Annotated in this window: 212 protein-coding genes, 3 pseudogenes and 2 riboswitches (2 of these 217 running past the window's edge); of the genes and pseudogenes, 88 read left to right on the top strand and 127 right to left on the bottom strand. The window is 69.3% G+C overall.

Translation table 11 applies throughout. The features are described from left to right. A protein-coding gene (locus BDD16_RS19775; RefSeq protein WP_179635522.1) for a GNAT family N-acetyltransferase crosses the window boundary here: on the top strand, positions 1-816 show its 3' portion. Its footprint begins 342 nt before the window's first position; 816 of the gene's 1,158 nt are visible here — the last part of the coding sequence; the start codon falls outside the window, past its left edge; it ends in the stop codon at positions 814-816. Here BDD16_RS19775 and BDD16_RS19770 read toward each other — a convergent pair whose 3' ends face one another. The 5 genes from BDD16_RS19770 to BDD16_RS19750 form a co-directional block, all read right to left on the bottom strand. Further along, positions 817-1,035 (bottom strand): hypothetical protein, encoded by a 219-nt coding sequence (locus BDD16_RS19770; RefSeq protein WP_179635521.1) that lies wholly within the window; start codon positions 1,033-1,035, stop codon positions 817-819. 131 nt (positions 1,036-1,166) lie between these two features. Continuing rightward, positions 1,167-2,144 (bottom strand): DMT family transporter, encoded by a 978-nt coding sequence (locus BDD16_RS19765; protein WP_179635520.1) that lies wholly within the window; start codon positions 2,142-2,144, stop codon positions 1,167-1,169. Positions 2,145-2,161: 17 nt separating this feature from the next. Beyond that, entirely contained in the window at positions 2,162-4,420 is a 2,259-nt protein-coding gene (locus BDD16_RS19760; RefSeq protein ID WP_179635519.1) for an arginine/lysine/ornithine decarboxylase, read from the bottom strand. A 95-nt stretch (positions 4,421-4,515) separates the two neighbouring features. After that, entirely contained in the window at positions 4,516-5,154 is a 639-nt protein-coding gene (locus BDD16_RS19755) for a 3-oxoacid CoA-transferase subunit B (RefSeq protein WP_179635518.1), read from the bottom strand. Positions 5,155-5,166: 12 nt separating this feature from the next. Further along, positions 5,167-5,868: a CoA transferase subunit A gene (locus tag BDD16_RS19750; RefSeq protein ID WP_179635517.1), complete on the bottom strand. Its 702-nt coding sequence runs from the start codon at positions 5,866-5,868 to the stop codon at positions 5,167-5,169. A 77-nt stretch (positions 5,869-5,945) separates the two neighbouring features. On the opposite strand from BDD16_RS19750, the gene BDD16_RS19745 reads away from it, so the two are divergent. Further along, entirely contained in the window at positions 5,946-6,512 is a 567-nt protein-coding gene (locus tag BDD16_RS19745; protein WP_179635516.1) for a LuxR C-terminal-related transcriptional regulator, read from the top strand. 7 nt (positions 6,513-6,519) lie between these two features. Here the strand turns inward: BDD16_RS19745 and BDD16_RS19740 are convergent, their stop codons facing one another. Then, positions 6,520-7,203 (bottom strand): glycoside hydrolase family 19 protein, encoded by a 684-nt coding sequence (locus BDD16_RS19740; protein ID WP_179635515.1) that lies wholly within the window; start codon positions 7,201-7,203, stop codon positions 6,520-6,522. A gap of 131 nt (positions 7,204-7,334) precedes the next feature. Here BDD16_RS19740 and BDD16_RS19735 point away from each other — a divergent pair, with 131 nt between their 5' ends. Further along, the gene (locus BDD16_RS19735; RefSeq protein WP_179635514.1) at positions 7,335-8,366 is read left to right on the top strand and encodes a zinc-binding dehydrogenase; all 1,032 of its coding nucleotides are present in this window, start codon (positions 7,335-7,337) and stop codon (positions 8,364-8,366) included. Positions 8,367-8,393: 27 nt separating this feature from the next. On the opposite strand, the gene msrA is transcribed toward BDD16_RS19735, so the two are convergent. The 5 genes from msrA to BDD16_RS19710 form a co-directional block, all read right to left on the bottom strand. Continuing rightward, positions 8,394-8,891 (bottom strand): peptide-methionine (S)-S-oxide reductase MsrA, encoded by a 498-nt coding sequence (msrA, locus tag BDD16_RS19730; protein ID WP_179635513.1) that lies wholly within the window; start codon positions 8,889-8,891, stop codon positions 8,394-8,396. Between the two features lies 1 nt (position 8,892). Next, complete coding sequence (locus BDD16_RS19725) at positions 8,893-9,876, bottom strand: 2-hydroxyacid dehydrogenase (RefSeq protein ID WP_179635512.1); 984 nt, start codon at positions 9,874-9,876, stop codon at positions 8,893-8,895. An 11-nt stretch (positions 9,877-9,887) separates the two neighbouring features. Then, entirely contained in the window at positions 9,888-11,303 is a 1,416-nt protein-coding gene (locus tag BDD16_RS19720) for a sodium:proton antiporter (protein WP_179635511.1), read from the bottom strand. 140 nt (positions 11,304-11,443) lie between these two features. After that, positions 11,444-12,142, bottom strand: coding sequence for a nitroreductase (locus BDD16_RS19715; protein WP_179635510.1), 699 nt, complete (start codon positions 12,140-12,142; stop codon positions 11,444-11,446). A gap of 10 nt (positions 12,143-12,152) precedes the next feature. Further along, entirely contained in the window at positions 12,153-13,151 is a 999-nt protein-coding gene (locus BDD16_RS19710; RefSeq protein ID WP_179635509.1) for a histone deacetylase family protein, read from the bottom strand. Between the two features lie 126 nt (positions 13,152-13,277). Between BDD16_RS19710 and BDD16_RS19705 the strand changes: the two genes are divergently transcribed. Beyond that, positions 13,278-13,808: a phasin family protein gene (locus BDD16_RS19705; protein WP_179635508.1), complete on the top strand. Its 531-nt coding sequence runs from the start codon at positions 13,278-13,280 to the stop codon at positions 13,806-13,808. Between the two features lie 309 nt (positions 13,809-14,117). Next, complete coding sequence (locus BDD16_RS19700; protein ID WP_179636258.1) at positions 14,118-14,639, top strand: phasin family protein; 522 nt, start codon at positions 14,118-14,120, stop codon at positions 14,637-14,639. A gap of 104 nt (positions 14,640-14,743) precedes the next feature. Here BDD16_RS19700 and BDD16_RS19695 read toward each other — a convergent pair whose 3' ends face one another. Next, the gene (locus BDD16_RS19695; RefSeq protein WP_179635507.1) at positions 14,744-16,009 is read right to left on the bottom strand and encodes an MFS transporter; all 1,266 of its coding nucleotides are present in this window, start codon (positions 16,007-16,009) and stop codon (positions 14,744-14,746) included. Positions 16,010-16,084: 75 nt separating this feature from the next. Here BDD16_RS19695 and BDD16_RS19690 point away from each other — a divergent pair, with 75 nt between their 5' ends. Next, positions 16,085-16,951: an AraC family transcriptional regulator gene (locus tag BDD16_RS19690; protein WP_179635506.1), complete on the top strand. Its 867-nt coding sequence runs from the start codon at positions 16,085-16,087 to the stop codon at positions 16,949-16,951. Here the strand turns inward: BDD16_RS19690 and BDD16_RS19685 are convergent. The 3 genes from BDD16_RS19685 to BDD16_RS19675 are packed head-to-tail and all read right to left on the bottom strand — an operon-like array spanning position 16,934 to position 19,384. After that, positions 16,934-18,337: a sensor histidine kinase gene (locus BDD16_RS19685; RefSeq protein ID WP_179635505.1), complete on the bottom strand. Its 1,404-nt coding sequence runs from the start codon at positions 18,335-18,337 to the stop codon at positions 16,934-16,936. The two genes, BDD16_RS19690 and BDD16_RS19685, sit on opposite strands and share 18 nt — an antisense overlap. 15 nt (positions 18,338-18,352) lie before the next feature. Then, positions 18,353-19,009, bottom strand: a complete 657-nt coding sequence (locus BDD16_RS19680; protein ID WP_179635504.1) for a response regulator transcription factor — start codon at positions 19,007-19,009, stop codon at positions 18,353-18,355. A gap of 3 nt (positions 19,010-19,012) precedes the next feature. Beyond that, positions 19,013-19,384, bottom strand: coding sequence for a PepSY domain-containing protein (locus tag BDD16_RS19675; RefSeq protein WP_179635503.1), 372 nt, complete (start codon positions 19,382-19,384; stop codon positions 19,013-19,015). Positions 19,385-19,507: 123 nt separating this feature from the next. Here BDD16_RS19675 and BDD16_RS19670 point away from each other — a divergent pair, with 123 nt between their 5' ends. Genes BDD16_RS19670 through BDD16_RS19660 form a run of 3 tightly spaced genes read left to right on the top strand, consistent with a single transcriptional unit; the run spans position 19,508 to position 21,136 of the window. Further along, on the top strand, positions 19,508-19,951 hold the full coding sequence (locus BDD16_RS19670) for a DUF1924 domain-containing protein (RefSeq protein WP_375139084.1): 444 nt from the start codon (positions 19,508-19,510) through the stop codon (positions 19,949-19,951). Positions 19,952-20,000: 49 nt separating this feature from the next. After that, on the top strand, positions 20,001-20,471 hold the full coding sequence (locus tag BDD16_RS19665; protein WP_179635502.1) for a diheme cytochrome c: 471 nt from the start codon (positions 20,001-20,003) through the stop codon (positions 20,469-20,471). Next, a complete protein-coding gene (locus BDD16_RS19660; protein ID WP_179635501.1) occupies positions 20,468-21,136 on the top strand; it encodes a cytochrome b/b6 domain-containing protein in 669 nt (222 codons plus the stop codon). The genes BDD16_RS19665 and BDD16_RS19660 overlap by 4 nt, the downstream gene beginning before the upstream one ends. Here the strand turns inward: BDD16_RS19660 and BDD16_RS19655 are convergent. After that, a complete protein-coding gene (locus BDD16_RS19655; protein ID WP_179635500.1) occupies positions 21,121-21,645 on the bottom strand; it encodes a DUF1993 domain-containing protein in 525 nt (174 codons plus the stop codon). The genes BDD16_RS19660 and BDD16_RS19655 overlap by 16 nt on opposite strands. 104 nt (positions 21,646-21,749) lie before the next feature. Here BDD16_RS19655 and BDD16_RS19650 point away from each other — a divergent pair, with 104 nt between their 5' ends. After that, a complete protein-coding gene (locus BDD16_RS19650) occupies positions 21,750-22,331 on the top strand; it encodes a DUF924 family protein (protein ID WP_179635499.1) in 582 nt (193 codons plus the stop codon). A gap of 52 nt (positions 22,332-22,383) precedes the next feature. Here the strand turns inward: BDD16_RS19650 and BDD16_RS19645 are convergent, their stop codons facing one another. The 3 genes from BDD16_RS19645 to BDD16_RS19635 form a co-directional block, all read right to left on the bottom strand. Beyond that, positions 22,384-23,640 (bottom strand): D-amino acid dehydrogenase, encoded by a 1,257-nt coding sequence (locus BDD16_RS19645; RefSeq protein ID WP_179635498.1) that lies wholly within the window; start codon positions 23,638-23,640, stop codon positions 22,384-22,386. Between the two features lie 36 nt (positions 23,641-23,676). Next, positions 23,677-23,774: riboswitch (glycine riboswitch) on the bottom strand. A gap of 6 nt (positions 23,775-23,780) precedes the next feature. After that, a riboswitch (glycine riboswitch) is annotated at positions 23,781-23,870 on the bottom strand. A 96-nt stretch (positions 23,871-23,966) separates the two neighbouring features. Next, positions 23,967-25,169, bottom strand: a complete 1,203-nt coding sequence (locus BDD16_RS19640; protein WP_179635497.1) for a M20 aminoacylase family protein — start codon at positions 25,167-25,169, stop codon at positions 23,967-23,969. Positions 25,170-25,194: 25 nt separating this feature from the next. Next, the gene (locus BDD16_RS19635; protein WP_179635496.1) at positions 25,195-26,199 is read right to left on the bottom strand and encodes a Bug family tripartite tricarboxylate transporter substrate binding protein; all 1,005 of its coding nucleotides are present in this window, start codon (positions 26,197-26,199) and stop codon (positions 25,195-25,197) included. 129 nt (positions 26,200-26,328) lie between these two features. Between BDD16_RS19635 and BDD16_RS19630 the strand changes: the two genes are divergently transcribed. Then, on the top strand, positions 26,329-27,240 hold the full coding sequence (locus BDD16_RS19630; RefSeq protein WP_179635495.1) for a LysR family transcriptional regulator: 912 nt from the start codon (positions 26,329-26,331) through the stop codon (positions 27,238-27,240). Here BDD16_RS19630 and BDD16_RS19625 read toward each other — a convergent pair whose 3' ends face one another. From BDD16_RS19625 to BDD16_RS19610, 4 genes are all read right to left on the bottom strand, one after another. After that, entirely contained in the window at positions 27,241-28,224 is a 984-nt protein-coding gene (locus BDD16_RS19625; protein ID WP_179635494.1) for a Bug family tripartite tricarboxylate transporter substrate binding protein, read from the bottom strand. Between the two features lie 51 nt (positions 28,225-28,275). Further along, complete coding sequence (locus BDD16_RS19620) at positions 28,276-28,980, bottom strand: fumarylacetoacetate hydrolase family protein (RefSeq protein WP_179635493.1); 705 nt, start codon at positions 28,978-28,980, stop codon at positions 28,276-28,278. A gap of 61 nt (positions 28,981-29,041) precedes the next feature. Continuing rightward, positions 29,042-30,097, bottom strand: a complete 1,056-nt coding sequence (locus BDD16_RS19615; RefSeq protein WP_179635492.1) for a cupin domain-containing protein — start codon at positions 30,095-30,097, stop codon at positions 29,042-29,044. Positions 30,098-30,130: 33 nt separating this feature from the next. Further along, complete coding sequence (locus BDD16_RS19610) at positions 30,131-31,342, bottom strand: 3-hydroxybenzoate 6-monooxygenase (protein WP_179635491.1); 1,212 nt, start codon at positions 31,340-31,342, stop codon at positions 30,131-30,133. A 106-nt stretch (positions 31,343-31,448) separates the two neighbouring features. Between BDD16_RS19610 and BDD16_RS19605 the strand changes: the two genes are divergently transcribed. Beyond that, positions 31,449-31,907 (top strand): MarR family winged helix-turn-helix transcriptional regulator, encoded by a 459-nt coding sequence (locus tag BDD16_RS19605; protein ID WP_179635490.1) that lies wholly within the window; start codon positions 31,449-31,451, stop codon positions 31,905-31,907. Positions 31,908-31,925: 18 nt separating this feature from the next. On the opposite strand, the gene BDD16_RS23360 is transcribed toward BDD16_RS19605, so the two are convergent. Further along, on the bottom strand, positions 31,926-33,656 hold the full coding sequence (locus tag BDD16_RS23360; RefSeq protein WP_179635489.1) for a methyl-accepting chemotaxis protein: 1,731 nt from the start codon (positions 33,654-33,656) through the stop codon (positions 31,926-31,928). A 129-nt stretch (positions 33,657-33,785) separates the two neighbouring features. Here BDD16_RS23360 and BDD16_RS19595 point away from each other — a divergent pair, with 129 nt between their 5' ends. From BDD16_RS19595 to BDD16_RS19575, 5 genes are all read left to right on the top strand, one after another. Beyond that, positions 33,786-35,381 (top strand): 3,4-dehydroadipyl-CoA semialdehyde dehydrogenase, encoded by a 1,596-nt coding sequence (locus tag BDD16_RS19595; protein WP_179635488.1) that lies wholly within the window; start codon positions 33,786-33,788, stop codon positions 35,379-35,381. Between the two features lie 39 nt (positions 35,382-35,420). Further along, positions 35,421-35,888: a hypothetical protein gene (locus BDD16_RS19590; RefSeq protein ID WP_179635487.1), complete on the top strand. Its 468-nt coding sequence runs from the start codon at positions 35,421-35,423 to the stop codon at positions 35,886-35,888. A 4-nt stretch (positions 35,889-35,892) separates the two neighbouring features. Next, the gene (locus tag BDD16_RS19585) at positions 35,893-36,786 is read left to right on the top strand and encodes a DUF2145 domain-containing protein (protein WP_179635486.1); all 894 of its coding nucleotides are present in this window, start codon (positions 35,893-35,895) and stop codon (positions 36,784-36,786) included. Between the two features lie 97 nt (positions 36,787-36,883). Next, entirely contained in the window at positions 36,884-39,175 is a 2,292-nt protein-coding gene (locus tag BDD16_RS19580) for a molybdopterin-dependent oxidoreductase (protein ID WP_179635485.1), read from the top strand. A 118-nt stretch (positions 39,176-39,293) separates the two neighbouring features. Next, positions 39,294-39,992 (top strand): PRC-barrel domain-containing protein, encoded by a 699-nt coding sequence (locus BDD16_RS19575; RefSeq protein ID WP_246332618.1) that lies wholly within the window; start codon positions 39,294-39,296, stop codon positions 39,990-39,992. Positions 39,993-40,126: 134 nt separating this feature from the next. Here BDD16_RS19575 and kynA read toward each other — a convergent pair whose 3' ends face one another. Genes kynA through BDD16_RS19525 form a run of 10 tightly spaced genes read right to left on the bottom strand, consistent with a single transcriptional unit; the run spans position 40,127 to position 50,992 of the window. Continuing rightward, the gene (kynA, locus tag BDD16_RS19570; RefSeq protein WP_179635484.1) at positions 40,127-40,975 is read right to left on the bottom strand and encodes a tryptophan 2,3-dioxygenase; all 849 of its coding nucleotides are present in this window, start codon (positions 40,973-40,975) and stop codon (positions 40,127-40,129) included. 10 nt (positions 40,976-40,985) lie between these two features. Next, complete coding sequence (gene kynU, locus BDD16_RS19565) at positions 40,986-42,293, bottom strand: kynureninase (protein WP_179635483.1); 1,308 nt, start codon at positions 42,291-42,293, stop codon at positions 40,986-40,988. Between the two features lie 21 nt (positions 42,294-42,314). Then, a complete protein-coding gene (locus BDD16_RS19560; protein ID WP_179635482.1) occupies positions 42,315-43,187 on the bottom strand; it encodes an alpha/beta hydrolase in 873 nt (290 codons plus the stop codon). A 26-nt stretch (positions 43,188-43,213) separates the two neighbouring features. After that, entirely contained in the window at positions 43,214-43,606 is a 393-nt protein-coding gene (locus BDD16_RS19555; RefSeq protein ID WP_179635481.1) for a RidA family protein, read from the bottom strand. Beyond that, on the bottom strand, positions 43,603-45,240 hold the full coding sequence (locus BDD16_RS19550) for an AMP-binding protein (RefSeq protein ID WP_179635480.1): 1,638 nt from the start codon (positions 45,238-45,240) through the stop codon (positions 43,603-43,605). The genes BDD16_RS19555 and BDD16_RS19550 overlap by 4 nt, the downstream gene beginning before the upstream one ends. A gap of 45 nt (positions 45,241-45,285) precedes the next feature. Further along, a complete protein-coding gene (locus tag BDD16_RS19545; RefSeq protein WP_179635479.1) occupies positions 45,286-46,467 on the bottom strand; it encodes an acyl-CoA dehydrogenase family protein in 1,182 nt (393 codons plus the stop codon). A 1-nt stretch (position 46,468) separates the two neighbouring features. Continuing rightward, entirely contained in the window at positions 46,469-47,329 is an 861-nt protein-coding gene (locus BDD16_RS19540; RefSeq protein ID WP_179636255.1) for an enoyl-CoA hydratase family protein, read from the bottom strand. Positions 47,330-47,331: 2 nt separating this feature from the next. Then, positions 47,332-47,841: a MarR family winged helix-turn-helix transcriptional regulator gene (locus BDD16_RS19535; RefSeq protein ID WP_179635478.1), complete on the bottom strand. Its 510-nt coding sequence runs from the start codon at positions 47,839-47,841 to the stop codon at positions 47,332-47,334. Continuing rightward, the gene (locus BDD16_RS19530; RefSeq protein WP_179635477.1) at positions 47,841-48,629 is read right to left on the bottom strand and encodes an SDR family NAD(P)-dependent oxidoreductase; all 789 of its coding nucleotides are present in this window, start codon (positions 48,627-48,629) and stop codon (positions 47,841-47,843) included. Before BDD16_RS19530 ends, BDD16_RS19535 begins: the two co-directional genes overlap by 1 nt. Further along, positions 48,629-50,992, bottom strand: a complete 2,364-nt coding sequence (locus BDD16_RS19525) for a bifunctional salicylyl-CoA 5-hydroxylase/oxidoreductase (RefSeq protein WP_179635476.1) — start codon at positions 50,990-50,992, stop codon at positions 48,629-48,631. Before BDD16_RS19525 ends, BDD16_RS19530 begins: the two co-directional genes overlap by 1 nt. 168 nt (positions 50,993-51,160) lie before the next feature. Between BDD16_RS19525 and BDD16_RS19520 the strand changes: the two genes are divergently transcribed. Continuing rightward, positions 51,161-53,212 carry a peptidase U32 family protein gene (locus tag BDD16_RS19520; protein ID WP_246332617.1) on the top strand — a complete coding sequence of 684 codons (2,052 nt, stop codon included), beginning with the start codon at positions 51,161-51,163 and terminating at the stop codon, positions 53,210-53,212. Here BDD16_RS19520 and BDD16_RS19515 read toward each other — a convergent pair. The 3 genes from BDD16_RS19515 to BDD16_RS19505 are packed head-to-tail and all read right to left on the bottom strand — an operon-like array spanning position 53,161 to position 55,363. After that, positions 53,161-53,991, bottom strand: a complete 831-nt coding sequence (locus BDD16_RS19515; RefSeq protein ID WP_179635475.1) for a 4'-phosphopantetheinyl transferase superfamily protein — start codon at positions 53,989-53,991, stop codon at positions 53,161-53,163. The genes BDD16_RS19520 and BDD16_RS19515 overlap by 52 nt on opposite strands. 13 nt (positions 53,992-54,004) lie before the next feature. Further along, on the bottom strand, positions 54,005-54,514 hold the full coding sequence (gene rnhA, locus BDD16_RS19510) for a ribonuclease HI (protein ID WP_179635474.1): 510 nt from the start codon (positions 54,512-54,514) through the stop codon (positions 54,005-54,007). A gap of 18 nt (positions 54,515-54,532) precedes the next feature. Beyond that, complete coding sequence (locus tag BDD16_RS19505) at positions 54,533-55,363, bottom strand: class I SAM-dependent methyltransferase (protein ID WP_246332616.1); 831 nt, start codon at positions 55,361-55,363, stop codon at positions 54,533-54,535. A 25-nt stretch (positions 55,364-55,388) separates the two neighbouring features. Here BDD16_RS19505 and gloB point away from each other — a divergent pair, with 25 nt between their 5' ends. Together gloB and BDD16_RS19495 are read left to right on the top strand one after the other, a co-directional pair. Further along, positions 55,389-56,159 carry a hydroxyacylglutathione hydrolase gene (gloB, locus tag BDD16_RS19500; protein ID WP_179635472.1) on the top strand — a complete coding sequence of 257 codons (771 nt, stop codon included), beginning with the start codon at positions 55,389-55,391 and terminating at the stop codon, positions 56,157-56,159. Continuing rightward, positions 56,156-57,877, top strand: coding sequence for a transglycosylase SLT domain-containing protein (locus BDD16_RS19495; protein ID WP_246332615.1), 1,722 nt, complete (start codon positions 56,156-56,158; stop codon positions 57,875-57,877). The genes gloB and BDD16_RS19495 overlap by 4 nt, the downstream gene beginning before the upstream one ends. Positions 57,878-57,910: 33 nt before the next feature. Here the strand turns inward: BDD16_RS19495 and recR are convergent, their stop codons facing one another. The 3 genes from recR to dnaX are packed head-to-tail and all read right to left on the bottom strand — an operon-like array spanning position 57,911 to position 60,832. Next, on the bottom strand, positions 57,911-58,501 hold the full coding sequence (gene recR / locus BDD16_RS19490) for a recombination mediator RecR (RefSeq protein WP_179635471.1): 591 nt from the start codon (positions 58,499-58,501) through the stop codon (positions 57,911-57,913). Positions 58,502-58,538: 37 nt separating this feature from the next. Beyond that, positions 58,539-58,865, bottom strand: a complete 327-nt coding sequence (locus BDD16_RS19485; protein ID WP_179635470.1) for a YbaB/EbfC family nucleoid-associated protein — start codon at positions 58,863-58,865, stop codon at positions 58,539-58,541. A 53-nt stretch (positions 58,866-58,918) separates the two neighbouring features. Continuing rightward, entirely contained in the window at positions 58,919-60,832 is a 1,914-nt protein-coding gene (gene dnaX, locus BDD16_RS19480; protein ID WP_179635469.1) for a DNA polymerase III subunit gamma/tau, read from the bottom strand. A gap of 45 nt (positions 60,833-60,877) precedes the next feature. On the opposite strand from dnaX, the gene BDD16_RS19475 reads away from it, so the two are divergent. From BDD16_RS19475 to BDD16_RS19455, 5 genes are read left to right on the top strand one after another with little or no spacing between them, the layout of a single operon-like run. After that, positions 60,878-62,020 (top strand): AIR synthase-related protein, encoded by a 1,143-nt coding sequence (locus BDD16_RS19475; protein ID WP_179635468.1) that lies wholly within the window; start codon positions 60,878-60,880, stop codon positions 62,018-62,020. Between the two features lie 21 nt (positions 62,021-62,041). Next, entirely contained in the window at positions 62,042-62,815 is a 774-nt protein-coding gene (gene aat / locus BDD16_RS19470; protein WP_179635467.1) for a leucyl/phenylalanyl-tRNA--protein transferase, read from the top strand. Next, on the top strand, positions 62,812-63,552 hold the full coding sequence (locus tag BDD16_RS19465; RefSeq protein ID WP_179635466.1) for an arginyltransferase: 741 nt from the start codon (positions 62,812-62,814) through the stop codon (positions 63,550-63,552). Before aat ends, BDD16_RS19465 begins: the two co-directional genes overlap by 4 nt. A 36-nt stretch (positions 63,553-63,588) precedes the next feature. Continuing rightward, positions 63,589-64,026, top strand: coding sequence for an NfeD family protein (locus BDD16_RS19460; protein ID WP_179635465.1), 438 nt, complete (start codon positions 63,589-63,591; stop codon positions 64,024-64,026). A gap of 28 nt (positions 64,027-64,054) precedes the next feature. Then, positions 64,055-64,996: an SPFH domain-containing protein gene (locus BDD16_RS19455; RefSeq protein WP_179635464.1), complete on the top strand. Its 942-nt coding sequence runs from the start codon at positions 64,055-64,057 to the stop codon at positions 64,994-64,996. On the opposite strand, the gene def is transcribed toward BDD16_RS19455, so the two are convergent. Next, the gene (gene def, locus BDD16_RS19450; RefSeq protein ID WP_179635463.1) at positions 64,981-65,517 is read right to left on the bottom strand and encodes a peptide deformylase; all 537 of its coding nucleotides are present in this window, start codon (positions 65,515-65,517) and stop codon (positions 64,981-64,983) included. The genes BDD16_RS19455 and def overlap by 16 nt on opposite strands. Positions 65,518-65,659: 142 nt before the next feature. Between def and BDD16_RS19445 the strand changes: the two genes are divergently transcribed. Beyond that, entirely contained in the window at positions 65,660-66,226 is a 567-nt protein-coding gene (locus tag BDD16_RS19445) for a hypothetical protein (protein ID WP_179635462.1), read from the top strand. Next, positions 66,192-67,709, top strand: coding sequence for a hypothetical protein (locus BDD16_RS19440; RefSeq protein ID WP_179635461.1), 1,518 nt, complete (start codon positions 66,192-66,194; stop codon positions 67,707-67,709). Before BDD16_RS19445 ends, BDD16_RS19440 begins: the two co-directional genes overlap by 35 nt. 32 nt (positions 67,710-67,741) lie before the next feature. Here the strand turns inward: BDD16_RS19440 and BDD16_RS19435 are convergent, their stop codons facing one another. The 5 genes from BDD16_RS19435 to BDD16_RS19415 form a co-directional block, all read right to left on the bottom strand. After that, the gene (locus BDD16_RS19435; protein ID WP_179635460.1) at positions 67,742-68,827 is read right to left on the bottom strand and encodes a tyrosine-type recombinase/integrase; all 1,086 of its coding nucleotides are present in this window, start codon (positions 68,825-68,827) and stop codon (positions 67,742-67,744) included. 108 nt (positions 68,828-68,935) lie between these two features. Then, on the bottom strand, positions 68,936-69,628 hold the full coding sequence (locus tag BDD16_RS19430; protein ID WP_179635459.1) for a Crp/Fnr family transcriptional regulator: 693 nt from the start codon (positions 69,626-69,628) through the stop codon (positions 68,936-68,938). Between the two features lie 25 nt (positions 69,629-69,653). After that, positions 69,654-70,796, bottom strand: a complete 1,143-nt coding sequence (locus BDD16_RS19425; RefSeq protein ID WP_179635458.1) for an NAD(P)/FAD-dependent oxidoreductase — start codon at positions 70,794-70,796, stop codon at positions 69,654-69,656. Further along, entirely contained in the window at positions 70,796-70,981 is a 186-nt protein-coding gene (locus BDD16_RS19420; RefSeq protein ID WP_179635457.1) for a rubredoxin, read from the bottom strand. The genes BDD16_RS19425 and BDD16_RS19420 overlap by 1 nt, the downstream gene beginning before the upstream one ends. A 58-nt stretch (positions 70,982-71,039) precedes the next feature. Further along, positions 71,040-71,537 carry a rubrerythrin family protein gene (locus BDD16_RS19415; RefSeq protein ID WP_179635456.1) on the bottom strand — a complete coding sequence of 166 codons (498 nt, stop codon included), beginning with the start codon at positions 71,535-71,537 and terminating at the stop codon, positions 71,040-71,042. 161 nt (positions 71,538-71,698) lie between these two features. On the opposite strand from BDD16_RS19415, the gene nadC (BDD16_RS19410) reads away from it, so the two are divergent. After that, a complete protein-coding gene (gene nadC, locus BDD16_RS19410) occupies positions 71,699-72,556 on the top strand; it encodes a carboxylating nicotinate-nucleotide diphosphorylase (RefSeq protein WP_179635455.1) in 858 nt (285 codons plus the stop codon). Positions 72,557-72,573: 17 nt separating this feature from the next. Here nadC (BDD16_RS19410) and BDD16_RS19405 read toward each other — a convergent pair whose 3' ends face one another. Beyond that, complete coding sequence (locus BDD16_RS19405; protein ID WP_179635454.1) at positions 72,574-72,933, bottom strand: DUF779 domain-containing protein; 360 nt, start codon at positions 72,931-72,933, stop codon at positions 72,574-72,576. Continuing rightward, positions 72,933-74,453: an acetaldehyde dehydrogenase ExaC gene (exaC, locus tag BDD16_RS19400; protein WP_179635453.1), complete on the bottom strand. Its 1,521-nt coding sequence runs from the start codon at positions 74,451-74,453 to the stop codon at positions 72,933-72,935. The genes BDD16_RS19405 and exaC overlap by 1 nt, the downstream gene beginning before the upstream one ends. A gap of 334 nt (positions 74,454-74,787) precedes the next feature. Here exaC and BDD16_RS19395 point away from each other — a divergent pair, with 334 nt between their 5' ends. Next, positions 74,788-75,864, top strand: a complete 1,077-nt coding sequence (locus tag BDD16_RS19395) for a sigma-54-dependent Fis family transcriptional regulator (RefSeq protein ID WP_179635452.1) — start codon at positions 74,788-74,790, stop codon at positions 75,862-75,864. Between the two features lie 23 nt (positions 75,865-75,887). On the opposite strand, the gene ribA is transcribed toward BDD16_RS19395, so the two are convergent. The 4 genes from ribA to BDD16_RS19375 all read right to left on the bottom strand — a co-directional run bounded on the left by ribA (position 75,888) and on the right by BDD16_RS19375 (position 79,910). Next, entirely contained in the window at positions 75,888-76,481 is a 594-nt protein-coding gene (gene ribA / locus BDD16_RS19390) for a GTP cyclohydrolase II (protein WP_179635451.1), read from the bottom strand. Positions 76,482-76,542: 61 nt separating this feature from the next. Further along, positions 76,543-77,649 carry a 4-hydroxyphenylpyruvate dioxygenase gene (gene hppD, locus BDD16_RS19385; RefSeq protein ID WP_179635450.1) on the bottom strand — a complete coding sequence of 369 codons (1,107 nt, stop codon included), beginning with the start codon at positions 77,647-77,649 and terminating at the stop codon, positions 76,543-76,545. Between the two features lie 214 nt (positions 77,650-77,863). Continuing rightward, a complete protein-coding gene (locus tag BDD16_RS19380) occupies positions 77,864-79,105 on the bottom strand; it encodes an acyl-CoA dehydrogenase family protein (protein WP_179635449.1) in 1,242 nt (413 codons plus the stop codon). 70 nt (positions 79,106-79,175) lie between these two features. Continuing rightward, on the bottom strand, positions 79,176-79,910 hold the full coding sequence (locus tag BDD16_RS19375; RefSeq protein ID WP_179635448.1) for a glutathione S-transferase: 735 nt from the start codon (positions 79,908-79,910) through the stop codon (positions 79,176-79,178). A gap of 167 nt (positions 79,911-80,077) precedes the next feature. Here BDD16_RS19375 and BDD16_RS19370 point away from each other — a divergent pair, with 167 nt between their 5' ends. Continuing rightward, entirely contained in the window at positions 80,078-80,587 is a 510-nt protein-coding gene (locus BDD16_RS19370) for a tellurite resistance TerB family protein (RefSeq protein WP_179635447.1), read from the top strand. Positions 80,588-80,627: 40 nt separating this feature from the next. Here the strand turns inward: BDD16_RS19370 and BDD16_RS19365 are convergent, their stop codons facing one another. Continuing rightward, positions 80,628-80,957: a hypothetical protein gene (locus BDD16_RS19365; protein WP_179635446.1), complete on the bottom strand. Its 330-nt coding sequence runs from the start codon at positions 80,955-80,957 to the stop codon at positions 80,628-80,630. Positions 80,958-81,079: 122 nt separating this feature from the next. Between BDD16_RS19365 and BDD16_RS19360 the strand changes: the two genes are divergently transcribed. Beyond that, entirely contained in the window at positions 81,080-82,378 is a 1,299-nt protein-coding gene (locus BDD16_RS19360) for a glycoside hydrolase family 125 protein (RefSeq protein ID WP_179636252.1), read from the top strand. Positions 82,379-82,410: 32 nt separating this feature from the next. Here the strand turns inward: BDD16_RS19360 and BDD16_RS19355 are convergent, their stop codons facing one another. Together BDD16_RS19355 and BDD16_RS19350 are read right to left on the bottom strand one after the other, a co-directional pair. Then, positions 82,411-83,208: a hypothetical protein gene (locus BDD16_RS19355; RefSeq protein WP_179635445.1), complete on the bottom strand. Its 798-nt coding sequence runs from the start codon at positions 83,206-83,208 to the stop codon at positions 82,411-82,413. A 110-nt stretch (positions 83,209-83,318) separates the two neighbouring features. Further along, a complete protein-coding gene (locus BDD16_RS19350; protein WP_179635444.1) occupies positions 83,319-84,083 on the bottom strand; it encodes an IclR family transcriptional regulator in 765 nt (254 codons plus the stop codon). Between the two features lie 116 nt (positions 84,084-84,199). On the opposite strand from BDD16_RS19350, the gene BDD16_RS19345 reads away from it, so the two are divergent. Genes BDD16_RS19345 through fahA form a run of 5 tightly spaced genes read left to right on the top strand, consistent with a single transcriptional unit; the run spans position 84,200 to position 88,917 of the window. After that, positions 84,200-85,159, top strand: coding sequence for an MBL fold metallo-hydrolase (locus tag BDD16_RS19345; RefSeq protein WP_179635443.1), 960 nt, complete (start codon positions 84,200-84,202; stop codon positions 85,157-85,159). Between the two features lie 35 nt (positions 85,160-85,194). Then, the gene (locus BDD16_RS19340; protein ID WP_179635442.1) at positions 85,195-85,722 is read left to right on the top strand and encodes a VOC family protein; all 528 of its coding nucleotides are present in this window, start codon (positions 85,195-85,197) and stop codon (positions 85,720-85,722) included. A gap of 6 nt (positions 85,723-85,728) precedes the next feature. After that, a complete protein-coding gene (locus BDD16_RS19335; protein ID WP_179635441.1) occupies positions 85,729-87,342 on the top strand; it encodes an FAD-dependent oxidoreductase in 1,614 nt (537 codons plus the stop codon). Positions 87,343-87,352: 10 nt separating this feature from the next. Further along, entirely contained in the window at positions 87,353-87,601 is a 249-nt protein-coding gene (locus BDD16_RS19330; RefSeq protein WP_179635440.1) for a DUF2783 domain-containing protein, read from the top strand. Further along, positions 87,598-88,917 carry a fumarylacetoacetase gene (gene fahA, locus BDD16_RS19325; protein WP_179635439.1) on the top strand — a complete coding sequence of 440 codons (1,320 nt, stop codon included), beginning with the start codon at positions 87,598-87,600 and terminating at the stop codon, positions 88,915-88,917. Before BDD16_RS19330 ends, fahA begins: the two co-directional genes overlap by 4 nt. Here fahA and BDD16_RS19320 read toward each other — a convergent pair whose 3' ends face one another. The 10 genes from BDD16_RS19320 to BDD16_RS19275 form a co-directional block, all read right to left on the bottom strand. After that, complete coding sequence (locus BDD16_RS19320; RefSeq protein WP_375139083.1) at positions 88,918-89,262, bottom strand: hypothetical protein; 345 nt, start codon at positions 89,260-89,262, stop codon at positions 88,918-88,920. Positions 89,263-89,363: 101 nt separating this feature from the next. Further along, positions 89,364-90,263: a sugar phosphate isomerase/epimerase family protein gene (locus BDD16_RS19315; protein WP_179635438.1), complete on the bottom strand. Its 900-nt coding sequence runs from the start codon at positions 90,261-90,263 to the stop codon at positions 89,364-89,366. 7 nt (positions 90,264-90,270) lie between these two features. Further along, entirely contained in the window at positions 90,271-91,161 is an 891-nt protein-coding gene (locus tag BDD16_RS19310; RefSeq protein ID WP_179635437.1) for a VOC family protein, read from the bottom strand. A gap of 34 nt (positions 91,162-91,195) precedes the next feature. Further along, positions 91,196-92,029, bottom strand: coding sequence for a shikimate dehydrogenase family protein (locus BDD16_RS19305; RefSeq protein ID WP_179635436.1), 834 nt, complete (start codon positions 92,027-92,029; stop codon positions 91,196-91,198). A 13-nt stretch (positions 92,030-92,042) separates the two neighbouring features. Beyond that, positions 92,043-93,038 (bottom strand): TRAP transporter substrate-binding protein, encoded by a 996-nt coding sequence (locus tag BDD16_RS19300; protein WP_179635435.1) that lies wholly within the window; start codon positions 93,036-93,038, stop codon positions 92,043-92,045. A gap of 46 nt (positions 93,039-93,084) precedes the next feature. Next, complete coding sequence (locus BDD16_RS19295; RefSeq protein ID WP_179635434.1) at positions 93,085-94,365, bottom strand: TRAP transporter large permease subunit; 1,281 nt, start codon at positions 94,363-94,365, stop codon at positions 93,085-93,087. Positions 94,366-94,411: 46 nt separating this feature from the next. Further along, the gene (locus tag BDD16_RS19290) at positions 94,412-94,996 is read right to left on the bottom strand and encodes a TRAP transporter small permease (protein ID WP_179635433.1); all 585 of its coding nucleotides are present in this window, start codon (positions 94,994-94,996) and stop codon (positions 94,412-94,414) included. Between the two features lie 97 nt (positions 94,997-95,093). Then, the gene (locus BDD16_RS19285) at positions 95,094-95,822 is read right to left on the bottom strand and encodes a TetR/AcrR family transcriptional regulator (protein ID WP_246332614.1); all 729 of its coding nucleotides are present in this window, start codon (positions 95,820-95,822) and stop codon (positions 95,094-95,096) included. A gap of 17 nt (positions 95,823-95,839) precedes the next feature. Continuing rightward, positions 95,840-96,679, bottom strand: a complete 840-nt coding sequence (locus BDD16_RS19280; RefSeq protein WP_179635432.1) for a class III extradiol dioxygenase family protein — start codon at positions 96,677-96,679, stop codon at positions 95,840-95,842. 28 nt (positions 96,680-96,707) lie between these two features. Continuing rightward, complete coding sequence (locus tag BDD16_RS19275; RefSeq protein ID WP_179635431.1) at positions 96,708-97,058, bottom strand: protocatechuate 4,5-dioxygenase subunit alpha; 351 nt, start codon at positions 97,056-97,058, stop codon at positions 96,708-96,710. 117 nt (positions 97,059-97,175) lie between these two features. Here BDD16_RS19275 and BDD16_RS19270 point away from each other — a divergent pair, with 117 nt between their 5' ends. Continuing rightward, a complete protein-coding gene (locus tag BDD16_RS19270; RefSeq protein ID WP_179635430.1) occupies positions 97,176-98,099 on the top strand; it encodes a LysR family transcriptional regulator in 924 nt (307 codons plus the stop codon). 22 nt (positions 98,100-98,121) lie between these two features. On the opposite strand, the gene BDD16_RS19265 is transcribed toward BDD16_RS19270, so the two are convergent. Genes BDD16_RS19265 through ligK form a run of 10 tightly spaced genes read right to left on the bottom strand, consistent with a single transcriptional unit; the run spans position 98,122 to position 106,909 of the window. Then, a complete protein-coding gene (locus BDD16_RS19265) occupies positions 98,122-98,292 on the bottom strand; it encodes an HAD family hydrolase (protein WP_179635429.1) in 171 nt (56 codons plus the stop codon). A 54-nt stretch (positions 98,293-98,346) separates the two neighbouring features. Beyond that, complete coding sequence (locus BDD16_RS19260) at positions 98,347-99,231, bottom strand: DMT family transporter (protein WP_246332613.1); 885 nt, start codon at positions 99,229-99,231, stop codon at positions 98,347-98,349. 1 nt (position 99,232) lies between these two features. Continuing rightward, entirely contained in the window at positions 99,233-100,222 is a 990-nt protein-coding gene (locus BDD16_RS19255; protein WP_179635428.1) for an aldo/keto reductase, read from the bottom strand. Between the two features lie 30 nt (positions 100,223-100,252). Continuing rightward, positions 100,253-101,224, bottom strand: a complete 972-nt coding sequence (locus tag BDD16_RS19250) for a Gfo/Idh/MocA family oxidoreductase (protein WP_179635427.1) — start codon at positions 101,222-101,224, stop codon at positions 100,253-100,255. Between the two features lies 1 nt (position 101,225). Then, entirely contained in the window at positions 101,226-102,080 is an 855-nt protein-coding gene (locus BDD16_RS19245; RefSeq protein WP_179635426.1) for a class III extradiol dioxygenase subunit beta, read from the bottom strand. A 1-nt stretch (position 102,081) separates the two neighbouring features. Continuing rightward, positions 102,082-102,507 carry a protocatechuate 4,5-dioxygenase subunit alpha gene (gene ligA, locus BDD16_RS19240; protein WP_179635425.1) on the bottom strand — a complete coding sequence of 142 codons (426 nt, stop codon included), beginning with the start codon at positions 102,505-102,507 and terminating at the stop codon, positions 102,082-102,084. A 13-nt stretch (positions 102,508-102,520) separates the two neighbouring features. Then, positions 102,521-104,221 carry a tannase/feruloyl esterase family alpha/beta hydrolase gene (locus BDD16_RS19235; RefSeq protein WP_179635424.1) on the bottom strand — a complete coding sequence of 567 codons (1,701 nt, stop codon included), beginning with the start codon at positions 104,219-104,221 and terminating at the stop codon, positions 102,521-102,523. A 34-nt stretch (positions 104,222-104,255) separates the two neighbouring features. Continuing rightward, positions 104,256-105,197, bottom strand: a complete 942-nt coding sequence (locus BDD16_RS19230; RefSeq protein ID WP_179635423.1) for an amidohydrolase family protein — start codon at positions 105,195-105,197, stop codon at positions 104,256-104,258. A 22-nt stretch (positions 105,198-105,219) separates the two neighbouring features. Continuing rightward, positions 105,220-106,197, bottom strand: coding sequence for a Bug family tripartite tricarboxylate transporter substrate binding protein (locus tag BDD16_RS19225; protein ID WP_179635422.1), 978 nt, complete (start codon positions 106,195-106,197; stop codon positions 105,220-105,222). A 28-nt stretch (positions 106,198-106,225) separates the two neighbouring features. Continuing rightward, positions 106,226-106,909, bottom strand: coding sequence for a 4-carboxy-4-hydroxy-2-oxoadipate aldolase/oxaloacetate decarboxylase (gene ligK / locus BDD16_RS19220; protein WP_179636249.1), 684 nt, complete (start codon positions 106,907-106,909; stop codon positions 106,226-106,228). Between the two features lie 358 nt (positions 106,910-107,267). Between ligK and BDD16_RS19215 the strand changes: the two genes are divergently transcribed. Next, positions 107,268-109,700, top strand: a complete 2,433-nt coding sequence (locus BDD16_RS19215; RefSeq protein WP_179635421.1) for an EAL domain-containing protein — start codon at positions 107,268-107,270, stop codon at positions 109,698-109,700. A 3-nt stretch (positions 109,701-109,703) separates the two neighbouring features. On the opposite strand, the gene BDD16_RS19210 is transcribed toward BDD16_RS19215, so the two are convergent. From BDD16_RS19210 to BDD16_RS19195, 4 genes are all read right to left on the bottom strand, one after another. Next, positions 109,704-112,043, bottom strand: a complete 2,340-nt coding sequence (locus BDD16_RS19210; protein ID WP_179635420.1) for a CHASE2 domain-containing protein — start codon at positions 112,041-112,043, stop codon at positions 109,704-109,706. Next, positions 112,040-113,743, bottom strand: coding sequence for a FecR domain-containing protein (locus BDD16_RS19205; RefSeq protein ID WP_179635419.1), 1,704 nt, complete (start codon positions 113,741-113,743; stop codon positions 112,040-112,042). Before BDD16_RS19205 ends, BDD16_RS19210 begins: the two co-directional genes overlap by 4 nt. An 88-nt stretch (positions 113,744-113,831) precedes the next feature. After that, the gene (locus tag BDD16_RS19200; RefSeq protein WP_179635418.1) at positions 113,832-114,860 is read right to left on the bottom strand and encodes an amidohydrolase family protein; all 1,029 of its coding nucleotides are present in this window, start codon (positions 114,858-114,860) and stop codon (positions 113,832-113,834) included. A gap of 30 nt (positions 114,861-114,890) precedes the next feature. Beyond that, on the bottom strand, positions 114,891-115,601 hold the full coding sequence (locus BDD16_RS19195) for a substrate-binding domain-containing protein (protein ID WP_246332612.1): 711 nt from the start codon (positions 115,599-115,601) through the stop codon (positions 114,891-114,893). A gap of 207 nt (positions 115,602-115,808) precedes the next feature. Between BDD16_RS19195 and BDD16_RS19190 the strand changes: the two genes are divergently transcribed. Continuing rightward, positions 115,809-116,717, top strand: a complete 909-nt coding sequence (locus tag BDD16_RS19190; RefSeq protein ID WP_179635417.1) for a DUF2157 domain-containing protein — start codon at positions 115,809-115,811, stop codon at positions 116,715-116,717. Continuing rightward, positions 116,714-118,300: a GDYXXLXY domain-containing protein gene (locus tag BDD16_RS19185; protein ID WP_179635416.1), complete on the top strand. Its 1,587-nt coding sequence runs from the start codon at positions 116,714-116,716 to the stop codon at positions 118,298-118,300. Before BDD16_RS19190 ends, BDD16_RS19185 begins: the two co-directional genes overlap by 4 nt. Here BDD16_RS19185 and BDD16_RS19180 read toward each other — a convergent pair. Continuing rightward, positions 118,227-119,153 carry a LysR family transcriptional regulator gene (locus BDD16_RS19180; protein ID WP_179635415.1) on the bottom strand — a complete coding sequence of 309 codons (927 nt, stop codon included), beginning with the start codon at positions 119,151-119,153 and terminating at the stop codon, positions 118,227-118,229. The genes BDD16_RS19185 and BDD16_RS19180 overlap by 74 nt on opposite strands. A gap of 300 nt (positions 119,154-119,453) precedes the next feature. Here BDD16_RS19180 and BDD16_RS19175 point away from each other — a divergent pair, with 300 nt between their 5' ends. From BDD16_RS19175 to BDD16_RS19145, 7 genes are all read left to right on the top strand, one after another. After that, positions 119,454-120,950 carry a SulP family inorganic anion transporter gene (locus BDD16_RS19175; RefSeq protein ID WP_179635414.1) on the top strand — a complete coding sequence of 499 codons (1,497 nt, stop codon included), beginning with the start codon at positions 119,454-119,456 and terminating at the stop codon, positions 120,948-120,950. Continuing rightward, positions 120,947-121,798, top strand: a complete 852-nt coding sequence (locus BDD16_RS23355) for a universal stress protein (protein WP_179635413.1) — start codon at positions 120,947-120,949, stop codon at positions 121,796-121,798. The genes BDD16_RS19175 and BDD16_RS23355 overlap by 4 nt, the downstream gene beginning before the upstream one ends. A 52-nt stretch (positions 121,799-121,850) precedes the next feature. Next, complete coding sequence (locus BDD16_RS19165; RefSeq protein WP_179635412.1) at positions 121,851-123,110, top strand: putative Na+/H+ antiporter; 1,260 nt, start codon at positions 121,851-121,853, stop codon at positions 123,108-123,110. Positions 123,111-123,231: 121 nt separating this feature from the next. Next, positions 123,232-124,104, top strand: coding sequence for a carboxylating nicotinate-nucleotide diphosphorylase (gene nadC, locus BDD16_RS19160; protein ID WP_179635411.1), 873 nt, complete (start codon positions 123,232-123,234; stop codon positions 124,102-124,104). A 164-nt stretch (positions 124,105-124,268) separates the two neighbouring features. Further along, complete coding sequence (locus tag BDD16_RS19155) at positions 124,269-124,961, top strand: DUF2589 domain-containing protein (protein ID WP_218897873.1); 693 nt, start codon at positions 124,269-124,271, stop codon at positions 124,959-124,961. 37 nt (positions 124,962-124,998) lie between these two features. After that, complete coding sequence (locus BDD16_RS19150) at positions 124,999-125,787, top strand: hypothetical protein (RefSeq protein ID WP_179635410.1); 789 nt, start codon at positions 124,999-125,001, stop codon at positions 125,785-125,787. 20 nt (positions 125,788-125,807) lie between these two features. Beyond that, positions 125,808-126,398 carry a hypothetical protein gene (locus BDD16_RS19145; protein ID WP_179635409.1) on the top strand — a complete coding sequence of 197 codons (591 nt, stop codon included), beginning with the start codon at positions 125,808-125,810 and terminating at the stop codon, positions 126,396-126,398. A 6-nt stretch (positions 126,399-126,404) separates the two neighbouring features. On the opposite strand, the gene glpK is transcribed toward BDD16_RS19145, so the two are convergent. Next, on the bottom strand, positions 126,405-127,898 hold the full coding sequence (glpK, locus tag BDD16_RS19140) for a glycerol kinase GlpK (protein WP_179635408.1): 1,494 nt from the start codon (positions 127,896-127,898) through the stop codon (positions 126,405-126,407). 13 nt (positions 127,899-127,911) lie between these two features. Further along, positions 127,912-128,673 carry a DeoR/GlpR family DNA-binding transcription regulator gene (locus BDD16_RS19135; protein WP_179635407.1) on the bottom strand — a complete coding sequence of 254 codons (762 nt, stop codon included), beginning with the start codon at positions 128,671-128,673 and terminating at the stop codon, positions 127,912-127,914. A gap of 144 nt (positions 128,674-128,817) precedes the next feature. Between BDD16_RS19135 and glpD the strand changes: the two genes are divergently transcribed. The 8 genes and pseudogenes from glpD to BDD16_RS19095 all read left to right on the top strand — a co-directional run bounded on the left by glpD (position 128,818) and on the right by BDD16_RS19095 (position 137,489). Beyond that, a complete protein-coding gene (gene glpD, locus BDD16_RS19130; RefSeq protein WP_179635406.1) occupies positions 128,818-130,404 on the top strand; it encodes a glycerol-3-phosphate dehydrogenase in 1,587 nt (528 codons plus the stop codon). After that, positions 130,395-131,478, top strand: a pseudogene (locus tag BDD16_RS19125) (ABC transporter ATP-binding protein). Before glpD ends, BDD16_RS19125 begins: the two are co-directional and overlap by 10 nt. Next, positions 131,478-132,512: an ABC transporter ATP-binding protein gene (locus BDD16_RS19120; protein ID WP_179635405.1), complete on the top strand. Its 1,035-nt coding sequence runs from the start codon at positions 131,478-131,480 to the stop codon at positions 132,510-132,512. The pseudogene BDD16_RS19125 and the gene BDD16_RS19120 overlap by 1 nt, the downstream one beginning before the upstream one ends. Further along, positions 132,509-133,405, top strand: coding sequence for a carbohydrate ABC transporter permease (locus BDD16_RS19115; protein WP_179635404.1), 897 nt, complete (start codon positions 132,509-132,511; stop codon positions 133,403-133,405). Before BDD16_RS19120 ends, BDD16_RS19115 begins: the two co-directional genes overlap by 4 nt. Further along, positions 133,398-134,210, top strand: coding sequence for a carbohydrate ABC transporter permease (locus BDD16_RS19110; RefSeq protein ID WP_179635403.1), 813 nt, complete (start codon positions 133,398-133,400; stop codon positions 134,208-134,210). The genes BDD16_RS19115 and BDD16_RS19110 overlap by 8 nt, the downstream gene beginning before the upstream one ends. A gap of 28 nt (positions 134,211-134,238) precedes the next feature. Further along, complete coding sequence (locus tag BDD16_RS19105; protein WP_179635402.1) at positions 134,239-134,547, top strand: DUF2160 domain-containing protein; 309 nt, start codon at positions 134,239-134,241, stop codon at positions 134,545-134,547. Between the two features lie 81 nt (positions 134,548-134,628). Continuing rightward, a complete protein-coding gene (locus BDD16_RS19100; RefSeq protein WP_179635401.1) occupies positions 134,629-136,383 on the top strand; it encodes an ABC transporter substrate-binding protein in 1,755 nt (584 codons plus the stop codon). Between the two features lie 110 nt (positions 136,384-136,493). Next, entirely contained in the window at positions 136,494-137,489 is a 996-nt protein-coding gene (locus BDD16_RS19095; protein WP_179635400.1) for a galactose-1-epimerase, read from the top strand. Between the two features lie 113 nt (positions 137,490-137,602). Here BDD16_RS19095 and BDD16_RS19090 read toward each other — a convergent pair whose 3' ends face one another. Continuing rightward, on the bottom strand, positions 137,603-138,943 hold the full coding sequence (locus BDD16_RS19090) for a type II toxin-antitoxin system HipA family toxin (protein ID WP_179635399.1): 1,341 nt from the start codon (positions 138,941-138,943) through the stop codon (positions 137,603-137,605). After that, a complete protein-coding gene (locus BDD16_RS19085; RefSeq protein ID WP_179635398.1) occupies positions 138,940-139,194 on the bottom strand; it encodes a helix-turn-helix domain-containing protein in 255 nt (84 codons plus the stop codon). Before BDD16_RS19085 ends, BDD16_RS19090 begins: the two co-directional genes overlap by 4 nt. 80 nt (positions 139,195-139,274) lie before the next feature. On the opposite strand from BDD16_RS19085, the gene BDD16_RS19080 reads away from it, so the two are divergent. Both BDD16_RS19080 and BDD16_RS19075 read left to right on the top strand, forming a co-directional pair. Beyond that, the gene (locus BDD16_RS19080) at positions 139,275-140,231 is read left to right on the top strand and encodes a 5'-nucleotidase (RefSeq protein WP_179635397.1); all 957 of its coding nucleotides are present in this window, start codon (positions 139,275-139,277) and stop codon (positions 140,229-140,231) included. After that, a complete protein-coding gene (locus BDD16_RS19075) occupies positions 140,198-141,448 on the top strand; it encodes an exonuclease/endonuclease/phosphatase family protein (protein ID WP_179635396.1) in 1,251 nt (416 codons plus the stop codon). The genes BDD16_RS19080 and BDD16_RS19075 overlap by 34 nt, the downstream gene beginning before the upstream one ends. Here the strand turns inward: BDD16_RS19075 and BDD16_RS19070 are convergent. The 5 genes from BDD16_RS19070 to BDD16_RS19050 form a co-directional block, all read right to left on the bottom strand. Next, positions 141,426-141,656: a CsbD family protein gene (locus BDD16_RS19070; protein WP_179635395.1), complete on the bottom strand. Its 231-nt coding sequence runs from the start codon at positions 141,654-141,656 to the stop codon at positions 141,426-141,428. The genes BDD16_RS19075 and BDD16_RS19070 overlap by 23 nt on opposite strands. A 60-nt stretch (positions 141,657-141,716) precedes the next feature. Next, positions 141,717-142,049 (bottom strand): BON domain-containing protein, encoded by a 333-nt coding sequence (locus BDD16_RS19065; protein WP_179635394.1) that lies wholly within the window; start codon positions 142,047-142,049, stop codon positions 141,717-141,719. 170 nt (positions 142,050-142,219) lie between these two features. Beyond that, a complete protein-coding gene (locus BDD16_RS19060) occupies positions 142,220-150,553 on the bottom strand; it encodes a GH36-type glycosyl hydrolase domain-containing protein (protein ID WP_179635393.1) in 8,334 nt (2,777 codons plus the stop codon). Positions 150,554-150,556: 3 nt separating this feature from the next. Next, positions 150,557-150,799 (bottom strand): hypothetical protein, encoded by a 243-nt coding sequence (locus tag BDD16_RS19055; protein WP_179635392.1) that lies wholly within the window; start codon positions 150,797-150,799, stop codon positions 150,557-150,559. A gap of 85 nt (positions 150,800-150,884) precedes the next feature. Continuing rightward, on the bottom strand, positions 150,885-151,607 hold the full coding sequence (locus BDD16_RS19050) for a Crp/Fnr family transcriptional regulator (protein WP_179635391.1): 723 nt from the start codon (positions 151,605-151,607) through the stop codon (positions 150,885-150,887). Between the two features lie 240 nt (positions 151,608-151,847). Between BDD16_RS19050 and BDD16_RS19045 the strand changes: the two genes are divergently transcribed. Genes BDD16_RS19045 through BDD16_RS19030 form a run of 4 tightly spaced genes read left to right on the top strand, consistent with a single transcriptional unit; the run spans position 151,848 to position 155,993 of the window. Beyond that, positions 151,848-152,780, top strand: a complete 933-nt coding sequence (locus tag BDD16_RS19045) for an ice-binding family protein (protein ID WP_179635390.1) — start codon at positions 151,848-151,850, stop codon at positions 152,778-152,780. Between the two features lie 14 nt (positions 152,781-152,794). After that, positions 152,795-154,030: an efflux RND transporter periplasmic adaptor subunit gene (locus BDD16_RS19040; RefSeq protein WP_310733999.1), complete on the top strand. Its 1,236-nt coding sequence runs from the start codon at positions 152,795-152,797 to the stop codon at positions 154,028-154,030. Positions 154,031-154,036: 6 nt separating this feature from the next. After that, the gene (locus BDD16_RS19035; RefSeq protein ID WP_179635389.1) at positions 154,037-155,284 is read left to right on the top strand and encodes an FtsX-like permease family protein; all 1,248 of its coding nucleotides are present in this window, start codon (positions 154,037-154,039) and stop codon (positions 155,282-155,284) included. After that, entirely contained in the window at positions 155,277-155,993 is a 717-nt protein-coding gene (locus tag BDD16_RS19030; protein ID WP_310732892.1) for an ABC transporter ATP-binding protein, read from the top strand. Before BDD16_RS19035 ends, BDD16_RS19030 begins: the two co-directional genes overlap by 8 nt. Here the strand turns inward: BDD16_RS19030 and BDD16_RS19025 are convergent. Further along, on the bottom strand, positions 155,977-157,563 hold the full coding sequence (locus BDD16_RS19025) for an oleate hydratase (protein ID WP_179635388.1): 1,587 nt from the start codon (positions 157,561-157,563) through the stop codon (positions 155,977-155,979). The genes BDD16_RS19030 and BDD16_RS19025 overlap by 17 nt on opposite strands. Positions 157,564-157,751: 188 nt before the next feature. Here BDD16_RS19025 and BDD16_RS19020 point away from each other — a divergent pair, with 188 nt between their 5' ends. From BDD16_RS19020 to BDD16_RS19010, 3 genes are all read left to right on the top strand, one after another. Next, the gene (locus tag BDD16_RS19020; protein WP_179635387.1) at positions 157,752-158,267 is read left to right on the top strand and encodes an FxDxF family PEP-CTERM protein; all 516 of its coding nucleotides are present in this window, start codon (positions 157,752-157,754) and stop codon (positions 158,265-158,267) included. 114 nt (positions 158,268-158,381) lie between these two features. Beyond that, complete coding sequence (locus tag BDD16_RS19015; RefSeq protein ID WP_179635386.1) at positions 158,382-161,189, top strand: cation-translocating P-type ATPase; 2,808 nt, start codon at positions 158,382-158,384, stop codon at positions 161,187-161,189. Between the two features lie 41 nt (positions 161,190-161,230). Then, on the top strand, positions 161,231-162,019 hold the full coding sequence (locus BDD16_RS19010; protein ID WP_246332611.1) for a GGDEF domain-containing protein: 789 nt from the start codon (positions 161,231-161,233) through the stop codon (positions 162,017-162,019). Here BDD16_RS19010 and BDD16_RS19005 read toward each other — a convergent pair. From BDD16_RS19005 to BDD16_RS18990, 4 genes are all read right to left on the bottom strand, one after another. Then, positions 161,983-162,282, bottom strand: a complete 300-nt coding sequence (locus BDD16_RS19005; RefSeq protein WP_179635385.1) for a hypothetical protein — start codon at positions 162,280-162,282, stop codon at positions 161,983-161,985. The genes BDD16_RS19010 and BDD16_RS19005 overlap by 37 nt on opposite strands. A gap of 128 nt (positions 162,283-162,410) precedes the next feature. Then, on the bottom strand, positions 162,411-162,797 hold the full coding sequence (locus BDD16_RS19000) for a hypothetical protein (protein ID WP_179635384.1): 387 nt from the start codon (positions 162,795-162,797) through the stop codon (positions 162,411-162,413). A 5-nt stretch (positions 162,798-162,802) separates the two neighbouring features. Further along, on the bottom strand, positions 162,803-163,207 hold the full coding sequence (locus BDD16_RS18995) for a hypothetical protein (protein WP_179635383.1): 405 nt from the start codon (positions 163,205-163,207) through the stop codon (positions 162,803-162,805). Positions 163,208-163,299: 92 nt separating this feature from the next. Continuing rightward, positions 163,300-164,136 carry a sensor histidine kinase gene (locus BDD16_RS18990; RefSeq protein ID WP_179635382.1) on the bottom strand — a complete coding sequence of 279 codons (837 nt, stop codon included), beginning with the start codon at positions 164,134-164,136 and terminating at the stop codon, positions 163,300-163,302. A 99-nt stretch (positions 164,137-164,235) separates the two neighbouring features. Between BDD16_RS18990 and BDD16_RS18985 the strand changes: the two genes are divergently transcribed. Next, positions 164,236-164,868: a response regulator gene (locus tag BDD16_RS18985; protein WP_179635381.1), complete on the top strand. Its 633-nt coding sequence runs from the start codon at positions 164,236-164,238 to the stop codon at positions 164,866-164,868. Here the strand turns inward: BDD16_RS18985 and BDD16_RS18980 are convergent. Beyond that, positions 164,846-165,265 (bottom strand): response regulator transcription factor, encoded by a 420-nt coding sequence (locus tag BDD16_RS18980; RefSeq protein WP_179635380.1) that lies wholly within the window; start codon positions 165,263-165,265, stop codon positions 164,846-164,848. The two genes, BDD16_RS18985 and BDD16_RS18980, sit on opposite strands and share 23 nt — an antisense overlap. A gap of 110 nt (positions 165,266-165,375) precedes the next feature. After that, a complete protein-coding gene (locus BDD16_RS18975; RefSeq protein WP_179635379.1) occupies positions 165,376-166,095 on the bottom strand; it encodes a Crp/Fnr family transcriptional regulator in 720 nt (239 codons plus the stop codon). A gap of 170 nt (positions 166,096-166,265) precedes the next feature. Between BDD16_RS18975 and BDD16_RS18970 the strand changes: the two genes are divergently transcribed. Both BDD16_RS18970 and BDD16_RS18965 read left to right on the top strand, forming a co-directional pair. Further along, the gene (locus BDD16_RS18970) at positions 166,266-166,862 is read left to right on the top strand and encodes a sterol desaturase family protein (RefSeq protein ID WP_179635378.1); all 597 of its coding nucleotides are present in this window, start codon (positions 166,266-166,268) and stop codon (positions 166,860-166,862) included. 27 nt (positions 166,863-166,889) lie between these two features. Further along, positions 166,890-168,059 (top strand): OmpA family protein, encoded by a 1,170-nt coding sequence (locus BDD16_RS18965; protein WP_179635377.1) that lies wholly within the window; start codon positions 166,890-166,892, stop codon positions 168,057-168,059. Positions 168,060-168,142: 83 nt separating this feature from the next. Here BDD16_RS18965 and BDD16_RS18960 read toward each other — a convergent pair whose 3' ends face one another. Then, positions 168,143-168,796, bottom strand: coding sequence for a BON domain-containing protein (locus BDD16_RS18960; RefSeq protein ID WP_179635376.1), 654 nt, complete (start codon positions 168,794-168,796; stop codon positions 168,143-168,145). A gap of 210 nt (positions 168,797-169,006) precedes the next feature. Between BDD16_RS18960 and mgtA the strand changes: the two genes are divergently transcribed. Further along, positions 169,007-171,793: a magnesium-translocating P-type ATPase gene (mgtA, locus tag BDD16_RS18955; protein ID WP_179635375.1), complete on the top strand. Its 2,787-nt coding sequence runs from the start codon at positions 169,007-169,009 to the stop codon at positions 171,791-171,793. A gap of 3 nt (positions 171,794-171,796) precedes the next feature. On the opposite strand, the gene BDD16_RS18950 is transcribed toward mgtA, so the two are convergent. The 9 genes from BDD16_RS18950 to BDD16_RS18910 all read right to left on the bottom strand — a co-directional run bounded on the left by BDD16_RS18950 (position 171,797) and on the right by BDD16_RS18910 (position 182,206). Further along, positions 171,797-172,807, bottom strand: coding sequence for a PDR/VanB family oxidoreductase (locus tag BDD16_RS18950; RefSeq protein ID WP_179635374.1), 1,011 nt, complete (start codon positions 172,805-172,807; stop codon positions 171,797-171,799). Then, positions 172,794-173,570: a GntR family transcriptional regulator gene (locus tag BDD16_RS18945; protein WP_179635373.1), complete on the bottom strand. Its 777-nt coding sequence runs from the start codon at positions 173,568-173,570 to the stop codon at positions 172,794-172,796. Before BDD16_RS18945 ends, BDD16_RS18950 begins: the two co-directional genes overlap by 14 nt. A gap of 22 nt (positions 173,571-173,592) precedes the next feature. Further along, positions 173,593-174,681 (bottom strand): aromatic ring-hydroxylating dioxygenase subunit alpha, encoded by a 1,089-nt coding sequence (locus tag BDD16_RS18940; protein WP_179635372.1) that lies wholly within the window; start codon positions 174,679-174,681, stop codon positions 173,593-173,595. Between the two features lie 94 nt (positions 174,682-174,775). Further along, the gene (locus BDD16_RS18935; protein ID WP_179636243.1) at positions 174,776-175,501 is read right to left on the bottom strand and encodes a FadR/GntR family transcriptional regulator; all 726 of its coding nucleotides are present in this window, start codon (positions 175,499-175,501) and stop codon (positions 174,776-174,778) included. A gap of 55 nt (positions 175,502-175,556) precedes the next feature. Beyond that, positions 175,557-176,705 carry a multiple monosaccharide ABC transporter permease gene (gene mmsB, locus BDD16_RS18930; protein WP_179635371.1) on the bottom strand — a complete coding sequence of 383 codons (1,149 nt, stop codon included), beginning with the start codon at positions 176,703-176,705 and terminating at the stop codon, positions 175,557-175,559. After that, positions 176,706-178,226, bottom strand: coding sequence for a multiple monosaccharide ABC transporter ATP-binding protein (gene mmsA / locus BDD16_RS18925; protein ID WP_179636242.1), 1,521 nt, complete (start codon positions 178,224-178,226; stop codon positions 176,706-176,708). 112 nt (positions 178,227-178,338) lie between these two features. Next, a complete protein-coding gene (gene chvE, locus BDD16_RS18920; RefSeq protein ID WP_179635370.1) occupies positions 178,339-179,412 on the bottom strand; it encodes a multiple monosaccharide ABC transporter substrate-binding protein in 1,074 nt (357 codons plus the stop codon). 86 nt (positions 179,413-179,498) lie between these two features. Continuing rightward, positions 179,499-180,431 carry a dihydrodipicolinate synthase family protein gene (locus tag BDD16_RS18915; protein ID WP_179635369.1) on the bottom strand — a complete coding sequence of 311 codons (933 nt, stop codon included), beginning with the start codon at positions 180,429-180,431 and terminating at the stop codon, positions 179,499-179,501. 32 nt (positions 180,432-180,463) lie between these two features. Beyond that, complete coding sequence (locus tag BDD16_RS18910) at positions 180,464-182,206, bottom strand: IlvD/Edd family dehydratase (protein WP_179635368.1); 1,743 nt, start codon at positions 182,204-182,206, stop codon at positions 180,464-180,466. A 135-nt stretch (positions 182,207-182,341) separates the two neighbouring features. On the opposite strand from BDD16_RS18910, the gene BDD16_RS18905 reads away from it, so the two are divergent. Together BDD16_RS18905 and BDD16_RS18900 are read left to right on the top strand one after the other, a co-directional pair. Then, positions 182,342-183,109: an SDR family NAD(P)-dependent oxidoreductase gene (locus BDD16_RS18905; protein WP_179635367.1), complete on the top strand. Its 768-nt coding sequence runs from the start codon at positions 182,342-182,344 to the stop codon at positions 183,107-183,109. Further along, on the top strand, positions 183,109-184,011 hold the full coding sequence (locus tag BDD16_RS18900) for an SMP-30/gluconolactonase/LRE family protein (RefSeq protein WP_179635366.1): 903 nt from the start codon (positions 183,109-183,111) through the stop codon (positions 184,009-184,011). The genes BDD16_RS18905 and BDD16_RS18900 overlap by 1 nt, the downstream gene beginning before the upstream one ends. A gap of 7 nt (positions 184,012-184,018) precedes the next feature. On the opposite strand, the gene fghA is transcribed toward BDD16_RS18900, so the two are convergent. Both fghA and BDD16_RS18890 read right to left on the bottom strand, forming a co-directional pair. Further along, positions 184,019-184,894, bottom strand: coding sequence for an S-formylglutathione hydrolase (gene fghA, locus BDD16_RS18895; protein ID WP_246332610.1), 876 nt, complete (start codon positions 184,892-184,894; stop codon positions 184,019-184,021). 2 nt (positions 184,895-184,896) lie between these two features. After that, positions 184,897-186,015 (bottom strand): S-(hydroxymethyl)glutathione dehydrogenase/class III alcohol dehydrogenase, encoded by a 1,119-nt coding sequence (locus BDD16_RS18890; RefSeq protein WP_179635365.1) that lies wholly within the window; start codon positions 186,013-186,015, stop codon positions 184,897-184,899. A gap of 206 nt (positions 186,016-186,221) precedes the next feature. On the opposite strand from BDD16_RS18890, the gene BDD16_RS18885 reads away from it, so the two are divergent. Genes BDD16_RS18885 through BDD16_RS18865 form a run of 4 tightly spaced genes read left to right on the top strand, consistent with a single transcriptional unit; the run spans position 186,222 to position 191,384 of the window. After that, positions 186,222-188,090, top strand: a complete 1,869-nt coding sequence (locus tag BDD16_RS18885; protein WP_179635364.1) for an NAD(P)H-dependent oxidoreductase subunit E — start codon at positions 186,222-186,224, stop codon at positions 188,088-188,090. Then, on the top strand, positions 188,087-189,367 hold the full coding sequence (locus BDD16_RS23115; RefSeq protein WP_246332609.1) for an NADH-quinone oxidoreductase subunit B family protein: 1,281 nt from the start codon (positions 188,087-188,089) through the stop codon (positions 189,365-189,367). Before BDD16_RS18885 ends, BDD16_RS23115 begins: the two co-directional genes overlap by 4 nt. A 20-nt stretch (positions 189,368-189,387) precedes the next feature. Further along, the gene (locus BDD16_RS18870) at positions 189,388-190,920 is read left to right on the top strand and encodes a Ni/Fe hydrogenase subunit alpha (RefSeq protein WP_179635363.1); all 1,533 of its coding nucleotides are present in this window, start codon (positions 189,388-189,390) and stop codon (positions 190,918-190,920) included. Next, positions 190,917-191,384, top strand: coding sequence for a hydrogenase maturation protease (locus BDD16_RS18865; RefSeq protein ID WP_179635362.1), 468 nt, complete (start codon positions 190,917-190,919; stop codon positions 191,382-191,384). Before BDD16_RS18870 ends, BDD16_RS18865 begins: the two co-directional genes overlap by 4 nt. Before the next feature lie 139 nt (positions 191,385-191,523). On the opposite strand, the gene BDD16_RS18860 is transcribed toward BDD16_RS18865, so the two are convergent. Beyond that, the gene (locus BDD16_RS18860; protein ID WP_179635361.1) at positions 191,524-192,000 is read right to left on the bottom strand and encodes an RES family NAD+ phosphorylase; all 477 of its coding nucleotides are present in this window, start codon (positions 191,998-192,000) and stop codon (positions 191,524-191,526) included. Next, positions 191,997-192,509 (bottom strand): antitoxin Xre/MbcA/ParS toxin-binding domain-containing protein, encoded by a 513-nt coding sequence (locus BDD16_RS18855; protein ID WP_179635360.1) that lies wholly within the window; start codon positions 192,507-192,509, stop codon positions 191,997-191,999. The genes BDD16_RS18860 and BDD16_RS18855 overlap by 4 nt, the downstream gene beginning before the upstream one ends. Before the next feature lie 159 nt (positions 192,510-192,668). Between BDD16_RS18855 and BDD16_RS18850 the strand changes: the two genes are divergently transcribed. Next, positions 192,669-194,057 (top strand): FAD-dependent monooxygenase, encoded by a 1,389-nt coding sequence (locus BDD16_RS18850; RefSeq protein ID WP_179635359.1) that lies wholly within the window; start codon positions 192,669-192,671, stop codon positions 194,055-194,057. A 9-nt stretch (positions 194,058-194,066) separates the two neighbouring features. Here the strand turns inward: BDD16_RS18850 and BDD16_RS23110 are convergent. The 4 genes and pseudogenes from BDD16_RS23110 to BDD16_RS18835 all read right to left on the bottom strand — a co-directional run. Continuing rightward, positions 194,067-194,252 (bottom strand): annotated as a pseudogene (locus BDD16_RS23110) (SDR family oxidoreductase); the annotation flags it as partial. Positions 194,253-194,269: 17 nt separating this feature from the next. After that, on the bottom strand, positions 194,270-195,340 hold the full coding sequence (locus BDD16_RS23105; RefSeq protein ID WP_179635358.1) for a zinc-binding metallopeptidase family protein: 1,071 nt from the start codon (positions 195,338-195,340) through the stop codon (positions 194,270-194,272). 4 nt (positions 195,341-195,344) lie between these two features. Then, entirely contained in the window at positions 195,345-195,509 is a 165-nt protein-coding gene (locus BDD16_RS18840) for a DUF1328 domain-containing protein (protein ID WP_179635357.1), read from the bottom strand. Between the two features lie 169 nt (positions 195,510-195,678). After that, positions 195,679-196,983 carry a CHASE3 domain-containing protein gene (locus BDD16_RS18835; RefSeq protein WP_179635356.1) on the bottom strand — a complete coding sequence of 435 codons (1,305 nt, stop codon included), beginning with the start codon at positions 196,981-196,983 and terminating at the stop codon, positions 195,679-195,681. Between the two features lie 116 nt (positions 196,984-197,099). On the opposite strand from BDD16_RS18835, the gene BDD16_RS18830 reads away from it, so the two are divergent. Beyond that, complete coding sequence (locus BDD16_RS18830) at positions 197,100-197,732, top strand: response regulator (protein ID WP_179635355.1); 633 nt, start codon at positions 197,100-197,102, stop codon at positions 197,730-197,732. Positions 197,733-197,758: 26 nt separating this feature from the next. Here BDD16_RS18830 and BDD16_RS18825 read toward each other — a convergent pair whose 3' ends face one another. The 4 genes from BDD16_RS18825 to BDD16_RS18810 form a co-directional block, all read right to left on the bottom strand. Continuing rightward, positions 197,759-197,974 carry a CsbD family protein gene (locus BDD16_RS18825; protein WP_179635354.1) on the bottom strand — a complete coding sequence of 72 codons (216 nt, stop codon included), beginning with the start codon at positions 197,972-197,974 and terminating at the stop codon, positions 197,759-197,761. Between the two features lie 37 nt (positions 197,975-198,011). Next, positions 198,012-198,332, bottom strand: a complete 321-nt coding sequence (locus BDD16_RS18820; protein ID WP_179635353.1) for a BON domain-containing protein — start codon at positions 198,330-198,332, stop codon at positions 198,012-198,014. Between the two features lie 34 nt (positions 198,333-198,366). Then, positions 198,367-198,897, bottom strand: a complete 531-nt coding sequence (locus BDD16_RS18815) for a ferritin-like domain-containing protein (protein ID WP_179635352.1) — start codon at positions 198,895-198,897, stop codon at positions 198,367-198,369. A gap of 122 nt (positions 198,898-199,019) precedes the next feature. Continuing rightward, positions 199,020-200,930, bottom strand: coding sequence for an AI-2E family transporter (locus tag BDD16_RS18810; RefSeq protein WP_179635351.1), 1,911 nt, complete (start codon positions 200,928-200,930; stop codon positions 199,020-199,022). Positions 200,931-201,187: 257 nt separating this feature from the next. Between BDD16_RS18810 and BDD16_RS18805 the strand changes: the two genes are divergently transcribed. After that, positions 201,188-201,334 (top strand): hypothetical protein, encoded by a 147-nt coding sequence (locus tag BDD16_RS18805; RefSeq protein ID WP_179635350.1) that lies wholly within the window; start codon positions 201,188-201,190, stop codon positions 201,332-201,334. A gap of 36 nt (positions 201,335-201,370) precedes the next feature. On the opposite strand, the gene BDD16_RS18800 is transcribed toward BDD16_RS18805, so the two are convergent. Continuing rightward, positions 201,371-203,290, bottom strand: a complete 1,920-nt coding sequence (locus BDD16_RS18800; RefSeq protein ID WP_179635349.1) for a B12-binding domain-containing radical SAM protein — start codon at positions 203,288-203,290, stop codon at positions 201,371-201,373. 155 nt (positions 203,291-203,445) lie between these two features. Between BDD16_RS18800 and BDD16_RS18795 the strand changes: the two genes are divergently transcribed. From BDD16_RS18795 to BDD16_RS18775, 5 genes are all read left to right on the top strand, one after another. After that, positions 203,446-204,459 (top strand): patatin-like phospholipase family protein, encoded by a 1,014-nt coding sequence (locus tag BDD16_RS18795; protein WP_179635348.1) that lies wholly within the window; start codon positions 203,446-203,448, stop codon positions 204,457-204,459. Continuing rightward, positions 204,452-206,617 (top strand): hypothetical protein, encoded by a 2,166-nt coding sequence (locus tag BDD16_RS18790; protein ID WP_179635347.1) that lies wholly within the window; start codon positions 204,452-204,454, stop codon positions 206,615-206,617. The genes BDD16_RS18795 and BDD16_RS18790 overlap by 8 nt, the downstream gene beginning before the upstream one ends. A 29-nt stretch (positions 206,618-206,646) precedes the next feature. Beyond that, positions 206,647-207,855, top strand: coding sequence for a ComEC/Rec2 family competence protein (locus BDD16_RS18785; protein ID WP_179635346.1), 1,209 nt, complete (start codon positions 206,647-206,649; stop codon positions 207,853-207,855). 87 nt (positions 207,856-207,942) lie between these two features. Further along, on the top strand, positions 207,943-208,869 hold the full coding sequence (locus tag BDD16_RS18780) for a phosphatidate cytidylyltransferase (protein ID WP_179635345.1): 927 nt from the start codon (positions 207,943-207,945) through the stop codon (positions 208,867-208,869). Further along, complete coding sequence (locus tag BDD16_RS18775; protein WP_179635344.1) at positions 208,866-210,692, top strand: bifunctional alpha/beta hydrolase/class I SAM-dependent methyltransferase; 1,827 nt, start codon at positions 208,866-208,868, stop codon at positions 210,690-210,692. Before BDD16_RS18780 ends, BDD16_RS18775 begins: the two co-directional genes overlap by 4 nt. On the opposite strand, the gene BDD16_RS18770 is transcribed toward BDD16_RS18775, so the two are convergent. After that, the gene (locus BDD16_RS18770) at positions 210,634-211,266 is read right to left on the bottom strand and encodes a CDP-alcohol phosphatidyltransferase family protein (protein ID WP_179635343.1); all 633 of its coding nucleotides are present in this window, start codon (positions 211,264-211,266) and stop codon (positions 210,634-210,636) included. The genes BDD16_RS18775 and BDD16_RS18770 overlap by 59 nt on opposite strands. Next, complete coding sequence (locus tag BDD16_RS18765) at positions 211,263-212,480, bottom strand: phosphatase PAP2 family protein (protein WP_179635342.1); 1,218 nt, start codon at positions 212,478-212,480, stop codon at positions 211,263-211,265. The genes BDD16_RS18770 and BDD16_RS18765 overlap by 4 nt, the downstream gene beginning before the upstream one ends. Here BDD16_RS18765 and BDD16_RS18760 point away from each other — a divergent pair. Further along, positions 212,472-213,509, top strand: a complete 1,038-nt coding sequence (locus BDD16_RS18760) for a patatin-like phospholipase family protein (RefSeq protein ID WP_179635341.1) — start codon at positions 212,472-212,474, stop codon at positions 213,507-213,509. The genes BDD16_RS18765 and BDD16_RS18760 overlap by 9 nt on opposite strands. Next, positions 213,506-214,264 carry an SDR family NAD(P)-dependent oxidoreductase gene (locus tag BDD16_RS18755; RefSeq protein WP_179635340.1) on the top strand — a complete coding sequence of 253 codons (759 nt, stop codon included), beginning with the start codon at positions 213,506-213,508 and terminating at the stop codon, positions 214,262-214,264. The genes BDD16_RS18760 and BDD16_RS18755 overlap by 4 nt, the downstream gene beginning before the upstream one ends. A gap of 6 nt (positions 214,265-214,270) precedes the next feature. On the opposite strand, the gene BDD16_RS18750 is transcribed toward BDD16_RS18755, so the two are convergent. Continuing rightward, the gene (locus BDD16_RS18750; RefSeq protein ID WP_218897870.1) at positions 214,271-214,435 is read right to left on the bottom strand and encodes a hypothetical protein; all 165 of its coding nucleotides are present in this window, start codon (positions 214,433-214,435) and stop codon (positions 214,271-214,273) included. On the opposite strand from BDD16_RS18750, the pseudogene BDD16_RS23430 reads away from it, so the two are divergent. The 3 genes and pseudogenes from BDD16_RS23430 to ccoG form a co-directional block, all read left to right on the top strand. After that, positions 214,411-214,614, top strand: a pseudogene (locus BDD16_RS23430) (class I SAM-dependent methyltransferase family protein); the annotation flags it as partial. The gene BDD16_RS18750 and the pseudogene BDD16_RS23430 overlap by 25 nt on opposite strands. 126 nt (positions 214,615-214,740) lie before the next feature. Further along, entirely contained in the window at positions 214,741-215,424 is a 684-nt protein-coding gene (locus tag BDD16_RS18740) for an acyl-CoA dehydrogenase family protein (protein WP_179631894.1), read from the top strand. After that, complete coding sequence (gene ccoG / locus BDD16_RS18735; RefSeq protein WP_179635338.1) at positions 215,421-216,872, top strand: cytochrome c oxidase accessory protein CcoG; 1,452 nt, start codon at positions 215,421-215,423, stop codon at positions 216,870-216,872. Before BDD16_RS18740 ends, ccoG begins: the two co-directional genes overlap by 4 nt. On the opposite strand, the gene BDD16_RS18730 is transcribed toward ccoG, so the two are convergent. From BDD16_RS18730 to BDD16_RS18715, 4 genes are read right to left on the bottom strand one after another with little or no spacing between them, the layout of a single operon-like run. Further along, positions 216,856-218,286, bottom strand: coding sequence for an aminotransferase-like domain-containing protein (locus tag BDD16_RS18730; RefSeq protein WP_179635337.1), 1,431 nt, complete (start codon positions 218,284-218,286; stop codon positions 216,856-216,858). The genes ccoG and BDD16_RS18730 overlap by 17 nt on opposite strands. A 27-nt stretch (positions 218,287-218,313) precedes the next feature. Further along, positions 218,314-219,099: an SDR family oxidoreductase gene (locus tag BDD16_RS18725; RefSeq protein WP_179635336.1), complete on the bottom strand. Its 786-nt coding sequence runs from the start codon at positions 219,097-219,099 to the stop codon at positions 218,314-218,316. 34 nt (positions 219,100-219,133) lie between these two features. Further along, the gene (locus tag BDD16_RS18720) at positions 219,134-219,781 is read right to left on the bottom strand and encodes a nucleoside/nucleotide kinase family protein (RefSeq protein WP_179635335.1); all 648 of its coding nucleotides are present in this window, start codon (positions 219,779-219,781) and stop codon (positions 219,134-219,136) included. 30 nt (positions 219,782-219,811) lie between these two features. Beyond that, on the bottom strand, positions 219,812-220,882 hold the full coding sequence (locus BDD16_RS18715) for an RNA-guided endonuclease InsQ/TnpB family protein (RefSeq protein WP_179635334.1): 1,071 nt from the start codon (positions 220,880-220,882) through the stop codon (positions 219,812-219,814). Positions 220,883-220,907: 25 nt separating this feature from the next. Here BDD16_RS18715 and tnpA point away from each other — a divergent pair, with 25 nt between their 5' ends. After that, entirely contained in the window at positions 220,908-221,327 is a 420-nt protein-coding gene (gene tnpA / locus BDD16_RS18710) for an IS200/IS605 family transposase (RefSeq protein WP_179635333.1), read from the top strand. A 46-nt stretch (positions 221,328-221,373) separates the two neighbouring features. Here the strand turns inward: tnpA and BDD16_RS18705 are convergent, their stop codons facing one another. After that, positions 221,374-223,681, bottom strand: the 3' portion of a protein-coding gene (locus BDD16_RS18705) for an EAL domain-containing protein (protein WP_179635332.1). Its footprint extends 1,433 nt past the window's final position; only the last 2,308 of its 3,741 coding nucleotides appear in the window; its start codon lies off the right edge, out of view; the stop codon is at positions 221,374-221,376.

Raw genomic sequence — 223,681 nt, 5'->3', positions numbered from 1 at the left:
TGGCCGGCGATGCTGGACTGGCTGGTGCGGCAGCGGTCGATGCGCTGGGCGGTCCTGCGCCTGCCGGCGGTCGCTGCCAGCTCGGTGCTGGGCCAGGTCCTGCCGGCGCTCGGCACGCCCCGCTGCCTGCGCACGACCCGCACCCGATCGGCCTGGCTGGACTGCAGCCGGGACCTGGCCCATGCCACCCAGTCGGTGTCGAAGTCCTTCCACCAGAACCTGAACCGGCTCACGCGCCGCGCCCAGTCGATGGGGACGCTCGGCTATCAGACGGTCACGGCGCCGCAGGCGCTGGAGCAGGCGCTGGAGCAGTTCCTCGGGGTGGAATCGTCGGGCTGGAAGAAGGACAGCGGCACGGCCATCGCGCTGGACCCGGTGCTCGTCGCGTTCTACCGCCGGCTGGTCAACGAATTCGGGACACGCGGCGCCTGCCGCATCAACCTGCTGACGCTGGATGGCGTGACGATCGCCGCCCAGTTCGGCCTGGTCAGTGACCGCCAGCTCAATCTGCTCAAGATCGGTTACAGCCAGGAACACGCCAGCATCGCGCCGGGCAACCTGGCCATGCGCCACACCATCGAGCAGGTGTGTGCGGATCCGTCGCTTGACCGCCTGAGTTTCGTGACCCATCCACCGTGGGCCCATCTCTGGAAACCGCACCTGACCCCGGTGGACAGCGTCAGCCTGTTTCCGCCGACACCGGTGGGCCGCGTGGCACACGCCTTGTCTGGCTGGCGGCAGGAACACCGCGCGCGCCATGCCGAAGGCGCTGTGGAGACCACGGTGGGTGCACCCGGTCCGCGGGTACCAGCCTGATCAGTCCTGGTCCGGCTCCGTGCTGTCCAGTCCGGCGTCGATGCTGCGATCGTAGAGTTCCAGATCGCTGAGAGCGTGCGGGATCAGCGGCTTGTCCAGCGGGCGACAGATCCGGCGCTGCAGGTGCTGCAGTCGCTCGGAGCATTCCATGGCCGCCAGAACGTCCTGTGCGTTGATCATCAGGGCGAAGGGATGGCGGACGTGCTGTTGAGCGTTCATGGGGTTCTCCGGCGATCCGGACAGGATCGATGGAGCCACTGTAGGGACGCACCGGTTCCGTGCCCATTGGAGAACCGGCAAAACCGGTGTCGGAATCAGGATGACGCCAGCGTCGGCACGCCACCACCTGTTCAGGGGGGCGCCGGTGACACCAGGCCGGGCACGGGCACCGGCTTGATGCGCACGGCCCACAGGACGCCAGCCACCAGCAGGCCGATACCCGCAAGGGTCAGCGCATCGGGCCAGACACCGCGCAACAGCAAGGCATAGCTCAGCGCCGAGAGCGTCTCGAAGACGATGAGTTGCCCGACCAGCGCCGTGGGCAGACGCTGGCTGGCCTCGTTCCAGCAGAGCGTGCCGACCCAGGACGCCAGAAGTCCGACGGCGAGCATCAGCAGGAGGTAGCGTTGCGGGGTCGGCCCGAACGGCATCGACAGCCCGGGGTCACCGCCGAAGGCACTCCAGAGCCAGAGTGCGCCATAGCCCAGCACCGCGAGTGGCAGTGTCATCAGCCCTTGCGCCGTCGCCCAGCTGCGTGGATTGCGGTCCGCGTGCGCCCGCAGCCAGTCGGCATTGCGCATCGGATACCAGGTCCAGCACACCACCGCGCCCACCGCCAGCAACAGGCCGCTGCCATAGCGCCCGAAGTCGAAGTCGCGCTCCAGGCGCAGCTGCTGCAGCTCCACCTGGTTCACGCAGGCGATGCCGGTGGCGATCAGGGCCAGCGAGGGCAGCAGCTTCAGCCAGGGCAGCCGGCCGTCACGCTGCGCATCGCGCAGGTTGGAGCTGATCGCGATCACCACCGGCAGTGTGCCGATGACCATCGTCGGCAGCGGCCCGCCCGCGCGCTGGATGGCGGCAGCCAGACACAGGTAGTAGAGGAAATTCCCGACCGCCGAGAGCTTGAGCGCCTCCAGCCAGTCCGCGGGCGCGAACTCCCGCAGACGGGCCCGGTCGAGCCAGCCCAGCGGCAGCGCCACCAGCCCGAAAGCCAGATAGCGCCCGCAGGTCAGCAGCGCGGCCGAATACTGCGGCAGCAGCAGCGGCGCGACGAACACCAGCCCCCAGACCAGCCCTGCCAGCAGGGCGAAGGCCATCCCCAGCGCCATGTGGTGCGGTGCTCAGCTCACTGCTTCACGCAGTCGACGTAGTAGCGGTGCTGGCCGCCACCGATGTCCTCTTCGACCAGACCGTGCACGTCGGTGTGGAAGCCGGGGAAGCGGTCATTGAACTTGCGGGTGAAGCGCAGGTAGTCGCAGATCTTCTTGTTGAAGCGCTCGCCCGGGATCAGCAGCGGAATGCCCGGCGGGTACGGCGTCAGCAGCGAGGTGGTGATGCGGCCTTCGAGCTGGTCGATCTCCACGCGCTCGGTCTTGCGGTGGGCGATGTAGGCATAGGCCTCGCTCGGCTTCATCGCCGGGTGCAGGTCCGACAGGTACATCTCGGTCGTCAGGCGCGCGATGTCGCCTTCGGCGTAGGCCTCGTGGATCTGCTGGCAGAGGTCGCGCAGGCCCATGCGTTCGTACATCGGGTACTTGGCGGCGAACTCGGGCAGCACGCGCCAGATCGGCTGGTTGCGGTCGTAGTCGTCCTTGAACTGCTGCAGCGCGGTCAGCAGCGTGTTCCAGCGGCCCTTGGTGATGCCGATGGTGAACAGGATGAAGAAGCTGTAGAGGCCAGTCTTCTCCACCACCACGCCGTGTTCGGCGAGGAACTTGGTGACGATCGAGGCCGGGATGCCCGTCTTGTCGAAGGAGCCGGACATGTTCAGCCCGGGCGTGATGATGGTCGACTTGATCGGGTCGAGCATGTTGAAGCCCGGGGCCAGATCGCCGAAACCGTGCCAGGTCTCGTTGGCCTCCAGGATCCAGCCGTCCGAGTGGCCCATGCCGTCGGCGGCCAGCGCTTCCGGACCCCAGACCTTGAACCACCAGTCCAGGCCGAACTCGTCCTCGACCTTGCGCATGGCGCGGCGGAAGTCCAGCGCTTCCTTGATGCTTTCCTCGACCAGTGCCGTGCCGCCCGGGGGCTCCATCATGGCCGCAGCGACGTCGCACGAGGCGATGATCGCGTACTGCGGGCTGGTGGACGAGTGCATCAGGTAGGCCTCGTTGAAGAGGTGGCGGTCGAGCTTCTGCTCCTGCGCGTCCTGCACCAGCACCTGCGAGGCCTGGCTGATGCCGGCCAGCAGCTTGTGGGTCGACTGCGTGGCGTAGACCATCGCCTGCTTCGGGCGCGCGCGGTTCTTGCCCATCGCGTGGTACGAGCCGTAGAAGCGGTGGAACGCGGCGTGCGGCAGCCAGGCTTCGTCGAAGTGCAGCGTGTCGATCCAGCCGTCCAGCATCCCCTTGATGGTTTCGGTGTTGTAGAGCACGCCGTCGTAGGTGCTCTGCGTCAGCGTCATGATGCGCGGCTTGACCGTCTTGGCGTCGACGCCGGCCAGCAGCGGGTTGCGTGCGATCTTGGCCTGGATGGCTTCGCGGGTGAACTCGCTCTGCGGGATCGGGCCGATGATGCCGTAGTGGTTGCGCGTCGGCGTCATGAAGACGGGGATCGCGCCGGTCATGATGATCGCGTGCAGGATCGACTTGTGGCAGTTGCGGTCCACGACCACCACGTCGTCCGGGGCCACCGTGTGGTGCCACACCATCTTGTTGGACGTGGACGTGCCGTTGGTGACGAAGAAGCAGTGGTCGGCGTTGAAGATGCGCGCGGCGTTCTTCTCGCTGGCCGCGACCGGGCCGGTGTGGTCGAGCAGCTGGCCGAGTTCTTCCACCGCGTTGCACACGTCGGCGCGCAGCATGTTCTCGCCGAAGAACTGGTGGAACATCTGGCCGACCGGGCTCTTCAGGAAGGCGACGCCGCCGGAGTGCCCCGGGCAGTGCCACGAGTAGGAGCCGTCCTGGGCGTAGTCCATCAGCTCCTTGAAGAACGGCGGGGCCAGCCCGTCGAGGTAGCTCTTGGCTTCACGGATGATGTGACGCGCCACGAACTCGGGCGTGTCCTCGAACATGTGGATGAAGCCGTGCAGCTCGCGCAGGATGCTGTTCGGGATGTGCTGCGAGGTACGCGTCTCGCCGTAGATGTAGATCGGGATGTCCGTGTTGCGGAACCGGATCTCCTCGATGAACTTGCGCAGGTTCAGCACCGCCGGGTCCAGCTCGGGGCCGGGGGTGAACTCCTCGTCGTCGATCGACAGGATGAAGGCGCTGGCGCGGCTCTGCTGCTGGGCGAACTGGCTCAGGTCGCCGTAGCTGGTGGCGCCCAGGACCTGGAAACCTTCCTTCTCGATCGCCTGCGCCAGTGCGCGGATGCCCAGACCGGAGGTGTTCTCCGAACGGTAGTCCTCATCGATGATGACGATGGGAAAGTTGAAACGCTGCATGCGGGCGACTCCGAGACCTGTGAACTGAACGATGGAAAACCGCGAAGTGTAGGGCCAGCCGGAGTCGCCGCGATGACGGCGCGCACGCCGGGGCGTCAGACCAGCGGCACACCCGTCTTGGAGGCGATTTCCTCCAGCGTCACGCCGGGCGCCATCTCCACGACCTGCAGCCCTGCGGGGGTCACGTCGAACACGCCGAGGTCCGTGATGATCCGGTCGACCACGCCCACGCCGGTGAGCGGCAGGGTGCAGGCAGGCAGGATCTTCAGGTCGACCGTGCCGTCCTTCTTCTTCGCGACGTGTTCCATCAGCACGATGACGCGCTTGACGCCGGCGACCAGGTCCATCGCGCCGCCCATGCCCTTGACCATCTTGCCCGGGATCATCCAGTTGGCCAGATCGCCCTTGTCGGTCACCTGCATCGCGCCCAGGATCGACAGGTTGATCTTGCCGCCGCGGATCATCGCGAAGCTGTCGTGGCTGCCGAAGATCGACGAGCCCTTCATCGTGGTGACGGTCTGCTTGCCGGCGTTGATCAGGTCGGCGTCGACCTCGTCCTCATAGGGGAAGGGGCCGATGCCCAGCATGCCGTTCTCGCTCTGCAGCCAAACCTCGACGTGGTCGGGCACGTGGTTGGCCACCAGCGTCGGGATGCCGATGCCGAGGTTGACGTAGAAGCCGTCCTGCAGTTCTTGCGCCGCGCGGGCGGCCATCTGGTCTTGCGTCCATGCCATGGTGTGTGCTCCTTACTTGCGGTCGCGGGTGGTGCGCTTCTCGATGCGCTTCTCGGGGGTCGCGTTGACCACGATGCGGTGCACGTAGATGCCCGGCAGGTGCACGTCGTCGGGTGCGATCTCGCCGGTCGGCACGATGCGCTCGACCTCGACGATGCAGATCTTGCCGGCCATCGCGACGGCCGGGTTGAAGTTGCGCGCCGTCTTGTTGAAGCGCAGGTTGCCGGACATGTCGGCCACGTCCGCCTTGACCAGCGACACCTCGGGCATCAGCGCCCGCTCCATCACGTAGACCTCGCCGTCGAACTCGCGCAGTTCCTTGCCCTCGGCCACCAGCGTGCCGACACCGGTCTTGGTGAAGAACGCGGGGATGCCGGCACCACCGGCGCGCAGCTTCTCGGCCAGCGTGCCCTGCGGCGTGAATTCCAGCTCCAGCTCGCCCGCCAGGTACTGGCGCTCGAACTCCTTGTTCTCGCCCACGTAGCTGGAGATCATCTTCTTGATCTGGCGCGTGTTGAGCAGCTTGCCCAGGCCGAAGCCGTCGACACCGGCGTTGTTGGAGATGGCGGTCAGGTTCTGCACGCCACTGGCCGCCAGCGCATCGATCAGCGCCTCGGGAATGCCACACAGGCCGAAACCACCCACCGCGATCAGCTGACCGTCCCGGACGATGCCTTCGAGCGCGGCTGCGGCGCTCGGATAAACCTTGTTCATGTGCAGAGTCTCCGCAAATTTCCGACGCCGCACTGTAATACGTAACGCCTTACGTAGGGGGTACGTAGAATTGAGTAATGGTTGCCCTTGATCTCGATTACCGCATCGCCTTCGACCTGGCTCCGGTCGGGCTGATCCTCTCGCGCCGCCGGTTGATGGTGGACTGCAACCAGCACGTGCTGGCGATGTTCGGCGCGCAGCGGGCGCAGCTCATCGGGCAGAGCTTCGAGGTGCTCTATCCCAGCCATGCCGAGTTCGAGCGCACAGGCGCGCGCATCGCGGCCAGTCTGGACCGTGCGGGACGCTACGCCGATGACCGCGTGATGAAGCGCCTGACCGCGCCAGCCGGCCAGGAGACGCTGTTCTGGTGCCATGTCTCCGGCCGAGCGCTGGACCCTGCCGATCCGCACGCCGCGGGCATCTGGTCCTTCGACGACCTCTCCGCCAAGCGCCAGATCAAGGCCGAACTGACTCCGCGCGAGCGCGAGATCGCCGCGCTGCTGGTCGAAGGCCTGACGAGCAAGCTGATCGGGCGGCGCCTGGGCATCAGCCCGCGCACGGTCGATGTCTACCGGGCGCGGCTGATGCGCAAGTACGAAGCGGCGACCACGCCGGAGCTGGTCAACAAGCTGCTCAGCACCTGATCCGCGGTCAGGATTCCCCCGCCTCCTCCAGCCCGCGCTCCAGCGGCTTGCGAGGGATGCGGACGGGGACCGGAAACGGCGTGACTGGCGCCCGGCTGCGGGTCTTCGGCACGGGCACGTCGACCCCCTTCGAGACCGAGAATCCGGTTCCCAGCACCTTCTTGGCCAGTTCGTAGTAGCGCAGCCGCTCGTCCCAGCCGATGTAGCCGCCATTGATGCGGCGGGTGATGCCGCGGTAGTCCTGCAGTTCTGCCAGCGCGTTGAGACCGTTCGTGCGCCAGTACATGCCTGCCGCCGACAGCCCGATGGCTGGCGTGGCCGCCAGCTCCGGCTGCGCGACGAGGTTCAGGCCGAGCAGATCGCCATAGCGCTTGTAGTTGGCGCGGCCGGTGATCTGGATCGGTCCCCTGCCCTTGTAGCGCTTGCCGTCCCCTGGCTGCGTGTTGCCGAGTCGGGTGGCCAGGTCGCTCGGCGGCTCGTAGCGCTTCTGCTGGGTGGTCGGCCCCCAGAGTTCTTCCATGAACCTGAATTCGCCGGATTCGTGGGCGAGCTGGCCGAGAAAGGCCGCCGCACGCAGCCGGTTGCTGATCGTGTAGGCCTGCATCGTCTGGTTCAGTGCGGGCAGGAACAGCGCCCGCCGCGCGGCCGGCATGTTGGGCATGATCGCGGCGAGTTGGGCGTCGGTCAGCATGGCAGTCTCCAATGGGTGTGGCGCTGCACATTGCCGTGTCTGCCGGGCCGGCACAAGTTGCCCGGGTGACCCGGCTGGCGCGCATTGGTTCTATTTTGTAACTGGACAACCAAGCGACAAGGAGACCGGCCATGAAAGCCGTCTGCATCACCGGCCACGGCGGCAACGACGTGGTCACCATCGGCGAGCGTCCGATGCCCGAGCGCCGCCGCGGCGAGGTGCTGGTGCGCATGAAGGCGGCCACGCTCAACCGCGTCGACCTCTACATGCGCGACAGCGGTGCCGGCATCACGCACCAGCTGCCCCAGACGATGGGGCTGGACGGCGCCGGCATCGTCGAGGCGGTGGACGACGACGAGCCGCTGCTGAAACCCGGCCAGCCGGTCGTGCTCCACCCCGGCCTGTCCTGCGGGCGCTGCGAGTTCTGCCTGCGCGGCCAGGGCGTGCTGTGCACCTCGGTGCGCTACCTGGGCGAGCACCGCGACGGCACGCTTGCCGAGTTCGTCAGCCTGCCGGCGTCCAATGTCTTCCCCAAGCCGGCAGCGCTCGACTGGGCCGAGGCGGCGGCGCTCGGCGTCAACCACCTCACCGCCTGGCGGATGCTGTTCACCAAGGCGCAGCTCAAGCCCTGGGAGACAGTGCTGATCTTCGGTGTGGGTGGCGGCGTGTCGCTGGCCGCCCTGCAGCTGGTGAAGATGACCGGCGCCACCGCGATCGTCACCTCGCGGGACGATGACAAGCTGCAGCGCGCCCTGGCCCTGGGCGCTGACCACGCAGTCAACGGCGCCAAGGAAGACATCGCCCGCCGCGTGCTGGCGCTGACCGGCGGGCGCGGCGTGGATGTCGTGTTCGAGAACGTCGGGGCCGCGGTCTGGTCCAGCGCGATGAAATCGCTGGTGCGCGGGGGCCGCCTCGTCACCTGCGGCGCCACCACAGGGGACCAGCCGGGAGCCGACCTGCGCCGGCTGTTCATCCGCCAGTTGCAGGTCATGGGCTCGACGCTGGGCGACCTGAGCGAGTTCCGCGACCTGCTGCAGGTGTGCGAGCGGGGCCTGATCCGGCCGATCATCGACCGCCGCTACGGGCTGGACGATGCGCATGCCGCGCTGGATCGGCTGGAGTCCGGCGCGCAGTTCGGCAAGGTGGCGATCGAGATCGCCTGACGCCCTGCTCCGCTGGCCGCGCGGCGGTCAGCGCATGAAGTGGCAGGTGTAGCCGTTCGGGTAGCGCACCAGGTAGTCCTGGTGGTAGTCCTCGCCGGGCCACCAGCGGCTGAACGGCGCGATCTGCGTCACGATCGGCCGCGGCCACAGCCCGGACGCCTGCACCCGCTCCACCGCCGCCCGCGCCGCCGCCTCCTGTGCCGCGCTGGTGAAGAAGATCGCCGAGCGGTACTGCGTGCCCCGGTCGTTGCCCTGGCGGTCGGGCGTGGACGGGTCGTGCATGCGGAAGAAGTGGTGCACGAGCAGGTCCTCGAACGCCAGGATCGCCGGATCGAACACGATCTTCACCGCCTCGGCATGGCCGGATTTCGAGTCGTGCGTGTCGTCGTAGCGCGGGTTCTCCAGCCAGCCGCCGGTGTAGCCCACCTCCGTGTCGAGCACGCCCGGAATGCGGCGGAGCAGGTCTTCCATCCCCCAGAAGCAGCCGCCTGCGAGGTAGGCGGTCTCGGTCGTTTCATGCGTCATGTCAGCTCCTGTGTGAAGGCGTCGGGACTGGGGTGATGGCCGCACCGCCCTGGAGCAGCGCGATCAGGTTGTCGGCGGCCAGATCGGCCATGGCCAGGCGCGTCGGCAGGCTGGCGCTGGCGATGTGCGGGGTCAGCACGACGTTGGGTACCTCCAGCAGCGCGGGGTGGACCGACGGCTCGCCCTCGAACACATCCAGCGCGGCCGCAGCCAGCCGGTTCGACCGCAGCGCCATCGCCAGCGCGGCGTCGTCCACCACCCCACCGCGGGCGATGTTGGTCAGCGTCGCGGTCGGCTTCATCTGCGCCAGTTCCACCGCACCGATCAGGTGGTGCGACGCCGGCCCGTATGGCACCACGACGACCAGGTGATCCGCCTCGGCCAGCAGCGTCGCCTTGTCCACCCAGCGCGCGCCAATCGGTGCCTCGTCCGCCAGCGGCAGCCGCGAGCGGTTGTGGTAGATCACGTTCATGCCGAAACCGAGCGCACCGCGCCGCGCGATGGCCTGCCCGATCCGGCCCATGCCGAGGATGCCGAGCGTCGCGCCATGGATGTCCGCGCCGACGAAGAAGTCCGGCGCCCACTTGCTCCACGCGCCGCTGCGCAGGAAACGCTCGCCCTCGGTGATGCGCCGTGCCGCCGCCATCATCAGCGCGAAGCCGAAGTCGGCGGTCGTCTCGGTCAGCACGTCCGGCGCGTTGGTCACCGTGATGCCACGGGCGTGGCAGGCGGCCACGTCGATGTTGTTGTAGCCGACGGCCATCGAGCACACGGCCTGCAGGTCCGGGCAGGCGGCCACCAGCGTGGCGTCGATCGGCTCGCCGGTGGTGACGAAGACACCCTGCTTGCCCTGCAGGCGGGCGATCAGGTCGCCGCGGCTCCAGAGCGTGTCGGCGTCGTTGGTCTCGACATCGAAGTGGGCGGCCAGGCGTTCCACCACCGAGGGGAACAGGCGGCGGGCGACAAGGACAGCGGGTCGGGTCATGGACAGGTCTTTCATCGGAACCAGAGGAAGGTCATCGCCACGAACAGCGGCACGAGGATGCCGAAGCTCCACGCCATGTAGCCGAAGAAACTCGGCATCTTCACGCCCCGGTCTTCGGCGATGGCCTTGACCATCAGGTTGGGCGCGTTGCCGATGTAGCTGTTGGCGCCCATGAAGACCGAGCCGGCCGAGACGGCCGCCAGCACCGGCGCGAGCGTGGTCATCAGCACCTGCGGGTCACCGCCGGCGAGGTTGAAGAACACGAGGTAGGTCGGTGCGTTGTCCAGAAAGGACGACAGCAGGCCCGAGGCCCAGAAGTACATGGCGGGGATCGGCTGCCCGTCCGGCCCGGTCACCAGCGCGACGACGGGCGCGAAGGCGCCGTCCATGCCCGCCTTGAGCATGGCCAGCACGGGCGTGATGGTCAGGAAGATGCCGGCGAAGAGCTTGCCGACCTCCTGCATGGGCGCCCAGTTGAACTGGTTCTTCTCGCGGGCATCCGGCGGGGTGAGCTTCAGCGACAGCAGCGTGACCACCACCAGCGCCCCGTCACGCACCAGCTGCTCCAGGCCAACCGCCGTGCCGGCGATGTCGAAGGTGATCCCGGGCTTCCAGGTGCCACTCATCAGCACCAGACCGATCACCGCCAGCAGCAGCAGACCGTTCACGCCACCCTCGATGCCGAAGGTGTGGTCGTCCGGCGTCGGGTCGGCGCGGGTCACGCCTTCGCGGCGGTAGTACCAGGTGTCGATCGCAAAAAAGATCGCCAGCAACGCGCCGATCAGGCACAGCGTCTCCGGGAAGATGTGGCTCGCGGTCCAGAAGAAGTCCACGCCTTTGAGGAAGCCGAGGAACAGCGGCGGATCGCCCAGCGGCGTCAGCGAGCCGCCGGCGTTGCTGACGATGAAGATGAAGAAGACCAGCACATGCGCGGTGTGCCGGCGGTTGTCGTTGGCGCGGATCAGGGGCCGCACCATCAGCATCGAGGCGCCGGTCGTGCCCATGAAACTGGCCAGCACGGCGCCGATCAGCATCAGCAGCACGTTGAAGCCGGGGCTGCCGTGGAAGTTGCCGCGGATGTAGATGCCGCCCGCCACGGTGTAGAGCGCGGTCAGCAGCACGATGAACGGGATGTACTCCGCCGCCAGCGCATGCACGAGGCCCGCGCCGGCCATGCCCGGGCCGAACACCGCGGCGAACGGCAGCAGGAAGGCCAGTGCCCAGCCGGCGGCGATCTTGCCGTAGTGGTGGTGCCACACGCCGGGCATCAGCAAAGGGCACAGCGCGATCGACAGCAGGATGCCCGCAAACGGTACGCCCCACCACACCGACAGCGCCGCGCCGTCGAGTTCGGCCGCCTGGGACAGCATCGGTGTGGCGCTCAGCAGGGCCGCGACCAGCCAGCGTGCGGATTTGCTCAGGTTCATGGGGGACTTGTCCTCTTGTTGCCCAGGGGTCTTGACCGTCGTCAGGATCGAGCGGCGATCGTATCGGCAATCGGGGTCGGTGCCGATCCGAGCGGTCCCTTACGTGGCATTGACGAGGCGCCTGTCCGCCGGCGGCCGGACTATCCGTGGAACGTGGTGAATGCGCTCACCGGTGCACGCTCCGTGACCAGCGTGTTTTCCACGGCCTGCGGATCGGCGTGTCCGAGCGCCATGCCGCAGACGACCATCTCGTGCGCGCCCAGGCCGAGGTGCTCGGCGATCAGGCGGTGGTACTGCGTGAAGGCGGCCTGCGGGCAGGTGTCGAGACCGCGGCCGCGGGCGGCGACCATGATGTTTTCCAGGAACATGCCGTAGTCGAGCCATGAGCCCTGCTGCATCACGCGGTCGATCGTGAAGACCAGGCCGACCGGGGCGTCGAAGAAGGTGTAGTTGCGGCCGTGCTGGCGGTGCATGCCGGCCTTGTCGGTCTTCGCCAGCCCGAGCAGACCGTACAGGTCCCAGCCGACCTTGCGGCGGCGGTCGATGTAGGGCGACTGCCACTGGGTCGGGTAGTAGGCGTATTCCTCGGTGTGGGTCGCAGCGACGGCCGGGTCGTCGTGCGCGGCCAGGATGCTGGCGCCGAGGGCCTCCAGGGAGGCGCCGGTCAGCACGTGCACCTTCCATGGCTGCGTGTTGGTGCCTGACGGCGCCCGCGAGGCGACCTGCAGGATGTCCTCGATGGTCTCGCGCGGCACGGGCGTCGGCAGATAGGCGCGCATCGAACGTCGGGAAGTGATGGCGTCGTCCACGGCAGTGCGGCGCTGTTCGTCGGTGAGCATGGGGGCGCTTTCAGTTCGGGGTGTCGGTGTGGTGCGTCGCATTATTTCCGCGATGCAGCATGGCCGGCACCTCGGGTTTGCCGGGGTTGCAGCGGTGCCAGGTGGCCAGCGCTTCGCGGTAGGTCTGCAGCTGCACGGCCACCGTGTCCTCGATGACATGGCCGTAGCCGCCGCCCATCGTCAGCACGACCGGGATGCCGCGCGACCGGCAGGCGTCGAAGACACGCCGGTCCCGTTCGGCCAGGCCGGCGGCGGTGATCTTCAGGCGGCCGAGGCGGTCGCCTTCGTGCGGATCGGCCCCGGCCTGGTAGAAGACGAGCTCCGGTGGCTGGTCTGCGTGGTCCTGCCAGAGCTGCTCCAGTGCGTCGTCGAGCGCCGCCAGGTACGGCCCGTCCGTGCAGCCGTCGGGCAGATCGACATCGAGATTGCCAGCCACCTTGCGGAACGGAAAGTTCCTGGCGCCATGCATCGACAGCGTGTAGACCGTCGGGTCCTCGCGGAAGATGGCGGCGGTGCCATTGCCCTGGTGGACATCCAGATCGACCACCGCGACCCGGAGCGGTCGGCGCTGCGGGCCGCTCCACTCGGCCTGCATCAGCCGGGCGGCGACCGCCAGATCGTTGAAGACACAGTAGCCGCTGCCGGTGTCGGCGCTGGCATGGTGGGTGCCGCCGGCCAGATTCGCGGCGATGCCTTCGCGCAGCGCGTCCCTGGCCGCGCTGACCGTGGCACCGACCGAACGGCGTGCCCGCTCGGCCATGGCCGGTGACCAGGGGAAGCCGATCTCGCGCTGCTGTGCCGCGCTGAGCGTGCCTTGCAGCACCGCGTCCACGTAGCCAGGCGTGTGCACCAGTGCCAGTTCGCCTTCGGTCGCCAGCGGCGCCTGTTCGAGGCGCACGGCGGGCAGCTCCGCCACGATCGCATCGCGCAACAGGCGGTATTTCTGCATCGGAAACCGGTGCCCGGATGGCAGAGGCAGTACAAAATGGTCGGCGTAGTAGGCGCGCATCGCGACATTGTGACCAAGGCTTGATCCAGCCGCTTGGCGCCCCTATAGTCACATATTGTTGCAATGCAGCAATCGCACTGCCTGTGACTTGCACGCAGTCCCAAGTCCCGCCACTGGAGATTCACCATGCTGACCCCGGAACAATTCGCTGCCGCCAACAAGGCCAACCTGGATGCACTGGTCGAACTCGCCCGCAAGAGCTTCGAGGGCGTCGAGAAACTGGTCGAACTGAATCTGCAGGCGGTGCGCGCGGCGATGGGCGACTCGGTGGAGCAGTCCAAGGCCCTGCTGGCCGCCAAGGATCCGCAGTCCCTGGCCGCGCTGCAGGCCGATCTGGTGCAACCCGCGGCCGAGAAGGTCACCGCGTACGGCCGGCAGGTCTATGACATCGCCACCAGCACGCAGTCGGAGATGTCGAAGCTGGTCGAGTCGCAGATGGCTGTCGCACAGGAGAAGATCCTGGGGCTGGTGGATGCTGCCGTGAAGAACGCACCCGCCGGCGGCGAAGAGTCGCTGGCCATGATCAAGCAGGCCGTCGTGGCCGCCAACGGTGCGCTGGTCAATGTCCAGCAGGCCGCCAAGCAGGCGCTGAGTGTGGCCGAGGCCAACTTCGAGGCGATGAACCACCCGGATCAGAACCGGAACCAGAAGAATTGAAATTGAATTTGTTGATCTGTCGATTGAACTTTCGTCTTCCGACCTGATCTTTCCGGATGCGTGCCCTTGTCTTCAAGGGTTCGTGACTGGTTGTCTCCTCGGTACCTTGTGAAAGAACGCTTTCCGGTACCTTCCATCCCGGTGGTGATCCCACCGGGTTTTTTTTGATTAGAGCTTTCGATCTAATCCATGCTGCATCGCAGCATGACCGCTTGCAATCCCGGGCGCACCCTCTATACTGGCAACAATGCTGCAGTGCAGCAAAGCCGGGTCCACCGGCATCCTCTTTCCACAAAAGGACTGCTCACCATGATCAATGCCGACCAATTCGCCGCCGCCGCCCAATCCAATCTGGACACCGCTGTCGCTCTGGGCCAGAAGGCCTTCGGTGGCGTGGAAAAGCTGGTGGAACTGAACCTGCAGACCGCCCGTGCCGCACTGGACGAGTCCGCCGCCAACGCCAAGGCCCTGCTGTCCGTCAAGGATGCGCAAGGTCTGGCTGCCCTGCAATCCAGCGTGCTGCAACCCGCTGCTGAAAAGGCCACCGCCTACAGCCGCCAGGTCTATGAAATCGCTGCTGCCACGCAAGCCGACATCAGCAAGCTGTTCGAAGGCCAGGTCTCCGCTTCGCAGCAATCGGTGCAAGGCTTCGTCGAAGCCGCTCTGAAGAACGCTCCCGCCGGCAGCGAAAGCGCCGTCGCGTTCATGAAGCAAGCGATGACCGCCAGCTCCACCGCGATGGAATCGGCCCAGAAGGCTGCCAAGCAAGCCGTCAGCGCCGCTGAAGCCAACATCCAGTCGATGACCAAGGTTGTCTCCAAGGCCGCCTGATCCTTCAGGTTCAGGATGTGTCTTTGGTGCGGGGCCGGCAACGGCCTTTGCACCACCCGACCCGGCGCTGACCACGCCGGGTCTTTTTGTTGTCGGGCCGGTGTTCAGGCCCGCTTCAAGCCGCGCCCCACCACCGCCGCGGACAGGATGCCCAGCGTCATCGCCGCGGCCGCTCCATAGAAGATGGCCGGCGCCATGCCGCGGTCGAGCAAGGCACCGAACACCGGGGCCGCCAGTGCGAAGCCTGCGTCCAGCCCTGAATACACCGTGCCGTAGACCCGCCCGGTTGCACCCGGCGGGGCCGCGCGCTTGATCAGCATGTCGCGCGAAGGTCCGGCCAGTCCGGTGCCGATGCCTGCGAGCGCTGCCGCCGCGACCGAGGCCATGCCGGACAGCCAGCCCGTGCCCGCCAGCAGCAGCAGCACCGCCGACAAGGCCATCGCCACTGCGATCGTGCGCTCCAGCCGCGCCACCCGCGGCACCAGAAAGCCGCCGATCACCATGCCCACGGCTCCGCACAGCATGTAGCCGGTCACCACATAGGCGGTGGCCGATGTCGGCAGACCGTACATCTGGCCCAGCGCGGGACTCGCGAAACTCTGGATCGCCGACAGCGCGGCCGTCGTCCAGAAGAAGAACGAGAAGCACATCCACACCGACGGCAGCCGCAGGAAGGCCATCGGATGTTCGTCGGCCAGCGCAGGATCGCCCTTGGCCCCGGCGCCCTGGTGCGACCAGGCGCCCTGCCGGTCGTCGATGGCAGCGCGGTTCAGGAACAGCAGACCGAGCACCACCGCCGCGACCAGCGCCGACCCCAGGTAGGCCGCCCGCCAGGTGCCGAACGCCGAGGACAGGCCGATCAGGAACACCGGCGACACCGCCCAGCCCAGGTTGCCGCTGATTCCGTGGACGGAAAAGGCGTGCCCCAGCCGCTGCGGCGACACCCGCTTGTTCAGGATCGTGAAGTCCACCGGATGGAACGGTGCATTGCCCAGCCCCGCCAGCGCCGCGGCCAGCATCAGCCCGCCGTAGCCTTGCGCCATCGCGCCCGCCAGCGACGCCGCGATGAAACTGCCCATCGCCGCGTACAGCACCGGGCGCGCGCCGACCTTGTCCACCAGGAAGCCGGACAGCGCCTGACCGATGCCCGAGATCACGAAGAACACCGTCACCAGCAGCCCGAGTTCCGAATAGCTCAGCCCGAAGTCGCGGATGAACAGCGGGAACAGCGGCGGCAGCAGCAGGTGGTGGAAGTGCGAGGTGCCGTGGGCCAGCCCGATCAGGCCGATGGTGGAGACATCGCGGCGCGCCCGGGCGCGGTCGTCGTCTGCCGCGGCGGCGGCGTTCGAGGGCAAGGTGGTGGAGTGCATCCGGGCACTGTAGAGGTGCTGTCTGCGTCCGGGTTACGATAGAACGACATTCTCTGTCGCGATTCGGCCATCTCCATGCTTCCGCACCGCAGCATCGCTCCGCTCGATCCCCAGCGCTTTGCACCGACCGCCGCCCGCCCCGTGCGTGGCAAGTCGCGGCGCCTGGAGGCCGACACCCGCGTCGCGCCCCACAGCCATGCCTGGGCGCAGGTCGCGTTCTCGGCGACTGGCGTCACGCGGGTCACCGCCGACCACAGCACCTACCTCGTGCCGCCCTCGCGCGCGGTGTGGATCCCGCCGCAGGTGGTGCACACCGTGACCGTGGTGCAGGACGCCGACATGCGCACGCTCTACGTCCACCAGCCCGCCGACCGCTGTGGCCCGGACGTGCCGGCCGCGCAGGAAGACGCCTGGCGCCGCTGCCGCGTCATCGAGGTGTCGTCGCTGCTGCGCGAGCTGGTGCAGCAGCTCACCGAACTCGATCCCGACACCCTGCCGGACGCGGCCGACCAGCTGCGCGAGCGCTGCATCGGCACGCTGGTGCTGGACGAGCTGCGCCGCGCCCAGCCGCTGCCGCTGGGGGTGGCGCTGCCGCAGGACAAGCGGCTGCGGCACCTCTGCGAAGCCGTGCTGGATGCGCCGACCCGCCACGCGACGCTGGACGCCTGGGCGGCCGAATCCGGGGCCAGCGCGCGCACGGTGGCCCGGCTGTTCCGGGACGAGCTGGGCACCAGCTTCGTGCAGTGGCGCCACCAGGTACTGCTGGCCCGGGCGCTGGCGCTGGCGGCGCGTGGCAAGCCGATGAGCCACATCGCCGCCGAGCTGGGTTACGCCAGCCCGAGTGCGTTCACCGCGATGGTCACCCGCACCGTGGGCATGGCGCCGAGTCGCTTCTTCGGGGGCGAGGCGGCGGGCGCGGGTGCGTCACACCGCGGCGGGTAGCACCAGACGCGCCCGCAAGCCGCCCAGCGCCTCGGAGCGCTCCAGCCGCAGCGTGCCGCCGTGCAACTGCGCCAGATCGAGGACGATCGCCAGCCCGAGCCCCGAGCCCGGCATCTGCTCGTCGATCCGGGCGCCGCGGACCAGCACCTTCTCGCGCAGCGCCTCCGCGATGCCGGGCCCGTCGTCTTCGACCGTGATCTGCAGACAGGGCCGTGGCGCGCCCTTCTCCGCTGATGTCGCCGACACCTCCACCAGCACCGACGAGCGCGCCCACTTGCAGGCGTTGTCGAGCAGGTTGCCCAGCATCTCCTGCAGATCCTGTTCTTCACCGGCGAACCACAGCGGGACGTCGGCGGTGCGGTCGTCGAAATCCAGATGGCGCCCGGCGTGGACCCGGTCCATCACCTTCACCAGCGGCCCCGCCACCGCGGACACCAGGGTGCGCACCCCCGGCACACCGACTGCCGCCGCGGCCCGCGCCCGTGACAGGTGCCAGTTGACCTGCCGCTGCGCCTGCGCCACCTGCTCGTCGACCAGCCGCGCCAGCGCGCCCTGTGCGGTGTCCGGGCGCGCCGCCGCGTTGGACAGCACCGCCAGCGGCGTCTTGATCGCGTGGGCCAGGTTGCCGGCCTGCGTGCGGGCGCGCACGACGATCTGGGTGTTCTGGTCGAGCACGCCGTTGAAATCGTCCACCAGCGGTTGCAGCTCGGCCGGGAAATCGCCCTCCAGCCGCTGCAGCCGACCGGCCCGCAAGGCAGACACCGCTGCCTGCAGACTGCGCAGCGGCGCCAGCCCGACGACGACCTGCGCAGCAGCAGCCGCCATCAGCGCCACGGCGAGCACGCCCAGCGACAGCACCAGCATGCCCACGAAGGACGACACCGCCTCGTCCAGCTCGCGCGTGTCCTGCGCTACGCTCAGGCGCCAGGACGTGGCAGGCCGGTCGTCCGGATGCACCACGCGTTCGAGCACCCGCAGGCCCAGCCCATCCGGCCCGGTGATGTCGTGGACGTGGACCTCGCCGTCTGCCAGCACGTCCGCGGGCACTGACAAGGTCGCATCCCACAGCGACCGCGAGCGCAGCAGCGCGGGCACCGTCCGGCCACCCTGCAGTCCGTCGACCTGCCAGTAGAGGCCCGAGTACGGCTTGTTCCAGCGCGCATCCACCAGCGCGGCCGAGAGCACGGGCTGGCCATCGGGGCCGGCCTCCACGCTGGCGGTGAGCTGGTCCAGATGCACCCGCAGGCCGGCCTGGAACTGCCGCGCCACCTGCTCGCGGAACAGGTTCGACAGCACCAGTCCTGCCACCAGCAGCGCCGCACTCACGCCCAGCAGCGTGCCGATGAGCAGCCGCACCCGCAGCGAGGCGCCGAACAGCCGGTTCATGGGCGGTTCACGCCGTCATGCATTGAGGCGGTAGCCCAGGCCGCGCACGGTCTCGATCAGCTCCGCTGGCAGCTTGCGCCGCAGCCGGCCGATGAAGACCTCGATGGTGTTGGACTCGCGGTCGAAGTCCTGCGCGTAGAGGTGCTCGATCAGCTCCACGCGCGAGACGATGCGGTTCGGCCGGTGCATCAGGTAGGCGAGCACCTTGTACTCGTGGCTGGTCAGCGTCACGGCCTGTCCGTCCACCGTGACACGGCCGCTCAGCGTGTCGAGCTGCACCGCACCGCAGCACAGCTGCGCCGAGGCCTGCCCCGCCGCGCGCCGGATCAGCGCCCGCAGCCGGGCCAGCAGCTCTTCCATGTGGAAGGGCTTGGTCAGGTAGTCGTCGGCCCCGGCGTCGATGCCGGTCACCTTCTCGTGCCAGTTGTCGCGCGCGGTCAGGATCAGCACCGGCATCCGCCGACCCGCCGCGCGCCAGCGCTTCAGCACGGTCAGGCCGTCGATCTCCGGCAGGCCCAGGTCGAGCACCACCGCGTCGAAGGCATCGACCTCGCCGCGGTACCAGGCGTCACGCCCGTCGCGGCTGAGTTCGCTGGTGTAGCCGGCGTCGGCCAGCGCCTGCTGCAGCTGGGCTGCGAGCGTTGCTTCGTCTTCCACCACCAGGATGCGCATCAATCAGTCTCTTTCGCGATCGCGTTCATGGCCGCGTTCGCGGGTGCCAGCGCGCTGGGCGCGGGTCTTCAGCATGGCGCCGGTTCGGGCGTCCAGCTTGAGCTTGGTCAGCACACCGCCGGGTTGCAGCACCTTGAGTTCGTAGATCCAGACCCCGCTGTCCTGCTGCTCCAGCTCGACTTCGAGCACCTCGCCCGGCATGTCGCGTTCCACCCGCGCCAGGATCGCCTTGAGCGGCAGGATCTGGCCCGCCTCGACCGCCTGCCGGGCGCGCTCATGGTCGTCCCGCTCGCGGGCGATGGACACGGCGGGACTGCAGCAGGCCGCCATCAGCACCGCCGCCATTCCCAGCTGTTGCAGGGCCCGCTTCGACATTCCGAGATCCTTCCGCGCCAGACCGTCCGGCACTTGCACCCCGGATTGTCCACATCCGAATCTGAACCCCAGGTAAACGGTCGATTCAGACAAGGTACAGCCGCGGTTTTCCAGAATGCAGCCATGCACTCCTACCGCACCCCTTCCGCCCGTCCCCACCTGGTCCGCACCACGCTCACCGCCCTCGCGGCCGTGGCCGCTTCGCTGCTGCTGGCGATGCCGGCCGAAGCGGGTGACACGACGCCCGACGCCCAGCTCCAGCGCTGGACCGTGGCCGCTGGCGCGCCGGCCAGTGCGGAACGCGGGCGGGTGTTCTTCACCAGCAAGCACGGCGGCGAGTGGTCCTGCTCGTCCTGCCACAACGCGCCGCCGACCACCGAAGGCAAGCACGCCAGCACCAGCAAGCCCATTGCCCCGATGGCCCCCGCCTTCAACGCCAAGGCCTTCACCGACGAAGCCAAGGTGGACAAGTGGTTCCGCCGCAACTGCAAGGACGTCGTGAGCCGCGAGTGCAGCGCCGCCGAAAAGGCCGACGTCCTCGCCTACCTCATCGCCCAGAAGCGCTGAGCCCACTGTTCCCCTCACCGTCATTCCCGCGCAAGCGGGAACCCACCCCATGCGCCCACCCCTCGCCCTGCTCCTGACCACCGCGCTGCTCGCACCGTCCGCATTCGCCGACGACGACCACCACCGGGCCCTGCGCGTGCCCACCCTGCCGCAATACCAGCAGGAATGCGCGGCCTGCCACATGGCCTACCCGCCCGGGATGCTGCCGGCGGCGTCGTGGACGCGCTTGATGGGCGGTCTGGACAAGCACTACGGCACGGACGCCTCGCTCGACGCCGCGTCGGTCAAGCTCATCACCCGCTGGCTCACCGACAACGCCGGCACCGGCCGCCGCGTCAGCGCCACCCCGCCGCCCGAGGACCGCATCACCCGCTCCGCCTGGTTCATCCGGCAGCACGACGAGGTCGGCGCCAGCGTCTGGAAACGCGCCTCGATCAAGAGCGCGTCCAACTGCATGGCCTGCCACGCTGGCGCCGACAAGGGCGATTTCGACGAAGACCGCGTGAGGATTCCGAAATGACCAGTTCCACCCTGAACGCTGCCTCTGCTGGCGCGACCACGACCACCCCGACCCGCCGTGTCACCGATGCGCCGACCCGCGTCTTCCACTGGCTGTTCGCGCTGTGCTTCACCGGCGCGTACCTGACCGCCGAGTCCGAGCACTGGCGGCTGGTGCACGTCACGCTGGGCTACACGCTGGCCGGGTTGCTGGCGTTCCGCATCGTGTGGGGGCTGGTCGGGCCGCGGCAAGCGCGGCTCGGGCTGCTGCTGCGCAAGCTCTCGGGGCTGAAGCCGTGGCTGGCGAGCGCCCGCGCCGGGCAGTTCAACGGCCGGCAGGCGCAGAACCTGGGCATGGCGCTGGCCGTGCTGGCGCTGATGGTGACCGTCGTGCCACTGACGCTCAGTGGTTACGCGACCTACAACGAATGGGGTGGCGATCTGGTCGGCGAGGTGCTGGAGGAAACGCACGAACTGTTCGCCAACGGCATGCTGGCACTGGTGCTGGGGCACATCGGCCTGATCGCGCTGCTGAGCCTGCTGCGCCGGACCAATGCGGCGCGGCCGATGCTCACCGGGCGGATTCCCGGCGCCGGCCCGGATCTGGCACAGCGCAACCACGGGTTCGTGGCGGCGCTGCTGATCGCGGCGGTGGTCGGGTTCTGGCTGGTTCAGGCCGCAGCCTGAGCCCCCACCAGGTAATCCACCTTGCCCAGGTCCACGCCGTTGTGGCGCAGCAGCGCGTAGGCGGTGGTGACGTGGAAGAACACGTTCGGCAGCGCCCAGTGCTTCAGGTAGTCCTCGCCCTTCATCGTGCGGGTCGAGCCGTCGCGGCCGACGGGGAAGGTGATGTCCTTGTCCTCGGTGCCGTCGAGGGCGGTGGGCGGCACGGTGACGAGGAACGCCAGCGTCCTGGCGATGCGCTCCTGCAGTTGGGCGAAGGTGGTTTCGTCGTCGGCGAACTTGGGGGCGTCGAGGCCGCCGAGGCGCGCGGCGGCCAGCTTCGCGGCGTCGCAGGCGATGCGCACCTGCGAGGCGAACGGCAGCATGTCTGGCGCCAGGCGGGCCTGCACCAGCACGTTCACGTCGAACTTGCGGGCGGCGGCGGACGCTTCGGCCTTGTCCATGCAGTGGCTCAGGTTGCGCAGCATGGTGGTGAAGACGGGGAGGCTGGCGGAGGACATGGAGATGGTCATGCGGGGTTCCTTGGTGGTGACTCGGGACAGTCCACGACGCTAGCAGTTTTTTCTCGTGGATGCAGAGTCCTGCCATCGTGAAACCAGTCGTACCATCGATCGCCATGCAACCCAACCCAAGCGCCATCCTCGACTTCTGGTTCGGCCCCGCCACCGACCCCGCCCACATCCACTCCCGCCCCGAGTGGTTCCGCAAGGACCCCCAGCACGACGCCGAGATCGCCCGCCGCTTCGGCCCGCTGATCGACGAAGCCCTTGCCTGCGGCCTGCAGGACTGGACCGCCACCCCCACCGGCACGCTCGCGCTGATCCTCGTCCTCGACCAGTTCACCCGCAACACGGGCCGCGACACGCCGCGCGCCTTCGCGGGCGATCCGCGGGCGCTGTCATTGGCGAAATCGCTGGTCGCGTCTGGTGCGGACAGGACGCTGACCGGGGTGCAGCGCCAGTTCGTCTACCTGCCCTTCGAGCACGCAGAAGCGCTCGCCGACCAGGACGAGTCGATCCGCCTGTTCGCGCAGCTCGGCCGGGACGAACCGGCGCTGGCGGGCTTGCTGGAATGGGCCGAGCGGCACCGGGTGATCGTGGCGCGGTTCGGGCGGTTTCCGCATCGGAATGCGGCGCTTGGCCGGACGAATACCGCCGAGGAAGCCGAGTTCCTGAAGCAACCTGGCTCGGGGTTCTGAGGGGGGAGTGGCGGGTGGGTCCTCGCTTTCGCGAGGATGACGAGGGTGGGGGTCAGGGGCGCGTGAAGGCGAACTCCAGCTCCGGCGCCAGTCCGCTGACGATGCGCGCCACGCTCTTGCCCGAGCCGCAGGCGTGGGTCCAGCCGAGCGTGCCGTGGCCGGTGTTGAGGAACAGGTTCGGGACGCGGGACTGGCCGATGATCGGCACGTTGCTCGGTGTCGCGGGGCGCAGGCCGGTCCAGAACTGCGCCTGCGCCGTGTCGCCCGCGCCGGGGAAAAGCTGTTCCGTGCGCCGCACGATCGCCTCGCAGCGCACGCGGTTCAGGTCGCGGCTGTAGCCGTTCAGCTCCGCCGTGCCGGCGATGCGCAGGCGGTCGCCCAGGCGCGAGAAGACGAGCTTGTACTCGTCGTCGGTCAGCGAGACCTGGTGCGCCATCGCCGCGTCCTTCACCGGCATCGTCACCGAGTAGCCCTTGGCCGGGTAGATCGGCAGCCGGATGCCCAGCGGCTGTGCCAGCAGCGGGCTGAAGCTGCCCATGGCCAGGACAAACGCATCGGCGCGCAGCCGCTGGAACGCCCCGTCAGCATCGGTCACCTCGACATGGTCGATCCGGCCACCCACCTCGCGCAGCGCCATGACGTGGTGCCCCATCAGGAAGCGCACCCCGTCCTGCCGGCAGCGCTCGGCCAGCGCGAGCGTGAACTGGCGCGCATCGCCCGACTCGTCTTCCGAGGTGAAGGTCGCCCCGGCCAGCTGCGGCCGGATGTGGCGCAGCGCCGGCTCCAGCCGCACGGCTTCGTCCGCCGAGATCACGCGCCGGTCGCAGCCCAGATCGCGCATCTGCGCCGCGGGGGCTTCGGCGGCGTCGAACTCCTTCTGGCTGGTGTAGAAGTGCAGGATGCCCTGGGTGCGCTGGTCGTATTGCAGGCCGAGGTCGCGCCGCAGTTGCTGCAGCGTGTCGCGGCTGTAGGTGCCCAGGCGGACGATCTGCGCGATGTTGTGGCGGGTGCGGGCGGGCGTGCATTCGCGCAGGAACTGCAGGCCCCAGCGCCACTGCTGCGGATCGGCGCGCAGGCGGAACAGCAGCGGCGCGTCTTCCTTGCCCAGCCACTGCAGCACCTTGAGCGGCGCGGAGGGGTTGGCCCATGGCTCGGCGTGGCTGACGGAGATCTGGCCGCCGTTGGCGAAGCTGGTTTCGGCGGCGGGCGCGGCCTGCCGGTCGATGACGGTGACGTCGTGGCCGAGCTGGCGCAGGAAATGGGCGGACGTGGTGCCGAGCAGGCCGGCACCGAGGACGATGACTTGCATGAGAAAGACGCTTGCGCGCTGGTCATGCCGCTCCCCCTGTCCTTGGTACCTGAGAGATTCAGCGCCGGGACGGTCCCGGTGCCTTGCTCCTTCGGTGCTTCACCCCCCGTGGTGCGGGCGTGGAGTCTCTCCAGACGGCGTGTGTGCTTGCAGTGCGTGGACCTGAGCGTTCATGGGAGTTTGCGCCTTCGGTGACCGGCTCGGGGCCGGTGCTCTCCTGCTGTGAATCGATTCTATCGATCAACCGCTCCCGTCATTCCCGCGAAAGCGGGAACCCACTGGTCGGGTGGGCCCTCGCTTTCGCGAGGATGACGGGGGTGGGTGGGTCATTCTTTCACCAGGAACCGCTCGGCCAGCCGCACCCAGTAGGCGGCGCCGACCGGCAGGTTCGCGTCGTTGAAGTCGTAGCCCGGGTTGTGGACCATGCAGGCCGACGCGGCCGGGCTGTCGCCGCCGCCGCCCTGCTCCCCCAGCCCGTTGCCGATCAGCAGGTAGCTGCCTGGCACGCGCTCCAGCATGAACGCAAAATCCTCGCTGCCGGTCAGCGGCGGGCCGTTCAGCGTGACCTTGTCGGGGCCGAGCAGGTCGAGTGCTACCTCGCGGGCAAACGCGGTTTCGGCCGGCGTGTTGACCAGCACCGCGTAGCCGGGACGCCAGTCGATGCGCGCCGTGCAGCCGAAGCTCTCCGCCTGCGCCGCGACCTGCGCCCGGATGCGCCGCTCCAGCAGCGCCCGCACCTCGCGGTCCAGCGCCCGCATGCTCAGCTCCAGCCGCGCGCTGGCCGGGATCACGTTGTTCGCCTGACCGGCCTGCAGCGCGCCGACCGTCACCACCGCCGCGTGCAGCGGATCGACATTGCGCGAGACGATGGTCTGCAGCGCCATCACGAGGCTGGCCGCGGCGACGATCGGGTCGGCGGCGCGGTGGGGCATCGCGCCGTGGCCGCCGACGCCCTCGATCGTGATGGTCGCGTAGTCGGAGGACGCCATCGCGGCGCCGTCACGGAAGACAAGGTGGCCTTGCGCGATGCCGGGCATGTTGTGCATCGCGAAGACAGCGTCGCACGGGTAGCGCTCGAACAGTCCGTCCGACATCATCCGCAGGGCGCCGCCCCCGCCCTCTTCGGCGGGCTGGAAGACCAGGTGCAGCGTGCCATCGAAGCTGCCGTGTTCGGCGAGGTGGCGCGCCGCGGCCAGCAGCATCGCGGTGTGGCCGTCGTGGCCGCAGGCGTGCATCAGGCCGGGCCGGGTGCTGGCCCATGCGACGCCGGAGGTCTCGTCGATCGGCAGCGCGTCCATGTCCGCGCGCAGCCCGAGCCGCCGCGATCCCGTGCCGCGCACCAGACGACCGACCACGCCCGTGCCGCCGACACCGCGTTCGACCGTGTAACCCCAGCCTTCGAGCTTGTCGGCGACGAGTGCGGCGGTGCGGTGCTCCTCGAAGGCGAGTTCGGGGTGCTGGTGGAGGTCGCGGCGCAGGTGGACAAATTCGCCGATCCGGGTGCGCAGTGCGTCGAGCAGGTAGGTCATGGCGTGGCTCGTTCTCGGCCGCGCGTCACTGCGCTTCGAGCTTGATGGCCTTGGCGATGGCGCGGAAGCTGGTGGTCAGCGTCTCGTATTCACGCGCTGCGTCGGCCACCGACAGCGGCGTGGCGACCATCAGCCCCTGCTTTTCCAGCTCGGCCCGCACCACCGGATCGCCCAGTACCGTCGTCAGTGCCTTGTTCAGCGCCTGCACCACCGGCTCCGGCGTGTCCTTCCTGACCAGATAGCCGGTCCAGATGTTGTAGGCGAAGCCCTTGACGCTCTTGCTGTCGTTGATGCTCGGGTAGGCCTTGAGGAACGGCACTTCGACCTTGCCCGCGGGCGCCAGCGTGCCGAGGATCTTCAGCCGCCCCTGGTCGGCCAGACCGGCCGACTGCAGTCCGGTGACCAGCACGGAGATGTCCACCAGATCGCCGCCCATGTCCTGCAGCAGCGGCGCGGCCCCCTTGTACGGGACGTGCACCATCTCCGCCCCGATGGTCTGCGCGAAATGCGCGCCGAGCACGTGGTAGAACGAGCCGTAGCCGACACTGCCGTAGGTGAGTGGCTTGCCCGCTGCGGCTGATTTCCTGGCCAGTGCGACCAGCTCGTCGACGTTGTTCGCTGGCAGTCCCTTGCGGGCGTGGATCGTGATCGGAGAAACGCCGATCATCTGCACGAGGCGAAAGTCTTCCGACTTGAACTTCACCGCCGCGTTGGCCAGCGGTGCGAGGATCAGCTCGTTGGGGGAGCCCTGGAATACGAGGTGTCCGTCCGCAGGCGCTGCCAGCACCTTCTGCGCGGCCAGCGCCCCGCTGACACCGCCGAGGTTCTCGACGATGACCTGCTGGCCGAGCGCCCGGGTCAGCGGCTTCTCGACGATGCGCGCGATCACGTCCGAGAGTCCGCCCGCCGGGTACGGCACCATCAGGTTGACCTGTTTGCTCGGGAAGGTCTGCGCCACGGCGGAGGCACTGACCAGAGTCAGGCCGGCGAGCAGGACAAGGGCGCGGAGGGAAAAGCGCTTGGGGTGCATGGACTGTGCTCCGGAGGGCGGTTCGTGGGGTGATGCTTCATCGTAGAACCCGAAGAACTAGGCGTCCAATGCATTGTTTTAAGATTTATGATGCATTTGACTCATGGTTTGAACGCCGAGGCACGCAGCATGACGCTGGTTCAACTCAAGCACCTGATTGCATTGGCGGAAAGCGGCTCCTTCAGCCGCTCCGCCGAAGCGCTGTTCCTGACACAGCCAGCGCTCAGCCGCAGCATCCGGGCGCTGGAAGACGATCTGGGCCAGCCGCTGTTCGACCGCATCGGTCGGCACAGCGAGCTGACACCCTTCGGACGGGAAGTGCTGGCGCGGGCGCGCCAGGTGGTGCTGGATGCGGACGAGTTGCTCGACAGCGGCCGGCGCATCGGCGCAGGCGAAGCGGGCGTGCTGCGCATCGGCATGGGCTCGGGGCCGGGGGCGATGCTGATGACACCGCTGCTGATGGCGGTGGCCACGCAGCGGCCCGGCCTGCATCTGGAGATCTCGCGCGCGACGACGGCGCTGCTGGTGCAGGCGCTGCGCGAACGGACGCTGGATGCGCTGGTGCTGGATGTGCGCTCGCTCGTCCCGGCGCCCGACCTGTGCGTGGACACGGTCTCGGAGATGCGCGGCGCGTTTCTCTGCCGGCCGGGCCACCCGCTGGCCGCGCAGGCGGCGCGGGACGGCGCGGTGGCGTTTGCCGATGTGCAGCGCTACCCGATCGCCTCGACGCCACTGAGCGACGAGGTGGCGCGGGTGCTGATGGAGCGTTACGGGCCGGCCGCCCATCCGGCGCAGTGCGTCACGCTGCGCTGCGAGGAGATCCCGAGCCTGGTGGCGGTGGCGCTGCGCAGCGATGCGGTGCTGATCGCGATCCGCGCCGCCGGGCCGGACCTGGTCGAGCTGGCACTGGCGCCCCCGCTGCAGGCCAGCGCCCGCTTCGGTCTGGTGACGCTGTCCGCCCGCACACCGGCGCCGGGGCTGGCGCTGGTGCGCGAGTGGATGCGCCAGACCCTGCGGGACGCCGAAGCCGTTCCGGGCTGATCAGTCCAGGCTGATGTTGGCCTTCCTCACCAGCACCTCGTAGACCTTGGACTTGGCCTCGACGCCGCGGGTGATCTCCTCGGGCGTCCAGGCGATCGGCTCGAAGGCGAAGGTGTCGAAGCGGGCCTTCAGCTCCGGATCGGTGATGACCTTGGCCACGTCGGCGTTGATCTTCGCGCGCAGCGGCGCCGGCAGGCCCTTCGGCGCGACCAGCACGACGAAGGCGTTCACGTCGAAGCCCGCGGGCGCGCCGGCTTCGGTGGCGGTCGGCACATCGGGCATCTGCGGCAGGCGCTTGGTCGATGCCACTGCCAGATAGCGCAGCTTGCCGGCCCTGTAGGCGCCGGAGCTGGACGGCAGCGTGCCCAGGCTCCACGCCACGTCACCCGAGCCGACCGCGGGGAAGAGCTGGCTCACCTCGCGGTAGGGGATGTGCTGCATCCGGATGCCGGTCAGCTCTTCCAGCAATTCGCCGCCGAGGTGGCCGGGGCTGCCCACGCCCCACGAGCCGTAGGTCACCTTGCCCGGCTCGGCCTTGGCGGCGGCGATCAGGTCGCCCATGGTTTTCCACTTCGATTCGGCGCCCACCGCGACCAGGAAGGTGGTGCGGAAAATCGACGCCACCGGCTCGAAGTTCTTCACCGCGTCGGCGCCGCGCTGCTTGTAGAGGTGGGGCACGGCGGAGAGGTGGTCGCTGTCGAGCTGCAGCAGCGTGTAGCCGTCCGGCGCGGCCCGCTTGACCGCGTCCATCGCGATGAATCCGCCGCCGCCGGGACGGTTCTCGACGGCGACACGCTGGTTCCAGAGCTTGCCGAGCTTCTCGGCCAGGATGCGCAGCGTGGCGTCCGGGCCGCTGCCGGGGGCGAAGGCGGTGAACAGGGTCACTGGCTTCGTGGGGAAGTCGGCCGCCGTCTCGGCGCGGGCCGGCAGGTGGGTGAAGGCCGCAGCGCCGATCAGCGCGGCGAGGAAGGTCTGGCGGTTCATCGGCTTGTCTCCGTGGATCTTGCGATCTTGTGATTTCGTTGTGGTCGCGAATTATTCGGCAGCACCGATGTGGAGGACAACCTCGCCAACCCCCGCCACCTGCCCGCGGATCTGGTCCCCGGGCAGCACCGCGCCAACACCTTCCGGGGTGCCGGTGTAGATGAGGTCACCGGGTTCCAGGTGATAGAACTGCGACAGGTCGGCGAGGATCTCGCGGATGTTCCAGATCAGCTTGTCCACGTCCGACGACTGCTTGGTGACGCCGTTGACCTGCAGCGCGATTGCGCCCGACTCGATCACGACGCCGGGCATCGGCACGACTTCGCTGCACACCGATCCCTGCTCGATGTCCTTGCCCAGGTCCCACGGCCGGCCCTTGTCGCGCGCGACGAGCTGCAGGTCGCGGCGCGTCATGTCGAGGCCGCAGGCGTAGCCGTAGACCAGTTCATGCGCGTTTTCGGCGGCGACCCGGAAGCCCGGCTTGCCGATGACGAGCACGAGTTCCATCTCGTAGTGGTAGTTCGACGTGCCGGGCGGATACGGCACGGTCGCGCCGCTCTCGACCAGCGTCTGCGTCGACTTGGTGAAATAGAACGGCCGCTCGGCCGACTTGTCGACGGGGCGGCCCATCTCGACGGCGTGGGCGTGGTAGTTGCGGCCGACGCAGAAGATGCGGTTGATCGGCAGGCGGGCGTCCGAGCCGCGGATGGGCAGGGATGGGACGGCGGGCGGGGTCCAGAGGTAGGGGGTGGTCATGCGGGAGGTGATTTGTTGGCGTGGGTGCCCGCGTGCGCGGGCATGACGGGAGGGCGTGGGATCAGGCGCGAACTTCGTGGACGCCGAGCTTGCGGTGCAGCGGTGCTTCGTCGGCGAGGAAGACGAAGGCAGGCTGGTCGGCGGACCGGTTGCGCAGCGTCACACCGGTGTAGCCGGGCGCGCAGCAGGTGTCGGCTTCGGCGAGCGTGAAGGCGCGCGGCGTGGCGGCCTCGATGGCGATGTCGACGCTGCCTTCGATCAGGTGGAAGACACAGGCCGGCGAGCGGGCCGGGAACCGCAGCGTCTGGCCGGGGCGCAGCATCAGGGCGTAGAAGCCGAGGATGTTCTCGGCGTCCTCGCCGGTTTCGGGATTGACGTAAGTGAGCTGCACCGCGTCGAGACCAGGCTGGTCGCCGGCCAGGGCCTGCAGCGCTGCGCGGGTGTCGACCCACGGATAGCGCAGCATCGGATAACGCTTGCCACTGCGGCCGAAGACCGGCGACGGCACCAGACCGGCGCGCTGGTAGCTGCGGTCACCGCGGCCGGGCTGGACGGTCTGCCGTGCGCCGTTGAGGTGGTAGCTGGCTTCCATGTAATAGACCAGCGGCAGATCCAGCACATCCAGCCACACGACCGGCGTGTCGCCGTCGTGGCCGTGTTCGTGCCACAGGCCGGTGGGGGTGAGGATCAGGTCGCCGCGGGACATGGGGCATCGTTCGCCGTCCACCGTCGTCCAGGCGCCCTCGCCTTCGACCACCATGCGCACCGCGTTGGGCGTGTGGCGGTGCGACGGTGCCCACTCGCCCGGCATCAGCAGCTGCATCCCGAGGTAGATCGCGGCGCTGGCCTGCATCTTCTCCAGCGTGTGGCCGGGGTTGGCCAGCACCAGCACGCGGCGCTCGGCCTTCTCGATCGGCGTCAGCTCGCCGGCCTGCAGCAGCAATGGCTTGATGTCGGCATAGGCCCAGTGGATGGGCTGGGTCTGGCGCGTGGGCACCTGGGGCGGCAGCACGCCGCGTAGGCTGGGCCACAGCGGCACGAGGTTCTTGTCGCGCAAGGCCTGCACGTACTCGGCGGGCAGGTCTTCGAGGCGGCCCAGCGGGGCGTCGTCTTGCATCGGATCTCTCCTGGTGATTCGGGACACTGGCGATCAGCGCCGGGCTGCGTCGAGGCAGTTGCCGACGTTCCAGCCGTACAGCCACTCCATCGCGTCATAGAAGCGCTCGGGCGTGCGGCCGCGCCAGAGGTCGTTGCGCACCAGCCGCTCGACGCCCTTGGCGTGGTAGATGCGGCCCATCTCGCGGCTGGAGAGCACGATGCGCGCGGTGCGGGCGACGCGGGCGCGCTGGTAGAGGTCGAGCGCCTGCGTCCAGTCGTTGCCGCAGCTGCGCAGGGCTTCGCCGAGCGTCACCGCGTCTTCCATCGCCATGCAGGCGCCCTGTGCCATGTACTGCGTGGTCGGGTGGGCCGCGTCGCCGAGCAGCGTGACGCGGCCGTAGGTCCATTGCCCGATCGGCTCGCGGTCGGCGGTGGCCCAGCGTTTCCAGGACTTCGGCAGGTCGATGAGCTGGCGCGCCTTCGGGCAGATGTCCTGGAAGTAGCTCTGCACCTCTTCCTTGCTGCCCTCGCGCACGCCCCATTCCTCCTGCTCCCGGCTGTGGAAGGTGACGACCACGTTGTACTGCTCGCCGCCACGCAGGGGGTAATGGACGAGGTGGCAGTTCGGGCCGACCCAGATGCTGGCCGCGTTCCATTGCAGTTCCTGCGGGAAATCCTGCTTTTCCACGACGGCGCGGTAGACGACATGGCCGGTCACCCGTGCCGGATCGCCCACGTACTGCTGGCGCACCACCGACTTGACGCCGTCCGCTCCGATCAGCGCGACGCCGCGGAAGGTACGCCCGTCCTGCGCCGTCACGGTCACGCCGTCACCGTCCTGTTCGATGCCGACGACGCGGGTGGAGGTGTGGAAGTCCACCAGTCCGGTCTCCTGCGCGCCTTCGAGCAGCGACAGGTGGACGTCGGCCCGGTGGATCACCGCGTAGGGATTGCCGAAGCGCTGCCGGAAGGATTCGCCCGTGGGCATCTTGCCGACCTGGTAGGCGTTGATGGCGTCGTGCATGACCATGTAGTCGGTGTAGACGGCCCGACCGCGGGCCTTCTCGCCGATGCCCAGCGCATCGAAGGCGTGGAAGGCATTCGGCCCGAGCTGGATGCCGGCGCCGATCTCGCCGATCTCGGGCGACTGCTCCAGCACCGTGACGCGGAAGCCCTGCCGCACCAGCGCCAGCGCCGCCGCCAGGCCGCCGATGCCACCGCCGGCGACGAGCACGACGGGAGGGGTCGAATGTTCCGTGTTCATTGCATTGCGCTCCATCAATCAGCATAGAAATAATCAGTATGCTGATGATTAGTGTAATGCTAGCATTGATCCAGATCTATCCCCATCCATTCAGTGAAAACCCGCGATGACCTTGCCGCCGCTCGACCTCGACAGCCTGCCCGGACACGACATCCGCCGTCTGCACCAGATTGCCGTCGCGCTGTTCATGCAGGAAACGGAGTCGTTTGGCATCACGCCGGTGCAATTCGCCGCGCTGCAGGCGGTCCACAACGTCCCGGGCACCGACCAGCGCACGCTCGCCCGCACGATCGGCTTCGACACCTCGACCATCGCGGGGGTGATCGACCGGCTCGAAGCGCGCGGGCTGACGCTGCGCAGCGCCTCGGCGCAGGACCGGCGCGTGCGGCTGCTGACGCTGACCGAAGCAGGTCAGCAGCTCCTGGCGGACGTGACCCCGTCGATGCTGCGGGCGCAGGAGCGCATCCTGGCGCCGCTGCCGGAACAGGAGCGGGGGGAGTTCATGCGGATGCTGGGGATCCTGATCGCCAGCCGGAACGAGTCGGACCGGGACACGGCCACCTGAGGGTGGCGCGCGCCAGCGTCAGAACTTCGCCCAGTCGTCGCTGACCGGCTCGGCCGCGGCCGGTGTGCCCGCAGAGGTCTGGACGGCGGTGTGCGCCGGAGCGGACCTGAAGGTCGGCCGTGGTGCAGGCATGGTGGCCGCGCGGGTCTGGGGCGCGGTCTGGCGCGGTGCGGCCGGCATGGCCGAAGCACGCGTCGACGGCGTCCCTGACAGTCGGAACACCGCCACGGTCTGCACCAGCTGCATCGCCTGGTCCTTGAGCGTCTCGGCCGCGGCCGCACTCTCCTCGACCATGGCGGCGTTCTGCTGGGTGGTCTGGTCGAGCTGGCTGATGGCCTGGCCGACCTGCTGGATGCCCAGGCTCTGTTCCTGCGTCGCGGTGGTGATTTCCGTGACGATGTCGCTGACCCGCCGGATCGAGCCGACGATCTCGCCCATGGTCTTGCCGGCCTGGTCCACCAGATCGGTGCCATGTGACACCTGCTCGACGCTGCGACTGATGAGGGTCTTGATTTCCTTGGCGGCCTCGGCACTGCGCTGCGCCAGGCTGCGGACCTCGGAGGCCACCACGGCAAATCCGCGCCCCTGCTCGCCGGCACGGGCCGCTTCGACCGCCGCGTTCAGGGCCAGGATGTTGGTCTGGAACGCGATGCCGTCGATCACGCCGATGATGTCGCTGATCTTGCGCGAACTGGCGTTGATGTTCTGCATCGTGGTGACCACCTTGCCCACCACCTCGCCACCCTGCACGGCGATGGCTGACGCGCTGCGGGCCAGCTGATCGGCTTGCTGGGCGTTCTCGGTGTTGGTGCGCACGGTGGCCGCCAGCTCGTCCATGGTCGCCGCCGTTTCTTCCAGCGCACTGGCCTGTTCCTCGGTCCGCGACGACAGGTCCTGGCTGGCATTGGCGATCTGCTGGCTGGCGGTGGCCACGCTGTCGGCGTTGTCGCGCACCTTGGTGACCACGCCTTCCAGGCTGGTCTGCATCTGCTGCAAGGCCTGCAGCACCTGGCCGGATTCGTCCTGAGACTGGTGCTCGATCACGCAGGACAGGTCTCCATCGGCCACGCGGTGTGCGGCCTGCAGTGCCTGCTGCAGCGGCCCCGTGATGGAGCGCATCAGCCACAACCCCGCGGTCACGGCCATGGCCAGTCCCAGTGCGGCCGCGATGACCATGGCGTTGCGTGCCATCAGATAGGCCGACTCGCTCGCCTCGGCGGCGGATCTGGCACCGGTCTGGTTCAGCTCGACGAGCTGGTCCAGCACCTTGCTCATGGCTTCGAACGTGCGCTGCGCGTCTCCTTCGAGCAACTCCCTGGCCTGCGCCTGTTCGTTCTTGCGCGACAGCTCCACGATCTGTGCATGGAACTGCAGGTAGTGCTTCCACTGCGCATCGAAGGCGTCATGCAGCTTGTGTTCTTCCGGACTGCTGATCAGCGCGACGTAGGTCTTGTGGTGCGCCTCGAATTCCGCCTGTATCTGGGCCATGGTCTTTTCGAGGGCGGCCACTCTGGTGCTGTCGGTGTTCAGCACCTGCTGGAACTCGGCAACACGCAACTCGCCGGTGTTGGCGTTCATCTGGTTCACCGTCTCGACGCTGGGCAACCAGTTGTTCGACACCTCCGCGCTGAGCGTGCGCATGACCCCCATCTGCCATAGCGCCATGCCGACGATGGCGAGCGTGGTCAGCAACAGCAGTCCCAGCACGCCGGCTAGCCGGTGGGAGATCTTGTTGTTCAAGTGGGGCATGGCATTTCCTTGTCAGCACGGCAGTACTAGGGCACTGAGGAGGTTTCGGCGCGATTTTTGTAAACTTGAGGATGCATTTTCATGCTCTTTATTTTTCACATACTCCAATTCATGCAATATCATGCATGAATGACGATCATCACCCTCCCCCCCTCCTGCACGGAACTGCTCCTCAACCACCTTGGCGGCCGCTGGACGGCTGGCACGGGCGATGCCACGCCACTGTTCGATCCGGTCCTCGGCACCGAACTGGTCCGCGTGGACGCGACGGGTCTGGACCTGTCCGGCGGCTTCGAACACACCCGCCGCGTTGGCGGCACCGCGCTGCGGGCGTTGACGTACCGTGCCCGCGCCGGGCTGCTCGGTGCCATCGGCAAGGTGCTGCAGGCGAACCGCGATGCCTACTACGAGATCGCCACCGCCAACAGCGGCACGGTGAAAAACGACTCCGCCGTGGACATCGACGGTGCGATCTACACGCTCGGCACCTATGCCAGGCTCGGTGATGCGCTGGGTGACCGGCTCACGCTGCTCGACGGCGATGCCACGCCGCTGGCCAAGGGTGGCGCGTTCGGCAGCCAGCACGTGCAGGTGCCGGTGCAGGGGCTGGCGCTGTTCATCAACGCGTTCAATTTCCCGGCCTGGGGCCTGTGGGAAAAGGCGGCACCGGCGCTGCTGTCAGGCGTGCCGGTGGTGGTGAAGCCCGGCACGTCGACCGCATGGCTGACACAGCGCATGGTGCGCGACGTCGTCGAGGCGGGCATCCTGCCGCCGGGCGCGCTGAACATCGTCTGCGGCAGCTCGGCCGGGCTGCTGGATGCGCTGCGGCCGTTCGATGTGCTGTCGTTCACCGGTTCTGCCGACACCGCTGCGCTGCTGCGGCGCCATCCGGCGGTTGCCGAGCGTTCGGTGCGCGTGAACATCGAGGCGGACAGCGTCAACTCGGCCGTGCTGATGCCGGGCGCGGTACCGGGCAGCGCGGCGTTCGACCTGCTGGTCAAGGAAGTCGCGCGCGAGATGACGGTCAAGTCGGGCCAGAAATGCACCGCCATCCGACGGATCTTCGTCCCCGAAGCGCTCTACGACGCCGCGGCGGAAGCCATCGGCGCCCGGCTGGCGAAGACCACGGTCGGCAACCCGCGCAACGAGGCCGTGCGCATGGGCTCGCTCGTCAGCCGCGCGCAACTGCGCAGCGTGCAGGACGGCCTGGCCACGCTGCAGCAACACGCGCAGACGCTGTTCGACGGCCGCGGCGCCGCGCTGATCGATGCCGATCCGGCGATCGCTGCCTGCATCGCCCCGGTGTTGCTCGGCACACGGGACGCCGACGGGACGGACATCGTCCACACCACCGAGGTGTTCGGCCCGGTCGCCACGCTGCTGCCTTATCGCGACGCGGCCCATGCCCGGGCGCTGGTCGCGCGCGGAGAAGGCTCGCTCGTCTGCTCGCTGTATGGCGAAGACGGTGCCGATTCGGCGCATGCGCTGGCCGACACGGCGCTCGACCTGGCTGCCAGCCATGGCCGCGTCCACGTCATCACGCCGGAAGTCGCCACGCTGCAGAGCGGCCACGGCAACGTGATGCCGCAGTCGCTGCACGGCGGTCCCGGCCGCGCGGGCGGCGGGGAAGAACTCGGCGGGCTGAGGGCGTTGAATTTCTATCATCGACGTGCAGCCGTACAGGGGAGCGCGGCGGTGCTGGGCGGCGTTCAGGCGTCTGCTTGATCGACAATCGACTCCTTGCCTGAACCCGAGGAGTCCCCGATGTCCCTGCATCCCCGTCTTCTGCTGAGCGCGCTGGTCCTGTCCCTGGGCGCGGTCTGTCTGCCGGCCCATGCGTCCAGCACGGCTGCGTCGTCCGCCGTGGACAGCGCATCCAGCACCGCGAGCAGCGCGTCTGACTCCCTGGGCAAGTCCAGCACCAGCTCGTCCCCGGGCAACGATGTGGCTGACGGCGATTACCGCGTGATCGACCTGGCGGAAGCCGCTGACCGTCCGGGTGTCGTGCGCCTGACGCTGCAAGGGGTGACCGTGCCGGGCCAGCCGCAGTTCGAGCTGTTCCTGCCGAAGACCACCCTCGCCCAGGCGCAGCTCGGCAACGGCGCCCTGGTGCGCACCCGCCAGCGCACCTTCGGCATCGAGTTCGCCCGCGTCGATGCCCGCGAGCCCTTCTTCCTCGTGCTGCACGACACCTGGCACCGCGAGCTGGCCTCCCACCCTGTGACGCTCTGACGCAGTGGTCCGCCTTGTCGCCGGGGTGTGGATCGCCCTGGCCGCCGCGCCGCTGACCAGCCAGGCCGGCCTGCCGCGTTTCTGTGACCAGCCGGCCGCGCTCACGGCCGCACAACAGGCCCGCCTGCTGCGGGTCAGCGCGGTCGTGAAGGACGTGCTGGAGCGCTCTGGCCAGTCGGTGGCGCTGGTCTCGCGCACCGGGCTGGACCTCGGTCGACTCGGCCTGCGCTACTCGCACAGCGGCTTCACCTTGCGGCACAGCGCCAACGGCCCCTGGTCGGTGCGGCAGCTGTATTACGCCTGCGACGCGGGCCAGCCCAAGGTCTTCGATCAAGGGCTCTCCGGTTTCCTCTTCGGCACCGACAACCCGGACAGCGGCGCCCTGTCGCTGGTCTTCCTGCCGCCGGACGCCGCGCCGCCACTGGAACGCACCGTCCTCGACACCCGGCAGGCGCTGGCGCTGCTCGGCCCGACCTACAGCGCCAATGCCCACGCCTGGAGCCTGCGGTTCCAGAACTGCAACCAGTGGACGGTCGAGCTGCTGGCGGTGGCGCAAGGCGGGCTGGCAGAAGCCGACCGGTCGGCCGCCCAGGACTGGCTCCGGCTGCAGCGCTACACCCCCACCGTGATCGACCTCGGCTTCGCGCCGCTGCTGTGGCTGAGCACCCTCAGCCCGTGGGTCCACACCGACGACCATCCCGCGGACGACCTGCAGGCTGCCCGCTTCCAGATCAGCATGCCGGCGTCGATCGAGGCCTTCGTGCGCGACCAGGTGCCCGGCGCCACGCGGGTCGAGGTCTGCCATGCCGGGCAGCGTGTCGTCGTCCACCACGGCTGGACGCCGGTCGGCGACGGCTGCACCCCAAGCGACGGGGACACCGTCCTCGCGCTCGACTGACCCGGTACCAGGGCGATTCCGCTGACGCCTCGGTGACGCAAGTCAATCTCCGTGCCGTTCAGAATCCGCCGGATCGACCCACCGCCGGAGACGTCGCATGTCCACCCACCGCACCGCCCACCGCATCTGCCCGCTGTGCGAGGCCTGCTGCGGCCTCGTGCTCGACATCGAACGCGACACGCAAGGTGTCGAGCACATCGCCACCATCCGCGGCGACGACAGCGATCCGTTCAGCCGCGGCTACCTCTGCCCGAAGGCGGTCGCGCTGAAAGACCTGCATGACGATCCGGACCGCCTACGCCAGCCGCTGATCCGGCGCAACGGACGGCATGAACCCGCCACCTGGGACGAGGCGTTTGCCGAGATCGCGCGCGGTCTGGGCGACGTGCAGGCCCGCCACGGCCGCGGCGCGGTCGGCATCACGCTCGGCAACCCGATCGTGCACAAGCTCGGGCTGACGCTGACCGTGCCGACGCTGGTGAAATCGCTCGGCACGAAGCACGTCTATTCCGCCTCCACGCTTGACCAGATCCCGCGCCAGCTCGCTTGCGGGCTGCTGTATGGCCACTGGTTCAGCGTGCCGGTGCCTGACATCGACCGCACCGACTGGCTGCTGGTGATCGGCGCCAACCCGGTGGCGAGCAACGGCAGCATGTGGACGGTGCCGGATTTCCGCGGGCGGGCGAAGGCCTTGCGGCAGCGTGGCGGGCGGCTGGTGGTGATCGACCCGCGCCGCACGGAAACGGCCAAGGTTGCCGACGAGTACCTGCCGATCCGCCCCGGCGCGGACGTGTTCCTGCTCGCCGCGATGGTGCACACGCTGTTCGCGGAAGGGCTGGTGCGGCTTGGCGCGGCGGCGTCGGTGGTGAGCACGGAGGATGTCGAGGCCGTTCGAGCGGCGGTGGCGGCGTTCGCGCCGGACGTTGTTGCAGATCGGTGTGCGATTCCAGCTGAAACCATCCGCCGCCTCGCCCGCGAACTGGCCGCCGCGCCGCGGGCCGCTGTCTACGGCCGCATCGGCACCAACGGGCAAACCTTCGGCACGCTGTCGGCGTGGTTGATCGACGTGCTCAACGTGCTGACCGGGCGGCTGGACGCCGAGGGTGGCGTGATGTTCCCGAAGGCGGCGGCGCTGGCGGCCAACACGATGGGGCCTCCGGGGATCGGCCGCGGCGTCACCACGGGCCGCCACCACAGCCGCGTCAGCGGCGCGCCCGAAGTGATCGGGGAATGGCCGATCACCTGCCTGGCCGAGGAAATCGAGACCCCCGCCACCTCGCCCGAGCAGCCCGCCGTGAAGGCGCTGATCACGGTGGCGTCCAACCCGGTGCTGTCGGCGCCCGGCAGCCCGAGGCTCGCGGCGGCGCTGGACACGCTCGACTTCATGGTCAGCGTGGACATCTACCTGAACGAGACGACACGCCACGCCGACGTGATCCTGCCCGGCCGTTCGCCGCTGGAGGATGGGCATTTCGACGTCGCCTTCGGGCAGTTGTCGATGCGCAACCACGTGCGGTACAGCCCGCCGGTCGGGTTGGCGGACTCCGGGCAGCCGGCGGAGTGGGAGATCCTGCTGCGCCTGAGCGAGATCGCGCAGGGGCGCGGGCCGGGTGGCATGGTCGATGTGGCCGCGCTGGACGATCGGCTCGCGCGTCAGGAGGCCGAGCGGTTCGCGGGCGACCGGGCCGAACAGGCGTTTGCCGAGGCGTCGCGCTGGCGCGGGCCGGAGCGGCGGCTGGACCTGGCCTTGCGTGCCGGGCCGCACGGAGACGATTTCGGGCGCAGGCCGGGCGGCGTGCGGCTGGCGGCGCTGCTGGACGCGCCGTCCGGCATCGACCTCGGCGCATTGGCCCCGCGCTTGCCGGAAGTCTTGCGCACGCCGAGCGGCCGGGTGGACTTGGCGCCGCCGATGCTGCTCGCTGATCTGCCGCGGGCGCTGGCGGCGCTGCGCGAACCCGCGCCGCCGCTGGTGATCATCGGCCGGCGCGACGTGCGCTCGAACAACTCGTGGATGCACAACCTGCCGACGCTGGCCAAGGGGCCGTTCCGCGGCGCGATGCAGGTGCATCCGGTCGACGCGCAGCGGCTCGGCCTGGCGGAGGGCGCCTCGGCTTGTGTTCGCCGAGCAGACGACGCCGGGCACCACGATCGCCACATCACCGTGCAGGTCCACGTCGATGACAGCGTGATGCCGGGCGTTGTCTGCCTGCCCCATGGCTGGGGGCATGACCAGCCCGGCACGCGGCTGCACGTCGCCGCCGAGCGGCCGGGGGCGAACCTGAACGCGGTGCTGGACGAGCGGCTGCGGGATCCGCTGTCGGGGAATGCGGTGCTGTCGGGGGTGGCGGTCGTGGTGGAGGCGCTTTCGAGGTCTGCGGCGCACAGATGACGCGACTGGACGACCGCGGGGGCGGACTGTGCGGGTCTCGCCGCTGCGTGCGGTGCAGAACAGACAGCCTCGCTGGATGGGCCTACAAACCTCGTGACACCAACGAGGAACCCGAACCATGAAAAAGCACTTTTCCAGCCGGACCGCCCACCTGATGTTCGCCACGCTGACCGCCGTGGGCGCGCTGTGCATCACCGGATCTGCCACCGCCCAGGTCGCTGGCGGCACCACCACGGTGGACACCAGCGTCACCGAGTCGACCAAGCTGGCGATGGGCTGGAGCGTCAAGAAGACGCTGATGGGCAAGACCATCTACAACGACGCTGGCGAGAAAGTCGGCAAGGTGGAAGACCTGATCATCTCGCCGGACAAGAGCGTGTCCTACGTGATCGTCGGTGCGGGCGGCTTCATCGGCATCGGCCGCCACGACGTGGCGATCCCGGTCACGCAGATCCAGGACAAGGCGGGCAAGCTCGTGATGGCCGGCGCCACCAAGGACATGATCAAGGCCATGTCGAAGTTCACGTACACGACGGACACGAGCCGGCGCGATGCCTTCGTCACGGCCGCCGACAAGGACATCGCCAAGGGCAAGGAGGCGGTCGCCGGTCTCGAAAAGAAAGCCGGCATGGCCGCCACCGAGGCCAAGGCCAAGATCGACCTGGACCTCGCGGCGCTTCGGCTGGACGTGAAGACGGCGGAAACCAGGCTCGCCGAGATGAAGCAGGCCACCGCGGCGCGCTGGACGGAGTTCGAGGCCAGCGTCAGTGCGGCCACGGCCCGCCTGCGCAAGTCGACCGAGAAGGCCGCGGGCTGAACCCCCGCCGAAGGCGGAGTCGCTCCAGCTTCAACTTGTCGCAGGCCTGGCACTTCAAGGAGGCCTTGACCACATGAGCCTGAAATGAAGCACGCCAAGCGAAGGTGAAGACATGAACAAGGACCTGTGGCGCCTCAAAGCTCCGTGCGGATCCGCCACAGTTCCGGGAACAGCACCACGTCCAGCATCTTGCGCAGGTAGCTCACCCCGCCCGTGCCGCCCGTACCGCGCTTGAAGCCGATCACGCGCTCCACGGTCGTCACATGCCGGAAGCGCCACAGCCGGAAGGCGTCTTCCAGATCGACCAGCTTCTCGCCGAGCTGGTAGAGATCCCAGTGCTGTTTCGGGTCGCGGTAGACGACGAGCCACGCCTGATGCACCGCGTCGCTGGCTTCATAGGGCAAGGTCCAGTCGCGTTCCAGTCGATCCGCCGGCATGTCGATCCCGCTGCGCTTCATCAGCCGCAGCGCCTCGTCGTACACCGACGGCGCCCGCCACGCGGCGTCCACTTCGGCCAGCCGCGCCGGGTGGTGCGCGTGCGGCTTGAGCATCGCGGCGTTCTTGTTGCCGAGCGCGAACTCGATGCAGCGGTACTGCGCGCTCTGGAAGCCGCTGGAGTTCGACAGGTAGGGCCGGATCGCCGTGTACTCGGGCGGCGTCATCGTGGACAGCACGCTCCACGCGCCGACGAGCTGCTCCATGATCCGGCTGACGCGGCTGAGCATCTTGAACGCGCTGTGCAGGTCGTCGCCGGCCACGCTGCGGATCGCGGCGCGCAGCTCGTGCAGCATCAGCTTCATCCACAGCTCGCTGGTCTGGTGCTGGACGATGAACAGCAGCTCGTCGTGCGCGGGCGACAGCGGGTGCTGCGCGCTCAGGATCTGGTCGAGGTGCAGGTAGTCGCCGTAGCTCATGTCGCGGCTGAAATCGAGCTGGGCGCCCTCTTCCGCCACGATCTGTTCGGTGCGTTTCTGGTCGGTCATCTGCAGTTCCTCAGGTCACGGCGGCCCGTTGATGGAAACGTTCTTCCCGCCACTCGCCGGTCTGCAGCACCTGCACCAGGTGCTCCACCGCGTCCCAGACATCGGCGAAGCGCAGATACAGCGGCGTGAACCCGAAGCGCAGGATGCCCGGCGCCCGGTAGTCACCGACCACGCCGCGCGCGATCAGCGCCTGCACGATCGCGTAGGCACCCTCGTCGCGGTAGAGGCTCACCTGGCTGCCGCGCAGCGCGGGCTCGGTCGGCGTCTGCAGCGTCAGGCCGTGGCCCGCGCAGCGCTGCGCCACCAGCGCGCTGAACAGATCGGTCAGCGCGAGCGACTTGGCCCGCACCGCCGCCATGCCGCCCAGCGCCTCGGCCGCCAGCACCGTGTCCACGCCGCACTCCAGCGCCGCCAGCGCGATCGCCGACGGGGTGCCGCACAGGAAACCGGTCACGCCCGCCGCCGGCCGGTAGCCGGGCGTGAACTCGAACGGCGCTGCGTGGCCCATCCAGCCTGCGAGTGGCTGCCACAGCGCATCTTTCCCGTCGCCGCCGAGCCGGGCGAGGTGCCGCGGATGCACCCACAGGAACGCGGGCGAACCCGGGCCGCCGTTGAGGTACTTGTAGCCACAGCCGATCGCGAAGTCCGCGTCGCAGCCGTTCAAGTCCACCGGCACCGCGCCCGCCGAATGCGCCAGGTCCCACACCACCAGCGCGCCCGCGGCGTGCGCGGCGGCGGTGACGTCGGCCATCGCGTGCTGGCGGCCGGTGCGGTAGTTGACGTGGGTGAGCATCAGCACGGCGAGTGCGTCGCCCGCCGTGCCGGTCAGTTGCGCGGCGATCTCGTCGGTTTCGACCAGCCGCAGCGTGAAGCCATGCTGCCGGGCGAGGCTTTCGGCGATGTAGAGGTCGGTCGGGAAGTTGTCGCGCTCGGAGACGATGACGCGGCGGCGTCCGTCCGGATCCGACGCGCGCACGCTGGCCAGCGCCACGCTCAGCACCTTGTAGAGGTTCAGCGAGGTCGAATCCGCGGCGATCACCTCGCCGGGCTGGCCGCCGACGAGCCGGGCGATCTTGTCGCCGACGCGCTGCGGGTAGTCGATCCAGCCGGCCTTGTTCCAGCTCTGGATCAAATCCTGTCCCCACTCGCGGCGGATCACGTCCTGCACGCGGCCCGCGGTGGCGCGTGGCAGCACGCCGAGCGAGTTCCCGTCGAGGTAGATCACGCCCTCGGGCAGGTCGAACTGGTCGCGCAGCGGCGCCAGCGTGTCGGCCGCGTCCAGCGCGGCGCAGGTGTCACGGGTGATGGGAGGTGTCATGGGATCGTGGGACCGTGAGATTCAGGCAAGGGCATCGGCCAGCCAGCGGGCGAGGTGGCCGTCGGGCGTCTCGAAGCCGTGGATGGCGCTGAAATGGTTCGCACCGGGCACGGGCGCCAGCTTGGACGTGTTGCCCGCGGCCTGCCAGGCGTCGTGGAACACCTGCGACTGCCGCGCGAACTCGCTCGTCTCGGCGCCGCCCCAGGTGATGTGGATCGGCGTCGTGCAGGGCCGCACGCCAAACGCGGGCGAGTTGCGGCGAATCACGCCGTCGTCGAGCTGGATCTTCGGCTGCAGGTAGCTGTAACGCAGCGGCGCGAGGTCGTACAGCCCGCTGACCAGCACCGCCGCCTTGAACGGATCGGCCGGCAGCCCGTAGTCCTCGGCCCAGCGGGTCTGCAGCGCCATCGCCGTCAGGTGCCCGCCCGCCGAGTGACCGCCGATCGCCACGCGGGTCGGATCGCCGCCGTGTTCGTGGATGTGCTGCAGCACCCAGGCCAGCGCGGCGCGGGTCTGGCGCGTGATCTCGTCGATCGTCACCGCCGGGCACAGCGCGTAGTTGATCAGCACGGACGTGATGCCCAGCGGCTGCAGCCCGAGCGCGATGCCGGCGAACTCCTTGGACGACAGCGCCCGCCAGTAGCCGCCGTGGATGAAGACGAACACGGGCGCGTTCGGCTGTTCGGCGGGATAGATGTCGAGCGTCTCGGCCAGCGTCGGCCCGTAGCGCACGTCCGGCACATCGCGCAGCGTGGCCCGCGCCCGCTGCGCCTGGGTGACGAAGTGCTGCATCTCGGCGGCGGGATCGGCCACCGGCAGCGAGGGGTTGTACTGGGCGTCGATCTGCGCCTGGTCGGTGAATTCGCGGTAGATCGCGGGGTAGTTCGGGGTCATGGGCAGGGCTCCGGGGCAGGTTCCATTCAGTCCGGCACGACGGCCGTGACCTCGATCTCGACCTTCGCCCGGTCCTCGACCAGCGCGCTGACCTCGACCGCCGTCATCACCGCGTTGTAGCAGCCGATCAGCTCGCGGAACGCGCGGCCGATCTCGGGGTAGGCGGCCACGTATTCGGTCTTGTCGGTGACGTACCAGGTCATGCGCACGATGTGTTCGGGCTTGGCGTCACCCGCGGCGAGCACGTCCACGATGTTCTGCAGCGCCTGGCGCACCTGGCCGGCGAGGTCGTCGGTGTGGAACACGCCCTGCGCGTCCCAGCCGATCATGCCGGCGACGAAGACCATGCGGCCGCGGGCGGTGACGCCGTTGGCATAACCGCGCGGGCGCGGCCAGCCGGGGGGGAGCAGAACGTTCATGTCGGGTTCTCCTGGGAAGTTTGCAGGCTGTTCAGTCGGAAACGCTGCAGTTTGCCTGTCCCGGTGCGCGGCAGCTCGGTGACGAACTGGATGGCGCGCGGGTACTTGTACGGGGCGATGGCCTGCTTGACGAAGTCCTGCAGCGTCTTGACGAGCGCGGCGTCTGGCGAGTACCCACCGCCCGCACGCAGCACGACAAACGCCTTGACGATCTGCCCGCGCTCTGCGTCCGGCACGCCGATCACGCCGCACTCGGCCACCGCGGGATGGGCCAGCAGCGCGCCTTCCACCTCCGGCGAGGCGATGTTGTAGCCCGCCGAGATGATCATGTCGTCGGTGCGCGCCTGGTAGACGAAGTAGCCGTCGGCGTCCATCAGGTAGGCGTCGCCGGTCAGGTTCCAGCCGTTCTGCACATAGTTCGCCTGCCGCGGATCGTCGAGGTAGCGGCAGCCGGTCGGGCCTTTCACCGCGAGCCGGCCCACCGTCCCAGGCGGCACCGGCTGGCCGTTGGCATCGAGCACACAGGCTTGGTAGCCAGGAATCGCCGTGCCGGTGGCGCCGGGGCGGGCGTGGGCCTCGTCGGCGGAGATGAAGATGTGCAGCATCTCGGTCGCGCCGATGCCGTCGATCAGCTCGATGCCGGTTGCGGCGCGCCACAGCGTGCGCGTCGCCGCCGGCAGCGCTTCACCCGCCGAGACGCAGCGCCGCAAGGTCGAGGCGCGCAGCCGCGCCCCGTGGGCGGCAAGCGTGCGGTACGAGGTCGGCGCCGTGACAAGGATGGTGGCGCCGTGGTCCTCGATGCCCTGGACGAGGTGCTCGGGCGACGCGCGCTCCAGCAATGCCGTGGACGCCCCCACCGACATCGGGAACAGCAGCAGCCCGCCCAGCCCGAACGTGAACGCCAGCGGCGGGCTGCCGATGAACACGTCGTCCGGCTGCGGGCGCAGCACGTGTTTCGGCCAGCACGCACACGCCGCCATCACGTCGCGGTGGAAATGCATCGTCGCCTTGGGCACGCCGGTGGTGCCCGACGTGAACGCGAGCAGGCAGGTGTCGTCCGCGGCGGTGTCCACGTTGTCGAACTGGTCGCTGTGCCGTGCCATGGCGGCTTCGAGGCCCTGCACATCCGGGTGGTTGAAATAGCGCACCTTCTGCAGCACCGGTGCCTGGTGCTGCGCCGCCTGCACCTCGCCGGCCAGGCACAGATCGCACAGCGCGTGGCTGATCCGGGCCTTGTCGATGATCGCGGTCAGCTCCTTGGCGCGCAGCAGCGGCATGGTCGCCACCGCGATGCCGCCCGCCTTGATGACCGCGAACCAGCAGGCCGCCAGCATCGGGTTGTTCGGCGCGCTCAGCAGCACCCGGTTGCCCGGCACCAGCCCCATCTCGCACACCAGCACATTGGCGATGCGGTTGGCGCGCGCCTGCAGGTCGGCGTACGTCCAGCGCAGGCCACCCGGCGCGCTGATGCACAACCGATCGCCCTGCCCCTCGGCGACACGGCGGTCGAGCAGCTCGGTGGCGCAGTTCAGCCGCGCCGGGAACTGCAGCTCGGGCAGCTCGAACAGGAACTCCGGCTGCGCAGACGCGGGCGGCAGGTGGTCACGGGCGAAAGTGTCGAGGTGAGCGGTCATGGCGGATCCTCGTGAAGCGGCAGGTAGCGACAGGTCGCGACGGGTTCAGGTCGGCTCGCGCAGCAGTTCGCGGCCGATGATGAGCTGCTGGACTTCGGTGGCGCCTTCGTAGATGCGCAGCGCCCGGATCTCGCGGTAAAGCAGCTCCACTGGCTGCCCGCTGACAACGCCCAGCCCACCCCAGAGCTGCACCGCCGCGTCGATGACCTGCTGTGCGCCCTCGGTGGCGGCGAGCTTGGCCATCGCGGCTTCCTTGGTGACGGTGCGCCCCTGGTCGCGCAGCCACGCGGCGCGGTAGGTCAGCAGCATCGCGGCGTCCAGCGTCGTCGCCATCTGTGCGAGCTTGGCCTGCGTGAGCTGGAAATCGGCCAGCACGCCCTTGAACATCTTGCGGGTGCGGGCGCGGTACAAGCCCTCGGCCAGCGCACGTTGTCCGAAACCGAGCGCGGCGGCGGCCACCGAGGTGCGGAACACGTCGAGCGTGCGCATCGCGATCTTGAAGCCCTCGCCGGACGCGCCCAGGCGCCGATCGGCCGGGACGCGGCAGCCGCTGAAGCGCAGCCGGGCCAGCGGGTGCGGCGCGATCACGTCGATGCGCTCGGCGATCTCGAAGCCGGGCGTGTCTGCATCCACGACAAACGCGCTGATGCCCCGGGCGCCGGGCGCGTCGTCGGTGCGGGCGAAGACGACGACCTGGTGCGCGATGCCGCCGTTGGAGATCCAGGTCTTCTCGCCGTCGAGCACGTACGCGTCACCGTCCAGCCGCGCCGCGCACGCCATCGCTGCCACGTCCGACCCCGCTTCCGGCTCGGACAGCGCAAACGCCGCGATCGTCCGGCCGCTGGCGACGCCGGGCAGGAAGCGCGCGCGCTGCTCCGGTGTGCCAGCCAGGCTGATCGCGCCCGAGCCCAGCCCCTGCATCGCAAACGCGAAGTCCGCCAGCCCCGAGTGCCGCGCCAGCGTCTGGCGGATCAGGCAGATCGTGCGGGTGTCGATCACGTCGGTCGCGCCGCCGAAGTCGGTACCGGCCACGGCGTGACGCAGCCAGCCCGCCTCACCCAGCGCGGTCACCAGCGCCCGGCATTCGGCATCGACGTCATGCCCGTGCGCGCCGGCCAGGTGTTCGCGCGCCCAGGCGTCCAGTTCGGTTGCCAGCGCACGGTGGCGCGGCTCGAAAAACGGCCAGTCCAGCAGGTCGTGCGCGTCATGCGCTTTGGTGTCCGCCATCTCAGTTCCCCTCGAAACGTGGCCGCTGCTTGGCCACGAAGGCGTGGTAAGCCCGCGAGAAATCCTCGGTCAGCATGCAGATCGCCTGCGCCTGCGCCTCGGCCTCGATCGCCTGCTCGATCGTCATTGCCCACTCCTGGTGCAGCATCGTCTTGGTGATGCCGTTGGCGAAGGTCGGCCCGGCGGCGAGGTCAGCGGCGAGCGCCTGCGCGGCTTCAGCGAGTGCGTCGGGCGCCACCAGCCGGTTGAAGAATCCCCAGCGCTCGGCCTCCTCGCCGCCCATCGACCGGCCGGTGTAGAGCAGCTCGCTCGCCCGCCCCTGCCCGATGATCCGCGGCAGGATCGCGCAGGCGCCCATGTCGCAGCCCGCCAGCCCGACCCGGTTAAACAGGAACGCGGTCTTGCTGCGCGCCGTGCCGAGCCGCAGGTCGCTGGCCATCGCCACGATCGCGCCCGCCCCGGCGCAGACCCCGTCCACCGCCGCCACGATCGGCTGCGGACACGCCCGCATCGCCTTGACGAGGTCGCCGGTCATGCGCGTGAACATCAGCAACTCGGGTGCCTTCAGCGCAATCAGCGGGCCGATGATCTCGTGGACATCGCCGCCGGAGCAGAAATTCCCCCCTGCCCCCTGAACCACCACGACGGTCACGTCCTCGGCGTACTTCAGTCGTCCGAACAGGTCGCGCAACTCAGCGTAGGAGTCGAAGGTCAGCGGGTTCTTGCGCTCGGGGCGGTTGAGCGTGATGGTGCCGACGCCGGCCTGGACCTGCCAGAGGAAGTGCGTGGCGGTGTGGTCGGCCAGGCGCTGGCGGTTGCCGGCGAGCAGCGCGGGATCGATGGAAGGCACGGTCTGGTTCATGTTCATGGCGTGGGGTTCCGCAGCGTCGCGTTCAGGTGCTGGCGCAGGTGGCCGAGCTGGTGGTAGAGGGCGTCCTTGTCCGCACCCGGCAGGCCGCCGAACAGCTCGGTCAGCCACTGTTCATGCTCAGCGGCCATCCGAGCGAAGTCGGCCCGGCCCTGCGGTGTGAGCGTGACGCGGTAGGAGCGGCGGTCTTCGAGGTCGTCCAGCCGCTCGACCAGCCCGTCCTTGACCAACTGGTCGGTGAGCCCGGTCACGTTGCCGCCGGTCACCATCAGGTAGCGCGACAGCGCGTTCATGCGCAGCCCGTCCGGGTGGCGCTCCAGCTGCGCGAGGTAGTCGAAGCGCGGCAGCGTGGTGCCGAAGCGGGCACGCAGGCGCTGGCGGATGTACTGCTCGATCTCGGTGCTGCAGGCCAGCAGGCGCAGCCAGACCTTCACATCCAGATGGTCATCACCCTGCGCGCGCGCCTCGTGACCCAGGTGTTCGTCGTTCGCTCGGTCATTGCCCATCACATCACCTCCCCGCCGGACACTGAAATCGATTGCCCCGTGATCGCCCCCGCGCCGTCGCTGCAAAGCCATGCCACCGCGTCGGCGACTTCCTGTGGCTGCACGAAGCGGCGCTGCGGGCTGCCGCTGGCCAGGTCGGCTCGGGCCTGGGCCTCGGTGCGGCCGGTCTTGGCGACGATGTTGGCGACGCTGTCGCGCAGGATGTCGGTCTCGGTGAAGCCGGGGCACACGGCGTTCACGGTCACGCCTTTCGTTGCCAGCTCCAGCGCAAGCGAGCGTGTCAGGCCGATCACGCCGTGCTTGGCGGCCACGTAGGCGCTGACGTAGGGATAGCCGCGCTGCCCGGCCGTGCTGGCGATGTGGACGATGCGGCCCCGGCCGGCGGCGAGCATGTCGGGCAGCGCCGCCTGTGCGCAGAGGAAACTGCCCGTCAGGTTCACCGCCAGCATGCGCTGCCAGAGGTCGAGCGAAGTCTTGCCGAAGGGTGCGCTCTCGGCTTGGCCCGCGTTGCTGACGAGGATCGCCAGCGGGCCACGGGCGGCGCGGGCTTCGGCGAACGCGGCCTGGACCTGCGCGGGGTCGGCGACATCCGCGACGACGAAGCCATGTGCTTGGCCGGCGACTGCGGGCAATTCGTCGGCGAGTCGCTGCAGGGCGTCGCGCTGGCGGCCGAGCAGCGTGAGGGTGGCGCCCTGGGCGGCGAGCGTGCGGGCGATGGCCGCGCCGATGCCGCGGGCGGCACCGGTGATGAGCGCGTGTCGGCCCGTCAACGTCAAGGTGCTGCGCATCAGGCGTCCCCGCCCCGCGGTGCATTCAGCGCGGCGGCCTGCGCGGCGAGCTGCCGCTCCCGCTCCAGGTTGCGTTCCAGTTGCACCTTGCCCGAGGTGTATTGCCGCGGCCACGCCACGTCGAGGTAGCCGATCCGCGCCGCCTCCGTCAGCGTCCAGGCCGGGTTCGCGAGGTGCGGCCGGGCGACGGCGCACAGGTCGGCGCGGCCGGCGGCGATGATGCTGTTGACGTGGTCCGCCTCCGAGATCGCACCCACGGCGATCGTCGCGATGCCCGCTTCGTTGCGCACGCGGTCGGAGAACGGCGTCTGGAACATGCGACCGTAGACCGGCTTTTCCTGCTTGCTGACCTGACCGGACGAGCAGTCGATCATGTCCGCGCCGGCCGCCTTGAACGCGCGGGCGATCTGCACTGCGTCGTCGGGCGTGATGCCACCTTCGACCCAGTCGTGCGCCGAGATCCGCACCGACATCGGCCGATCCGCCGGCCACGCCGCCCGCACCGCGCGGAACACCTCCAGCGGGTAGCGCAGCCGGTTCTCCAGCGAGCCGCCGTAGTCGTCCTCGCGCCGGTTCGTCAGCGGCGAGATGAACGACGACAGCAGGTAACCGTGCGCGCAGTGCAGTTCCAGCCAGTCGAACCCCGCCTCCGCCGCCCACCCGGTCGAGCGCACGAAGTCGTCGCGCACCCGGTCCATGTCCTCGCGTGTCATCGCCCGCGACCAGTCGCTGACACCGTCAAGGTACTGCTGCGGCGACGCCGAGATCAGCGGCCAGCCACCATCGGCCTCGCGCACCGGCTGGTCGATGCCTTCCCACGCGACGCGGGTCGAGCCTTTCGCGCCGGCGTGGCCGATCTGCAGCGCGATCTTCGCGTCGGACCAGGTGTGGACGTGGTCGACGATGCGCTTCCAGCCGTTGCGCTGCGGCGTGTTCCACAAACCCGGGCAACCCGGTGTGATGCGCGCATCCGGCGACACGCAGGTCATCTCCGCGAACACCATCCCTGCGCCGCCCATCGCCCGCGCACCCAGGTGCATCAGGTGGTAGTCGGCCGGCAGCCCGTCCACGCAGGAATACTGCGCCATCGGCGAGACGACCACGCGGTTCTTCAGCGTCACGCTGCGCACGGTGTACGGCGTGAACATCGGTGGCGGTGCCGCCCGACCCGGCGCCACCGCCACGCCCGCCTGCTCGGCAAACCAGCGCTCGTAGCCGCCGAGCCAGCCCGCATCCCGCAGGCGCAGGTTCTCGTGGCTGATGCGCTGGCTGCGCGTGAGCATCGAGTACATGAACTGCGGCGGCGGCAACTGGTCGCAGTAGCGCTCGCCGCAGACCTCGAACCACTCCATCGCGTTCCACGCCGCGTTCTGCAGCCGCAGCACGTCGATGTGGCGCAGCGCCTGGTAACGCGCCAGCACGGCGGGGATCTGCTCAGCGGTGTCGCCGAGTTCCTTGAACTGCCGCGTCAGCTCGATCGCGTCCTCGATCGCCAGCTTGGTGCCAGAGCCGATCGCGAAGTGCGCGGTGTGGACCGCATCACCCATCAGCACGACGTGGCTGTGGCCGTTGAACAGCGACCACTGCGCGCACTTGACGCGCTGGAAGTTCAGCCACGCCGAGCCGCGCAGGTGGCGGGCGTTGGTCATCAGCGCCGCGCCCTGCAGGTTCTTCGCGAACAGCCGCTCGCAGAAGGCAATCGATTCCGCCTGGTCCGCCTTGTCCAGCCCATGCGCGAGCCAGACGTGTTCCGGGCATTCGACGATCAGCGTCGAGGTGTTGGCGTCGAACTTGTAGATGTGGGCCTGGAACCAGCCGTGTTCGGTCTTTTCGAACAGGAAGGTGAAGGCGTCGTAGAGCTTGTGCGTGCCGAGCCAGAGGTAGCGGTTGGGCCGCGTGACGATGTCGGGCTTGAAGACGGCTTCGTGGCGGGTGCGGATGCGCGAGTTGATGCCGTCGCTGGCGATGATCAGGTCGGCGTCGGGGAATTCCTCGTCGGACACCACGTCGGCCTCGAACACCAGCTGCACGCCGAGCTGCTCGCAGCGGGCCTGCAGGATGTTGAGCAGCTTCTTGCGGCCGATGCCGACGAAGCCGTGGCCGCCGGAGCGGATGACCTCGTCCTTGACATGCAGCTCGATGTCGTCCCAGTGGTTGAACGCCTGGCGCACCTCGGCGGCGGTTTCCGGATCCCACTGGGTCATGTTGTCCAGCGTCGCGTCCGAGAACACCACGCCCCAGCCGAAGGTGTCGTAAGGCCGGTTGCGCTCGACCACGGTGATGTCATGCGCGGGGTCCAGCCGCTTCATCAGCAAGGCGAAGTACAGGCCGGCGGGGCCTCCACCGATACAGACGATCTTCATGCGGCACTCCAGGCAGGACAGGCGCTTATCTTCGACGTTGATTGTTTAGGTGTCAACCATTCAGGACTCAACGATAAAGATTCCTGCCTCCAGACAAACCCGCCCCACCCGGCCAGACCGGGTCGCGCACCTAAAATCCATGGACCCGCTTGCGCTTTCCTGTCTGCCATGTCGCCTGCCATTGCCATGCCGCTCTTCCGCCCTGACTTCCGCCCTGACATCGAACTGCTCTCCCCTGCACGAGACGCCGACATCGGCATCGAGGCGATCAACCACGGGGCGGACGCGGTCTACATCGGCGGCCCGGCCTTCGGCGCGCGGGCGTCGGCGGGCAACTCGGTGGGCGACATCGAGCGGCTGGTGAAACACGCCCACCGCTTCGGCAGCCGCATCTTCGTCACCCTCAACACCATCCTGCGCGACGACGAACTGGCCCCGGCGCGCGAGATGGTCCGGCAGGTGTACGAGGCGGGGGCGGACGCGCTGATCGTGCAGGACATGGGCTTGCTGGAACTCGACCTGCCGCCGATCGACCTGCACGCCTCGACGCAGACCGACATCCGCACGCCCGAGAAGGCGCGCTTCCTGCAGGACGCCGGTTTCTCGCAGATCGTGCTGGCGCGCGAGCTGACGCTGCCGCAGATCCAGGCGGTCGCCGCGCAGGTCGACCGCGCGACGCTGGAGTTCTTCGTCCACGGCGCGCTGTGCGTCGCGTACTCCGGCCAGTGCTTCGTCAGCCACGCCCAGACCGGCCGCAGTGCCAACCGCGGGGACTGCTCGCAAGCCTGCCGCCTGCCCTACACCGTCACCGACCCACAGGGCCGCGTCATCGCCCACGAGCAGCACGTCCTCTCGATGAAGGACAACAACCAGAGCGCCAACCTCGCCGCGCTGGTGGACGCCGGCATCCGCAGCTTCAAGATCGAGGGCCGCTACAAGGACATGGGCTACGTGAAGAACATCACCGCCCATTACCGCAAGCTGCTGGACGAGCTGTTCGAGGCCCGGCCGGAACTGCACGCCTCGTCCGCCGGCCGCGCCACCTTCACCTTCACGCCCGACCCGGACCGCAACTTCAACCGCGGCAGCACCGACTACTTCGTCAACGGCCGCCAGGAGGACATCGGCGCCTTCGACACGCCCAAGCACGCTGGCCTGCCCGTCGGCTGGGTGACGAAGATCGGTGCGGACTACGTGGACATGAAGCTGTATGAGGGCGTCGATCCGCTCAACAACAACGATGCGCTGACGTTCAACACCTTGCAGAAAGATCTGGTCGGCATGCCGATCGACACGGCGCAGTTGCTCAACGAGGGCAAGCGGCTGTGGCGCGTGGTGCCCAAGGAGCCGCTGTCCACCTACCCGGGCCTGCGGCCGGATGTCGTGATCAGCCGCAACCGCGACATGGGCTGGGTGCGGCTGCTGGAGAAGAAGTCGGCCGACCGGCGCATCGGCGTGTGGCTGCGGCTGGACGACACGCCGCAGGGGCTGGCGCTGACGTTGACCGACGAGACGGGCGTCACAGCGCGCGCCGAGGTGGACCTGCCGAAGAAGGAAGCCGCACGCGATGCGGCCAAGGGCGAGGCGGCGCTGCGTGAGCACCTCGGCAAGCTGGGGGCGACGATCTTCACCGCGCACGAGACGGTGCTGGCGACACGCAAGCCGTGGTTCGTGCCGCCGGGTGTGCTGAACGCGCTGCGCCGGGAGGCGGTCGAGCAGCTCGAAGCGGCGCGGCTGGCGGCCCATGTACGCCTGCCGCGTCAGCCGGAAGTGCAGCCGCCGACGCCCTACCCCGAAGACACGCTGACCTACCTCGCCAACGTCTACAACGCCAAGGCCCGCGACTTCTACGCCCGCCACGGCGTCAAGGTGATCGGCGCCGCCTACGAGAGCCACGAGGCGCTCGGCGAGGCCAGCCTGATGATCACCAAGCACTGCGTGCGTTTCTCGATGAGCCTGTGTCCGAAGCAGGCCAAGGGCGTCACCGGGGTGCAGGGCACGGTCCGCGCCGAGCCGCTGACGATCCAGAACGGCGACGAGGTGCTGACGCTGAAGTTCGACTGCAAGCCCTGCGAGATGCACGTCGTCGGGCGGATGAAGAAGAACGTGCTGAACCAGGCGGTGCGCGAGGAGAAGGCGAGCCTGGCGGCGGGGGTGCCGATGCAGTTCTACCGCGCGCGTCCCTCGACTACGCCGCCGAGGCCATGCACGCCTCCTTGACCGACGGACAAGTCCTCGCCACAGCCGGCGAGGACTCCCTGGTGGTGGATCAGCCGCCAGGACACCGCCTCGCCCGACCGACGATCGCACGCGAGTGCCCAGCGATGCGTTTCGCCCGCCAGTCCGCTGTGCAGCCAGCCATGGCGTGACCAGTCCTGCAACGCGGCAGCGTGTCCTGCGCAAGGTCGGATCTGCCAGCCGGTGCCATCCTCGGTGCGCAGGACTTCGAGCTGGTGGGGCGCTACCTGGGTCAGTCCGATCCCCAGCGCCTTGAGCACCGCTTCCTTGAGCGTCCAGCGTGTCATCAGGAAGTGCTGCTGTGCCTGCAGATCAGGCCCGACCTGCTGCCAGCCCTGCTGTTCGAGGGGGCCGAGGACCGATGAGACCAGTTCACCGGGTTGACGCAGTGCATCGACCCGCTCGATGTCGACCCCCACCTCGCGTGCCCAGGCCACGGCCACGGCCACCTGACCAGCGCAATGCGACAGGTTGAACCGCAGGTCCTGCAGCGTCGGATGCCGTTGCGGGCACAGCGCCGGTTTGCCCCAGGGACCAGCCGCGAATTGCCACTCGGACGGCGCCACCGCAGCATGGCGACTGAGCACCCGGCGCAGCAACCCGTGCGCCTGGATGAACAGCACCCGGTCAGCCACCCGTCGGAACCGCAGCGCCCGCGCCTGTTCGTCGCTGGACAGCAGCCTCCGGTCGTCCTCGCAGTCCGTGGTGACGGGCATCAGGTGGAGGTCCAGCCGTCCCGGCTCCAGACCGAGGCCCGCCATCGGGTGCTCCACGTCAGGACTTCGTCCGGGTCGATTCCACCCCGCGGTTCGCCAGTTCATCCGCCTTCTCGTTGCCCGGATCACCCGCGTGGCCCTTGACCCAGCGCCATTCGATCTTGTGCAACTGCGACAGCGCATCCATGCGCTGCCAGAGTTCGACGTTCTTCACCGGCTGCTTGGCGGCGGTTTTCCAGCCGCGCGACTTCCAGCCGTGGATCCAGGTGGTGATGCCGTTCTTGACGTACTCGCTGTCGGTGTAGAGCACGATGTCGCAGGTGCGCTTCAGGCTGGCCAGCGCCTCGATGACGGCGGTCATCTCCATGCGGTTGTTGGTCGTGCTCGACTCGCCGCCCCAGAGTTCCTTGTGGTGGTCACCGCTCTGCAGCCAGGCACCCCAGCCGCCGATGCCCGGATTGCCCTTGCAGGCCCCATCGGTGTAGATGACCACCTTCGGTCGGGTCACGGTCAGCGCAGGCTTGGCTGCCGCGGTGGACGAGGCAGGAGAAACGGAATCTTCGGTCATGCGGTGCGGTGGTTCAGTTCAGTCGGTCGAGTTCCGGGACGGGCCGGAGGGGGCATGCGGCTGGCGCTGGGCCACAACGGCGGGGGCCGCGCTGGTGCGGCGCTTGCGCTTCCATTCCGGTCCCAGCAGGCGCATCGCACGCACCCGCTTGACGGCCACCAGCATGTAGACCGAGCCCAGCACCGGCCACCAGCGCTCACCCGCGTGGTCCCACCAGGCGCTGCGGTCCAGCCACCCCTGCGAGGCAAAGGGTGGACGATAGCACCCGAACTGTCCCGATTCGATCTCGAAGCCGAGCAGCCGCAGCCAGTCCCGCAGGCGCCGTGGACCGATGAACTCACCGGTTTCGGACATCACCGGACTGGTCATGCCGACACGGCGCCCGATGGTGTCGAGCTGGTGACAAAGCCCCCACAGACTCGTCGGATTGAATCCGACGATCACCACCCGGCCTTCCGGCATCAGCACGCGTTCGACTTCGCGCAGGGTGTGGTGGGCGTCCGCCGTCATCTCCAGCGTGTGCGGCAGCACGACCAGATCCAGGCTGTTGCTGGGAAACGGCAGTGCGTCGTAGTCGGTGAGCACGCTGACTGGCAAGGCGCCATCCCCTCCGCGCAGACCGGTATCGGCATCCTCCAGAAGGGCCGGGGTGAAGAGGAGATCGGCGTCGATCTGCCCGTCGTTGAGCATCCAGCGGTGGCTGATGCGGCTGGCGCGCAAGGCCTGCACCATCGGCCATCCGACTTGGACCGCGTGGTACCCGAAGATGTCCGCCACCACCCGGTCCAGCTGTCGCTGCTCCCAGGCCAGCAGATATCGGCCGGCCGGTGCCTTCAGCCAGGGGGCCATCTCTATAATCAGGGAATCCTGCGCCATGAATCTGCTATCTCTACCCGCCTTTGACGACAACTACATCTGGATGATCCACGACGGCCGCGAGGCGGTGGTGGTCGATCCGGGTGACGCGACGCCGGTCATTGCCGCACTGGACCGGGCCGACTTGCAGCTTGCGGGCATTCTAGTGACCCACAAGCATCCCGATCATGTTGGAGGTTTGCGGACGCTGCTGGCCCATCCGCGGGCACGGGCAGCGCAGGTCTGGGGACCCGGTAACGAGCCGATGCCGGTTGCCGTGATTCCCGTCCATGACGGCGACCGCATCGCCCTGCCCGGCCTCGGCCTGGACATCGAAGTCATGGCCGTGCCGGGGCACACGCTGGGACATCTGGCGTTTTTCACCGGATCGATCCTGTTCTGCGGCGATACGCTGTTCTCTGGCGGCTGTGGCCGCCTCTTCGAAGGCACACCAGCGCAGATGCATGCGTCACTGGCCCGTTTTGCCGCACTGCCCGCCAAGACGCAGGTCTGCTGCGCCCACGAATACACCTTGGCCAATCTGCGTTTCGCGCGCGCAGTCGAGCCGCACAGCCTCGCCCTGGCGGCGTACGAGGCCGAGTGCCAGTCCCTGCGTGACCGCGGTCTCCCCACCCTGCCCTCGACGATCGGGCAGGAACGGCAGATCAACCCCTATTTGCGTTGCGACCAGCCGGACGTGATCGCCTGTGCGGTCGCCCGAGGCGCCGAGGGCCGGGATCCGGTGTCGGTGCTCGCGACGATACGACTGTGGAAAGACCAGTTTCGATGACCCGTTATGCCCGCATCAAGGCCCTGAGCGCCCGCGCTGTCCGCCCGACCCATTTCGCCCTTTCCGCACTGATGCTGGCCCTGACCGGCTGTGCTTCGATCCCGGACAGCAGCAACGATGTCCAGCCGCCACCGATGGTCACGACCGTCGGTTCCAAGGACCAGCCGCAGGCGATCGCCCGCTCGGAAGGCCCGCTCTCCCCGGTTCCTGGCATCGAGCCGATGGTGGCGCGCTCGACGCTGCCGGCCACCGCACGGGCCATCGTCGAGGATCCGCGCGAGGCGGTCGGACCGATGGAAGACCCGCTGAGTGGTCAGACCATGGTGCTCGGCGATGCCAATGCCCGCGAGGATCTGTGGGGGCGCGTCCGGACAGGGTTTGGCATGCCGACGCTCGACAGCGATCTGGTCCGGGAGCACGAGCGCTGGTATGCCAGCCGCCCGGACTACGTCAAGCGCATGACCGAGCGTGGCTCGCGCTACCTCTTCCACGTGGTCGAGGAATTGCAGCGCCGCAAGATGCCGACCGAGCTGGCGCTGCTGCCCTTCATCGAAAGCGCCTTCAATCCGCAGGCCATGTCGTCCGCACGCGCCTCCGGCATGTGGCAGTTCATGCCGCTGACCGGCAAGGACTATGCCCTCAAGCAGAACATGTTCCGGGATGACCGGCGCGACGTGCTGGCCTCGACCCGCGCGGCACTCGACTACCTGGGTCGCCTGAACAAGATGTTCAACGGGGACTGGCAGCTCTCGCTGGCTGCCTACAACTGGGGCGAAGGCAATGTGAAGCGCGCCATCGCGCGCAATGAACGTGCGGGTCTGCCGACCGACTACGAGAGCCTGAACATGCCGGCCGAGACGCGGCATTACGTGCCCAAGTTCCAGGCGGTCAAGAACATCGTGTCAGCGCCGCAGGACTTCGGTCTGAGCCTGCCGCCGCTGGAAAACCACCCCTACTTTGTCAGCGTGCCGATCCGGCGTGACATGGACGTGGCGGTCGCTGCGCGTCTGGCCGGGCTGGGGCTGGAGGAGTTCAAGGCGCTCAACCCGCAGATGAACAAGCCGGTCATCCTCGCGGCCGGCACACCGCAGGTGCTGCTGCCCTACGACAATGCGGACGGATTCGTGCGTCGCTTGGCGGACCACCGTGGCCCGTTGGCCAGCTGGACCGCCTGGACCGCCCCGAGCACCATGCGCACCGCGGACGTCGCGCGACTGACCGGCATGGCCGAAGAGACGCTGCGCGACATCAACCGCATCCCGCCGAAGATGCTCGTCAAGGCCGGCTCCACGCTGCTTGTGCTGCGCAGCGAGCACCGTGTGCAGGACGTGCCGGAACACATTGCCGACAACGCCCACATGGCACTGGCCCCGGACGTGCCGCCGCTGCGCAAGGTGGCCATCAAGGCGCGCAAGGGCGACACCGTGCTCGCGCTGGCCAAGCGCTACCGCGTGACGGCTGCGCAGATCGCACAGTGGAACCGCATCGACGACGGTACCCGCTTCAAGAAGGCGCAATCTCTCGTGATCTGGCAACCGGTCAAGGAGGCCGGAGCTTCCCGGCGTGAAATGGCATCGGCTGGCAAGTCGAGCGGCAAATCGGGCACGAAGCTGGCGGGCAACGCCGCTCGGCGTCAGATGGCCGCCGCAGCGCCGCGCAACCGCACGGCGGCGGTCAAGGGCACCAAGATCAGCCCGACGCGCCTGGCCCGCAAGTAAGCGCCGGGCCGGTGCGACCCCGGATTGCCGTGTTCAGCGGCGGTCCGAAAAGGCGTAGGCGATGGTGCCGAGGTCGACGAATTCGAGTTCGCTGCCGATCGGCACGCCCCGCGCCAGCCGGGTGACCTTGACGCCGCGGGGCCGCAGCGCCTCGCCGATGACGTGGGCGGTGACCTCGCCCTCGGCGGTGAAGCTGGTCGCGATGATCAACTCCTGCACCACCCCGTCGCCCACCCGCTCCAGCAGTTCCGGCAGCCCGATGTCATGGGCGCCGACGCCGTCGAGCGGGCTCAGCTTGCCCATCAGCACGAAGTACAGGCCCTTGTAGCTGCCCGTGCGCTCGATCGCGGCCTGGTCGGCGGGCGTTTCCACGACACACAGCGTGTGCTCGTCGCGCATCGGGTCGAGGCAGGTGAGGCACACCGGCTGCTCGGTGAAGGTGTGGCAGCGCGCGCAGTGCCGGATGCTGTGGACCGCGTGGTCCAGCGCGTACGACAACTGCATCGCTGCATCGCGGTCGTGCTGCAGCAGGTGGTAGGCCATCCGCTGCGCCGACTTGACGCCCACGCCGGGCAGGCGGCGCAGGGCCTCGACCAGCGTGGCCAGTGCGTCCGGCGCACTCACGCGCGGCCTCGCCCTGGAACCAACGCCAGCCGCCGCATCAGAACGGGAACTTCATGCCACCCGGCAGCGGCATCCCGGCCGTCAGCTTGCCCATCTTCTCGGCGCTGAGGGCTTCGGCGCGGCGGATGCCGTCGTTGAACGCGGCGGCAACCAGGTCTTCGAGCATGTCCTTGTCGTCGGCGAGCAGGCTGGGATCGATGGTGACGCGCTTGACGTCGTGCTTGCAGGTCATCACGACCTTGACCAGACCGGCGCCGGACTGGCCTTCGACCTCGATCAGGCCGAGTTCGTCCTGGGCCTTCTTCAGGTTGTCCTGCATGGCCTGGGCCTGTTTCATCAGGCCGGCGAGCTGTCCTTTGAGCATGGGGTGTCCTTTCTGGGAGCGGTCTTGCGGAGAGAAAATTCGGAGGATGCGGTTCAGGCGACCGGGCGGATCGAGCCGTGCACGATCCGCGCGCCCTGGTAGCGCGCGAGCAGGTCGATCACCATCGGATCTTGCGTGATGGCCGCTTCGGCGTCGTTCTGGGCTTGCAGGCGGCGGGCGGCATCGCGGCGAGCGGCGCTGTCGGTCACCGCGCCGGCCACGACTTCCAGCACGACAGCATCGCCCAGCAACTCGCCCAACGCCGTCTGCAGGCGATCCCGGTGACCGGGCTGGCGCAGCGATTCGCGCTCGACGCGCAGCACGATCCGCCTGGGGGTGGCCTGCTCGTCGATGGACAGGCACTGCGCCTGCCATGCCAGCTCACGCACGAGGCCGTTCATGCCGCCGCGGCCCGCCAGTTCGGTGAACAGCGCCGACCAGCGGGTCACGAGGGGATCGTCCAGCGCGTTCAGCGCGTCCGGCTCGGTGGCGGGAGCGGCTGCAACGGGCGCCACCGCGCGTGCGGGCATCGGCGCGGGATCACCCTCCAGTGGAATCTCGTCCCAGTCGGCGGGCGGGCCTTCTTCCCAAGGCGCGACCGTGCGCGGCTTGCTGGCCTGGACGGCCGGTGCCGGCCGTTCGGGTGGCCGCACAGGTGACACCGGGCGTGCCGGAACTGGCGTCGGAGCCGCCTCCTGCAACGGCGCCACCGCCACCCGCGCGCTCGCCACGACCGGTCGCAGCAGTTCGCGGGACGACACCACCGCGGGCGCCGGTTTCGCTGCAACAGGAGCGGGCGGGGCCGACCGAGGTGCCGCCACCGATGCCACGGGAGCTGCCACCGGCGGCGCAGCGACCACCGCCGCCCCCTGCGGCCGGAAGGCCAGCAGGCGCAGCAGCACCATCATCAGCCCGCTGTATTCGTCCGGCGCCAGCGCGAGTTCGGCACGGCCGTGCAGCGCGATGCTGTACAGCACCTGCGTCTCGTCCGGCGCCAGCAGCGGCGCGAGCGCGCGCACGGCAGGCGTGTCCGGGTCGGTCGGATCGGCGGCGTCCGGCACGGCCTGCACCAGCGCCATCTGCTGCGCGAAGGTCGCCAGTTCTTCGAGCGTGCCCGCAGCGGACAGGCCCAGGCCACGCAGTTCATCGACCGTGCGCACCAGCGCCGCGCCGTCACTGGCGGCCAGCGCCTCGACGATGCGCACCACGTGGCCACGGTCCACGGCGCCCAGCATCTGCCGCACGCCCGCTTCATCCAGCGTTCCGCCCCCGAACGCGATCGCCTGATCGGCCAGCGACAGCGCGTCTCGCATCGAGCCACGGGCTGCGCGCGACAGCAGCCGCAGCGCACCGACCTCGGCCGGCACGGATTCGGCCTGCAGCACCTGCTCCAGATGCGCCTGCACCGTCTGCGGCGCCATCGGCCGCAGGTTGAACTGCAGGCAGCGGCTCAGCACGGTGACCGGCACCTTCTGCGGATCGGTCGTCGCGAGCACGAATTTCAGGTACTCGGGCGGCTCCTCCAGCGTCTTGAGCATCGCGTTGAACGCGGTCATCGTCAGCATGTGGACTTCGTCGATCATGTAGACCTTGAAGCGCCCCACCACCGGCTTGTAGACCGACTGGTCCAGCAACTGGCTGATCTCGTCCACGCCGCGGTTCGAGGCGGCGTCGAGTTCGACGTAATCGACATAGCGGCCCGCGTCGATGTCGCGGCAGGCGTTGCAGACGCCGCAGGGCTGGGCGGTGATGCCGCCGGTGCCGTCCGGGCCGACGCAGTTCAGGCTCTTGGCGAGGATGCGCGAGACGGTGGTCTTGCCGACGCCGCGGGTCCCCGTGAAGAGGTAGGCATGGTGCAGGCGCTGGCGCGTGAGCGCGTTGCTCAGGGCCTGCACGACGTGCTCCTGGCCCACCATTTCGGTGAAGCTGCGGGGCCGGTACTTGCGGGCGAGGACGATATACGACATGGGGGCGGATTGTAGGCGGGCCGGGCTGGTCGATAATCCGGCCCCATGAATCAATCTGCCCCGCCCTCCGACCACTCCACCGACCAGACCGGCACCCTCAGCTACGAGCAGGCCGGCGTCAACTACGACCTGATCGACCCGCTGAAGGTCACGGCCCAGCGCGCCGCCGCGTCCACCGCCGTCCATCTGGCGGGCCACGGCTTCACCGAAGTGGCTGCCTCGCGCGGCGAGTCGGCCTATGTGGTCGATGTCGGTCCGTTCTACCTGGCATCCATCGTCGAGTGCCTGGGCACCAAGACGCTGGTGGCCGACGAGATGGCCACCCTCACCGGCAAGAGCTACTACGACGGCATTGCCCAGGACACCATCGCCATGGCGATCAACGACCTGATCACCGTCGGCGCCACGCCGCTGGTGGTGCAGGCCTACTGGGCCGCCGGTGGCTCGGACTGGTTCGGCGACCACCAGCGCGCGCAAGCTCTGGTCGCCGGCTGGAAGCGCGCCTGCGAGGTCTGCAGCGTGGCCTGGGGTGGTGGCGAAACGCCGGCGCTGGCAGGGATCGTCGAGGAAGGCCGCATCGACCTGGCCGCGTCCTGCACCGGCCTGATCAACCCGAAGGAGCGCCTCTCGGTCGGTGACAAGCTGGGCGCGGGCGACGCGATCATCCTGCTGGCCTCCAGCGGCATCCACGCCAACGGCCTGAGCCTGGCGCGCAAGCTGGTCGAGCGCCTGCCGAACGGCTACCTGACGGAAATCTCCCCGGGCGTCACCTACGGCGAGGCGCTGCTGGCCCCGACCGTGCTGTATTCGCCGGTCACCGAGGCGCTCTGGAAAGCCGGCATCACGCCGCACTACTGCGCCAACATCACCGGCCACGGCTGGCGCAAGCTGCTGCGCCACCCGAGCGCGCTGACCTACCGCATCCACACGGTGCCGCCGGTCACGCCGGTGCTGAAGTTCATCCAGGAACAGGCGAAGCAGGACGACCGCGAGGCCTACTCGACGCTGAACATGGGCGCCGGTTTCGCGATCTTCGTCAAGGCCGAGGACGCCGAGCGCACGGTCGAGATCGCCCGCGCCCAGGGCATCGCCGCGTGGAACGCCGGCGTGGTCGAGGCCGGTCCGAAGCAGGTGCTGATCGAGCCGCTGGACATCGCGTACACCAACGACGACCTGCAACTGCGCTGACCTCACCTCCGGGCCCCGCACATGATCGACTGGCTCCCGGACAACGACGACGGACAAGCGCCGTTTCCGCCGACCAGTCGTGCGCTCGGGCCGGACACGGAGGCTCCGGGCCTGCTCTGTGCGGGTGGTCAGCTCAGCCTGCGGCGGCTGGAGCAGGCCTACCGGCGCGGCATCTTTCCGTGGTACAGCCCGGGCGAGCCGATCCTGTGGTGGAGCACGGCCCCGCGCATGGTGCTGCAGACGGCGCAGTTCAGGCTGCACCGCTCGCTGAAGAAGGTGCTGCGGCGCTTCGTGGCCACACCGGGCTGCGAGGTGCGCATCGACGGCGCCTTCGAGCGGGTCATCGGCCACTGCGCCAGCGTGGCCCGCGAAGGCCAGAACGGCACCTGGATCGTGCCCGAACTGCAGCAGGCCTACCGCCGCTGGCATGCCGCGGGCGGAGTCCATTCCTTCGAGACCTGGATCGACGGGCGCCTGGTCGGTGGCCTCTACGGCGTCTGCATCGGGCGCATGTTCTACGGCGAGTCGATGTTCGCGCTGCAGACCGATGCCTCGAAGATCGCCCTGTCCGCGCTGGTGGCCTTCTGCCGCGCCGAGGGCATCGCGTGGATCGACTGCCAGCAGCAGACCCGGCACCTGGCCTCGCTGGGGGCGGCGCCGGTCGATCGGGCGGCCTTCGAGGCCCACATTGCCCACGCGACCGCACTGCCTGCGTCGCAGCGCTGGACCTATGATGTGGCGCTGTGGCGGCAGTTGCCGCTCGACTCCGATTCACCCACCAGCGAACCCGCGTGACGCACCCCCAGGACCTCCCGCTCGTCGAGTTGCAGTTCTACGCCACGGCACCGTACGCGTGCAGCTATCTGGACGGGCGCCTGGCGAGGTCGCAGGTCGCCACCCCCTCGCACCTGATCAACGCGGATACCTATTCGGAGCTGGTCTCCGCGGGGTTCCGCCGCAGCGGGCTGTTCACCTACCGGCCGTACTGCGACGGCTGCCAGGCCTGCCAGCCACTGCGCGTGCCGGTCAACGACTTCAAACCCAATCGCAGCCAGCGCCGCGCCTGGCGTGACCACCACGGTCTGCAGGTCAGCGTGACCCGTCTGCGCTTCGTGCCGGACCACTACGGGCTGTACCTGAAGTACCAGACCGCACGCCACAGCGGCGGCGGCATGGACCAGGATTCCGTCGACCAGTACACCCAGTTCCTGCTGCAGAGCCGGGTGAACTCGCGGCTGGTGGAGTTCCGGGCGCCGGCACAGGCAGATGGCTCGCCGGGTGCGCTCAAGATGGTGTCGATCCTGGACGTGCTCAACGACGGCCTCTCGGCGGTCTACACCTTCTACGAGCCCGACGACGAGGCCAGCTACGGCACCTTCAACGTGCTGTGGCAGATCGAGCAGGCCCGCGCGCTGAACCTGCCGTTTGTCTACCTGGGCTACTGGATCGAGAACAGCCGCAAGATGGTCTACAAGGAACAGTACCGACCGAACGAGGTCCTGACCGCGGGAACGTGGCATCGCCGCGGTTGACACCGGATTGACGCGGTCGCGGCCTACACTGGGTGCATGAGCGAATCAATGCTGTGGTGGATCGCCTCGGGTTTCGTTGTCGGCGCCGAACTGCTGACCGGCACGGTCTACCTGCTGCTGCTGTCGATCGGCATGGTGGTCGCCGGCCTGAGCGCATGGATGGGCGCCCCGCTCCCCACTCAGATGCTGGTCTGTGCCGTGGTGGGCGGTGTGGCGATGGCGCTGCTGTGGTGGTGGCGACTGCGGACCTCCCGCAGTCGGCCAGCCGCCGAGTTCGATCTGGACATCGGGCACCGCGTCCATGTCGCCCGCTGGCAGCCGGATGGCCTGACCACCGTGCATTACCGCGGCGCACCGTGGCAAGCGCGCTGGACTGGCGAGGTGCCACCACCTGGCCCCGGTGAATACGCCATCGTTGCTGTCGATGGTGCCCGGCTGGTGCTGGGTCCCCTCTCCTCCACCCGAACGCCCTGAGCGCCCTCGGCGCCTTGAAAGACCCACCATGGACATGTTTGCGCTGGTCGTGCTGATCGTGGCGATCCTCTTCGTTTCCCGCTCGCTCAAGGTCGTGCCCCAGCAGCATGCCTGGGTGATCGAGCGGCTCGGCAAGTTCCACGGCACCCTGTTGCCCGGGCTGAACTTCCTGATTCCCTTCGTCGACCGCGTGGCCTACCGCCATTCGCTGAAGGAAATCCCGCTCGATGTGCCCAGCCAGGTCTGCATCACGCGGGACAACACGCAGCTCAAGGTCGACGGCATCCTCTACTTCCAGGTCACCGACCCGATGCGTGCCAGCTATGGCTCCTCCGACTACGTGAGCGCCATCACCCAGCTCTCGCAGACGACGCTGCGCTCGGTGATCGGCAAGATGGAGCTGGACCGCACCTTCGAGGAGCGCGAGATCATCAACGCGTCGGTGGTCGCCTCGCTCGACGAAGCGGCGCTGAACTGGGGCGTCAAGGTGCTGCGCTACGAGATCAAGGACCTGACGCCGCCCAGCGAGATCCTGCACGCCATGCAGCAGCAGATCACCGCCGAGCGCGAGAAGCGCGGGCTGATCGCAGCCTCCGAAGGCCGCAAGCAGGAGCAGATCAACATCGCGGTGGGCCAGCGCGAATCGTTCATTGCCCGGTCCGAAGGCGAGAAGCAGGCCGAGATCAACAAGGCCAACGGCGAAGCCGCCGCGATCACGCTGGTGGCCGACGCCACCGCGGACGCCATCCGCAAGATCGCCAGCGCCATCCAGCAGCCCGGCGGCGCGGAGGCCGTGCAACTGAAGGTCGCGGAAAAGGCGGTGGAGGCCTACGCGCAGCTCGCGCAGAAGAACAACACGATGATCGTGCCCGGCAACATGAGCGAGGTCGCCGGGCTCATCGGCACCGCGATGGCGCTGATGCGCAAGCCGCCTGCGGGCGGCAAGGACCACGATCAGTCGTCGTCCTGAGCATCCAGCCCGGGGAACAGCACCTCGGTGAAGCCGAATCGGCTGAAGTCCCGGATGCGCATCGGGTAGAGCGTGCCGATCAGGTGGTCGCACTCGTGCTGGACCACCCGCGCGTGGAATCCGGTGACCTCCCGCTCGATGCGCTCGCCGGCCGCGTCCCAGCCGGCGTAGCGGATGCGGGACCAGCGTGGCACCACGCCGCGCAGGCCCGGCACGGACAGGCAGCCCTCCCAGCCCTCTTCTTCCTCGTCGGACAGCGCCGTGACCGTCGGGTTGATCAGCACGGTGCGTGGCACCGGCGGTGCGTCCGGATAGCGCTGGTTCTGTCCGAAGCCGAAGACCACGACCGCGAGATCGATGCCGATCTGCGGCGCAGCCAGGCCGGCGCCGTTCACCGCCTGCATGGTCTCGAGGAGGTCGGCGACCAGTGCGTGCAATTCGTGGGTGTCGAATGCTTCGACCCGGCGGGCAACCCGCAGCAGGCGCAGATCTCCCATCTTCAGGATGTCTCGTACAGGCATGGTGTGTCATTGATCAGGGCAATGCGCACACGATACCGTATGGTCCCTCTTCCGCGACAAACGCCTCGGTACCGGCCTGATGTGAGAATATTGGCGTCTTGTTCGAGGTTTCGAGGCCGCGCATGGCACTGGAGTTTTTCCGTTGATCCACCGCTGGATACACCGCCGTGCCGTGCTGGCCTGGCTGCTGCTGCCCTGGCTGGCCTTGCTGCTGGCCGCGACCAGCCTGATCGTGATCGACCTGACACTGGGCGACCGTGTCCTGGCCCAGGACTGGATCCTGCGCGTTCGCAGCGAATGGCTGTGGCAGGGACTCGCTGATCTGCCGCTTCTGATGGCCGGGCTCTATGCCTGTGGCAGCATCGCCTGGGCACTGGGCATCCTGATGGGTGGCCGCTCTGCGCGGCGCGTATCGCTGGTGCTGGGTCTGCTCTGCGGTGCGGGAGGCGTGCTGCTCGGCGGGCTGGTCGGGCTGGCCTGGCACCGGCCGGCCTCGCTGGTACTGGGCGGTGTGGCGCTGGTCACTGGCGGGTTGTATGCCGCGCTCACCCACCGTCCCCGGCCACGCGTGCAGCGTCGACCGACCTGGACGCCTCCCCCGCCCGCTCCGCCACCCGCACCCGTTGCACCCGCACGACCGCCTGCCGCACGGCCTGTTCCAACCCTGATCCGCCATGAACCACCAACCACGCAGCCCGTCGAATACTGAGGTGTCCGGGCGGGGGCGTGCCAGCCGCTGCTGCGGCCTGCTGGTGGCGCTGGTCCTGACGGGCGGGCTGGATGCAGCGTCTGGTGCCACGCGGGCCTGGCTGGTGGCGGGTGAACCCGACGCGCGAATCGCGGACAGCCGCAGCACGGCGACCACTTTGTGGGTGGCCGACACACTGCGCGCCAGCGCGATCACGCAGACGTTCCTGGCCGATCCGACGCCGGACGTGCTCGAAATCCGCTCCGGGCCGAATGGAGCCGACAGTCCGACCACGCTGCAGCCCCTGGCACGGGTGTTCGGCCAGCAAGCCTTCAACGCCGTGCCGGTCTGGCGCTACCGGGTCAGCAGCACGCTGGCTGGTGCGCGGGCGGACATGCTGTCGGCGGCGCTGGACAAGGACTTTGGTGCGATGGGTCCGGCCGATCGGGGGCTGTTCTTCTATGCGGGCCCGGGGGCACCCGACACCACCGATGCCGCAGGCAACACCCTGCGCCTGTGGGACAACACGGGACTCGCCGTGCGGGAGCTGGACACCCTGGCCCGCCACGTGCCGGTGAACGCGCCGATGCGCTTTGTCCTCACCCAGTGCCATTCCAGCGGTTTCCAGCGCCTCATCCGGTCTGGCGCCCGGGACCAGCGCAGCCTGGGCCGCCACAACCGCTGTGTCTTCACCGCAGAGCCGGTCGACCGTGCCGGATCGGTGCCGCGGTGCTCGTCCGGCTCTGCGGACGCTGGCAGCGAAGGCAACAGGGATTACGCCGCCCAGTTTTTCTCGGCGCTTTCCGGTCGCACGCGGACTGGGGCGGCTCTGCCACGATCGGCCGACCTGGACGGCAACCGTGTCATCACCCTGCACGAGGCACACCTGTACGCGGTGATCGAAGGCGACGGCGCCGAACTGCCCCGCGCATCGACCGAAACCTATCTCGAACGCTGGCAGCCCGTGTGGCTGCGTTACCTGGATACCGTCAGCGAACCAGACAACGAATACGGGCAGGTCGCCAGGGTCCTGGCGGAGCGCCTGCGGCTGCCGCTGCGTGGACGTGCGCTGGTCGATGCCCTGGAAACACGCCAGAAGGACATGGCGGGGCGACTGGACCGGCTGGCAGAAGAGTCCCGGCGCGTCGGTGCCGAGACCGACCGGTTGCAGGCCACGCTGCGTCGCAGCCTGACCCAGCGCTGGCCTGCTGCGGCCCATCCGCACACGGCAGGGTATGCCCGGTTTCTTGCGAACGACGTTGCTGCTGCACAGAATTTTCTGCAGGCACAGACCACCACCTACCCTGCACTGGTGGCGAAACAGGACCGTCTCGCCCAAATAGCCCTGGAACGGCAGGCACTGGAGCGCAGCCTGACGCAGCTGGACAAGCTGATGCGGATGCGGCATCTGGCGCGGGTGCAGGCCCAGTTCGAGCAGCATGCCAGCGCACAGGCCCGGCAGGACCACGCGCGGCTGGCCAGCTGCGAACACACGCCGCTCTGAGCCATCGGCCTGGCTGGCGGCGGCAGGGTTCTTCAGACGATGCGGGCAGCTGGTGCGGCCAGCACGTGCCGGTAGCGCTTCATCGGTCCGGTGTCGGCGTACCCCATCCAGCGCGCCACCTCTTCTTCCGCATGGCCGTTCAGCAGCTGGCGCACGGCGAAGGTGTGCCGCAGCCGGAACGGCGAGCCGCCTTCGACGCCTGCTTCCTCCATCACGGCCACGGCCGCCCGGTGGCAGGCCGGATGCGACCACGCCTTGCCGGTGGTCGTGGACGGAAACACCCACGGGGACTGCTGCATGCCGCCGCCCTGCCTGGCGCGCACCTCCAGCCAGAACCGCAACTCCCGCGCCGCCCAGGGAGCGATCGGCACCTGGTGGGCCGCGGAACTGCCATCGGCGGCCACGGAGAGCCGCCAGGGCACACCGGGCTCTGCGCCTCCGTGGATGGTCACGTCGTCCAGGGTCAGCACACGCACCTGTCCGGGGGCCAGACCGGCACCAAGCATCAGTGCCACCGCGACACGGTCCCGGACGGTTTTCCACTGCGCGCCCAGTCCGTCAGTGCCCTGGGACAGCGCCGTGCAATGCGCGATCAGAGCAGCCGCCTGGACCTCGGGGAGCACGTCCGGCACCGGTGTCAGTGCGGAGGCGTTGGCGTAGCGGTATGGCGCCTCCTGCATCAGCTGCAGTGGTGCCTCGACAGGCTCCAGGCCCTGCTCGTCGCGGCCATGGTTGAGTACGCGGTCGATCAGGTGAAGCAGGCGCCAGGCGTACCGCGGTGTCAGTTCCGCGTGCACGCGCCCGGTACGGCTCTGCCTTTGCGGACGGATGGCAGCGAACGCCAGAAACCGGACGAGATCCTCGCGGGTGACCGTGTCACGCGGATCGAGGCCAACACGGCGTGTGCCCGAGTCCTGGTCGAACGGCGCGCAGTAGGCGATGAAGGCCTGCCACATGTCGGCGTAGATCTGGGCGGACTCTTCGCGCAGCGCGCCCTGCTGGCGCGGCCCGCGGGCCGGGGACGACGACAGCCAAGTATCGAACTGGAGATTCAGCGCCTCGGCCAGTGCGTCTCCATCCGAACTCGAAAACAGGGAGAGGGTCTTCTCATCGAGCATGAAAAGATACTAACGAAAATATCTGTGATTCACAATCAAAATCGAGTTGCACCATTGCTTGGCCTTGCGGGGCTCCCCTTCCTTGCAACCGCTTAGCCGTTAGTATTTTTATTTACTTGGCTCAAAGGCGTAGGCCTGCAACGCCTCTACATCCGGAATCTGCAGTCCCCTGCTGCCGAGACAGACCAGTCCCCGCTCATGCAGGCGCTGCAGCGCCTGGTTCGCCCGCTGCCGGGAAACCCCGGCCAGCAGCGCCATCTCGGCCTGCGTCAGATCCAGGCGCGGACCCGGATCGAAGGCCAGATCCGGGTTGTACAGACTGGCCAGGCAGGCCGCGACCCGGGCATCGGGTGCCAGCAAGCGGTCATTGCGCAGCATGCCGATGAACAGGCCGAGCCGGGCATTCATCAGGTGCTGCAGACAGTGGTTGAACGGCAGGCTGCCCTGCCGCAGCGCCTCGAAGGTGGCCCGGGGAAGCTCGGCGATGTGGCAGTCGCGCAAGGCGATGACGTCGTACCGGAACGGCTCGCGCCGCAGCAGGGAGCCCTCGCCGAACCAGGCCCCGCGGGAGGCCCCGGTGAGCGTGGTGATGCGGCCATCGGCGGCGGTGACCGACATCTTGGCCAGGCCGTCGATCAGGCCGAACCAGTGCGAGGCGGAATCCCCGATGCTGACGATGCCCTGCCCTGCGCTGATGCGGCGTTCGGTCGTGGCGGCCATGACCTGGGCGCGTTCGGCAGGGCTCAGGGCGCGGCCCCAGGTGGATTGGTCGATGATGGAGGACAGTTCGGACGGCAGCATCCTGCCATCCTAGGCCCCATCGGCATCAGGCCACCAGCGACGCCATCAAGGCAGCCCGCTGGCTGCGCTGCGCGGCGGCCAGGACGAACCCGCGCAAGGTGCCCTCCGCATCCCGAAACTCCCAGCGCAGCTCCCCTGCGGCCTGCCAGGCACCGACCAGCCCCAACCGCGGTGGCACCACCAGCACGGGCCACGCCGGCGTCTTGATCGCCACCGGCATCACCGGGAACACCAGCGTCGCGGGCTGTCCGGCGAGGTTCGCCGCCAGCACCTTGGCCGCCGCCATGATCGGCATCACGAAGGGCAGGATGCGCCCCCCCGGGTATTGCGCGTTGTCACCCAGCGCCCACACCCCGGGCAGCGTGGTGCCGAGTCGCTCGTCCACGACGATGCCCCGCTCGCACACCGCGCCGGCCGCCTGTGCCAGACGCACATCGGCGCGCAGACCCACCGCGCTCAGCACGAGATCGGCCTCGATCGCCTGTCCGTCCGCCAGCGTGGCCAGCAGGCTGCCGCTGTCGGTCTGATCCAGCGAGACCACCGAGGTGCCGAAGCGCCAGACAACACCCGCCTCGGCCAGCGCCGTCTGCAGGCCGGCACCCGCTTCGGGCGGCAGCAAGCTGGCCAGCGGACGCGGCGCAGGGTCCACCACGCTGACCTGGTGGCCGCCAGTCACGAGATCGTTGGCGAACTCGCAGCCGATCAGACCCGCCCCGATCACCAGCACCCGCTTGGGCGCCTCGCCCAGTGCGGCGTGGAAGCCGGCGTAGTCTTCGAGATGGTTGACGCGGTACACCCGCTGCGCCGCGTTGCCGGCCATCGGCAGGACGATGGGCTGTGCACCGTTGGCCAGCACCAGATCGCGGTAGGCCAGCGTCTGTCCATCGGACAAGGACAGGGTGTGCGCGACAGCGTCGATGCCCGTCACCGTCGTTTCAGCCAGCAGCGTGACGCCGGAGGCGGTTGCCATCTGCTCCGCAGGCGTGGTGACGATCTGCGCCGGCGTGCGGGCCAGCGCGAGCGCATTGGACAACGTCGGCTTGGCGTAGAAATGACCGGGGCTGGCGGTGACCAGCACGATCGGCACCGCCGCGTCGAGCTTGCGCAGTTCGCGGGCGACCGTCCAGCCGGCCAGCCCGGAGCCGACGATGACGACCGGCGCCGCCATCAGATCTGCACCATCTCGAAGTCGGCCTTGCCGACGCCGCAGTCCGGGCAGCACCAGTCGTCCGGCACATCGGCCCAGAGGGTGCCCGGTGCAATGCCGTCTTCGGGGCGACCGGCGGCCTCGTCATAGACAAAACCGCAGACGACGCAGACGTAGGTGGTGTGGAGGGTTGCCGTGGTAGCCATGGTGCGAGGATTCCTTTGAATGTTGCTGTGGGGTGGATTCTGGAGGGGACAGATGAACTCAGCCCAACGCGCGGACCTTGTCGAGCTGGGCCTGGTAGTGCGCGGCATGGCGCTCCTCGACCCGGGCCAGCGCGGCGAAACGCTTCTGGGCCTTGGCGAGCGTGTCCTGCAGCGCCCGCTGGAACTGCTCGGCGTGTTCGCGGCTCTCGTTGATCTGCTCGTCGATCTCGGCGACGGCAGCGGCCTGCCCTTCCGCTTCGGCGGTGGCGCGGAAGCCGGGGTACATCTCGGTGTATTCGTAGGTCTCGCCGGCGATGGCGATTTCCAGTGCGCGGGCCGGCGTCATGTCCGCCTTCGGGTAGAGCAGGTCGAGGTGGCCGAAGGCATGCATGATTTCCTGGTCGGCGGTGGCCTCGAAGGTGCGCGCGGTGTCTTCGTCCCCCATGGCGCGGGCCAGCTTGGCGAAGTAGCGGTACTTGATGTGGGCCATCGATTCGCCGGCGAACGCGGCTTCGAGGTTGGCCATGGTCTTGATCTCGGGGCGGTGGGTGGTCATGTGCGGCTCCTGGCGGGTGGTCGATGGATGAATCGTAGACCCCGCAGGTGTGACAGACCAATTGTGTTTGTCAAATCGATTGATAGGTTCTATCTTATGAGGCATGCCGACTGCGGCGAAAATCAGCCCATGCCCGTTTGTCCTTGCCGGAACCTGTCCTGATGAACACCACCCCCCCGCCCGCCGACCTGAACCTGTGCGTGGAGCAAGCCCTGTCCGAGGACATCGGCCCCGGCGACGTCACCTCCGTGCTGCTGCCGCGCGGACAGATCGTGACCGCCCGTGTGACGACCCGCGAGGCGGCGGTGCTCTGCGGTCAGCCGTGGTTCGCGGCGGCGTTCCAGATGATTGATCCAACCGTGTCGGTGACCTGGGCGGTGCCGGAAGGCAGCCGCGTGCAGCCCGATGACCTGCTGTGCACGGTGACCGGCTGCGCGCGCGCGATCTTCACCGGCGAGCGCACGGCACTGAACTTCCTGCAGACGCTCAGCGGCACGGCCACCTCGGTGCGCCGCTATGTGGACGCCGTGGCCGGCACGGGCGCGCGCATCGTCGACACCCGCCAGACCCTGCCCGGCCTGCGCAGCGCACAGAAATATGCTGTGCTGGTCGGCGGCGGGCTCAACCACCGGCTGGGGCTGTACGACGGTTTCCTGATCGAGGACGTGCACAGCGCCGCCGCAGGCGGGCTGCGCGAGGCCATCCACTACGCGCGGGCGATGGGCCTGAGCGTGCCGATCATGGCGGAGATCCGCACCCGCGAAGAGACCCGCATCGCGCTGGACGAGGACATCGACCTGCTGCTGGTGGAGAGTCTGCCGCTGGAGCTGGTGAAGACGGTGGCACGCATGGTGCACGAGCACCGCGACTGCGGCGGGCGCACGCTGGTCGAGTATTCCGGCGGTGCATCGCTGGAGAACGTGCGCTCGCTGGCGGAGACGGGGGTGGACCGCGTCGCAGTGGGCTCGGTCACCAAGCACCTGCGCGCGGTGGACATCACGATGAAGATCGTGAAGTGATGTGAAACCGTTTCAGCTCACACGACCGGACAGGTCGGCGTGAGCGTCACGAAGTACCAGCCGGTGCCGTCTTCCAGCGAATACGAGCCGAGGTTGCCGGGCCGCAGATCGATGGTCAACTCCTGCCCCAGCAGGTAGCCGCACTGGCGCGTGTCGATGTAGAACGGCACGGCGCCCACCGTCCCGACACACTGGTCGGTCACGGTGAGCGACAGGTCGCCGGGATTCAGCGCCAGCGGGTTGCTGCCGTCACAGCAGCCCCCCGACTGGTACAGCAGCATCCCGGGATGCCGCCGATGCAGCGTGGCCAGGTGGGCCAGCGCAGCATCGGTGGCCGACACGCGGGTGGACACGGCAAGCGTCGTGTCCCCGGGCATCAGAAGAAGCCCAGCGCGTTCGGCGAGTAGCTGACGAGCAGGTTCTTCGTCTGCTGGTAGTGGTCCAGCATGGCCTTGTGGGTTTCGCGGCCGATGCCGGATTCCTTGTAGCCACCGAAGGCGGCGTGGGCCGGGTAGGCGTGGTAGCAGTTGGTCCACACGCGGCCGGCCTGGATGGCGCGGCCCATGCGGTAAGCGCGGCTGCCGTCACGGCTCCACACGCCGGCACCCAGACCGTAGACCGTGTCGTTGGCGATGGCCAGGGCTTCGGCTTCGTCCTTGAAGGTGGTCACGGCCAGCACCGGGCCGAAGATCTCTTCGCGGAAGACGCGCATGTTGTTGTTGCCCTTGAACAGCGTCGGCTGGATGTAGTAGCCGCCGGCCAGGTCACCACCGAGTTCGGCGCGGTCACCACCGATCAGCACTTCGGCACCTTCGGCCTTGCCCACTTCCAGGTAGGACAGGATCTTGTCCATCTGCATGGCGGAAGCTTGCGCGCCCATCATGGTGTCGGTGTCGAGCGGGCTGCCTTGCTTGATGGCCTTGACGCGCTCCAGCACGCGGGCAATGAAGGGCTCGTAGATCGATTCCTGGATCAGCGCGCGCGACGGGCAGGTGCAGACCTCGCCCTGGTTGAACGCGAACAGCACCATGCCTTCGATCGCCTTGTCGAAGAAGGCGTCGTCGGCCGCCATGATGTCTTCGAAGAAGATGTTGGGCGACTTGCCACCCAGCTCCAGCGTGGCCGGGATCAGGTTGGTCGCAGCGGCCTGGGCGATGACACGGCCGGTCGCGGTCGAGCCGGTGAAGGCGATCTTGTTGATGCGCTTGCTGGTGGCCAGCGGCATGCCGGCTTCGCGGCCATAACCGTTGACGATGTTCAGCACGCCCGGGGGCAGCAGGTCGGCGATCAGCTCGGCCAGCACCAGGATGCTGATCGGGGTCGACTCTGCCGGCTTCAGGACCACGCAGTTGCCAGCGCCGAGGGCCGGAGCCAGCTTCCACGCGGCCATCAGGATCGGGAAGTTCCAGGGAATGATCTGGCCGACGACGCCGAGCGGCTCGTGGAAGTGGTAGGCGATCGTTTCGCCGTCGATCTCGCTCAGGGCACCTTCCTGGGCGCGCACGCAGCCAGCGAAGTAGCGGAAGTGGTCGACCGTCAGCGGGATGTCGGCGTTCAGCGTCTCGCGGATCGGCTTGCCGTTGTCGACGGTTTCCGCATAGGCCAGCAGTTCCAGATTCTGTTCAAGACGGTCGGCGATCTTCAGCAGGATGTTGGCGCGCACGCTCGGGGGCGTGGCGGCCCAGCCGGCCTTGGCGGCGTGGGCAGCGTCCAGCGCCAGCTCGACGTCAGCTTCGGTGGAGCGGGCGGCCTGGGTGTAGACCTGGCCGCTGATCGGGGTGATCACGTCGAAGTACTGGCCAGCAACCGGGGCGACCCATTCGCCGCCAATGAAGTTGTCGTAGCGGGCCTTGTACTGGACCTTGGCTTCGGGGGTGTTGGGTTGGGCATAGATCATGGGATGTCTCCTGCGGTGTGACGGAAAAGGTTGCGAACACCCCTCTCTACGCGAAGGTCGTGCCAGCCAGCACGCCCTGAACACTCCAACGCATGTTTGCCCAGGAATGGCCCGATTCCTGCATGAACCCTGTTCAACCCATCGAACAAGCTGAACAGGTGGAGCACCTGACACAGCAGCAAATCAGGGTAAGCCGCAGGCAGCTTGAATATCGTCAAGCCAGAGCCGCGAATTGGTCGAATTTGAAATGGTCCATGCAGAGACGATTGGAACCCACCGACATAAGGGTAACTACTGAATGAGCAAGCTCACCAAACCGAATGCATCCCCGCAAATGACCCCTGCCCGCCTGCGGGAAGCACGGCGCGCGATGGTCGAAGGCGAGGCGGGCAGCGTGGATCTGGCGGCCTGTGACCCCGCGCTCATCCGCTCCTGGGCGCGCAGCCAGGCCGCCGGGCTGTCCCCCGTCGGCCGGGCGTCCGGCACCCCGCATGCCTCGGCCCTGCAACTGGCCCAGGCCCGCGAACAGCAGCATGAACTGATCGCCCACGCCCGGCCGGCGATGGAATTCGTCTACGAGCAGACCCGGGACACCGACAGCATCGTGCTGCTCTCCGACGCGCAGGGCCTGCTGCTGGACACGCTCGGCGACGCCAGCTTTGCCAACCGGGCGGAGCGGGTGGCCTTGCGCGCGGGGGCCAACTGGCACGAACAGTGGCGAGGCACCAATGCGATCGGCACCGCGCTGGCCGAGCAGCGTCCGGTGGTGATCCACGGCAGCGAGCACTATCTGGAGCGCAACGGCTTCCTGACCTGTGCCGCAGCACCCATCATCGATCCGGCCGGTGTGCTGCTGGGCGCGATCGACATCTCCAGCGACCACCGCCAGTTCCACCGCCACACGCTGGGCCTCGTCCGGTCGGCAGCCCGGATGATCGAGCACCGCCTGTTCGAGACGCGCCACCGCGACAGCCTGCGCCTGCGCATCCACAAGTACCGCGAAGGCATCGCCGGACTGACCGAAGGCCTGCTGGCCCTGTCCGAAGACGGCTGGCTGATCGGGGCGAACATGGCAGGCCTGCATCTGCTCGGGCTGGCACGGCAGGACATCGCAGGGCTGTGCATCGACGCGGTGTTCGACACCTCCGTGGAGGCGCTGCACGAACGCAGCCAGGTCGGCCATGGCTGGCCGTTCGAGCTGCGCCTGCCCGATGGATCGCTCCTGTGGGTGCAGGTGGAAGCCGGCCGGGGTGGCATCGATGTCACGCCGGAGCCAGCCGCACCGGACACCGCCACCGCACTGCCCGACGAGACAGAACGTGTGGTGGCCGAGTGCAAGGGCAACCTGTCCGAAGCGGCCCGGCGCCTGGGCATCAGCCGCACGACGCTCTACCGCCGCCTGCAACGCTAGCAGGCAGCGACTGCGTGGCCTCGTCAGCCGCGCAGGAAATGCCCGAGCTTGTCGCGCTTGGTGCCGAGGTAAGCGGCGTTTTCGGGATTGGCGTCGATCTCGTGCGGCTCGCGCTGCACGATGCGGATGCCCTGCGCCTCCAGCGCCAGCACCTTCAGCGGGTTGTTGCTCATCAGGCAGACCGAGCGCACGCCCAGGTCCTGCAGGATCTGCGCAGCCGCCTCGAAGCGGCGACTGTCGGCCGGATGGCCGAGTGCCAGATTGGCCTCCACGGTGTCCATGCCCTGGTCCTGCAGGTTGTAGGCGCGCAGTTTCTGCTCGATGCCGATGCCGCGCCCCTCATGGCCGCGCATGTAGATCACCATGCCGCGTCCCAGCGCGGCGATGCGCGCCAGGGCGAGTTGCAGTTGCGGGCCGCAGTCGCAGCGCAGCGAGCCGAAGATGTCGCCGGTCAGGCACTCGGAGTGCACGCGCACCAGCACCTCCTCGCCAGCCACGTCGCCGCAGTGCAGCGCCAGGTGCTCGATGCCGGTGCTGCGGTCGAAATACGCGGTGATCGTGAACTCGCCGTGCGGCGTGGGCAGGCGCGCGCTGGTGCCCTTGTCGATGTCAGTCATCCCGACATTGTCGCCGGATGCCCCGTTCCGTGCAGTCGCGCACGCGGCCACGCCGTCCTGGTCACACCTTCAGGGCACCGCGGCGCACCTGGTCCCGCTCCAGCGACTCGAACAGCGCCTTGAAGTTGCCCTCGCCAAAGCCGTCGTCGCCGCTGCGCTGGATGAACTCGAAGAACACCGGGCCGAGCAGCGTGCGCGAGAAGATCTGCAGCAGCAGCCGCGGTCGCTCGCCCGCCGTCGATCCGTCGAGCAGGATGCCGCGGGTCTGCAACTCGGCCACCGGCTGGCCGTGGCCAGGCAGGCGCTCGCCGAGCATCTCGTAGTACACGTCGTTGGGCGCGCTCATCAGCGGCACGCCGGCCAGCGCCAGCCGGTCCACCGTGTCGATCAGGTTGTCGGTGAGCAGCGCGACGTGCTGGATGCCCTCGCCGTTGAACTGCATCAGGAATTCCTCGATCTGCCCGGCGCCGCGCGAGGACTCCTCGTTCAGCGGGATGCGGATCTTGCCGTCCGGCGCGGTCATGGCCTTGGAGGTCAGGCCGGTGTACTCGCCCTGGATGTCGAAATAGCGCAGCTCGCGGAAGTTGAACAAGCGCTCATAGAAACCGGACCAGAACGCCATGCGGCCGCGGTAGACGTTGTGCGTCAGGTGGTCGATGAGGCGCAGGCCGTGGCCGACCGGGCGGCGGTCCACGCCATCGAGAAACTCGAAATCGATGTCATAGATCGACTTGCCATCCTCGAAGCGGTCGATCAGGTAGAGCGGCGCGCCGCCAATGCCCTTGATCGCCGGCAGGCGCAGCTCCATCGGGCCGGTCGGGATCTCGATCGGCTGCGCGCCCAGTTCCAGCGCACGGGCGTAGGCCTTGTGGGAATCCTTCACCCGGAACGCCAGCCCGCAGGCGGACGGCCCGTGCTCGGCCGCGAAATACCCGGCGGCGCTGCGCGGTTCGCGGTTGACGATGAAGTTGATCTCCCCCTGGCGGTACAGCACCACGTCCTTGGAGCGGTGGCGCGCAACGAGCGAGAAACCCATCTGCTCGAACAGCGGCTCCAGGACGTTGGGGGTGGGTGACGCGAACTCGACGAACTCGAAGCCCATCAGGCCCATCGGGTTGTCGAACAGGTCGGAGGAGGCCGAAGCGGCGGAGACAGCGGAAGCGGACATGAAAACTCCTTGGCGGCTGCACACGGGCAGCCGCGCCATGAATCAAATGCGGACAAACGGTTCGGGGGAAACGCGGTCAGCACCCCACCGGCGGCGCACACGGCACCCCCCGCACACTGCGTGCGAGGTGGTCGCCGTAAACGAGCTGGAAGCCGGTGGTCATGGAGGCAAGGAGTGGGGACGAGTGGGGCGAGTCGCTGAAACTTCGCGCAGTCTATGCCGACTTGGCCGCCCGCGCGACGGTTCTTTTGGCGATCTCGATCTTGGCGATGGCGTTGCGGTGCACCTCGTCCGGCCCGTCGACCAGCCGCACGGTGCGCTGGTGGGCGTACATCTCGGCCAGCCACGTGTCCTGGCTCACCCCCGCCGCACCATAGGCCTGGATCGCCCAGTCCACCACCTTGCACGACACGTTCGGCGCGACGACCTTGATCATCGCGATCTCCTGCTTCGCCCCCTTGTTGCCGACGGTGTCCATCATGTGCGCGGCGTTCATCGTCAGCATGCGCGCCTGGTCGATCATGCAGCGCGACTCGGCGATGCGCTCGTGCCAGATCGACTGCGCCGACAGCGGCTTGCCGAAGGCGATGCGGGTGGACAGCCGGTCGACCATCAGCTCCAGCGCCCGCTCGGCCGCACCGATGGAGCGCATGCAGTGGTGGATGCGGCCCGGGCCCAGCCGACCCTGCGCGATCTCGAAGCCACGGCCCTCGCCGAGCAGGATGTTCTCGACCGGCACGCGCACGTTCTCCAGCAGCACCTCCATGTGGCCGTGCGGGGCGTCGTCGTAGCCGAACACGTTCAGCGGGCGCAGCACCGTCACGCCCGCGGTGTCACGCGGCACCAGCACCATCGACTGCTGCTCGTGGCGCGCAGCCTCGAAATCGGTCTTGCCCATCACGATGAAGATGGCGCAGTTCGGGTGACCGGCGCCCGAGGAGAACCACTTGCGGCCGTTGATGACGTACTCGTCGCCCTCGCGGCGGATCGAGCACTCGATGTTCGTCGCGTCCGACGAGGCCACCGCCGGCTCGGTCATCAGGAAGGCGGAGCGGATCTTGCCGTCCAGCAGCGGCTCCAGCCACGCCTGCTTCTGCGCAGCGGTGCCGTAGCGCTCGATGGTCTCCATGTTGCCGGTGTCCGGCGCGGAGCAGTTGAACACCTCGCCGGACCAGATCACCCGGCCCATGAGTTCGCACAGCGGCGCGTAGTCGAGGTTGGAGACGCCGCCCTCGCCCTTGTACGGGTGCGGCAGGAACAGGTTCCACAGCCCGGCCGCGCGGGCGATCGGCTTGAGTTCCTCGATCAGCGGCACGACCTGCCACGGATTCCCCGCGGCGCGCAGTGCGTGCATCTCGGCTTCGTAGCGCGCTTCGTTCGGGGTGATGTGCTGGTCGAAAAACGCCTGGACGCGGTCGACGAGGTCTTGGCTCTTGGGGGAGAGGTCCCGGTTCATGCTCTGGCTCCTGCGGGTCTGCGGTGGGATGCTGGTGATTGAAGCACCGCCACCGCGCCCCCGAGGTCGCCTAGGTGACCAGATCCAGCTCCGGATAGCAGCGGAAGAGGCCCTGCTCGTTGAACGGGATGCGCCGCGGGCTCGCGAGATACGCCGCCACGCGCGGCACCTCGGCCACGCGGTCATGCAGGTCCACGATCAGCGGCGTGCGGGCCAGCGCGCTGGCCGCTGCCTTCGGGAAGGCGTAGCGCAGCCCCTCGATCAGCTGAAACAGCGACAGGTCCGCATAGCTCATCTTGCCGCCCACCAGAAAGCGCGTGCCCGCCGGATTGCGGGCGACGATCTGCTCGAACCACTGCAGGTACTTCGGCATGCGCGTGGTGCAGAACGCCTGTGCACGGCGCAATGCCTCGGGCTTCTGGTCCTCGTAGTACAGATCGATGCCGATCGGGTGGTGGGTGTCGTGTGCCTCGTTGACCATGTCGGCGATGGTGAGCTGGATCTGCTGGGTCCAGGTGCGCGACTGCTCGCTGCGCCCGACCAGCTTCCACTCCAGCGCCACGTAGTGCAGGATCACCGCGGTCTGCCCGATCACGACCGCGCCATCCTTGAGGAACGGCGGTGCAAACGGTGGCTGGACCGCCTTGGGATCCTTCAGTTGGCGCATCAGCGCGGGCACGCCCTGCCCCGCAGCTTCGTCGCCCCGCGCGACGTCGATGTACGGCGCACCCGCCGCCTCCAGCGCCAGTCGCACAAATTCGCCGCGACCCTGAATGGTCGGCCAGTAATGAAGTTCATATGCCATGGGCGGACTGTATCGAACGAAACGGTCCGCGCCGCTCTTGCATTACGGCGGCCACGCCCCAGATTCGAAAAGTCGTCCGGCCCGATGGGAACTTCGGACCAGCATCCCGGTCAGACGGCTTCGAATTGCACCCTTTCACCTCAACCCCCTTTGAAGGAGCTTCCCGCATGGGCCTGTTCGACATGTTCAAGACCGACACCGGCGACAAGATGACGCCGCACCTGGCGTTCACCACCTCGCTGATCTACATGATGTCCGCCGACGGCGAGATGGACAGCGAAGAAGTGGGCCACCTGCTGTCCGTGCTGGGCGGCCAGGACGACGGCAAGGGCACGATCGGCGTCGGCGCACAGAACCAGGCGCTGCTGGACGCGTCGATGAAGTACCGCCGCAAGAACTCGCTGGACACCTTCCTGGCCGAAGCCGCGCCGCTGCTCACCGATGCCCAGAAGATGTGCATCATGATCAACCTGATCGATTCGTCCCTGGCCGATGGCCAGCCGGAGCGCGAAGAGCAGGAAATGTTCGCCAAGTTCCTGAAAGCCTTCGGCATCACCGAAGCGCGCTTCCAGCCCTTCTTCGAAGTGATCATGCTCAAGGCGGACCGCACGGTGTTCACCAACCAGAACCACCCGAAGAACCAGCCCGGGCATCAGGTCAAGCTCTCGCTGAACTGATCTGGATCGTTCCGGGGCGCAGACCCCGGAACGCGCGCGCTCAGCGCGTGACGGAGGTGGCCGCAGCCGTGGTCACCTCGCTGTCGCCACGAACCAGCCAGCGCACGCTGGCCGGCGGCTGCACGATGAACTGGTTCGGGTCGATCGACGACAGTTGCGTCGATTGCTGCGCGCGACGCGCCACCAGCACCGCCGGGTGTTCACCATTGCTGTGAACCACCTTCCAGCGCGGGCTGGCCGGGTGACCCAGGATGAAGGTGTTGGGATCGATGCCGCTGAACGGCGCCGCCGGCTCGGCGTGGGCGGTCAGCGCGGCGGACGAAAACACGGTCGCCAGCGCGGCGAGAATACAGAGTCGGGTCTTGCGCATGGGAATCTCTGGCCTTGCCATATACGGGATAACCCTATGCTGCAGCGCAACACAACTGTCGTCAACCCTCGCGACCTCGCGCGGCGTGTGAACACCACAGAACGGAGCCTCTCGTGACCGCCATGACCATCGAGACCGGACGCCCACTCCTGCCCCAGCGCTGCTTCACCAGCGAGGCGGTCGAAGCCACGATCGACCGCGTGCGCACCCGCATGGCCGACGCCGAGTTGGGCCAGCTTTTTGCCAACGCGCTGCCGAACACGCTCGACACGACGGTTGATTTCACGGACGGCGCGCGCCCCGACACCTTCGTCATCACCGGCGACATCCCCGCGATGTGGCTGCGCGACTCGACCGCGCAGGTGTGGCCTTACCTCGCGCTGGCACCAACCGAGCCGCGGCTGCAGCGGATGCTGGCCGGGGTCGTGAACCGGCAGGTGGACTGCGTGCTGATCGACCCGTACGCGAACGCCTTCAACAAGGGCCAGGAAGGCAGCCAGTGGGCCGACGACCGCACGGCGATGCGCCCCGAGCTGCACGAGCGCAAGTGGGAGCTGGACTCGCTGTGCAGCGTGATCCGGCTCGGCCACGGTTACTGGCAGGCGTGTGGCGACACGTCACCGTTCGACGACCACTGGGCGCGGGCGATGGCGCTGGTGCTGCAGACGATGCGCGCGCAGCAGCGCCGCGACGGCCCCGGCCCCTACCGCTTCCAGCGCCTGGCGCTCAGCCCGACGGACACGCTGCCCTTCGACGGCGAGGGCTGGCCGGCGCGGCCGAACGGGCTGATCCGCTCCGGGTTCCGGCCGTCGGACGACGCCTGCCAGTACCCCTACCTGATTCCCGCCAACTTCATGGCCGTGACCGCGCTGCGCCAGCTCGATGCGCTGGCCACGGCGCTCGGGCGGGTGGCGCTGGCCGAGTCGGCGCGGGGGTTGGCGGATGAAGTGGCGGTGGCGCTGCCGACCGAAGGGGTGCTGCCCTATGAAACCGACGGCTACGGCAATGCGCTCTACATGGACGACGCGAACGTGCCGAGCCTGCTGTCGCTGCCCTACCTGGGCTGCCTGTCCGTGGACGACCCGCGCTACCGCGCCACCCGCGCCTTCGTGCTGAGCGAGGACAACCCGTTTTTCTTCCGCGGCCGGGCGGGCTGCGGGATCGGCGGGCCGCATTGCGGGCTGGGGATGATCTGGCCGATCGCGCTGACGATGCAGGCGATGACCAGCACGGACGACGCCGAGATCCTGCGGTGCCTGGCGATGCTCAAGGCGAGCCATGCCGGGACCGGGTTCATGCACGAGTCGTTTCACCAGGACGATGTACGCAGGTTCACGCGGCCTTGGTTTGCCTGGGCGAACTCGTTGTTCGGGGAGCTGGTGCTGAGGCTGGATGCGCAGCGGTCCCATTTGTTGCGCTGAAATGCAATTGATTCGAATCGGCGACACCAGCCTCACTGGCAGATGAACACACTGATGTACCACCGGGTTGGTTGCTGCGACTCTCGCAAGGCCATCTTGAGTCCGGTCTTGCCGATTCTTTCGGCCAGCAGCTTCGCTGCCTCCGTTTCGTCCGGCACGTTGTACCGGATCTCGTTGGACGTGATGCCATAGCCAGGCTGCTGGTTGACGCTGTCCGGCAGGAACCGCAGACGCCACCGCCCCGACTCGCCTGACTGCCTGAGCGCCAGAACGCTCCTGGCGACCGGCTCGGACGTGGCCTGTCTCGCAGCGCAATAGAACACGTCGACGTCCATGCTGCCCACTGCCGTGGACCGGACAGCCAGTTCGCCCGGTACCGGGGGCACCGGCGCCTTCTGGGCAACAACCTGTGCTTCCTCCCGGAAAAACGAGGAGCTTTCAGTGGCCGCTCGCTTGACCTCCGGTGTGCTCGCACTGACCGCCAGCACGCCCAGCAGCTTGTACCGGAAGGGATCGTCCGCCAGCGACTCGATGAGCACCCGAAGCGCCTCCTCGTCCTTGGGCGTCTTGTCCTTTCTCTCGAGAATATTGCGAACTTCCTTGTAAAGGTCGAAGGACAGCTTGCGTCCGGACTCGGTTTCCTTGAGTCGGGCCTCGGTCTCCTTCAGGCGACCCTCGGCGGCCTTCAGGTCGATGTCGAGTTTCTGGGTCTGCGTCTGAAGCCGCTTGAGTTCGGCATCCAGCGGCAAGGCGATCCATGCCGCGAACACCGCGATCCCGGCCGACACGATGGTGACGACTTTCGACAGGCTGTCCAGCGTGACGGGCATGGTGCAAACCTCCGCGGCATGGGGAAATACGTCCGGTCTCGGCTGAAGTTAGCCGGTGTCACCGTGGCCGGCATCCTCAAAGTTGACGACATGGCCCGCTGGACGGGCCCTCACCCCCGCCATCCCAGGCGCCCCGACACCCCCCGCCCCCGCTCCCGCAACACCCGCACCACCTCCGCCTCCCCCCGCACCTCCAGCGTCGCACTCGGCCCGATCGCCGTCAGCGCCAGCACCATCTGCCCGAAGCCGTCGAACACCGGCGCCGCCACCGCGCTGACCCCCCGCACCGAGCCATCGACCGCGCCGCTCCAGCCCTGCGCGCGCACCCGTTCAAGCTGTGGCGCCAGATCCGCCAGCGTGCGCCCCGCCCCTTCGGCTTTCAGGATCGCCTCGACCTCCGCCGCCGGCCGATGCGCCGCGAACAGCAGCCCGGACGCCGTTCCATCGACCGACACCACCGTGCCGTGCCGCATGTTGACGTGGACCGCCTGCGGCCCTTCCTCCAGCCGCACGATGGTCGGCCCCCGGTTGCCCCACACGGCGATCGCCACCGTGTGCCCGACCTCGCGCGCCAGCGCTGGCAACTCCGCGGACGCGAGCCGCACCGGATCGACCTGCTGCAACGCGATCAGCCCCAACTGCAGCGCCAGCGGCCCCAACCCGTAGCGGCCGGTGTCCGCCTCCTGCTCGACCAGCCCGACCGCGCCGAAGCTGACGAGGTAGGGGTGCGCCTTCGCGGGCGTCATGTCGGCCTCGCGCGCGAGGTCTTTCAGCGCCAGCGGGCGGCCGGCGTGGGCGAGTGCGTGCAGCAACTGGCCGCCGACCTCGATGCTCTGGATGCCGCGCGAGCCGCGGGGCGTGGATTCTTCATTCATTGCGGGTTTCTACCAATACGAATGCATTAGACATTAACAAACGGCGTGACTAAGATCAATCCATCGTTCGGATTAGACGAACTCGTTCGACAGAAACAAACCTCGGAAGCCTCCCCATGACGCAGACCAAGACCTTCGCCTCCGCCGCCGACCTGGAAGAAAAGAAGGTCAGCTTCGACAAGCTGTCCGACCACGCCTACGCCTACACCGCCGAGGGCGACCCGAACACCGGCATCATCATCGGCGACGACGCCGTGATGGTCATCGACACGCAGGCCACGCCGGTGATGGCGCAGGACGTGATCCGCCGCATCCGCGAAGTGACGGACAAGCCGATCAAGTACGTGCTGCTGAGCCACTACCACGCGGTGCGCGTGCTGGGCGCGACGGCGTATGAGCCCGAGCAGATCATCGCCAGCCAGGACACCTACGACCTGATCGTCGAGCGCGGCGAGTTCGACAAGGCCAGCGAGATCGGCCGCTTCCCCCGGCTGTTCCAGAACGTCGAGTCGGTGCCGGCGGGCCTGACGTGGCCGACGATCACCTTCACCGGGAAGATGACGATCTGGCTGGGCTCGGTGGAAGTGCAGATCCTGCAACTGGGCCGCGGCCACACCAAGGGCGACACCGTCGCGTGGCTGCCGAAGGAAAAGATCCTGTTCTCGGGCGACCTGGTCGAGTTCGACGCGACGCCGTATGCGGGCGACGCCTATTTCCAGGACTGGCCGCAGACGCTGGACAACATCGCCGCGCTGAACCCCGAGAAGCTGGTGCCCGGCCGCGGCGCCGCGCTGCAGACGCCGGAGCAGGTGCAGGCGGGTCTGGCCGGCACGCGGGCGTTCGTGAGCGAGCTGTACGCGAGCGTGAAGGCAGGTGCCGCCGAGGGGCGCGATCTGCGCAAGGTGTACGAGGAGACCTTCGCCGCGCTGAAGCCGAAGTTCGGCCACTGGGTGATCTTCAACCACTGCATGCCCTTCGACGTGACCCGCGCCTATGACGAAGCGACCGGCCACCGCGACCCGCGCATCTGGACCGCCGAGCGCGATGTCGCCATGTGGCAAGCACTCGAAGGCTGATCGATTCGGCTGTTCCACTGCGCAGGAGTACCCCCATGAGCATCACCCACGGCGTGCACCACGTCGCCTACCGCTGCAAGGACGCCAAGCAGACCGTCGAGTGGTACCGCGACCACCTCGGCATGGACTTCGTGCTGGCCATCGCCGAAAACGAGGTGCCGTCCACCAAGGCGCCGGATCCGTACATGCACATCTTCCTCGACGCGGGCAACGGCAATGTGCTGGCCTTCTTCGAGCTGCCGAACTCGCCCGCCATGGGCCGCGACGAGAACACGCCCGGCTGGGTGCAGCACATCGCGTTCAAGGTCGCGTCGATGGACGTGCTGGAGGCGACGAAGGCCAAGCTGGTCGCGGCCGGGATCGACGTGCTCGGGCCGGTCAACCACACCATCTTCAAGTCGATCTACTTCTTCGACCCGAACGGCCACCGGCTCGAACTGGCCGCGGACATCGGCACGCCCGAGATGATGCGCAAGCTCGACGCGTGCAAGTGGGACATGCTCGAAGAGTGGTCGCAGACAAAGAAGGCGCCGCGCCACGCCGCCTGGATGCACGAAGGCTGAACCGCTGTGCTGAGCACCTACACCTATCCCCGCTACGCCTTCCGCCGTCCGGCTGCGCTGGACACGCCGGACACCGTGGCGCGTCACCCGGTGGTCGTCGTCGGCGCCGGCCCGGTCGGGCTGAGCGCGGCGATCGACCTGGCGCAGCAGGGCCTGCCGGTCGTGCTGCTCGACGATGACCACACCGTCAGCGTCGGCTCGCGCGGCCTGTGCTACGCCAAGCGCACGCTGGAGATCCTCGACCGGCTCGGCTGCGGGCAGGCCGTCGTGGACAAGGGCGTGACCTGGAACGTCGGGCGCACCTTCCACCGCGATGCCGAGGTCTTCCATTTCAACCTGCTGCCTGAGCCGAACCACCGCCGCCCCGGCATGGTCAACCTGCAGCAGTACTACCTGGAGGAATACCTCGTCCGCCGCGCGATGGCGTTGCCGAACCTCGATCTGCGCTGGCTGAGCAAGGTCGCGCGGGTGACCCCGCAGGACGACGGCGCGCTGATCGACGTGGAGACTGCCGAGGGCGCCTACCGCCTGCACGCCGACTGGCTGGTCGTCGCCGACGGCGCCCGCAGCCCGATCCGGCGCCAGCTCGGCCTCGACATCGAGGGCAAGGTCTTCCAGGACCGCTTCCTGATCGCCGACGTGGTGATGAAGGCGGACTTCCCCGCCGAGCGCTGGTTCTGGTTCGATCCGCCGTTCCACCCCAACCAGAGCGTGCTGCTGCACCGCGAGGCGGACAACGTCTGGCGCATCGACTTCCAGCTTGGCTGGGACGCCGATCCCGAACATGAGAAAAAGCCCGAGCAGGTCATCCCGCGCATCCGCGCCATGCTCGGGCCGGACCGCGAGTTCTCGCTGGAGTGGGTCAGCGTCTACACCTTCCAGTGCCGGCGCATGGCGGATTTCCGGCACGGGCGGCTGCTGTTCGTCGGCGATGCGGCGCACCAGGTCTCGCCCTTCGGCGCACGCGGCGCGAACTCGGGCATCCAGGACACGGACAACCTCGCGTGGAAGCTGAAGCTGGTGATCGACGGCCGGGCGCCCGCCGCGCTGCTGGACAGCTACAACACCGAGCGCGGCGAAGCGGCCGATGAAAACCTGCTCAACTCGACGCGCTCGACCGACTTCATGACGCCCAAGAGCCAGGCCTCGCGCGACTTCCGCGACGCGGTGCTGACGCTGGCGAACGACCATGCCTTTGCGCGCGCGCTGGTCAACTCGGGTCGGCTGTCGGTGCCGACGCACCACCGCGGCTCGCCCCTGTCGACGCCGGACGCCGAGGGCGAGGTCTTCAGCGGCCGGATGACGCCGGGAGCACCCATGGACGACGCGCCCGTGGCGGTGGACGGCCGCGACGGCTGGCTGCTGGAACACACCGGCAACGGCTTCGTGCTGCTCGTCTTCGGTGACGCCGACACCCCGGCATTCGCTTCGCTGACCGGCGATGCCATCCCGGTGCGCACGCTGCGCCTGCCCGCCGACGGTGTCGCGGCGCAGCGCTACGACGCCCAGCCCGGCACCGCCTACCTGATCCGCCCGGACCAGATCGTCGCCGCCCGCTGGCGCCAGCCCGAACCCGACGCCGTGCGCGCTGCCGTGCGGCGCGCGACCTGCAATGCCTGAGGCCTCCGCCATGCCGCACCTCCAGACCCAGCCCAACTTCGGCGCCGGCCAGCCGGCCCCGCTGCGGGCCTACACCCCCGGCGACGATTTCTACGACCTGCTGATCGACACCCACCGCGGCCTGGACGACGACACGAGCCGCCTCGTCAACGCCCGGCTGATCCTGCTGCTGGCCAACCACATCGGCGACATGGCCGTGCTGCGCGAGGCGATGGCCGCTGCGCGCCACGGCATCACCCCGGACACCACCACCCCATGAATCCGCACGCTCAACTTGACGCCACCCACGATCCGGCCCTGCGCAGCTGGGTCGCTTCCGCCAACGACGGGGCGACCGATTTCCCGATCCAGAACCTGCCCTACGCCCGCGCCCGCCGCGCCGGGACGGGCGAGCCGTGGCGGATCGTCGTCGCGATCGGCGATCAGGCGCTGGACCTCGCGGCAGCGATCCGAGCCGCCGAGCACACCGAGGCACAGGCCGCCGCGCTCGCACCGCTGGCCTGCGGAGATCTGAATGCCTTCATGGCCCGCGGGCCGGCCGACTGGCAACTGGTGCGGGCCTCGCTGTCGCGGGCGTTGGCCGCGGGCAGCCCAGCCGAGGCTGCGCTGGCGCCATGCCTGGTCGCGCAATCGGCGCTGGAGTTCTCGCTGCCCTGCAGGGTCGGCGACTACACCGACTTCTACACCAGCCTGCACCACGCCACGACCATCGGCCGCATGTTCAGGCCCGACAACCCGATGCTGCCGAACTACCGCTGGGTGCCGATCGGCTACCACGGGCGTGCATCATCGCTCGTCGTCAGTGGCCAGGACGTGCGCCGACCGACCGGCCAGACCTTGCCGCCCGGCCACGAGGTGCCGCAGTTCGGCCCGTGCAAGCGGCTGGACTACGAGCTGGAACTCGGTCTGATCGTCGGCACCGGCAATGCGCAGGGCGAGCCGGTGTCCATCGGCCAGGCGGACGCGCACCTGTTCGGCGTCGTGCTGCTCAACGACTGGTCGGCGCGCGACATCCAGGCCTGGGAATACCAGCCGCTCGGGCCATTCCTGTCGAAGAACTTCGCGTCCACCCTCTCGCCGTGGGTGGTGACGATGGCGGCGCTGGCACCGTTCCGGGCGCCGTTCACGCGGCCCGAGGGTGAGCCGCAGCCGCTGCCCTACCTCGACAGCACGGCCAACCGAGCAGCCGGCGCGATCGACATCGCGCTGCACGTGCAGCTCGAAACGGCCGCGATGGCCAGCGCGGGTGCGCCGCCGGTCACGCTCAGCAGCAGCCGCTGGCCGGATGCCGGGTACTGGACCGCCGCGCAGCTCGTCACGCACCACACGGTGGGTGGCTGCAACCTGCAGCCGGGCGATCTGCTGGGCACCGGCACGCTGTCGGGCCCGACGCCGGATCAGGCGGGATCGCTGCTGGAGCTGTCGATGGGCGGCAAGGCACCGATCACGCTGCCGAACGGCGAGCAGCGGACTTTCCTGGCCGATGGCGACCGGGTCGTGCTGCGCGGGCGCTGCTCGGCACCGGGGGCGGTCAGCCTGGGATTCGGGGAATGCAGCGGGCGGATCGTGGCGTGATCAGCGCCCGTGGCGCCAGTCACCGCCACCGTCGTTCCAGCGATCGTTCCCGCCGCGGTCCCAGCGGTCGTCGTCGCGCCAGTGGTGGCGGTGGTGGTGGTGCCGCGGCCAGGGCCGCTGCGGCTCGACGTAGATGACCCGCGGCGCCGGTTGCACATACACCGGTGCTGGCGCGTAGACGCGTTGCGGCGGCGCGGGGTAATAGACCACGGGCGGCGGCGGCAACTGGATGCCGATCGACCACTGCACGCCGCCGGCCTGCGCACCCCCGGCACACAGCGCACCCGCTGCCAGCAGCATGGGAAGCAGCACGCGGCGCGGGATGGAAGTCAAGAACGGGACCATGGGCGTTTCCTTCTGGAGAACTCGTGTGCTCCAGCAACGCGCCGGCCACCCGACCGGCGGACAGGCGGGCCCTGTCCGCCGGTCGGGTGTTCAGCTGCGCTTCAGGTACGCCGCAGCCGCATCTGGCCCGGCAGCGGCACCGAGCGGCGCAGCACCCCTTCGGCCAGCCACACCGCCGAGTCCCAGGCCCGTCCCGCCACGAACGGCAGCGGCAACTGCTGGTAGTCGTCGTTGAAGACCTCGAAGCTGTAGTCACCGCGGTAGCCCAGCGCGTCCAGCTTCAGCACCAGCGCCGTCAGCTCGGCCGAATGCACCCCTTCGCCGGGGAAGACGCGGAAATGCCGCGCCGTCTCCATGCGCTCCTGCGCGGTGCGGACCTCGTTCCACATGAAGTCGGCCAGCTGGACGAGGTAGATCTTCGCCGGGTCGATGTCGTCGAGTGCGTCCAGCGGCGTCTGCGTGGCGACGATGTGGTACGAGTCGATGCCGATGCCGAGATTCGGACAATCGGCGCGCTGCACCACGTCCCAGGACTGGTGGTATTCATTGATGTGGCGCCCCCAGGACAGGCCCTCAAAGGCCACGCGGATGCCGTAGGGAATCGCCAGCATCGCCAGCTTGCGCAGGTCGCGGGCGATGGCGTCGACGTCGCCGGTGGCGTGCTGCGAGGTGGAGGAGCAGGCCAGCAGCACCTTGGCGCCAAGCGCGTGCGCCATCAGGACCATCTGCTTGGCGATCTCGACCTTGTAGCTGTGCAGGTGGCCCGACAGCCCCTCGAAATCGCGCAGCACCTGGAAGCCGGTGACCCGCAGGCCGCTGTCGCGCACCGCCTGCACTGCGACCTCCATGCCACCCGGATGGCCGACGATGTCGCGGGCGGCCAGCATGATCTGGGTGAAGCCGGCCGCCCGCACCGCCTGGAGCTTGGCTTCGAGCGGACCGGCCAGCGTGATGGTGTCCATGCCGAAATCGGCGACGTTGCGGGCAATCTGCGGGTGCATGCCGACCTCAGCGCTTGTCACGGACCAGCTCGAACACCAGCCCGCCCAGCAGCGGCCGGGTCAGCGCGCCGCGCTCGTCGGTGCGCACGCCGTGCACCGATTCGACGAACTCCACCCCCCGCTCGCGCAGCACCGCGGCCGTGGCCAGCACATCGTCACAGCCAAAGGCGACGCGCTGCAGCAGCTCGTCGTGCTCGAAGGTGGCGGCGTCCGGATCGGGCTCGATGAGCTGCCAGTGGAACTGGCCGCACGGGCTGGCCAGGATGCGCCCGCTGGTGAGCACGCCGAAGCTCTGCTCGCGCGGCAGCTCCGCGAAGCCGAACAGCGCGCCGTAGAAGGCCGTCCAGTCGTCGGCCCGGTCCAGGCCGATGTACTGCACCACGCCGAACAGGTGCAGGCCATGCCGGGCGGGCGGGCGCTGCTCGACGCCGGGGATCGGCACGAAGTCGACGTCGTAGATCGAGAACTCGCGGTGCCGGTCCACGAAGTAGATGCGGCTGGCGCCGACGCCGTGGATGGCCGGGATGTTCAGCTCCATCACCTCGACCTGCGTCGGCACCGCCCAGGCGCCGAGTTCGAGCACGCGCCGGTAGGCCGATGCGGCATCGCGCACGCGGAAGGCCACGGCGGAGATCACCGGCGTCTCGCTCGGCGCCGCCTGCCCGCTCAGGCCGCCCTGGTGGGCGTTGACGATGATGTGCATGTCGCCCTGGCGGTAGAGCTGCACCTCGCGCGAGCGGTGGCGCGCCACGGGCACGAAGCCCAGCCGCTCCAGCACCTGCCCCAGCGCCTGCGGACGGCTGGTGGCGTATTCGATGAACTCGATGCCGAGCAATCCCAGCGGATTGGGCAGCACGCCGATGGCTTCGCGGTCGGCGACAACAGAGGCCAGGGTCATGGCAGGTCCTTGTGGTCGGAAGGTCCCGACGGTTTCAATAATGCAGCCGCGCCACCGAACGCAGCACGTCCGCGGTCGTGGTCGGCAGGCCGAAGTATTCGAGGTAGGCCGGGATCTGCTCGAACAGCATGTCCGAGCCCACCTGCACCCGGCAGCCACGCGCGGCGGCCGCGCGCAGGAAGGCCGTCATCTCGGTCTTCATCACCACCTCGCCGACGAAGGTGTCGGGCGACAGGCGCGCGATGTCGAGCGGCAGCGGATCGCCCTCGTCCATGCCCATCGGCGTGGCGTTGACGACCAGATCGTGGCCGGCCGGGTCGTTCGAGCCGGTGTACACCTCCAGCGCCGGGTAATGGGTGCGCAGCCGTGCACCGAGTGCCTCGGCGGACTCGGCGTGGCGATCGAACAGCGAGATCGCGCCGATGCCGGCCGCCGCCAGCGACGCCGCGATCGCGCAGCCCACGCCGCCGCTGCCGACCACCAGCGCACGCCGCCCCTGCAGCGCGAAGCCCTTGCGCAGCACGCCGCGCACGAAGCCTTCACCGTCGAACATGTCGCCTTCGAGGCGGCCGTCCGCGCCCAGCCGCACGGCGTTGCAGGCGCCGGCAATGCGCGCGGTGGGCGAGACGGCATCCACCAGCCCGGTGGTCGTCACCTTGTGCGGCATGGTGATCAGCGCACCACGGATGTTCGTCAGGGTGAACACCGCACGCAGGAAGCCCGGGTAATCCGCGGTCTGGCAGCCCATCGGCACCACGACGGCGTCGATGCCCGCCTGCTCGAAGTACGGGTTGTAGATCATCGGCGCCTTGAAGGCGAAGGTCGGGAAGCCGATGTGGGCGATGAGCGAGGTGGTGCCGCGGATCATGGGTCCCTCGTCCTTACTTGCGCAGCTTCGCCAGCTCGGCCTGCAGCTCGGCCACGGTGCCGGCGATGGCGGTGCCGTGCTTCTCGATCACCGGCTTCAGCTTGTCGCGCAGCCTGGCCTGCTCGGCCGGCGACAGCTCGGTCACCTGCATGCCGGCCTTCTTCAGCTCGTCCAGATCGTCGGCCGACTTGGATCGGTTCACCTGGCGCTGGTACTTGCTGGCCTCGTTGGCGGCGTCCTGCAGCGCCTTCCGGTCGGCGTCGCCCAGCGTGTCCCACACCTTCTTCGAGAAGATGAGCGACTGCGGGTTGTACTGGTGGTTGGTGACCGCCAGGTGCTTCTGCACTTCGTAGAACTTGTTGGCGAGGATCACCGACAGCGGGTTTTCCTGACCGTCGATGGCCTTCTGCTCCAGACCGGCGTAGACCTCGGGGAAGGCCATCGGGGTCGGGTTGGCGCCCAGGGCCTTGACCCAGTCGACGTTGATGGCGTTCGGGATCACGCGCAGCTTCAGCCCGGCGATGTCGTCGACGGTGTTGATCGGCTTGCGGCTGTTGGTGATGTTGCGAAAGCCCAGCTCGGTGTAGGCCAGGCCGACGATGCCCTTGTCGGCCAGCCGGGCGTGCAGCTTCTGGCCGAAAGGACCGTCGACGATGGCATCGGCTTCCCTGGCGCCGGCGAACATGAAGGGGAAGTCATAGACCTCGAAGTCCTTGATCTGGGACGCCAGGATGCCGGAGTTCAGCATCAGCACCTCGATGGTGCCGCCCTGCAGCGCCGACACATTGGCCGCGTCACCACCCAGCACGCCCCCCGCGAAGACATTGACCTTGATGCGGCCGCCCGTCTTGGCCGCGACCAGTTCGGCAAACTTCACGGCGCCCATTTCCAGCGGGTGGCCCTTGGGGTTCTGCAGACCGAACTTGAAGGTCTTTTCCTGCGCGGCAGCAACACCGGCGATGGCGAGGGCTGCAGCAGCAACCAGGGTCTTGATCATCAGACGTTTCATCGAAGTCTCCTGAAAGGTATGGAACACGGGGGGGAATCGATCGGGATCAGTTGGCCAGCCAGCGTGCCGGCCCGGTGACGATGGAGGGGAACAGCACGAGCAGGAACATCACGGCGAACTCGGCCAGCATGAACGGGATGACGCCGCGGGTGACCGCATCCATCTTCATCTTGCCCACGCCCGCCACCACGTTCAGCACCGTGCCCACCGGCGGCGTCACCAGCCCGATGGCGTTGTTCATGATGAACAGCACCCCGAAGTACACCGGGTCGATCCCCGCCGCCTTCACCACCGGCATCAGCACCGGCGTCATGATCAGGATGGTCGGCGTCATGTCCATGGCCGTGCCCACCGCCATCACCAGCAGCATGATCATCACCAGCAGCAGCGTCGGGCTGTCCATGAAGGGCTGCAGCAGGCCGATCATCTGGCTCGGGATGTCCGCCACCGTGATCAGCCACGCGCTCACCATCGCCGCGGCCACCAGGAACATGATCACCGCCGTCGTCCTGGCCGCCGCCACGAACACCTCGTAGACCTCCTTGACGCCCATCTCGCGGTAGACCACGGTCGACACGAACAGCGCGTACACCGCCGCGACCACCGCCGCCTCCGTCGGCGTGAACACGCCGAACTTCAGCCCCACCAGCACGATCACCGGCAGCACCAGCGCCCAGGTCGACTCGCGCAGCGCCTTCATCTTCTCGGCACGCGTCGCCTTGGGCGGCGGCGTCACGTTCTCCTTGCGCGCCACGTACCACCATGTGAGCGCGATCGACACGCCCATCAGCAGCCCCGGCACGATGCCCGCCAGGAACAGCTTGCCGATCGAGACGTTCGCCGCCACCCCGAAGATCACGAAGCCGATCGACGGCGGGATGATCGGCGCGATGATGCCGGCCGAGGCCAGCAGGCCGCCGGCACGCGCCTTGTCATGCCCGGCCGCCGCCATCATCGGCAGCAGCAGTGCCGCCAAGGCCGCCGTGTCCGCCACCGCCGAGCCCGACAGCGCTGCCATCAGCACCGCCGCCAGGATCGCCACGTAGCCCAGCCCGCCGCGCACATGCCCCACCAGCGTCATCGCCAGCTTGACGATGCGCCGGCTCAAGCCCCCGACGTTCATGACCTCGCCGGCCAGCATGAAGAACGGCACCGCCAGCAGCGGGAACGAGTCCGCCCCGTTGATCACGTTCTGCGCCAGGATCTGCGCATCGAACAGGTCCATGTGCCACATCAGCGCGACACCGCACACCAGCAGCGAGTACGCGATCGGGATGCCCAGGGCCATCGCGCCCAGCAGCGAGCCCAGGAAAATGAAAACGGTCATGGGGAAGACTTTCCAGAAAATGGGGAGGTCAGGCCGGGCGGCGGGCCTACTTGCGGAACGGCATCGAGTGCGGCCCCTGGCCCAGCGGCGGCGTCTGGTCCATGTGCAGCTCCTGCACCTGCGCCAGGTCTTCCGACTCCTGCACCAGCACCAGATCGTCGTCGCCGACCGCCCCGCTCAGCGTGCGCCAGAGCTGCCACACCAGGATCAGCGCCGAGCAGACCGCGAACACCAGACCCGCGCTGTAGAACCACGCCATCGACAGCGTGCTGACCGGCGCCTCCACGTCCCAGTTGATGCGCACCTGCGCCAGGCTGCCCGCGTACAGCAGGTACGTCACGTACAGCATCGCCGCCTGCGCCAGCGCCAGGCACACCCGCTTGCCTGTGCGCCCGAAGCGCGACACCAGCATGTCGGTGCCCAGGTGGCCGTTGTCCTTCAGCGCGACGATCGCACCCAGGAAGGTCATCCACACGAACAGCCAGCGCGACAGCTCCTCGCTGACCGTGATGCCCGAGTTGAAGGCATAGCGCATCACCACATTGCCGAACACCAGCACCACCATGACCGCCAGCAGCAGGGCGATCAGGGCTTCGATGGTGCGACTGAACCACTGCACGGGTCCGGACATCAGGGTCTCCTCAGGGAATGTCGTCTTGAGGATGTAATGTACGAACTGGTTAGTTTTCAAAAATACGGACTAACCCTGAGCGCGGTGCGAGACCGGTTCAGCCCGCGACGCGGACGAAGCGCACGATCATCTCGACGATGCTGTCGCGCCGCACGGCGATGCAGGCGGGGTCGTCGAAATCGTGCTTGAAGATGAGCGCGAAGGTGTGGCGGTTGGCCACGTTGAAGACCGACAGCGCCGAGATCGACATGTGCAGGTCCACCGGGTCGATGTCCGGCCGGAACACGCCCTCGGCCACTCCCCGCTCGTAGACCGAGCGCAGCCCGTCGATGGCCGGCACATTGAGCTTCTGGATCGACTCGGACCGCGCCAGGAATTCGCCGCGGTGCATGTTCTCGTTCATCACGAGGCGGATGAACTCGGGATTGGCGCGCTGGTAGTCGCAGGTGAAGGCCACCAGCTTGCGCAGCGCCGCCTCGGGGTCGAGGTCTTCGAGGTGCAGGTCGGTCTCGATGTGGCGGATGCGGCGGTAGGCCTCCTCCAGCACGGCGATGTAGAGCCCTTCCTTGCTGCCGAAGTAGTAATAGATCATCCGCTTGCTGGTGCGCGTCAGCGCGGCGATCTCGTCGATGCGGGCACCGGCCAGCCCCTTCTCGGCGAACTCGGTGGTCGCCACTTCGAGGATGTTGGCCATCGTCGCCTCCGGGTCGTTGGTGCGACCGGGTTCCAGCGCGACGGGGGTGCCGTTGGTCTTGGCCTTGCGGGGGCGGCGGGCCGGAGCCGGGGCCTTGTCAGGAGCAGCGTCGTTCATATGGGCCGCAAGCATAGCGGCCCCGCGACTGCTCAGACTGACTGCAGCACCATCAGCCCGGCGGCGGTGTTCGAGATCGGGATGTGGTAATTGCGGTGCACCTCCTCGACCCGCTCGCCCAGCGCCGCCCGCGTGGCCAGCCACATCAGCAGCTCGATGCCCTGCGTGCCGGCCTGCTCGACCAGCTGCGGGATGCTGAACTGCGTCGCCCAGTCCGGCTGGTCGCTCACCAGGCTGTCCATGAAGCGCAGATCGAAGTCCTTGTTGATGAAGCCGGCCCGTTCGCCGTCGAGCTGGTGCGACAGGCCGCCGGTGCCGAGCACCACCACGCGGGCGGCGCTGTCCCAGGCACGGATGGCGCGGCCCACCGCCTGCCCGAGCTTCCAGCAGCGCGCGGCCGTTGGCAGCGGAAACTGCACCGTGTTGATGCACACCGGCACCACCTTCACCGGCCAGGCCTGGTCCGGCCACAGCAGCGCCATCGGCAGCGTGAAGGCGTGGTCCACCAGCATCTCCTGGCAGGTGGTGATGTCGAACTCGTCGTCGATCAGGCGCTCGATGAGGTGCCAGGACAGGTCCTGCTCGCCCGTGAAGGCGGGCACCTGCGGGATGCCCCAGCCTTCGTCGGCGTTGCGGTACGCGGGCGCAGCGCCGACCGAGAACGTCGGCATCTTGTCGAGGAAGAAGTTCAGCCCGTGGTCGTTGTAGAACACGACGACCACGTCGGGCCGCGCCTGTGCCAGCCACTGGCGCACGGGCGGAAAACCAGCGAAGAACGGTTTCCAGTACGGGTCGTCCTGCAGGCCCTGGTGGATCGCGCGGCCGATGGCCGGAACATGCGACGTGAGCACGCCGCCGAGAAGTTGTGCCATGGAAGTGTCTCCTGCGGGTCCCGCAACATCAGTGGGCGTACGCGGCCAGCCTGGCCTTGAACGCGTCCTTGCTCATGCCCGTCTGCTGGGCGCCGAGGTCCTGCACGTCCAGCCCGAAGATGCCGGCGAACTTGGCCAGGTAGTAGACATTGCCGCCCGCCGCGATGAGCTGCAGCACGTTGCGGGCGCGGATGGCGGCGCGCTGTTCGTCGTCGAGGCCGAAGCGGTCGCAGTAGCCCGCCTCGTCCTGCTGGAACGCCGCGCGGTTGGCCGCGTCGTTGAACGAGTAGCACATGCGGTTGAGCGCATAACCCTTGCGGGCCAGGCGGCCATCGAACAGCGTGGTGCCGGGGATGCCGGGGATCTCGGGGGTCGTCATCGTCGGTCTCCTTGGAATGCAGTGCCTGCAGTATTCCGGGACCGGATGGATCGATAAAGCAGCGGATACTCATTGCATTCATGCGTGAAATCGATGCATCGAAGGAATGACACCCCCATGGACCACCACGATCTCGACGGCCAGTTGCTCCGCCTGCTGGTGGCCGTGCATGAAGAAGGCTCGGTCACCCGGGCCGCGGCGCGGCTCGGCGTGACGCAGTCGGCCGTGAGCCACCTGCTCGACAAGCTGCGCGCCATCGTCGGCGACCCGCTGTTCGTCAAGAGTGGCCGCGGCATCGCGCCAACCGTGCATGCCGATCTGCTGGTCGAACGGGCGCGGCGCCTGCTCGACCAGCTGCACGCCTTCCGCACCGCGGGTGCCTTCGATCCGGCACGGCTGGACACCACGCTCACCATTGCCGCGAACGACCTGCAGCGCGACGTGCTGCTGCCGCCGCTGTTGCGCCGCCTGCGGGCCGAAGCGCCGGGCCTGGCGCTGCGGGTGATTCCGTCCGGCGCGCCGCAGGCGGCCCTGCTGCGCGACGAGACCTGCGCGCTCGTGCTCACGCCGCGCCCGCCCGAGGCCACCGACATCCTGCAGCGGCGCCTGTTCGACGACCAGTACCGCGTTTTCCACGATCCCGAGTGCTGCGCGGCACCGCAGACCGAGGCCGACTACCTCGCCAGCGACCATGTCACCGTCGTGCACGACGCCCCGCGGCGCACGCTCGACGTCGACGACTGGCTGCTCGCACAGGGCCTGCGGCGGCGCGTCGTGGCCAGTGTGCCGGCGTTCGCTGGTGTGGCCGGATTCGTGCGGGGCGGCCCCTGGCTGGTGACCGCGCCCGGGCGGCTGCGCGACGGCGTGCTGCGCGGACTGGCCGATGCGCCGGTGCCGGTGTCCGCACCGCTGCCGCCGCTGGCGATGTTCATGGTCTGGCACCTGCGCCACCAGCAGGACCCGCTGCACCGCTGGCTGCGCCAGACGCTGGTCGAGGTCGCGTCGACCGTCAGTGCTCAGCCCGGCAGGCCCCAGGGCTGATCCAGCAGCTCGGACAGGTGCGTCAGCCGGTGGACCCGCCCATCGCCGCCGCCGCGTGCAGGAACAGCGCCGGATCGGGCTTGTAGCGGCCCAGCTCCACCGCGCTGAACACGCGCGACGCCGGCACGAAAGCATCCAGCCCGGTGAGCCGCAGCAGGAGTTCGATCTTCGACCGCGGCCCGTTGGAGGCCACGCAGCACGGTGCCGTCGCAATCGAACAGCACGGCGCGCAGGGGCAGGCAACTCGTCATCGGGGCGGATGCGCCATGCGCGAGGCCAGCCAGGTGCCGGCGCTGCCACACAGCCCGATCAGCGCGATGCCGGCGAAGGACGCCAGGTCCGGCACATGACCGAACACCAGCCAGCCCGAAACGACGGCGAACACGATCTGGAAATAGAGAAACGGCGTCAGCGTGGCCGCGGGTGCGCGGGCGTAGGCCATGATCAGCAGCAGGTGCCCGATCGAGCCGAACACGCACAGCAGCATCAGCAGGCCCCAGACATGCACGCCCTGGGGCACCTGCCAGGTCCAGGGCAGCAGCAGGGACGCCGTCACCACGCCCACGCAGCCGGTGTAGAACTGCGTGGTCGTCGCGTCGTCCTCCTCGGCAAGCCGGCGCGTCAGCATCTGGAACAAGGCGTTGTCCAGCACGAGCACCAGCGGCAGCACGGTTGCCCAGTGGAACAGGTCCCGCGTCGGCCGGACCACGACCAGCGCGCCCACCATGCCGCCCAGCACCAGCAGCCACTCCAGCCGCGTCACCCGCTCGCCCAGGCGCCAGACAGCCAGCAGCGTGATGCACAGCGGGGTGAGGGTCACCACGGCAGTGAATTCGGCAACCGGCAACACCTGCAGGCTGTAGAAGGCCAGGACCGTGGCCGCGATCAGCAGGAGTCCACGCAGCACCTGCAGGCCCGGTCGGCGGCTGTGGTGCAGCGTGCGGCGGCGCGCCGGTGTGGCCGTCGCGACGGTGAGCAGCACCTGGAACAGGTAGCGGAACCACACCACCATCACCACCGGCACGGCCGAGGCCAGCACCTTGGTGCTCGTGTCGAGGGCGACGAAACAGACCAGTGCCGCCAGCGTGCAGGCGATCGCGGCGGGCTTGCCGGCAGGCACCAGCGCGGTCAAGTCAGAATTCCTCGGTGTCGATTTCGGTCTGCGTCGCGGCGTTGTAGCGGGCGCCACGCACGGTGTCGTGGTGGACCAGGGTGTTCAGCCGCTGCAGTTGCGCCGGGGTCAGCGTGACCCGCGTCGCGGCCAGATTCTCTTCGAGATGCGCCACCGAGGTCGTGCCCGGAATCGGCAGGATGTGCTCGCCGCGGTGCAGCAGCCAGGCCAGCGACAGCTGCGCCAAGGTGCAGCCCGCCTCGCGGGCGACCTCGGCCACGCCGTCCAGCAGGCGCAGGTTCTCCGCATAGTTGGCCGGCGCGAAGCGCGGCATGGCGCGGCGGATGTCCTTGGCGTCAAAGGCCGAGACGTCCCGCAGCGTGCCGGGCAGGAAGCCGCGCGCGACCGGGCTGAACGCGACGAACGCCGTGCCCAGTTCCCGGCAGGTGTCGAGCACGGCGATCTCCGGGTTGCGCGTCCACAGCGAATACTCGGTCTGCAGCGCCGTGATCGGGAAGACCGCGTGCGCGCGCCGCAGCGTCGCCGCCGAGACTTCCGACAGGCCGACCGCGCGGATCTTGCCCGCTTCCACCAGCTCGCCGAGCGCACCGACCGAATCCTCGATCGGCACCGACTGGTCCCAGCGGTGCAGGTAGTACAGGTCGATCACGTCCGTGCGCAGACGCTTCAGCGCGGCCTCGCAGGTGGCCTTGAGCGTCTTCGGGCGGCCGTCGATGACCCGCTGGCCATCGACACCCGTCATGCCGCACTTGCTCGCCAGCGTGAAGCGGTGGCGGTGCGGCGCGAGGACGCGGCCGACCAGCGCCTCGTTGGCACCGAAGCCGTAGAGCGCTGCCGTGTCGAAGTGCGTCACGCCGAGTTCGAGCGCCCGCAACAGCAGACTGGCCGCGTCGTCGGGCGATGGCGGCACGCCGTAGGCGTGGCTGAGGTTCATGCAGCCCAGGCCGATCGGGCTGACCTGGAAGGGACCAAGGGAACGGGTGGGCGACATGAACGGCTCCTGGGTGCGTGAACCAGCCGATCAGCCGGCGTGGAGCTGCTGCTCCAGATCGTGCAGCACCTGGTAGCAGGCCAGCACGCCCTCCACGCTCGCGTTCGGCTGCCGCCCTTCGCGGATCGCGGCGAAGAACTCGCGGTCCTGCAGCTCGATGCCGTTCATCGACACCGCCACGTTCGACACGTCGATCTTCTCTTCCTTGCCGCTGAACAGGTCGTCGTAGCGGGCGATGTAGGTCGCGCTGTCGCCGATGTAGCGGAAGAAGGTGCCGAGCGGGCCGTTGTTGTTGAAGGACAAGCTCAGCGTGCAGATCGCGCCGTTGGCGGCCTTGAGCTGGATGCTCATGTCCATCGCGATGCCCAGCGTCGGGTGGGTCGGGCCCTGGATGGCGTTGGCCTTCACGATCGGCGAGCCGCACTGGTAGGCGAACAGGTCGACCGTGTGCGCGGCGTGGTGCCACAGCAGGTGGTCGGTCCACGAACGCGGCTGGCCGAGCGCGTTCATGTTGCTGCGGCGGAAGAAATACGTCTGCACATCCATCTGCTGGATGTTGAATTCCCCAGCGGTGATCTTGTTGTGGACGTACTGGTGGCTCGGGTTGAAGCGGCGGGTATGGCCGCACATCGCGACGAGACCCGACTCCTTCGCCACGCGAACCACTTCCTCGCCCTCGGCCAGCACGTCGCACAGCGGAATCTCCACCTGCACATGCTTGCCCGCCTGCAGGCACGACAGCGTCTGCGAGGCGTGCATCTGCGTCGGCGTGCAGAGGATGACGGCGTCCACCTCGGGCAGCGCCAGCGCGTCGGCCAGGTCGGTCGTGACATGGCCGATGCCGTACTGGGCGGCGACTTCCTTCGTCTTCTCCAGGTCACGGCTGATCAGCGAGACGACTTCGACGCCGTCGATGTTCTTGATGCCGTCGAGGTGCTTGATGCCGAAGGCGCCGGCGCCGGCCAGGGCGACCCGGATCGGGCCTTGATGGGGTTTGCTCATGTCAGGTGTTCTCCAGAATCAGATGGCCCACCGCCGTGTTCGACGCGGGCACATGGTAGAAGCGGTGCTTGACCGTCGGGGCCGCGCCGCCGTTCACGTCGTCCATCGCGCCCCGGGCGATCAGCCACATCACCAGCTCGATGCCTTCCGAACCTGCTTCGCGGACGTAGTCGATGTGCGGCGTCGCGGCGGCGGCTTCCGGGTCGGCGATCAACTTGTCCAGCCAGGCGTTGTCCCACTCGCGGTTGATCAGCCCGGCGCGCGCACCCTGCAACTGGTGACTCATGCCGCCGGTGCCCCAGATCTGCACGTTCAACGGCCGGTCATAGCTCTTCACCGCCTTGCGGATCGCCTTGCCCAGGTTGTAGCAACGCCGGCCGTTGGGCACCGGGTACTGCACCACGTTGACCGCAAACGGGATCACCGGGCACGGCCACGCTTCCGGCTGGCCGCACATCAGGCTCAGCGGCACGGTCAGGCCGTGGTCCACGTCCATCCGGTTGACGATGGTCAGGTCGAAGTCGTCCTGGATCACCGACTGCGCGATGTGCGCGGCGAGTTCCGGGTGGCCGATGACCTTGGGCACCGGGCGCGGGCCCCAGCCTTCGTCGGCCGGCGTGAACTCGGCGGCGCAGCCGATGGCGAAGGTCGGGATCATCTCCAGGCTGAAGGCGGTGGCGTGGTCGTTGTAGACCAGGAAGATGACATCGGGCTTCTGGTCCTGCATCCATTGCTTCGAGTACTCGTAGCCCTGGAACACCGGTTTCCAGTACGGCTCGCCGCTCTTGCCGAGGTCGAGCGCGGCGCCGATGGCCGGGACATGCGAGGTGTAGACGCTGGCGGTAATCCTGGCCATCTCAGGGGCTCACTTTCGGTTGGGCTTTCGGTTGGGCATCCCCGGACTCGCCGAGGTAGCGGTTGCCTTCGGCCGAGCGGCCACCGGCGAGCATCATCGCGGCGTACTGCTCCTGGGTCATGCCGGTCATGCTGGCGGCCATGTACTGGAAGCTCTTGCCGTCGGTCGCGCCGATCTTGGCGAGGAAGTAGATGTTGCCGCCCGCGGCGATGCAGCGGTTCAGGTCGCGGGTCAGCACGCCCTGCTTCTGCTCCTCCGTCATCGGCCATTCGTCGAGGTAGGCGCGCTCGTTCGCCTTGAAGCGCTCGCGGTTGGCGGCCTTCATCAGCGACATGCAGAACTGGTTGAGGTGGTAGCCCTTGCGGGACTGCTCGGCGTCGAAGATGGTCGTGCCGGGCACGTCCAGGTAAGGCTTGTCGAGTGCCATGGAGAATTTCCTTTCAGGGCGCGACACAGCGGAAGCTGGACGCCGATTCGAGGTCACCGCCCTGGTAGCGCGCCACCTGCGGCCACGCGCAGAGCGGGCGGGTGCGGGAGGCGGACCAGTTGGCGGGGACTTCCTTGTTGGCCGGGTTGAGGCTGGCGGTCAGGGCCTGCGGTGCCTGGCCCTTCTCGACCCAGTCCACCAGCGCGCCGAGCGCGTCGAACTGGTCGGTGGCCGGGCCGCCGCTGCAGTGCGCCATGCCGGGCACGCTGTACAGGCGCGAGAACGCCGCGCCATCCGCGCCAGCGTTGGTCTGCAGCTGGCCGAACCAGCGCTGCGTGTCGTTGACCGAGAACACGGCGTCGCTGTTGCCGTGGTAAACGATCAGCTTGCCGCCGCGCTGGCGGAAGGCGGAAAGCTTCGGGTCGTCCACGTCCGGCGGCGTCATGAACTGCATCGCCGATTCGGTGTGCAGGTCGTTGCGGGCAAAGATGCGCGGGGCATCGGTGTCGAAGTTGAACTTCGTCAGGAAGTTCAGCAGCGCGGCCGGCGTGCCATTGGTCATCGTCGGCGGGGTCGTGAAGACATAGGACAGCGAGCCGGCGCCCATGGTGGCGATCAGCGGCAGCTTGTCCCAGGGCGGGATCTGGCTCTCCAGCTTCCAGAAGCGCCAGTTGCCCGCGCCCATGCCGGCGTCGAAGGACCAGTCGCTGTAGAGCGCCTCGCCCTTGCTGTTGCGCGGACCGGCGAAGGCACGGTCGAGCGCGGTGACCTGCGTGGCGCTCAGGCACTGCGCAGTCTTGTCGCCGGCGCACTGCAGGTCCGCCAGCTTGAACACCGACTGGCAGCGTCCGAGGTCGTTCACCAGCCCGTCCGCGGCGCCGTCGAGCGCGTCGCACTGTTGCAGCACCTTGGCGGCGACCAGCTTCATGTCGTCCGGGCTGAAGGCCTTGCGGATGTCGGGATCGGCCGGGTGGACCATCTGCCAGCTCTGGACGTCCCAGGCGTGCTGCACGGCGGCCTTGGGCAGGTTCAGGCCCGGCGCACCAGCGAGGATGCCGTCGTAGCGGTCCGCGTAGCGCGTCGCCGCGACCAGCGCATGGCGGCCGCCGTTGGAGCAGCCGGCCATGTAGTTGCGCGCCGGCGGCTGGCCGTAGTGGCGCTGGATGAGCGACTGGGCGACCGTGAACAGGGTGTCGTTGGCGGTGTAGCCATAGTCGCGGCGCGCCTGCGGGTCGATGCCGAAGGCGTTGCCCTGCGCCAGCCCGAAGTGCTTGTTGGCAGGATCGGCTTCGGCGTGGCCCGAGTCGGAGCTGATGACCGCGAAGCCGCGCTGCAGCCCGTTGACCGCCAGCACACCCAGCGCCCCCGTGGCCGGCACCACCTTGCCGTCGTTGCCACCGTTGACCTGGTGCAGGAAGCCCTTGTTCCAGGCCTGTGGCAGCCGCATCTCGAAGGCGATGGCATAGGCGTTGCCATCCACGCCGGTGCGTTCGTGGGCGACTCCCGTGACCTGGCAGTGCGCGGGTGTGCCCTTGTCATCGGCGGCAACGTCCTTCGACGCAGTGACACGGACGTTCTTCAACGACGCCAGCGCGGCCGGCAACTCGGCACAGGCGACCGGCGTGCTGCGCATCGCCGTGGTGCCGCAGGCAGACAGCGTTGCTACCGCGATCAGCGTCAGCGTGATGCGGGCGGCAGGAATCTTTTTGTGCATGTGTTTGTCTCCTCGCAGGTTGGCGGGTCCGGATTCAGGCGTTGCCGGCTTCTTCGGGCCAGTAAAGCCGCATCGGGTTGCCCACCAGCAGTTTCTGCTGCAGCTCGGCGGTCGGTGCGATGTGCGGGATGAAATCGACCAGCAGGCCGTCGTCGGGCATGTGGTCCTTCAGGTTCGGGTGCGGCCAGTCGGTGCCCCAGAGCACGCGGTCCGGGAACTCCTCGACCACGCGGCGCGCGAACGGCACGACATCCGTGTAAGCGGCCTGCTCGCCGTTCAGCGCCTTCGGGCCCGTGACGCTCAGGCGCTCGGGGCAGCTCACCTTGCTCCAGACGTTCGGGTGCTGGCGCATGAACTCCAGGAACAGCGTGAACTCCGGTCCGTCGATCGGCTTCGACACGTCCGGGCGGCCCATGTGGTCCACGACGACCGTCGTCGGCAGCGCGGTGAAGAAGTCCCACAGTTCGGGCAGGTCCACCGCCTCGAAGTAGATGACGACGTGCCAGCCAAGCTTGGCGATGCGCCCGGCGATCTCCATCAGCTCGTCCTTGGGCGTGAAGTCCACCAGGCGCTTGACGAAGTTGAAGCGCACGCCACGCACGCCGGCCGCGTGCATCGCCTGCAACGCCTCGTCGGTGACCGAACGGCGCACCGTGGCGACGCCGCGCGCCTTGCCACCGGAGGACATGCAGGCATCGACCATGGCGCGGTTGTCGGCGCCGTGGCAGGTCGCCTGCACGACGACGTTGCGGGCGAAGCCGAGGTGGTCGCGCAGCGCGTACAGCTGCGCCTTCGAGGCATCGCAGGGCGTGTACTTGCGCTCCGGCGCGTAGGGGAACTCGGCGCCGGGGCCGAAGACATGGCAGTGCGCATCGACCGCGCCGGCCGGCAGCTGGAACGCCGGCTGGCTCGGGCCGGTGTACCAGTCCATCCAGCCTGCGGTCTTGGTGAAATCACCGGTGGTGGGTTTGCTCATGGAAAGCTCTCGGTCCTTGGGGTCAGTCCAGCGACGCCTTGGCGCGCTTGATCACGTCGGCGTACTTGGTCGACTCCGACGCGATGTAGGCGTTGAACTGGTCCCGGGTGGCCGGGAACGGCTCGTAACCGAACGCCGCGTAGCGCTCCTTCATGTCCGGCTCGGCCAGCGCGGCCTCGATGTCCTTCTGGATCTTCTCGGCCACGGCCTTCGGCAGCCCCTTGGGTGCGGCGATGGTCGTCCAGCCCGTCACCTCGTAGCCCGCCGGGCCGCCCGATTCGGCGACCGTCGGCACGTCGGGGAACGCCGCATGCCGCTTCGGCGCCGTGACGCCGATGAACTTGATCTTGCCCGAGCGCTGCATCGGCCCGGCCGAGGCGAGCGAGCCCAGCGCCCAGTGCAGCTCGCCCGTGGCGACACCCGTGTAGAGCATCGACACTTCCTTGTAGATGATGTGCTGCATCTCGGTGCCGGTCATCGACTCCAGCAGCGCCGAGCCCAGGTGCACCGGGTTGCCGACCGACCAGGAGCCATAGTTCAGCTTGCCGGGGTGGGCCTTCGCGTCGGCCAGGATGTCGCCGACCGTCTTGTGCGGGCTGTTGGCCGGGACGCCCACGAAGAAGTAGGTGCGGAACAGCGGCGTGACCGGGTCGAAGTCCTTGACCGGGTCGTAGGGCAGCTTCTTGAACAGGTGCGGGTAGGCGACGAGGTGGACGTTGTCGAGCTGGATCAGGTCGTGGCCGTCGGTGGCGCCACGCCTGAAGGCGTCGATGGCGAGGAAGCCGTTGGCGCCCGGCTTGTTCTCGACGATCACCGGCTTGCCCCACTTCTTCTGGAGCTTCTCGGCCAGCACGCGCACCACGGCCTCCGGGCCGGCGCCTGCGGGGAACGGCGTCAGGATGCGGACGGGCCTGGTCGGAAAGTCCTGGGCCTGTGCCAGCGTGGCCGTCAGGCCGCCAAAGGCCAGCACGCAGGCGGCCAGGATGCTGGAAGTGTTCATGTCTTGTCTCCGGGTGTTGTCTGTGCGGTCAGTCGATGTACTTCAGTCCCGCCTTGGCCAGCGGCTCGCGCATCTTGTACATGTCCAGCCCCAGGATGCCCGAGGCCAGCTTGTCGCGCTTCTCGCCTTCGAAACTCTCGCGCTTGGCCGCCAGATCCGCGACCTCGACCACGCGGGCAGCCGGCACGCAGCACACGCCGTCGTCGTCGGCCACGATCGCGTCCCCAGGGTGCACCAGCATGCCGGCACAGACGACGGGGATGTTCACCGAACCCAGCGTGGCCTTGATCGTGCCCTTGGAGCTGATCGCCCTGGACCACACCGGGAAGCCCATTTCCTTGAGCGTCTTGACGTCGCGCACGCCGGCGTCGATGACCAGCGCCCGCGCACCACGCGCCTGGAACGAGGTCGCCAGCAGGTCGCCGAAGTAGCCGTCGGTGCAGTCGGCCGTGACCGCCGCGATGACGATGTCGCCCGGCAGGATCTGCTCGGCGGCGACGTGCATCATCCAGTTGTCGCCGGGCTGCAGCAGCACGGTGACAGCCGTGCCCGACACCTGCGTGCCGACCTGGATCGGGCGCATGTATGGCTTGAGCAGGCCGACGCGGCCCATCGCCTCGTGGACGGTGGCCGAGCCGAGGGCGGCCAGGCGGTCGGTGGCCTCGCGGTTGGCGCGGGGGATGTTGCGGTAGACAACGCCGAGTTCGTACATGGTGGACAAGTCCCAGGATCAGCAATGCCGCAGATTCTGGACTTGGCAAACCATGCCGACTAGGCAAGAAATCGACTAGCTGCTATCTCTGATCAGCATGGCATGCCGTGATCGGAACCAGACAAACCGTGCAGTACCAACGATACGGTACGGAACCAACTCGACTTAAGAACGGGAAAATACCGGCTCGATCTCGCAACATCAGTCCCCGGCCACCCCGTACGCCCCGCCCGAAGACCTTCCGATGAATTTGATTGCACTCCGCCGATCCGACAGCAAGCCATGGGAACGGGCATGGACTTGTTGGCGCTGGGCGTGGTGCTGCCTCCTGATCGGGTTGTCGCTGCCGGCGGTCGCCGTGCCGAACACGCCCGCCGTCGAGCTGGCGGCCGAACCGGGCTCCATCGCGCTGGTGGACGCCATGCAGGTGCTCAAGCAAGCGCCGGATCACGCGTCCAGCGGCCGTGAGGCGCTGGACCAGTCCGGCTGGCTGCCTGCAACCGAGGACAACCGCAACGCCTCCTGGGTTCCCGGCACGGTGTGGCTGACCGGCGTGGTGCACAACAGCAGCGCGCAGCCGCTGACACGCTGGATCGTGGTCAAGCCCTGGCGCATCAGGGATGTGCAGCTCCAGACCTTCCAGCCGGAGAGCCTGGGCGCCCTGGACCACCAGCAGGCGGGCAGCGCCTGGCCAGTCAGCGGCGCGGCCATTCGACACGTGGAGCCGGTGTTTCCCGTGACGGTTCCACCTGGCGCCTCCGTGCGCCTGCTGGTGCGACTGCAGGACGTGACGGTGCCCACCGTGGAGATTCACGCCTGGCGTCCAGAGGCCTACACGCAGGCGCTGGTCTCGCTGCTGGTGCACGAGACCGTGACCTTCACGGTCTGTCTGATGGTGATCGGACTGCTGCTGTGGACCCGGGACCCGGCCTGCGCGTTGCTGGCCGGCTGGCTGGCAACCGCGAAAGGCTTCGAGGCCACCTTCCAGGGACAACTGCTGCCCTATTTCTGGCCTGCGATCACCGGACACCTCGTTCCCGTCTTCACGGTCTCGGGGGCAGCGTGCTACGCCCTGTTCACCCTGTCCGCCAGGGCCTTGCTGGACATTGGCCGAACCGGTCTCTGGGCCTGGCTCCTCGGGAGCCTCAACGTGCTGGCCTTGCTGGCCGCGGGTGCCACGCTCTTCTCCGAGCAGACGCTGCTCCCCCGGATGGTCGTCAGCATGCTCGGTCTGGCCATCGTCGCCGTCTTGCCCCTGGCGGCCTGGAGAACACCGCTGCCGGCCAGACCGGGCTCCCGCGCGCTGCAGATCGCCTTCTTCCTGTGCTGGTGCAGCCTGGGCCTGACGATCTGGACGGCCCGACATGGCCGACCTGTGCAATTCACGGGGCTCACCATGCTCTGCATCCTGGGCGTCTACAGCCGCATGCGCGCTGCGGCGCAAGCCAGCGAGCGCCGGACCACCGAACACCTCGCCTGGCATGACCCGCTGACCCAGTTACCCAACCGCCCGCGCGGCCATCGGCTGCTCGACGAGGCATTGCGCCAGGCCAGCGTCCGTCCGGAAGCCCTGCACGGCGGCGCAGGTGTGGGCCTGCTCTGCCTCGACCTCGACCGTTTCAAGCACGTCAACGACACCCATGGCCACGCCGTGGGAGACGCCTTGCTGCGCACCGTGGCCGAACGGCTGCAGCACTGCCTTGGCAGCGGCAACACCGCATGCCGTCTCGCCGGTGACGAATTCATGGTGGTCCTGCCCGACGTCCGCTCGCCGGAACAGGTGATTCGGCAATGCGAAACGGTCATGGCCGAGTTCCGCCGCCCGTTCGACATCGAAGGACACCAGCTCTTCATGTCGCTCTCGATCGGTGCCGCCGTCTTTCCCGACCATGCCCTGGATGCCGAAATCCTCATGCGCAACGCCGACACCGCGCTGTTCGAGTCCAAGCGTGCGGGTCCGGGCCATTTCCGCGTGTTTCATCCGGACATGAACACCCGCCTGATGGCCTATGTCAGCACCCGGAATGCGCTGCACGTCGCGCTGGAGCGCAAGGAGTTCGAGCTGCACTACCAGCCGCAGATCGGGCTGAAGGACACGGACGTGGTCGGCGTCGAGGCCTTGATCCGCTGGCGGCGCCCTGGACAGCCTCTGCACCAGCCCGGCGACTTCATCGCCGTGGCCGAAGAGAGCGGCCTGATCGTGCCGATCGGCACCTGGGTGCTGCACGAAGCCTGCCGACAGGCCGCGCACTGGCACCGGACCGGCTGGCACACGGTCAGGATGGCCGTCAACGTGTCTCCGCTGCAGTTCCAGTCCGGCAGGCTGGTGAAGGACGTGGCCGCGGCACTGGAAGACAGCGGCCTGCCACCGCACTGCCTGGAGCTGGAGCTGACCGAATCGGTGCTGATGGGCAAGGAAGATGAAGCGATCTGCACGGTCCGGGACCTCAAGAACCTGGGCATCAGCCTGTCCATCGACGACTTCGGCACCGGCTATTCCAACCTGGCCTATCTGCAGCGCTTCCGCTTTGACCGGCTCAAGATCGACCGCTCGTTCATCCTGGGTCTGGAACAGGGCACGGACGCGCCGGCGATCGTGCATGCGGTCCTGCAGATGGCACGCCACCTGAATCTGCGCACCACCGCCGAAGGCATCGAGAACGCCAGCACCGCGGCGCGGCTGACAGCCATGGGCTGTGACGAGGCACAGGGCTACCACTACGCGCGGCCATTGCCCGCACCTGCGCTGGACCGCTGGCGAGAGGCATTTCTGCAGCAGGCCACCGTCTGAGGTTCAAAGAGCCCCCCCGAGGCGCCCCAGGACCAGCGCGAACCGCCCGCCCCCCTCCTCGCTGCCCTCCAGCGCCTGCAGCCGGCCCCGGTGGCGCTCGGCCACGCGCTGCACGAACTGCAGGCCGAGGCCGACGCCACCGACATCATCGGTCGGCAGACCGTCGTCGCCATGGTTCAGGCGCTGGCGTTGTGCCGGCGACAGTCCCGGCCCCTGGTCGCACACGGTCAGGCTCAGCGTGTCCCGCCCGGCGTCGAAACGCACCAGGACCGTGACCTGCCCGCCGACCGGGCTGTGCTTGATCGCGTTGGAGACGAGATTCCCCGCCGCCCGCTGCACCAGCATCCGGTCCATGGGCCAGGGTGCCACCGAGACTGGCGGATGGACCGGGTCATGGCGCCACACCAGCGTCACATCGGCCGCCACCGCCTGGGGACGGAAATCAGCGACCACCTCGTCCAGCAGTGCCGCCACGGCCACGGACGACACCTGCAGCGGGCGCGACTCCACGTGCGCCACCCGGACGAAGTCATCGGCCAGTTGCAGCGTGCGCGCGCCCAGGCGCTGGATTTCGACCAGGAAGGCCTCCAGCGGCATCTGGACGCGTCCGCGCTGGTACTGGTCGGCCAGCAGCACGATGGTGCTGGCCGGCGAGCGCAGGTCGTGCGAGACGAAGGCCAGGGCGCGGTCGCGCCGGCGCTGCGCCTGCCGGATCGCGCTCACGTCCGAGAACGTCACCACCCAGCGCTGCTGGTCCAGCAGCAGCACCGGCGCGAAGTGCAGCAGGAAGTCCCCCAGGCGTTCGGCCCGCGCCTCCATCGCCCAGCCCACCGGTGGCGCGCTGCCGGGCTGGAAGATCGCCTCCAGGTCCACGTCCACGCCTTTGGCCGGCACGAACTCCACCAGCAGACCCGGCAGCTCCATGCCCTGCATGTCCTCGGCCTTGTCCAGCTCGAACAGCTGCGCCGCCAGCGCGTTGGCCAGCAGCACGCGGCCCCGCGGGTCGGTGACGGCCATCGCGGTGGGCATGCCGGCCAGCGCGTCCGACAGGAAACGACGTGCACTGCGCAGGGTGTCGGTGGCGGTGTACAGCGTGTCGAGCCGCAAGGCCAGCATGTCGCGCCGCCGCGCCGCGGGTCGGGCCGCGACCCCCAGGTCCAGGCCGCCTTCCGGCACCAGCCGGCCGATCTCGGCGTCCAGCGCATCCACCGCCTGCTCCAGGCGCCGCCAGCTCCACAAGGGATAGGCCAGTGCCGCGGCCAGGGCCCAGGACACCGGGCTCCACCACAGGCCGAACCCCAGGGCGACCAGGCTGGCCCCGATCACCAATGGCCACGCCCCCACCGCCAGCGCCAGCGCCCAGCGCGCCCCGAGCCGCTGGATGCCGGCCATCAGGACCAGCACCAGCAGCGCCGAGAGCCCGGCACTGGCCAGCGGCGACACGGCCCGCACCGTGTCGCCGCTGCGCAAGGTGTAGAGCGTGTGGCCCAGGACCTCGACGCCAGGCATGGCATGGCGCTGGCGATTCACCGGGGTGGCCACGGTGTCGCCCAGCCCGGTGGCGGTCATGCCCACCAGCACGTAGCGCCCCGCCAGCCGCTCCGGCGGGACGGCGCCGCGCAGCACATCGACGTAGGACACCCGGTCCAGCTGCCCCGGCGGGCCGGCATAGCGCACCAGGAAGCGGCTGCCACGGTGCCACGGCCCCGTGGCGATGTCCGTCTCGTCGTCTGACGTCACGGGCAGGTCCGGCGCAGGAGCTTCGCCGGCCGCCTGCAGCAGCGCCACCGCCATGTGGGGCACCGGCGACTGCAGCGAACCCGCCGAGAGGAAGGCATGGCGCATCACCCCGTCGGCGTCCACCGACGCCTCGGCCGTGCCCAGGCGCACCCCCGGTGGCAGGCCCGTGACCGGGGTCAGCAGCTGGGGTGGCTGCCCCGGTCCGGCGGCCACCCAGTCCACCGAGAGCACGACGGGAGCCGCCCTGGCGAGTTGCTCGGCCAGCAACACGTCCTGCGCGGGATCGGGGTCGGGCTCGCTGAAGGTCACGTCCAGGCCGATCGCCCTGGGATGGGTCTCGGCCAGCCGGGACAGCAAGGTGGCGTGCACCGCACGCGGCCAGGGCCAGCGGCCGATGGCGGCCACGCTGGCGTCGTCGATCGCGACGACCGTGATGCCCTCGGGCACGGGGCGGCGCCAGGTGGACAGGCCGATGTCGTAGACCAGCCGGTCCGCCCGCCACGTCCAGCCGCTCAGCGGCAGGACGAAGGCCAGCGCCGCCAGTACCAGGGCCACACCCGCCGTGCCCCCCAGCAGGCGCGCGCGGCCCGCCCCGGTCGTCATGGCCCGATCAGGACCGATTGACCCGCATTGCTCATGGCACAGCGACCCTGGCCGTCGCGCAGGCAGTGGGGGATGCTGAATTGCTGAGGCGCGGTGTAGGGGCCGAGGTAGCCATCCGGGTCGCGGGCCCGCAGCCGCACGAAGTAGCGGCCGGTGCCCGGCAGCGTCACTTCCAGCGCGGGCGCCTCGGTCCGGCGCGCCAGTTCCACGGTGGCGAAGGCGGCCTCGCGCGCGAACTCGACCTCGAAGGTCTGGCCGGGCAGGCCTTCCCAGCCCAGCCGGATGCCGCCGGTGCCGACGACGGGTGGCGCCAGCGGTGAAGGCAGCGCCCGCAGTTCCAGCCGCTGCGCCGCACCAAACGGGCCCTGGTCGGTGGCACTGCGCTCGCTGGCCAGGCGCCAGTGGTACACCCCCGGCGGCAGATCGGTGATCCGGAGCGCGGTCGGCACCAGGCCGCGCCGGTCGTGCAGCGGCGCGCGGAAGTCCTCGGACCGGGACAGTTGCAGGCGGTAGCTGCCGGCCTCCGGCGCGGCGGTCCAGGCGAACTCCAGCGGCGCTGCCGACAGGATGGCGCCTGGCGCGGGGTTGGTGGGCAGCGGAGGCTCGGGCCGCGCCTTCAGCGTGAAGGTGTGCCGGGCATCCAGGCCCTGCAGCCCCTGCGCATCCTCCGCGCGGACACGCAGGACATAGCGGCCGTCCGGCAGATCCGCGAACCGCAGCGCGGTGCCGGTGGTGCTGACTTCGGTGCGCACGGTCTGCAGCACGGGTTCGAAGCGGTCATCGGCCGCGATCTGCCCCAGATAGGCCACGGCGCCCGGCTGCGGCGCCAGCGGCATGCGCACCAGCACGCGGTCCTGCAGCACCGGCAAGGCCGAGAGATCCGGCGCTGCCAGCAAGCGGACCGGCGGCGGCACGTCGCCCGTGCGGTCCACCACGACGCCAAACCCGGCGTTCACCCGCTGACCCGGCTTGCCGCGCAGGCCGTCGACCGCCACCTGCCCTTCGAGCACCTCGCCGCGGGTCACCTCGGCCCGGCCGTCCACGGCCACACGGAATTCCGTGCCCCGCACCCCCAGCAGCCCCTGCGGCGTGCTGACCCGAAAGCCTGGCAGCCCGCCGTTGGTGGCCTTCTGCGCCTTCACCTCCACCTGGCCTTCCTGCACCTGCACGCCGGACAGCACCCCGCCCACGCGGGGCAGGCGCCGGGACACGTCCACCTGCACGGCGGTCGAGGGCCGCAGCCGGAGCACGGTGCCATCCACCAGCCGGATGGTGGCCTGACCGTCACCGGTGCGCAGGCGGCCGCCTTGCGGCATCGTCTGCCCTTCGGCGACCGCCCGGCCATCCGCACCGCGCACATCGCCCGACACCGCCACCACCGTGGCGGACACGGCTTCCGCGGGCATGAGCCGCAGCGGGATCCGCAGCACCGTGCCCACCGGGATGCGGCGGGGATCAGCAATCTGGTTGAACGACTGCAACTGGGGCCACTGGCGCGGATCGGCCAGCAAGCGGCGGCCCACGGCGATCAGGGTGTCGCGGCCGGTGACGGTCACGGTGTAGGGAACGCTGAGTTCCGTCGCAGGGACAGACAGGGGGACCGGTGCAGACAGCGGCGCAGCGACCACTGCGCTGGCGCTTGCCAGGAGGGCCAGGGACCGCGAGAAGACCTGCACGCAAGACCAGGAACGAGGCGGCATGGAGGCGGGTCGGTCAGGACGGCAATGAAGAAATCGGACGCCGAGTTTAGCCTTGTGCGCAGCCCTGCCTGCGCGCGGCCTGCGCTGGTCAGCGGCCCTTCGCCTTGAGTGCCGTGTCCAGGCGCGAGAAGACGCGGCGGGCATTGCCTTCGTAGATCTGGAAGCGTTCGTCGTCGGTCAGGTTGGCCGTGGCGGCGATGTAGCGTTTCGTGTCGTCGTAGTAGTGGCCGGTTTCCGGGTCGATGCCGCGCACGGCGCCGATCATCTCGGAGGCGAACAGGATGTTCTTCACCGGGATCACCTTGGTCAGCAGGTCGATGCCGGGCTGGTGGTAGACGCAGGTATCGAAGTAGATGTTGTTCAGCAGGTGCTCGCTCAGCAGCGGCTTCTTCAGCTCCTGCGCGAGGCCACGGAAGCGGCCCCAGTGGTAAGGCACCGCGCCGCCGCCGTGCGGGATCAGGAACTTCAGCGTCGGGAAGTCCTTGAACAGGTCGCTCGTCAGGCACTGCATGAAGGCCGTCGTGTCCGCGTTCAGGTAGTGCGCGCCGGTGGTGTGGAAGCAGCTGTTGCAGCTGGTCGAGACGTGGATCATCGCGGGGAGGTCGTACTCGACCATCTTCTCGTAGACCGGGTACCACGACCGGTCCGACAGCGGCGGCGAGGTCCAGTGGCCACCCGACGGGTCCGGATTCAGGTTGAGGCCGACATTGCCGAACTGCTCGACGCACTTGACCAGCTCGGGGAGGCAGGTGGCCGGGTCGACGCCGGGCGACTGCGGCAGCATCGCGGCCGGGATGAAGTGGTCCGGGAACAGCTCGGACACGCGGAAACAGAGTTCGTTGCAGATCGCCGCCCAGGTGCTCGACGTCTGGAAGTCGCCGATGTGGTGCGCCATGAAGCTGGCGCGCGGGCTGAAGATCGTCAGGTCCGAACCGCGCTGCTTCATCAGCTTGAGCTGGTTGGTCTCGATCGACTCGCGCAGCGCGTCGTCGCTGATCTTCAGGTCCGCGGGACTCGGTGCCCTGGACGGGTCTTTCAGCGCAGCGATCTGCAGATCGCGCCAGAGGCCGAGGGCGGCCGGCGCGGTGGTGTAGTGGCCGTGGACGTCGATGATCATGGGGAGTTTCCTGGTGAACGGTGGGTCGGCTCAGGCCGGATCCATGCCCTGGCGGCGCTTGGCATCGGCTGCGGCCGGCGAGGCCATGAAGGCGAGCATCTCGCGCACGGCCGCCGCCTGCCCCGGCGTGGCGGTGGCGCAGATGCCGGCGGAAAAGGTGGTGGTGATCTGGATGGCGGGCGGCAGCGGGCCGAGCACGTCGATGCCACCGAGGTTGATCAGCTCGCTGTACTGCTGGAAACCGAGTTCGACGTAGCCGCTCTCCACCAGCGAGCCGACCGGCACGCCAGGCGGCGGCGTGACCAGCTTGTCGGCGAGGGCGTCGGCGAGGCCCCAGCGCACGAACAGCTTCGCCAGTGCGACCCCGCTCGGCCCGGTCGAATAGCCGATGGTGCGGGCGGCCTGCACCGCAGCGCGCACGGCGGCTTCCGAGCCGATGTCCGGCCGCGGCGCGCCGGCACGCACGGCCACCGCCACGCCGGAGTGCACCAGATCGACCCGGCTGTCCGCCAGCACGCAGCCGGCGGCGATCAGCTGGTCGATGGCGTCGGCCGCCAGGATCACCACATCGAAGGCTTCGCCGGCCCGCACGCGTCTGGCGGCATCCACGCCACCGACCGACTCGATCGCCACCGCCGGACCGCCCTGCTGCGCGAACGCGACCACCAGATCGGCCAGCACCTGGCGCGTGGCCATCGAGGAGATGCCGCGGATCGCCGGCATCGGTGCTGTCGAGTTCATCGGGAGGGTCGAGGGGGTCACGGTGGAGGACATCGGACAGGCCGGCGCTGAAGGGGATGGGCCGGATTCTGGCGACCCTGATCCATGCCGGACAGTGGCCGCAAGCACTAGCTGCTATGTCGATCCAGCATATCGCTTCCACCCGGGCGCGGGTGCCATGGCGCAGTGCTACGCTGGACAGACCAGAACCCCCGAACAGGCCCCCGCATGCCCCAGACCCACCCCGACGCGCCGGTCGCCCTGGATGCCCCCGCGCTGCGCGGACTGGCCGCGGCATCGGCGGGACTGACCGGCTTCGGGCTGGTGCTGTGGATCGCCGCGAACTGGGACGCGCTCGGGCGCACAGGCCAGTTCACCCTGCTGCAGGCGGCGGTCCTCGGCGCCTGTGCGCTGGCCTGGCGGCTGCGGGCCGCGCGGCCAGCGGCCGGTCTGCTCGCCCTGCTGGGCATCGGCGGGCTGTTCGCGTATTTCGGGCAGACCTACCAGACGGGCGCGGACGCGTGGCAGCTGTTTGCGCTGTGGGCGGTGCTGGCGGTGCCGCTGGCGCTCGGGGTGCGCAGCGACGTGGTGTGGGCGCCCTGGGGGCTCGTCGCATTGACCGGGGTGGCGCTGTGGGTGCAGGCGCACACGGGCCACCGCTGGCGCACCGAACCGCGGGACCTGCCCGTCTACCTGACCGGCTGGACCCTGGCGGCCGGCGTGTGTGTGCTGACCAGCCCGCCCTTCCACGCCAGGCTCGGCACGGGTCCGTGGGCCTTCCGCGGCAGCGTGACGCTGACGGTGGTCATGGTCAGCGCAGCAGCGCTCTGGGGACTGTTCGACCGCACGGTCTCGCCGCATTACCTGCTGGGCCTGGGCCTGCTGGCGGGCGCGGCGGCACTGCTGTGTCAGCCCGGCCGCTTCGACGTGTTCGCGCTCAGTGCCGTGGCCCTCGGGCTGGACACGCTGCTGGTGGCCGGACTGGCGCGGCTGCTGTTCGATTGGGAACGGGGCGGTGGTGATCCGATCGGGCGCCTGCTGCTGATCGGGGTGTGCGCCGCCGGGCTGCTGGCGTACAGCGTCTCGCTCATCCTCCGGCTTGCCCGGCGTTCGGCGCCTGCAGGAGCCTCGGCATGACCACCACGACGTCGGAACGCCCCTGGCCCGTCGTCCTGCTGACCGCGCTGGGCGCCTGGCTGGCCACCATCCCGCTGGCGGGCGTCGTCGCGCTGCTGCTGGGCGACCTGCTGGTGTCGGGCATCGGGCCGTATGTCGTGGCGCCGCTGTTGCTGGTGGGTGCGGGCGTGGTGTTGCGCGCGCAGGGCGTCGGGACCTTCGTCGAACAGATGGCCGTGCCCCTGCTGCTGCTGGGCGGTGTGGCGCTGGGCTTCGGGCTGTACCGGGACCTGTCCATGCTCGGGGCCTCGCTGGTGCTGGCCGTGGTGGCGCTGGGGGCCGCGCTGATGGTCCGCGGCGCGTGGCTGCAGGCGCTGCTGGGCGCGTGTGCCGTCGGACTGCTGATGGTCGGGCTGGGCACACGCGGCACGTGGAGTCTGTGGCTGCCGACCCACGCCGCCGTGCTGCTCTGGACCTTGCTGGCGGCCGGAGGCACGCGCCAGCGCTCTGCGGACAGGCCGCTCACCCCGTCGGCCGCGACCCTCGACGCCATCGGCACCGGCTGGCTGCTGGCGACGCTCGCGGCGCTGGCCTTCAGTTCGGGGACGACCTTTCTGGTCGAGCAGTTCGCAGGGACCTCCTGGCCCGCGCGGGGGTCGGTGGCGCTGGCGGCAGCCGGCGTGGCGCTGCTCTGGCACCGCCTGCCAGCGCTTCGGCGCCCGTGGTGGATCGGCGTGATGGCCGGGGCACTGGTGCTCGCCGGTTTCATGCCGTGGCTGGGCGCGGCGTGGTGGCTGGCCGCGTGCTGCCTCAGCGCACACCAGCCCCGACGCGCAGCCGCCGCAGCGCTGGCGGCGGTGTGGATCATCGGCGCGTTCTACTACACGCTCGACTGGCCGCTGGCCACCAAGGCCGCGGTGCTCGCCGGCACTGGCACGCTGCTCGGGCTGCTGGCCTGGTGGGGCCTGCACACCCGTCGCACCGCAACGGCCGGCGTCGCAGAACCCGCCGCCGCGCCGGGGCCCGACCGGGCGCGGCGGGGCATCGCGCTGAGCGCCCTGGCCGTGCTGGCGGTCGCCAACGTCGGCATCTGGCAGAAGGAAGACCTGATCGCGCACGGCCGGACGGTCTACATCGCGCTGGCCCCGGTCGATCCGCGCTCGCTGATGCAGGGCGACTACATGGCGCTCAACTACCAGCTCGGGGACACGCTGCGCGACCAGCTCGACGACGCCGACCGCCTGACGCAACCGGTGGCCCTCGCCCGCCTCGACGCCCGTGGGGTGGCCACGCTGGAGCAGCTGGTCGACACGGCGACCGACGCGCCCCCGTCCGCGGACAGGCTGCACATCCGCCTGGCGCCCAGGAAAGGCCGCTGGGTGGTCGTGAGCGACGCCTGGTTCTTCCGCGAAGGTGAAGGCGAGCGCTGGCAGGCGGCGCGCTACGGCGAATTCCGGGTGCAGCCGGATGGGCGCGCGCTGCTGGTCGGGCTGGCGGACGCCGACCTGCAGCCGATCCGGCCCCTGCCGCTCACCCCGGCAGCGACTGCGCCGCCGCCGCCTGCGGCAAGCCCCGCGCCAGCTCTTCCAGCAAGTGGCGGGTGAGGCGGATCAGCGGCGTGCTGCGCTGGCGCGACGACGCGGCCAGACACAGCACGCTCGACAGGCTCGGCGCCGTGATCGGCCGCACCAGGAGTTCATCGGCCCGCCCTGATGCCGCGACCGCACTGGCCGTGAGCACCGCCTGCCCGTAGCGGGCACAGACGAGGTCGATGATGGACGCGACGCTGGACACCTCCCAGGCGATGTCCAGCGTCAGGCCGGCCAGCATCGCCTGCGTGTCCAGCAGGCGCCGGATGACGTGCGCCCGCTCGGGCAGCACCAGCCGCGCCGCCGCCAGCTGCGCCAGCGGCACCGGCCCGCGCGCCACCGCATCGCCCGGCTCCAGGCGCTGCACCAGACACAGCGGCTCCTCCAGCACCGGCGCGATCTCCAGCGCCGGCTGCGCCTCGGGGTTGTAGAGCAGGCCCAGATCGACCCGGCCCGAGGTGATCCACTCGGTGATGTGCGTCGACAGGCCTTCGACGATCGCCAGCCGCGCCTGCGGCATGCGGCGCTGGAAGTGGTCGATCAGCGGCATCGTGAGCTGGCGGCCGATGGTGGGCGGCAGGCCGACCGTGATGCGGCCCAGCGGCTCGTCGCGGGTCGCAGCCATCTCGTCGCGCGCCAGCTGCACCCGCTGCAGGATGCCCACGCTGTGCGCGAACAGCCGCTGTCCCGCCTCGGTCAGCACCACGCCGCGGCCGTTGCGCAGCAGCAGCGTCTCGCGCAGCTCGATCTCCAGCGCCCGCACCTGCCGGCTCAGCGCGGACTGGGCGATGTCGAGCACCAGCGCCGCCTTGCTGAAGCTGCGGTGTTCGGCGACGTGCACGAAGTAGTCGAGTTGCTTGAGGTCCATGGTGGCGCGAGTATGCCGCCCGCCCGGGAATGGGGCTGGCACCGCACCTCTACAATGGGGCATGCGTTCTTGCACCCCGACACGTCTCGCAGCCCCGGCCAGTTTCCCGGGGTGCGGGTTGCCGCGGGGCTATTTCTGCACAGTCACGCCGCCCTGATCGGCTGACTCCGGTCGCGCCCTGCCGCCGCCCTCGCCTGCCTTGTCGATTGCTGTTTCTTCGCCTCCAGCGATGCGAAGCTGCCGCCGCGTTCCCCATTCCGCACTGCGCGTGCCGCATTGCGTTTTCCATTGTCCATTCCCATGCAACGTTCCTCTTTTCGCCAGGACTGGCTAGGCCATGTCCGCGGTGACCTGCTCGCCGGCCTCGTCGTGGCCTTGGCGCTGATTCCTGAAGCCATCGCGTTTTCCATCATCGCGGGCGTGGACCCCAAGGTCGGGCTGTACGCCTCGTTCTCGATGGCCGTGGTCATCGCCATCGCGGGCGGCCGGCCGGGCATGATCTCGGCGGCCACGGGCGCGATGGCACTGGTCATGGTCACCCTTGTCAAGGAACATGGCCTGCAGTACCTGCTGGTGGCCACCTTGCTGACGGGCGTGCTGCAGATCCTCGCGGGCGTGCTGAAACTGGGCGCCCTGATGCGCTTCGTGTCGCGCTCGGTGGTCACCGGCTTCGTCAACGCGCTGGCGATCCTGATCTTCATGGCGCAGTTGCCCGAGCTGACCGACATGCCGTGGACCGTCTACGCCATGACCGCCGCCGGGCTGGCGATCATCTACGGCTTCCCGTACCTCACCAAGGCGGTGCCGTCGCCGCTGGTCACGATCGTGGTGCTCACGGCGGTGGCGATGGCGCTGGACCTGGACGTGCGCCGGGTCGGCGACATGGGCGCGCTGCCCGACAGCCTGCCGATGTTCCTGTGGCCGGAGGTGCCGCTGACGCTGGAGACGCTGCTGCTGGTGCTGCCGTTTTCGCTCACGCTGGCGGTGGTCGGACTGCTGGAGTCGATGATGACGGCGGCCATCGTCGACGACCTGACCGACACCGACAGCGACAAGAACCGCGAGTGCATGGGCCAGGGAGCGGCCAACCTCGTCACCGGGCTGATCGGCGGCATGGCGGGCTGCGCGATGATCGGCCAGTCGGTCATCAACGTGAAATCCGGCGGTCGCGGCCGGCTGTCCACCTTCGTGGCGGGCCTGTTCCTGCTGATCCTGGTCGTGTTCCTGGGGCCGTGGGTCGAGAAGATCCCGATGGCCGCGCTGGTCGCCGTGATGATCATGGTCAGCATCGGCACCTTCAGCTGGGACTCGATCCGCAAGCTGCGCGAACACCCGCCCAGCTCGTCCATCGTGATGCTGGCCACCGTGGCCGTGACGGTCTTCAGCCACGACCTGGCCAAGGGGGTGTTCGTCGGCGTGCTGCTGTCGGGCGTGTTCTTTGCGCACAAGGTGGGTCAGGTGATGCGCGTCGGCAGCCGCCTGGTCGAGAACGGCCAGGCGCGACATTACGAGGTCGTCGGGCAGGTGTTCTTCGCGTCCGCCGACCGCTTCATCGCCTCGTTCGACTTCAAGGAAGTGCTGCCGCGGGTGGTCATCGACGTGGGCCGCGGGCACTTCTGGGACATCACCGCAATCAACGCGCTGGACCGGGTGGTGATGAAGTTCCGGCGCGAGGGCACCCAGGTCGAGGTCATCGGCATGGATGACGCCAGCGCCACGCTGGTGGACCGTTTCGCGACGCACCACAAGCCCGGTGCGCTGGAGCACCTGATGCACATGGAAGGACACAAGCCGTGAACAAGGTCTACGCCTGTATCGACGGACACGCCGGCGCCGTGTCGGTGATCGACTGGTCTGCCTGGGCGTCACGGCGTCTGGACGCACCGCTGGAGCTGCTGCACGTGCTGGAGCGTGCGGTCGACAGCGCCACCGCGGACTACACCGGCGCCATCGGTCTCGGGGCGCAGGAGGCCCTGCTGCAGCGGCTCGGTGAACTCGACGCGGCGCGCGGCCAGTTGGCGCAGGAGGCCGGGCGGCAGATGCTGGCCGCTGGCCAGGCGCACGCGCTGGCGGCTGGCGTGTCGGCCTGCAGCACCCGGCTGCGGCACGGCGAGCTGGTGGACGCGGCGCTGGAGATCGAGCCGCAGGCGCGCCTGTTCGTGCTGGGCCAGCACCACCGCGACCCGCGCCCGGTGCGGCGGCACCTCGACCACCACCTGGAACGCCTGATCCGCGCCGTGCAGCGGCCGGTGCTGGTGAGCACGGGGGCCTTTGCCGTCCCCGAGCGTTTTGCCATCGCCTATGACGGCAGCGCCACCGCCCAGCGCGCGGTGGAGCGGGTGGCGCAGAGTCCGCTGCTGGCAGGGCTCCCGGCCGAGCTGGTCATGGCCGGACGCGACACGGCCGCGCACCGCGAGGCGCTGGCCACCGCCCAACAGCACCTGAAGGCCGCCGGCTTCACGGTATCCACAACGCTGCTTGACGGCGAGCCCGAGCAGCAGTTGCCCGCCCACCTGAAAGCGGTCGGCGCGTCGCTGCTGGTCATCGGCGCCTACGGCCACACACGCATCCGGGAATGGATCGTCGGCAGCACCACCACGGCGCTGCTCCGAGTGAGCGAGATCCCGGTGCTGGTGTTGCGATGACCGAGATTCACAAGCCGATAGACAATAGCCAAGAGGTGCAGACGAAGTGACCATGACGACATCCCCCATCGAACTCATCGCGGCAGCCCTCTTCGCCGTGGCGATCGTCCACACGTTCTCGACCAAGTGGTTCGAACACCTGGCCCATGCACAGCCCCGACACGCGGGCCTCTGGCACCTGCTGGGCGAAGTCGAGATCGTGTTCGGCTTCTGGGCGATGGTGCTGGTGCTGGCCCTGTTCGCGATCGACGGCAAGACCACCGCGACGGCCTACGTCGATTCGCGCAACTTCACCGAGCCGCTGTTCGTGTTCGCGATCATGGTCATCGCCGCCACGCGGCCGATCCTGCAGGCCTCGATGCTGGCGGTCCACGCCACCGCCCGCCTGCTGCCACTGCCCGGGGGCATGGGCTATTTCCTGGTGGTCATGACCGCGGTGCCGCTGCTGGGCTCGTTCATCACCGAGCCGGCGGCCATGACACTGGCGGCACTGATCCTGTCCAGCCGCTTCTTTTCGCAGCCCATCAGCGAGCGCATGAAGTACGCCACGCTCGGCGTGCTGTTCGTCAACATCTCGATCGGCGGGACGCTCACGCCGTTTGCCGCACCGCCGGTGCTGATGGTCGCGGGTACCTGGGGGTGGGACATGGCGTTCATGCTCTCGACCTTCGGCTGGAAGGCGGCCGTCGCCGTGGTGGTCAACGCGGTCGGGCTGACGCTGCTGTTCCGGCGCGAACTCGCGGCGCTGCCCCCGCCCGAGGCCGGTGGGGCCCGCCTGACGGTGCCGCTGAGCCTGGTCGTGGTCCACCTGCTGTTCCTGGTCGGCGTGGTGGTCTTCGCGCACCACCCGGCCGTGTTCATGGGGCTGTTCCTGTTTTTCCTCGGCATTTCCCATGCCTATGAACGTCACCAGGACCGGCTGATCCTGCGCGAAGGGCTGCTGGTGGCGTTTTTCCTGGCGGGGCTGGTGGTGCTGGGCGGGATGCAGCAGTGGTGGCTCAAGCCGGTGCTGCTGGGCATGAGCAGCGAAGCCGTCTTCTTCGGCGCCACCGCGCTGACCGCCTTCACCGACAACGCCGCGCTGACCTACCTGGGCTCGCTGGTGCCGGGGCTGTCCGACGAGTTCAAGGTGGCGCTGGTCGCGGGCGCGGTGACCGGGGGCGGGCTGACCGTGATCGCCAACGCGCCCAACCCGGCGGGCATGGCGATCCTGCGCAGCCATTTCGACGACGGCGCGGTCCACCCGCTCGGACTGCTGCTGGCGGCGCTGCCGGCCACGGTCGTGGCCGCTGTGGCGCTGCACTGGCTCTGACTCCAGCGGCCGCTGGTCGGTCGGTCGGGCCTGTTACGCTCGGCCGCCTGGCCTGTTCCGGGCGGACCTCGCCTGCGTCATCACTGCACTCACTGCAACCACTGCCATCACCGATACCACCATGTCCACCCTCACCTTCGACGACAACGAAACCCTCGAAGCCGCCCGCGCCCGCAACGTGCGCGACGCGCTGTACGAAGACATCGGCCGCTGCGACTGGACCGCGATGCTGGTCCCCGGCGAGCGCCAGGTGCACGCCCGCGTGATGGCCAAGGAACACGGCGTGCTCTGCGGCCGCGACTGGTTCGACGCCTGCGTGCGGGCCTGCGACCCGGCCGCGCAGATCGAGTGGTTCCTCTCGGAGGGCGACACCTTCACCGCCACCACCGAGGTCTGCCGCATCCGCAGCAACGCCCGCGCCCTCCTGAGCGCCGAGCGTTCGTCGCTGAACTTCCTGCAGATGCTCTCCGGCGTCGCCACCGTGACGCGCAGCTACGTGGACGCCATCGCCGGCCTCTCGCCCAACCCGCGCGGCTGCCTGGTGCTGGACACGCGCAAGACGCTGCCCGGTCTGCGGCAGGCGCAGAAGTACGCCGTGCGCGTCGGCGGCGGCGCCAACCAGCGGCTGGCGCTCTGGCACGGCATCCTCATCAAGGAAAACCACATCACCAGCGCCGGCAGCGTGGCCGGCGCGCTGCGGGCCGCGCAGGCGCTGCACTCCGGCGTCACGATCCAGATCGAGGTGGAAAACCTGGCCGAGCTGGAAGAGGCGCTGCAGGCCGGCGCCACCAGCGTGCTGATCGACGATTTTTCCTTCGACGACATGCGCGCCGCCGTGGCGCTGAACGCCGGGCGCGCGCTGCTGGAAGTCTCGGGCGGCGTGGACATGACCACGATCCGCGAGATCGCCGCCACCGGCGTGGACCGCATCTCCATCGGCCGGCTGACCAAGGACGTGCACGCGATCGACCTGTCGATGCGGGTCCTCGGCTGAAGCACACCACGCGATCAATCGTGATGCAGTTGGCATTTCATGGCCATCTGACCCCCGTTGATCCACAAGACTGAGGATGCCCCGAAAGCGGGGTGTTCGCAGAATCTCCTCACCGCCCCTCCGGGCGCACCGCACTCCCAACCCGGACTGCCAAGGAGATTCTCATGGCCACCAGCAAGCCCACCGTCCCCGCGACGACCACGCCCGCCGCCACCGCCGGCTCCCCTGCAGACATCGAAGCCACCGCTGCCGCGGTCGGCCACGGCCTCAGCAGGGCCGTCGCTGGTGCGCAGGGCCATCTCGCCGCACGGGCCGCGCCCAGCACCAACCTGACCAGCGAACTCAACAACATCGACTTCCGCAAGATGATCGGCGGGCCGCTGCAGGCCGCGGTCGACGCGCAGGTCGCGTCCTCGCTGGCGACGGTCAACTTCATCAACAGCGTCGGTTTCGAGACCGCCGATGACGGCAAGAAGACGCTGGTGATGGTCGATTTCAGCCACACCCGCAAGGATGTCGATGCCGAGGGCAACGAGGTCAACAAGGACATCGCCATCCGGGTGCCGCTGCTGGCGATGCTGCCCATCCCGAGCCTGCGCATCGAGCACGTGATCATCGATTTCAAGGTCAAGCTGAACTCGGTCGAGTCGTCGAAGGTGTCCGACAAGCTCGGCGTCAGCGTGTCGGCCGGTGGCGGCTTCGGGCCGGTCAACTTCAAGGTCTCGGCCTCGTATGAACGGCAGACATCGACCGGCGTCGAGGTCAAGAAGGAATACGCCCTGACGGTCAACGTCAAGGCGGTGCAGGACGAGATCCCGGCCGGCCTGGAGAAGATCCTCAACATGCTGGCCGCCTGAGCGACCGCCGCACCGCACGTCGCAACGAGGCGCCGCCATGTCCGAGATCACGCTGTCCGACTACACCGGCTACATCTTCCGCGAGCTGATCAAGGCGCGGCAGATGTCGGACGAGTACGCCCGGCAGGTCGCCCTGACCTACGCGCAGGACCCGGTGCTGCAGCACTTCACGGCACCGCGCTTCAAGATCCCGAAGATGGAGCTGACGATTCCCGTGCTGATCGCCGGGGCGCGCTACACCTCGACGCTGCGGTTCACGATGCCGGTGCGCACCTTCGTCGATTTCATCGGCGGCAAGCTCGCCAGCATCGAGTACGCCCTGCGCGCCGCCGCCAGCCGGATCCTGATCCGGCCCGACCCCGTCAGGCTGCAGTTCCTGCCGCGGGACATGGCCGCCGAGCCCGCCAGCCGCGGCGACGGACCACAGACCAGCGCCGAGGCGATCAAGCTGCTGCACGAGGCCCTGCTGACCAGCAACGACCTCGGCCACCCCGAGGGCATGGTCAGCTACGCCTGGGGCACGATCCTGCAGCTGTGGCTGAGCGAGCGCAAGCTGGTCGAGCTGTACCACAAGCACAGCCCGAACAACGAACTCTCGAAGCAGGCCTACACCGAAATCCTCGCGGGCATCAAGGGCGCGATCGTGGTCGACAAGGTGGGCATCGACAACCTGCTGGTCGACCCCGAAACCAACCTCATCAAGAACGGCAGCGACGCCACCTCGGTGTTCACGATCAAGGCCGAGATGATCGAGGAAGGCTTCTTCGTGCGCGCGGTCCGGGACGACACCACCGGCGAGGTGACCCAGGTGGTCGAGTTCGAATGACCACGCACCGGTGAAGCGCCATGCGGCCCATCCTCCACCACCAGCTGGCCCAGACCGATGCCCTGCTGGTCGATCTCGGCCGGCAGCTCGCACGCTACAACGCGGGTGACAGCGACACGGAAGCGGCGGTCTCCACCCTGCTCGCGGCAGCCGCTGCGCTGTACGAGCGCCAGGGCCGGCACGACCTGCAGGCCCGTTTCCTGGCGATGGGGGCCGAGCTGGTGACCGCGCGCCGTGGCACGGACCCGCGCACGCTGGAGCCGATGCGCCCGCGCCGCGACGGCGTGCGCCGCACGGTGTTCCGGGTGCTGACCGCGGCCGAGGCCCAGATCGGCGCGGACTACCGCCAGACCCTGTCGAAGCTGGAGTCCCTGCGCGAGCAGCTCGCCGCGCTGCTGGCCACCGGGCTGGAGCGCGGGTTGCTGCAGCCGCTGATCGGCAACGGCCCGCCCGATCAGGCCACCCTGCAGGCGATCTGGGCCGCCCTGACCCGCGACACCGGCACGGGCGGCGCCGCGCTGCGCATCAACCTGCAGTTCGCGGTCTACGACGTGCTGCTGCTGATCGATGATCTGCTGGCGCCGCTGCTGCGGCCGGCCACGCCCTCCTGACGCAGCTCAGACCGCCAGCGTCTGCCGCACGGCGCGCTCCCACTGCGCCATCAGTGCTTCCGCCCGGTCACGCGCCATCGTCGGCAGGAAGCGGCGCTCCACCCGCCACTGCGCCGACAGCTCCTCGCGGCTGCGCCAGACGCCTGTGGCCAGCCCGGCGAGGTAGGCCGCCCCCAGCGCCGTCGTCTCCGTCACCTGCGGACGCACGACCGGGATGCCGAGCAGGTCCGCCTGGAACTGCATCAGCAGGTTGTTGACGCAGGCGCCGCCGTCCACGCGCAGCTCGGTGACGGCCGCGCCGCCGTTGGCCACCGCATCGCGGCTCATCGCCTGCAGCAGCGCGGTGCTCTGGAAGGCGATGCTCTCCAGCGCGGCGCGGGCGATGTGCGCGACCGTCGTGCCGCGCGAGAGGCCGACGATGGCGCCGCGGGCGTCCGGCTGCCAGTACGGCGCGCCCAGCCCGGTGAAGGCCGGCACGAACATCACGCCGCCCGCGTCCGGCACGCTCTCGGCCAGCCCCTGCACCTCGCCGCTGCCGCGGATCGCGTTCAGCCCGTCGCGCAGCCACTGCACCACCGCGCCGCCCATGAAGACGCTGCCTTCGAGCGCGAACTCCGGCGTCGGGCCGGTCTGCGCGGCGCTGGTCGTCAGCAGGCCGTTGTGCGAGATCGGGTGCTGCGTGCCGGTGTGCATCAGCAGGAAGCAGCCGGTGCCGTAGGTGTTCTTGGCCAGCCCCGCGGTGAAACACGCCTGGCCGAACAGCGCGCTCTGCTGGTCACCCGCCATGCCGGCGACCGGGATCGGCGCGCCGAACAGGTCCGGCTCGGTCTCGCCGAAGACGTGGCTGGACGGCAGCACCTGCGGCAGCACGCTCTCCGGGATGTGCAGCAGGCCGAGCAGGTGGCGGTCCCACTGGTTGTGGCGGATGTCGAACAGCATCGTGCGGGACGCGTTGCTCACATCGGTGGCGTGCACCCGCCCGCCGGTGAGCTGCCACAGCAGCCAGGTGTCGACCGTGCCGAAGGCCAGCTCGCCCTGCGCCGCTGCCAGATGCGCGCCGGGCACGTGGTCGAGCAGCCAGCGCAGCTTGGTGCCGGAAAAGTACGGGTCGATCACCAGCCCGGTGCTGGCGCGGATCTCGTCGGCGCGGCCTTCGTCGCGCAGGCGGGTGCAGAGCGGCTCGGTGCGGCGGTCCTGCCAGACGATGGCGTTGTGCAGCGGTCGGCCGGTGCGGCGGTTCCACAGCAGCGTGGTCTCGCGCTGGTTGGTGATGCCGATGGCGGTGATGTCGCGCGCCGTCAGGCCCGCCAGCGCCAGCGCCTCGCGGGCGGTGGCGAGCTGGGAGGACCAGAGTTCGTGCGGGTCGTGCTCCACCCAGCCCGGCTGCGGAAAGATCTGGCGGAACTCGCGCTGCGCCTGCGCGACGATGCGGCCGGTCTCGTCGAAGACGATGCTGCGGGAGCTGGAGGTGCCCTGGTCGAGAGCGAGGATGTAAGGCATGGGGGGAAATCCTTCAGGCGATCTCGCACTGCACGCCGGCCTCGGCCAGCAAGGCGGGAAACGGCTCGGGCGGCGCGGCGTCGGTGTAGAGCCGGTCGAGGTCGGCGAAGCGGGCCACCTCGACCATCGCCGGGCGGTTGAACTTGACGTGGTCGGCGGCCAGCCAGACCTCGCGCGACTGGGCGATGATGGCCCGCGCCACCGTGACCTCGCGATAGTCGAAGTCGCGCAGCGTGCCGTCGGCCTCGATGCCGGAGATGCCGATCAGGCCGATGTCGACCTTGAACTGGCGGATGAAATCGACCGCCGCCTCGCCGATCACGCCCCGGTCGCGCGGGCGCACCACACCGCCGGCCACGATCACCTCGCAGTCCGGGTTGTCGCAGAGGATGGCGGCGACGTTCAGGTTGTTGGTGATGACACGCAGGCCGCGGTGCTGGAGCTGCTCGCGCGCGACCGCCTCGGTGGTCGTGCCGATGTTGAGCAGCAGCGAGCAGCCCTCCGGCACGGCGCGGGCAATGGCGCGCGCGATGCGCTGCTTGCCTTCGGCGTTGAGCGCCTCGCGCTGGCGGTGGGCGAGGTTCTCGGTGGTGGAGCCGGGCAGGCGCACGCCGCCGTGGAAGCGCGCGACCAGCCCGGCCTCGGCGAGCTGCTTCACGTCGCGGCGCACGGTCTGCAGCGTCACGCCGAAGCGCTCGGCCAGCGCTTCCACGGTGATCGCGCCGCCCACGCGAACGGCTTCGAGGAGATCGGACTGTCGGGGATTCGGCGTCATGGGAGCGCAGCCTACACACGCTCAAAACGAACACAAACCGGGTAAATACTCACACGCAGACCGGGTGTCTGCGGTTAAAACGAAAAAAGGCGATCAGAAACGAATCGCAAAAACATCCAAACGAACCACATTGCAGACCCACCCATGACGGCCAGCGACACCAGCCCCCACTGCGACGTGCTCATTGTCGGCGGCGGCATCAACGGCGCCGGCATTGCCCGCGACCTGGCCGGACGCGGCTGGCGCGTGGTGCTGGCCGAGCAGGACGACCTGGCCTCGCACACCTCGTCCTCGTCCACCAAGCTCATCCACGGCGGGCTGCGCTATCTGGAGTACCACGAGTTCTCGCTGGTGCGCAAGGCGCTGCAGGAACGCGAGGTGCTGCTGAAAAGCGCCCCGCACATCATGTGGCCGCTGCGCTTCGTGATGCCGCACGACCCGTCGATGCGCCCCGCCTGGCTGATCCGGCTCGGGCTGTTCCTCTACGACCACCTGGCGCGGCGCGAGGTGCTGCCCGGCTCGCGTGGCGTCGATCTGCGCACGCACCCGACTGGCGCACCGCTGAAGGCGGGCTACACCCGCGGCTTCGTCTACTCGGACGGCTGGGTGGACGATGCGCGGCTGGTGGTGCTGAACGCGCTCGACGCGCAAACCCAGGGCGCGCGCATCCTGACCCGCACCCGCTGCACCGCCGCCGTGCGCAGTGCCGAGGGCTGGCACGCGACGCTGCAAGGCAGCGATGGCCGCGTGCACACCGTGCGGGCCAGGGCCCTGGTCAACGCGGCCGGGCCGTGGGCGGAATCCTTCCTGCGCCAGCAGGCCCAGTCCGCCCGCGGCGAGGCGCTGGCCACCCGCAGCCTGCGTCTGGTCAAGGGCAGCCACATCGTCGTGCCGCGCTGCTTCGAGCACGACCACGCCTACATCTTCCAGAACCCCGACAAGCGCATCATCTTCGCCATCCCCTACGAGGGCGAGTTCACGCTGATCGGCACCACCGACCAGGAACTGCACGGCGACCCGCGCGGCGCCCGCATCGACGCCGACGAGATCGCCTACCTCTGCGAGCAGGCCAGCCGCTACTTCACCCGCCCGGTCACGCCGGCCGACGTGGTCTGGAGCTACTCGGGCGTGCGGCCCCTGCTGGACGATGCCTCGGGCGACCCGTCCGCCGTGACACGCGACTACCTGCTGGAGTCGAACACCGACGCCGCGCCGCTGCTGAGCGTGTGGGGCGGCAAGATCACCACCTTCCGCAAGCTGGCCGAGGACGCCGCCACCGAAGTCGGGCGGATGCTGGGCGACACCCGCCAGCCCTGGACCGAAGGCCGCACGCTGCCCGGCGGCGATTTCAGCGACTGGATCGGCCCGGCGCGGCGCCCGGACACCGATTTCGAGCGCCTGGTCCTGCAGGTGCAGCAGCGCCACCCGTGGCTGCCGGCGCCGCTGGCCCGGCGGCTGGCACGCGCCTACGGCAGCCGGATCGCCGAGTTGCTGCACGGCGTCCGGGACCTCGCCGGTCTCGGTGCCGAGATCGCCCCGGGGCTGCACGAGGCCGAACTGCATTACCTGCAGGCCACCGAATGGGCCACCTGCGCCGATGACGTGCTCTGGCGGCGCAGCAAGCTCGGGCTGCACTACACCCCCGCCCAGCGCCAGCAAGTCCACGACTGGATGGCCGCCACCCTCCCCACGACGGATCCCACCACGATGAAGGCCTCCCCATGCAATTGACGCTCGACCGCATCAGCAAGCGTGTCGGCGCCGAGACCTGGCTGCACGACATGACGATCGCGCCGCAGCCCGGCGCCGTCACCGTGCTGCTGGGCGCCACCCAGGCCGGCAAGACCAGCCTGATGCGCACCATGGCCGGTCTCGACGTGCCCACCACCGGCCGGGTGCTGGTCGACGGCCGCGACGTCACCGGCACACCCGTGCGTGAACGCAACGTGGCGATGGTCTACCAGCAGTTCATCAACTACCCGTCGATGACGGTGTTCGACAACATCGCCTCGCCGCTGCGGCTGCGCGGCGACCGCGGCGACGCGCTGCAGCGCCGGGTGCGCGAGATCGCCGCGCGGCTGCACATCAACGTCTTCCTCGACCGCCTGCCCGCCGCACTCTCCGGCGGACAGCAGCAGCGCGTGGCCCTGGCGCGCGCGCTGGGCCAAGGACGCCCCGCTGATGCTGCTGGACGAACCCCTGGTGAACCTGGACTACAAGCTGCGCGAGGAACTGCGCGAGGAGCTGACGCAGCTGTTCGCGGCCGGCCAGTCGACCGTCATCTATGCCACGACCGAACCGGGCGAGGCGCTGCTGCTGGGTGGCTACACCGCCGTGCTGGATGCGGGCGAGCTGCTGCAGTACGGCCCGACCGCCGAGGTGTTCCACCGCCCGAAGTCGATCCGGGTCGCCCGCGCCTTCAGCGATCCGCCGATGAACCTGCTGGCGGCACGGGCTGTTCCTGGCGGCGCGCAGTTGCAGGGCGGCCCGGTGCTGCCGATGGTGCTGCCGGCTGCCGCGGGTGCGGCGCTGACGCTGGGCATCCGCGCCGGCGCCCTGCGCGTGGAAGCGCGCGCCGGCGACATCGCCCTGCCCGGCACGGTCGAGCTGGCCGAGATCTCCGGCTCGGACACCTTCGTCCACGTCCACACCCTCGTCGGCGAGCTGGTCGTGCAGCTCACCGGTGTCCACGATCTGGCGATCGGCACCGCGGTGACGCTGCAGGTGAGCCCGGCGCAGGTGTACGCCTTTGATGCGGACGGCGCGCTGCTGCACGCCCCGCATCGCCTGGGAGGAGCCCGCTGATGGCCCGCATCGAACTCGATCTCGCGCACTCGTACAAGCCGGCCCCGAAGGAGGACGACGACTACGCCCTGCTGCCGCTGAAGATGACGTTCAACGATGGCGGCGCCTACGCGCTGCTCGGCCCCTCGGGCTGCGGCAAGACGACGATGCTCAACATCATGTCGGGCCTGCTCGTGCCCTCGCACGGCACGGTGCGCTTCGACGGCGAGGACCGCACCCGCGCCACGCCCCAGCAGCGCAACATCGCGCAGGTGTTCCAGTTCCCGGTCATCTACGACACGATGACCGTGGCCGAGAACCTCGCCTTCCCGCTGAAGAACCGCAAGGTCCCCGCGGACCAGATCCGCCAGCGCGTCGGCCAGATCGCCGAGATGCTGGAGATGAGCCACCAGCTCGACCAGCGCGCCGCCGGCCTGTCGGCGGACCAGAAGCAGAAGATCTCGCTCGGCCGCGGACTGGTGCGGCCGGACGTGGCGGCGGTGCTGTTCGACGAGCCGCTGACCGTGATCGACCCGCACCTGAAATGGCAGCTGCGCCGCAAGCTCAAGCAGATCCACCGCGAGCTGAAGCTGACGCTGATCTACGTGACGCACGACCAGGTCGAAGCGCTGACCTTCGCCGAACAGGTGGTCGTGATGACCCGCGGCCGGGTGGTGCAGCTCGGCTCGCCGGAAGCCCTGTTCGAGCGGCCGGCGCACCGCTTCGTCGGCCACTTCATCGGCTCGCCGGGCATGAACTTCCTGCCGGACGGCGAGCGCACGCTGGGCATCCGGCCCGAGTACGTGACGCTGCACCCGCCCGGCACCCCCGGCACGCTGGCCGCCACGGTGCGCCGGGTGCAGGACATCGGCACCTACACGGTCGTGACCTGCGACAGCGTGGACACGGGTGCGGCCCCGGGCGCCGGCGTGCAGAGCGTGAAGGTGCGTCTGCCGGGTGAAGCGGTGGTCCCGGCGGTCGGCGAGGCGGTCGGTCTGCAGGTGCGCAACGCGCACACCTGTTTCTATGGTCCCAACGAGGAGCTGGTGGCATGAGCGCCCCGATCAAGCCCGTCAACCAGAAGGCCTGGTTCCTGATCCTGCCGATGCTGGTCTGCGTCATGTTCTCGGCCATCCTGCCGCTGATGACGGTGGTGAACTACTCGGTGCAGGACATCATCAGCCCCGAGCGGCGCGTGTTCGTCGGCACCGAGTGGTTCGCCGCCGTGATGCGCGACGAGGACCTGCACGCCGCACTGTGGAACCAGCTCCAGTTCTCCTTCGCCGTGCTGCTGGTGGAGCTGCCGCTGGGCATCGCGCTGGCCCTGTCGATGCCGGCGGACGGCTGGAAGGCCTCGGCCACGCTGGTGATCGTGGCGCTGTCGCTGCTGATCCCCTGGAACGTGGTCGGCACGATCTGGCAGATCTTCGGCCGCGCCGACATCGGCCTGATGGGAGCGGCGCTGCAGGGGCTGGGCATCGAGTACAGCTACACCGGCAACGCCACCCACGCCTGGCTCACCGTGCTGCTGATGGACGTGTGGCACTGGACGCCGCTGGTGGCGCTGCTGGCCTATGCCGGCCTGCGCTCGATCCCCGACGCCTACTACCAGGCCGCCCGCATCGACGGTGCCAGCAAGCTCGCGGTGTTCCGCTACATCCAGCTGCCCAAGATGCGCGGGGTGCTGATGATCGCCGTGCTGCTGCGCTTCATGGACAGCTTCATGATCTACACCGAGCCCTTCGTGCTCACCGGCGGCGGCCCCGGCAATGCCACCACCTTCCTCAGCCAGTACCTGACGCAGAAGGCGGTCGGCCAGTTCGACCTCGGCCCGGCGGCGGCGTTCTCGCTGATCTATTTCCTCATCATCCTGCTGTTCTGCTTCGTGCTCTACAACTGGATGCAACGCCTCGGCCAGGCCGAGAAGGAAGGAGCCGGTCATGCATGAGCACCGTTTCCACAAGCGCTCGCTGTTCCTCGTGGCCTACATGGTCTTCGCGCTGCTGCCCATCTACTGGATGGTCAACATGAGCTTCAAGACCAACGAGGAGATCGTCTCCAGCTTCAGCCTGCTGCCGCAGCACTTCACGTGGGCCAACTACCGGCTGATCTTCACCGACCCCTCCTGGTACTCGGGCTACCTCAACAGCCTGCTCTACGTCGGCATCAACTCGGTGATCTCGATCGCGGTGGCCCTGCCCGCGGCCTATGCCTTCAGCCGCTATTCATTCCTCGGCGACAAGCATGTGTTCTTCTGGCTGCTGACGAACCGGATGACGCCGCCGGCGGTGTTCCTGCTGCCCTTCTTCCAGCTCTACAGCACGGTCGGGCTGATGGACACGCACATCGCCGTGGCGCTGGCGCACCTGCTGTTCAACGTGCCGCTGGCGGTGTGGATCCTGGAGGGTTTCATGTCGGGCATTCCGCGCGAGATCGACGAGACCGCCTACATCGACGGCTACAGCTTCCCGCGCTTCTTCCTGACGATCTTCCTGCCGCTGATCAAGGCGGGGGTGGGCGTGGCGGCGTTCTTCTGCTTCATGTTCAGCTGGGTCGAGCTGCTGCTGGCGCGCACGCTGACCAGCGTCAACGCCAAGCCGATCGTGGCGACGATGACGCGCACCGTCAGCGCCAGCGGCATGGACTGGGCGACGCTGGCCGCTGCGGGCGTGCTCACCATCGTGCCGGGCGCGATCGTGATCTGGTTCGTGCGCCACTACATCGCCAAGGGTTTCGCGATGGGCCGGGTCTGAGGCCGCGGATTCAAGGAAAGACACCACCATGTTCGACTGGATGTTCTGGACCACCCCGGTGGCCGTGTTCTTCACCTGCATCGTGTGCATGCTCGTCGGCATGACGGTGTGGGAACTCCGCTCGCCCACCACGCTGCGCAAGGGCTTCCTGCCCATCGCGACGACACGCGGCGACCGGCTCTTCATCGGCCTGCTCGCCGCCGCCTACATCAACCTGGTGTTCATCGGGCTGGCGGGCAAGTTCGCCGAATGGTTCTCGCTGAGCGAGGAGCCGAGCATCTGGATCAGCTTCGTGCTGTCGATGGCGGCGCTCGCGCTGCTGATGCGCAAGGGATGAGTTTCCGGGTCTGCGGCCGGCGCCGTCCCGGGGCCGCAGACACGTTCAGCCAGTCCGGGCAGCACCCTTGAGGAGACACGCATGAAGACGAAGAAGACATCGATGCAGACGCTGTGCCACACCGCCGTGGCGCTGGCTGCGCTGGTCGCGATCGGCCAGCCCGCCCGTGCCGACGAGGCCGCCGCGAAGAAGTGGATCGACAGCGAGTTCCAGCCCTCCACGCTGAGCAAGGACCAGCAGGCCGCCGAGATGAAGTGGTTCATCAACGCCGCGGCCAAGCTCAAGGCCAAGGGCGTCAAGGAGATCTCGGTCGTCTCCGAGACGATCACCACCCACGAATACGAGTCCAAGACGCTGGCCAAGGCCTTCAGCGAGATCACCGGCATCACCGTCAAGCACGACCTGATCCAGGAAGGCGACGTGGTCGAGAAGCTGCAGACCTCGATGCAATCGGGCAAGTCGATCTACGACGGCTGGATCAGCGATTCCGACCTGATCGGTACCCACTACCGCTACGGCAAGATCATGAACCTGACCGACTACATGGCCGGCAAGGGCAAGGAGTGGACCAATCCGGGTCTGGACCTGAAGGACTTCATCGGCACCAGCTTCACCACCGGTCCTGATAAGAAGCTCTACCAGCTGCCCGACCAGCAGTTCGCCAACCTGTACTGGTTCCGCGCCGACCTGTTCGCCCGCAAGGACCTGAAGGACAAGTTCAAGGCCAAGTACGGCTACGAGCTGGGCGTGCCGCTCAACTGGAGCGCCTACGAGGACATCGCCGAGTTCTTCACCAACGATGTGAAGAACATCGATGGCAAGCCCATCTACGGCCACATGGACTACGGCAAGAAGGATCCGTCGCTGGGCTGGCGCTTCACCGACGCGTGGCTGTCGATGGCCGGCACGGCCGACATCGGCATCCCGAACGGTCGGCCGGTCGATGAATGGGGCATCCGCGCCTCGGCCGACGGCTGCACGCCGCTGGGCGCCTCGGTCGAGCGTGGGGGTGCCACCAACTCGCCAGCCGCCGTGTATGCGCTCACCAAGTACGTCGACTGGATGAAGAAGTACTCGCCCAAGGAAGCCATCGGCATGACCTTCGGCGAAGCCGGCCCGGTGCCGGCACAGGGCCAGATCGCGCAGCAGATCTTCTGGTACACGGCCTTCACCGCCGACATGACCAAGCCGGGGCTGCCGGTGGTCAACGCCGACGGCACGCCGAAGTGGCGCATGGCCCCTGGCCCGAACGGCCCGTACTGGAAGCAAGGGATGCAGAACGGCTACCAGGACGTCGGCTCCTGGACCTTCTTCGACGGCCATGACGCCGACAAGACGGCCGCCGCCTGGCTCTACGCCCAGTTCGTCACCGCCAAGACCACCTCGCTGAAGAAGACCATCGTCGGTCTGACCCCCATCCGCGAGTCCGACATCCAGAGCAAGGCCATGACCGACATGGCGCCCAAGCTGGGTGGTCTGGTCGAGTTCTACCGCAGCCCGGCCCGCGTGGCCTGGACGCCGACGGGCACCAACGTCCCCGACTACCCGAAGCTGGCGCAGCTCTGGTGGAAGAACGTTGCCCAGGCCGTGACGGGCGAGAAGACCCCGCAGGGCGCGATGGACAACCTGGCCAAGGAAATGGACGACGTGATGGCCCGGCTGGAGCGCGCCGGCATGGCCAAGTGCGCCCCCAAGCTGAACAAGAAGGAAGACGCGAAGAAGTGGCTGTCCGACAAGTCGGCGCCGTGGGCCAAGCTCGCCAACGAGAAGCCCAAGGGCGAAACCATCGACTACGACAAGCTGCTGGGCGCCTGGAAGGAAGGCCGCGTGCGATGACACCTGAACCGACCAGCCTCTGCGGCTGATGCAGCACGCAGGCGATGCCGACTGTCTCCCGGCGTCGCCTGCCCCTTGTTCGGGCTTCAGGGCCTCTATAGTGAGACGCCATGACACCTACACCGCCCCCCGCCTTCGACTCCCCCCGGTTCATCCGACTCGCCCGCCCCGGCGGCCTCGAAGTTACCTTCATGGACTGGGGCGCGACCTGGCTGTCGTGCCGCGTGCCGGTGCCCGGCGAAGCGCCGCGCGAGGTGCTGATCGGCCACCCGGCGCCCGAGGACCACGGCAGCCGTGGCGGCTACCTCGGCGCCACCGTCGGACGCTACGCCAACCGCATCGCCAACGCGCAATTGCAGCGCGACGGCGCCACCCACACGCTCGCGCCGCACCCGGCCGGCTCACGGCACCAGCTCCACGGCGGCCCGGACGGCTTCAGCCACCGCCGCTGGCAGGTCACGCAGCAGAGCGACACCGCGGTCACCTTCTCGCTCGACAGCCCGGCCGGCGACCAGGGCTTCCCCGGCGCGCTGCACCTGGACGTCACCTACACGCTGACCGACGCGATGGCGATGTCCATGGAGATCCGCGCCACGGTGGACGCGCCCTGCCCGGTCGCCCCGACGCAGCACGCCTACTTCAACCTCGACGCGCAGCCCGGCAGCGTGCTCGGCCACACGCTGCAGCTCGCCGCGGGGCAGTACCTGCCGGTCGATGCGGAGCTGCTGCCTGTCGACGGGCCGCATACGGTGGCAGGGACGGCATTCGATTTCCGGGCGGGGCGCGCGATCGGAAGTGACTACGACCACGGCTGGCTGCTTGATGCGGGGGCACCTGTCGCCGCGGTGCTGACCTCTGCGGATGGCAAGCTGTCCATGACGTTGATCACCTCGATGCCGGCGCTGCAGGTCTACACCGGCGGGCACCTGGGCGGCGAGCCGGGGCGGGACGGTCAGCCGAAGGTGCGCAATGCCGGTGTGGCGATGGAGCCGGGGTGGTTGGCGGACAGTCCGAATCACGCGGAGTGGGAGCAACGATCCTGCTGGCTGGAGGCAGGCGAAACCGTGCGCGAGCAGATGGGCTGGCGATGGACGACTCTTCTTTGAAGGCACGACACTTCAGCGACGTGATCGCCCGGACACGGTTCGCCTGCGCCGCAGAACTCGAGCCCACGCTGACCCATGACGCGGCGACCGACCACCAGGCTCATGGTCTTGATTCAGTGCTTGCCCAGCAGGGGAGATCGGCCAATCTTGTTTATTTCCATCTTTTGCTTGGCTGGCGGCGAAAAGCCTTCGAACGCATGGCCTGAGCGCCAATCGCCCACGGCATAGATGCGTTTGTCGCGCAAGCCCTGCACACCCTCTGCCCAGGCCATCAGCATGCGCTTGCCCACATCGGTGAAACTGCCGTGCAGCACCATGGCTTCGCGAACCTGAGCGCCCACATCAGCCACCGCATCACTGATCGCCTCAACGATCTGCGCCTGCTCCTTGGGCTGCAGTCCAAAGTTGGCCGCAATGAACTTCTGCAGATTCTTGCCTGGTGTCCAGGTCTTCTTGCCCATGAACTCGATGCCAGGCGGGTTGTGCTGAAAGCCTGCGTACACGCTGGTGGTCAGCATGTCGTAGGTCGGAGAGAGGTGCACGTCAGCCCGGCTGGTGTAAAGCAGCGCCAGATTCTTGGCGTGGCAATCGGCGTTGCGCAGGGCATAGGTCAGCAGCAAGGTGGTGGCCAGTTGCCTGAAGGTCTCAAGCCTGCGCTCGGCAGGCACGTGGTCGCGCACGGCCTTGGCAATGCGCTCCCAGGTGGTGTCGTACTTGGCGGCAGGCCTCAGACCCAGCAGTGAACAGAAGTCTTCCATGCCCCAGTGCGGCTGGCCGTGCGCGTCCACATCGAAACGGTGCACCACCAGTGCCTGGCCATCGTCTGACACTGCCGTCTTGGCAGTGGACAGGACCCTCGACGCCACCTGCATGCAGAGGTGCTCGTTCAGCGCCACAAAGGGCAGCTGTTTGCTGGAGCCCTTGATGATGTGCCGCCGCGTGATCAGGCTGGCTTTCTTGTGTGCCGCCAATGGCGAATCTGATTGCTGCGCCTCTTCGGCCTCATCCAGGAACTTGGGCACCACCCCAGACACGCCGCTGGTGGCGTGCAGGCGAACCAGTTCGGCAAAGGCCTCTTCCGAGTTGTCGCCCTTCAGCAGCGCCGCCACCTCGAAAGGCTGGGCAGACTGGGTCAGCTCGGCACCTGTGGCGGCCACCTGGATGCGGCCTACCATGTTGCGGCCGATGACCGACAGCAAGGCAATCGGGCTTGCGCCGATGTGCGGCCCGAACTGCTCTTGCAGCACCTGCAGCAGGTAGCCCTCGGGCAGGTTCATTTGCAGGACCGGCGGCAATTGGTCATCCCACACGTAGGACTCGGTTCGCACCGGCATCGTGAGGGAGACGAAGTTGTCCGGTGCCGTGTTGGCGTGGTAGCTCAGGACACTCTTGAAATCGCCCGAGTGCTCCAGCACGGCCACATCGCGGCCCATGACGTAGACAGAGAGCTTCATGCCTGGTTGCGCTCGCGTCGCAGTTCGTCCAGCGTGCCCGCCTGGCCCGTGGGGATGATGTCGAGCTCCATGCCCAGCACGGCCAGCACGGCCAGCAGCTTGCGGGCGCCGAACTCGGCACCGCGCCCCCGCTCGAAGCGGGACAGGGATTCGGGGGTGAGGCCAGCCTGTTCGGCCACCACCTGCTGACGCAGGTTCAGCGCCTTGCGTCGCTCGGCCACGGCTGCACCGAGTTCTTGGAGGGTTTGCATTTGATGTTTATATCAAGAATATGCATTTCATTCTAGAAAATTGACGTATAAATCAATTTATTGCGCTACTCAGTCCACCCATGCCCTACTCCCTCACCGACAAGCTCGTCATCGGCATCAGCTCCCGCGCCCTGTTCGACCTGGAGCACGAGAACCGGCTCTATGACGAGCAGGGCGTGGCCGCCTTCTGCAGCTACCAGCGCGCCCACGAGAACGAGCCGCTGCGCCCCGGCACCGCCTTCCCGCTGGTGCAGGCGCTGCTCGGGCTGAACCCGCTGCTGCCGGAGCGGCGCATCGAGGTGGTGGTCGTCTCGCGCAATTCGCCGGACACGGGCCTGCGCGCCTTCAACGCGATCGAGGCGCACGGGCTGGACATCACGCGCGCGGCGTTCACGGGTGGGGCGCGCTCGCTGGTGGAGTACCTGAAGGCCTTCGAGGTGGACCTGTTCCTGTCGCGCAACCGCGGCGATGTGCAGGAGGCGATCGACCACGGCGTGGCGGCGGCCATGCTCTACGACCCGCCGGCCGCGTTCCGGGCGCCCGAGGGCCAGATCCGCATCGCCTTCGATGGCGACGCGGTGCTGTTCTCGCCCGAGTCGGAGCACATCTACAAGACGCAGGGCCTGGAAGCCTTCGCCGCGCACGAGCAGGCCAACCGCCGCCGCGCGATGGCGGAGGGGCCGTTCGCCAAGCTGCTGCTGCGGCTGTCGGCGCTGCAGCAGGAGTTCCGCAGCCGCGGCGCGCCCTGCCCGGTGCGCATCGCCATCGTCACCGCGCGCAGCAGCCCGGCGCACGCCCGCGTCATCCACACGCTGCGCGACTGGCAGGTCGATGTGAACGAGGCCTTCTTCATGGGCGGGGCGTCGAAGGACCAGGTGCTGGCCGCGTTCGGGGCGCAGATGTTCTTCGATGACCAGGACGCGCACGTGCAGCCGGCGTCGGTGCGGGTACCGTCGGGGATCGTGCCCTATGCAGGCGGTGTGCTGGCGGCAGAATCGCGGCCATGCAACGACAACACCTCCACTCCCTCGCCCTGAGCCTGACCCTGGGGCTGGCAGCCGGCGCCGCCTCGGCCGCCGACGTCACCGTCGCCACCTGGAACCTCGGCTGGCACCTGGACGCCCCGCTCGCCACGCGCTGGATCGCCGCTTGCGGCCAGAAGTTCTCGAAATCCGCCGACGGCCTCTGGCGCCCGGACGCCGCAGGCCCGAAGACCGGCTGGCAGCTGCGCTGGGGCCGGGACGCGAAGATCGAGTGGGACATCGGCCAGCTGCCGCCCTGCGACGTCTGGCAGAGCCGCTTCAAGCCGGTGCCGGTGACCGAGGCCGCGCTGGCCAAGCGCCGCCAGCAGATCGCCGAGGTGCTGGCCACCAAGGTCAACGCCGACGTCATCGCCTTCCAGGAGGTCAGCAGCGTGCAGGCGGTGCGCGAGGTGTTGCCCGACGGCGGGCGCGACTACGAGGTCTGCGGGTTCACGTCGCACAAGGTGCAGCGGCTGGCCTTCGCGTGGAAGCGCAAGGTGGCGAGCGCCGTGGGGAGCTGCGAGGTCTACGCGCCGCTCGCGCTGCCGGACCGGCCGGTCAAGGAGCAGCCGCGGCCGGGGCTGTCAGTGACGCTGCGCATCGGCGGCCACGTGACGCGCTTCATGACCGTCCATCTGAAATCGTCCTGCGTCTCGCCGCTGGAAGGCGGTGGTGGCACCCGGGGCCAGCTCGCCAGCGACGACAAGGCGTGCAGCGTGCTGCAGGCGCAGCTCCAGCCGCTGGAAACCTGGCTGCAGGAGCGCAGCCAGGGCGTGGACGCGGTGGTGATGCTCGGCGACTTCAACCGCAACATCGCCCACGAGGCCAGCCTGCCGGCGAACACGCCCGTGCGCAGCCAGGGCCGGTCGACGAACCTGTGGCGCGAAGTGAACGACGGGGTGCCAGCCGCCTCGCTGCTCACGGCGCTGGACACGGCCTGCCCGCTCGATGCCACGTCCGCCGCCCTGTGCAAGGACGCCAAGTCCCGCGTGCTCGACAAGCCGGAGATGGCGCAACTCACCGACGCGAAGGCGCTGGGCTGCCGCAACCCGATCGGGCTGGACCACATCGCGGTGCGGCTGCCAGCGGGTGCGGCGGCCGGTGCCGTGCCGGTGGCCGAGAAGGTGGCGCTGGGCTTCCTGGGCCGCACGCTGGAGGCCAGCGACAAGCGGCCGGAGCCGCTGCTGGCCGTGTCGGACCACTGTCCGCTCAGGGCGCGTCTTTCGCTTTGAACCAGGCCTCGTCCGCGGTGTGCTGCCAGGCGTCCATCTGCTTGACGGCCTCTTCGCGGGCGATGCCGTAGCGCTCCTGGATCTTGCCGGCGAGCTGCTCGCGGTGGCCGGCCACGACGTCGAGGTCGTCGTCGGTCAGCTTGCCCCATTGGGTCTTGGCCTTGCCGGCGACTTGCTTCCAGTTGCCTTGAATGCGGTCCCAGTTCATGTGAACTCCTTCAGTGGTTGAGGGTGATGCGTTTCGGGGGTTGGATCGTGGCCGTGGGGATCACGGACGCACGGTGATTTCGTTCTTGACCGACTTCACGCCGCCGACCTTCATCGCCAGCGACTCGGCCATCGCGCGTTCGGTCGAGTTCTTGGCGAAGCCGGACAGCATCACGGTGCCGTTGAGCGTCTCGACGCTGATGCTGCTGGCATCGACTTCGCGGTTGTCGACGTAGCGGGCCTTGACGGCGGTGGTGATCGCCGTGTCGTCCACGTAGGCGCCGACACTTTCCTGGCCGCGCGTGACGGCACAGCCGGAGGCGAGTACCAGCGTCAGGGCCGCCACGGTGGCCGTGAGGGAGAGGGTGAAGCGGCGAGCAAGGGGACGGGTCATGGCAGTTCTCCTGTGGGGGTATTCGAATCGTCTGGGTCGGTGTGTCTGCACACCGGACGGACAACTGCACTGTAGAAACCCCGGCCACCGCGGGCCATCGGCGGCGGACGCCTGCGGGTGTAGGACAGCACCGCCCTCGGCTGACGGACACGCCCACCCGCACCGCGCGCTCACGGCCCGTCAGCCAGCAGCGGCACGACGCAGCGGCTGTCCGCGGCCAGTCCCGCCCAGAGCAGCCGCTCACCCGGACGCAGCAGGCGCTCGCCGGGCGCCAGGGCCACCTGCGCCGCCGTGGAGCGCACCAGCGTGAAGCGCAGGACCCTGCCCTCGCGGCGCAGGGTCAGCCCGGCCTGCGGCCAGTGCGTGGGCAGGCAGGGCGTGAAGCACAACCCCTGCGCGTCGAGCTGCAGCCCGAACATCGACTCGATCGCCGCCCGGTGCAGCCACGCCGCCGCCCCCGTGTACCAGCTCCAGCCGCCGCGCCCCACGTACGGCGGCTGGCTGTAGACATCGCCCGCCATCGCATAGGGCTCGATGCCATAGACGGCACCGCGGGTCGGGTGCGCGGCCCGGTGCGCCGGGCTGAGGTAGGTGAAGTAGCGGTAGACGGTGTCGCCCGCGCTGGCCACGCCCCGCGTCAGCTGGTGCGGGTGTTCGGCCTGCGCCTCGGCCATCAGCGCCCAGACGCCGGCGTGCGAATACTGCCCGCCGTTCTCGCGCACCCCGGGCGGGTAGGCCTGGATGTAGCCGGCACTCGGCTCGGCCTCGGCCAGCGGCGGGTCGAGCAGGCGGATCAGCCCGGCGTCGTGGTCGACGAGGTGGGTTTCCACCGCGGCCAGCGCCAGGTGCTGCCAGGTGGGCGGCGCCACCTTCGACAGCACCGCCCAGGCCTGCGCGATCAGGTCGATCTTCGCCTCGGGATTGGCCTGGGCGCCGAGCGCCGTGCCGTCGTCGAAGAAGGCGCGCTTGAACCACTGGCCGTCCCAGGCCGGACCGAGCAGCGCCAGCGTCCAGCCCTGGGCTGCGTGTTCCCAGCGCTGGGCGCGTTCCTCGTCGCCGCGGGCGCGGGCCAGTGGCGCGAAGTCCGCCACCAGCTTGCACAGGAACCAGCCCAGCCAGACCGACTCGCCGCGGCCTTCGATGCCGACGCGGTTCATGCCGTCGTTCCAGTCGCCGCTGCCCATCAGCGGCAGGCCGTGCACGCCGACGCGCAGGCTGTGGTCGATGCTGCGGGCGGCGTGCTCGTAGACCGACGCGGTCTCGTCGCTGGTGGTGGGGGTGTAGTACGCATCCTCGGCGCCTTCGGGGATCGCGGTCCCTTCCAGGAAGGCCACCGGCTGGTCGAGCAAGGCGGTGTCGCCCGTGGCCCGCAGGTAGTGTGCGCAGGCGTGCGGCAGCCACAGCAGGTCGTCGGAGAAATGCGTGCGCACGCCGGCCCCCTGCGGCGCGTGCCACCAGTGCTGCACATCGCCCTCGGCGAACTGCCGCGAGGCGCACAGCACGATCTGGTCGCGCAGCATCTGCGGCGCGGCCCAGGCCAGCGCCATCGCGTCCTGCAACTGGTCGCGAAAGCCCGTGGCACCGCCGGCCTGGTAGAAGCCGGCCTTGGCCCACAGGCGGCACGACACGGTCTGGTAGAGCAGCCAGCGGTTCACCATGGCGTCGAACAGGGGATCGGGCGTCTGCACGGTGGTGGTGCCGAGCAGCGTGTCCCAGCGCTTGCGCACCTCGTCCACGCGCTGCGCCGCCGACCGGCCCGCCGCGACGGTGGCGATGCGGCGGGCGGCCGCAGGGCTTTCCGCGTAGCCGAGCAGGAAGACCCGTTCGCCCTGCTCCCCGCCGGCCAGCGTGAGCCGGCTCGACAGGGCGGCACACGGATCGAAACCGATGCCCTGCTGCCGACCGAAGTGGTCCGGCAGCACAGGGCGGCCGCGCGCGTCGAAGCACTCGCGCCGGTCGCAGGTCCAGTCTTCGCCCTCGCCGTCCGTGTCCGGGCCGGCCAGCGCCAGGAAGGCGGTGCCGTCGCCGAAGCCGCCGGCGCGTTCGCGCTGCGTGGCCAGCAGCGCGGTGAGCCGCTGGGCGGGCAGGCGCTGGCGGACCTGCGCGGTGTGGACGGTGCTGCGGTCGGAGCGGTTCGCGCCCATCATCCATTCCGCCAGACCGATGACGCGCAGGTGCAGCGTGCGCGCACCGTGGTTGACCAGGTGCAACCGGACCTGCTTGACCGCGGTGACAGCATCGACACACCAGGCCGCGGTCACCGCCAGCTCGCCACGCCGGTGGCGGATGACGCTCAGGCCCTGGCCGTGCGCGATCCGGTAGTCGCCGCCCGCCTCGCCGCCATCCTCGGCCGACCGCCCCCAGGCCGAAGGCGCGACGCTCCAGACCTGCAGCGTGCGGAGGTCCTGCAGCAGGAACCATTCGGACGGCGGGTCGGCCACCGGGTCGTTCGACCAGGCGGTGAGCTGGTTCATGCGGCTGTTCACCGCCCAGGTGTAGCCGCCGCCCGCCTCGGACAGCTGCGCGCCGAAGCCGGGGTTGGACAGCACGTTCAGCCACGGCCGCACCGGCCGCCGTCCGGCGCCGACGGGGAAGCGGAAGTCCCCCGATGCCGCGTCGAAGGCGCCCACCGGGGTCGCCACGTGCGCGGGCACCGCGCTGGTCGCGAGCACGGCGGTCGAGACCTCCTGCCGGGCGGCGAGCGCCTGTTCGTGCCACGCGCTCCAGGCCTGGACGTGGTGCAGCAGAGGCCGGCCGTCGCCGTGGAAGCGCACCCGCGCCAGCGTCTTCAGCGTGGACAACTCGTCCGGGCTCAGCTCCTCCGCGCTCAGCACATGCAGCGTCGTGGCGGGCGCACCGGCCACACGGCGCTCGGCGGCGCTGTCGGCGGTGTGGCGGTCGCGCAGCACGTGGATCTCGCGCTGCACCGGCATCAGGTAGGACGCCGGCTCCGCATTGACCACCACCAGGTCGCAGGCCACCTCGCCCCAGGACCACAGCCGCAGCGCCTGCGCCAGCGAGCGCACCAGCCCCAGGTCCTGCACGGTGGCGATCTGGACCAGCACCAGCGGCCGCTCGCCCGACAGCCCGAAGCGCCAGAGCAGGCGCCGGTCGCAGACACCAAGGTCTTCCAGCGCGACGGTCCGCGTCGGCGGCCGGGTCACGCTGAACAGCAGCGCCGTGGACAGCAGCTGCACCGCGGCGAAGTGTTCCGGGCTGATGCGCAGCGCCCGCAGCCGGATGCCGGTCAGCGTGGCCGACATCAGCGAGGCGCGCTTGACGTGGCTGGGCTGGCGGTACTTGTCGATCACGGCGTGCAGCGTGCCGCCGTTGTCGGAAGCAGCGGTGGCAAAGGTCAGCTGCGACACCGAATGGGGTGCCAGCCGCAGCCGCACCGCCATCGCGCAGACGGGGTCCAGCCCGGTGTCCAGCCGCACACGCTCGTCACCCGTGCCGACCGGCGCGGCATCGAACTCCGCCAGCGGATCGCCCACCGCCCGGTTGCGGCCCAGCCAGCGCTGGCGGTCGGTCTGCAGGCGCACCTCGGTGGTCTGCGGATCGGTGTCGGCCAGGAAATGCGCCACCTGCAGGCCATGTTCGGTCGGCAGCCGCGGCTGGCGGGCGAAAACCAGCGCCTGTTGCGACGCCTGCCATTCGGCGCGCACGAACAGATTGGTGAAGGCGGGATGCGCCTCGTCGGCGCGGGCATCCGACAGGGTGATGTCGAAGGCCGAGAGCAGCTCGACCTCGATCGTGCGGTCGCTCAGGTTGTGCAGCGCGACCTGGCGGAACTCGATGTCGTCCTCCGGGCTGACCCAGACCGTGATGTGCGCCTGCAGCTCGGTCCAGCGCGCGTCCAGGCAGACCCGGTCGGCGTGGAAGATGCTGTGGTAGTGGGCGGCGGGGTCGGGGGCGGGGTGCTGGGTGAGCGACACCGGCGTCGGCTGGCGGTCCCAGCGCAGGTAGAAGAAACTGCCGTGGGCGTCGCGCAGCGCGTCGTCGCGCCAGCGGGTGATGCCTGTCGCGCCCCAGCGGCTCCAGCCGGCGCCGTTGGCGCGCAGCGAGACGTTGTAGCGGCCGTTCGAGAGCACATGGGTCGGCTCGACCGCGGCCACGCCCGGCACCACCTCGCGCAGCAGGCCCGGCGCGCGGCGCTGCAGCGCCTGCAGCGGCGGCCCGGCGGGCAGCGTCACCAGCACGGGCACCTCGCGCGGCGCCCGTTCGTGCAGCAGCGAATCGACCGCCTCGATGTGCGCATTCGCCATGCCCCAGCGCTGCGCCACGCCACCCAGCAGCACATTGGCCAGCGCGACGATGGTCATGCCCTGGTGGTGGGCCATGAAGGTGCTGACCGGCGTGAAGGTCGCGCCGTCCCCTTGCCGGGAGGGCGAAAAATCGAGGGCTTCCAGGAAGCCGTACGGTCCCCGGGCCCCCAGCTTCTCCAGCGCCGTGAAGTTCGCCGCCGCCCGCTGCGGGGCGATCAGCGCGGCCAGTGCCGTCGCGTAGGGGGCGATCACCAGCTCGCCTGGCGGCGTGCGGCGCAGGGCCAGCCGAGGCACGCCCTGCGGCGCGTACTGGTAGGCCAGCGTGTGGTCACGCCCGGCGTAGGCCGACTCCGAAATGCCCCAGGGCACGCCCTGCCCGGCCGCGAAGGCGATCTGCTCGCGCAAGGCGGCGTGGCAGGCCTCGCGCAGCACGCTGCCGTGCGGCTCGTCCAGCACGAGGCTGGGCATCAGGTACTCGAACATCGAGCCGGACCACGAGCGCAGCCCCGCGTGGTCGCCCACCGCGTAGAACGGCCGGCCGAGCGCCGCCCAGTGGCCCACCGGCACGTCGCCCTTGGCAATGGCCAGCAGGCTGGTCAGGCGGGACTCGGAGGCCAGCAGGTCGTAGAAACCGGCGTCGAGCTGCTGCTCGGTGACGCGGTAGCCGATGTGCAGCAGGTGGCGCTTGCGGTGGTAGAGGAAGCCGAAATCGGCCTCCCAGGCGAGCTGCTCGCAGGCAGCGGCCAGCGCGCGCAGGCGCTGCAGCGTGTCGGGCGTTTCGGTCGGGTCCGGCGCCTCGGCCAGCGCCAGACAGGCCTGCGCGACCGCGAGCAGGTGGCCGCTCAGGTTGCCGCTGTCCACGGTGGAGACGTACATCGGCAGCAGCGGCGCGCCGGTCTGCGTGTCGTACCAGTTGAGGAAGTGGCCGCGGTGGCGCTCCAGCGTGGCGAGCGTGGCCAGCGTGGCTTCCAGCCGGGTGACCAGCTCGGGGGTGCCGATCCAGCCGAAGGCGCGGGCACAGGCGGCGCTGAGCAGGTAGAGGCCGATGTTGGTCGGCGAGGTGCGGTGCGCGACCATGTCGTGCGGCAGGGTCTGCAGGTTGTCGGGCGGCAGGAAGCGGTCGTCCGGACCGATCACGCGCTCGAACAGGCGCCAGGTGTCGCGGGCGATGGCCTCCAGGCGCATTCGCTCGGCGGGGGGCAGTTCGGCGTCCGCGCGGGCCGGACGGGGCCGGCTCACCCACCAGGTGGTCAAGGGTGACGCCGCCCACAGCAGGCACAGCGCCGCGGAGAAGACCGGGTACGGCGTGCCCGCGGCCAGCAGGAGGCCGAACAGCACCAGCGCCACGACCGGCTCCGAAGCATGGCCACGCGCCACCACCCGCAGATCGACCGAGGCGGCGGCCTGCGCCGCGGCCGCGGTGGTCCACTGCAGCAGGTGGCGCCGGCTGACCAGCAGGCGGTACAGCGCGCGGACGATCGCGTCCACCGCCATCAGGGCCTGCTGCAGCAGTTGCGCCAGCAGGTACAGCCCGCTGCCCAGTGCGCGCACCACGTCGCGCGCCGCAGCGCTGAAGAAGTAGCCCCGGGCCAGGTCTGCGCGGCCCGGCAGGAAGCCGGCGACCGCGCCCATGGCCGGACCAGCGGCGAACGCGGCCAGCACCAGACCCAGCGCCACCCACGGCGACACGCCCACCCCGGCCAGCGAGAGCAGCAGCAGCCCGAGCGACATCGGCGCCACCAGCGAGCGGCGCAGGTTGTCGAACAGCTTCCAGGCGTTCACCGCACGCAGCCCGTAGCGGCGCGGCTGCAGCAGGAAGGGCAGCAGCTGCCAGTCGCCGCGGGTCCAGCGGTGCACGCGCGAGGCGGCCACATCGGCGTGGAACGGGGCGTCCTCGACCAGCGCGATGTCGGTGACGGTGGCACAGCGGACCATCGAGCCTTCGAGCAGATCGTGGCTGAGCACGCTGCCCTCGGGCAGGCGGCCGGCCAGCACGGCGTGCATGGCCTGCACGTTCAGCAGGCCCTTGCCAGTGAAGGTGCCTTCGCCGAACAGGTCCTGGTAGACCTCGGAGCTGGCGGCGCTGTACGGATCGATGCCGCACTGGCCGGCGAACAGCCAGTGGTAGACGGTGACGTCGGTCGGCGCCGGCAGCGGCGTGACGATGCGCGGCTGCAGGATGCCGTAGCCGGCGACCACGGCGCGGCCCGTGGCGTCGAAGCGCGGCTGGTTGTGCGGGTGCGCAGCGACGCCGACCAGCTCGCGCAGCCGGCCCGGGGGCAGGCGGGTGTCGCTGTCGAGCGTGACCAGGTAGCGGGTCCCTGGCGCGATGGACGACTCGGCCCCCAGGTCCAGAAAGGGAGCAGCCGGGCCGGGCGCAGACGCGGACACAGACGCAGGCAGGACGAGCGCCTCGACCAGTTGCTCCAGCTTGCCGCGCTTGCGTTCCCAGCCGATCCAGCGCTGCTCGGTCGGGCTGAACAGGCGCGCGCGGTGCAGCACGAGGAAGCGCGGCGCGGCGGTGGGGTCCGCGCCGCTGGCGGGATGGCGGGCGTTGAGCGCGCGGACTTGCCGGACGGCATCGTCCAGCAGCGCCGCGTCGGTCGCGCACTGCGCCGTGTCGGCGTCGGCCCAGTCGGTCAGCAGCGCGAACTGGGTGTGGCGCTCGGGGTTGGCCAGGTGGTGCAGCAGCAGCCGGTGCACCAGCGCGCGGGTGGAGGCCGCGTCGGTCAGCATGCCCGGGACCACCACCATGGCGCGGTGTTCGGCTGGAATGCCCTCCGCCAGCGCCAGCCGGGGCAGGTGCTGCGGCCGGGTGGACTCGCTGATGAGCCGGTGCAGCACGGCCACCACCGCCTCGGACACCGGGAACAGCATCAGCACGACGCCCAGCACGCCGCCGAGCAGGCGCCAGTCGCTGAGCAGCTCGACGCCGTGTCGGCGCATCAGCCAGGCGATCGCCCCGACGGTGCCGGCCAGCAGCACCCCGAGGTAGAGCGGCAGGGCCAGCCGGCGGGCGGCGGCCCGCCAGCGCTGCGCGCGTTGTTCGTGCAGACCGAGCGCGGCCAGCAGCGCGGGCCGGCCCGCGTCGAACAGCCAGTGGCCGGCGGCGGCGGCAGGCTGGTCGGGGCTGGCCGCGGTGCGCATCTGGTCGAGCAGCGCATCGGCGACCACCACCTCGCTGCGGCCGCTGCGCCGGGCGAGCAGCTCGATGCCGTGCAGCGTCTGGTCGCGCGTGATGGCCTGTTCGGCCGCGAACACGGGCGAGGCCAGCAGGCGCTGCATCAGCGCACTGGTGCGGCCGACGATGTCGGACCAGTCGGCGTCCCCGATGGCGCGCAGCGCGGTGACGGCGTTGCTGACGCTCAGGTTGTCCGCCGCCTGGTCGGCACGCTGCTGGGTCTGCAGGGCGGCCAGATCGGGCAGCGCCCCTTGCAGCCAGGCCAGCACGCGCGCCTGCGCGTCGGAGGTCTCGCCCGCCCAGCGGTCCTGCAGCCGCAGCGCCATCTGGGCCAGGAACACCGGCCCGACACCCCGCCGTGCCAGCACCTCCAGCAGCCGATCCAGGTTCTCCAGCGGGCAGGTGTCGATGCGGTCGCAGCACAGGTTGGCCACTTCGCGGGCGGCCTTGTTGGTCGCCACCCGCTCGGCCAGCCGGCGCAGGTTCTCGATCAGCACCACGCGCAGCGTCGTCGGCAGCGCCCACAGCTCGCTCAGGTTGAGCGTGCGCGCCTCCTGGTAGGCACAGAGGAACTGCACCAGCAGGTCGTCGTCGAAGGCGCCGTCCGTGTGCGCGACAAAGGCCCAGGCGACGCTGTAGATGCGCGGCAGCCCGGCCAGCGGCTCGTCCACCAGCACCGGCAGCGCACGGAAATAGCGCCGCGGCAGGCCGTCGTGGATCTCCTTGAGCTGCGCCTCGATCAGGTGGAAGTTGTCCAGCAGCCACTCGGCGGCGGGGCTGATGTCGTAGCCGGTGGCCGCCTGCACGCCGATGTAGCGGTGGGCGTGGCGCAGCGCGTCGATGTTGCTGCGCAGGCGCGGGAAGAAGGTCTGCGCGTGCGAGGTGGCCCGCTCGGCGCGGTGGGTCTCGCCCAGGCTGCGGCCGTGCTGCGCAAAGCGCTGCGGGCCGAAGATCTCGGCGCGGATGGGCGGGAGGACGGCGTCCGAGGACGCCCCGAGGATGTCCTGCAGGGCCGGCGAGGCGCCCGGGACCAGACGCAGCAGTTCCTGTGGCGCCATGCCTCAGAGGACCAGCCAGCCAGCCGCCACCAGCGCCACCGCACCCAGTGCCGTGGTCACGAGGTGCGAGGCCACAAAACCGTGCACCACTTCGGCGCGGCAGCGCGCGGCGAACAGCCGCCCGCGCAGGCCGCGGCACAGGTCCAGGTGGTCGCCCAGGGCCGACAGTTCCATGGGCGAGGTGTCGGCGGTGTCACCGAACGAGGCGGTGCTCCAGTGCGGGCCGGATTGAAAGGGGGTGGTCATGGAACGCTCCGGGCGCGGCGCCAGGGGGTGCCGCAAAAAGGGATGGGGATGACCCGATGGTGCGACGCACCATGGCCACCGTCTGTCAGACGAGGTGCCGCGCTTCGAAGGACGGGACGCCGAGCGTGTCGGTGTACGAACCGCAGTCGGTGGCGTAGCAGGTGCACGCGCTGGCTTCGAGTCCGGCGCGGTCCAGCACCTGCAGCTCACCGCGGTGGTAGAGGATCAGACCGCGGCGCTGCAGCGCGCCCGCCGCCACGGTGACCCCCACCCGGCGCACGCCGAGCATGTAGGCCAGGAACTCGTGCGTGACCCGGAAGTGGTCGGCATGCGCCCGGTCCTGGCTCATCAGCAGCCAGCGGGCCAGCCGCGGCTCGATGAGGTGGAAGCGCAGGCAGGCGGCCGACGTGGCCAGCTGCACCATGCGGACATACAGGAACCGGTGCAGGTAATGCTGCAGCGCCGGGCTGCGGGCCAGCTCCGCCAGAAAATCCGGCACGGTCACCCGCCAGGCGGTGCCGGCGCCCTGCACCAGCGCCTGCAGCGGCGCCACCGCCATGCCCAGCGCCAGCGAGGCGCCCAGCACGCCTTCGCGCCCGACCATGCCGACCTCCAGCCCGGGGTGGCCGTCGAGCTGGGTCACCAGCGAAATGAAGCCGTCGACGGGGAAATGGACATGCTGCAGCGGAACGCCCCGCTCGCACAGCACCTGCGCCAGGACCAGCGAGACCGGCTCGCACCGGGCCAGCAGGCGCAGCCGGTCCGCGTCGGGCAGCAAGGCGATCAGGTGGTTCTGGGGAGGGGTCATGCGGCACTCCGGTGCGTTGGTGCATTGGTGCCCCGTCCCGGCGGGCAGCAGGCGAAGGGAACGGCCCACTGTGCGCGTCCACCGCCGCACAGATCTGTGCGGTAGCACGCATACCCCCCACCCCCCTGTTTCGGGGCCTCGCAATGTTCGCTGGCGCACAGACCGCCGCGGTCGCTGCTTCTACAAGACAGTGGCTCGAAACACGTACCGGCCGTCTGTCCGGAATCTCGAAAGCACGCTATGCACACCTCCCACATTCGCCATTTCCGCCCGGTCCCGAACGCCATCGCCCTCGCAGCGGTATTCGCATTCACCACCTTGTCCGCACAGGCGGCGCCCGCACTCGGCTCCGCGCAGACCTTCGCCGTGCTGGCCGGCACCACCGTGACCGACGCCCACAGTGCGCCGAACCTGCCCACGCAGATCTTCGGCGACGTGGGCACCAGTCCTGGCGCGTCGACCACCGGCCTGTTCTCCGGCGTCAACGTCAACGGCGGAACCGTGCACGCCAACGACGCCGTCGCCCAGACGGCCATCGCCGATGCGACGACCGCCTACAACGCCCTCGCCGGCCTGGCCTTCGACACCAACCTGACCGGCCAGGTGATGGGCTCGCCCGGACTCGCCACGCTGACGCCGGGGGTCTACCGCTTCGACACCTCCGCGCAGCTGACTGGCACGCTGGTGCTCGATTTCCTGAGCAACCCGGGCGGCAACTTCGTCTTCCAGATCGGCAGCACGCTGACCACTGCCAGTGACTCGTTCATCAGCGTGCTCAACGCCAGCGCCGGCAGCGGGATCTACTGGCAGATCGGCACCTCCGCCACGCTGGGCACCGGCACCGACTTCGCCGGCAACCTGCTGGCCCTGACCAGCGTGACGCTCAACGACGGCGCGCAGATCGTGTGCGGCCGCGCGATCGGCCTGACCGGCGCGGTCACGCTGACGGACAACCTCGTCTCGAACGACTGCGGCGCGCAGAACTTCGGCACCAGCCTCGGCGATGCGGGCAGCCTGGGGTTCAGCGGCGGCCCGCTGGCACCCGTGACGCCAGTGCCGGAACCGACGACGGCCATGCTCTTTCTGGCGGGATTGACTGGCGTGGCCGCCACGCGGATGAAGCGATCGACACCAGCGGCCTCCACGGTGGCCGCGTCGGCAGCAACGGTCTGAACCCCGCCCCGGCCGTGGCAGACGCACAACCCGCCGCCACTGGCCGCCACCGCTGGTGGTGGCTGGCAGGCCTGGTCGCCACGGTGCTGGTCGTGACACTGGCCGTGCGCTGGTGGCGCGGCCCGCTGGTGGCGACCGACACCGTGGTGCGGCGCGATTTCGTGCAGACGGTAGTCGCCAGCGGCCGGGTCGAGACGCCGCACCGGGTCGATCTGGGCGTGCAGCTCACCGGCACGGTCACCCGCGTGGCGGTCACGCCGGGCAGCCTGGTGCAGGCCGGCGACGCGCTGGTGGAATTGCGCGCGGTCGAGCTGCAGGCCACGGAAACCCAGGCCGCCGCCGCGCTCACGCAAGCGCAGGCGCGCCTGCGGCAGTTGCTCGAAGTCCAGGCCCCGGTGGCGGCGCAGGGCGTGCACGAAGCACAGGCCGGACTCGCCGCCGCCGACGCCGCGCTGCGTCGCCAGCGGACGCTGTTCGCCCGCGGCTTCGTCGGCCAGGCCGCGCTGGACGAGACCATCCGCGCGGCCGACACCGCGGGCGCGCAGGTGCGCACGGCCCAGCTCCAGCGCGACACCACCCGCCCCGCCGGCAGCGACCACGCGCTGGCGACCGCTGGCGTCGCCAGCGCCCAGGCGGGTCTGCACGCCGCCCGCGCCCGCACCGCCTACAGCGTCCTGCGTGCCCCGGTGGCCGGCACGCTGATCGGCCGCGATGTCGAGGTCGGTGACGTGGTCCAGCCAGGCAAGGTGCTGCTCACCCTGTCGCCCGCGGGCACCACGCAACTGGTGGTCGCCATCGACGAACGCAACCTGGGCCTGCTCGCCCTGCACCAGCCGGCCGTGGCGTCGGCGGATGCCTATGCGCAGAAGCGGTTCGCGGCGGTGCTGGCGTCCATCTACCCCAGCGTCAACGCACAGACGGGCGCGGTCGAGGTGCGCCTGGACGTGCCCGCGCCACCGGCCACGCTGCGCCAGGACATGACGGTGTCGGTCGACATCGAGGTGGCGCGGCGGCCGAAGGCCCTGCTGGTCCCCACGGGGGCCGTGCACGACGCCGGGACCGCCACGCCCTGGGTGCTGCGGGTCGAAGCAGGCCATGCCGTGCGGCGCGTAGTCCGGCTCGGCCTGCACGGCGGTGCCGTGACCGAGGTGCTCGACGGGCTGCAGGAGGGCGATGCGGTCCTGCCGGTCTCGGCGGCCACCACCGCCGGCGCCCGCGTGCGGGTCCAGCCGCCAGCACGGACCGACTGACCCGGCATGTTTCCCACCTGGCAACCATTCGAATGGATCGTCGCGATCCGCTTCCTGCGCGAGGGGCGGCTGCAGACGCTGTTCATCGTCGCCGGCGTGGCGATCGGCGTGGCGGTGATCGTGTTCATGTCGGCGCTGATGACCGGCCTGCAGCAGAGCTTCATCCACCGCGTGCTGTCCACCCAGGGCCACATCCAGTTGCTGCCGCCGCGCCAGGTGGCGCGCCCGCTGCGCCAGGGCACCGATGCCCGCCCCGGCGAAGTCGAAGGTGCCACCGTGCAGATCCCGCCGCAGACGCTGCAATCGATCGACCAGTGGCAGGCCGTGGCCCTGCAGGTCCGCGCGATGCCCGGGGTGCGCGACGTGTCGCCCGTGGCCGGCGGCTCGGCCCTGGTGGTGCGCGGCAACGCGAGCAAGGCCGTCGCGGTGGTCGGCATGGAGCCGGCGCTCTACTACCGCATCATCGCGCTCGACCAGAAGATGGTCCGCGGCACCGCGCAGCTCGGTGGCGCGGACCTGCTGGTCGGCACCGAGCTGGCGACCGACCTCGGGGTGGACGTGGGCGACAAGCTGCGCCTGAGCACGGCGGCCGGCGCCGGAGCGACCACGACGCTGCGCATCGCGGGCCTGTTCGATCTCGGCAACCGCGGCGCCAACGCGCGCAATGTCTTCGTCGCGCTGCACACCGGGCAGAGCCTGCTGGCCCTGCCCGGCGGCGTGACCAGCCTGGACGTGGCGGTGGACGATGTCTACATCGCCGAGGCCATCGCACAGCGCATCACCACGGCCACCGGTGTCGAAGCCAACAGCTGGATCCGCACCAACGCCGAACTTTTCACCGCCATCAGCGCGCAGAACACCTCGAACACCGCGATCCGCTTCTTCGTGGGCCTGTCGGTGGCCTTCGGCATCGCCAGCGTGCTGGCGGTGGTGGTCGTGCAGAAGTCGCGCGAGATCGGCATCCTGCGCGCGATGGGCATCTCGCAGGGGCAGGTCCTGCGGCTGTTCCTGCTCCAGGGCGGGCTGCTCGGGCTGGGTGGCGCGGTTGCCGGCTGCGGCCTCGGGGTCGCGATCCTAGTGACCTGGCAACGCTCGGCGCACACGGCGGACGGCTCGCCGCTGTTCGCGCTGGTGCTGGAGCCGTCGCTGTTCGCCGCGGCGCTGGGGCTGGCCACGGTCACCGGGCTGGTGGCGGCGTACGCGCCTGCCCGGCGGGCGGCGCGGCTGGACCCGGTGGAGGCCATCGGTGGCTGAGCCGGCGGCAGACACTGGCGCCGCCCTGGTGGTGCAGCTGACAGGCGTGCGCAAGGCCTACAACGTCGGCCGGCCGTTCGAGACCGAGGTGCTGCACGGCATCGACCTCACCGTGCGGCGCGGCGAGTTCTGCGCCGTGATGGGCCCGTCCGGCTCGGGCAAGAGCACGCTGCTGAACCTCGTCGGCCTGCTCGACCGGCCCACCGCGGGCACGCTGCGCGTGTGCGGCGAAGACACCACGGTGCTCGACGACCGGGCGCTGACGCGCCTGCGCGGCCACAGCATCGGCTTCGTGTTCCAGCACCACCACCTCATCACCGCCTTCACCGCGATCGAGAACGTGATGATGCCGATGCTGGGCGCAGCCGGGTTTCCGGACGCCGCAATGCGCACGCGCGCTGCGGCGCTGATCGACAGCGTCGGTCTGAGCGCCTGGCAGGACCACCTGGCCGGGCAGCTCAGCGGCGGTCAGCAGCAGCGCGTGGCGGTGGCGCGGGCGCTGGCGATGGACCCGGCGCTGCTGCTGGCCGACGAGCCGACCGGCAACCTCGACACCCAGAGCGCCGACGCGGTGTTCGCGCTGCTGCGCCACTTCAACGCGACGCACGGCACCACGGTGCTCTTCGTCACCCACAACCCGGCGCTGGCGGCGCGTTGCGACCGCACGATCCAGGTCGTGGACGGCCGCATCCTCACTGGAGCGACTTGACCAGCGCGTCGAACTGCGCGTGCAGCGACTGGTCATGCCGCGTCACCGGTGGAATCGGCAGGTCGATCTCCAGCAGCTGGTAGACGGCCATCTGCGCCGCCCGCACCGAATACTCGACCGTGAAGACCACGTCCTCCGGCACCTCGACGAACTGGCTGATGAAGGCGAAGTTGGTCGAACCCGGTGGCACCGGCAGCGGCCGGTCTCCGGGCAGGCGCGGCATGAACATGCTGGTCAGGTAGGGCATGCGGCAGGGAATGCAGTGGCCCGAGGCGACCGTCTCCAGATCGAAGCGCAGGTGCCCGCACAGCTCGCGCAGGATCTCCTCGCCGTTGCAGTCGGCCATCGGCTTGGCCACGAAGTTGCCGATCTGGTCCGGGAACAGCGCGTAGCCCCAGAACACCTGCACGCCCGCCGGCTGGTCCGGGAAGTGCGGCTGGTGCGCCAGCACGATCGACATCAGCCAGTTCGAGTCCTTGAAGGTCACCAGCCCGCCGGTGCCGGCCTCGTTGCCGGTGAAGCGCTGCATGGCGTCGAAGAAGCGCGGATCGGTGAGCGTGACGGTGAAGGACTCCCAGTAGCTCTGGGCAATGCACTGGTTGAACGCGGCCGGGTTGCCGAACGCGGGCCGGTCGCGGGCCAGCCGCTCCCAGAGTGTCCAGCTCACGCTGTCGGCCTTGGTGCGCTTGGCGGGCGCGGCCGTCATCGAGCCGAGGCTGGACGCATCGGTCATCGAGCCGTTCTGCAGGAAAACCAGATCGTCCGGCTGCACGAGGATGCGCTCGCAGCGGCCCGCGTGCTGGCAGTGCAGGCCGGTGACCGTGAAGCTGCCGTCCCGGTCGTGGAAGTCGAGGTCGGTCACGGTGCAATCCGCGACCAGTTGCACGCCCTGGGCCTCCAGCCAGCGCTGCAGCGGCAGCACCAGCGAGTCGTACTGGTTGTAGACCGTGCGCTTGACGCCGGCCAGGGTCTCGATGCGCGAGAACTCCAGCAGGAAGCGGTGCAGGTAGCGGCGGAACTCGACCGCGCTGTGCCAGGGCTGGAAGGCGAAGGTGGTCGACCAGAGGAACCAGAACTCGGTCTCGAAGAAGGACGGCGACAGGCAGTCGGTGATGCAGCGTGCGCCCAGTTCGGCCTCGTCGGCGCGGCTGAGCTGGAGCAGTTCCAGCCGGTCCTGCAGCGAGAAGCCCATCGCATGCACCGGCACCTTGGCGCGCCGGCAGTCGATCAGCCGTGCCATGGCGTTGGCCTGGTGCAGCGCGTTGAAGGCGACGGTCTCGTCGAACACGGTCTGGCCGGCGTGTTCCAGCGACGGGATCGAGCGGAACAGGCCCCAGGTGCACTCGTAGTTGTCGGTGGTGAGCATGCGGCCACCGCGCAGCGAGTAGCCGTGGTCGGGGTGGCCGGCGCCGTCGAGGCTGCCGCCCATGACGGACGCGGCCTCCAGGATGGTGATGCAGCGGCCGGGCACGCCGCCGTCCCGGACCATGAAGGCGGCCGCAGCCAGCGAGCCGATGCCGCCGCCGATGAGGTAGGCCTGGAAGGGTTGGTTTTCGTGTTTGGGATGCATGCCGGACGGTAGGGGCAGCCGGCGCTCCGGTCGGTGCGCTGCACAACACAAGGCCGCTGTCCAGCACTGTCCACCGCCTCCCCCCGAAGTGAATGGCAATGTTCGGCAGGACACAGACGCCCGAAAGGCGCAATGAAACGATGGGTTTCCTGCCGTTGTTCACGGCCATCCTCCGCAGAAAGCACCCCATGCGCCTCCATCCCGCCCTCCTCGCTGCCACGGCCGCCATCGCCAGCACCTTCGCCTTCAACGCCCAGGCCGTCACCACGGACTGGGGGGTGCACGACGCGCTCGAAGTCGCCTCGGTCCGCACGCCGGTCGGCAGCTTCAACGACAGCTACCTGTTCAGCCTCACCGCCGTGGAGACCCTGTTCAGCACCGCCGTGTCGAACAACCTGACCAGCGCGCTGAACATCACCGGTGGCCAGGTCTCGCTGTTCCGCGAAGCCGGCGCCGTGGACACCACCGTCGGCAGCTTCGCGTTCAACGACGTCACGGGCAGCATCTCGCACGCCTTCGGCCTCCTGGGCGCAGGCGACTACTACTACGAAGTCTCCGGTGCCGGCACCGGCAGCCTGGGCGGCTTCTACACGCTCAGCTCGACCCTGCTGCCCGTGACGCCGGTGCCGGAAGCCGACTCGCTGGCGATGATGCTGGCCGGTCTGGGCGTGCTGGGCTTCCTCGGCCGCCGGCGCATCCGCTGATCCGGCAGAACAGCGGGCAGATCCGCGGAAACATGCGTCAGCGCACAGACCGTGCGCGGCGCACCCGGTACGGTCCGAGCATGTGGTCCAACTCGGCGCAGTGACGCCCCCAGCATGCCGGCCCTCCTCACCGACCTCGACGATCCGTCCCTGCTCAGCCCCGACGCCGTGGCACGGACCCTGGGCACCGACCCCGCCCAGGGCCTGAACACCGACGAGGCCACTCGCCGCCGCGCGCAGGATGGCCCCAACACCCTGCGCGCCACGCCACGCACCCGCCTCTGGCAACGGGCGCTGGCGCAGTTCACCGACCCGCTGGTGCTGCTGCTGCTCGTGGCCGCCGCCATCGCCACCGGCGTCTGGGTGCTCGACGGGCGCCACGGCTGGCCGATGGACGCCATCGTGATCGGGCTGGTCGTCGTGCTGAACGCCGTGCTCGGCCTGCTGCAGGAAGCCAAGGCCGACCACGCCGTCGCGGCACTCGCGCGGATGACGGAGGTCACCTCGTCCGTGCTGCGCGGCGGGCAGCTCCAGCGCATCCCCAGCGCCGATCTGGTGCGCGGCGACCTGCTCGTGCTGGCCGAGGGCGACGCCGTGGGCGCCGACGCGCGGCTGGTCGAGGCGGCTGCGCTGCACGTGCAGGAAGCACCACTCACCGGCGAGAGCGAAGCCGTCCTCAAGGACACCGCGACGCTGCCCGAGGCGGTCAGCCTGGGCGACCGGCTGTGCATGGTCTACAAGGGCACGGCGGTCGTGCAGGGCAGCGCCAAGGCGCTGGTAACCGCCACCGGCATGGACACCGAGATGGGCGCCATCGCCACCCTGCTCGACGCCACCACCGCCGCGCCGACACCACTGCAACGCGAGATCGCCCGCATCAGCCGCACGCTCGGTCTGGCGGCAGCGGTGATCGCGGTCACCGTGGTCGGCACGGTGCTGGCCCTGTCGGCCACGCGCACCCCGGCGGATCTGGTGGGCATGCTGCTGCTGGGCGTGTCGCTGGCGGTGGCCGTGGTGCCGGAGGGACTGCCGGCCATCCTGTCGGTGGTGCTGGCGATGGGCGTGCAGCGCATGGCCGGGCGGCAGGCGATCGTCAAGACGCTGGCTGCGGTGGAAACGCTGGGCTCGGCGTCGGTGATCGCGTCCGACAAGACCGGCACGCTGACCCGCGCCGAGATGACCATCGTGCGCGTGCTGACCGCCTCCGGCAGCACGCAGGTCACCGGCGTCGGCTACGCGCCGGACGGCCGCGTCGAGCACCAGGGTGCCGCCCTCGCCGCCGGGCCGCTGCGCGACGAGCAGACCGCCGTGCTCAGCGGTGGCAGCCTGGCGGGCAACGCCGACCTGCGCCAGACGGCCGACGGCACCTGGGAGATCCAGGGCGATCCGACCGAAGCCGCCTTCCTCGTCGCCGAGCGCAAGCTGGGCGCGCACACGCGCCGCAGCACGCGCTTCGAGCGCATCGCCGAGCTGCCCTTCACCTCCGACCGCAAGATGATGTCCACCATCGCGCGCGACCACGACCACGGCGACGAGCGCGTGCTCATCACCAAGGGCGCGCCGGACGTGCTGCTGGGACGCTGCACCCGGGCGCGGGTCGGGCTGGAGATGGTGGCGCTGGACGCGGACGGGCGCGCACGCATCCTGCGCGACGTCGGCACGCTGACCGACGCGGCGCTGCGCACGCTGGCCGTCGCCTACCGCCCGCTCGGTCCGGACGAGGACACCAGCGCCGCGAACGAGACGCTGGAGCGCGACCTCGTCTTCGTCGGCACGGTCGGCATCATCGACCCGCCGCGCCCCGAAGCGGCGGTGGCGATCCGGGAAGCCCACGGCGCCGGCATCCGCGTCGTCATGATCACCGGCGACCACCCGCGCACGGCGGTGCGCATCGCCACCGACCTCGGCATCGTCGAGTCGGGGGCGCCCGTGCTGAGCGGCGCCGACCTGGATGCACTGGACGACGCCGCGCTGGCCGAGGCCGTGCGCCGCACCAGCGTCTATGCCCGCGTGGCGCCGCGGCACAAGCTGCGCATCGTCGCGGCGCTGCAGGCCGACGGCAACGTGGTGGCCATGACCGGCGACGGCGTCAACGACGCGCCCGCGCTCAAGGCCGCCGACATCGGCATCGCCATGGGCCGCACCGGCACCGAGGTCACCAAGGACGCGGCCCGCATGATCCTGGCCGACGACAACTTCGCCACCATCGTGCAGGCGGTGCGCGAGGGCCGCGGCGTGCTGGACAACATCCGCAAGTTCCTGCGCTACCTGCTGTCGTCCAACCTGGGCGAGGTGCTGACGGTGTTCCTCGGCATCGTCGGCGCAGGACTGCTCGGCTTGCACGGGGAAGGTGGCGCCGTGGCCGTGCCGCTGCTGGCGACCCAGATCCTGTGGATCAACCTCATCACCGACGCTGGTCCGGCGCTGGCCATGGGGGTCGATCCGATCACCGAGGACGTGATGGCGCGCCGCCCGCGCAAGCCGACCGAGCGGGTGATCGACGGGCGGCTGTGGGCGGGGGTGGTGGAGATCGGCGTCGTGATGGCGCTGCTGACGCTGTTCACGCTGGACCTGTTCCTGCCGGGCGGGCTGGTCGAAGGGACACAGCCGCTCGCCCAGGCCCGCACCGCCTGCTTCACCGTGCTGGTGCTGGCGCAGCTGTTCAACTGTTTCAACGCCCGCTCGGAGACGGCCAGCGCCTTCCGGGGGCTGTTCGCCAACCACTGGCTGTGGGGCGCGGTGCTGCTGTCCGGGCTGCTGCAGGTGGCGGTGGTGGAGGTCGGTGCGCTCAACCTCGCCTTCGGTACCGTGCCGATGCCGGCGGCGCAGTGGGGGCTGTGTGTGGCGATTGCCAGCGGCGTGCTGTGGTTCAGCGAGCTGCGCAAGGGCATCCGGCGTGCGATGGCGTACAGACGACCGTGACCCGATTCGGTACAACCGGGCACCTGACGGGAGTCCAGACCATGCCGAGTACCGAAACCGCGATGCGACACCCCCAGACACTGGCCACCCTGCCGATGCCGCCGTCCGACACCCCGAACGCGGGCATCGCGCCCGAGGACTGGGACCTCATGCTGGATGCCGTCACGGCCCGACTGCGCACCCACAGCACGTCACAACAGGCGGTCATGCTGGAATGCGCAGCCGCACTGGAGCAGCTGCACGCGGCCCTGCGCCACGAGCGCGCCAAGGCCAGCGCCGAACTGGCCGGCATCCGGGACGGCGAGCAGCGCGCCCGCCGGATAGCGCGCCACGACGGGCTGACCGGCCTGCCCAACCGCAACGACTTCCACCAGCAGCTCGACCGGTTGCTGGCCGAGCGCAGCGGTGGCTGCCAGACCATCGGCGTGCTCTACCTCGACCTCGATGGGTTCAAGCACATCAACGACACGCATGGACACGCCACCGGCGACACGCTGCTCCAGATCGTGGCGGCGCGGCTGCGCCACGCGGTGCGTGCCGAAGACGCCATGAGCCGCCTCGGCGGGGACGAGTTTGCCTGCATGCTGCCAGGCATGCGGGACCGGGAGCAGCTCAACCGGCTGGCCCGCACGCTGTTCCAGGTGGTGTCGGCGCCGGTGGTGATCGACCAGCTGCAGCTCACTGTCCGGCCCAGCATCGGCGTGGCCATCTGCCCGGACGATGCGGCCACCGCCGAGCTGCTGCTGCGGCGTGCCGACGCCGCGATGTACAGCGCCAAACGCCAGCAGTGCGGCTACGTCTTCTTCGACCGCCTCGACGCCAGCCACTGAGGCCAGCCCTGTACCAGCGCTTCGTGCACCAGTTGCTGGCAGACGCCGGTGACCAGCCCGGGCCGGACCGCCCAGCGCCACGGGCGGGTCCAGGCCAGCAGACCGCCCGCCAGCACGGCACCTGCGACCAGACCGAGCGGATGCCGCTGCGCCACCGGGCGCAGCACCGCGTTGGCCACCTCGATGGCCGCTTCACCGCCCACACGCAGCGGGTGACGGTGCCACCAGCCCCGCAGCGCCTCGGCGGCGAGATCCGCGCCCACGTTCCGGCCTGTACTGGCACCAGTTTCTGCACCCGTCGCGGTCGGTGTCCGGGAGGTCGCGAGCAAGGCACGCTGCAGGTGACGGCGCGATGCTTGGAGCCGGTCGGCCGCGTCCGAGGTCGACAGGCTCACGACACCGCCCCCACCTGACGCAGCATCAGCAGGTCGGCCTGGACCTGTTCCTTCAGGTTGCCGAAGGCCTGCCGTTCGCTGTCGGCACGGGCCGCCAGCACACACCCCAGCGCCACCAGCGCAGGCAGCAGCGGCGCCGCCACCAGCGCCCAAGGCGCCTCGATCTGTGCCGCGGGAATCACCGCCCACAGCATCAGCGCCACCCCGGCCAGCACGGTGGCCACTGCAGCACCGCACAGCGCGGCAGCCGCCAGCCGGAGCTGGCGTTTCCAGGCGCTGGTGACGGCATCGAGGTCTGCATTCGCGAGTTCGGCGTAGGCCTGTGCATGGTCCACGAGCAGCTGTGGCCGGGTGGTGATCAGGTGAAGCAGCGCGTGGGCCATGGCGGTCAGTCGTGGTGGTGGCGGGATCCGCGCATCAGGCCGATCAGGCCCATCAGCGCCGCGCCGGTGGCGGCCGCGATCAGCATCGACTTGACCGGGTCGTGCCGGATGTAGCTGACCGTGTTCTCCGAGGCGTGCCGGGCCGAGCTGCGCAGGGCGGCCGAACTGTCATGCAGGGAGTTCAGGCCGCGGTGTGTCATCGAACTCGCACGGTCGGCAGCGTCGTCGAGCAGCGGCTCGGCCTGGGCCCGCAGCGCCTGGATGGCACCGGCCAGACTGTCGAGCGCGTCGGTGGCGACCCGCTGTGCGGCCTTGATCGCGTGGTCGGCCGATTCGGCGGCCTGGTCGGCCAGGTGGTTGGCGGTCGCCTCGGCGGAAGCGGGGGCGGTGGAAGAGTTGCTGGAAAACATCGGGTGTCCTTCGGGTTGTTCGAACCGAGTTTGCTGCGACCCGTCCGGCGCCACCATCGGCCGCCGGCCCCCCCACCTGTCGGGCAAGCGCGTCAGGCAGCGTAGGACGCGGCCGACAGCCCCGGCAGCCGCACCCGCAGCACGGTGCCCTGCCCCGGCGCGGACAGCACCTCCAGCGTGCCGTGCACCGCTTCCACGCGGTAGCGCATGCCCACCAGTCCGTAGGCCGATCCCCGCTGCATCGCGGAATCGAAGCCCACGCCGTCGTCGCGCACCAGCACCTCGACCTGCCCGCCACGCTGCGCCATGTCGAACCAGACATGGCTGGCCGCGGCGTACTTGCTGATGTTGGTGACCGCCTCCTGCACCAGCCGGTAGACCACCAGTTCAGACGCGGCAGCCAGCGGCGCGTGCGCCAGCGTGCAATGCACCTCGACACCCGAACGTTCGGCGAACTCGCGCGCCAGGATCTCCAGCGTCGCCGCCAGGCCGAGGTTGTTCAGCGTGGACGGGCGCAGGTCCTCGATGATGCGGCGGCCCAGCGCGATGGCGCCGTTGAGCATCTCGACCAGGTGCGCCAGCCGCTCCAGGGCTTCGGGCGGCGCGCCGGCCAGCCGCGGGCGGATGCGCGCCGCATCCAGCTTGGCCGAGGTGAGCAGTGCGCCGAGATCGTCGTGCAGGTTGCGCGCCAGGCGGCTGCGCTCGTCCTCGCGGGCGGTCTGGAGGTGGTGGGTCAGCTCGGTGAGCTGCACGGTGCGCTGGCGGACCAGCGCGTCGAGCTGGGCCCGCTCCTGCGCGCGGGCCTGTTCCAGCTGCCTTACCTGCTCGCGCAGCACGGTGCGCTGGAGCGCGCGGAGGCGCGCGTACAGCACCAGCGCCAGCAGGCCGGCCAGCACCGCCGTGACGCCAAGCCAGCGTTCAAGGTTCATCGCGGGACTCCTGTTGTCGTGCATTGCAATGCTTGGCCTTGCGTTCGGTCCGCCAGGGCGAATCGGTGGGATCATGGGTCCAGGAGGACACCCCACCCCATGATTCGCATCGCCATCGTCGACGACCACCCCATGGTGCGCGCCGGACTGCGCCAGTTCTTTTCCGATCAGCCGGATTTCTCCGTCGTGGGGGAAGCGGCCAACGGCCGCGAGGCCCTGGACATCGTGCGCCGCGGCGAACTCGACGTGATCCTCATGGACATCGCCATGCCGGACCACGGCGGGGTCGATGCGCTGGCCGCGATCAAGGCCCGCGCACCCGACCTGCCGGTGCTGATCCTCAGCGGCTTCCCGGAAGCGCACTACGCCACCACGCTGCTCCGCCAGGGCGCCAGCGGCTACCTGAACAAGGACTGCGATCCCGAAGAGATCGTCAAGGCGATCCGCACGGTCTGCCGGGGCCGCAAGTACATCACCGCCGGCGTGGCCGAACAGCTCGCCGAAGGCCTCGGCCGCAGCGACGACAAGCCGCTGCACGAGCACCTCTCCGAGCGGGAGCTGCAGGTCTTCCTGCGCCTGGCCGCCGGGGAGACCATCGGCCACCTCGCCGAAAGCCTGTCGCTCAGCGTCAAGACCGTCAGCACCTACCGCAGCCGCGTGATGGAGAAGATGCAGCTCGCCTCCAACAGCGACCTGACCTACTACGCGCTCAAGAACGGGCTGATCCAGTAGCGCCCGCCGCACCGGTCGCGAGCTGCAGCTGGGTGCAGTAGGCGATCAGGGCATCGATGTCGTAGGACTTGTCGAACACCCGGTCCGCCCCCAGCGCCAGGCACTTGCGCCGCATCTCGGCCGTCGTGTAGTTGCTCAGCACCACCAGCCGGCGCCGCGGCAGCTGGTCCTGCAGCGCCCGCAGCACGCCCAGCCCGGAGCCGCCCTTCAGAAAGATGTCGATGATCACCAGCTCCGCGGTGTGCTGGGGCGCGGTCAGCCACTGCACGGCGGTCGCCTCGTCCTCGGCCACGCCGACCACCTCGGCCGGCACCAGTTCTTCCAGGGTGGCGATGAGGTTATCGCGGATCACCCGACTGTCTTCAACGAGGTAGGTCTTGAGCGGATGCGGGGGCATGGAGGGGCGGCTGAGGGCAAGGAAGGTCCTCACCGAGCTTACGTGCGATCCCCCGCCGCCGCCATCCGGCGGAACGACTGTTGTGCTGTCGGACAACGCCTACGTGCGCATCAGACCGCCAGCTTGTCGGGCAGCAGCCGGTCGTACTCCCGCTTGACCACGGCGTAGCACTCGCAGGTGCGCATCTCCAGCCCGGGGCGGTCCAGCACCGTGATGCGCCCGCGCGCGTAGCGGATCAGCCCGGCCGCCTGCAGCTTGAACGCCGCTTCGGTGACCCCCTCGCGGCGCACGCCGAGCATGTTGGCGATCAGTTCCTGGGTCATCGCCAGCTCGTTGCTCTTGAGCCGGTCCAGGCTGAGCAGCAGCCAGCGGCACAGCTGCTGGTCGAGCGAGTGGTGGCGGTTGCACACGGCGGTCTGCGCCATCTGGGTGATCAGCGCCTGCGTGTAGCGCAACAGCAGGTGCATCACCGGCCCGGCGCGGTCGAATTCGTCTTTCATGAGCGCTGCCTTGAGGCGATAGCCAGCGCCGGCGCTCTGCACCACGGCCCGGCTCGGCGTGGAGTTCCCGCCCATGAACAGCGAGATCCCCACCAGGCCCTCGTTGCCGACGACGGCGATTTCCGCGGACGCCCCGTTCTCCATCACGTACAGCAGCGAGACGATCGCGCTGGTCGGGAAGTACACATGGCCCAGCGTGCGGCCGGACTCGTAGAGCACCTGCCCCAGCGGCATCTCGACCCACTCCAGCTGGGGCAGCCAGCGCCCGAGTTCGGCCAGAGGCAAGGCGGCCAGCAGGTGGTTCAGGCTCGGATCGGCAGTGAGGGTCATCTGGAAGCTCCGAGGCAGGTCCGGAATGGATGGCCGCCGCTGCGGCAGCCGGACAAAGGGTGCCTGTGAACTATAGGCGCCATCGCCAGATATCAATGTTCGGCACCGAACAGACAGTCCCCCCTGACACCGCCTAGGTTGATGGCTCACTGACTCCCGCAAGGACCCCGATGAAGCTGTTCACACTCGAACACAGCAAGACCGCCTACCAGGCCGATGTGGTGTTCTACGGCGTGGCCGTGGCGCTCCTGGCGACCTTGCTGCTGCTCGACGCGCCGCCTGCGCACTGGATGCGCCTGTCCGCCTGCGTGCTGATCGGCGCAGCGGCCTGGACCGCCATGGAGTACGGCGCGCACCGCTTCGTGCTGCACGGCCTCCCCCCGTTCAGCCGCTGGCACGCCGCGCACCACGAGCGCCCGTCGGCGCTGATCTGCGCGCCGACGGTGGTCAGCGCGGCCCTGATCGGCGGGCTGGTGTTCCTGCCGGCGTGGGGCCTGTTCGGCCTGTGGCCGGCAGCGGCGCTGACCCAGGGCGTGCTGGTCGGCTACCTCTTCTACACCGTCACCCACCATGCCATCCACCACTGGCGCGCCCGCCGTCCGTGGCTCCGGGAGCGCAAGCGCTGGCATGCGTTGCACCACCGCCGCGGCGAGTGGCCGGCGTGCTACGGCGTCACGACGTCGTTCTGGGACCACGTGTTCGGCAGCGCACAGACCAAAAAAAGCAGCGGCTTTACAACAGATCCTTCGCACCGAACCACGCTCTGAAGGAAGACCATGAGAACAATGCACGCCATGCGCACCCTGACCACGCTGATGCTGGCCGGCTTCGGCGCCCTGAGCGCCAGCTCGGCGCTGGCCCAGCTCCGTGAAGCGCCCTACGCCTACGGCGGCCTGTCGGTCGGACAGTCCCGCGCCAAGGTCGACGAAAACCGCATCGCCAACAGCCAGCTCGGCGCCGGCCTGACCACCTCCGGCGTCACCAGCGATGAAACCGACACTGCGTACCGCCTCTTCGGCGGCTACCAGTTCAACCGGAACTTCGGCGTGGAAGCCGGCTTCTTCGACCTCGGCAAGTTCGGCCTGAACGCCACCACCGTGCCCGTGGGCAGCCTGATCGGCGAGATCAAGACCCAGGGCGTGCACCTGGACCTGGTCGGTACGCTGCCCGTGACCGAGCGCCTGTCCGCGCTCGGCCGCATCGGCGCGCATTACGCCAAGACCCGCGGCAATTTCCGCGGCACCGGTGCCGTCACCCCGCTTGACCCGATCCCGAGCACCCGCGAGACCAACGTCAAGCTCGGCGTGGGGCTGCAGTACGCGGTCAATTCCGCCTTCCTCGTGCGCGGTGAAGTCGAGCGTTACCAGGTCAACGACTCGGTCGGGCACCGGGGTGGCGTGAACGTGGTGTCGATGAGCGTGGTCTTTCCGTTCGGCAGCGCACCCGCGCCGACACGCATGACCCGGGCTGAACCCGCGTATGTGGCCCCGGTGGTCGCCGCCGCGCCGCCGCCCCCGGAACCCGCTCCGGTCATCGTGGCCGCCCCCGTCGCACCGCCGGTGCCCCCTGCCCCGCCCCCGCGCCATCGCGTGAGCTTCTCGGCCGAGTCGCTGTTCAACTTCGACCAGTCGAACGTGCAGCCCCAGGGGCGCGCCGCGCTGGACAAGTTCGCCAGCGAACTCGCCGGCACGCAGTACGAGACCATCAGCGTCGAAGGCCACACCGACCGCCTCGGCAAGCCGGCCTACAACCAGAAGCTCTCGATGGAGCGCGCCAGCGCGGTCAAGGACCATCTGGTGAGCACCGGGCACATCGACCCCGCGAAGATCTCGGCCACCGGCAAGGGCGAGTCCACCCCGGTCACCAAGCCGGAAGACTGCAAGGGCACGCGCCAGACGCCGGCGCTCGTCACCTGCCTGCAGCCGGACCGCCGGGTCGAGATCGAAGTGACCGGCACGAAGTGATCCGCTTGCGCTGAGCAAGGACCAACAACAGTGGGGGCCGGGGACGGATGAAGTCCCCGGCCCCCACGGCCTTGTCGACCGGCTCAGTAGACCAGCGTCATGCGGTCGACCACATTGCGCACGCCCGGTGTGCCCCAGGCCGCGTGCGTGGCCGTCTCGCGCTCGTCCCAGTTGCGGACGGTGCCGGTCAGCGTCACATCCCCGCCATGCACCAGGACCGTGATGTGGCGGGCATCGGCCACCGCCGTGCGCTTCAGGGCCGCCTCGATGACCAGCTTGACCCCCGTGGCAGACGCCGCGGGCTGGATCGCGATCTGGTTGCTGACCCCCGTGACGCCCATCAGGTGGCGCACGCTGTCGGTGGCCGCCTGGCGCTGGAACTGCCAGTCGACCTTGCCGGACAGCGTCACCCAGCCGCCCTCGACGACCACCCGGACCGCACCGGAGGCCAGCGTCGACGTCCACTCCAGCAGGTTCTCGACCGCGGCGGCGATGTCGGCATCGGTGCGCTGGCTCAGGCTGGTGAGCTGCACCTGCAGTTCGGTCGCCAGGGCCCTGACCCCGGACACGCGCTGGGCAGCGCGCTCGGCGTTCCACTTTTCGGCGTAGCTGTCGACCTGTCCGGCCAGCGTCACCACACCGTCCTTGACCTCGACGCCGATGCGTGCGGCATGCACCGAAGGCTCCCAGTCGAGTTCCGCGCTCACGTCCTGCTGCAATTGGCTGTCAGTCTTCATCATTGATCCAGATCGGGTGGAGGGGGTCCAAGCCTGCGCTACGCTGGTCGAATGGTCTGTGTGCTACCGCACCGTGGTCGGATCGCCTCCGGCCTATGCTGGGTCATCGATCAACCGGAGGAATCACCATGGCATCTCCCGTTCCTGTTCGTGCCGCCGAGTCGCTGTTCGCGGTTCAGGCGGACTCGGTGTGAGGCGCCCGGTCCGGCCATGAAGGCGTTCCAGCAAGGCTTCAGCACCTTCCTGCGCCGGCGCCGTGCCAGGCGTCATTTCGAACGCCGGCCACTGCTGGACACGCTGGCGGCCGCGACCAAGGGCGTACCCACCCTGCCGTCCACGACCGCGCCGCCGTCCACCGCGGGCGCCGTCCCGGCCGCATTCGGTCAGGACCTGCTGGCCGCAGCCCGGGACGACCCCACCCAGGCACTGGCCCGCCTGCGCACACAAGCCGACGGACTCGACGCCGCCGAAGCCGCCCGGCGCCTGGCCCGCGATGGCCCGAACGAGGTGCAGCACGAACCGCCGCTGCCCGGCTGGCTCCGGCTGTGGCGCTGCTACCTCAACCCGTTCAACCTGCTGCTGACAGCGCTCGCGCTGCTGTCCATCCTGAGTGCGGACGCCAAGGCGGCCGTGGTGATCGGCACCATGGTGGCGCTGAGCACCGGCATCCGCTTTGTCCAGGAGGGCCGCTCGCACCGCGCCGCAGAAGGGCTGCGCGCACTGGTCAGCAACACCGCCACCGTGCGCCGGCCGGGCCAGCCCGCGCCGCTGGAGATCCCGGTGCGCACCCTCGTGGCCGGCGACGTGGTGGCGCTGTCGGCCGGCGACATGGTCCCCGCCGACTGCCGCGTGCTCACCGCGCGCGACCTGTTCGTGGCCCAGGCGGCGATGACGGGCGAGTCGCTGCCAGTGGAGAAATTCGTCCAGGGGACGGGCACCACTGCTGGTGTGCTGGAGCAGCGCAATCTGGTGTTCATGGGCACCAACGTCACCTCCGGCACCGCGACTGCGCTGGTCGTCGCCACCGGAGGCCGCAGCTACTTCGGCACGCTGGCCGCCCACGCCACCGCCACCGAGACCACCCCCAACGCCTTCCAGGCCGGCGTGAACAGCGTGAGCTGGCTGCTGATCCGCTTCGCGGCGGTGATGGTGCCGGTCGTCTTCCTGGTCAACGGCTTCACCAAGGGCGACTGGCTGGAGGCCTTCCTGTTCGCGCTGTCGGTGGCCGTCGGGCTGACGCCCGAGATGCTGCCGATGATCGTCACGACCACGCTGGCCAAGGGCGCGGTGCGGCTGTCCAGCAAGCAGGTGGTGGTCAAGCGGCTGGACGCGATCCAGAACTTCGGCGCGATGGACGTCCTCTGCACCGACAAGACCGGCACGCTGACGCAGGACCAGATCGCCCTGGCCCGCCACGCCGACGCCTACGGGCAGGACACCGACGAGGTGCTGCACTTCGCCTTCCTGAACAGCCACTACCAGACCGGGCTGAAGAACCTGCTGGACCGCGCCGTGCTGGCGCATGTCGAGCTGCCCGTCGAGCTGAAGCTGGAGGAGGCCTACCGCAAGGTGGACGAGATCCCCTTCGACTTCGAGCGCCGGCGCATGTCGGTGGTGGTGGCCGCGCTGGTGAACGGCCAGGACCACCACCACGAGCTGATCTGCAAGGGCGCGGTCGAGGAGGTGCTGGCCGCCTGCACCCGGGTGCGCACGCAGGAGCCGGTCGATGCCAGTCTGGACGGCGACCGCGCCATGCCCACCCTGCCGCTGGACGCCGCGCTGCGGGCCCGCACCCAGGCCGTCACCGCCGGACTGAATGCCGAAGGCCTGCGCGTGGTGGCCGTGGCCGTCAGGACCCTGCCGCCGGGCCAGACCACCTATTCCGTGGCGGACGAAACGGACCTGACGCTGATCGGCTACATCGCCTTCCTCGACCCGCCCAAGGAAACCGCCGCGCCAGCGCTGAAACAGCTGGCCGCGCACGGCATCACCGTCAAGGTGCTGACCGGCGACAACGATCTGGTGACGCTGCAGGTCTGCCGCCAGGTCGGGCTGCCCGCGACCGCCGTGCTGCTGGGCGCGCAGGTCGAGGCCATGGACGACGCCGCGCTGCAAGCCGCCGCCGCATCCCACAGCGTCTTCGCCAAGCTCTCGCCGCTGCACAAGGAACGCATCGTGCGCGCGCTGCGGGCCGGCGGCCACGTCGTCGGCTTCATGGGCGACGGCATCAACGACGCCCCCGCGCTGCGCGCCGCCGACATCGGCATCTCGGTGGACAGCGCGGTGGACATCGCCAAGGAGGCCGCCGACATCATCCTGCTGGAGAAGAGCCTGCTGGTGCTCGACGAAGGCGTGGTCGAGGGCCGCACCACCTTCTGCAACATGCTGAAGTACATCCGCATGACGGCCAGCTCCAACTTCGGCAACGTGCTGAGCGTGCTGGTGGCGAGTGCCTTCCTGCCCTTCCTGCCGATGCTGCCGCTGCAGCTGCTGGTGCAGAACCTGCTCTACGACATCGGCCAGACCGGCATCCCCTTCGACAACGTCGATCCCGAGCTGGTCGCCAGGCCGCTGCAGTGGAACCCGGCGGACATCGGCCGCTTCATGCTGTTCTTCGGGCCGATCAGCTCGCTGTTCGACCTCCTCACCTTCAGCGTGATGTGGTGGGTGTTCGACGCCAGCAGCGTGGCCCGGCAGACGCTGTTCCAGTCGGGCTGGTTCGTGGTGGGCCTGCTGACGCAGACGCTGGTGGTGCACATGTTGCGCACGCCGAAGCTGCCGTTCCTCCAGAGCCGTGCCGCCGCGCCGCTGATGGCGATGACGCTGGCGATCATGGCGCTGGGGATCTGGCTGCCGCTGGGGCCGCTGGCCAGTGACTTCCGGCTGGAAGCGCTGCCCGCCGCCTACTACGGCTGGCTGGTGGCGATCCTGCTGGGCTACTGCACGCTCACCACGTGGATGAAACGCCTCTACATCCGGCGCCACGGCTGGCAGTGACGTTCAGCTGCCCGCCTCGGGACGGTAGCTGCTGTCCAGCACGACACAAGCGGAGCTGCCCGACAGGCGCGACACGCAGGCGCACAGCTGCCGCCCCGCGGCGCGCTGGGCTGCGGAGAAGAAGACGTCGCGGTGGTCGATCGTGCCGGCCTCGACCGACAGCACGTCCACCGCACACAGCCCGCACTCGCCGCGCCGGCAGTCCGCCAGCACCTCGACACCGGCCCGCTCCAGCGCGTCGAGCAGCGTGGAATCGGCCGGCACGTCGAGGGTCAGGCCATGGCGGGGCAGCTTGACGGTGAAGGCCTGCGCCGCGTGGTCGCCGCTGGTGCCGAAGGTCTCGAAGCGCAGCTGCACCGCCGGCCGCCCGGCCGCCGCCCAGGCGCTGCGCACGCGCGCCATCAGCGCGGCGGGTCCGCAGACGTAGAGCTGCGCCTGCGGGCCGAGTGCCGCGATCTCGGCCTCGATGTCCAGCGTCTGGCCCGCGCCGGTGACAACGGTGCGCAGCCGGTCGCCCAGCGTCTGCGCGAGCACGTCGGCGAAGACGAGTTCCGCCTCGCTGCGCGCCACCTGGACCATGCGCACCCGCACGTCGCCGCGCGCTGCGGCCCGTGCCGCCAGCGCCTGCGCCATGCCGACCAGCGGCGTCACGCCGATGCCGGCCGCCAGCAGCAGCACCTCGGTCGCGCGGTGGTCGAGTTCGAAATGGCTGGCTGGCGCGCGCACCTGCAGCCGCGCGCCCTCCTCCAGCCGCCACATCGCCCGCGAGCCGCCGCGCCCGCCCGGCAGGTGCTTCACCGCGATGCGCCACACGCCGTCCCCCGGCAGGCCGACGAGCGAGTAGTGGCGCGACACCGTGCGGCGCTCGCCGACGGGCACCTCGACGCCCAGGTGGCTGCCCGGCGCATGCGGCAGGACGCCGCCATCGGGGCGCAGGGTGAATTCGCGCACGGTGGGACTCAGGTCGGTGATCCGGTCCACGGTGGCGGTGAAGGTCTGGTCACTGGCTTTCATGGGGATGTCCTCCATGGGCGTTGAACGGGGCCGCGGTGGCCTGCAACGGTCGCAGGCCGCCGGGCTGGCGCAGGGCAGTCTCCAGGCGGCGCCGGGCAATGCGGGCGTGCTCGCGCATCAGGGCCTCGGCGCGGCTGCCCTCGCGCTGTTCGATGGCGTCGAGCACCTGGCGGTGCTGGTCCTGCGCGATGCGCAGCACCGTCTGGCCTGCAGGCGCACCGACCTGCACGCCGAGGAACCCGCTCGGCGAGGCGAAGGGCAGCAGGCTGGCCCGCGCCAGCTCGCGCTGCAGCAGGTCGCTGCCCGACATCCGGCCCAGCAGCGTGTGGAAGCCGCCGTTGTGCCGCACATAGGCAGCGAAACCGGGTTCGGCCAGCGTCGGGGCATCGAGCGCCGCGTCGATCGCGTCGAGGTGGCGGCGGGCCAGGGCCAGCAGCGCCTCGTCCACACCGCGCTCGGCCGCCATGCGCGCCGCCAGCCCTTCGAGCGTGCCGCGCAGCTCGATCGCGTCGCGCAGGTCCTGTGCGCTGAACTGCCGCACCCGGTAGCCGCCACCCGCGCTGGCCGCTTCGAGCAGCCCTTCCTGCTCCAGCCGCAGCAGGGCCGCCCGCACCGGCGTGCGCGACACCCCCAGCCGCTCGGCCAGCGGCACCTCCAGGATGCGCTCGCCCGGTGGCAGCGCGCCCGAGACGATCAGCTCGCGCAGCCGCTGCTGCGCCTGCACGGTCTGCGTCGGCGCGACATCGAGTTCGGTGGTGTCCATGGACAGGACCGATCCGGACCGCTCAGGCCGCACGGATCGGAATCACCGGCGCGCCGGGGCGCTGCTCGGCGGCGATCTGGCGGTCGATCAACCGGCGCGCCCACATCGAACCCGCGTCGATGTTGAGGTTGCTGAAGCGGTAGCCGGGGTGGGCGTCGATGGCCCGCTGCTGCGCCTCCAGGATCACCTCGTCCTCGCCGAACACGCGGGTCACGCCCTCGCGCAGCTCGGTGGTGATCTTCTGCTCGCCCAGCAGGTAGTTGCGGCAGAAGGCCCAGAAGTACAGGCAGGTCTTGTCGGTGGATGGCGTGATCGTGTTGAGCACGAAGCCGTTGACGCCCTGGCTGCGGTCGCTGGCGTGGCCCTCCGACGGGATCGCGCCGGTGCCCGCCCTGGCCACCCCGACATCGATCGCCACCGTGCACGGCGCCTCGAAGCGGATGATCTGCCAGCGGTCCACCGGCCCGGTGTAGCCGTGGGCCTGGCGGATCTGCGAGGCCCAGAACGGCGGCGCCTCGATGCCGGACATCCAGCGCGTGACGGTGGCGGTGCGGTCGCCGTGGGTCGTGACGAACGGCGCCTCCGCCACTTCGCGGTTGCCGATGGACGTGCCGTGGACGAAGGTCTCGTGCGTCAGGTCCATCAGGTTGTCGACCACCAGCCGGTAGTCGCAGGCCACCTCGATCAGCTTGCCGTCACCGGCCCAGGCGGGGTCGTGGTTCCAGTGCAGATCGGGCACCAGCGCGGGATCGGCCAGCGCCGGATCACCCGGCCAGACCCAGACGAAGCGGTGGCGCTCGACCACCGGATACGCCGGCACGCAGGCCGAGGGGTTGACCGTCTCCTGCGAGGGCATGTGGGTGCAGCGGCCCTGGCCGTCGAACTTCAGGCCGTGGTAGCCGCACTCCACCTCGTCGCCGACCAGCCGGCCGAGCGAGAGCGGCAGCAGCCGGTGCCAGCAGGCGTTTTCGAGCGCGACCGGCTCGCCCGTGGTGGTGCGGTAGAGCACCAGTTGGCGATTGGCGATGGTGCGGGGCAGCAGCGCGCGCTTGACCTCGTGGTCCCAGGCGGCGGCGTACCAAGCGTTGAGGGGGAAGGTAGCAGCGGACATCAAGGCTCCCTGGACAGGGTTGGATGTCCATAAATGTATACACACTATTCCGAATTGGCACCAGTGAAACTCCCAATACCGGCGCAAAAGCCCCTCAATCCCGCCGAAGATCGGTATCCGTCAGACTATCTTGTATACACGAAGCCACCTCCAGCACCTCCGACAGATCCCCCAGCGTCTCGTCGAGCTGCACCAGCGTGGCCTGCCGGGCACCGAGCGGATCGCGGTGCTGCAGCGCGGTGAGGATGGCCTTGTGGCGTGGCAGCGAGAGCGCGTGGGTGTCCGGGTGGCGGCTGCTGAGCTTGATCGACTCGCGCAGCGCCAGCGAGAGCATGTTGCCGATGTAGGCCAGCAGCGCGTTGCCAGTGGCTTCGGCGATGCGGCGGTGGAAGGCCAGGTCCGGCTCCAGCAGCGCCTCCGGCGTGGGCGCGGCCTCCATCGCGGCGAAGGCGCTGGCGATGCCGTCGAGTTCGGCGTCGCTGGCGACCTGCGCAGCCAGCGCGGCAGCGGCCGGCTCGAAGATGCGCCGCACGGTCAGCAGGGTCTGGACAAACTCGCCCTGCGGCCTGGACTGGATCAGCCAGTACAGCACATCCGGGTCCAGGAGGTGCCAGTCGCTCTGGGCCCGCACCGTGGCGCCGGCCCGCTGCCGCGACATCACCAGCCCCTTGGCGACCAGCACCCGCGTCGCCTCGCGCAGCACCGGCCGGCTCACCTCGTAGTCGGCACACAGCGTGGCCTCGCCCGGCAGGCGGTCACCCGGCTTCAGGTCGCCGGAGACGATGCGCATCCCGAGGTCGCGCACGATGCGCCCGTGCATGCTCTTGCGGTCGGGTGGCTCGCGGTAGTGCGGATCGGCAAACGGTGGTTTCACCTCATCCCTTCTTCTTGTTGTACACGTCCACGAAGACCGCAGCAAGCAGCACCAGACCCTTGATGACCTGCTGGTAGTCGATGCCGATGCCGATGATGGACATGCCGTTGTTCATCACGCCCATGATAAAGGCGCCGATCACCGCCCCCAGCACCTTGCCCACCCCGCCGGAGGCCGACGCGCCGCCGATGAAACACGCCGCGATCACGTCCAGCTCGAAGCCGAGACCCGCCTTGGGCGTGGCCGTGTTGAGCCGCGCCGCGAACACCAGCCCCGCCAGCGCCGCCAGCACGCCCATGTTCACGAAGGCCCAGAACGACAGCCGGTCGGTCTTGATGCCCGACAGCCGCGCTGCCTTCTCGTTGCCGCCGAGCGCGTAGAGGCGCCGGCCGATGACGGTGCGCTGCGTCACGAAGTCGAACAGCGCCATCAGCAGCGCCATGATGATCAGCACGTTCGGCAGGCCCTTGTAGGTGGACAGCAGGTAGGCGAACAGCACGATCAGCCCGACGAACACCAGGTTCTTGCCGGCGAAGAAGACCAGCGGCTCGCTCGCCATGCCGTGTGCGGCCTGCTGCGCGCGTTCGCGCACCTTCAGCCAGGTCAGCCCCACGGCCAGCGCCAGCCCGATCACCAGCGAGGTCACCCGCAGCGTCTCGCCCTCGAACACGTCGGGGATGAAGCCCGAGCTGAGGAGCTGGAAGGTGTCCGGGAAGGGCCCGACCGACTGCCCCTGCAGCAGCGCCAGGCTCAGGCCCTTGAACACCAGCATCCCCGCCAGCGTGACGATGAAGGACGGGATCTTCATGAAGGCGACGAACCAGCCCTGCGCCGCGCCGATCAGGCCGCCGCAGACGAGGCACACCAGCGTGGCCGGCACGAAATGCCAGTTGTATTGCACCATCAGCACGGCGGCCAGCGCCCCGATGAAGCCCACCACCGAGCCGACCGACAGGTCGATGTGCCCGGCCACGATCACCAGCAGCATGCCCAGCGCCATGATGACGATGTAGCTGTTCTGCAGGATCAGGTTGGTGAGGTTGAGCGGCTGCATCAGCGTGCCGTCGGTCATGACCTGGAAGAAGGCCATGATGGCGATCAGGGACATCAGCATCCCGTACTCGCGGAGGTTGTTCTTCAGGGCTTCCATTCAGCGCACTCCCGGCGAAACCGCCGACACGATCGATCGCATGATCTTTTCCTGACTCGCCTCGGCGGCGGTGAATTCGGCGACAAAGCGCCCTTCGTTCATCACGTAGATCCGGTCGCACATGCCGAGCAGCTCGGGCATCTCCGACGAGATCATCACGATGCAGCGCCCTTCGGCGGCCAGCCCTGCCATGAGGCTGTAGATCTCGAACTTGGCGCCCACGTCGATGCCGCGGGTCGGCTCGTCGAGGATGAGCACCTGCGGCTGCGAGAACAGCCACTTGCTCAGCACCACCTTCTGCTGGTTGCCGCCGGAGAGGTTGCCCACCGTCTGGTAGACGTCCGAGCAGCGGATGCCCAGCGCGCGGCGGTACTCGTTGGCGACGGTGAACTCGCGGCCCGCGTCGATCACGCCGTGGCGCGACACGCCGGGCAGGTGCGCCAGCGTGATGTTGTGGTCGATGCCGTGCTCCAGCACCAGGCCGTAGCCCTTGCGGTCCTCGGTGACGTAGGCGATGCCGTGGTCGATGGCCTTCTGGATCGTGCTGACGTCGACCGGCTGACCCTGGACCAGCACCTGCCCGCGGATGCGCTGCCCGTAGGAGCGCCCGAACACGCTCATCGCCAGCTCCGTGCGGCCGGCGCCCATCAGGCCGGCGATGCCGACGATCTCGCCGCGCCGGGCGGTGAGGTGCACGCCCTTGACCACCTGGCGGTCGGCGTGCAGCGGGTGGTGCACGGTCCAGTCGCGCACCTCGAACACGGTCTCGCCGATGTCCGGCGTGCGGCGCGGATAGCGGTCGGCCATCTCGCGGCCGACCATGTGGCGGATGATCACGTCCTCGCTGACCGGCGCCTCGCGGCACTCCAGGCTGTGCACCGTCGCCCCGTCGCGCAGCACCGTCACGGCGTCCGCCACCTTGGCGATCTCGTTGAGCTTGTGCGAGATGAGGATGCAGGCGATGCCCTGGCGCTGCAGGTCGAGCAGCAGGTTCAGCAGGGCGTCGCTGTCGGTCTCGTTCAGGCTGGCGGTGGGCTCGTCGAGGATGAGCAGCTTCACCTCCTTGCTGAGCGCCTTGGCGATCTCGACCAGCTGCTGCTTGCCCACACCGAGGTCGTCGATCAGCGTCGTCGGCGACTCGGCCAGGCCGACCTTGTCCAGCAGCGCGCGGGTGCGGGTGTGGCAGGCCTGCCAGTCGATCACGCCGTAACGCGAGGGCTCGTTGCCGAGGAAGATGTTCTCGGCGATCGACAGCAGCGGCACCAGCGCCAGCTCCTGGTGGATGATGATGATGCCGAGGTGCTCGCTGTCGGCGATGCCCGAGAAGGCACGCGGCTGGCCGTCGAAGACGATCTCGCCGCTGTAGCTGCCGTGCGGATAGACGCCGCTGAGCACCTTCATCAGCGTGGACTTGCCGGCGCCGTTCTCGCCCACCACGGCGTGGATCTCGCCCGCCTGCACGCGCAGGTTGACGTTGTCGAGCGCCTTGACGCCCGGGAACTGCTTGGTGATGCCGCGCATCTCCAGAATCGTGGACACAGTGCGCGCCTTCGTGCGATGGAGTGGATGGAAGAGAGCACGCCGCCGTCATTCCCGCGCAAGCGGGAACCCACGCACGGCAGCCACCTTCGCCTTACTTGATCTGGCTTTCCTTGTAGTAGCCGCTGTCGATCAGGATCGGCTTCCAGTTCGACACATCCACGCTGACCGGCTTGAGCAGGTAGGACGGCACCACCTTGACCCCGTTGTTGTAGGTCTTGGTGTCGTTGATCTCGACCTTCTTGCCGCTGAGCATCGCATCGATCATGCCGCCGGTGACCTTGGCCAGCTCGCGGGTGTCCTTGAACACGGTCGAGTACTGCTCGCCGCGCAGCATGGACTTGACCGAGGCGACTTCCGCGTCCTGGCCCGAGACGAACGGGTACGGCTGCTTCGGCGTGCCGTAGCCGACGCCCTTCAGCGAGGACAGGATGCCGATGCTCAGGCCGTCGTACGGCGACAGCACGGCGTCCACGCGGGCGTTGCCGTAGTAGGCGCTGAGCAGGTTGTCCATGCGGGCCTGGGCGACGGCACCGTCCCAGCGCAGCGTGCCGACCTTGTCCATGCCCATCTGCTTGGAGCGCACCACCAGCTTGCCGCTGTCGATGTAGGGCTTGAGCACCGACATCGCGCCGTCGTAGAAGAAGAAGGCGTTGTTGTCGTCCGGCGAGCCGCCGAACAGCTCGATGTTGAACGGACCCTTGCCACCGGCCAGGTTCAGCGCCTTGACCAGCGAACCGGCCTGCAGCACGCCGACCTGGAAGTTGTCGAAGGTGGCGTAGTAGTCGACGTTCTTGCTGCCCTTGATCAGGCGGTCGTAGGCGATGACCTTGACGCCCTTGTCGGCCGCTTTCTGCAGCGCGTTCGACAGCGTGGTGCCGTCGATGGCGGCGATCACCAGCACCTTGACGCCCTTGGTGACCATGTTCTCGATCTGGGCGAGCTGGTTCGGGATGTCGTCGTCGGCGTACTGCAGGTCGGCCTTGTAGCCCTTGTCCTTCAGCACCTTGACCATGCTGTCGCCATCCGAGATCCAGCGTGCAGAGGACTTGGTCGGCATCGACACGCCGACGCTGCCCTTGTCCTGGGCGTAGGCCGTGCCAGTCAGTGCGAAGGCTGCGACCAGTCCGGTGGCGAGCGTCGTCTTGAGCATCAGTTTGCGGTTCATCGTTGTCTCCTGTGGGGAATCGAACTGGAGCCATCCGGGCTCGGCGGGTTGAAATCGGTCAGCGTCAGAACGTCAGAGCCTGAACCTCAGCGGCCCCAGCGCAGCACCAGCGGATCGAGCCGGCGCGCCGTCTCGATCAGACCGGCGCGGGTGTCGGGATGCATCGCGGGCAGCGGGTGGCGCGGCGCCTCGCAGGCGATCACGCCGCCCTCCTGCATCAGCGCCTTGCAGGCCAGCAGGCCGCACTGGCGGTTCTCGAAATTGATGAGCGGCAGCCACTGCGTGTAGAGCGCCACCGCCTCTTCGCGGCGACCTGCGCGGTAGGCATCGACGATCAGGCGGATGCCGTCCGGATAGGCGCCGCCCGTCATCGCGCCGGTGGCGCCGGCGTCCAGATCCGGCAGCAGCGTGATCGCCTCCTCGCCGTCCCAGGGGCCTTCCACGGCGTCGCCACCCAGGCGGATCAGCTCGCGCAGCTTGGACGCCGCCCCGGCCGTCTCGATCTTGAAATACGACACCTGCGCGATCTCCTGCGCCATGCGGGCCAGGAACTCGGCCGACATCGGCGTGCCGCTGATCGGCGCGTCCTGGACCATGATGGGGATGTCGATCGCGTGCGAGACCGTGCGGTAGAAGGCGTGGATCTGCGCCTCCGACACCCGCAGCGTCGCGCCGTGGTACGGCGGCATGACCATCACCATCGCGGCGCCCTGGTCCTGCGCGCGGCGGCTGCGCTCGGCGCAGATGCGGGAGCTGAAGTGCGTCGTCGTCACGATCACCGGCACGCGGCCGGCGACGTGCGCCAGGATCGCGCTGGTCAGCGTCTCGCGCTCGGCGTCCGAGAGCACGAACTGCTCGGAGAAGTTCGCCAGGATGCACAGGCCGTTCGAGCCGGCGTCGATCATGAAATCGACGCAGCGCAGCTGGCTCGGCAGGTCCAGCTCGCCGGACGCGGTGAAGGTGGTCGGCACGACCGGGAAGACGCCGACATGGCGGGGATTGCGGGCGGAAAACGTCATCGGTGCAGTCTCCATGCGCGGACAGCGCGCACTCAATGCGAGTGGCGCGGCACCTCGGCCCCGCGGCACCCGACCAGGAAATCGAAATCGCAGCCTTCGTCGGCCTGCAGCACATGCTCGACGTAGAGCTTGCGGTAGCCGCTGCCATCGGCCGGAATGGCCTGGCGCGTCTCGGCCCAGACGGCCAGACGCGCCTGCAGCTCCTCGTCCGACACCTCCAGGTGCAGCCGGCCACCGGCGCAGTCCAGCGCGATCCAGTCGCCGCTCTGCACCACCGCCAGCGGCCCGCCGGCACGCGCTTCCGGCGCGACGTGCAGCACCACGGTGCCGTAGGCCGTGCCGCTCATGCGGGCATCCGACAGCCGGACCATGTCGGTCACGCCCTGCGCCAGCAGCTTGGGCGGCAGGCCCATGTTGCCGACCTCGGCCATGCCGGGGTAGCCCTGGGGACCGCAGTTCTTCAGCACCAGCACCGAGTCGGCATCGACCTCCAGCGCCGGATCGGCGATGCGCGCCTTGTAGTCTTCGAGGTTCTCGAACACGACCGCCCTGCCCCGGTGCTGCAGCAGGTGCGCGGACGCCGCCGACGGCTTGAGCACCGCGCCGCGCGGCGCCAGGTTGCCGCGCAGGATACAGATGCCGCCGTCCGCCACCAGCGGCTTGTCCAGCGGGCGGATCACCTCGTCGTTCCAGAGCGGCGCGTCCTGCACGTTCTGCCACAGCGTGCGGCCGTTGGCGGTGAGCGCGTCCGGGTGTGGCAGCAGGCCCGCTTCGCCCAGCCGGCGCAGCACGGCCGGCAGACCACCCGCGTCGTGGAACTCTTCCATCAGGAAGCGTCCGGAGGGCTGCAGATCGACGATGGTGGGCGTGCCGCGGCCGACGCGGGTCCAGTCCTCCAGCGCCAGCTCGACGCCGATGCGCCCGGCGATCGCCTTCAGGTGGATCACCGCGTTGGTCGAACCACCGATGGCCGCATTGACGCGGATCGCGTTCTCGAAGGCCTCGCGCGTCAGCAGTTTCGACAGCGTGAGGCCCTGCAGCGCCATCTCGACGATGCGCATCCCGGACAGGTGCGCCAGCACCGAGCGCCGCGCATCCACCGCCGGAATCGCCGCGTTGTGCGGCAGCGTGACGCCCAGCGCCTCGGCCATGCACGCCATCGTGGAGGCCGTGCCCATCGTGTTGCAGGTGCCCGCCGAGCGCGACATGCCCGCCTCGGCCGACATGAATTCGTGGATCGAGATCGTGCCCGCCTTGACCTGCTCGGAGAGCTGCCACACGGCGGTGCCCGAGCCGATGTTGCGGCCCTGGTGCTTGCCGTTGAGCATCGGCCCGCCCGACACGGCGATCGCCGGCACGTCGCAGCTCGCCGCGCCCATCAGCAGCGCCGGTGTCGTCTTGTCGCAGCCGACCATCAGCACCACCGCGTCGATCGGGTTGCCGCGAATGGCCTCCTCGACGTCCATGCTCGCCAGATTGCGCGTGAACATCGCCGTGGGGCGCAGATTGGACTCGCCGTTGCTGAACACCGGGAACTCGACCGGGTAGCCCCCCGCCTCGAACACCCCGCGCCGCACGCGCTCGGCCAGCTCGCGGAAGTGGGCATTGCAGGGCGTCAGCTCGGACCAGGTGTTGCAGATGCCGATGATGGGCTTGCCCTGGAATTCGTGGTCCGGGATGCCCTGGTTCTTCATCCAGCTGCGGTACATGAAGCCGTTCTTGTCCACGGTGCCGAACCATTCGGCGGAGCGGAGCTTGCGGGGAGACGACGTCATGGCAATCGAGACTCAGGAGTGACAGTGCCCGAATTAAAGTATGACTTTATTTCAATGGCTCCCGGTAAAAACCCTCAATGCAGGGTTCACGAGCAAATTTAGTATGACTACATGTCTTCAACGCCACCTCTTCCCATGACCCGCTACGCCACCTATCCCAGCCTGACCGACCGTTCGGTGCTCATCACCGGCGGCGCCACCGGCATCGGCGCCACGCTCGTGCGCGAGTTCGCCGCGCAGGGCGCGCGGGTCGGCTTCATCGATCTGGATGCCGCCTCCGGCGCAGCGCTGGCCGCCGAGCTGGCACCCGCCTCCCGCCACGCGCCCGTCTTCGTCCACGCCGACCTGACCGACATCGACGCGCTGCAGGCGGCCATCGCCACGGTCGCCGCCGCGTGCGGGCCGGTCCTGGCGCTGCTGAACAACGCCGCCAACGACGTGCGCCACAGCATCGAATCGACCACCTCGGCCTCCTGGGACCAGGGCGTGGCGGTCAACCTGAAGCACCAGTTCTTTGCCGCGCAGGCCGTGGCGCCGGGGATGCAGGCGGCGGGTGGCGGCTCGATCGTCAACTTCGGTTCGATCAGCTGGATGCTCAAGCAGGGCGGCATGCCGGCCTACACCGCGTCGAAGGCGGCGGTGCAGGGCCTCACCCGCGGGCTGGCGCGGGATCTGGGGCGCTTCAACATCCGCGTCAACACGCTCGTGCCGGGCTGGGTGATGACGGACAAGCAGCTGCGCCTGTGGGTGGACGACGCGGCGCGCGCCGACATCGCGCGCCTGCAGTGCATCGACCAGCCGCTGATGCCGGCGGACATCGCCCGCATGGCGCTGTTCCTGGCGGCGGACGACAGCGCGCTGTGCACGGCGCATGACTTTCAGGTCGATGCGGGGATCGTGTGATGGCGCCGGACCAACCCCAGGCGGAACTGCTGGTCGATGCACAGGCCCGCCTCGGCGAAGGCCCGCTGTGGTGCCCGGTCGAGCAGGCGCTGTACTGGACCGACATCCAGTCCGCGACCCTCAGCCGCTGGCGTGCGGCGGACGGTGCGGTGCGCGTGTGGCAGTTGCCGGAGCGGCTCGGCAGCTTCGCGTTCTGTGATGCGCCGGGGCGGCTGCTCCTGGCGCTGGAATCGGGCGTGGCGCTGTTCGATCTGGCGCGCGGCGCGCTGCTGACGCCGATCGTGCCGGTCGAGCCCGAGCACGTCACCACCCGGCTCAACGACGGCCGCTGCGATCCGCAGGGGCGTTTCGTGGTCGGCATCTACAACCAGACGGCGGACGAGGCGCCGATCGGCCATTTCTACCGCATCGCCTGCACGGCCGGGGCGCTGCACGTGGAGCGCCTGCCGCTGCCGAAGATCGGCGTCGCCAACAGCCTCGCCTTCAGCCCGGACGGCACGCGGATGTACTTCACCGACTCGCCGACACGGCAGATCTGGTGCGTCGACTACCACGCCGACGGGCGGCTGGGCGCGCCGCGGCCGTTCGTGCAGCTCGGGGCGCACGAAGGGTTTCCGGATGGCGCGACGGTCGATGCCGAGGGCGGGCTGTGGAGTGCACAGTGGCGCGGACACTGCGTCGTGCGCTACGACACGGACGGGCGCGAGACGGACCGGCTGGCCTTGCCGGCGAGCCAGATCACCTGCCCGGTGTTCGGCGGGGCGGGGATGGACGAGCTGTTCGTGACCTCGGCACGGGCGGGGGTCACGGCGGAGGAACTGCACGGAGAGCCGGCAGCGGGCGGGGTGTTCAGGCTGCGGCCGGGGCGGCGGGGGCTGGCACCGCACCGGTTCCGGAGCTAGTGTCGCGTCAGCCGCCGGACAGCGCCGGCACCAATGCCCGCGCGTGGTGCGCCACATGGTCATCGACGACGCTGGCGATGAAGTAGTAACCGTGGTCGTAGCCCGCATGGCGCCGCAGCGTCAGCGGCTGGCCGACCGCGGCACAGGCCGCCTCGAAGGCCTCCGGATGCAGCTGTTCCGCCAAGAACTTGTCCGCCAGCCCCTGGTCGATCAGGAGGCCGCCCGGGTACGGCGCGCCCTCCTGCCGCGCCATCAGCACGCTCGCGTCGTGGTCGCCCCAGACGGATTCGTCCTGCCCGAAGTAGCCGGTGAAGGCCTTGTGGCCCCACGGACATTGCGACGGCGCGCAGATCGGCGCGAACGCCGACACGCTGGCGAACCGACCGGGATGCCGCAGCGCCAGCGTCAGCGCGCCGTGCCCGCCCATCGAGTGCCCGGAGATGCCCAGCCGCCCGCCATCCAGCCCGAACTGCGCCGCCACCGCCGGGATCAGCTCGCGCAGCAGGTAGCTCTCCATGCGCCAGTGGCCCGCCCACGGTGCGTGCGTCGCGTCCAGATAGAAGCCGGCGCCGACGCCGAAGTCCCAGTGGTGGTCCTCGCAGACGATGCCAGCACCACGCGGGCTGGTGTCGGGCATCAGCAGCGCCAGCCCGTGCGCGGCAGCAGCGCGCTGTGCCCCCGCCTTCATCGTGAAGGTTTCCTCCGTGCAGGTCAGCCCGGCCAGGAAGGTCAGCAACGGCACCGGCTCGCCCGCCAGCGCCTGCCGCGGCAGGAACACCGCGAAGCGCATCGGCAGGCCGATCTCGCCGGAGAAGTGCTTGTAAAACCGCTGCACGCCGCCAAAACAGCCGTGCTCGCTGAGGAGCTCCAGTCGGTCGAACATGCTCAGAACTCCACCACCGAGCGGATCGACTCGCCGCTCTTCATCAGCTCGAAGCCTCGGTTGATGTCGTCGAGCTTCAGCTTGTGGGTGATCAGGTCGTCGATGTTGAGCTTGCCGTCCATGTACCAGTCGACGATCTTCGGCACGTCCGTGCGGCCCCGCGCGCCACCGAAGGCCGAGCCCTCCCACTTGCGCCCGGTGACGAGCTGGAACGGCCGCGTCGAGATCTCGGCGCCCGCTTCCGCGACACCGATGATGATGCTGCGGCCCCAGCCCTTGTGCGTGCATTCGAGCGCCTGGCGCATCACCTTGGTGTTGCCGATGCACTCGAAGCTGTAGTCGGCGCCGCCATCGGTGAGCTGCACGATCGCGTCCACCAGATTGCCGCCCGCGGCTTCGATGTCCTTCGGGTTCAGGAAGTGCGTCATGCCGAACTTGCGCGCCATCGCCTCGCGCGCCGGGTTCAGGTCGACGCCGATGATCTTGTCCGCGCCGACCATCTTCGCGCCCTGGATCACGTTCAGCCCGATCCCGCCCAGCCCGAAGACGACAACGTTCGCCCCCGCCTCGACCTTGGCCGTGAAGAGCACGGCGCCGACGCCGGTCGTGACACCGCAGCCGATGTAGCAGACCTTGTCGAACGGCGCGTCCGGGCGGATCTTGGCCAGCGCGATCTCGGGCACGACGATGTAGTTGCTGAAGGTGGACGTGCCCATGTAGTGGAGGATGGGCTTGCCGTCGAGCGAGAAGCGGCTGGTGGCGTCCGGCATCAAGCCCTTGCCCTGGGTGCCGCGGATGAGCTGGCACAGGTTGGTCTTGCGGCTCAGGCAGAACTTGCACTGGCGGCACTCGGGCGTGTAGAGCGGGATGACGTGGTCGTCCTTGCGCAGCGAGGTGACGCCAGGGCCGACGTCGACCACTACGCCCGCGCCTTCGTGGCCGAGGATGGCCGGGAACAGGCCTTCCGGGTCGGCGCCCGACAGCGTGTAGTAGTCGGTGTGGCAGATCCCGGTGGCCTTGATCTCGACGAGCACCTCACCGAACTTCGGCCCTTCGAGGTCCACGGTTTCGATGGTCAGGGGCTGGCCTGCTTGCCAGGCGACGGCGGCGCGTGTCTTCATTGCGGTGAACTCCAGAAACGGTGGAACGGCAGAACGGCGAAAACGCCCATCGCCTTCATGGTAAGGCCATCGACCCTGCATCGCCCTCCGGGAATCTCAGCCCCCGGAACACCTCGGATGCAGTTGACATTGCGCTGTCTCAAGCCCCAAGCGCGGGGGACACGGTGCGTTGCACCGGTTGGACGGCAGCTCGGGACAATGGCCCGATGCGCCACGACCCGCCGTCTCTGCCGTCGCCCGCTGCCCTTTCCGACGCCCCGGAGGTGGTCCGGAGGGTGCTCGGCCGCCACCGGTCCCGCCCGGAACAACTGGGGCAGATCCTGCGCGAGGTGCAGGCCGAGACCCGTTGGCTGCCCCGCCCGGTGCTGGCCGCCATCGCGGGCGGGCTGGGCTGCACGCTGGCGCATGTCGAGGCGGTGGCCGGCTTCTACCGCTTCCTTCATCTGGAGCCGGTGGGGCGCTGGCACCTGCTGTGGAGCGACGCGGTCAGCGACCGCCACCTGGGCAGCCGCGACCTGGCGCACGAACTCTGCCGGCTGCTGTGGCTGGAGCCGGGGCAGGTCGGCACGGACGGGCGGGTGTCGGTGGACTTCGCCTCCTGCACCGGCTGGCCGGACCAGGGGCCGGCGCTGCTCGTCAACCACCACGCGGTCATCACGCGCATGGACGCGGCCCGGGTGGCTGCGCTGGCCGACCTGGTCTGCCGGGATGTGCCACTGGCGCAGTGGCCGCCCGAGTGGTTCCGGCTGGACGTGAACATCCGGCGACGCGGCGTGCTGCTTGACGAGACGGCGCCCCAGGAACCGGGCCGTGCGGTGCGGGCGGCGCTGGCGCGGGGCGCGGACGGTGTGCTGGACGAACTGACCACCGCCCGATTGCGCGGCCGTGGCGGTGCGGGGTTTTCGACCGCGACCAAGTGGCGCCTCGCCCGCGCAGCCACCACTCCAGCTGGTGGCACCAGCGTGGTCGTCTGCAACGCCGACGAAGGCGAGCCCGGCACGTTCAAGGACCGGGCGCTGCTGATGACACAAGCCGAGGCGCTGTTCGACGGCATGACCGCCGCGGCCGTGACGCTCGGCGCCAGGCTGGGCTTCCTCTACCTGCGGGGCGAGTACCGCGTGCTGCTCGACGACTTGGAGGCGCGGCTGGCGCAGCGTCGCGCGGCCGGGCTGCTCGGGGCGGGGCTGGTGGCGCTGGGCGGGCCTGACTTCGACATCGCGATCCACCTGGGCGCCGGGGCCTACGTCTGCGGCGAGGAATCGGCGCTGCTCGAATCGCTCGAAGGCCAGCGCGGCACGCCCCGCATCCGCCCGCCCTTCCCGGTCGAGTCCGGCTACCTGCGCCAACCGACCGTGGTCAACAACGTCGAGACCTTCGTCGCCATCGCGCGCATCGTGGTGCACGGCGGCGCGTGGTGGGCCAGCATCGGCACGGCCGAATCGAGCGGCACCAAGCTGCATTCGGTGGCCGGTGACTGCGCCCGGCCCGGTGTCTACGAGTTTCCGTTTGGCGTGACAGTGCGCGAGGTGCTGCAAGCCTGCGGCGCTGAGAACACCCAGGCAGTGCAGGTCGGCGGCCCGTCGGGCGTGTGCCTCGCGCCGCACGAGTTCGACCGCCGCCTCGGCTTCGAGGACGTGCCGACCGCGGGTGCGTTCACCATCTTCGACGACAGCCGCGACATGTTCGACGTGGCGCGTGGGTACTCGCAGTTCTTCGCGCACGAGAGCTGCGGCCTGTGTACGCCCTGCCGGGTCGGGACCGAGCTGGTGCGGCGGCGCATGGACAAGCTGGCGGCCGGGCGCGGCTCGGTGCCGGACACGGACGAGCTGGCGGAACTGGAGGCCTTGCTGCACGGCGCCACCCACTGCGGTCTGGGTGCCACCGCCACCAACCCGCTGCGCGACACGCTGCTGCGCTTCCGGCCCGCGTACGAACGGCGGGTGCAGGGCCATGCGTTCAGCCCGGCCTTCCACCTGGACGCCGAACTCGCCTCCGCCCGCAGGGCCGCCGGCCGCGCCGAAGCCGAGGCATCCACCCGCCTCGACCCCCTCGATCAGGAACCTCGACAGCCATGACGCCCACCCCGGTCCTGCTCGACGGCATCGCGCTGCCGTTCACCGAAGGCGAGACGCTGATGCAGGCCAGCGTGCGCGCCGGCCGGCCGATCCCGCACCTGTGCTGGCACGAAGGGCTCGCGCCGCATGCGTCGTGCCGGCTGTGCGTCGTGCGGGTCGACGGCCGCATGAGTGCCGCCTGCGCGACCCGGGCCGCCGCCGGGCAGGTCGTCGAGAGCGAGGTGCCGGACCTGCAGGCACGCCGCCGCGCGCTGCTGCAGATGCTGTTCGTCGAAGGCAACCACTTCTGCCCGTCGTGCGAAAAAAGCGGGTCGTGCCACCTGCAAGGCACCGCCTACGACGCCGGCATGCTCGGCCCGCACTGGGAGGAGTTCTACCCGTCGCGCGCGGTCGATGCGAGCCACCCCGACGTGCTGCTCGACCGCAACCGCTGCATCCTGTGCGGCCTGTGCGTGCGCGCCAGCCGCGAGGTCGATGGCAAGGGCGTGTTCGAGATCGGTGGCCACGGCATCGGCGCGCACCTGGTCGTCGATGCGCCCGACGGCCGGCTCGGCAGCAGCACGCTGCGCCTGAATGACCTGGCCGCACGCATCTGCCCGGCCGGCGCGCTGATGCCCAAGCGCATCGGCTTTGCCATCCCGATCGGGCAGCGGCCCCATGACGTGTCGCCCGAACCCTTCACTGCAAGGCCAGAACCTGCGTCCGTCGCCCCCCCTGGCGTGCCGCCGCCGCGCAAGCCCCGCATCGCCACCGTCTCGCTGGCGGGCTGCTTCGGCTGCCACATGTCGCTGCTGGACACCGACGAGCGGCTGCTGACGCTGGTCGACGTGGTCGAACTCGACCGCTCGCCGCTGACCGATCTCAAGCACGTCAGCAGCCTCGGCGACTGCGACATCGGCCTGATCGAGGGTGGGCTGTGCAACAACGAGAACGTCGAGGTGCTGCGCGAATTCCGTGCGCGCTGCAAGGTGCTGGTGGCCGTGGGCGCCTGCGCGGTGAATGGCGGTCTGCCGGCGCAGCGCAACGCGCTGGACGTACAGGACCTGCTGCAGTCCGTCTACCTCACCGACCCCGGGCTGTCACCGGGGGCACGGATTCCGGATGACCCCGAGCTGCCGCTGCTGCTGGCGAATGTCCATCCGCTGCACGAGGTGGTGCGCATCGACCACGTCCTGCCCGGCTGCCCGCCCACCGCGGACGCCATCTGGCAGTTGCTGACCGCGCTGCTCGATGGCCGCACACCGCAACTGACCCGCGCTGAACTGCGCTACGACTGACACGGGATGGCCCGAAAACCATGACCACGCGCCTGGAAACCGCCGCCCATCCCGAAGGCCTGCGCCGCGTCGTGATCGATCCGGTCAGCCGCGTCGAAGGCCACGGCAAGGTCACGCTGCTGCTCGACGACCACGACCGCGTGCAACAGGCCCGGCTGCACATCGTCGAGTTCCGCGGCTTCGAGCGCTTCATCGAGGGCCGGCCGTACTGGGAGGTGCCGGTGATGGTGCAGCGCCTGTGCGGCATCTGCCCGGTGTCACACCACCTGGCCGCGTGCAAGGCGATCGACGCGGCGCTGGGCCTGACCGCACCGCCGCTGGCCGAGCTGCTGCGCCGGCTGATGCACCACGCGCAGGTCATGCAGTCACACGCGCTGCACTTCTTCCACCTCTCGTCGCCCGACCTGCTGTTCGGCTTCGACGCCGAGCCGACGCGGCGCCACATCCTCGCCGTCGCCCAGGCGCACCCGGACATTGCGCGCCAAGGGGTGCTGCTGCGTCGATTTGGCCAGCAGGTGATCGAGCTGACGGCTGGCAAGCGCATCCACGGCACCGGCGCCATCCCCGGTGGCATGAACCGGCGGCCGGAGCACGCCGCATGCGCCGCGCTGCTGGCCGAGGTGCCGCAGATGCTGGCCTGGGCAGAAGGTGCAGTCGATCTGGTCCGGCGCCTGCACGAGAGCGACCCGGCGCTGTACGACCACTTTGGCGACGTGCCAGCAGCGATGCTGTCGCTGGTGGCGCCGGACGGCGCGCTCGACCTCTACGACGGCGCGCTGCGCTGGCGGGACGCACAAGGCGAGGTGATGCTCGACCAGGTGCCGGTCGGGCGCTACCTGGACGTGATCGCCGAGGAAGTGCGGCCGTGGACGTACATGAAGTTCCCGCACCTGCGCTCGCTCGGGACCGAGGCCGGCTGGTATCGGGTCGGGCCGCTGGCGCGGGTGCAGAACGCGGACCGGCTGACCACGCCGCGCGCTGAACTGCGGCGCCAGGCGTTCCTCGCGCGCTGGTCGGGCCAGGTCGTGCATGCGGTGCTGGCGACGCACTGGGCGCGGATGATCGAGATGCTGCACTCGCTCGAAGTCGTCGCCGACCTGCTGCAGCGGCTGACCGACGACGAAGCGCTGCGCACCGGCCCGATCGCCACCCCGCTGCCGCGCGTCGAGCCGGGCTCGCCCGACCGCGAAGGCGTCGGCATGATCGAGGCGCCGCGCGGCACGCTGATCCACCACTACCGCATCGGCGCCGACGACCTGATCACGCAGTGCAACCTGATCGTCTCGACCACGCACAACAACCAGGCGATGAACGAAGCGGTGCGCTCGGTCGCGGCCGAGTACTTCGACGGTCGCGCGCTGACCGAAGGCCTGCTGAACCGCATCGAGGTGGCGATCCGCGCCTACGACCCATGCCTGTCCTGCGCCACGCACGCGCTGGGGCAGATGCCGCTGGAGGTCGATCTGCAGGCGGCAGACGGCCAGCGGCGCGACCGGCTGCTGCGCCACGGCGACGGGCGCATCGAGCGGGTCGAGCAGGCGGTCAACCGGTGACGCTGCCCACGCTGGTCATCGGGATCGGCAACCTGAGCCGCGGGGACGATGCGCTCGGTCACTGCGTGCTGGACGCGCTGGAGGCCGAGGCGCTGCCGGACGCGACGTTCGAATGCCTGCCGGTGTTCCAGTTGCAGCCCGAACACGCGCTGGACCTCGTCGGGCGGCCGGGCGTGCTGATCGTCGATGCAGCCCGGGCGGACCATGCGCCCGGCGTTGAGTTGACGCGCCTGCGGCCGGGCCGGGACGCGAGCTGGACCAGCCACGCGCTCAGCCCGGCGGCGCTGCTGCAACTGTGTCTGGATCTGCACACCGGGACGCCGCAGGCGGTGCCGCCGGTGTGGCTGCTGAGCGTGGCCGGGGATCGGTTTGAACTGGGGGACGCCCTGAGCGCCGGGGCCGAGGCGCGGCTGGTCGAGGCGGTGGCGCAGGCGCGGCGGTGGTGCCGGGACGTGTCTGCCTAGACCTGGAACCGCAGCCGCGGCGATCTTGCAGCCGCGCGGGTCGCCCGGATCAGGGCCGCAGGTGGCCGCGCACTGGCCAGTCTGTTTTCCCCTGAGGTCCATCAAGCCAAGCAGGGAACGGCAAGCGAGAGTGCATCGTTCACCCCGCCCTGAACAACCGGTTGTACTCAAACCGCCGCACGATCCCCGCCCGCAGCCCCTGCGCCTGCGGATGCCGCGTGTTCACCAGCGCCGCCGACTCCTCCGGCACGATCACCGACGGCACCAGCAGCACCGCTGACCGCATCGAGGCGAGCCACTCCGCCCCGATCTTCACGCTGGCCCGCCCCGCCGGAATCGACGCCCACGTCACCGGCAGCGCGGCCACGTCCAGCGTCTCGCGCCGCGCCCACACGTCCTCCGGCACGTCGATCCGCACCAGATAGCGGTTCAGCGGCAAACCGTGGTCATCCAGGTGCGCCGCGGTTTCGAGCACGGCGATGGCGATCGTCGGCGCGGTGTAGAGCACCGGCTGCTGCTCGTCGTTCCACCGCCCTGGGTAGGCCGCCGCGCCACCACCGCTCAGGTCATCGGCGGCGTAGCGGCGCGTGTCCGCCGCGATGCGCCACAGGATCACTGGTACGCCCCACTCTCGATCGCCCCCAGCAGCCGCGACACCACCTCGATGCCCGTCGGCGTGTCGATCAGGTCACCCGGCTTGCGCCCGCCGAGTGCGGGTTGCGGGCATTCGAGCCACTGCCCGAGCCACTTCGCCGCGTCGAAATCGGCCGCCTCTGGCGCGGTCGAGTTGCTGACGATCGCCTGCGCGATGCTCAGCAGCCGGGCCACGCCGATCGCGGCCTGTCCGCCACTGCCGCTCAGGGATTCACCCGCGGCCGACTTCTTCTCCGCCGTCGCCTTGGGCACGCCGAGCATCGTGAACATGCGGGTCGCCGGGATCTGCATGCGCCGGGACAGGTCTTTCAGGAAGATCCCGGCCACGCCGTGGCGCTCGATCTCGACCAGCTCCAGCGGTGTGGCCTGGGCGATCTGCCGGACGAAGTCGTCGACGCCGTGGGTCGGGCGGTAGGCGAGCCGGTGGGCGGTGGCGGCGGGTGGGGGCGCGGCGGGGTGCAGTGCGGTCATGCGGTGAACTCCTGCATGGGATCGTCCATGACGAGACTGAAGGCAGTCTTGTTGTGGACTATACGCCGACCGACGGTGTTGGCTGCACTTGACCGCGGACAAGCCCGTTCACGGTCCACCCCCTCACCATCACCGGACGTTCAATCACCCCGCCAAACCGTGTCCGCCGCCACCGCCCCTGACTCCGCTGCTTCCCCCGCCCCCGACTGTGTCGACGTGCTGATCGCTGGCGCCGGCCCGACCGGCCTGTCCACCGCGCTGGCACTGGCGCCGCTGGGCTTGCGCGTGCGGCTGGTCGATCCGCAGGACGCCGCGACGCTGGCCGATCCGCCGCCAGACGGCCGAGAACTCGCGCTGACCCACCGGACCGAGGCGCTGCTGCGCGACTGGGGTGTCTGGGACCGCTTGCCGGCCGCGGCCCGCGCACCGCTGCACGCCGCCGCGGTCAGCACGGGCGGGCAAGCCGCGTCGCTGCACCTCGATGCGTCGCATGCACGTTCCACGCTGCCGTTCCCGTTCAAGCCGCCGTTCCCGCTGCCACCGCTGCCCCGCCTGCCGGTGCCGTCGATCCTGCGCGACCTGATCGGCCCGGGTGCGCCGGGGGTGGCGAGTGCCGAGCGGCTCGGCACACTGGTGTCGCAGAACGCGCTGCGCCGCGCGCTGTGGCAGCGCTGCACCGAGTTCCCCGAACGCATCACGGTCTCCGAGCGCACCCGCCTGGAGGACTTCAGCCGCGACGCCGACGGCGTGACCGTGACGCTCGCCGGTCCGGACGGCCCGCGGCAGGTGCGCGCCTCGCTGCTGGTGGCTGCCGACGGCCGGCTGTCCGGCGCCCGCCGCATGGCCGGGCTCGTCGCCGACCTGCACGACTTCGGCCGCAGCGCCATCGTCGGCCGCCTGCGCCACACCCGGCCGCACGACGCCGTCGCCCGCGAGGCGTTCCACCTCGGCCACACACTGGCGGTGCTGCCGCTGGCCGACGCGCCCGACGACGGCACCGGCCGGCCGCTGCACCAGTCGTCCTTCGTCGTCACCGCGCCAAGCGAACTGGCGCGGCAGTGGATGGCCCAGCCGATCGAGGACTACGCGCACACGGTGGCCGGCTGGCTCGGCGGGCAACTCGGCGACCTCACCCCCGCGCCGGGCGACGAATCGCGCCGACACCTCTACCCGCTGGTGGCGACCTGGGCGCCGCGGCTGGTCACCGACCGGGTCGCACTGGTCGGTGACGCCGCGGTCGGCATGCACCCGGTCACCGCACACGGCTTCAACCTTGGCCTCTACAGCGCCGAGACGCTGGCGCGCCACCTCAAGGCGCGTGCGCGGGGCGACGTGGTGCCGGACCCCGCCGACCCCGTCGCACTGGCCGCCTACGACCGCGAACACCGCGACACCGCCCGCTGGATCTTCCACGGCACCAACGCCATCGTGCGCCTGTTCACCGACGACCGGCCCGCGGCCCGGCTGGTGCGGCAGGCCACGCTGCACCTCGCCGAGCGGCTGCCGCCGGTCAAGGCGCTGATCGTGCGGCAGCTCGTGGACGCATGAGGGCCGAGATCAGCGCCCCCCGGACACGTCCACCACGGTCCCCGTGATGTACGGCGCCTCCGCCGACAGCAGCCACAGCACCGCCCGCGCGACCGCGTTGACGCGGATGCCTTCCCCCGCGACTTCGCGCGCCAGGCCGAGGGTGAAGCTGTCGATGGCGCCCTTGGACGCCGCGTAGTCGACGAACTCGCCCGGCGGGTGTTCATCCCCCCTCAGGCATTGCGCTGCGCCGCGCCCCGCAACAGCCGGGCGGCGGTGGACATCTTCCGGACCACCTGCGACGGCATGAGGAAGGGGTAGCTGTCCGCCACGCCGATGCTCCGGTTGATGGCGTTCAGGAACTGCGCCACGGGAAGCCACTGGGACAGCAGCAGATCGCTCCACGACTGAGCATCGAGCAGGTCGGCCGACGACTGGGAATTGGCGACCGGACTGGACAGCGACAGCCCCCAGGACTGCGCCGTCTCGACCGCGTCCTGCACCAGCAGCACGTGGGCGCAGGTCTCGGCCCAGTCCTCGTGGGGATGCGAACTGGCGTAGCTGCTGATGTAGTGCTGGGGCCAGTCCGCCGGCGGGCCGTCCGCATGGTGCCGGGCCAGGGCCTGACCGTAGTCGGCGCGTTCGTCACCGAACACCTCGCGAAAGAGGCTGGTCGCTGCACTGTCGGTCTCGATCCAGCGGTGTTGCAGGTAGTGGCTGGTTTCGTGGCGCACGTGGCCCAGCAGGGTGCGCCATGGCTCGCCGAAGTCGGACCGGACCGACTCGCGGTGCACGCTGTCGGCCTCGTCCAGGCTCAGGATGATGGTTCCGCGGTCGTGCCCCGTCATCACGGGCGGCTGGCCGGGCTGAGACGCCAGGAAGTGAAAGGCCAGCCCCTGGTCGTCGCCGGGATCCTGCTTGGGCTCGGGCTTCAGCCCGATCCGCAGCAGGCCATAGACCAGACGGCGCTTGGCCTGCTCGTATTCGGCCCACATCTGGCGGTGGCCCGCGACGCTCAGGTCCGGCCGGGTCGCGGTGAGCCGGCAGCTCTGGCAGAGCTGTTGCGGATCGTTGTCCGAGACCATCCAGTTGCAGGCCGAATACTCCAGGCGGGTGCGGCAGGGCTGCATCGGCGGCCCAGCATCCGCCAGAAGCGGCCACGGTGCGTCAGGCACACCTGGCGGATCGAAGGCCACCATCTGCATCCCCACGGGGTCGAAACCCAGGATGGCGCCGCAGTTCAGGCACTCGGTGTTCTCGAAGAAGAGGCTGTGCTGGCACTTCGGGCAGGTGTAAGGGCGCATGCATTCAGCCCTTGCGCGTGAGGCCGACCACGAAGGAGATGGCCGCAAAGACCAGGAACACCAGGAACAGGATCTTGGCGATGCCGGCCGCTCCGGCGGCAATGCCACCAAAGCCGAGCACGGCAGCGATCAGCGCGATGACCAGGAAAACGACGGTGTAGTGCAGCATGGTGGACTCCTGAGCAGGGGGAGCACGGCGGCTCCGGGGGGGATGGACGCGACGTGATGCGTGGTGCATGTCGCGATGGGTCCATCGTAGGAGCTGCCCAGCCCCGCCGGGGGCGGACCGCGCCGCGATGCCGTGTCGGATCGGCGGGCGCGTGCGCGTAGGTACCGTCCTACCCCTGCCCCTGCGCCACGCGGGGCAGGCAGGCCGTCAGCTCGGTGCCCTGCCCGGCGCGGGACGCAATCTCCAGCCGACCGTTCTCGGATTCCACGCGGAAACGCATGCCGCGCAGCCCATGACTCCCGATGCGGGTCTGCGACAGGTCGAAGCCGACGCCATCGTCTTCCACGCGCACGCACACGCGCTCCGGCTCGTTGTGCAATTCGACCTGCACGGTCCTGGCCTGGGCGTACTTGACGATGTTGGTCAGCGCTTCCTGCACCACCCGGTAGACCGTGAGATCGGCGCTGGACGACAGGCTGACCGGCTCGAACCGGGTCAGGATGTCCAGGCCGGAGCGTTCCTGGACTTCCCCGCAGAGGATCTCCAGCGCGGGGAGCAGGCCCAGCGTGCTGAGGGTGGAGGGCCGGAGGTCCTCGATGATGCGGCGCTTGAGGGCGATGCCGCTGTTGAGCGTTTCTGTCAGATGCGACAGGCAGGGCACCAGATCGGGCAGGGTCTGCTGCAGCTTGGGCCGGATGCGGGCCGCGTCGAGCTTGGCGGTGGTGAGCAGCGCACCCAGTTCGTCGTGCAACTCGCGCGCCAGGTGCGCGCGCTCGTCTTCACGTGCAGTCTGCAGGTGCCGGGCCAGCTCCGTGAGGTCGCCGGTGCGCCGCAGCACTTCCGCTTCGAGCCGGTCACGCTCCTCCACGATCTCGGCCTGCCGCTGGACACGCTGCCGCTCCAGCTCGCGCCCCTGCCGCACGAACAGCGTCAGCACCAGCAGACTGATGAGCGTCATGGTGGCCACCCCGATCCGGCTCATCCACAGCGTCTCGTAGACACTCTTCAACCCGGTGGCGATGCGGGCGTTCTCGTGCTGCACCAGTGCATCGACGGCGACACGGACCCGGTCCATGAGGTCACGACCGATGCCCGAGCGCACGATTTCAAGGGCAAGGTGCGATTTTCCGGACCCATGCAGGCGCAGCACCTCGTCCATTTCCCCGAACCGGGCCTCCACCAGCCGCACCAGTTCCAGGCGCCTGGATTCACCCTCGGCATCGTGGAGTTCGGCATACAGCCGTTTCATCTCCGCCAGTGTCCGCAGCGCCTCATCGTGCGCGCGTACATAGGGCGCCATGTACTCGGCCCCCCCGACGAGCAGGTAGCCCCGCTTGCCCGATTCAGCGTCCGAGATGCGCTGGAGCATCTGCAGGGCCTGGACCCGTACCTGTCCCTTGAGGACGAGCTGGTCGAGTTGTCCGGCCGATTCCCGGTAGGACAGCTCGCTGACGCAGAGCATCAGCACAGCCACCAGAACCGCGACGGAAATGGACAGCCATCTCTGAAACGGACGTTTGAGCATTTCAGAAATGGCAGTTTTCATCCCCTACACTATGCCGGATATCACGAAACAGCGAAGGACTGCACATGATCCGAGTGGGCATCGTCGACGACCACGCCATCGTACGCGCAGGGTTGAAGCAGTTTTTTTCGGAGCAGGTCGACCTGCGTGTGACCGGTGAAGCCTCCAACGGCAGCGAGGCCCTGGATCTGGTACGCAAGGACGAAGTCGACGTGCTGGTCATGGACCTGTCGATGCCCGACCAGAGCGGCGTCGACGCGCTGATCGCCATCAAGGCGCGGCGCCCGGACATGCCGGTGCTCATCCTCAGCGGCTTTCCCGAGTCGCATTACGCCACCACCCTGCTGCGCCAGGGCGCCAGCGGCTACCTCAACAAGGAATGCGATCCGGAGGAGATCGTCAAGGCGATCCGCACCGTCCGGCTGGGCCGGCGCTACATCACGCCCGCGGTGGCCGAACTGCTAGCCGACGGACTGGGCAAAGACCCGGACAAGCTGCTCCACGAGCAACTCTCCGAACGCGAACTCCAGGTCTTCCTGCATCTCGCCAAGGGCGAGACGGTCGGGCACATCGCCGATGGCATGTCGCTGAGCGTCAAGACCGTGAGCACCTACCGCAGCCGCATCATGGAGAAGATGAAGCTGGCCTCGAACAGCGACCTGACCTACTACGCGATGAAAAGCGGGCTGATCCAGTAAGGTCTTCAGGGGACACGGGTCAGCGGTCAGCGGACATCGGTGTCCTTGTAGCCGTCTTCCCAGGATTTGACCTGGCGCTCCGCTTCATCCTTGGCGAGGCCGTAGCGCTCCTGGAGCTTGCCGGCGAGTTGCTCGCGCTTGCCGGCGATCACGTCGAGGTCATCGTCGGTGAGCTGTCCCCACTGCTCGATCACCTTGCCCTTGAGCTGTTTCCAGTTGCCTTCGATGCGTTCCCAGTTCATGGTGCTTCCTTTCAGAGTTTGATCGACTGGACGGCGCTCACGTGCGCACGTCGATGGAGTTCTTCACGGACTTCACGCCGCGGGTGCTGCGGGCCAGTTTCTCGGCCACCATCTTCTCGTCGGACGACTTGGCGAAGCCCGACAGCATCACCTCCCCGTTGAGCGTCTCGACATTGATGGCCGTGGCATCGACGCTCTTGTCCTCGGCAAATTTCGCCTTGACCTTGGTGGTGAGGGTCGCGTCGTCGATGTATTCACCGACCGTCGACTGACCGCGGCTGACAGCGCATCCCGGCAGGACGACGGCGAGGGTAGCGACCGCCATGACAGCGGCGGCCAGGGTGTGGCGAACAATCATGTGGATCTCCGGTTGGGGGTTTGCGGTTAACGGCTCAGGATTCGAGGAGGTCGCTCAGCTCGTCGGCGTGCTCTTCCTCGTCGCTGAGGATCTCTTCGAGCAGACGGCGGGTGGTGGGGTCCTTGTCGCCGATGAGGTGGACCATCTGGCGGTAGCTCTCCACCGCGACGCGCTCGGCGATCAGGTTGGCCTTGATCATGGCCTTGAGGTCCAGCGATTCGTCGTAGTCCGCGTGGCTGCGGGCGAGCAGCTTGTCCGGATGAAAGTCCGGTTCGCCACCGAGCTGGACGATGCGCTCGGCCAGGCGGTCACCGTGCCCGGCCTCCGCATTGGCGTGCACCATGAATTCGTCGGCGACGGCCGGCGAGGCCAGACCCTTGGCCGTGAAGTGGTGTCGCTTGTAGCGCAGCACGCACACCAGCTCGGTCGCCAGGGCGTCGTTGAGCAGTCGGACGATCGCTTCCGTGTACGGACCCGAGCTGGGCGTCACCGCCCCGTCGCCGAGGTTCTGACGCGCCCGGTCGAGCGCCTTCTGGTCGAGTTCGAGTGGTTCGGTGTGTGCCATGGGGACTCCTTGAAGAAACCGTTGAGTGGATGAACCCAATGTAGAAGTCGCTCGGCGACCTGTGCGTCGGCCGATGCCAGCGTTGCCTGTAGGACGGGACCGTCCTGGCAGCACCAGCCCCTTCATGGCGTGACCGCAGCGCCACCGAGGAGCGCACCAAGGTCGGACGGGCCGGCGGCATGGTCCCGTTCCGGCCGTGCGCTGCCCTGGCTGCGGTGCCCGCGGTCCGGTGAGGACGGCGTCTGCGGGGCCGCTCCGGAGGTCTCGGCACGGGCGTCGGTGCGGACCATCAGGGACAGCCCGTCCGCCAGCGTGTGAAACACCGCCGCAACTTCACCCTTCAGGGACTGGGTAGCCACCGGGGGGTCGCCATCGCGCTCCCACAGGCCCGCCAGGATCTCCACCGCGGGCGCCGTCCGGTGAAGACGCCGCGCCAGCTGGCGCAAGGCGCGCTGCGGGGCCGGGTGGTAGGAGACGATGCAGACGCGCGGCAGCTCGACCGCCGCACCTTCCGGGGGCCATTCCGCCAGCAGGGCCTCGGCGGTCAGGGCCCGGGCCGGTGTGCCTGATCCGGACAGAGCATGGGCCAGCATGGCGGCCGACAGGCCATCGGCCGGGCCGCTCAGGCCCACGCAGCACACGGGGGGCGTGGGCCGGGCATGGTCTCCGGCGGTCGAAGCGCCCAACGGATGCACCTCCCGCAGGCTGTTCAGCACGGAGGCCATGCCCGCGTGGACACGGCGGCGCTGCTCCTCGCTCCACAGCGAGGCACGGGCGCCGGACACCTCCCCCAGGGCCGGAATGGCGCTGGAGCCGTAGAAGGTGGCCAGGCCCCGTTCCTCGGTTTCCTTGCGCGCGAGCACCTGTGCCTCGCCCGCGTGGCCACCGGCGAGCCGGCGGTACAGGCGCGTGCGGGCATCGAACACCGGGTCGCTGCCGAACAGCACATCCAGGAACCGGAACGGCGGCAGGTGCCGGCCCAGCACGACCAGGCAGACACTCAGCGGCGTTGCCAGGATCAGGCCGACCGGCCCCCACAACGCCGTCCAGAACGCGGCGGACAGCAGCATGGCGACGGTGGCCAGACCCGCGCTGCTGCCGTAGAGCCAGGGCTCGACCACGTTGTTGAGAATCATCTCCAGCGAAAAGATCAGGCCGGCGGTCCACGCCAGCAGCGTCCAGCCGGGATCGATCGCGGTGGCCAGCAGCAGCGGGAAGGCCGCCGCCAGCATCGGACCAAGGTAGGGCACGAAGCGCAGCATGGCCGCGAGCGTGCCCCACAGCAGGCTGCCGGGAATGCCCAGCAGCCACAGCCCGCCGCCCAGCGCCACACCGAAGCCCGCATTGACCAGCACCTGCATCGAGAGCAAGGCGCTCACGCGGCGCGCGGCCTCGTTGAGCGCGTCCGTCATCGGGCGCAGGTTGGGGCCGGCCATGCGCAGGATGCGGTCACACAGCTCGTGCCGCTCCAGCAGGATGAACACGAGCAGGACGGCCGCGATGCCGCCGGTCAGCAGGCGGTCCAGGACAGGACCGACCCAGGCGGTCACCTCGTTCAGCGGCGAGACATTGTTGATCACGCGCACCGGCGTGGCCTTGCGGGCGGCTTCGGCGGCGCCGCCCCGCTCCAGCGTCTGGCGGGTCGCTTCCAGCTCATGCTCCAGCGAGAGCACGAGCCGCGAGGCGGCGTCCAGCGAACCCGTGCGGCTCATGCCTTGCCGAAGTGCATGCATCTTCTGCTCGATGGTCTGCTGGTAGCGCGGCAGGTCGCTGCTCAGCTGCACCATCTGCAGCCCGACCAGCAGCCCGATCCCCACCAGCAGCGACAGCGTGCCGCTCGTGACCACCCCCACTGCCAGCCCGCGCCGCAGACCAAGTCGGCACAGGCGGCTGACCAGCGGATCCAGCACGAAGCCCAGCAAGGCCGCCAGCGCCAGCGGCACGAGGATGTCGCGGCCGAAGTACAGGCCCGCCACCACCAGGGCGATGACGATGAATTTCAGAGAGTGGCCGATGCTGCGGGGAAGGTGCACGGCGCGCGCGGGTCTTGGGGGGCGGATGGCGTGTGGCATGACGCCATTGCAGTGCAGCCCGGCGCCGACACGCGTGGGCCCAGCGAGCATCCGCCTGTAGGACAACTCCGCATGCACCGGCGCGTGCAGGCCGCGTGCAGGAGCGTGTAGGAAACGGCTGACACGCGTTCGCGCAGGTGTCCCATCGCGTCAGACAGGGCGGCTGCCTATATTGGCACCATGCCCTTCATCCAGAAGGGCCTCTCCAGGAGATCGCCATGTCCAGCCCCCGTTGGATTCCCTACGTGCTCGTGGTCGCGATGTCGCTGTCGGTGTCGCTGTTCCAACCGGTGGATGTCCCGCAGCAGTCGCAGCACGGCAGCGTCGCTTCGTCGGACATGGTTTCGCTCGGCTTGATTCGCTGAGGATGGGTGGGCAGAGGCCAGCCAGCCGAGCGCGCCTCAGCGGCCCGCCAGCGCCTTCCCGATCCGATTCCGCCCCACCGAGGTCTTCGGCACCTTGACCTTCAGATGCCCGAACCACGCCCGCACGTCCTCGTCCAGCCCGATGCCGTGCATGTAGTTGTAGAGCGCCTTCTTCAGCCCCACGCCCAGCGCGTCGTGGTCGGTGCCGGTCGGGTCGATGAAGCCGACATCGTTCTGCGCGAACGTCACCGGCGGCAGCGGGCGCAGCTTCACGCCGTACTCCGCCGGGTTCAGCCCCACGGGTGAATGCACCGTGCAGGCGAAGCGGTGGAAAAACCCGCTCTGGATGCAGCCGTGCTCGAACAGCTGGCGCACGTACTCCAGCGCGTCCACCGTGTCCTGCACCGTCTGCGTCGGGAAGCCGTACATCAGGTAGGCGTGCACCAGGATGCCCGCGTCGCTGAAGCCCTTGGTCACCCGCGCCACCTGATCGACAGAGACGCCCTTCTTCATCAGCGTCAGCAGCCGGTCGGAGGCCACCTCCAGCCCGCCCGACATCGCGATGCAGCCACTGTCCGCCAGCTCCTGGCACAGCTCGGGCGTGAACGTCTTCTCGAAGCGGATGTTGCCCCACCACGAGATCTGCACGTCGCGGCGCTGCAGCTCGGCGGCCAGCGCCTTCAACGCCTTCGGCGGCGCGGCCTCGTCGACAAAGTGGAAGCCGGTCTGGCCGGTCTCGGCGACGATGGCTTCGATGCGCTCCACCAGCGTCTCGGCGGTGGCCGTCTCGTAGCGCGAGATGTAGTCGAGGCTGACGTCGCAGAAACTGCACTTCTTCCAGTAGCAGCCATGCGCCACCGTCAGCTTGTTCCAGCGCCCGTCGCTCCACAGCCGGTTCATCGGGTTGAGCATGTCGAGCAGCGAAAGGTACTTGTCCAGCGGCAGCCCGTCCCAGGTCGGCGTGCCCACTTCGGCGAAGGGCACGTCCGGCTCGACGAAGTTGATGTAGCGGACCAAGCCGGTGTCCGCGTCCCGCACGAAGGTGCGCACAAGGCGTTGCCGTGACCGCTTGCCGTTCAGGTGCTCCAGCAGCGCCAGCAGCGGGCGCTCGCCGGAGTCCAGCGTCACGTAGTCGATGTGGTCGAACACCCGCGGCTCGGCGAGTTCGCGCAACTCGGTGTTGACGAAGCCGCCGCCCAGCGCCACGACGATCGTCGGATCGACCTGCTTGACCGCCTGCGCGATCCGGAACGCCGCATACACCGCCCCCGGAAACGGCACCGACAGCAACACCAGCCGTGGCCGATGCCGCTCGACCGCCGCCCGGGTCAGCTCGGTCAGCACCTCGTCCATCAGGTTCGGCGCGGCGGCCAGTGCGGCGGCCAGCGGCTCGAACGTCGGCTGGCTGGTGGCGAGCGACTCGGCGTAGCGCACGAACTCGAAGCGCGGATCGACCGCGTCGCGCAGCACGTCGGCGAGGTCATTCAGGTACAGCGTGGCCAGGTGCCGTGCCTTGTCCTGCAACCCCAGCGCGCCGAACGCCCAGGCCAGCGGATCGCCGCCGTCCTCGTCCACGTAGACATCGAGCGTGCGGAACCGCGGCCCCTCCGGCAGAAACGCGCGGCTGTTGATGCGGTGCGCCAGCGTCGTGTCACGGCCCTGCAGGAAGGCGATGACGCGGTCGATGGTCGCCACGTAGCGGTCGAACTGCGCCATGAAGCTCTGCACCGGCTCGGTCGAACGCTGCGGCGGGTTCGCCTCGATGCGCCGGCGGATCTCCAGCAGGCCGCCCCGCGACAGCAGCCGCAGCACCAGCGCCAGCGCCAGATCCTCCTGCACCGCATCGACGCCACGCGAGCGCAGGAAGCCGGTCAGGTAGGCGGTGGAGGGGTACGGGGTGTTGAGCTGCGTCATCGGCGGGATGACGGACAGCACGCGCAAGGGAAGTTCGGACATGGCGCGGCTCGGGGTGCGAGCAGACGACTCGGGGGCGGCCATTCTGCCAGCCGGGCGTTTGTCCTCCGGATGAAGGACGTACCGCGGGCCAGTGCATTGACTGTTCGGACTGGTACGCGTATGAACCATGGTGTGCAAGGACCAAGGAGCACGACATGGCGATCACCGTGGGGAATGCGCAGAAGCGCATCGGGCTGGCACTGTCTGGCGGCGGATTCCGCGCCGCGGCGTTTCACCTGGGGGTGTTCCGGCAGTTGCAGACACAGGGGCTGCTCTGGAAGCTGGACCTGCTGACCTGCGTCTCCGGCGGCAGCATCGCCGGTGCCTTCCTGTGCCGGAACTGGGGCAACGACGCGGCGCTGGACCGGCTGGAGCAGTACCTCCGCAGCGCCTCCATCGCGGTGTCCTCGGTGCTCGGCGGGATGCTCGACCCCTTCCACACCCGCCTGGACAAGCTGGCCGACAGCTACGACCGCGACCTCTTCGCCGGCTGCACGCTGGACGCGCTCGCGGGCGGCCCGCGCCTCTACCTGAACGCGACCAATCTGGCCACCGGCAACCTGTTCTCCTTCGTCACCGGCGGTGGCAAGCCGACCGAGATGGGCGAATGGGAGATGGGCTTCCATCCGGCCGAGCACTTTCGGCTGGGCCGGGCGGTCGCTGCGTCGTCGGCCTTCCCGCCGGTGTTCCCGCCGCTGCGATTGGACCAGGACGCCTTCCCCGCCCATGGTGCCGACTTCATCTGCCTGACCGACGGCGGCGTGTACGACAACCTCGGCGTCAATCCGCTGGTGCGCGACCGCAATGCGCTGGACTACGTGGTCGTCAGCGACGGCGGCAAGCCCTTCTCCATCGTCGAGCAGCCGACCGAATCCAGCGCCGCGGTGCTGGTCGAGGCCATCGACATCCTGATGGAGCAGGTGCGCGGGCTGCAGTTCAAGCGGCTGGAGCTGGGCATGCTGCGTGCGAACGGGCCGAAGCCGGTGTGGTTCTCGATCGACAGCGCGATCGGCCAGGCGCAGGACGGCGACGCCGCCTTCGCCTCGGCGATCGGCACCAACCTGAAGCGGCTGTCGGGCGACGAGATGACCGTGCTGAAGCGCCACGCGGGCGCCCTGCTGATGCACCGGCTGCACACCTACACGCCAGAGCTGCTCCGCCATGGCTGACTGGCTGGACGCCGACGCCCTGGGGCCGCTGCTGGATCTGGCCGCCACCGATGCGGACCTGCAGGTCGGCTTCGCCGCGCTGGACGCCGCGGCCCGGTTCCCGCTGGATCCCGACGCCCTCGCGCAGCTCGTCGCCGAACTGCTGGCGTTGCGGCGCCGCACGGTGGCGGGGTCGCCGGGTGACACACAGGCCACGGCGCTGCTGGAGCGGCTGCGCGCAGTCCGGCCGAAACCTGCTGCGGCACCGTTCGATGCGGAGGCCGTGGCCAAGCAGATCCACACCGCGGTCGATCAGCTCATGCAATCCGCCGATACCGCCGCACGACTGGCTCTCCTCGGCAGCCTAGGCGCTTCCGGTGATCGGCTCAGCGGGCGAGCGTCCCCGCCAACCCGCGGACGCAGCCGTGGCGTTCCAGTGCAGCGGGCCACGCCGCCACAGCCAGAAGCGCGCCGGGCGCAGCTCCGCCTGCTCCAGGGTGGCCAGCGGCGCCAGACTTTTCTGGCTGGCGCCGAACACGTCGTGCGCTGCTGGATCGGGCCGCTGGAGGACGCGGAAACCGCCGCCGACCAACCGATCCCGGACGTGGCCATGCCGGCCGATGGCCTGCTGCTGCAGGCGCAGCTCTACTGGCGCGACGGCCGCGGCGTGGAGCACAGTGACAGCCGGACGCTGCTGCTGCCCGCCGAACGCGACGCCCGCAGCGGCGACTGCAACCTGCACCTGACGGTGCCGGAGGGCGAGCGCTACGTCAGCGCCGACCTCGTGTTCCGCTACCGCGGCCGGATTTTCGAGGCGGTGCGGCTCGAAGGCTTCGTGCTGCGCCCGGGCGAGCCGGAAACGCCCGCCCACACCCTCTCGCTGCGGGTGCAGGCCTGCCGGCGCGAGGTGCTCGGCATCGCCGACAGCCCGGCGGTCGACGGGACGCTGGTGATCGACGCCCCGCCGCCCTCCACGGCCGACGCGGCCGCCCGCCTGCTGCTGTTCGACAACCATGGCGCCCACGCCTTCGACCTCGGCAGCTCCGGCACGGCGCTGCGCTGGCTGAACGACACGCTGCACCTGACCGAAACCGTGGTGGTGCGCAAACAGGCCAAGGCCGGCCTGCCAGCGTCCGACGAACTCGATCCGGACGACCCGGCCGTGCTGAACCTGCTGCGCACCCTCGCCCGCCACGGTGCCAACCTCTACAACCAGCTGCGCGACAGCGGCTACCGCGATCCGGGTGAGCGCCTGCAACTGCTCAACCGCACAGGCGACCACGTGCCGCTCGAATTTGTCTACGACCGCGGCGCGCCGGCCGAGGACGCGACGCTGTGCGCAGGCTGGCGCGACGTGCTGCAGTCGGACGCAGCGAACTGCCCGGTCTGCAGCCGCGTGCCGCTCGCGGACGACCAGCGCGACCGCGTGCCGGTCGTGTGCCCGCTGGGTTTCTGGTCGCTACAGAAGGTGATCGAGCGCCTGGACCCGGATGCCGCATCCAGTGCAGGCGCGTCCGTGCCGACCGCTGCCCGCCGCAGCCTGCGCCCCATCGATTCGGCCCTGTTCGCCTGCAGCGACAAGGTGCCCGAGGCCGACCGCGACCAGCTCTGGGCCGCCCTGACGCAGTCGGTCGCCCACCCGGTACGGGCCGCAGACTGGGTCGAGTGGAAGATGGCCGTGCAGTCCGATCCGGCGCTCCTGCTGGTCCTGCCACACCACGACGTCGACCAGGGGCTGGACTACCTGGAAATCGGCGCCGAGGGTCTGTCCCACGCCCAGGCCCGGCTGGGGCGCGAACAGCTCCTGCCCAGTTACATCAACCCCGACACCACCGACCCCGGCCCGATCGTGCTGATGCTGGGCTGCCAGACGGCGGCCGATGCCGATGGCGGCATGGGCTACGTCGAACTGACCCGACGGGTCCAGCAGCAGCACGCCGCCATCGTGCTGGGCACGCTGGCCAAGGTACTCGGCCGGCACGCGGCGCCGGTCGCGCAGGAACTGGTCCGGCAGCTTGCGGCAGTGCGCGACGCGGACACCGATTTCGGCACCGTGATGCGCCGGGTGCGCCGCCGCATGCTCGGGCGCGGTTACCTGATGGCGCTGTGCCTCGTCACGCTGGGCGATGCACAGTGGCGGCTGGCCCCCTCGCAGGCCGCGGCGGAACACGCCCACTGACGCGCAGACGCACCGAACCAGGAGCCGCCATGTTCCGCCTCGAAATGCTGCCCGCCGCCCACGGCGACTGCCTGTGGATCGAGTACGGCGACGCGGCCCACCCTCGCCGCATCCTGATCGACGGCGGGCCGGGGCGGACCTACCCCAACCTGCGCGCCCGCATCCTGCAGGTACCGAAGGCCGAGCGCCGGTTCGACCTGCTGGTCATCACCCACATCGACGCCGACCACATCGAGGGCGTGGTGCGGCTGCTGCGGGACGCCGAGGCGCTGGGCTGCGTCTTCGACCGGATCTGGTTCAACGGCCGCGACCAGCTCGACCAGGTGCCGGACCCCGCCGGCCAGCCGCTGGGCGCGCTGCAGGGCGAGCTGCTCGGCATGCTGATCGCCGACTACGAACACCGCACCGGCACGGCGGTCTGGAACCTCGGCTGGCCGGACCGACTGGTCGCCATCGACCGGGAGGCCGCCGGCTTGCCGGTCGTCGATCTGGGTCCCGGCGCCTGCCAGCTGACGCTGCTGTCGCCCGACCACGACCGCCTGCTCGCACTGAAGGACGCCTGGCGCAAGGCACTGAAAGCAGCTGGCCTCACCTCTGGCGACACGGCAGCGCTGCGTCTGCGGCTGGAAGCGGCGCGCCACCTGCGTCCGCTGGGCGATGCGCTCGGCGCGGTCGACGACATCGAGGGCGCCGACACCGGGGACAGTGCGGAACTCGGTGGGTTCGAGCTGGCCGATGCACTCGGCGCGGCTGGCGAAGCGGGCGCGGCCTTCGGCAGCGACGACAGCGAAGCCAACGGCAGCAGCATCGCCCTGCTGCTGGAGTACCCGAGCGAGCAACCCACGGTGCGCCTGCTGCTGGCGGGCGACGCCTGGGCCTCGGTGCTGGAGGCCTCCATCCGCCGCCTGCCCGAGGCGTCCGGCAGCGGACGCCTCGCGCTCAGCGGTTTCAAGCTGCCGCACCATGGCAGCGTCCGCAACGTCCATGCCGCGCTGCTGGCCTGCCTCGACAGCGCCCGCTATCTGGTGTCGACCAGCGGCGCGGTGTTCGGCCACCCGAACGCACGGGCCGTGGATCTGGTGCTCGCCGAACACCACGGGACCTCGCCCGCTCGACTGCTGTTCAATTACCGGAGCGCCACCACCGAGCCGTGGGCAGCCCCCGAGCGACAGCACGCGGAGGGGTTTGTCGCCGTCTACCCCCCCGGCAGCGCCCAGGCGACCGTGCTGGCGCTCTGAACGCTGAAAGCGTTGGACGCGCAGGGGTGCCTTCAGGGAAGATGCTGGCCTTCCGCTGGGACCAGCTCGATCAGACAGGCACACCCCTTGGCATTTCCAGCCGCAAGCGGCGACAGCACGTGGCCCACCATCGTGCCCTCGCTGTTTTTCTTGTACGGCCTGCTGGGCATCAGCACCGCCGCCGTCCGTGCCTCCACCCGTTCCCGCCCCGACAGCATGCTGCGCCAGCAGGTGCAGGCCTGGTGGCTGATCTTTCCGGTCCTCACCGCAGGCCTGTGGGTCTACCCGATGGGCTCGACCGGACTGGTGTGGCTCATCTGCGCGCTGGCGGCCCGTGAGCTGTCCAGCCACTGGCCAGGGCCGCGCGCGCCGTTCTTCGGTCTTTGCGGGACCACGTTTCTGGCCAACCAGTGGGTGAACAGCGTGCTGCCGGCGACCAGCCTCTGGCATCCGGCGGGTGTGCTGGTGGTGCTGGTGGCGGTCGGCCTGTGCCGCCGACACCGCCGTCCCCTGCTGGTGGGCACCTTCGTGCTCACGCTGCTGGGCGTGGGCCACCTGGTGCAGATCGCCCAGCTGCCGGCGCTGGGCCACACCGGGCTGGCGTGGACCTTCTACCTGCTGGCCCTGACCTGCCTGAACGACATCGCGCAGTTCGTCAGCGGCAAGACCCTCGGCCGCCACGCGATCGCCCCGGGCATCAGCCCGAACAAGACCTGGCAGGGGCTGGCGGGCGGTGTCGTGGTGAGCGTCGCCCTGTCGGTGGCCATTGGCACCCGGCTGCAGCTCGCCGCGCCTGCCGTGCTGGTCGCGCTGGGTGCCGCGCTGGCGCTCGGCGGATTCGCGGGTGACCTGGTGTTCTCGGCCATCAAGCGCGTCCTGCAACTCAAGGATTTCTCGCGATTGATTCCGGGGCACGGCGGCATACTCGACCGCGCCGACAGTCTGGTCCTCACGGCGCCCCTGCTGCACGCCCTGCTCCTCACTGTCCAGCTCCACGCCGGGATTGCGCCATGACCACCACCACCGACACTGCCCACGACCCCTGGATCCGCTCCGAATCCGGCTTCGAGACCTTCGACCAGACCCGCCTGTTCTACCGCTGCTGGCAGCCCCGCGACACCTACCGCACCGCGGCCTCGCCGCCGCTGCGCGTGCTGATCTTCCTGCACCGCGGCCACGAACATTCCGGCCGGATCGAGCCACTGGTGGAGCAGTTCGCCGGCCTGCGGGACTGGGCCTTCGCCTGGGACGCCCGGGGCCACGGCCACTCACCCGGCGAACGCGGCGCAGCGCCCGACTTCGAGAGCCTGGTGCAGGACTTCCACTGGTTCATCCGCCACCTCCGGCAGGTCCACGGCTTTGCCCCCGAGGACATGGTGGTCATCGCCAACAGCGTCGGGGCGGTCATCGCAGCCACCTGGATCCACGACCATGCGCCGCACATCCGCGGCGTGGTCATGGCGGCGGCGGCGTTCCAGATCAAGCTGTATGTGCCGCTCGCCAAGCCGGCGCTGCGGCTGGCCCTGGGATTCAAGCCGGACCTGGCGGTCACCAGCTACATCCGCCCGTCCATGCTGACCCATTCGCACGAGCAGGCCCGCGCCTACGCTGCGGATCCGCTGATCGCCAGGCGCATCTCCGCCCGGGTCCTGCTCGGTCTGGCCGACACGGCCAAGCGCATCGTCGCCGATGCCTTCGCGATCGACGTGCCAGTGCTGATGCTGGTCGCGGAGAAGGACTACGTCGTGCACGCCGCGCCACAGCAGCTGTTCTTCGAGCGCCTGGGCTCGCGCCACAAGCGCCTGCTGGTGCTCAAGGACTGCTTCCATGCGGTCTTCTACGAACAGGGGCCGCCGATGGACGAGGCGATCCAGGCGACCCGGCAGTTCATCGACGGCTGCTTCGGCCACCCGATCGCCGCGGTCGAGGAGCACCTGGATGGCGACCGGAACAGCCGCAGCGCCGCCCAGTTCGGCCACCTGCAGCGGGGCACGCTGGGCACGGCGCTGGAGCGCGCGGCCAACACCGTCCAGCGCCAGATGCTGCAGTGGCTCGGCCCGCTCAGCAACGGCATGCAGATCGGCCTGACGCAGGGCTTCGATTCGGGTGCCTCGCTCGACTACGTCTACCGCAACGAAGCCGGCGGGCGCTTCGGCATCGGCAAGTTCATCGACCAGGGCTATCTGCAGGCAATCGGCTGGCGCGGCATCCGGCTGCGCAAGCAGCACCTGCAGCAGGCGCTGTCCGAACTCATCGCCACGCACCCGGCCAATTTGCCGCTGCGCATCCTGGATGTCGCCGCGGGCGGCGGGCGCTACGTGCTGGAAACCGCCAAGCGCTTCCAGGACCGCCCCATGCACATCACCCTGCGGGACTACGCGCAGGCCAATCTGGACGCGGCCCGCCAGCTGGCCGAGGCGCTCGCGCTGAACCACACGGTCGAGTACGAGTGCCGGGATGCGTTCTCGCCGGACAGCTACCCCATCGACGAGTCGCAGTTCGACATCGTGATCGTGTCGGGCCTGTACGAACTGTTCGCCGAGAACGCGCCGGTGCTGGCGTCGCTGCAGGGCATCCAGCGCCAGCTCCGCCCCGGCGGACATCTGGTCTACACCGGACAGCCGTGGCACCCGCAGCTGCTGATGATCGCCCAGACGCTGAACAACCACCGCGGCGAGCCGTGGCTGATGCGGCCACGGCCCCAGGCGGAACTCGACGCGCTGGTGGCCAGCATCGACTGCCGCAAGACGCAGAGCCTGATCGGGCTGGCCGGCATCTTCACGGTGTCCGTGGCGCGCCACGAGCCACCGCCCGCAAAGCCTGTCGCAGCCGGTTGACGGTGGTCCAGACGAGCAGCACGAGCGTGAGCATCAGCAGCCCGTCGAACCAGTCCGCCCTCGCGCCACCCGCCACCAGCAGCCCCATCAGCCCGAAGACGACCGCGCGGTCGCTCTTGCCCATCGGGCCGTCGAAGCGGCGGTCCGCGCCGATCAGCACGGCCAGCACGCCGGCAAACTCGGCCAGCAGCGCCGCTGCGACGACGATCACCAGCATCGGCGCCCGCACCTGCGCCACCAGCGCGAACGGCAGGTAGAGCGCCACGTCCGAGAGCTGGTCGCCCATCTCGTTGAGCAGGGCGCCCAGCGCCGTCTTCTGCCCGGTGGCCGTGGCGAGCATGCCGTCGACCGCGTTCAGGGCCATGCGCAGCAGCATGGCGACCGGGAACAGCCCCCACAGCCACCGGTTCGCCGGGTGCAGCGCCAGCACCACGCCATAGGCCAGCGAGAGCGCCATGGCCAGCACGGTGATCTGGTTCGGGGTGACGCCGCGGCGCACCAGCGACGCGAGCAGCGGCCGCAGCGCCTGCTGGAACCGGGGTTTGAGGTCGTAGACCGAGAAGGAGAGGTTCATGCGAGGTAGTCTGCCAGCCGCACACAGCGTTCGTAGCCCATCGCGCAGTGCAGGTAGACGATGCGGCCTTCCGCCCACGCGGCGCGCACCACCGCGGCAATCTCTTCCACGGCGGCGGGTACCGGGGTCACCAGGTCGAGCAGCGGCAGATGCCGGTAGCGGATCGCCGCGGCGCGCAACAGGCTGGGGGTCTCGGGCAGTTCGGCGGACAGGTCCACCACCACGCAGTCCGGCGGCAGCAGCGCGGCCTCGCGGTCGGTCAGACGCCGGCCAATCCAGAGCCGCTCCGACACCCGGACCACAGGCGCATGGTGCCGCTCCCGCCACTGCACCAGCCACCACGTCAGCCGGTACCCAGCAAGATACGGCGCGTACAGGCCCCAGACCCACAGCGGATGGCGCCCCGTCTGCTTGTGCAGAAAATGCCGGTCCCGGCGCGCATAGGCCATGCTGACCAGCAGCAGGCTCAGCGTCAGGTACAGCCCCAGCAGGCTGTGCAGGGCCAGCGCGCCGACGAGGAAGGTGACAGTCGCCGCGGCCACGTAGTGCAGGGCCACCGGTACTTCGTGCGAACCCGGTCGGACCCACCCCACCACGGCCAGACCCAGCAGTGCGCCGGCCACGCCGTCCAGGCTCTGGTGCTGGTAGGTGAAGACGGTCGCGACCGACACCAGCAGCAGCGCCACCGCCAGCAGCCACCGCGCCGGGCGGCTGTCGAGCGTGTCGCGCAGCGTGAACCAGAACACCACACAGTAGGCGACATGCAGCGACGGAATCTGGTTGTACGGCCGGTCCACCAGGCCCAGACCCGCGTACAGCAGCGCCAGGACCGGTGACTGCACCGCAGGCCGCACAAAACCGCACTGCACCGGGAGGGCCGCGAACACCAGCGCGGCCACCACCGTCGCCAGCAGCAGGCGCTGGCTCAGCAGGCGCAAGGCCGCGCGGTCCGGCACGAGAAAGAAGCTGCCCGCATAGAACAGACCCGAGCAGAGGTAGGGCAGGACCATCCACGCGATGAACGGGATCTGCCGCTCGAAGGCCAGCGCGATCTGGCGCGACACCTGCGCCCGCTCCGCCAGGTGGTTGGCGGTTTGATAGCATGCCGTGAACACCAGCGTGTTCAGCAAGAGCAAGCCGATGCGCTGCCGCCAGGTCGCAGGCAGCGCCCCCTTCCCTTCAATGGCTCCGATGGATGCAAGACGGTGGGACATCGATACGCGCGTTGCCTGGTGATGGCCGGCGGGGGCTTCCGGTTCGGTTATTACCTGGGCCTGCATGCGGCGCTGGCGGCGCAGGGCCGCGCGCCCGATGTGCTGCTGGCCAGCTGTGGTGGCGCCATCGCCGCGGCGATCATACAAGCGCTGCCGGACGCCGCTGCGCGCCGGGACTGGCTCGCCTCACCCGCGATGCACGCCTTCTGCCGCAGCCTGCAAGCGCGTCCGGGCGCCACGCTCGGCGGCGCACTGGCGGGTGCGCTGGCTCGGTTCTGCAATCGCCAGCCGGCGCCGCGGGTGCCGGATCTCTTCAATGACTACCTGTTCGAGCTTCCGGCGAGGCTGCCGCTGCCCGCCGCACCCGATCCCGCCCCCGGGCCGGCCGTCGCCTTCATCGCCGGCACCCTGCTCTACGGCGAACACGAGGTCGGCCAGCCGCGTGGCGCACGCCCGCTGTTCGCCGAAACCGTGCTGTGCGACACCCGCACGGCCGCGCTGCTGCAGGGCCGGCGCGCCCCGATGGACGATCCCCGCTGGGGCCACGGGGTCATCGCACCGGACCTGCGCACGGTCACGGACATGCCGGTCGCCGACGCGGTGCGGGCGTCGATCGCCGACATGTTCTATTTCCGCTGCCATGCCCACGCGGGCCGGCATTACCTCGGCGGCGCCATTGATCTGGTGCCCGTCGAGATCGCACGACAACTGGCGAACGAGGTCTTCATGGAACACAAGGCGCCTTATGACCGCACCCTGGCCACGCCCGCCCTGCGCGCGGTGCTGGGCGTCGATGGCCACCGGCGCATGCACCACGTGATGCACGCCGATCTCCACGCCCACCCCGGCCGTTGCAGCTACGACACCTCGGACATGCGCCGCGCCTTGCCGCACGCCCTGCTGCTCAAGCGCCTCCGCTGGGCGGCGAACCGCATCGAACTGGCCGCCCCCGAGCAGCTCTCGGACTACCGCCGGCTGGTCGACGCCCAGTGGCACTACGGCCACCAATGCGGGCAGCGCCTGGCATGAGTCCCCTGAACATCATGGTCATCGGCGGCACCAGCGGCATCGGCTGGGCCCTGGCGCTGCACTACCTGCAGGCGGGACACCGCGTGGCGGTGTGCGGCCGGGACCCCGGCAAGATCGACGCCGACGCCGCGCGCCCCTACCCGCAGCTGAAGCGCTATGCACTCGACATCGCCGACGCCGCGGCGATCGACCACGCGCTGGCCGACTTCTTGCCCGCGCCGCTGCCGCTGGACCTGCTGATCGTCTCGGCCGGGACCTACTTCAACTCGCGCCACCACGCGCTCGACGCCGACGCGACGCTGCGCCTGCTGGCCACCAACGTCAGCGGCCTGCACCACGCCTTCGAGTGCGCGGCCCGGCGCCTGCTGCAACAGCCTGTCGGCGCGCAGCGCGGGCAGCTGGTGGCGATCTCCTCGGTGGCGGGCCTGCTCAAGGACTATCCCGGCGCATCGCTCTACAGCGCCACCAAGCGCAGCGTGCTGAGCCTGTGCGAGACCTACCGCATCGCGCTGGCGCCATTTTCCATCGCCGTCACCGCCATCGTGCCGGGCTACATGGACACCGCCCGGCTGCGCGAACTCAACGGGGGCGATGCCAGCGGCAAGCCCTTCCTGCTGTCCGAAGCGGCTGCGGTCCGCGAGATCACCGCGGCCATCGCACGCCGCCAGCCGGTGCATGTGTTCCCGTGGCAGATGCGCTGGCTGGTGGCAGTGCTGAACCGGCTGCCGACCGGGCTGCTGAAACGTCGGCGCTAGGGCCTGTTAACGCAACCGAAGCGCCTCGGCCACGGGTGCCATGGTGATGAAAGCGGCAAACATGACATCGAGCTTGTCGTAGCGGGTGAACACGACCGTGCAGGACTTCCACTGATTCATCCGCCACCTCCGGCAGGTCCACGGCTTTGCCCCCGAGGACATGGTGGTCATCGCCAACAGCGTCGGGGCGGTCATCGCAGCCACCTGGATCCACGATCCATGCGCCGCACATCCGCAGCGAGCCGTGGCAGATGCGGCTGCGCCCCCAGGCGGAACTCGACGCGCTGGTGGCCAGCATCGACTGCCGCAAGACGCAGAGCCTGATCGGGTCCGGCGGGGTCTTCACGGTTTCGGTGGCGCGCCACGATCTGACGCCAGCCCATCTGATCTGGTTTCTTTTGACGAATTCTGCGTCTTGCGGTGCAGAAGACGGCGCAGCACAGTGGCAACCCTGTTCCACCAGAGTCCACACTGCCATGCATGGCCTGATGCCGCGCTCCGCCGCACTGCACGCCCCACCCCACCACCCGCATCCGAACGTCCAGGGCGACCTCTGGCTGGGTTGGATCGCGGCCCAGGGCCTCACCGGGCTGGCCCTGCCTGTCAGCGCCGGGGGCGTAGGCGGGACCCTCGCGGACCTGACACAAGCCATGGCAGCGCTGGCACGTTGCGCACCCGGAGCCGCCCGGGTGCTATGGGCACAGCGGCTGTGCATCGAGCAGTTGCACCAGGCCAGCAACCGCGCCGTGGCCGAGCACCTCCTGCCCGACCTGATCGCCGGTCACCGCGCCGGGGCCTGCCTGCTGCCCGACGCCCAGCGCATCCCGCTGGCGGGACGCCGCCGCGATCGGGCCTGGCGCCTCTACGGATCACTGGGATCGGTGACCAATCTGCAGTGGGCCGGCCATGTCCTGGTCGCACCGGTGCACTTTGAAGACGACCAGCGCACGGTCGTGCTGCTGAGCGGCGATCAGGACGGCATTCGCCGAGGCCCGGACCACGACGGTGCCCACTGGCACGGCACCCGCACAGCGCGGCTGGACGTCGAAGGCGTCTTCTTCCGCGACGACGAGATCCTCGACAGCGAGGCCGATGCGCTCGACGCCCGCGTGCTGGCGGTACGGCAAGCGCTGTGCGCAGGTCTGGACACCGCACCATGAACACGGACGCCACCACCCCGTCCACGTCGACCTCCGGGACGGCACCAGCCCGTGTCGTCATTCCGATCCATCCGGCCGCACAGCGCCTGCACCCCCGCGCCAGCCGGGGCCGCTTCACCCGCCTGCGCCATGTGTTCGTGCTGCTGACGCAGGCCTTCTTCCTGGGCATTCCCTGGCTGCAGATCGACGGCCGGCAGGCCCTGCTGTTCTATCTGGAGAAACAGCGCTTCGACGTCTTCGGTCTGGTGCTGTGGCCGCAGGACCTGGTCTACCTGACGGGCCTGCTGGTGGCCTCGGCGCTGCTGCTGTTCCTGGCCACGGCGCTGGCCGGCCGGGTCTGGTGCGGCTTTTCGTGCCCGCAGACGGTCTACACCGAGATCTTCCTGTGGATCGAGCGGCGCTTCGAGGGCGACCGGACCGCGCGCCTGCGGCTGGACCGCGCGCCCTGGCACACCACCAAGCTGCTGCGCCGCGGCGGCAAGCACCTGGCGTGGATGGCCTTCGCGCTGTGGACCGGCTTCACCTTCACCGGCTATTTCACGCCGATCCGCGAACTCGCCGCGTCCATTCCCGCCGGCACGGTCGGCCCCTGGGACCTGTTCTGGACCGGCTTCTACACCCTGGCCACCTACGGCAACGCCGGCTGGCTGCGCGAGCAGGTCTGCCTGCACATGTGCCCGTATGCCCGGTTCCAGGGCTCGATGATGGACCCGCGCTCGCTGGTCGTGGGCTACGACGCGGGGCGCGGTGAGCCGCGCCGCCAGCGGGCCACGGCCAGACAGGACGCCCCACGGGAGTCGGCACCAGGGGCCTGCATCGACTGCACGTTGTGTGTGCAGGTCTGTCCGGTCGGCATCGACATCCGCAACGGACTGCAGTACGAGTGCATCGGCTGTGGCGTCTGCATCGACGCCTGCGACCAGGTGATGGACCAGATCCACCAGCCGCGCGGCCTGATCCGGTTCTCGGACCGCGATGGGACCGGGGCGTCCGCTGGCCGGTGGTCGCGGCTGCTGCGGCCACGGGTGGCGGTGTATGGCGCCTTGCTGGGGCTGGCGGTGGCAGCGATGGGCGGCGGCTTGCTGCAGCGCGCACCGCTGCGCTTCGACATCCTGCGCGACCGGGGCGTGATGGCCCGTCCGGTCGAGGACGGCACGGTCGAGAACGTCTACCGCCTCCAGCTGATGAACGCCACGGGCGCACCCCTGCAAGGCCGCCTGGCGGTGCAGGACCGCCTGGGCGGGACCCTGCTGGTCGATCCGGTGGACACCGTGGCGCTGGCAGCAGCCGACACCGGGGCGATGGTGGTGCGGGTGCGCCTGCCGGCCGAGCGGGCGCTGGCGGAGGCCGGACACACCCTGCCGGTGGACTTCGTCATCGAGGTGGCGCAGGCGGATGGCCGCCGGCGGTCCGTGCGGGAGTCCAGCACCTTCATCGTGCCGCGCTGATCCCCGTGCGTCCGGCCAGCTGGCCCAGGGTCTCCAGGGCACCGGCGATCCGGGTGTCCTCCGGCGGGTGGCCGAAATTCAGCCGCAGGCCACGGCGCAGCCGATGGTCGGCACTGAACAGTGGCCCCGGCGCGATGCTGATGCTGCACGCCAGCGCCTGGCGGTGCAGCGCCAGCGCATCGGCGCCTTCGGGCAGTTCCAGCCACAGGAAATAGCCGCCCTGCGGCCTCGACACCCGGGTCCCGACCGGAAAATGGCGTTCGATCCCGGCGCGCATGGCCTGCTGCTGCACCTCCAGCCGGCGCCGCAACTGGCGCAGGTGGCGGTCGAAGCCGCCCTGCACCAGGTACTCGGCGATCGCGAGCTGCGAGGGCACGGCGGTCGCCAGCGACGTCATGGTCTTGAGCCGCCGCAATGCCGGCGCATGCTGGCCCGCAGAGACCCAGCCGACCCGGTACCCCGGCGCCAGGCACTTCGAGAACGACGTGCAGTGCAGGACGCCTCCCGCCTCGTCAAAGGCCTTGGCCGGCGGCGGGCGGGTCGCACCGAAGTGCAGCTCGCCATAGACATCGTCCTCGATCAGCGGCACGCCGTGGCGGGCCAGCAGCGCGACCACGGCCCGCTTGCGCTCCACCGGCATCAGGCTGCCCAGCGGATTCTGGAAATTCGGCATCAGCCAGCAGGCCGCCACGCGGTGGCGCGCCAGCACGGCGGCCAGCGCGTCCGGGTCGACACCGTCGCGCGGGTCGGTCGCGACCTCGACCGCGCGCAGCCCGTGGCGCTCCAGCGCCTGCAGCGCGGCGTAGAAGGTCGGCGACTCGACGGCGACGATGTCTCCGGGACGCGTCAGCAGCCGCAGGCACAGGTCCAGTGCCTCCATCGCGCCGTGGGTGATGACGATCTCGTCCGGATCCACCGCGATGCCGGCGAGCGTCTGGCGCCGCGCGATCTGGTGGCGCAGGCGCTCGTTGCCGGCGCTCAGGTCCTCGACCAGCCGGTCCGGGTCGAGCGCGCGCATCGACCGTGCACCGCTGCGGGCCAGATCGGCCAGCGGAAACAGCCGCGGACTCGGGAACGCCGAGCCGAGCGGCACGACGTCGCGGTCGCGGGTCGATCCGAGCACCTGCATGACCAGGTCGGCGATGGCCACTTCGGTGGTATCGCCGACCGGCATGGTGGCCATCGGCTCGGCCGCCACGCCGGACTGTGGTGCCCGCACGAAGAAGCCCGAGCGCGGTCGCGACTCGATCAGCCCGCGCGCTTCCAGCAGGTCATAGGCCTGGAATACCGTCGAGGCACTGACACCTCTGCTCGCGCAGGCCTGGCGCACGGATGGCAGCCGCTCGCCCGGGCGCAGGGCGCCGCGGCGGATCGCGTCGGTCAGGTCGTCGGCCAGATCAGCGTAGCGGGTCATGGCATCAGCCGGCCAGCACCAGCCCGCTCACACCGCGGTGATCATTCCGCCGTCGACCCGCACCACCGACCCGGTGACATACGAGGCCCGCGCACTCGCGAGGAAGGCCACCACGTCGGCGTATTCCTGCACGTCACCGACGCGGCCCATCGGGATGGCAGCGGCGCTGTCGGCCTGCACCTGTGCGAGGTCCTTGCCCTGCCGCTGCGCCGCCTGCTCGTCCAGAAACTGGATGCGGTCGGTGGCGATGCGGCCCGGAACCACGATGTTGGCGGTGATGCCATCCCGGGCCACTTCCCGCGCCAGCGTCTTCGACCAGCCGACCAGCGACAGCCGCAGCGCGTTGGACATCGCCAGGTTGGCGATGGGGGCCACCACGCCGGACGAGGTGCTGGTGACGATGCGGCCCCAGCCCCGCGCCTTCATGCCGGGCAGCACGCGGTCGGTCACCGCGATCACGCTCAGCACCATGGCCTGGAACTGCGCCAGCCAGCGCTCGGGCGGCTGGCCGGCGGCGGTGCTCGGCGGCGGGCCACCGGTGTTGTTGACGAGGATGTCGACCGGGCCGAAGCGGGCCTCGATGGCGGCGACGTTCGGCCCGGTCTGCGCCAGATCGGCGAGGTCCCAGGCCAGCGCGAACGCCTGTCCGCCCGCCGCCTCGATCTCGGCGACGAGGGCGTCCAGACGGTCCACCCGCCGTGCGGCGACGGCCACACGGGCGCCTTCCGCCGCCAGCGTGCGCGCAATCGCGGCGCCGAGGCCACTGCTGGCGCCCAGCACGAGCGCGGTCTTGTTCTTCAGTCCCAGATCCATCGGATTCCCCTGTGTGTCTTGTGGGTCTTGTGCCTTACCAGGCGATGCAACGGTCAGCCCGCGCGCGGGTGCCTTCGATCAGGCGCGCGTTGGGTTCGTCGGTGCTCTCGACCCAGGCCCGCGCGGCCTCCGGGCTGCGGCCGAACTGCACATGGCGCGCGACCAGCCGCTCCAGCCGCAGCGCGGGGTCCACGTCCACATACCAGGCCTCGTCCAGCAGCGCGTTCACCTGCCCCCAGGCGCCCAGATGCGGGTCGTCGAGCAGCAGGTAGTTGCCTTCGACGATGACCAGCCGGGTCTCGGGGAACACGGGAATCGCGCCGGCGACCGGCTCCTCGATCTCGCGGCGGAACTCGGGCGCCAGCACGGTTTCGTCCGCGGGCTGGTCGCGCAGGCGGCGCAGCAGGGACACGAAACCGGCGCTGTCGAAGGTGTCCGGCGCGCCCTTGCGCGCGGCGCGGCCGAGGCGGGCCAGCTCGACGTTGGCAAGGTGGTAGCCGTCCATCGGCACCACCTGCGCGGTGCCGGGGTGGCGGGCTTCCCAGGCGGCGAGCAGCGCGGCAGCAAAGGTCGACTTGCCGGCGCCGGGCGGGCCGATCAGACCGAGCAGCGCGCGCCGACGGCCATCGGCGAGCAGGGTTTCCAGGTGGGCGAGGCAGGCAGTGGGGACAGAGGCAGGCATCCCGCGATTGTCATTGACATCCTCCCCGCCCTAAAGGAAGGGGATTCCTCCTGCGAGACGCGCATGTCCGCGCGCAGCGATGTTCAGGGCAGCTTTCACATCGCGGTGGTGTTCCGCGCCGCAGTCGCAGCAAGTCCATCGCCTCATTCGCAGACCTGTCCTACCTTTCGGACTGCTGGCGGGAATGACCCCGCAGCTCGAACAAGTCTGGGTTGTGTAGGCTTCATTCACCTCTTCGAACACGATGCCGGCCCCATGGCTCTTGTATTCCAGCATCGTCTTCAGCATCGACCACCCGGCATCCAACGTGGACTTCGCCATGGTGGTCTTCACCATCGCGCCGGCTTGCACGTTCCCGACAAAGATCGCCGCGTTGCGCGCGACCAGCCCCGTCGAGAACTTGTGCATCGCGTCCTTGCGCGTGTTGACGATCTTCGCGTGGATCGCGCGCGCCCGGTCTTTCTTGCGCGCCCGCTGGGCGATCCCCAGCGCGCCCTCATGCTTGCGGTACAGGCCGGACGCCAGCTCTTCGCCGTCCGAGCACGTCGCCGTGGTCTTCAGGCCGAGGTCGATCCCCACCAGACCGGTGCCGGCCGACTTCGGCACGTCCACCTTGACGCACACGTTCAGGTACCACCGGCCGCGCGCATCCTGCGAGAACGATCCGGCGCGCAGATCGAACCGGCTCAGGCCGTAGCTGTCCCACAGGCTGAACTTGTGCCCAAGGAAAGCGATCTGCCCGGCCTTGTACTTCGCGCCGCCCGCCTTGAACGGCACCCAGCCCAGCGAATGCTTCGCCGACTTCGGGTTCGACACGCGCCAGTTCAGCCGGGCTTTCTTGAACTGCTTGCGCCGGGTGGCGTATTCCTCGCACACCAGTTGCACCGTGGCACTGCCGATGCGCACGCCTTCGCACTTCGAGTACCCGGCCGTGAGCTTCTGCAGGTCGAACCCACTCAGCCACTCGCGGCGCTCGCGGATCGCCCGGCTGCTCGTCTCGTTACAGTAGTTCCACATCTGATTCACCTCGCGCGCCATCGCCGACAGCACGGCGGCGTGCTTGTCCTTGATGCGCAGCTTGAGGGTCTTGGTGGCTTCCATGAAATCACTGTAGCACAATTGGTCTATGACACAAGAAACTGACTATCGCCGGGGCAGACACTGCTTTTTTGCCATTCATGCCCACTTGGTCTTCGTGACCAAATACAGGCGCGGGGTGTTCCGACAAGAGCATCTCGACAGCCTTCACCGCATCCTTTCCGACGTGTGCAAAGACTTCGATGCCGAGCTGATCGAGTTCAACGGCGAGCATGATCACGTTCACCTGCTCATCAACTACCCGCCGAAGGTCGCGTTGAGCGCGCTGGTGAACAGCCTGAAGGGGGTTTCATCGCGCCTGTTGCGCAAGGAATTCGGGGACTTCCATCCGTGGCTGAAGCGCCGGGGCGTTTTGTGGTCCCCGTCCTACTTCGCCGCGTCTTGTGGTGGAGCGCCAATCGAAATCCTGCGTCAGTACATCGAACAGCAGCAAGCCGTTCCGGCTTGAACGCTCGACCCCGGGCTGAACCCCGGGGCTTGTCGCTCAGTTCGGGTCAGAGCGTCTCGCTGCGCTTGCGCCAGAGTCGGATCCAGTCCGGCAGCGCCTCGGCCGGCATCGGGCGGCCGATGAAGTAGCCCTGCGCGATGTCGCAACCCGCCGCCCGCGCGAAGTCCCAGTCGGCCCGGTCCTCGACGCCTTCGGCGACCGCGGTCATGTCGAGCTGGTGCGCCATCTCCAGGCTAGCGGCGAAGATGGCACGCTGGGTCGGCTGGTCCCGGTTGCCGTGGACGAAGCCGCGGTCGATCTTCAGCTCGTCGAAGGGGATGTCGCGCAGCTGCGCCAGCGACGAGTGGCCGGTGCCGAAGTCGTCGATCGACAGGCCGATGTGCTTCAGGCGCAGCCGGGTCAGGATGTCCATCGGCACCCGCGCGTCGCGCATCAGGCGCGACTCGGTCACCTCCAGCATCAGGTCGGTCAGCGGCACGCCGTGGTGGACCGCCTCGCGCAGCACGAACTCCGGGAAGTCCAGCCGCGCCAGGTTGTCCATCGAGACATTGACCGCCACACGCAGGCCCATGCCCGCTTCGCGCCAGCGGCGCGCCTGCCCCATCGCCTGCGAGAGCACGCTGCGGGTGAGCGCATCGATCTGGCCGCTGGATTCGGCCACCGCGATGAAGCTGTCGGGATAGAGCAGTCCTTCGGACGGATGCCGCCAGCGCACCAGTGCCTCGACGCCCACCAGCGCGCCGTCCGCCATGGAGACCTTGGGCTGGTAATGCAGGATCAGCTGGTTGCCACGCAGCGCGCGGTCGATCTCGTCCGGGGTCCGTGTACGGGCCGCGTGGCGCACCTGCGCCGGCACGAAGCCGCGCCAGCGTGCCACCAGCTCTCCCAGGACCGCCGAGGCCACCGGTTTGTGCAAGTGGTGCAGCACGTGCAGCTGGTAGGCGCTGGCGAGCTTGGCGGCCGTTTCCAGCACGCGGTGGTCGGCCCCGCTGACGAGTGCCAGTGCGCCCTGGTAGTGCTGCTCGGCGAGGTGGCGCATGAATTCGACGCCGTCCATGCCCGGCATGTTCAGGTCGAGCAGCAGCAGCATCGCCGAGGTGTCGCGCCCGCGCAGACGCTGCAGCGCGAGGGCCCCGGAGGTGCAGGACTGGACCGAGCCGACCCCGAGCGCAGCGAGCTGGCGCTGCAGCACCTGGAGCTGGAACGGGTCGTCGTCGACGAGCATCAGCGTGGGGTCGGCGTCGCGGCTGGCCATGGCGGTCTGTGCGGTGGCAGGGACCGCCTCCAGCCGGGCCACCAGCGCGGCCAGTTCGCACTCGAAGCGCTGCATCCAGGCCGTGACGGCGACCCCGTCGCCCGTCGCGCCCGCCTGCTCGATGCCGGCGCAGCAGCCGCCCAGCGCCATCGCGCCGATGGACCGGGACGAGGATTTCAGGCGGTGCCCCAGGGCACTGGCCTGCGCCCAGTCCGCGCGGGCGGTCGCCGTGCGCAGCAGCTCGGCGGTGGCGCGGCTGGACACCAGGTAATCGCGCTGGAAGCTGTCGATCACCGCCGGATCGTCACCGACCAGCCGGGCGAGCGCCGTCGGGTCGAACACCGGCAGGGCCGGTCCGTCGCCAGGCAGCGGCATCGAGGGCGGCGAGACGGCCGGCGCCAGCCAGCGGGCCAGCGTCGCGCCCAGCTGTTCGAGCTGCACGGGCTTGGTGAGGTAGTCGTCCATGCCCGCCGTGCGGCAGCGTTCGGCCTCGCCGCTCAGCGCATTGGCGGTCAGCGCGATGATGGGCAGGTGCTGGCCGGGGCTCTCCCCGCGGCGCAGCGTGCTGGCGAGTTCGTAGCCGTCCATGCCCGGCATGTGCAGATCGGTCAGCAGCAGCGCAAAACGTCCGCTGCGGGCGCGCTCCAGAGCATCCAGCCCGTTGTCTGCCACTTCGGCGGACAGCCCGAGCAGCGCCAGCTGCCGGCGGATCACCTTCTGGTTGATGTCGTTGTCCTCGGCGACCAGCACCAGCCGGCCCTGCAGCACGGCATCCCGGTTGTCCGACAGCAGCGGTCGGCCCGGCGATGCCCCGGTGCCCAGCTCGACGGGATCCGGCACACGGCGGCCGACCGCCAGCGCCACCGCCTTGAGCAGCGCAGCGCGGTGCAGCGCGTCCTGGTCGAGCATCACCAGCCCGGGGCCGAGCACCCGCGGATTGCGCCGCTGGCCCGGCGTGAGCCAGACCCACTGCAGGCCCGGGGCCACCGCCTCGCCACGCATCCGCACCCGCGTCGTCTCGGCCGGGTCGCGGTTCTGCCGGGTCTGCCACAGCACGACGGTCGGACCATCCGGTCGCCGGTCCGCCAGCGCCCGCCAC

Origin of the sequence: Sphaerotilus montanus (genome assembly GCF_013410775.1) — a bacterium.
Taxonomy (GTDB): domain Bacteria; phylum Pseudomonadota; class Gammaproteobacteria; order Burkholderiales; family Burkholderiaceae_C; genus Sphaerotilus; species Sphaerotilus montanus.
This window is presented reverse-complemented; position numbering and strand designations above follow the sequence as displayed.

Bases quoted from the DNA above. Each gene is read 5' to 3' on its own strand.
- BDD16_RS19770 (WP_179635521.1), bottom strand. From the start codon at position 1,035: ATGAACGCTCAACAGCACGTCCGCCATCCCTTCGCCCTGATGATCAAC.
- BDD16_RS19765 (WP_179635520.1), bottom strand. From the start codon at position 2,144: ATGGCGCTGGGGATGGCCTTCGCCCTGCTGGCAGGGCTGGTCTGGGGG.
- BDD16_RS19760 (WP_179635519.1), bottom strand. From the start codon at position 4,420: ATGCAGCGTTTCAACTTTCCCATCGTCATCATCGATGAGGACTACCGT.
- BDD16_RS19755 (WP_179635518.1), bottom strand. From the start codon at position 5,154: ATGGCATGGACGCAAGACCAGATGGCCGCCCGCGCGGCGCAAGAACTG.
- BDD16_RS19750 (WP_179635517.1), bottom strand. From the start codon at position 5,868: ATGAACAAGGTTTATCCGAGCGCCGCAGCCGCGCTCGAAGGCATCGTC.
- BDD16_RS19745 (WP_179635516.1), top strand. From the start codon at position 5,946: ATGGTTGCCCTTGATCTCGATTACCGCATCGCCTTCGACCTGGCTCCG.
- BDD16_RS19740 (WP_179635515.1), bottom strand. From the start codon at position 7,203: ATGCTGACCGACGCCCAACTCGCCGCGATCATGCCCAACATGCCGGCC.
- BDD16_RS19735 (WP_179635514.1), top strand. From the start codon at position 7,335: ATGAAAGCCGTCTGCATCACCGGCCACGGCGGCAACGACGTGGTCACC.
- msrA (WP_179635513.1), bottom strand. From the start codon at position 8,891: ATGACGCATGAAACGACCGAGACCGCCTACCTCGCAGGCGGCTGCTTC.
- BDD16_RS19725 (WP_179635512.1), bottom strand. From the start codon at position 9,876: ATGACCCGACCCGCTGTCCTTGTCGCCCGCCGCCTGTTCCCCTCGGTG.
- BDD16_RS19720 (WP_179635511.1), bottom strand. From the start codon at position 11,303: ATGAACCTGAGCAAATCCGCACGCTGGCTGGTCGCGGCCCTGCTGAGC.
- BDD16_RS19715 (WP_179635510.1), bottom strand. From the start codon at position 12,142: ATGCTCACCGACGAACAGCGCCGCACTGCCGTGGACGACGCCATCACT.
- BDD16_RS19710 (WP_179635509.1), bottom strand. From the start codon at position 13,151: ATGCGCGCCTACTACGCCGACCATTTTGTACTGCCTCTGCCATCCGGG.
- BDD16_RS19705 (WP_179635508.1), top strand. From the start codon at position 13,278: ATGCTGACCCCGGAACAATTCGCTGCCGCCAACAAGGCCAACCTGGAT.
- BDD16_RS19700 (WP_179636258.1), top strand. From the start codon at position 14,118: ATGATCAATGCCGACCAATTCGCCGCCGCCGCCCAATCCAATCTGGAC.
- BDD16_RS19695 (WP_179635507.1), bottom strand. From the start codon at position 16,009: ATGCACTCCACCACCTTGCCCTCGAACGCCGCCGCCGCGGCAGACGAC.
- BDD16_RS19690 (WP_179635506.1), top strand. From the start codon at position 16,085: ATGCTTCCGCACCGCAGCATCGCTCCGCTCGATCCCCAGCGCTTTGCA.
- BDD16_RS19685 (WP_179635505.1), bottom strand. From the start codon at position 18,337: ATGAACCGGCTGTTCGGCGCCTCGCTGCGGGTGCGGCTGCTCATCGGC.
- BDD16_RS19680 (WP_179635504.1), bottom strand. From the start codon at position 19,009: ATGCGCATCCTGGTGGTGGAAGACGAAGCAACGCTCGCAGCCCAGCTG.
- BDD16_RS19675 (WP_179635503.1), bottom strand. From the start codon at position 19,384: ATGTCGAAGCGGGCCCTGCAACAGCTGGGAATGGCGGCGGTGCTGATG.
- BDD16_RS19670 (WP_375139084.1), top strand. From the start codon at position 19,508: ATGCACTCCTACCGCACCCCTTCCGCCCGTCCCCACCTGGTCCGCACC.
- BDD16_RS19665 (WP_179635502.1), top strand. From the start codon at position 20,001: ATGCGCCCACCCCTCGCCCTGCTCCTGACCACCGCGCTGCTCGCACCG.
- BDD16_RS19660 (WP_179635501.1), top strand. From the start codon at position 20,468: ATGACCAGTTCCACCCTGAACGCTGCCTCTGCTGGCGCGACCACGACC.
- BDD16_RS19655 (WP_179635500.1), bottom strand. From the start codon at position 21,645: ATGACCATCTCCATGTCCTCCGCCAGCCTCCCCGTCTTCACCACCATG.
- BDD16_RS19650 (WP_179635499.1), top strand. From the start codon at position 21,750: ATGCAACCCAACCCAAGCGCCATCCTCGACTTCTGGTTCGGCCCCGCC.
- BDD16_RS19645 (WP_179635498.1), bottom strand. From the start codon at position 23,640: ATGCAAGTCATCGTCCTCGGTGCCGGCCTGCTCGGCACCACGTCCGCC.
- BDD16_RS19640 (WP_179635497.1), bottom strand. From the start codon at position 25,169: ATGACCTACCTGCTCGACGCACTGCGCACCCGGATCGGCGAATTTGTC.
- BDD16_RS19635 (WP_179635496.1), bottom strand. From the start codon at position 26,199: ATGCACCCCAAGCGCTTTTCCCTCCGCGCCCTTGTCCTGCTCGCCGGC.
- BDD16_RS19630 (WP_179635495.1), top strand. From the start codon at position 26,329: ATGACGCTGGTTCAACTCAAGCACCTGATTGCATTGGCGGAAAGCGGC.
- BDD16_RS19625 (WP_179635494.1), bottom strand. From the start codon at position 28,224: ATGAACCGCCAGACCTTCCTCGCCGCGCTGATCGGCGCTGCGGCCTTC.
- BDD16_RS19620 (WP_179635493.1), bottom strand. From the start codon at position 28,980: ATGACCACCCCCTACCTCTGGACCCCGCCCGCCGTCCCATCCCTGCCC.
- BDD16_RS19615 (WP_179635492.1), bottom strand. From the start codon at position 30,097: ATGCAAGACGACGCCCCGCTGGGCCGCCTCGAAGACCTGCCCGCCGAG.
- BDD16_RS19610 (WP_179635491.1), bottom strand. From the start codon at position 31,342: ATGAACACGGAACATTCGACCCCTCCCGTCGTGCTCGTCGCCGGCGGT.
- BDD16_RS19605 (WP_179635490.1), top strand. From the start codon at position 31,449: ATGACCTTGCCGCCGCTCGACCTCGACAGCCTGCCCGGACACGACATC.
- BDD16_RS23360 (WP_179635489.1), bottom strand. From the start codon at position 33,656: ATGCCCCACTTGAACAACAAGATCTCCCACCGGCTAGCCGGCGTGCTG.
- BDD16_RS19595 (WP_179635488.1), top strand. From the start codon at position 33,786: ATGACGATCATCACCCTCCCCCCCTCCTGCACGGAACTGCTCCTCAAC.
- BDD16_RS19590 (WP_179635487.1), top strand. From the start codon at position 35,421: ATGTCCCTGCATCCCCGTCTTCTGCTGAGCGCGCTGGTCCTGTCCCTG.
- BDD16_RS19580 (WP_179635485.1), top strand. From the start codon at position 36,884: ATGTCCACCCACCGCACCGCCCACCGCATCTGCCCGCTGTGCGAGGCC.
- BDD16_RS19575 (WP_246332618.1), top strand. From the start codon at position 39,294: ATGAAAAAGCACTTTTCCAGCCGGACCGCCCACCTGATGTTCGCCACG.
- kynA (WP_179635484.1), bottom strand. From the start codon at position 40,975: ATGACCGACCAGAAACGCACCGAACAGATCGTGGCGGAAGAGGGCGCC.
- kynU (WP_179635483.1), bottom strand. From the start codon at position 42,293: ATGACACCTCCCATCACCCGTGACACCTGCGCCGCGCTGGACGCGGCC.
- BDD16_RS19560 (WP_179635482.1), bottom strand. From the start codon at position 43,187: ATGACCCCGAACTACCCCGCGATCTACCGCGAATTCACCGACCAGGCG.
- BDD16_RS19555 (WP_179635481.1), bottom strand. From the start codon at position 43,606: ATGAACGTTCTGCTCCCCCCCGGCTGGCCGCGCCCGCGCGGTTATGCC.
- BDD16_RS19550 (WP_179635480.1), bottom strand. From the start codon at position 45,240: ATGACCGCTCACCTCGACACTTTCGCCCGTGACCACCTGCCGCCCGCG.
- BDD16_RS19545 (WP_179635479.1), bottom strand. From the start codon at position 46,467: ATGGCGGACACCAAAGCGCATGACGCGCACGACCTGCTGGACTGGCCG.
- BDD16_RS19540 (WP_179636255.1), bottom strand. From the start codon at position 47,329: ATGAACCAGACCGTGCCTTCCATCGATCCCGCGCTGCTCGCCGGCAAC.
- BDD16_RS19535 (WP_179635478.1), bottom strand. From the start codon at position 47,841: ATGGGCAATGACCGAGCGAACGACGAACACCTGGGTCACGAGGCGCGC.
- BDD16_RS19530 (WP_179635477.1), bottom strand. From the start codon at position 48,629: ATGCGCAGCACCTTGACGTTGACGGGCCGACACGCGCTCATCACCGGT.
- BDD16_RS19525 (WP_179635476.1), bottom strand. From the start codon at position 50,992: ATGAAGATCGTCTGTATCGGTGGAGGCCCCGCCGGCCTGTACTTCGCC.
- BDD16_RS19520 (WP_246332617.1), top strand. From the start codon at position 51,161: ATGTCGCCTGCCATTGCCATGCCGCTCTTCCGCCCTGACTTCCGCCCT.
- BDD16_RS19515 (WP_179635475.1), bottom strand. From the start codon at position 53,991: ATGGCGGGCCTCGGTCTGGAGCCGGGACGGCTGGACCTCCACCTGATG.
- rnhA (WP_179635474.1), bottom strand. From the start codon at position 54,514: ATGACCGAAGATTCCGTTTCTCCTGCCTCGTCCACCGCGGCAGCCAAG.
- BDD16_RS19505 (WP_246332616.1), bottom strand. From the start codon at position 55,363: ATGGCCCCCTGGCTGAAGGCACCGGCCGGCCGATATCTGCTGGCCTGG.
- gloB (WP_179635472.1), top strand. From the start codon at position 55,389: ATGAATCTGCTATCTCTACCCGCCTTTGACGACAACTACATCTGGATG.
- BDD16_RS19495 (WP_246332615.1), top strand. From the start codon at position 56,156: ATGACCCGTTATGCCCGCATCAAGGCCCTGAGCGCCCGCGCTGTCCGC.
- BDD16_RS19485 (WP_179635470.1), bottom strand. From the start codon at position 58,865: ATGCTCAAAGGACAGCTCGCCGGCCTGATGAAACAGGCCCAGGCCATG.
- dnaX (WP_179635469.1), bottom strand. From the start codon at position 60,832: ATGTCGTATATCGTCCTCGCCCGCAAGTACCGGCCCCGCAGCTTCACC.
- BDD16_RS19475 (WP_179635468.1), top strand. From the start codon at position 60,878: ATGAATCAATCTGCCCCGCCCTCCGACCACTCCACCGACCAGACCGGC.
- aat (WP_179635467.1), top strand. From the start codon at position 62,042: ATGATCGACTGGCTCCCGGACAACGACGACGGACAAGCGCCGTTTCCG.
- BDD16_RS19460 (WP_179635465.1), top strand. From the start codon at position 63,589: ATGAGCGAATCAATGCTGTGGTGGATCGCCTCGGGTTTCGTTGTCGGC.
- BDD16_RS19455 (WP_179635464.1), top strand. From the start codon at position 64,055: ATGGACATGTTTGCGCTGGTCGTGCTGATCGTGGCGATCCTCTTCGTT.
- def (WP_179635463.1), bottom strand. From the start codon at position 65,517: ATGCCTGTACGAGACATCCTGAAGATGGGAGATCTGCGCCTGCTGCGG.
- BDD16_RS19440 (WP_179635461.1), top strand. From the start codon at position 66,192: ATGAACCACCAACCACGCAGCCCGTCGAATACTGAGGTGTCCGGGCGG.
- BDD16_RS19435 (WP_179635460.1), bottom strand. From the start codon at position 68,827: ATGCTCGATGAGAAGACCCTCTCCCTGTTTTCGAGTTCGGATGGAGAC.
- BDD16_RS19430 (WP_179635459.1), bottom strand. From the start codon at position 69,628: ATGCTGCCGTCCGAACTGTCCTCCATCATCGACCAATCCACCTGGGGC.
- BDD16_RS19425 (WP_179635458.1), bottom strand. From the start codon at position 70,796: ATGGCGGCGCCGGTCGTCATCGTCGGCTCCGGGCTGGCCGGCTGGACG.
- BDD16_RS19420 (WP_179635457.1), bottom strand. From the start codon at position 70,981: ATGGCTACCACGGCAACCCTCCACACCACCTACGTCTGCGTCGTCTGC.
- BDD16_RS19415 (WP_179635456.1), bottom strand. From the start codon at position 71,537: ATGACCACCCACCGCCCCGAGATCAAGACCATGGCCAACCTCGAAGCC.
- nadC (WP_179635455.1), top strand. From the start codon at position 71,699: ATGAACACCACCCCCCCGCCCGCCGACCTGAACCTGTGCGTGGAGCAA.
- BDD16_RS19405 (WP_179635454.1), bottom strand. From the start codon at position 72,933: ATGCCCGGGGACACGACGCTTGCCGTGTCCACCCGCGTGTCGGCCACC.
- exaC (WP_179635453.1), bottom strand. From the start codon at position 74,453: ATGATCTATGCCCAACCCAACACCCCCGAAGCCAAGGTCCAGTACAAG.
- BDD16_RS19395 (WP_179635452.1), top strand. From the start codon at position 74,788: ATGACCCCTGCCCGCCTGCGGGAAGCACGGCGCGCGATGGTCGAAGGC.
- ribA (WP_179635451.1), bottom strand. From the start codon at position 76,481: ATGACTGACATCGACAAGGGCACCAGCGCGCGCCTGCCCACGCCGCAC.
- hppD (WP_179635450.1), bottom strand. From the start codon at position 77,649: ATGTCCGCTTCCGCTGTCTCCGCCGCTTCGGCCTCCTCCGACCTGTTC.
- BDD16_RS19380 (WP_179635449.1), bottom strand. From the start codon at position 79,105: ATGAACCGGGACCTCTCCCCCAAGAGCCAAGACCTCGTCGACCGCGTC.
- BDD16_RS19375 (WP_179635448.1), bottom strand. From the start codon at position 79,910: ATGGCATATGAACTTCATTACTGGCCGACCATTCAGGGTCGCGGCGAA.
- BDD16_RS19370 (WP_179635447.1), top strand. From the start codon at position 80,078: ATGGGCCTGTTCGACATGTTCAAGACCGACACCGGCGACAAGATGACG.
- BDD16_RS19365 (WP_179635446.1), bottom strand. From the start codon at position 80,957: ATGCGCAAGACCCGACTCTGTATTCTCGCCGCGCTGGCGACCGTGTTT.
- BDD16_RS19360 (WP_179636252.1), top strand. From the start codon at position 81,080: ATGACCATCGAGACCGGACGCCCACTCCTGCCCCAGCGCTGCTTCACC.
- BDD16_RS19355 (WP_179635445.1), bottom strand. From the start codon at position 83,208: ATGCCCGTCACGCTGGACAGCCTGTCGAAAGTCGTCACCATCGTGTCG.
- BDD16_RS19350 (WP_179635444.1), bottom strand. From the start codon at position 84,083: ATGAATGAAGAATCCACGCCCCGCGGCTCGCGCGGCATCCAGAGCATC.
- BDD16_RS19345 (WP_179635443.1), top strand. From the start codon at position 84,200: ATGACGCAGACCAAGACCTTCGCCTCCGCCGCCGACCTGGAAGAAAAG.
- BDD16_RS19340 (WP_179635442.1), top strand. From the start codon at position 85,195: ATGAGCATCACCCACGGCGTGCACCACGTCGCCTACCGCTGCAAGGAC.
- BDD16_RS19330 (WP_179635440.1), top strand. From the start codon at position 87,353: ATGCCGCACCTCCAGACCCAGCCCAACTTCGGCGCCGGCCAGCCGGCC.
- fahA (WP_179635439.1), top strand. From the start codon at position 87,598: ATGAATCCGCACGCTCAACTTGACGCCACCCACGATCCGGCCCTGCGC.
- BDD16_RS19320 (WP_375139083.1), bottom strand. From the start codon at position 89,262: ATGGTCCCGTTCTTGACTTCCATCCCGCGCCGCGTGCTGCTTCCCATG.
- BDD16_RS19315 (WP_179635438.1), bottom strand. From the start codon at position 90,263: ATGCACCCGCAGATTGCCCGCAACGTCGCCGATTTCGGCATGGACACC.
- BDD16_RS19310 (WP_179635437.1), bottom strand. From the start codon at position 91,161: ATGACCCTGGCCTCTGTTGTCGCCGACCGCGAAGCCATCGGCGTGCTG.
- BDD16_RS19305 (WP_179635436.1), bottom strand. From the start codon at position 92,029: ATGATCCGCGGCACCACCTCGCTCATCGCCCACATCGGCTTCCCGACC.
- BDD16_RS19300 (WP_179635435.1), bottom strand. From the start codon at position 93,038: ATGAAACGTCTGATGATCAAGACCCTGGTTGCTGCTGCAGCCCTCGCC.
- BDD16_RS19295 (WP_179635434.1), bottom strand. From the start codon at position 94,365: ATGACCGTTTTCATTTTCCTGGGCTCGCTGCTGGGCGCGATGGCCCTG.
- BDD16_RS19290 (WP_179635433.1), bottom strand. From the start codon at position 94,996: ATGTCCGGACCCGTGCAGTGGTTCAGTCGCACCATCGAAGCCCTGATC.
- BDD16_RS19285 (WP_246332614.1), bottom strand. From the start codon at position 95,822: ATGCTTGCGGCCCATATGAACGACGCTGCTCCTGACAAGGCCCCGGCT.
- BDD16_RS19280 (WP_179635432.1), bottom strand. From the start codon at position 96,679: ATGGCACAACTTCTCGGCGGCGTGCTCACGTCGCATGTTCCGGCCATC.
- BDD16_RS19275 (WP_179635431.1), bottom strand. From the start codon at position 97,058: ATGACGACCCCCGAGATCCCCGGCATCCCCGGCACCACGCTGTTCGAT.
- BDD16_RS19270 (WP_179635430.1), top strand. From the start codon at position 97,176: ATGGACCACCACGATCTCGACGGCCAGTTGCTCCGCCTGCTGGTGGCC.
- BDD16_RS19255 (WP_179635428.1), bottom strand. From the start codon at position 100,222: ATGTCGCCCACCCGTTCCCTTGGTCCCTTCCAGGTCAGCCCGATCGGC.
- BDD16_RS19250 (WP_179635427.1), bottom strand. From the start codon at position 101,224: ATGAGCAAACCCCATCAAGGCCCGATCCGGGTCGCCCTGGCCGGCGCC.
- BDD16_RS19245 (WP_179635426.1), bottom strand. From the start codon at position 102,080: ATGGCCAGGATTACCGCCAGCGTCTACACCTCGCATGTCCCGGCCATC.
- ligA (WP_179635425.1), bottom strand. From the start codon at position 102,507: ATGGCACTCGACAAGCCTTACCTGGACGTGCCCGGCACGACCATCTTC.
- BDD16_RS19235 (WP_179635424.1), bottom strand. From the start codon at position 104,221: ATGCACAAAAAGATTCCTGCCGCCCGCATCACGCTGACGCTGATCGCG.
- BDD16_RS19230 (WP_179635423.1), bottom strand. From the start codon at position 105,197: ATGAGCAAACCCACCACCGGTGATTTCACCAAGACCGCAGGCTGGATG.
- BDD16_RS19225 (WP_179635422.1), bottom strand. From the start codon at position 106,197: ATGAACACTTCCAGCATCCTGGCCGCCTGCGTGCTGGCCTTTGGCGGC.
- ligK (WP_179636249.1), bottom strand. From the start codon at position 106,909: ATGTACGAACTCGGCGTTGTCTACCGCAACATCCCCCGCGCCAACCGC.
- BDD16_RS19210 (WP_179635420.1), bottom strand. From the start codon at position 112,043: ATGACGACCGGGGCGGGCCGCGCGCGCCTGCTGGGGGGCACGGCGGGT.
- BDD16_RS19205 (WP_179635419.1), bottom strand. From the start codon at position 113,743: ATGCCGCCTCGTTCCTGGTCTTGCGTGCAGGTCTTCTCGCGGTCCCTG.
- BDD16_RS19200 (WP_179635418.1), bottom strand. From the start codon at position 114,860: ATGATCATCGACGTCCACGGCCACTACACCACCGCGCCGGCCGCCCTC.
- BDD16_RS19195 (WP_246332612.1), bottom strand. From the start codon at position 115,601: ATGAACTCGACAGCACCGATGCCGGCGATCCGCGGCATCTCCTCGATG.
- BDD16_RS19190 (WP_179635417.1), top strand. From the start codon at position 115,809: ATGCCCCAGACCCACCCCGACGCGCCGGTCGCCCTGGATGCCCCCGCG.
- BDD16_RS19185 (WP_179635416.1), top strand. From the start codon at position 116,714: ATGACCACCACGACGTCGGAACGCCCCTGGCCCGTCGTCCTGCTGACC.
- BDD16_RS19180 (WP_179635415.1), bottom strand. From the start codon at position 119,153: ATGGACCTCAAGCAACTCGACTACTTCGTGCACGTCGCCGAACACCGC.
- BDD16_RS19175 (WP_179635414.1), top strand. From the start codon at position 119,454: ATGCAACGTTCCTCTTTTCGCCAGGACTGGCTAGGCCATGTCCGCGGT.
- BDD16_RS19165 (WP_179635412.1), top strand. From the start codon at position 121,851: ATGACGACATCCCCCATCGAACTCATCGCGGCAGCCCTCTTCGCCGTG.
- nadC (WP_179635411.1), top strand. From the start codon at position 123,232: ATGTCCACCCTCACCTTCGACGACAACGAAACCCTCGAAGCCGCCCGC.
- BDD16_RS19155 (WP_218897873.1), top strand. From the start codon at position 124,269: ATGGCCACCAGCAAGCCCACCGTCCCCGCGACGACCACGCCCGCCGCC.
- BDD16_RS19150 (WP_179635410.1), top strand. From the start codon at position 124,999: ATGTCCGAGATCACGCTGTCCGACTACACCGGCTACATCTTCCGCGAG.
- BDD16_RS19145 (WP_179635409.1), top strand. From the start codon at position 125,808: ATGCGGCCCATCCTCCACCACCAGCTGGCCCAGACCGATGCCCTGCTG.
- glpK (WP_179635408.1), bottom strand. From the start codon at position 127,898: ATGCCTTACATCCTCGCTCTCGACCAGGGCACCTCCAGCTCCCGCAGC.
- BDD16_RS19135 (WP_179635407.1), bottom strand. From the start codon at position 128,673: ATGACGCCGAATCCCCGACAGTCCGATCTCCTCGAAGCCGTTCGCGTG.
- glpD (WP_179635406.1), top strand. From the start codon at position 128,818: ATGACGGCCAGCGACACCAGCCCCCACTGCGACGTGCTCATTGTCGGC.
- BDD16_RS19120 (WP_179635405.1), top strand. From the start codon at position 131,478: ATGGCCCGCATCGAACTCGATCTCGCGCACTCGTACAAGCCGGCCCCG.
- BDD16_RS19115 (WP_179635404.1), top strand. From the start codon at position 132,509: ATGAGCGCCCCGATCAAGCCCGTCAACCAGAAGGCCTGGTTCCTGATC.
- BDD16_RS19110 (WP_179635403.1), top strand. From the start codon at position 133,398: ATGCATGAGCACCGTTTCCACAAGCGCTCGCTGTTCCTCGTGGCCTAC.
- BDD16_RS19105 (WP_179635402.1), top strand. From the start codon at position 134,239: ATGTTCGACTGGATGTTCTGGACCACCCCGGTGGCCGTGTTCTTCACC.
- BDD16_RS19100 (WP_179635401.1), top strand. From the start codon at position 134,629: ATGAAGACGAAGAAGACATCGATGCAGACGCTGTGCCACACCGCCGTG.
- BDD16_RS19095 (WP_179635400.1), top strand. From the start codon at position 136,494: ATGACACCTACACCGCCCCCCGCCTTCGACTCCCCCCGGTTCATCCGA.
- BDD16_RS19090 (WP_179635399.1), bottom strand. From the start codon at position 138,943: ATGAAGCTCTCTGTCTACGTCATGGGCCGCGATGTGGCCGTGCTGGAG.
- BDD16_RS19085 (WP_179635398.1), bottom strand. From the start codon at position 139,194: ATGCAAACCCTCCAAGAACTCGGTGCAGCCGTGGCCGAGCGACGCAAG.
- BDD16_RS19080 (WP_179635397.1), top strand. From the start codon at position 139,275: ATGCCCTACTCCCTCACCGACAAGCTCGTCATCGGCATCAGCTCCCGC.
- BDD16_RS19075 (WP_179635396.1), top strand. From the start codon at position 140,198: ATGCAACGACAACACCTCCACTCCCTCGCCCTGAGCCTGACCCTGGGG.
- BDD16_RS19070 (WP_179635395.1), bottom strand. From the start codon at position 141,656: ATGAACTGGGACCGCATTCAAGGCAACTGGAAGCAAGTCGCCGGCAAG.
- BDD16_RS19065 (WP_179635394.1), bottom strand. From the start codon at position 142,049: ATGACCCGTCCCCTTGCTCGCCGCTTCACCCTCTCCCTCACGGCCACC.
- BDD16_RS19060 (WP_179635393.1), bottom strand. From the start codon at position 150,553: ATGGCGCCACAGGAACTGCTGCGTCTGGTCCCGGGCGCCTCGCCGGCC.
- BDD16_RS19055 (WP_179635392.1), bottom strand. From the start codon at position 150,799: ATGACCACCCCCTTTCAATCCGGCCCGCACTGGAGCACCGCCTCGTTC.
- BDD16_RS19050 (WP_179635391.1), bottom strand. From the start codon at position 151,607: ATGACCCCTCCCCAGAACCACCTGATCGCCTTGCTGCCCGACGCGGAC.
- BDD16_RS19045 (WP_179635390.1), top strand. From the start codon at position 151,848: ATGCACACCTCCCACATTCGCCATTTCCGCCCGGTCCCGAACGCCATC.
- BDD16_RS19035 (WP_179635389.1), top strand. From the start codon at position 154,037: ATGTTTCCCACCTGGCAACCATTCGAATGGATCGTCGCGATCCGCTTC.
- BDD16_RS19025 (WP_179635388.1), bottom strand. From the start codon at position 157,563: ATGCATCCCAAACACGAAAACCAACCCTTCCAGGCCTACCTCATCGGC.
- BDD16_RS19020 (WP_179635387.1), top strand. From the start codon at position 157,752: ATGCGCCTCCATCCCGCCCTCCTCGCTGCCACGGCCGCCATCGCCAGC.
- BDD16_RS19015 (WP_179635386.1), top strand. From the start codon at position 158,382: ATGCCGGCCCTCCTCACCGACCTCGACGATCCGTCCCTGCTCAGCCCC.
- BDD16_RS19010 (WP_246332611.1), top strand. From the start codon at position 161,231: ATGCCGAGTACCGAAACCGCGATGCGACACCCCCAGACACTGGCCACC.
- BDD16_RS19000 (WP_179635384.1), bottom strand. From the start codon at position 162,797: ATGGCCCACGCGCTGCTTCACCTGATCACCACCCGGCCACAGCTGCTC.
- BDD16_RS18995 (WP_179635383.1), bottom strand. From the start codon at position 163,207: ATGTTTTCCAGCAACTCTTCCACCGCCCCCGCTTCCGCCGAGGCGACC.
- BDD16_RS18990 (WP_179635382.1), bottom strand. From the start codon at position 164,136: ATGAACCTTGAACGCTGGCTTGGCGTCACGGCGGTGCTGGCCGGCCTG.
- BDD16_RS18985 (WP_179635381.1), top strand. From the start codon at position 164,236: ATGATTCGCATCGCCATCGTCGACGACCACCCCATGGTGCGCGCCGGA.
- BDD16_RS18980 (WP_179635380.1), bottom strand. From the start codon at position 165,265: ATGCCCCCGCATCCGCTCAAGACCTACCTCGTTGAAGACAGTCGGGTG.
- BDD16_RS18975 (WP_179635379.1), bottom strand. From the start codon at position 166,095: ATGACCCTCACTGCCGATCCGAGCCTGAACCACCTGCTGGCCGCCTTG.
- BDD16_RS18970 (WP_179635378.1), top strand. From the start codon at position 166,266: ATGAAGCTGTTCACACTCGAACACAGCAAGACCGCCTACCAGGCCGAT.
- BDD16_RS18965 (WP_179635377.1), top strand. From the start codon at position 166,890: ATGCGCACCCTGACCACGCTGATGCTGGCCGGCTTCGGCGCCCTGAGC.
- BDD16_RS18960 (WP_179635376.1), bottom strand. From the start codon at position 168,796: ATGAAGACTGACAGCCAATTGCAGCAGGACGTGAGCGCGGAACTCGAC.
- mgtA (WP_179635375.1), top strand. From the start codon at position 169,007: ATGAAGGCGTTCCAGCAAGGCTTCAGCACCTTCCTGCGCCGGCGCCGT.
- BDD16_RS18950 (WP_179635374.1), bottom strand. From the start codon at position 172,807: ATGAAAGCCAGTGACCAGACCTTCACCGCCACCGTGGACCGGATCACC.
- BDD16_RS18945 (WP_179635373.1), bottom strand. From the start codon at position 173,570: ATGGACACCACCGAACTCGATGTCGCGCCGACGCAGACCGTGCAGGCG.
- BDD16_RS18940 (WP_179635372.1), bottom strand. From the start codon at position 174,681: ATGTCCGCTGCTACCTTCCCCCTCAACGCTTGGTACGCCGCCGCCTGG.
- BDD16_RS18935 (WP_179636243.1), bottom strand. From the start codon at position 175,501: ATGCACGGGCGCATCGTGCGCGACCTCGGGATGCGCATCGTCTCCGGC.
- mmsB (WP_179635371.1), bottom strand. From the start codon at position 176,705: ATGGAAGCCCTGAAGAACAACCTCCGCGAGTACGGGATGCTGATGTCC.
- mmsA (WP_179636242.1), bottom strand. From the start codon at position 178,226: ATGCGCGGCATCACCAAGCAGTTCCCGGGCGTCAAGGCGCTCGACAAC.
- chvE (WP_179635370.1), bottom strand. From the start codon at position 179,412: ATGAACCGCAAACTGATGCTCAAGACGACGCTCGCCACCGGACTGGTC.
- BDD16_RS18915 (WP_179635369.1), bottom strand. From the start codon at position 180,431: ATGACGTTTTCCGCCCGCAATCCCCGCCATGTCGGCGTCTTCCCGGTC.
- BDD16_RS18910 (WP_179635368.1), bottom strand. From the start codon at position 182,206: ATGACGTCGTCTCCCCGCAAGCTCCGCTCCGCCGAATGGTTCGGCACC.
- BDD16_RS18905 (WP_179635367.1), top strand. From the start codon at position 182,342: ATGACCCGCTACGCCACCTATCCCAGCCTGACCGACCGTTCGGTGCTC.
- BDD16_RS18900 (WP_179635366.1), top strand. From the start codon at position 183,109: ATGGCGCCGGACCAACCCCAGGCGGAACTGCTGGTCGATGCACAGGCC.
- fghA (WP_246332610.1), bottom strand. From the start codon at position 184,894: ATGTTCGACCGACTGGAGCTCCTCAGCGAGCACGGCTGTTTTGGCGGC.
- BDD16_RS18890 (WP_179635365.1), bottom strand. From the start codon at position 186,015: ATGAAGACACGCGCCGCCGTCGCCTGGCAAGCAGGCCAGCCCCTGACC.
- BDD16_RS18885 (WP_179635364.1), top strand. From the start codon at position 186,222: ATGCGCCACGACCCGCCGTCTCTGCCGTCGCCCGCTGCCCTTTCCGAC.
- BDD16_RS23115 (WP_246332609.1), top strand. From the start codon at position 188,087: ATGACGCCCACCCCGGTCCTGCTCGACGGCATCGCGCTGCCGTTCACC.
- BDD16_RS18870 (WP_179635363.1), top strand. From the start codon at position 189,388: ATGACCACGCGCCTGGAAACCGCCGCCCATCCCGAAGGCCTGCGCCGC.
- BDD16_RS18855 (WP_179635360.1), bottom strand. From the start codon at position 192,509: ATGACCGCACTGCACCCCGCCGCGCCCCCACCCGCCGCCACCGCCCAC.
- BDD16_RS23105 (WP_179635358.1), bottom strand. From the start codon at position 195,340: ATGCGCCCTTACACCTGCCCGAAGTGCCAGCACAGCCTCTTCTTCGAG.
- BDD16_RS18840 (WP_179635357.1), bottom strand. From the start codon at position 195,509: ATGCTGCACTACACCGTCGTTTTCCTGGTCATCGCGCTGATCGCTGCC.
- BDD16_RS18830 (WP_179635355.1), top strand. From the start codon at position 197,100: ATGATCCGAGTGGGCATCGTCGACGACCACGCCATCGTACGCGCAGGG.
- BDD16_RS18825 (WP_179635354.1), bottom strand. From the start codon at position 197,974: ATGAACTGGGAACGCATCGAAGGCAACTGGAAACAGCTCAAGGGCAAG.
- BDD16_RS18820 (WP_179635353.1), bottom strand. From the start codon at position 198,332: ATGATTGTTCGCCACACCCTGGCCGCCGCTGTCATGGCGGTCGCTACC.
- BDD16_RS18815 (WP_179635352.1), bottom strand. From the start codon at position 198,897: ATGGCACACACCGAACCACTCGAACTCGACCAGAAGGCGCTCGACCGG.
- BDD16_RS18805 (WP_179635350.1), top strand. From the start codon at position 201,188: ATGTCCAGCCCCCGTTGGATTCCCTACGTGCTCGTGGTCGCGATGTCG.
- BDD16_RS18800 (WP_179635349.1), bottom strand. From the start codon at position 203,290: ATGTCCGAACTTCCCTTGCGCGTGCTGTCCGTCATCCCGCCGATGACG.
- BDD16_RS18795 (WP_179635348.1), top strand. From the start codon at position 203,446: ATGGCGATCACCGTGGGGAATGCGCAGAAGCGCATCGGGCTGGCACTG.
- BDD16_RS18790 (WP_179635347.1), top strand. From the start codon at position 204,452: ATGGCTGACTGGCTGGACGCCGACGCCCTGGGGCCGCTGCTGGATCTG.
- BDD16_RS18785 (WP_179635346.1), top strand. From the start codon at position 206,647: ATGTTCCGCCTCGAAATGCTGCCCGCCGCCCACGGCGACTGCCTGTGG.
- BDD16_RS18775 (WP_179635344.1), top strand. From the start codon at position 208,866: ATGACCACCACCACCGACACTGCCCACGACCCCTGGATCCGCTCCGAA.
- BDD16_RS18770 (WP_179635343.1), bottom strand. From the start codon at position 211,266: ATGAACCTCTCCTTCTCGGTCTACGACCTCAAACCCCGGTTCCAGCAG.
- BDD16_RS18765 (WP_179635342.1), bottom strand. From the start codon at position 212,480: ATGTCCCACCGTCTTGCATCCATCGGAGCCATTGAAGGGAAGGGGGCG.
- BDD16_RS18755 (WP_179635340.1), top strand. From the start codon at position 213,506: ATGAGTCCCCTGAACATCATGGTCATCGGCGGCACCAGCGGCATCGGC.
- BDD16_RS18750 (WP_218897870.1), bottom strand. From the start codon at position 214,435: ATGACCACCATGTCCTCGGGGGCAAAGCCGTGGACCTGCCGGAGGTGG.
- BDD16_RS18740 (WP_179631894.1), top strand. From the start codon at position 214,741: ATGCATGGCCTGATGCCGCGCTCCGCCGCACTGCACGCCCCACCCCAC.
- ccoG (WP_179635338.1), top strand. From the start codon at position 215,421: ATGAACACGGACGCCACCACCCCGTCCACGTCGACCTCCGGGACGGCA.
- BDD16_RS18730 (WP_179635337.1), bottom strand. From the start codon at position 218,286: ATGACCCGCTACGCTGATCTGGCCGACGACCTGACCGACGCGATCCGC.
- BDD16_RS18725 (WP_179635336.1), bottom strand. From the start codon at position 219,099: ATGGATCTGGGACTGAAGAACAAGACCGCGCTCGTGCTGGGCGCCAGC.
- BDD16_RS18720 (WP_179635335.1), bottom strand. From the start codon at position 219,781: ATGCCTGCCTCTGTCCCCACTGCCTGCCTCGCCCACCTGGAAACCCTG.
- BDD16_RS18715 (WP_179635334.1), bottom strand. From the start codon at position 220,882: ATGGAAGCCACCAAGACCCTCAAGCTGCGCATCAAGGACAAGCACGCC.
- tnpA (WP_179635333.1), top strand. From the start codon at position 220,908: ATGACACAAGAAACTGACTATCGCCGGGGCAGACACTGCTTTTTTGCC.